The organism is Pseudomonas sp. B21-053 (genome assembly GCF_026016365.1).
Classification (GTDB): domain Bacteria; phylum Pseudomonadota; class Gammaproteobacteria; order Pseudomonadales; family Pseudomonadaceae; genus Aquipseudomonas; species Aquipseudomonas nunensis.
In genome coordinates this window covers 6,760,108-6,986,110 of record NZ_CP087205.1, presented here as the reverse complement: position 1 = coordinate 6,986,110, position 226,003 = coordinate 6,760,108, and the positions used below count along the sequence as shown (strand labels likewise).

The window sequence follows — 226,003 nt, the reverse complement described above, 5'->3', positions numbered from 1 at the left end:
CCAGCACCTGACCATGGAACAAGTCGACGCGATCTTCTCCTCGACTCGTCTGTGCGGCGCTAAAACCGACGTTAAAACCTGGGGCGACCTGGGTGTGACCGGCGACCTGGCCAACAAGCCGGTTCAACTGTTCGGTCGTAACTCGGTATCCGGCACTTATGGCTACTTCAAAGAAGAAGCCCTGTGCAAAGGCGACTACAAGCCAAACGTCAACGAACAACCAGGCTCGGCTTCGGTCGTGCAGTCGATCAGCTCCTCGCTGAACGGCATCGGTTACTCGGGCATCGGCTACAAGACTGCTAGCGTGAAAACCGTAGCCCTGTCGAAGAAAGGCAGCACCGAGTTCATCGAAGACAGCGAAGAAAACGCACTGAACGGCAAATACCCGCTGTCGCGTTTCCTCTACGTGTACGTCAACAAAGCCCCGAACAAGCCTCTGGCACCGCTGGAAGCCGAGTTCGTGAAACTGGTTCTGTCCAAACAGGGCCAGGAAGTTGTAGTGAAAGACGGCTACATCCCACTGCCGGCCAAGGTTGCTGCAAAAGCACTGGCTGACCTGGGTCTGCAAGAAGGCGGCGCTGAAGTCGCAAAGAAGTAACACCCTAGGTCCGGGGCTCGCCCCGGACCTGTGTAGGAGCTGACGAGTGAAACGAGGCTGCGATCTTTTGATCTTGCAGTTAAAAGCCAGATCAAAAGATCGCAACCTCGGTGCCCTCGACAGCTCCCACATACCCCAAAATTTTCGGTCCTCTGCCAGTACCCTCTGGCGGCGGATTTGTTGCGTCACTGCATTGTCATCTTTCTGTCATACAGGATCGCTAGGGTGTGCGCATGAATGATCTGGCCAATTCCACCATGACTACCAATCCCCCCAAGCGAATTGACTTCAATACGCCTGAGTTGCAACGCAAGCGCCGAATTCGTGCGCTCAAAGATCGCCTGACCCGCTGGTACGTCCTCGTCGGCGGCCTCGCCGTCCTCGGCGCGATCACGCTGATCTTTTTCTTCCTTGCCTACGTGGTTGCGCCGCTGTTCCAGGGTGCCAGCCTGACCGCCAAGGACGCCATCACGCCGGCCTGGATTCAAGACGCCGGCAAACCGCTGATGATCTCTCTGGAAGAACAGAACCAGGTCGCCATGCGGGTTTCCGACAAGGGCCAGGCGCTGTTCTTCGACATCGACAGTGGTGCCGAACTCAAGCGTGTCGATCTGCCGATTCCGGCCGGCACCACCGTGACGTCCATCGGCGAAGACCAGCCAGGTCATCCGCTGGTCGCGGTCGGTCTGTCCAACGGTCAGGCGCTGGTGTTCCGTCACACGTATAAAGTCAGCTACCCGGACAACAAGAAAACCATCTCGCCGGCCATCGATTTCCCGTACGGCGATACCCCGATTGCGCTGAACGAGGCGGGCGGGGCGCTGGAGCACGTCAGCCTCAACGCCACCGACACCACGCTGATGCTGGTCGGCTCCACCGGTTCGCAACTCAATGTGCTCTCGCTGACCAGCGAAGAAAACATGATGACCGGCGAAGTCACCAACGAGCAGAAGCGCATCGACCTGCCGCAAATGACCGAGCCGGTGAAGAACATCTTCGTCGACCCGCGCCAGCAATGGTTGTACGTGATCAACGGGCGTGCCCAGGCCGACGTGTTCAGCCTGCGCGACAAGAGCCTTAACGGTCGCTACAAACTGCTGGAAAACGGCGATGCCGAGATTACCGCCAGCACCCAATTGGTGGGCGGTATCTCGCTGATCATGGGTGACTCCAAGGGTGGTCTGGCCCAGTGGTTCATGGCCCGCGACCCGGATGGCGAACTGCGCCTGAAGCAGATCCGCAACTTCCAGATGGGCACTACGCCAATCGTTGAAATCACCGCTGAAGAGCGTCGCAAAGGCTTCATCGCCCTCGATGCGTCCGGCAAGCTCGGCGTGTTCCACAGTACCGCGCACCGCACCTTGCTGGTTGATCAAGTGGTTGAGGGGCAGGGGATTTTCGGTCTGTCGCCACGGGCCAACCGCGTGATCGTGGAAGCCGGCGGCAAGATTCAACCGCTGCTGCTCGACAACCCGCACCCGGAAGTATCGTGGAGCGCGTTGTGGAGCAAGGTCTGGTACGAGAACTACGACGAGCCTAAATACGTCTGGCAATCGACCGCAGCCAACACCGACTTCGAACCCAAGCTGAGCTTGTCTCCGCTGACCTTCGGTACCTTGAAAGCCGCGTTCTACGCCATGCTACTGGCCGCGCCACTGGCCGTCGCTGCGGCGATCTACACCGCGTACTTCATGGCCCCGGGCATGCGTCGCAAGGTCAAACCGGTGATCGAGCTGATGGAAGCGATGCCGACGGTGATCCTCGGTTTCTTCGCCGGCCTGTTCCTCGCACCGTATGTAGAAGGGCATTTGCCGGGCATCTTCAGCTTGCTGATGCTGCTGCCGATTGGTGTGCTGGTGGCCGGTTTCATCTTCAGCCGTCTGCCTGAGTCCATCCGCCTGAAAGTGCCGGACGGCTGGGAAGCCGCGATTCTGATCCCGGTGATCCTGTTTGTGGGCTGGCTCTCGCTGTACATGAGCCCGTACATGGAAACCTGGTTCTTCGGCGGCGACATGCGCATGTGGATTTCCCACGACCTGGGCATCACCTACGACCAGCGCAACGCCTTGGTAGTCGGTCTGGCCATGGGTTTCGCGGTGATCCCGAACATCTACTCCATCGCCGAAGACGCCGTGTTCAGCGTGCCTCGCGGCCTGACCCTCGGTTCCCTGGCCCTCGGTGCCACGCCGTGGCAGACCATGACCCGCGTGGTGATTCTGACCGCGAGCCCGGGCATCTTCTCGGCGCTGATGATCGGTATGGGCCGCGCGGTCGGTGAAACGATGATCGTGCTAATGGCCACCGGTAACACTCCGGTCATGGAAATGAACCTGTTCGAAGGCCTGCGCACCCTGGCCGCCAACGTCGCGGTGGAAATGCCGGAGTCGGAAGTCGGCGGCAGCCACTACCGCGTGCTGTTCCTCTCGGCGCTGGTGCTGCTGTTGTTCACCTTCGTCATGAACACCCTCGCGGAGCTGATTCGTCAGCGTCTGCGCAAGAAATACTCGTCGCTTTAAGAAAGGTAGAAGTCTGTGAAACAGAACTCCCTGAAAGGATGGTTCAAGAGCGGCGCCCCCGGCGTCTGGATCAGCGGTGGCGCGGTGTCCATCGCGGTCATCATGACCATTGGCTTGCTGGCAGTAATTGCCGTGCGCGGTCTGGGCCACTTCTGGCCGGCAGACCTGGTGCACGCCAGTTATGACGTGCCGGGCCAGGCCAATCATTTGGTCATCGGCGAAGTGGTGCAGAAAGAAGAAGTGCCCCGCGAGCGTCTGAAAAGCGCGGGCCTGCCGGTGCCTGATGTCGGCCCGGAGTTCATGACCCGCGAGCTGATCAAGGTCGGCAACCGTGACTTGAACGGCAACGACTTCACCTGGATCGTTGGCGAGTGGCTGACGAACCAGAAGACGCCGCCAGAACTGATGACCATCGAGCGTCGCGAGTGGGGCAACTTCTACGGTTACCTGGTCAACGTCAAAGAAGACGGCAAGGTGATCGCCGAAGGTGAGGCGGCGTGGCCGGAGTTGCAGGCTCGTGTCGATCGCGTCAACAAGCTCGCGGCACAGCTCAAGACCCTGGAGAAATCCGACATCGGCGCGGTCAACGCCGGTCTGGAACGCATCCGTCTGCACGGTCGCAAACTGGAACTGGCCGGCAAGCTCGATGCCACCGCGCAAGCCGACATGGACGCAGAAAAGGCTGAACTGAACGCCCGTTATCAGGACATCGAAGCGCGCCTCGGCGACCTGCACGCCCAGTTCAACCGCGACAGCCTCACCGCTCGCGATGCCAACGGCAAAGAGCTCGAAATCGGCATCGGCAAGGTGGTGCATGCCTACCAGCCGAACGCCATGGGCACCTTTACCAAGATCGGCTTCTACTTTGGCAAGGTCTGGGAATTCCTGTCCGACGACCCGCGTGAAGCGAACACTGAAGGCGGGATTTTCCCGGCGATTTTCGGCACCGTGATGATGACCCTGATCATGGCGATGATCGTGACCCCGTTCGGCGTGCTGGCAGCGGTTTACTTGCGTGAATACGCCAAGCAAAACGCCCTGACCCGGATCATCCGCATCGCCGTGAACAACCTGGCGGGCGTTCCGGCGATCGTTTACGGGGTGTTCGGCCTGGGCTTCTTCGTCTACGTACTCGGCGGCTCGCTGGACCGGATCTTCTTCCCCGAAGCCTTGCCGGCGCCGACCTTCGGTACGCCGGGCCTGCTCTGGGCCTCGCTGACGCTGGCACTGCTGGCGGTGCCGGTGGTGATCGTGGCCACTGAAGAAGGCCTGGCGCGGATTCCTCGCACCGTGCGTGAGGGCTCGTTGGCCCTCGGCGCGACCAAGGCTGAAACCTTGTGGAAGATCGTGCTGCCGATGGCCAGCCCGGCGATGATGACCGGCATGATCCTCGCCGTGGCCCGTGCCGCCGGTGAAGTGGCGCCGCTGATGCTGGTAGGTGTGGTGAAACTGGCGCCGTCGCTGCCGGTGGACGGCAACTACCCGTACTTGCACCTTGACCAGAAGATCATGCACTTGGGCTTCCATATTTATGACGTGGGCTTCCAGAGCCCGAACGTCGAAGCGGCCAGACCGCTGGTGTACGCCACCGCGCTGTTGCTGGTGCTGGTAATCGCCACGTTGAACCTGTCGGCCGTGTACATACGCAACCACCTGCGCGAGAAGTACAAAGCGCTGGATAGCTGATCACGCCGCACTGATTTTTATGTGGGAGCGAGCTTGCTCGCGATGCAGGCGACGCGGTTTAAGTTGAAACCGCAGTGATGCCATCGCGAGCAAGCTCGCTCCCACAAAAACCGAACCGAATTTGTTAGCACAGGGAGCCTCCCATGCAGCACGAAGCACATACCCACGGCATCAACATGTCTGCCCTGGGCCGCGACAAACAGAGCCTGAGTCTCGAGCAGGAAACCGTGGCCATTGAAGTACCTGGCCTGAGCCTGTTCTACGGCGAGAAACAAGCGCTGTACGACGTCAGCATGAACATTCCGAAACAGCGCGTGACGGCCTTCATCGGCCCGTCCGGCTGCGGCAAGTCCACGCTGCTGCGCACCTTCAACCGCATGAACGACCTGGTGGACGGTTGCCGCGTCGAAGGCGCGATCAACCTCTACGGCAACAACATCTACCGCAAGGGCGAAGACGTGGCCGAGCTGCGTCGCCGGGTGGGCATGGTGTTCCAGAAGCCGAACCCGTTCCCGAAAACCATCTATGAAAACGTGGTCTACGGTCTGCGCATCCAGGGCATCAACAAGAAGCGCATCCTCGACGAAGCCGTCGAGTGGGCACTGAAAGGCGCGGCGTTGTGGGACGAAGTCAAAGACCGTCTGCATGAATCGGCACTCGGCCTGTCCGGTGGTCAGCAGCAACGTCTGGTGATCGCCCGCACCATCGCCGTGGAGCCGGAAGTGCTGCTGCTCGACGAACCGTGCTCGGCACTCGACCCGATCTCCACGCTGAAAGTCGAAGAGTTGATCTACGAACTGAAATCCAAGTTCACCATCGTGATCGTGACCCACAACATGCAACAGGCCGCGCGGGTTTCCGACTACACGGCGTTCATGTACATGGGCAAACTGGTGGAATTCGGCGACACCGACACCTTGTTCACCAATCCGGCGAAGAAGCAGACCGAAGACTACATCACCGGTCGTTACGGCTAGGAAGCTGTTGTTGCTCACTGAACTGACGCTGCGGTCCACCGCACCTTACCGGACGCTCCAAGGACGCCAACATGATTAGCAAAGAAGGCCTTACCCATCACATCTCCGCGCAGTTCAACGCCGAGCTCGAGGAAGTGCGCAGCCACCTCCTGGCCATGGGCGGGCTGGTGGAAAAGCAGGTCAACGACGCGGTGACCGCGCTGATCGAGGCCGACTCCGGCCTGGCCCAGCAGGTGCGCGAGATCGACGACCAGATCAACCAGATGGAACGCAACATCGACGAAGAATGCCTGCGCATCCTGGCCCGTCGGCAGCCGGCGGCGTCCGACTTGCGTCTGATCATCAGCATCTCCAAATCGGTGATCGACCTGGAGCGCATCGGCGACGAAGCGACCAAGATCGCCCGCCGCGCCATCCAGTTGTGCGAAGAAGGCGAAGCGCCGCGCGGTTATGTCGAGGTGCGCCACATCGGCGACCAGGTGCGCAACATGGTGCGCGACGCGCTGGATGCGTTTGCCCGTTTTGACGCTGACCTGGCATTGTCGGTCGCGCAGTACGACAAGATCATCGACCGCGAATACAAGACCGCCCTGCGTGAGCTGGCGACCTACATGATGGAAGACCCACGCTCTATCTCACGGGTCTTGAGCATCATTTGGGTGCTGCGTTCCCTGGAGCGCATCGGCGACCACGCGCGCAACATCTCCGAGTTGGTGATTTACCTGGTGCGCGGCACCGATGTGCGACACCTTGGCCTCAAGCGCATGAAAGAAGAAGTTGAAGGCACAAGTGGCGAAACCGCTAATGTTCCGGGCAAAGCTGACGATAAGTAAGATTGCCTGAGAAAAGCGCCCGGCCCTTTGGCTGGGCGTTTTTGTTTGCGGCGAATGAATTCGAAAGCAGCACCCGCGAACGAAAAGTCCCGGCGTGACTGAAGGTTTTTGGCAATGTGCCATCAGCAAAGCGGTATGCTTGCCGGGATTTTTTAAAGGGGTTGTGGATGAGTAAGGTCAGTGTGTTGGTCGTGGACGATGCGTCGTTCATTCGTGACCTGGTGAAGAAGTGCCTGCGCAACTACTTCCCGGGCATCCGGATAGAAGATGCGGTCAACGGCAAGAAGGCTCAGGCGATTCTGGCGCGTGAAGCGTTCGACCTGGTGCTGTGTGACTGGGAGATGCCGGAAATGTCCGGGCTGGAACTGCTGACCTGGTGCCGCGAGCAGGACAACCTCAAGACCATGCCGTTTGTGATGGTGACCAGCCGTGGCGACAAAGAGAACGTGGTCCAGGCAATTCAGGCCGGCGTTTCCGGTTATGTCAGCAAGCCGTTCACCAACGAGCAACTGCTGACCAAGGTCAAGCAGGCGCTGAACAAGGTCGGCAAGCTCGACACCTTGATGAACAGCGCGCCGACCAAGATGAACTCGGCGTTCGGCAATGATTCCCTGAGCGCCCTGACCGGTGGCAAGGCTGAGGTGGTCGGTGCTGCCCCCGTCAACCCGTTCGCCAAACCTGTCGCCGCTGCGCCAGCCCCGGCGGCCGCGCCGTCCCGTGGCCTGCTCAACAGCCCGCCGGTCAAGGCACCGGCTGCATCGGCCGCACCTGCCGGCGGTCGTGGCCAGGGCCAATTGCGTCTTTCGAGCGGCACTCAAGCCTGCGTGATCAAGGCCTTGAGCCTCAAGGAAGCGCTGCTGGTGGTCAAACGCACCGACATCCTGCCGCAAGTGCTAGAAAGCGCAGTGCTCGACCTGGAACAAGGCGACAACGCCGAAACCGCACGCCTGAACGGCTACCTGCACGCCATCGTCGCCCACGAACCCAAGCCCGACAGCGACTGGCTGCAACTGACCTTCCGCTTTGTCGATCAGGATGCACAGAAGCTCGACTACATCTCCCGCCTGATTGCCCGTGGTACTGCGCAGAAGCATTTCATTCCCGGCGCGTAATCTTCGTCGCCTGTCAGTAAGCCTTCGCGGGCAAGCCTCGCTCCTATATTGGAATGCATTCCAAGTGTGGGAGCGGGCTTGCTCGCGAAGGCGCCATCAAATTCACCGCACATCTCCCGAACATCCCATTTTGAAACATCTGCCGACTACTCAGGTCCATTGCACCTGCTAGGCTCCTTTCCAGGCCTTATTCGACAGACTCTTGCCCATGCTCGCGCGCCTGCTGTTTTTCTGTGGTCTTTTCGTGGCCTCCACCTCGGCTGTGGCCATGACCATTTACAAATCCACCGATGCCAATGGCGTGGTCTCCTACAGCGACCGCCCCACGAAAGGCTCCCAGGTGTTTGTCTTTCGGGACCGGATGGTCGAGCACCTGGAGCGCCAGGTGTACCTCGACATCAAGAAGCAGAAGGGCGTCGACGTGGTGTTTGTGCGCAACGATCTGTATGCGCCGGTGGAGGTCGAGCTGAGTTTTGCCGGGTTGAGCAACGTCAAAGGTGCGCCGAGCCAGCCGATTCGCCGGGTCTTGCCGGCGCGCAGCAACTCGCGCCTGGCGCTGCTCAAGGCGATAACCAGTGGCAAGCCGCTGGTGTATACCCCGAGCTTCCAATATTCCATGGGCGACCCTTCAGGCGCCGCTCAGAGCTATCGTTATCCCTTCCCCTGGCGTGGCGGTCCGTTTCGCTTGAGTCAGGGCGCCAATGGCCAATACAGCCACTTCGGGGCCAAGAACCGCTACGCGATGGACATCGCCATGCCCGAAGGCACGCCGATCATCGCAGCGCGGGCCGGGATGGTGGTGAAAACCGAGAATGACCAGAGTGGCCGTGGCAATGATCCGTCCGGCAATTTCGTGCGGGTGTTGCACGACGACGGGACCATGGGCGTGTACCTGCACCTCAAGCAAGGTTCGGTGAGCGTACGAGAAGGTCAGCGGGTGGCGGTGGGCAGCGCGTTGGCGTTATCGGGCAACACCGGCAACAGCAGTGGGCCGCACCTGCATTTCGTGGTGCAGCGCAATACCGGGTTGGGGTTGGTGTCGATTCCGTACCAGTTCAATCAACCGGTGGGGGCGTTGCCCAACTTTGCGTTGGGCAAGCAGTGACAGGGGAAGATCAAAAGATCGCAGCCTTCGGCAGCTCCTACATTTGGAATGCATTTCCCTGTCGGAGCTGCCGAAGGCTGCGATCTTTTGAGATCAATGCGGTTTCCCGCATTGTTCTTAATCCAGCATCAACACCTTGGCCAAAATAATCTTCGGCCCTTTCATCTTCTTGATGATGATGCGCAGACCTTCGACTTCCAGCACTTCTTCCTCTTCCGGCACCCGTTTCAGGGTTTCGTAGACCAGACCGGCGAGGGTTTCGGCTTCGATGTGGTCCAGGTCGATGCCCAGCAGGCGTTCAACCTTGAACAGCGGCGTATCGCCCCGCACCAGCAGCTTGCCCGGCTGATACGCGAGGATCCCGCGTTCGGCCTTGCGGTGTTCGTCCTGAATGTCGCCCACCAGCACTTCCAGCACGTCTTCCATGGTCAGGTAGCCGATGATGTTGCCGTCGGCTTCCTCGACCACGGCGAAGTGCGAACCGCCCTTGCGGAACTGTTCCAACAGTTGCGACAGCGGCATATGGCGCGAGATGCGTTCCAGCGGACGGGTCAGCTCGGCCAGGTTGAACGACTCGGGAATGTGGTCCAGGGCCGCCAGTTCCAGCAGCAGATCCTTGATGTGCAGCAGGCCGACGAACTCTTGGCGTTCGCTGTCGTACACCGGATAACGGCTGAACTTGTGACGACGGAACAGCGCGAGGATTTCCTTGAGCGGCGCGTTGAACTCCAGCGTCACCAGGTCTTCCCTGGAGTTGGCCCAGTCCACTACTTCCAGCTCACCCATTTCCACCGCCGAAGCCAACACACGCATGCCTTGGTCGCTCGGGTCCTGGCCACGGCTGGAGTGCAGGATCAGTTTCAGTTCTTCGCGGCTGTAATGGTGCTCGTGATGCGGGCCGGGTTCACCCTGGCCAGCAATGCGCAGGATCGTGTTGGCGCTGGCGTTGAGCAGGTAGATCGCCGGGTACATCGCCCAATAGAACAGGTACAGCGGCACGGCGGTCCAGAGCGACAGCAGCTCCGGTTTACGGATCGCCCACGACTTGGGCGCCAGTTCACCGACCACGATGTGCAGGTACGAAATAACGAAGAACGCAGCGAAGAACGACACGCCTTTGATCACTTCGGCCGACTGCACGCCGACGGCTTCAAGGATCGGTTCGAGGATGTGCGCAAACGCAGGCTCACCGACCCAGCCAAGGCCCAGCGAGGCGAGGGTGATACCCAACTGGCACGCCGAGAGGTACGCATCGAGCTGACTGTGTACGGTGCGCAGGATGTGTCCGCGCCAGCCGTTTTTTTCAGCGATGGCCTCGACCCGGGTCGAGCGCAGTTTGACCATGGCAAATTCCGCCGCAACGAAAAATCCGTTGAGCAAAACCAGGATCAGAGCAAAAAGAATCATGCCGAAGTCGGCGAAGAGTGTCGCGAGGGTCAAGCCAGGGGATGGGTCCATGATGGAGTTTTGCGGATTCCGTGTATTCAAAAAAAGGGGAAATGCAGTGCCTGAAGGGCAGGCACAAGTCAGCCAATGTAGCGGCTGACTCAGTGATTGCCTAGTGGCGAGTGCTGGCCGGTATCAATCGGCCGCGTTGATCAGTTGGGATTTGGTCACCTGGGCCGGCGCGAAATGGCAGGTGAATGTGCTGCCATGCCCCGGCACGCTGCTGATTTCCATGCGCGCGCGGTGACGCAGCAGCACGTGTTTGACGATCGCCAGCCCCAGCCCGGTGCCGCCAGTGTTGGAGTTGCGGCTGGAGTCGACGCGGTAGAAGCGTTCGGTCAGGCGCGGCAGGTGTTTGCTGTCGATGCCGATTCCGGAATCCTGCACGCTCAAGTGCGCGCCTTGATCATCGCCCCACCAGCGAATGCGGATATTGCCTTCGGCCGGGGTGTATTTCACCGCGTTGAATACCAGATTGGAAAACGCGCTGCGCAATTCGGCTTCGCTGCCCTTGAGCAGAATCGTCGCATCGGCTTCGAGGGTGATGCGCTGGTTCTTCTGGGCGGACAACTGCTGGGCATCGCTCTTGATCGATTTCAGCAAGCTATCGATGACCACCGGCTGGTTGTCCGACGGGTAATCCGTGGCCTCAAGCTTGGCCAGCAGCAGCAAGTCATTGAGCAATGTCTGCATGCGCCCGCCCTGTTGCTGCATCTGCTGCAAGGCACGGGTCCAGCGCGGGTTCACTTCCTCGACGTTGTCGAGCAGGGTTTCCAGGTAGCCGCAGATCACGGTCAGCGGCGTGCGCAGTTCGTGGGAGACGTTGGCGATGAAGTCTTTGCGCATCTGTTCCAGTTGATGAATGCGCGTCACGTCGCGCACCAGCATCAGGTGTTCGTTGTTGCCGTAACGGGTGATGTACAGCTGAATGCGCAGGCGATCATTGGTCGGTGAAGGGATTTCCAGCGGCTCGGCGTAGCTGTCCTGTTCGAAGTACTCCTTGAAGCGCGGATGCCGCACCAGGTTGGTCACCGGTTGGCCGCTGTCTTGCGGAGTCTTGAGACCGAGCAGGGTTTCGGCGGCGCGGTTCCACCATTCCAGGTTGCCGTCGCTGTCGAGCATGATCACCGCGTCTTTGAGCGCGGCGGTGGATTCCTGGACCCGGTCGATCACCGCTTGCAGGCGCCCGCGCACCCGTTGGTCGCGGCGTTGCAGGTGGTAGATGCTGTCGAACACTTCGCCCCACAGGCCATAGCCATCGGGCGGTGCTTCATCGGGTTTGTGCAGGCGCAGCCATTCGTGCAGGCGCAGCAGTTGCTTGAGGGTCCAGGCCAGGTAGAGACCCAGGCCAGCCGCGAGGCTCCAGCCGTAATAGCCGGAAATCAAGCCGATCACCAGGCAGGCGGTGACCAGCAACAGCATGTGGCGAATCAGGGTGCCATGCCAGTTTTGGTTCACGGAAACTTGCGTCCTTGTCAGCGAGCCGGGCAGTCAGCTCAGGCCTTGGTGGAAAACCGGTAGCCGGTGCCGCGCACGGTTTGTACCAGATTTTCATAGGCATCGCCGAGGGCTTTGCGCAGGCGTCGGATGTGCACGTCGACCGTGCGTTCTTCCACATAAACATTGCCGCCCCAGACCTGATCCAGCAACTGGCCACGGGTGTAGGCGCGTTCCTGGTGGGTCATGAAGAATTGCAGCAGGCGGTATTCGGTCGGGCCCATCTCGGCGGGTTTGCCGTCGATGGTCACGCGGTGGCTGATCGGGTCCAGCAACAGGCCGCCGACTTCGATCGGGGTTTCACCGTCGGTCGGGCCGGCGCGGCGCAGCACCGCTTTGAGGCGCGCGACCAGCTCACGAGGGGAAAACGGTTTGGTGATGTAATCGTCAGCGCCGACTTCCAGGCCCTGGATCTTGTTGTCCTCTTCGCCCTTGGCGGTGAGCATGATGATCGGGATGTCCCCGGTCAGCTCATCGCGTTTGAGGCGTCGGGCCAGCTCGATGCCGGAGGTGCCGGGCAGCATCCAGTCCAGCAGGATCAGGTCCGGCTTGCGGTCGACGATGATGGCATGCGCCTGCTGGGAGTTCTCCGCCTCCAGGCAGTCATAGCCGGCCATTTCCAACGCAACGGCGATCATTTCGCGAATGGGCGCTTCGTCGTCGACGATCAGAATGCTCCTGCCAACCATGCCTTAATCCTCTTGTCATTTAACTGTCTTGCGCCGCATTAGATAACGGAATTATTGCAGTCGTGTGACAGTATTTTAGTCGCACGGCGATTGTCATGATCCTGAACTAAGCTCTAAGTCCGAATCCTGACAACCACAAAAGGAAGGTTTCCATGAAGCAATACTCGCAATCCTTCAAAGCCCTGATGCTGACTGCGGTCCTGGCTTTGCCGACAATGGCCTTCGCTGCCGAGCCCGTCATGATGAAAGACGGTGTGATGGCCGACCATAAAGGCATGACCCTGTACACGTTCGACAAGGACACCGGCGGCACGTCGGTGTGCACCGGACAATGCGCGGAAAACTGGCCGCCATTCAAGGCGGAAGCGGGCGCCAAGGCTGAAGGTAAATGGTCGATCGTCAAACGTGACGACGGCACGATGCAGTGGGCCTACGACGGCAAACCGCTTTACTACTTCATGAAAGACAAAAAACCGGGCGACAAGGAAGGCGACAAAATGAAGGACGTCTGGCACGTCATCACCAATTCCGGTCCAAAAATGTAATCTGTAGCAGCTGGCGAAGCCTGCGTCCGGCTGCGCAGCAGTCGTAAATCCTGCATACGCGGTTCATCTGATACTCCGCATGAGCAGACTTTACGACTGCTTCGCAGCCGGACGCAGCCTGCGGCAGCTGCTACCTGAAAGCTCATCAGCGCAACGCGTAGTCCAACACAATCCCCACAAAAATCGCCAATCCCGCCCAGTGGTTGTGCAAAAACGCCTTGAAGCAACGCATCCGGTCCTTGCCGCGGGTGTACCAGAACTCCCAGGCAAAACAGCCCGCCGCCGCCAGCAAACCCAGGTGGAACCAGCCGCCGAGCTGGAATTTCGACCCGGCCAGCAGCAAGCAGCCCAGCGCCAATCCCTGCAACGTCAGAATGATCACCCGGTCCGCATCGCCAAACAGAATCGCGGTGGATTTCACGCCGATCTTCAAATCGTCGTCACGGTCAGTCATGGCGTAATAGGTGTCGTAGCCGACGGTCCACAGCAGATTGGCAATCCACAGCAACCACGCGGCAGCCGGCAGCTCACCAGTCTCGGCGGTGAACGCCATCGGCATACCCCAGGAGAACGCCGCGCCCAACACCACTTGCGGGTAATAGGTGTAGCGCTTCATGAACGGGTAACTGAACGCGAGCGCCAGGCCACCCAGCGACAGCCAGACAGTCGGCGCATTGGTGCACAGCACCAGCAGAAAACTCACGCCCATCAGCAGCGCAAAAAACACCAACGCTTCTTTTGAGCTGATCTTGCCGCTCACCAGTGGCCGCTGTTCGGTGCGCTTCACATGGCCGTCGACCTTGCGGTCCGCCCAGTCATTGATCACGCAACCGCCAGCGCGGGTCAGCACCACACCAAGGACGAAAATCACGATGTTGGCCAATGACGGCGAGCCCTTGCCGGCAATCCACAGCGCCCAAAGGGTCGGCCACAGCAGCAGGTAAATACCGATCGGCTTGTCCATGCGGGTCAGCTGAATGAAATCCCAGGCCCGGGGATTCAAGCGGTTCAGGGACTTGAGCAGGCTGGTGTACATCAGCAGTTCTCCGGATGGGCGCGGGTGGCGAGCCACAAGGTCGGCAGGAAAATCTCGGCCACCAGCACGCTCAAGGCGCCGCGATCAAAACGCGAGCGACGGCCCCATAGTTCCGGTGCGCGTGACTCCAGCGGCAGCCATTCCTGAGGATAGTGGCAAACCTCGATGGCCTGGCGCTGGAACGCCTGATCGCAGAACAGCAGTTCACCCAGCGAGCGGCTGCCCAGTTCGTCCATGTGCAGGCCATCACCTTGCAAGGCACTGCGCGCCGCCACGCTGCGGGCGAACACCCAGGCCTGGCCAGCGCCGCGCAGATACACCTCGCGCACCCAACCTTCGCTGCCATCGGCCAGGTCCAGCGCGGCACATTCATCGGCGCGCAACGCTTGCCAGCCTTCGAACAACGGCGTGACGCTGAAGCGATCATTCGACAGACGGATCAAGCGTCGGGTCAGCGATCCTTCGTCGAACAGCCAGTCGAGGGTAGAGGCGTCGGGGAGGGGGGCGAGTCGGTTTTGGGTGAGCCAGAACGGGGCTTTTGAGTGCGGCACAGTGAGTCATTATTGGCAGCAAATGAGGCGGCGAGCTTACCATGTCAGCCGGCGATTTTGATTGAGCCTGCCTGTTGCTGCGTCGAACAGGCTTGCATCTGCCGGGTTCGATCAGTACAAAACGCCCTGAGCCGGACGGCAACGCTTTACCCATCGACCGTTCGCGCCGGCAAAAGCCTGAATCCTGAGGAAGTAACCGAATGAAAAAGTGGCAATGTGTGGTCTGCGGCCTGATCTATAACGAAGCCGACGGCTGGCCGGATGACGGCATTGCACCCGGCACGCTGTGGCAGGACGTACCGGAAGACTGGCTGTGCCCGGACTGCGGCGTGGGCAAGATGGATTTCGAAATGATCGAAATCAACTAAGACAAAAAGAGGAGTAAGGCATGAACGCACCTGTCGTGATCGTCGGTACCGGCCTGGCTGGCTACAACCTGGCCCGGGAGTTTCGCAAACTCGATGGCGAAACCCCCTTGCTGCTGATCACCGCCGATGACGGGCGCTCTTACTCCAAGCCGATGCTCTCCACCGGTTTCGGCAAAAACAAGGATGCCGACGGCCTGAGCATGGCCGAGCCCGGCGCCATGGCCGAGCAGTTGAAAGCCGAAGTACGCACCCATACCCGCATCAGCGGCATCGACCCAGGCCACAAACGCCTGTGGATCGGCGAGGAATCGGTGATCTATCGCGACCTGATCCTGGCCTGGGGCGCGGAAACCGTGCGGGTGCCAATCGAAGGCGACGGCGCTGACGCGGTGTTCCCGATCAATGATCTGGAAGACTACGCACGCTTCCGTGCCGCTGCGGCGGGCAAGCGTCGGGTGTTACTGCTCGGCGCCGGCCTGATCGGCTGCGAATTCGCCAACGACCTGATCCTCGGTGGTTACGAAGTGCAACTGGTGGCGCCGTGCGAGCAAGTCATGCCGACCTTGCTGCACCCGGCGGCAGCCGCTGCGGTCCAGGCCGGCCTGGAAAGCCTCGGTGCGCGCTTCCACCTCGGGCCGGTACTCAATCGCCTGCAGCGTGTGGCGGACGGGCTGGAAGCGCACTTGTCCGATGGCCAGGTGATTGCGTGCGATGTAGTGGTCTCGGCCATCGGTTTGCGTCCGCGCATCGATCTGGCGGCCGCAGCGGGGGTTCAGGTCAATCGCGGCGTCGTGGTTGATCGTCACCTGAAGACTTCCCACGCCAATATCTACGCCCTGGGCGACTGCGCCGAGGTCGATGGGCTGAATCTGTTGTACGTGATGCCCCTCATGAGCTGTGCGAGAGCGCTGGCCCAAACCCTGGCGGGAAATCCTACAGCGGTGAACTACGGCCCGATGCCGATCACCGTGAAAACCCCGGTCTGCCCGCTGGTGGTTTCGCCGCCGCCACGGGGCACTGAAGGCATCTGGACGGTCGAAGGGCAGGGCGCCGACATCAAGGTGCTGTGCCGTGATGGCTCAGGCAAATTGCTCGGTTATGCCCTGACAGGCACGGCGGTGATGGAAAAACTCGCGTTGAACAAAGAGCTTCCGGCCCTGCTGGCGTAAATACTGGTCGTTCTGTCGGAATCACCCCGCTTTTGCCCCTACAAACGTCGCGCCGAGACTGGCGCGGCTCTTCCGTGCGTGCCATCCTCACTCCCGTCTGCCGCAGAGTAGAGCACCTGCGGCGCCTTGGGCGCTGTTCCAACGAGAACAGCACGGACATAACAACAAAAAACCGTCAAAGGGGCTTCACTAATGCGTAAACCAGAACTCGCCGCTGCAATCGCTGAAAAAGCAGATCTCACCAAAGAGCAGGCCAACCGCGTTCTCAACGCCGTTCTCGAAGAAATCACCGGCGCTCTGCACCGCAAAGACAGCGTCACGCTGGTGGGCTTCGGTACCTTCCTGCAACGCCACCGCGGTGCCCGCACCGGCAAAAACCCGCAAACCGGTGAGCCTGTGAAAATCAAGGCCAGCAACACCGTCGCCTTCAAACCAGGCAAATCGTTGAAAGACAGCGTTAATCCATAATTGCGGCGAACTCCCTGAATAAAGGGGAGAACCGTGTTGAAAAATGGGCATACCGATTGCGGTCGGATGCCCATTTTTTATGGCGGTCAGACAAGCGAATCTATGTCCAGATGAAATGGCGCACCGACGGCATGTCCACCGGTCATTGCTGCGATGGCTGCGTCGTGGTTTTCGGCGATCGGTGGAATCATCGCCAGCTGCTCCTGAACGGTGTTCTCCGGGTGCGTGTTCCAGCGCATAAGGTTCTCCTGCACCCACTCGGGTTGGTCGGCATAGCTGCCGTAGACGTCGGCCTCGGTGACTCGCTGGCCGCGCAAAGCGTCCAGGCGAGCCTGAGTCATGGTGATCTTGTCTATTTCATTGTTGAGAGCATCGGTTTTTTGGGTTCTTTCCTGATGCCGCACATAAGCGCTGGGGTGGTTTTGGATATTGCGTTCAATGGCACGCAGTTGGCTTTTGATGTTTTCCAATGCGGCGCTTACCCATTCGAACTCCCTGTGCGTCACCAAGGAGCGTTTGAGCTGCTGCGCCTCCTGCCAGCGGCGCAGGCTGGCCCAGCAGCCGGGAATGTAGCTGCCGACCATCGAGTGATCGCCAGCTGCAAACAGTTGAAATAGAAACGGATTGCGCTTTGGCAAGTCATTGATCTTTTGTAAGGCTTTGGCGCAGCCATGATCATTGATCGTGCTGCAACCCGGCTCCCAGAGAATGGAAGACTTATGCCCCTCGCCAAATTCCACCGGCATGAAGTGGCGTAATGCGCCGTGATGCCCATAGTCGTCGCCCGAGAAGTTGATCATTCCCCACACCAGGAAAGTAAACCCGGCGGCCGGGTTAAGGGTCAGTACTGCTGCGTTTGCAAGGTACATCGGCTTGGGTTTGGAAAACGTGTTCATCCAGGTGGCGGGTACGCTCGGAACCGGGTCGTTCTGATTGACGATGCGGTGATGGATCAGCGATTGGGCGCTGTCGATGAAGGTCGTGTCGCCAGCGCGGGGGGCACCGTAGGTGTAGAGCACGATACTTGGTGAATACTGTGGATCGCGTCGCAGCATCTCGGACAAAATCAGTGCTACCGCTCCGCCCAGGCTGTGTCCGGTAATCATCAGCTTTTGCCCGCTGTAGAATTTCTCCAGGTAGCCCACGACAAATGGGTAAACCGCCTGGGCACCGCCATAAAAGCCGCGGTGTACCTTGCCTTCTCCTTCCCCAAAAGGAACCTGATAGGCATCGCCATCACGCAAGCCATCGGCTAAAAGCTCGCTGGTGCCTCGCACGCTGATCAATATCAACTCGTCGTGATGGGTGATAAAAGCCTGGGTGTCCGAGTTTTTGATTTTTTTGCGGTCATCGAAAAAGTGCAATTTGGCCGGGTGCTCCTGCTCATCCTCCAGCTCTGGATTGTTGACCTCTGGGTAGAGCGACGGATCGAATGGCACTACTTCCAGCCGTTTCGAGTAAGGCACCTCTTCATACAGCGGGACGTATTTTTTTGTCTGCGAGGCATCGACTTTCCACAGTTCATCAAACTGCGGCAGAGCGTGGCCGAACCAGTTGCCGCTACTGGGTTGCACGGGGAAGCTCACACTATCTGTTCTGACGGGGTGTGTGTCCGGCTCCTGACCAAAGTCGGTGTAACTAAGGGTCGCCATCAGCGACAGTTGATAGAGGTTGAGCGCGCAGAATTCGTCGCCGGTCGACAACATCGGGCGCAGCGCCCTCATTGGCCGCACCTCCATCACATGGTGCTTGTTCGGCAACAGGGCAATGCCCTTGGGTGTGGGTGGCGGCGGGAAAAATCCCAGCTCCACTGTGGCCAGGTCTGCCTGGCTGAAAATCGCGTTTAGTCCTCCGTCCGGGACACTGTTATCAACTGACGCAAACGGTCTGGATGTGGGAGTGGGCCGCAGCAGTTTGTGCACCACCTTATTCGGTGGGTCGCTACGCAAGGCCAGGGGTGGCAAGTGCGCCACATGCTTGACCAGTTCGCTTACCTCAACTTGATAGTAGGCATCGGTTCCAGCGAGGTCTTTAACTGGATTGGCTTGCGTTCGTACACCTGACTTGTGGAAAAAACGGGTTTTTTCGGCGCGTACTTGGAGTTCGGTGATGGGGAGCGGGTAGTGCGGCCTCGTTCTTAAATCCTTATAGAGCGCTTCTTCACCTTTAAAGGGTTGGTTCAGTTTAAGCACCACCGGGCCGCAGTAATGGTTATCCACCTTTCCGGAGCCTGTAGCATCCAGTTTTCCTGTGTAGACCGTGTCTTCGTAGTCGATGACTTCATATGTCAGACCGGCATAGGGTTTGCCATCACCGAATTCGTCCACTAACTGAAAACTCGTTGAATGACCACGCAGAGGACACGCATGAATATTACCCGTCATAAAAGGGGCGTTACTTGCGGCTAAAGTTTGGAGGCTCATGGGTACTAGTCCTTGTTTTCCGTGCATCCCGGGTAAATAGTGCAAACTCTTTCGTCTACCATCCGGAAAGTACTGAAATCCTTGTAATTTCCATTGCAATACGCTCGCTGATCTTCAAAACCCTTGCCCATGCAGCGTTTCCAGCCACCCGGAACTTCAACCCAGGTGTCACCCCAGGCTGGTTTTTCTTCATCAGCCAGTTTGATCTTCAGCCTCACGGTTTTCCCCGGTAGCTGAGTCAGCGTGTACGCTGTAAAAGGTCGACTTCGGGCGACATTGCCCTCTGCGTCCATTTTTTTGCAGGTGAGCAGCTTTATCAGGTAGCGCTTTGGTCCCACCGTGCGAAAAGACCACAAGCATTCACCGAAAAACTCACCTGTGCCGTCATCGCTGAAAGTACCCATGTGTCGCTCCAGCAGCTCCGGGCGTACGGCAAATGAGGCGTAGTCGTAGCTGCTGTTACTTCGCCCCGGGCCAAATATCCCTGTGATCTTTATTTCCACACGGTTCAGCGCCAGCGGGCAGTCGCTCACGGTTCTGTAAAGCGGAATCTGGGAGGTCGCTTCGTAATCCATGTTGATTGCATTGAACCCAAGCTGAGTACCTTTTCCACCCGGCACCGAGCATGTCTGATCTTTGGCGGGCACGTAGGTGGCCGTCAGTTCATATTTGAAGTTAGGCGGAAAATCGGGGACAAAGGTAAAGCTCTCTGGCTTGCCAACAGCAGAGCAACCCACGGTCAGGGCCAGGCAGCCGCCGAGGGTAAAGTGTTGAATAACTTGTTTTATGCGCGGGACAGTTCCTCGCCAATACCGTGCGTTTTGAGGGGTCATGGGGTCTCGTCCTTGTTTTCAGTGCATCCTGGGTAAATGGTGCAGACCCGTTCATCCACCATCCTGAAAGTGCTGAAGTCTTTGTAATTTCCATTGCAATACGCTCGCTGATCTTCAAAACCCTTGCCCATGCAGCGTTTCCAGCCACCCGGAACTTCAACCCAGGTGTCACCCCAGGCTGGTTTTTCTTCATCAGCCAGTTTGATCTTCAGCCTCACGGTTTTCCCCGGTAGCTGAGTCAACGTGTACGCGGTGAAAGGTCGACTTCGGGCGACATTGCCCTGTGCGTCCATTTTTTTGCAGGTAAGCAGTTTGATCAGGTAGCGCTTTGGTCCCGTCGTGCGAAAAGACCACATGCATTCGCCGAAAAACTCACCTGTGCCTTCATCGCTGAAAGTGCCCATGTGGCGCTCCAACAATTCCGGGCGTACGGCAAATGAGGCGTAGTCATAGCTGCTATCACCTCGTTTCGGGCCAAAAATCCCTGTGATCTTTATCTCCACATGGTTCAGCGCCAGCGGGCAGTCGCTTACGGTTCTGTACAGCTCTATCTCGGAAGTGTCTTTATATGGCGTGTTGATTTTATTGAAGCCAACCTGCGTATTTCTCCCTCCCGGCACGGTGCACGTTTGTCCTTTGGCAGGCACGTAGGTGGCCGTTAGCTCGTATTTGAAGTTGGGCGGGATGTCAGGAACGAAGGTAAAGCTCTCTGGCTTGCCAACAGCAGAGCAACCCACGGTCAGAATAAGACAGCCGCCAAGCGTCAGGCATCGAAACACATCGTTCATAAGGGCGCGTCCCCTTGCCAATACAGCACCTGCTGATACACCCGCTCAAAATGCGTCGCCGGGTCTTCCTCAGGCTTGGGCAACCAGGATTTTGGCGGCAGATAGCCCGGTGTCTTCAAGCTCTGGGTTAGCAAAAAATGCACCTGCTCTGGTTGTTGCCAGCCCCACAGTCGCGTCAACTGAATATGCCCCCACAACCAGGCCTCCACATCGAGTTGCTCTGCGAGAGCTGCCATCGCTTCGGTGTGCTCGCCAATCAGGTAGCGGCGGGCGTTATCGAACAAAATGTTGGCGTAAACCTGTTCCGGTGTCGGAGTCTGCAACCACGGCGGGGCGGCCGGCAGCGGGTGTTCGCCGGGATCAGGATTGTCGGCGACGCGCCATTGCCCGGCGTCCCAGTAACAGACGCTGGCCATCGGCCCCAGAAAATCGGCGTACTGCTCAGGTTGCAGATGGGCCAGCGCGCGCCCGAGTATGCGATTGTCATGTGCGCGATACACCGCCAGGTTCGGGCGTTCACCGGTGATCACGCGCTCACGCCAATGTGCGGCTAACACATCAAGATCGACATGACTGGCGCTTGCCAACCAGCCCCAGTTCCGCTCGGGGGTGTCAAGCAGCGTCCGGATCACTGGATGGCCAACGGGATCAATCTGAAAAAGCAGCGGTCCTGACTGCGCCAGTGCGCTCGCCGGCGTCCCGACATACAGGTTGCGATGCCGGTCAACGCCCAGTTCGCTGATCAGCGCAGTGCGTTCATCCATTTGCCCGTCGCTATCGAGCATCAGATAGAGATCGCGCCCGGCGCGGGTCTGCTGGCGCAGCCATTGTTCGACCGGGTTCATGCGACTTCTCCAATGCTGCACTGGCCAGCCAGACAGGCCTCGCAAAGCGGGCAATAGGCCGCCGCCCGTTGCCGCGCATCGGTGAGGATGGACAGCGGTATGGCGATGACAGGGCTGGAGTGGCCGACCACTGCTTGCAGCGGCAGAAGCGGTGCGCCCCCCTCGACGATGGGCACGCTACTGAAAATCCCGCTGGCATCGATGACGATGTGGTGACCACCGGCCATCAGCGTCAGGCTCGTACCTGCATCGATCACCACGTTGCTGGCGGTCACCTGCGCCCGCTGGCCGGCCTGAATCACCAGTGAGCCAGCAGACGTAGTGCTGCTATTACCCTTGATAGTGACCAACTCATCTGCGCCAATCACTGTGTTACGCACGCCTTGGGTGTTATGCACCTCGTCGCCCTTGATCAGGCTGAGGCTGTTGCGGTCCACCTGTTCACGGCGGTCGTGTCCAATCCGGGTGTCGCTGTCATGGAGGATCAGTTGTTCAAGATCGCGTTCGGCGCGCAGGTAGATTTGCTCTTGTCCGGCGCGGTCTTCAATCGACAGTTCGTTGTACCCGCCGGTATGCGGAGAACTGTGGCTACGCAGGACAGTCTTTGTTTTGTTTTCAGGTAAGGAGTGCGGCACGGGCGTGACTTTGTTCGCGACGCATCCGGTGATCAAGGGTTGATCGGGATCGCCTTCAAGGTAGGTGACGACGACTTCCATGCCGATGCGCGGGATGGTCACCGCGCCGAAATCTTGCCCCGCCCAATTGGAGGAAACCCTGAGCCAGCAGCTGCTTAGTTCGTTGGTGAGTTCAGCGCGATCCCAGTGAAAGGCGACTTTGACGCGTCCAAACTCATCGCAATAGATCTCTTCGCCGGCCGGCCCGGTGACACGGGCCGTCTGGCTGACGAGCTGCATTTTTCGTGGTTGCGGCGGCGGTCGGTAAAACACATCCCATGGAATGGCGCTGAATTTGTTGCGATAGCCTTGGGTAAAGTCGTCGTCAGGTGTGACGTCGCTGCTGCCTGACTCTTCGAGCACCTGGGGTTGTCGGCCGGTGTGGGTCACGCTGAGCAACAGCCACGACTCATTGCAGGATTTGCGCGGGTGCTCGGTCAGGTCAAAAAAGTAACCGCTGCGCAGATAAGGCTGATTGCTCTGGCCCTCGGCCAACTGATAGTCAATGCGGTGCCGCTCCAGCGCTTGCCGAGCGAGTTGTTTGCCGCGTTTTTCATTCTCGATCCACAGCGGATAGCGATAGTCTTCCAACTCGGGGCTGAATTCGGCAGTGAAGCGGCTTTCCAGCAACAGGCTCGGGCGTTTCAGGTCGTAGCCTCGGCGTGCGACGGTACTGGTGCGGGTGCTGAAGCCCATCGAAAACCGGCTGACCACCGGTTGCTCTGCGACCATCGCCGTATCTTGCTGATAAGGGATGGCGCCCAGTTTGGGAAAGAAAGTCTGGTTATCGGTGAATACCAGCACATGGCCTTCAGGCGAATGCTGGTGATGCCAGGCAATACCATCCTCGGCGCACAGGCGTTGGAGTAGTTCGAAATCGGACTCCCCGTATTGGGTGCAGTACTCACGCGGCGGACTGGTGCTGACATGGAAGGTAAATGCATCACTCTGAATACCGTGACCTTTAAGCACCAGCGTGATGATCTGCGGCACCGTCAGCCGCTGGAAAATTCGTTGGTCGTGGCTGAACTGCAAATAGTGCAGTGCCGGCACCAGGGTTAGGTGATAACGGGTCAGGCGCTTGCCGGCTTCGCCGACCCAGACGTCTTCGATACGGCCATGGATGCCTTCGCCATTGAGACCGAATTGCAGATACGCGGATTGACTGAGGAGGCTCTCAAGATCAAATTCCGGGTACTCACTGACCAGCTCAATGTGGATACCGTACAGAGTGCTGATGGCTTCGTTGCCATCGAATGCCAGCACCTGGAAATCGTTGCGGACAGTAGGAATCTGTAGCGTGAAATGCGCCGTATTGGCGGGTCGAAACATACGCTTATCCTTAAGCAGAGCGGGAGTAACGCGCGATGTTCAAACCATCCTTGGTCTGTGTTCGCGAGAGTTTCAGACCACGCTAACAATCCGATAAACAAAAAAAAGTAGGAAGTGTCCGGGACTTCAGTCAGAGCGTTCCGGGTTTAGAAAGGAGGGGTTGGCTTGGGGCAGAGAGTCTGTAAGTTGTAAGTAATTGGACGGTCGTTCCACGCAATTGACTACCCATGGCGGCATTTGAAGGATTTATTAAATTATAGAAATGCCATCATTTTAATGGCACTTTCTTAATTCGCTGTTGTCATCCCGTCAAATCCAAGGCGGTCACAGTAACTTTTCAGAAGAGTCCTACATTTATCATTTTTAATTTTTGTCATGATTTGCGCTCGCCAAGCAGACTGAATCATCAATGGTTGCTGGGGATTTGAGGAACAGCTCTGGATCAATGGTTGCAGGGCGAGGGCCTGGCAGATGAAATATTAATCTGACATCAGGGGAGTCCCTGAGAGATATAGGGATATCTCCTACGTGAAACAGAGAACACTTCGTCTTGTTGTTTAATCGGATGCTTGCTAGTGGCCATCATAGTGATTACGATGCGCCCACTTGCAAGAGCACGAACTCAATTGGATGAGAATCATCGCAGCTCTTTGATACTGTCCACCGCCGTTGAAACTCCAATTGGCGTGTGACCGTAATCCTAATTAAAGGCCATGGATGTCCTACTCAAGCAAACTTTCCGCCCATTACCTTGATCTCGCAAAAGCCTCTGTTTCCAAAGAGAATTTCGCGGGCGAGGATGTTCGCTTTTCGAGCGAATACGAGGCCCTGGAAAGCGAGCTCGCCAAAGCCCAATCGATGCACGAAGCCGGTCAGATCGACTGGCTGAAAATCCGTGAAAACAGCGAAAACCTGCTGCGCACCCAATCCAAGGATTTGCGCGTCGGCGCCTGGCTGACCTGGGCTTTGTACCAGCGTGAATCCTTCCAGGGCCTGCTGGCGGGCCTCGGTTTGCTGCACCACTTGTCGGAAAATCACTGGACCGAAGTTCACCCGAACAAGGCGCGCACTCGCGCTGCGGCCATCAGTTGGTTGGTGCCGCGTCTCGAGCAGGTGCTGACTGAAAAAGTCGCGATCAAAGAGCAGTTGCCGATGTTCCGCCGGATGGTGGAACACCTCGAAGGCCTCGATGCCGCGTGCACTGAGCACCTGGGTGACGACGCGCCGTTGCTGCTGCCGATCTCCCGTCGCCTGAAAAACATGGTGCAGCGCGCCGCCGATAACCAGCCGGAACCCGGCGTGGTGGGGGCTGCGGTCGCTCAGGTCAAACAGGCCGCGACCCAGCTGTTCACCCCCGGCGCTCCGATCGACAACGAAAAAGAAGCCCACAAGGCCCTGCGCGCCCAGCAGGAAAACGCCCGTCCGCTGTGTGCCTGGTGGCTTAAGCAGAAAGCCACCGACCTGCGCGCCCTGCGCCTCAATCGTACGTTGCTGTGGTTGCCCATCGACGCGGTGCCCGAGCGCAACGCCGAGCAGATCACCATGTTGCGGGGTTTGCCGGCAGACAAGCTCAAGGCCTATCAGGATCGATTCGACCAGGCCAAATACGCAGACCTCCTGGTAGAACTGGAGGCGAGCCTGGCGAAGGCGCCATTCTGGTTCGATGGCCAGCGAATGGTCTGGGAATGCCTTCAAGGGCTGAACGCCGAGATGGCAATGCGCGAAGTGGAAATCCACTTCGCGCTTTTGGTTCAGCGCCTGCCCGGCATCATCGAATTGCGCTTCCATGACGGCGCGCCGTTTGCCGATCCGGCCACCCGCGCCTGGGTCAGCGCCCACGTCATGCCGCACCTGCAAACCGCCAGTGCGCCGCGCAAGGTTGAAGTCGCTGACAACCAGCCTGCCTGGGAAGTGGCCCTGGAAGAAGTCCTGCCGATTTTGCGCAAGGACGGCCTCAAGGCCGCCGTGCAAATCCTCAAGCAGGGCCTGCAAGGCGCCCAAGGCGGGCGGGCACGATTTTTCTGGCAGTTCGCCTTGGCTCGGCTGTGCTTCATGGCCAAAAAGTACGAACTGGCCAGGACCCAACTCGAAACCCTCGACCAAACATTACAGGACTCAGGCCTGAACGCCTGGGAGCCCGATCTTGCGCTGGAAGTGCTGCATTTACTGCATAGCTGCTGCGAGTTGTTGCCGCAGAACCATGCAGTGCGTGAACGCAAGGAAGAGATTTATCGCAGGCTGTGCCACCTCGATCTCGAAGTGGTACTCGAATAGGCCCCAGGGCCACAACCGCAAGGAGAAAAGCCATGGCCAAAGAAGGCTCGGTAGCCCCCAAGGAACGCATCAACGTCACCTTCAAACCCGCCACTGGCGGTGCTAATGAAGAGATCGAACTGCCGTTGAAACTACTGGCAATCGGTGACTACACCCACCGCAAGGACGAACGCAAAGTCGAAGATCGCAAGCCGATCAGCATCGACAAAATGACGTTCGACGAAGTGCTGGCCAAGCAAGAGCTGAGCCTGACGTTGAACGTGCCGAACCGTCTTCAGGAAGAAGGCAGCACTGAAGAGCTGGGCGTGCAACTGCGCGTCAACTCGATGAAGGACTTCAACCCGGCCAGCCTGGTCGATCAAGTGCCTGAGCTGAAAAAACTGATGGAACTGCGCGACGCGCTGGTGGCCCTCAAAGGCCCGCTGGGTAACGCGCCTGCGTTCCGCAAAGCCATCGAAGGCGTTCTCGCCGACGACGAATCCCGCGGTCGCGTACTGGGTGAGCTGGGCTTGAACGCCGCAGCCCAGGACGCCTGAGTCCCTATCAGCCAAGGAAGCCAACACCATGAGCACTAGCGCAGCACAGCAAAAGAGCAAAGAGAATGGCGAATACAGCATTCTCGACAGCATCATCGCCGAAACCCGCCTGACGCCGGACGACGAAGCCTACGACATCGCCAAGCGCGGCGTGTCGGCGTTCATCGAAGAGCTGCTCAAGCCGCAGAACAACGGTGAGCCGGTCAAGAAGGCCATGGTCGACCGCATGATCGCCGAGATCGATGCCAAGCTCAGCCGCCAGATGGACGAAATCCTGCACCACCCGGACTTCCAGTCCCTGGAATCCTCGTGGCGCGGCCTGCAGTTGCTGGTTGATCGCACCAACTTCCGCGAAAACATCAAGATCGAAATCCTCAACGTCTCGAAAGAAGACCTGCTGGACGATTTCGAAGATTCGCCGGAAGTGATGCAGTCGGGCCTGTACAAGCACATCTACACCGCTGAATACGGTCAGTTCGGTGGTCAGCCAGTCGGCGCGATCATCGCTAACTACTACATGTCCCCGAGCTCGCCGGACGTGAAACTGATGCAGTACGTGTCCAGCGTTGCCTGCATGTCCCACGCGCCGTTCATCGCGGCTGCCGGCCCGAAATTCTTCGGCCTGGAAAGCTTCACCGGCCTGCCGGACCTGAAGGATCTGAAAGATCACTTCGAAGGCCCGCAATTCGCCAAATGGCAGAGCTTCCGTGAGTCGGAAGACTCCCGTTATGTTGGCCTGACCGTGCCGCGTTTCTTGCTGCGTAACCCGTACGACCCGGAAGAAAACCCGGTCAAATCGTTCGTGTACAAAGAAACCGTCGCCAACAGCCACGAGCACTACCTGTGGGGCAACACCGCCTACGCGTTCGGCACCAAGCTGACCGACAGCTTCGCCAAATTCCGCTGGTGCCCGAACATCATCGGCCCGCAGAGCGGTGGCGCGGTTGAAGACCTGCCGTTGCACCATTTCGAAAGCATGGGCGAAATCGAAACCAAGATTCCTACGGAAGTCCTGGTCAGCGACCGTCGTGAATACGAACTGGCCGAGGAAGGCTTCATCTCCCTGACCATGCGCAAAGGCTCCGACAACGCGGCGTTCTTCTCCGCGAGCTCGGTGCAGAAGCCGAAGTTCTTCGGCATCAGCGCAGAAGGCAAGGCTGCAGAGCTGAACTACAAGCTCGGCACCCAACTGCCGTACATGATGATCGTCAACCGCCTGGCTCACTACTTGAAAGTGCTGCAGCGCGAGCAACTCGGTTCGTGGAAAGAACGTACCGACCTCGAGCTGGAACTCAACAAGTGGATCCGCCAGTACGTGGCCGACCAGGAAAACCCGAGCGCCGAAGTGCGTGGCCGTCGTCCGCTGCGTGCAGCCCAAATCATCGTCAGCGATGTTGAAGGCGAGCCTGGCTGGTACCGCGTCAGCCTGAACGTGCGTCCGCACTTCAAGTACATGGGTGCCGATTTCACCCTGTCGCTGGTTGGCAAGCTGGATAAAGAGTAAGCGGAGCTAACTCATGACTGGATACGGCAGCCTTTTCGAACGCCTGGGTGGCGACGCGGAAAAACGCGTCGGTTGGAGCCGCGAGGTCTCCGCCATGGCGTCCGTGGCTGCCCATCTGGCCAAGATGCTCAGCACCCGTGCGGGCAGCGTGCAAACGCTGTCCGATTACGGGCTACCCGATCTCAATGACATGCGTCTGAGCCTGCACGACTCCCTGAGTCAGGCCCGTCTGGCCATCGAAAATTTCATCGAAGCCTACGAGCCGCGCCTGAGCAATGTGCGTGTCATCTCCCTGCCGCGTGATCACGATCAGCTTCGTCTGTCCTTCAGCATCGAAGGCCTGCTGGAAGTTGATGGTTTCAAGCGTCAGGTCAGTTTCGCCGCGCGCCTGGATGGCAGCGGTCAAGTGAAGGTCAACTAAGGAGATCCGTATGCCTGGCAAACCCGCAGCACGTGTATCCGACCCGACCGCTTGCCCGCTCCCCGGCCACGGCACCAACCCGATCGCCGCCGGTTCCGGCGACGTGTTCTTCGACGGCCTCGCGGCCGCCCGCCAAGGTGATGCCTCGGCGTGTGGTGGTGCGATGGTCGGCGGGTTGGCGACGACGGTTTTGATTAACGGTAAACCGGCGGCCACGGTGGATTCCGTCGGGACCCATGGCAACAAGGTTACGGCGGGTTCCGGGACGGTGATTATCGGAAGTGAGCAAGCGCTAGCGTACATGTGCTGATGAAGGCCGGCAGGGATGAGCTCGATGTTCAGGTGGACAGTTTTTTTGGCGTGCGGCGTTTCATTCACGGCTTGCGCCGCACAACGGGTCTACCGAAACGATGTGTATTTCCTGAACACCTGCGGCATACCGCTGGAGCTGTCGCTGGTCCATGACTCCAACTACGACGACCAGCCGCGCCGCTTCACGTTGGGCCCGGGTGAGCGCCGCTCCATCGCCAACTACAGGTCGGCAGGGAAGGATGTTTCGGGGCAGATAAGCGCCCGGTACAGCCTGGTGATCAAAACCGCCAGCGCCGTCAAAACCATTGATGCGCAGACGTTGCGCACGGCGTTGGCGAGGGTGGAGAAGGTCGAAGACAACGCAGTACGTGCATGGACGATTGAAGACCGCTCGTTCTGTCCTGCCGAGGCATTGCAGTGATCTGACTAAAGCGCTTTCGATGGTGATGGGATTTCTGGCCTGCATCGCCAGTATTTTTGGTGGTTTCCCGGATGAATTTTTACAGGATGAAAGGGAAGAGGGATTTTGGGTGATTGATCGTGGCGAAGAATCGCGTGGCAGCGCTTGAATATGAATAGCCAACGAGTGATCGGGTTGGTCGTCCATGGGATGGCTTGCGTGCTCTATATCGTGATGAATGGCTTCGCCGTGCCGATCTATAAAAACCTGGTCGGCGGGCTGACCTCCCGTGGCGTCGCCATCGGCATGGGCATGTACCTGGTTTTTTACTTTTTCGTTTTCCTGAACCTCGTTTTGGTCTTCATCCCTCGCCTGGCCATCAAGTTTGGCGTGGCGATCTTCATGATGGTCTCGATCCTTGTTTATCTGCTGCCGCAATACCCTGTTCGCGCCATGGCGTATTGCGCGCTGGCGGGTGGTTTGACCGTTTCTGCAATTCTGGTGACACGTGCCCTCGATGTAGCGGTTACCCGTTGGCGTGCAACGCAGGGAGTGGCCAGGTTGTGAGGCGGCTATTCACATCGCTCGGCGCACTAGCCGTCGCAGCAGTGACGGTAATCCTGGCCTGGGCGACGCCAGTGTTTTCCAACGCCTTTATGTTGCTGATGGACCGGGTGAATTTCATTCCGCGTGAGTCATCGATCTGGACCTTCGAGCCCTACGAGATCAACCAGGGGTCGAGCAATTACTGGCTGTATGGCGAGGACGTGCACCGCTATTACTACTTCGCCTACACCCGCGAGGCGCCTTATCGGTCAATCGCCAAGCGCAATGATTGCGTGGGCTTTGACAAGCGCGATGTGCGCACCTGGTGTACGCCATGACGCGTTCGATGCAGGTGTGGAAATGGCTCAATCATGTGCTGAGCGCCATCGGTGTGCTGGCGATCATCGCGCTGGTGACGCTGTTCATCTCGCTCCGTCCCTCCAACCCTTCAACGCCAGTGCTGCCGGGTCACCCCGATGCGGTATGGCGCGGGGCGCAGGATGGCGGTTTTTTCATCGAGATCACCCAGTCCAATCCGCCGGATTATTTCGTGCAGGTGCGGTATGAGCATGGCGATATCTACAGCGAAGGTTGGGTCCGGTTTCAAACCCCGGACGGTAAGCCGTTGACGATGGCGCGGGTCAACAGCGCCGATGACGGATACGTCTATATCGATTCGTATCTGCCGATGACAGCGAACAAAGAAGGGGCTCGTCCATGAACCTTCTCCCCTTCGTGGCGTCTGTGTTGGCGGTGGGTTGCCTGTTGTTGGCCGGCTGCACGACTCAACTGACGTACATCTACGAAGTTGACCTATTGAATACCTGCGGCGTGCCGCTGCAGATCGAATCGCAGAACGCCAGCAACTGGTTGCCGCTGATGGAGCCGCGCGTCCTGGCACCGGGCAAGCAGTACGCCGTGGCCAGTTATTTGTCTTACGACGAAGAGGGCGACATACGGGTAGATGACAACTTCTCGCTGACCGTCAAAGGATCTGAACAAACGCGTCTCTTCAGTGCGCACGACATACGCAACGCCCTGCTTGGCATCAAGCATGAGCGCGATGGCGGTCGACGTATCTGGACACTCAAGGATGGAGTCTTTTGCCCATGATCAACGTATCGGACGAGATGCGTGGTTGCCCGAAGTACGTGGCCGACAGCAATCTGTTCGGCGGCATGAACACCCTTGGCCGAATGCTAATCAGCGTATTGATCCACGGCCTCGGCTGTGTGGCTTACGCGATCCTGAATGACGCGGTCGTGCATGCCTATAAAGCATTCAACGGTGGTTTCACCACCCGTGGCGTCGCAATCGGCGGGGCCAGCTACGCACTCTTTTATATCTTTGTGGCGGTCAATCTGATCGTCGCGTTGCTTCCGAACCTGTTGGCCAAGCTGCTGTTGCTGAGCGTGATGGTGGGTTTCATCCTGCTCTGGATGATGCCCGAGAATCCGCTGCGCGCGTTGTTCTACGGCGTGGCCCAGGGTTGCGTCACGTTCATGGCGATTCTGACGACGCAGGTCATCGAATTGCGTTGGGCCCAGAGAACCTGGAATCGCCGCATCGGCCAAAACCCGCCCGTAGGTGTCTGCCAGTGATAAGTCTGAGCCGTCGCCTATTTCTGGGCGCTGCCCTTTGGGTGCCGATTGTCGCGCTGGTGGCTCTGATGATCCTGGATTGGGACGCGGGCAACTCACTGACACCAGACTGGAAGCAGTTCGTGATGATTCACGTCCTCTCGTTCGGCGTCCCGGCCTATATCGCTTTTGCCGCTTGGCAAACGCGAGCGCTGAACAAAGTAGCCGAACAGCAGGTCCTGAAGAAAATCCTGTGCGCGCCGCTGACGTTCATTCCTTTTTACGCGGCGCCATGGGTGATCGGCGGGCTGGGGCTTTTGCTTTTTGGGCAACTTGCCGGGCTCGGATTGATGGTTATGTGGGTGGCGATGTTGCCTTACCTGCTGGTCGCCGGTTACGTCATTTCCGTGCTGACGGCCGCGCTCTACTGGACGTTTTATTCATGAGATTTCATACCAGGCAGGTAACCCGTGTCCTTTAACCACTACTACCAAAGCGAGCTCACCGCACTTCGCCAGTTGGGTCGTCGATTCGCCGAGCGTAGCCCGGCGTTGGCGCCTTTCCTGGGTCAGGCCGGGCGGGATCCGGACGTGGAGCGGTTGCTCGAGGGCTTCGCCTTCCTGACCGGGCGCCTGCGCCAGAAGCTCGATGACGAGTTGCCGGAACTCAGCCATTCGCTGATGCACCTGTTGTGGCCTAACTACATGCGGCCGCTGCCGGCGTTCAGCATTTTGCAGTTCGACCCGCTGAAGCGTTCGGGTCCTGCGTTGATGGTCGAGCGCGATACGCCGGTGGAAAGCGTGCCGATCGACGACGTGCGCTGCCGCTTCCGCACCTGCTACCCAACTGAAGTCTTGCCGCTGGATTTGGCCGCGTTGAATTACTCGGTGAAGGGCGACGGTTCGTTGTTGAGCCTGCGTCTGGAAATGAGCGCCGACGGTCACCTCGGCGAGTTGGAGCTGAGTCGCTTGCGCCTGCACTTTGCCGGCGAGCGCTACATCAGCCAAATGCTCTACCTGAGCCTGCTGCGCAACCTGGAAGGCATCGAGCTGATCCCGCTGGATGGCGCCGGCAAGCCAATCAAAGGCGTCAACGGCATGCCGATGGCGTTCAAGATGCCCGGCGACCGCGTGCAGCCGGTGGGTTTTGCCGAAGAAGAAGCGTTGATCCCGTATCCGCTGAACACCTTCCGTGGCTACCGCTACTTGCAGGAATATTTCGCCTTCCAGGACAAATTCCTGTTCGTCGATATCAACGGTCTGGACCTGCTCAAGGCCCTGCCGGAAGACACCCTCAAGCAAGTGCGCGGCCTCGAATTGCGCTTCGACATTCGCAAGAGCGGCATCCAGCGCCTGCGTCCGACCCTGGACAACGTGAAGCTCTACTGCACGCCCATCGTGAACCTGTTCAAGCACGATGCACTGCCGATCCGCCTCGACGGCAAACAGGATGAATACCTGCTGCTGCCGGCGGAATTCGATCTGGAAAACTGCGGCGTATTCTCCGTCGAAACGGTAACGGGCTGGAAGCCGGGCGGTCTCGGTTATCAGGAATACGTGCCGTTCGAATCCTTCGAGCACGACCCGAGTTTCGACGTGCCCAACAGCCGTCCGCACTACAGCATCCGCCAGCGTTCGTCTTCGTTGCACGACGGCCTCGACACCTACCTGAGCTTCGGCATCCGCCACACCGAAGCCCACGAAACCCTGTCGATCGAGCTGATGTGCACTAACCAGAACCTGCCGCGCAAGCTCAAGCTCGGCGACATCAGCCAGGCCTGCGAAGAGACGCCGGAGTTCCTGAGTTTCCGCAACATCACCCCGGCCACGCCGAGCTACGCGCCACCGCTGAACCGTGACTTCCTCTGGAAGCTGATCAGCAACATGTCGCTTAACTATTTATCCCTGGCCGACGTCAACGCGTTGAAGGTGATTCTCGAAACCTACGACTTGCCGCGCTACTACGACCAACACGCTGAAAAAGTCAGCAAACGCCTGCTGGGCGGGCTCAAGTCGATCAAGCACCAGCACGTCGACAGATTGCACCGAGGGTTGCCGGTACGCGGGTTGCGCACCGAGCTGACCATCGACCCGGAAGGGTATATCGGCGAGGGCGACCTGTTCGTTTTTGCTTCGGTTCTTAACGAGTTTTTCGCGCTTTACGCCAGTCTCAATTCGTACCACGAGTTGCGCGTAAAAAGCACACAGGGAGAGGTGTACCAATGGACACCACGTATGGGCCTTCAGCCGCTGCTTTAAGCGGACTGACCCGAGGAATACGCGAGTACTCGCTGTTTCAGGCCGTGCTGCTGGTGGTTGACCGGCTGCGCGAGGCCCACCCGCACCTGAGCCAGGACGATTTGTACGACCAGCTGGAATTCCAGGCCAACCCGAGTCTGGGTTTCCCTGGCAGTGACGTTGATCGCGTGGAGTTTTTCACCGAGCACGGGCACCTGCGCGCGCGTATGCGTTTCAACCTGATCGGCCTGGTCGGTTCCGGTTCGCCGCTGCCGGCGTTCTACGGCGAACAAGCCCTGGGCGACAGCGAAGACGGCAACCCGACGCGTCACTTCCTCGACCTGTTCCACCATCGCCTGCAACGGCTGATGCTGCCGATCTGGCGCAAGTACCGCTACCGCGCGAGCTTCGAGAGCGGCGCGCTTGATCCGTTCTCCGCGCAGTTGTTTGCGCTGATTGGCCTGGGCGGCGAAGAGATCCGCAAGGCCCAGGAACTGAACTGGAAACGCCTGCTGCCATACCTCGGCCTGCTCAGCTTGCGGGCGCACTCGGCGGCACTGATCGAAGCGGTGCTGCGTTACTACTTCAAGCACGCTGAACTGACCATCGAGCAGTGCATCGAGCGTCGTGTGGAAATCCTCGACGAGCAGCGCAATCGTTTGGGTCGCGCCAACAGCATGCTCGGTGAAGACCTGGTGCTCGGCGAACACGTCCGCGACCGCAGCGGCAAATTCCGGATTCACATCCGCGAACTCGACTGGCTGCGCTTTCACGAATTCCTGCCGATCGGTTTCGGCTACCAGCCGCTGTGCGCGCTGGTGCGGTTCACCCTGCGTGACCCGCTTGATTACGACATTCGCCTGGTGCTGCGCCAGGAAGAAATCCGCGAACTGCGAATCGGTGAGCAGAACGCCTGTCGCCTGGGATGGACCAGTTGGCTCGGCCGCGAAAAAGCGGACGGCGTGGTAACCCTGGGCAGCAAAATTCATTAAGGACAGATGACCAATGAGCAACGTAGACCTGCAACAACTGATTCAGGCGCTGGACGCCGAAACCCGTCGCGACCTGGAAAGCTCGGCCGAGCGCTGCGTCGCCCGTGGCGGCAGCAAAATTCTCGTCGAAGACCTGCTGCTGGGCTTGCTGGAGCGCCCGAATGGCCTGCTCGCACGCGCGCTGCAAGATGCCGAAGTGGACGCCGGCGAACTGAGCGCCGCGTTGCAATCGCGGGTCGAGCACAGCGCTTCGCGCAACCCGGTGTTTGCCCCGGAACTGGTGCAATGGCTGCAAGACGCCTTGCTGGTGGCCAACCTTGAACTGGGCCAGACCCAGGTCGAACAAGCGGCGCTGATCCTCGCCCTGTTGCGCAACCCGATGCGCTACGCCGGTAGCCGCTACCAGGCGTTGCTGGCCAAACTGAACATCGAGCGCCTGAAAGAATTTGCCCTGTCGCAGAAAGAGCAACCGGCCACTGGCAAATCCGCCGTGCAGGGTGAATCCCTGCTGGAGCGCTTCACTCACAACCTAACCCAACAGGCCCGCGACGGCAAACTCGACCCGGTGCTGTGCCGCGATGGCGCGATTCGCCAGATGGTCGACATCCTCGCCCGTCGTCGCAAAAACAACCCGATCGTGGTCGGTGAAGCCGGCGTCGGTAAAACTGCCATCGTCGAAGGCCTGGCCTCGCGCATCGCCGCCGGTGAAGTGCCGCAAGTCTTGAAAGGCGTTGAATTGCTGTCGCTGGACATGGGCCTGTTGCAGGCTGGCGCCAGCGTCAAAGGTGAATTCGAGCGTCGCCTCAAAGGCGTGATCGACGAGGTCAAAGCCTCGCCAAAACCGATCATCCTGTTCATCGACGAAGCCCACACCCTGATCGGCGCGGGCGGCAATGCCGGCGGTTCCGACGCGGCCAACCTGCTCAAGCCAGCCCTGGCGCGTGGCGAGTTGCGCACCATCGCCGCCACCACTTGGGCGGAGTACAAGAAATACTTCGAAAAAGACCCGGCCCTGGCCCGTCGTTTCCAACCGGTGCAACTGCACGAACCGACCGTCAGCGAAGCGGTGACCATCCTGCGTGGCCTGGCCCAGGTCTACGAGAAGAGCCACGGCATCTACCTGCGCGATGACGCGGTGGTCGCCGCTGCCGAATTGTCGGCGCGTTACCTCGCCGGTCGCCAACTGCCGGACAAAGCCGTCGACGTGCTCGACACCGCGTGCGCCCGCGTACGCATCAGCCTCGCCGCCGCCCCGGAAAGCCTGGAGCGCCTGCGTGGCGAACTGGCTGAAGGTGGCCGTCAGCGTACGGCCCTGCGTCGCGATGCCGAGGCTGGTTTGCTGATCGATCACGAAGCGCTGGATGCGTTGGAAGCGCGTCTGGAAGCAGCCGAAGACGAAAGCGTTGCCCTGGAAGCCCTCTGGACCGAACAGAAAGAACTCGCCGAGCGCCTGCTGGACCTGCGTCAGCAATTGGCCAAGGCCCGGGTCGCCGTAGCCGTCGAGCCAACCGTCACGGTTGAAGAAGACGCCGAAGGCACCGTGATCGAAACCCTCGAAGTGCCTGTCGACGAAACCCAAACTGTCGAAGCGCTGGAAGCCGCACTCAACGAAACCCACAAAACCCTGACGGCGCTGCAAGTCAAAGAACGTCTGGTGAGCTTCGAAGTCTGCCCGCGTCTGGTGGCTGAAGTGATCAGCGCCTGGACCGGCGTGCCACTCGCGCAATTGGCCCGTGAGCACAACGCCAAGGTTGCGAGCTTCGCCACCGACCTGCGCGTGCGCATCCGTGGTCAGGAACAAGCGGTTCACGCGCTGGATCGCTCGATGCGCGCCACGGCTGCCGGCCTGAACAAACCGGATGCGCCGGTCGGTGTGTTCCTGCTGGTTGGCCCGAGCGGCGTCGGCAAGACCGAAACCGCGTTGGCCCTCGCCGACTTGCTGTACGGCGGTGATCGTTTTATCACCACCATCAACATGTCCGAGTTCCAGGAGAAGCACACCGTCTCGCGCCTGATCGGTGCACCGCCGGGCTACGTTGGTTATGGCGAGGGCGGCATGCTCACCGAAGCCGTGCGCCAGAAGCCGTACTCCGTCGTGCTGCTCGATGAAGTCGAAAAAGCCGACCCGGACGTGCTCAACCTGTTCTACCAAATCTTCGACAAAGGCGTGGCCAACGACGGGGAAGGGCGCGAGATCGACTTCCGCAACACATTGATCCTGATGACCTCGAACCTGGGCAGCGACCTGATCGCCGAACTCTGCGAAAACGGCGAGCGGCCGAGCGCCGAAGTCCTCGAAGAAACCATCCGCCCGGTGCTGAGCAAGCACTTCAAACCGGCACTGTTGGCGCGGATGCGCGTGATTCCTTACTTCCCGGTCGGCGGCCCGGTGCTGCGCGAGCTGATCGAGATCAAACTCGGTCGTTTGGGCGAGCGCCTGAACCGTCGTCAACTGGAGTTCACCTGGTGCCAGAACCTCGTCGATCACCTGTCCGAGCGTTGCACCCAAAGCGACAGCGGCGCGCGCCTGATCGACCACTTGCTGGACCTGCACGTGCTGCCGCTGGTGGCCGACCGCTTGCTCGATGCGATGGCCACCGGTGAAAGCCTCAAGCGCGTTCACGCAACGCTCGATGGCAACGCCAGCGTGATCTGCGAGTTTGCCTGAGGTGGGTGTGATGTTCACTCAAGTGCCGCAACCACTGGTCTACGCCGAAGCCTTGCTGGCGCAATTCGCCAGCCTGTCGCGGGCGGCGGACGGTGCTGCGCTGCTGGGTGACTTCGTGCGTGGCCTGGCCGAACTCAGCGGTTGCGAGTTGACCCAGTTGTACCTGCTGGACGCGACTCATACGTGTCTGGGGATGAACGCCGAGTGCCTCAACGGCATTCTGCAACCCCGGGAAGCGGAGAGCCTGCCGGCGGATTTCAACGGCGAACAACTGCTGCAGTTTGCCCTGTGCCAGAACCGCGTGGTGTGCCTCGGTGAATTGAGCGGCAGCCTGCACGAAACCAGTTTCCTGCCGCCCCAGGTCAAGCCCTGGCAATCGCTGCTGTGCGTGCCACTGGTCAATCAGCAGAAAGCCGTCGAGGGCTTGTTGCTGTGCGCGAGCCACCGGCATATCGACCTGCAAGGTTTTGCTGATTCCCTCGGGCAACTGGGGTCGTTCGTGCTTGGCCAATTGCATCTGCTGCAACGGTTGCGCCGGCCGGTGGGCCAGTCATTGCCGACACCGGCCAGCGTTCCGAGCGTCAGTGGCTATGGGCTGATCGGCAAGAGTTCGGCCATGCGCCAGACGTATTCGCTGATCAGCAAAGTCCTGCACAGCCCGTACACCGTGCTGCTGCGCGGCGAAACCGGCACCGGCAAGGAAGTCGTGGCCCGGGCGATCCACGATTGCGGCCCGCGCCGCTCCCAGGCGTTCATCGTGCAGAACTGCGCGGCGTTCCCCGAGAACCTGCTGGAAAGCGAACTGTTCGGCTATCGCAAAGGCGCCTTCACTGGCGCGGATCGCGACCGCGCGGGGCTGTTCGACGCGGCCAATGGCGGCACGTTGTTGCTCGATGAAATCGGCGACATGCCGTTGTCCCTGCAAGCCAAGCTGTTGCGGGTATTGCAGGAAGGTGAGATCCGCCCGTTGGGCTCCAATGACACGCACAAGATCGACGTGCGCATCATCGCCGCGACGCACCGGGATTTGGCGGTGCTGGTCAGCGAAGGTAAATTCCGCGAGGACTTGTACTACCGCCTCGCGCAATTCCCGATCGAGTTGCCGGCCCTGCGTCAGCGCGAAGGCGACATTCTCGATCTGGCCCGGCACTTCGCGGAAAAGGCTTGCTCGTTCTTGCAACGGGACGCGGTGCGTTGGTCCGATGCGGCGCTGGATCACCTGGCCGGCTACAACTACCCCGGCAACGTACGGGAACTCAAAGGCTTGGTCGAACGCGCGGTGCTGTTGTGCGAGGGCGGTGAGTTACTGGCCGAGCATTTTTCCCTGCGCATGGAAGCCATGCCGGAAGACACCAGCGGCCTGAACCTGCGCGAACGCCTGGAGCAAGTCGAACGCAGCCTGCTGGTCGATTGCCTGCGCAAAAACGACGGCAACCAGACCCTCGCCGCCCGCGAACTCGGACTGCCACGCCGCACCCTGCTGTACCGCCTCGGGCGCCTGAATATCAATTTGGGTGATTTCGATGGGTAGGCAAACGACCTTCGATTTCACCTCATTCGCTTCTAACAGCGCCGCCCGAAAGGGTCGGCGCTTTGTGCTTTGTCTACCCATGGAGACCCTCTGATGTCTGTTCGTCACTGGCAAGCCGTCCTGCTGACCCTCGTCGTTCTATGCGGCCTCGGCGGCTGCAGCGGCAATTACAAATTCAACGACAACACCTATCGCCCATTGGGTGATCCGCAGGCGGTCAATCGCGGCAAGTGACCGCAAGGAGCATCATCATGGAACTGGTTTTCGAAATGCTGAACACCAAGCAGTTCGTGCCCACGGATTTGTGCCAGAAGACCTTCAAACAGGCTGGCGGCGTGATTGGCCGGGGTGAGGATTGCGACTGGATCATTCCGGACCGCAAGCGTCACCTGTCCAACCACCACGCGTTGATCAGCTACCGCGAAGGCACGTTTTACCTGACCGATACCAGCAGCAACGGTATCCAGGACAGCGAAAGCGGCGCACGCCTGCGCAAGGGCGAAGCCATGCGCATCGAACACGGCAGCGTGTACGTGCTGGGTGACTTCGAGATCCGTGCGCGACTGGTGCGCGACCCGGCGACCTTCGACGTTGAAGTCGGCCGTCCGCAGGCGGCGGGCAGCATCATTCCTGATGATGCTTTCCTCGACCTCGACCCGCTGAACGCCCTCGATCAGCAAGAGCGCGTTTACTCGGAAATCGACGAGTTGATCTCCCCGCGCGCGGCGCCTGAAGACACCCGTCAACGCGCCGACTACGCACGCATCGACATGGAAAGCCTGATGGTCCCGGAGCTGATCGAAGCCCCGGCCGAACCTGCGCCAGCCCCGCCGCCGAAAGCCGTCGAGCGCCAGAGCGAAGGTTTCTGGGAGCACTTCGGTGCCGCCCTCGGCGTGGACCTCAAGGGCCTTGATCACGACGCCCGCGAAGCCCTGGCACTGAACGCCGCGCGCCTGCTCAAGCAAAGCGTCGGCGGTTTGCAGCAGAGCCTGCGCACTCGCAGCGAGTTGAAAAACGAACTGCGACTGGCCCAAACGATCGTTCAGGGCACCAACAAAAACCCGCTGCGCTTTGCGGTGGATGCTGGTGAGGCGCTGGGCATTTTGCTGCAGCCGAACAAGCCGGGGCAGTTGCCGGCCGAGCAGGCAATCGCCCGTTCGTTCCGCGATTTGCAGGCGCACCAAGTGGCCTTGCTGACCGCCAGTCGCGCAGCGGTTCGCGGCACGCTGGAGCACTTCTCGCCCGAGCAGTTGACCTTGCGTTTCGAGCGCGACAACAAGCCGATCCTGGCCACTTCCGGCAGCCGCTGGAGAGCTTACGGTCGTTATCACCAGGCCCTGCGTCAGGACGATGACTGGAGCGAGCGCCTGCTGGCCCGCGACTTCGCCCAGGCCTACGAAGAACAGATCCGCCTGATTTCCTCCCTTCACAACGACCACCAAGGGTGATGCGCATGTCTCGCTGCTCGACCGCTTTTTTCAAGACGCTGACAGCGCTCACAGCCCTGGTGCTGCTGGCCGGCTGCTCGTCGCTGTCGCCGTACTCCCATGTGACAAAACTCAACCTCAAGCTGACCGCCAGCGATCAACTGAACCCGGACCTTAACGGTCGTCCGTCGCCAATCGTCGTGCGCCTGTTCGAACTCAAGCACCCGGTGGCCTTCGAGAACGCTGACTTCTTCAGCCTGTACGAGCGCGCCAAGGAATCCCTGGCCCCGGACATGGTGGCCACCGAAGAACTGGAGCTGCGTCCGGGCGAAACCGTCGAGCTCAAGCTCAGCGTGGAGGAGGGCAGCCGCTACGTTGGCGTCCTCGCCGCCTACCGCGACCTGCCGGAAACCAAGTGGCGCTACACGGTGCAAGTCACCCCGGTGGAAGTCACCGAGGCTGACCTGACACTCGACCAGTCCGGCATCCGCAACACCAATGAAACGCTCGCCAAGGCGGTTGACTGATCATGAACTCCCATAAAGTCATTTGGCAGGAAGGCATGCTGCTGCGTCCGCAGCACTTCCAGCACAACGATCGCTACTACGAACACCAGATGAAGACCCGCACCCAGTTGCTGGGCAGCTACACCTGGGGCTTCCTGAACCTGGACATCGACTTGCAGTTCCTCAACATGGGCAAACTGGTGATCAGCCAGGCCTCGGGGATTTTGCCGGACGGCAGCCTGTTCGAACTGGGCGGCAACACCGAGCCGTTGGCCCTGGACGTACCGCCGAACACGGGCAATACGCCAATCTACCTGGCGCTGCCGCTGGTCACCGGCAACCACATCGAAGCCCGTCGCCCGGAGCAATCCGACGTGCTGGCGCGCTACACCGCGTATGAATCGGAAGTCGCTGACTCCAACGCGGGCGATGATTCGTCCAGCCAGGTCAGCTGCGCACGCCCGGACTTCAAACTGTTGCTCGGCGAGCAGCAGAGCGACCAGGCCTACGTGAAACTGAAGGTCTGCGAAGTGCTCGACACCACGCCGGACGGCGTGATCAGCCTCGACCCGGACTTCGTGCCGACCTACATCCAGGCGCATTCCTCCAGCTACTTGCTGTCATGTCTCAAGGAAGTGATCAGCATGCTCGGCCACCGGGGCGACACCATCGCCGACCGGATCCGTTCCAACGGCAAGGTCGGTGGCGCTGAAGTCGGCGACTTCATGATGCTGCAACTGATCAACCGCACCGAACTGCTGCTGCGTCACTACCTCGGGCTGGAGCAGGTTCACCCGGAAGAGTTGTACCGCGCGTTGCTGACCATGCTTGGCGAACTGGCGACGTTCTCCAGCGACAGCAAACGCCCGCGCCTGGACAGCCGTTACCAGCACAGCGACCAGGGCGCGAGCTTCCGCAAACTGATGGAAGCGATTCGTCAGGTGCTGTCGATGGTGCTCGAACAGCACGCCATCGAACTGGTGCTGCAAGCGCGTCAGTACGGGATCATCGTGTCGCCGTTGCACGACCACAAACTGCTGGGCTCGGCGTCGTTCGTGCTCGCGGCCAGTGCCAACTGCGATTCCGAAGAACTGCGCCACCGCTTGCCGGCGCACCTCAAGGTCGGCCCGGTGGAGCGCATCCGCCAACTGGTCAACCTGCATCTGCCTGGCATCAAGGTCAAACCGTTGCCGGTGGCCCCGCGGCAGATCGCGTTCCACTCCAACAAAACCTATTTCATCCTCGAACTCAGTTCCGAAGACCTGGCACAACTCGAGCGCTCCGGCGGCTTCGCGTTCCACGTGTCCGGCGAATTTGCCGAGCTTGAACTGAAATTCTGGGCCATCAGGAACTGACCGACATGATCAAGGACACGGAATATAACCAGGACGACAAAACCGTCCTGCTCGACCGCCAGGGCCACGGCCCGGCGCAGAGTCCACTGACAGACTTCGCCGCACCGCCGCGTTTCGAACAGCTCGAAGAACGCATGATCTACGCCGCACGCTTGCGTCCGGCCGAAGCGTTCAACATCAGTCTCAATTCGCTGGTGGCCGCAGGCTCTGACCTGTTGTCGGAAGTGGTTCGCCTCAAGCACAGCGACACACGTGAAGACATGTACGCGCTCAACGAGCGACTGACCTCCGCGCTGAAGCTGTTTGAAGTGCGCGCGCTGCACAACGGCGCCGAAAGCAGCCAGGTGATGGCCGCCCGTTACGTGCTCTGCACCGTGGTCGACGAAGCCGTCGTGACCACGCCGTGGGGCAACGAAAGCGAGTGGTCGCAGATGAGCCTGCTCAGCAGCTTCCACAACGAAACCTTCGGCGGCGAGAAGTTTTTCCAGCTGTTGGATCGCCTGTCGAAAAACCCGGTCAAGCACCTGCCGATGCTGGAGCTGATGTACCTGTGCCTGTCCCTGGGCTTCGAAGGCAAATACCGGGTGCAAGCCCGCGGCATGCTCGAACTCGAAGGCATCCGCGACGCCTTGTATCGCCAGATTCGTCAACTGCGCGGCGACGTGCCTCGCGAACTGTCGCCGCATTGGGAAGGCTTGAACGATCAGCGCCGCAGCCTGGTGCGCATCGTGCCGGCGTGGATGGTGGTGCTGTTCACGTTGGTGTGCCTGGTGGTGATGTATTCGGGTTTCGCCTGGGTACTGGGCGAGCAACGCGAAACCGTTCTGCAACCTTATCAGCAGCTAGATCCGGCCGCGGTCCAGCCGCAGTCGCAGCCGTAAACAGGGACGTGTGATGAAAAAGTTTTTCAAGAAAGTCGGCGCATTCTTGCGCAAGACCTGGGTCTGGACCCTGCTGGTGGTGTTGTTCCTCGCGCTGCTGGTGTGGTTCGTCGGGCCGCTGCTGGCCGTTGATGACTACAAGTTCTGGGAAGGTTCGACCTCCCGCCTGCTGACCATCAGTGTGCTGTTCCTGATCTGGGGCCTGACCATGGTCTTCGTCAGCTGGCGCGCGGGTGTTCGCAAGAAAGCCATCGAAGACACCGAAGACGGCCAGGATCGTATCCGCCGTGAAGAGCTGATCGACGAAGAGCAGAAAGAACTGAAGGTGCGTTTCAAGGACGCGCTGAAAACCCTCAAGACTTCGAGCCTGTATCGCGGTCGCAGTGAGCGCTGGCGCAGTGATTTGCCCTGGTACTTGCTGATCGGTCCACAGGGCAGCGGCAAGACCAGTCTGCTGGACTTCTCGGGCCTTGAGTTTCCGATCAACAAGATCGACCGCAAACTCACTCGCGACACCCTCGGCACCCGTCATTGCGACTGGTACTTCGCCGACCACGGCGTACTGATCGACACCGCTGGCCGTTACCTGACCCAGCCGGATGCCGAAGTCGATGGCAGCGCCTGGAGCACCTTGCTCGACCTGCTGCGCAAACGTCGCCGCAACCGTCCGTTGAACGGCGTACTGGTGACCATTCCGGTGGAAACCCTGCTGGGCGGCAGCGAGCAAGACCTCGACACCCTGGCGCGCCAGGTCCGTGCGCGGTTGCAGGATGTGCATCAAAAGCTGCACGTCGATGTGCCGGTTTACCTGGTGTTGAGCAAGGCTGATCGCCTGCTCGGTTTCGACGAGTTCTTCGATCAACTGACCCGCGAAGAAAGCGATCAGGTGCTCGGCACCAGTTTCCGCAAAGAGCAAAGCGGCACCGACGTGGCGGTATTGCGCGCCGAGTTCGAAGAGCTGCTGCGTCGCCTGAACAGCCAAGTGATCATGCGCATGCACCAGGAGCGCGACACCCAGCGCCGTGGCCGCATCCTCGACTTCCCGCATCAACTGGGGCAGATCGGCGAGCGCCTGTGCCTGTTCGTCGACATGGCGTTCACCGGCAACCGCTATCAGCGTGTCAGCCAGTTGCGCGGTTTCTACCTGACCAGCGCACCGCACCTGACCCAAGAGATGGACCAGACCACCGCCGGCATCGGCGCCAATCTGGGCATCAACTCTGGCGTGCTGCCAACCCTGCGCAGCGGTCGTTCGCGCTTTATTCACCATTTGCTCAGCCGCGTGATTTTCCCGGAAGCCGATCTGGCCGGCCTGGACAAGCGCGAACGCAGCCGCATCCACTGGGGCCAGCGTGCCTTGTACGTGGGCGCATTGGCGGCGCTGGCGCTGTTCGGCATGCTCTGGGCTGGCGGTTTCTCCGCTAACTACGAGCGTCTGGAAAACCTGCGGACCCTGGCACAAAACTGGACGCAATCACGCTCGGCACTGACCCCGCGTGATGATTCCATGGCGGTACTGAAAACCCTCGACAGCAGCTACGCGGCGACTCAGGTGTTCCCGAAAAAGGGCGACGTGAGTTACCACGAACGTGGAGGTCTGTATCAGGGCGAAGAGTCTAACCCGGTGGTCAAGGCCGCCTACGAGCGTGAGCTTCAAGCGCAGCTGTTGCCACGGGTCGCGACCCTGCTTGAAGGGCAGATCCGCGCCAACATGCAGGACCGCGAGCGCTTGCTCAACAGCCTGCGTGCGTACCTGATGCTGAACATGAAGGATCGCCGCGACGCCGGTTGGCTCAAGGATTGGGTCGCCACCGAGTGGTCCCAGCGTTACACCGGCAACACCGCGGTGCAGAACGGCTTGAACACGCACTTCGAGCGTTTGCTGGAGCAGCCGTTTATCTACCCGCTGAACGATCAACTGGTGGCCCAGGCGCGTCAGGTCTTGCGTAGCGAGTCCTTGGCGAACGTGGTTTACCGGATGCTCCGCGAGCAGGCCCGCAACCTGCCGGAATACCGTTTGAGCCAACATATGGGGCCGCAGGCTTCGTTGTTTGTCGGTACTGACTATGTGATCCCGGGGTTCTACACCCAACAGGGTTATCAGCAGTACTTCTCGGTGCAGGGCGCTACGCTGGTCAGCGATATGCTGCGTGACAACTGGGTACTGGGCGAAGGCTCGGGCATCAGCGGCATGGACTTGCGTCGCCTGATGGTCGAACTGGAACAACTGTATTTCCGCGACTACGCCAACTTCTGGAGCGAAGCCGTGGGCCAAGTTGCCTTGCCGGCGATCAGCGACTTCAGCGAGGGCGCCGAGCAACTGGCGGGCCTGACCTCGGCCAACTCCCCAGTCCTGCAACTGCTGGTGGAAGTGCGCGAGAACACCCGGTTCCCGGCAGATGCCGAGCCGGTTGATCAAGCAGCCGATGCGGCTGGCGCGCTGGCCGATCAAAAAGGCAAGTTGGGCAAGGTTGGCAAACTGGCGTCCGCCGTAGCGGACAAGGCGTCCGACATGGCCGCCGCCAAGAACCTGCCGGACACCGCGAAGAAATCCCTGCAACGGCGCTTCGAACCACTGCACCGTCTGCTGGATGACAACAACGGCCCGGCCGCTGATCTGACCCCGGCCCTGACCGCGCTCAACGACCTGCAGCTGCAAGTCGCGAGCCTGGCCCGTGCCAGTTCGCCAGAGCAGGCTGCTTTTGAAATGGCCAAGACTCGCATGGGCGGCCAGCGCGATGCGCTGAGCAACCTGCGCAATGCGTCCAACCGTTTGCCACGTCCGGTCAGTGTCTGGTTCAACGTGTTGGCCGAAGACACCTGGCGTCTGGTGCTCAACGATTCCTACCAGTACCTGAACCAGCGCTACCAGAGCGAGCTGTACGGTTTCTATGGCAAGGCGATCAACAAGCGTTATCCGTTCAGCGCCCACAGCACCAGTGATGTCGCGATCAGCGACTTCCGCGAGTTCTTCAAGGCCCAGGGCATCGTCGATCGCTTCTTCGACACCTACATGCGTCCCTTCGTCAGCGGCGATCCGGGCAACTACCGCATGCGCAGCGTCGATGGTCACAGCCTGCCGATCTCCAAGGTCTACCTCGACCAGATGGCCGCGGCGCAAACCATTCGCCAGAGCTTCTTCGCCGAGAACCCGGCCGAGCCGCAAGTGCAATTCAAACTGGAGCCGTACACCCTCGACCCGGCCGTCAGCCGTTCAGAGTTCAAGTTTGGCGACAAGACCATGGAGTACCGTCACGGCCCGATCCTGCCGATGGCGTTCAAATGGCCGACCGATGCTGAAGACGGTCGCACCAGCCTGGTCCTCGACAAAATGGTCGGTCGCCCGATCGGCATTGAGAAGAACACCGGCCCATGGTCGCTGTTCCGTCTGTTCGACTTGATGCAGACCGAGTACCTGAACGGTCGCGACGTGCTGGTCTTGAAAGCGGACGTGGGTGGCCTGCGCGCCAACTACCTGCTGTCGAGCCAACGCACGCCGAACCCGTTCGACATGGGCGTGCTGCGTACCTTCCGTATGCCGGTGCAACTCTGATGCTGGTTGCCAGTCCCTGGCGCAGCGCTGCGCGTACCGATCCGGGCAAGGTTCGGGCGCGCAACGAAGATGCTTTCCTCGACGCTCCACAGCACGGGCTGTGGGTGGTCGCGGACGGCATGGGCGGTCATCAGGGTGGCGATATCGCCAGCCAGTTGATCGTCGCCAGCCTGGCGGAATTGCCGGTGCAGGAAGACTTCGACGAACGACTCAAAGGCATTCGCCAGTGCTTGCACTGGATCAACCGCCGCTTGGGCCAGGAGTTGACCGTCACCGCCGGGCGCCACGACAGCATCATGGGCAGCACCGTGGTGGCGCTGCTGGTGGAAGGCAGTCGCGCGGCCTGCATCTGGGCCGGCGACAGCCGTTGCTATATGTGGCGTGGCCAGCGCTTGTATCAGCTGTCCAAGGACCATTCGCTGCAACAGCAACTGATCGACGAGCAAAACATGAGTGTCGAAGACGCCCGCGCCCATCCATCGGCTCATGCCCTGACCCGTGCGGTCGGGGCGGCCGATGTGCTGACGCTGGACGTGCTCGAACTTGAGGTTTATCCCGGCGATACGTTCCTGTTGTGCAGCGACGGTTTGTACCAAGGGCTCAGCAGCGATGCCCTGGGCAACGCCCTGAGCCTGACCGCGCCGCACGTTGCGCTGGAGCGTCTGTTCGACGGCGCTTTGCGTGGCTCGGCTCGGGACAACCTGACTGCCGTGGTGATCCGCCAATGACTGAACTCATGCGACCGATCGACGACCTGCTGGTGAGCGAAGAGCAGGACAACAACCTGACCTACTTTGCGTTCGCCAAGCCCAATCCGGCTTCACCCGCGCTGGCGCCGACCCGGGCCAGCGTCGGCGAATTGCCCGACGTGCTGGCGGGCCGTTACCGCATCGAGCGCCTGCTCGGTGCCGGTGGCATGGGCGCGGTTTACCGCGCACGGGACTTGCTGAGCGAACAGTTCGGCGATCCCGACCCTTACATCGCGCTGAAAATCCTCAGCGAAGAATTTGCCGAATCGCCGGACGCCAGTGCCTTGCTCTACAGCGAGTTCGCCCTGACCCGACGCTTGCGCCACGACAACGTGCTGCGCTTTCACACCTTTGAAGTCGACACCGACTGCCAGCGTGCCTTCATCACCATGGAACTCATGCGTGGGCTGACCCTGGACAAATTACTCTGCGAGCGGCCCCTGGGCCTGCCGTGGAAAGAACTGCGTGACATCGCGCTGCCGCTGCTCGACGCGCTGGCCTACGCCCACGCTCGCGGCGTGCTGCACGGTGACATGAAACCGAGCAACGTGATGCTCAGCGAAGAAGGCGTGCGCCTGTTCGACTTCGGCCTCGGCCAGGCCGAAGAGGGCATCCTGCCCGGCCTGCCGCACCTGAGCCGCAGCCGCTTCAACGCCTGGACCCCCGGCTACGCCGCCCCGGAACTGCTCGAAGGCCAACCGCTGACCGCAAGCGCTGACGTTTACGGCGTGGCTTGCGTGCTCTACGAACTGGCCGGCGGCAAACACCCGTTCCGCCGCTTGCCTTCGACCCAGGCCCGCGACGAACGCCTGGAGCGCGAACTGCACGCCCCCCGCAATCTACCCAAACACTGCTGGCCAGCCTTGCGCAAAGCGCTGACCTTCAACGCGGCTGATCGAACCATCAGCGCCGCCCAATTACGTAGCGCCATGGGCGCCACTTCGTCTTTGCTGCAACGCATGCGACTGCGGGCGTAACGGATGACTACCGAACAGGGAGCAAACTATGTTCAACCCCGCTAACGAAACGCACTTCAGCCTCACCGTTGAAGACTACGTCGGCGACCTGCAAGTGTTGTCGTTCACTGGCACCGAAGGCATCAGCCAGCCGTATCGCTTCGACCTTGAGCTGGTCAGCGAAAACCCGGACCTGGACCTGGAAAAACTCCTGCACAAACAGGCCTTCCTCGCCCTCGATCCGCAAGGCTCCGGCATCCACGGCCAGATCTACCGCGTCGCCCAAGGCGATGCCGGCAAACGCCTGACCCGCTACAAAATCTCCCTGGTGCCGCAACTGCAATACCTGCACCACCGCACCAACCAGCGCATCTACCAGCAGATGTCGGCGCCGAAAATCATCGCGCTGATCCTCGACGAGCACGGCATCAAAGGCAACGCTTACAACTTCCAGTTGAGCGTCGTGTGCCCGGACCGCGATTACTGCGTGCAGTACGATGAAACCGACCTGCACTTTGTTCAGCGGTTGTGCGAGGAAGAAGGCATTCACTACCACTTCCAGCACAGCGAAAAAGCTCATTTGCTGGTATTCGGCGATGACCAGACCGTGTTCCCGAAACTCGGCCAGCCGACCGCGTATGTGCAGGGCAGTGGCATGGTTGCGGATGAGCCGGTGATCAAAGGCTTCAAGCTACGCCTGGAAACCCGCACCAGCCGCACGACCCGTCGCGATTACGACTTCGAAAAACCGCGCCTGCAACTGGAATCCGGCTACAAACCCGAAGGCGAAAGCACCGAACCGGACCTGGAAGACTACGACTACCCCGGCCGCTTCATCGACCGCGCGCGTGGCAAGTTCCTCAGCCAACGCGCCCTCGAACGCCATCGCGCCGACTACCAACAAGCCGAAGGATGGGGCGACCAGACACGTTTAATCAGCGGCCACTTCCTGGAAATGTCCGACCACCCGCGCACCGAGTGGAACGACCTCTGGCTACTCACCGAAATCTTCCACGAAGGCAAACAGCCGCAAGTCCTCGAAGAAGCGGTACCCAGCGACACCACCGACAACAAAGACGACTTCCACCAGGGCTACCGCAACCGCTTCCTCGCCACGCCGTGGGCCGTGTTCTACCGCCCAGCCCTGGAACACCCGAAACCCCGCGTCCTCGGCAGCCAAACGGCGATGGTCACCGGCCCCAAAGGTGAAGAAATCCACTGCGACCAATACGGCCGCATCAAAGTGCAATTCCACTGGGACCGCGAAGGCCAGGCCGACGACAAAACCAGCTGCTGGATGCGCGTCTCCTCAAGCTGGGCCGGCGACCGCTACGGCGCCATCGCCATCCCACGCATCGGCATGGAAGTCCTCGTCACCTTCCTCGAAGGCGACCCCGATCAACCGCTGGTGACCGGTTGCCTGTACCACAAGGAAAACCTCGTCCCCTACGAACTGCCGGCGAACAAAACCCGCACCGTGTTCAAAACCCTCAGCTCACCGGGGGGCGGTGGCTACAACGAACTGCGGATCGAAGACAAGAAAGGCGCGGAACAGATCTACCTGCATGCCCAGCGCGATTGGGATGAAAACATTGAGCACGATCAGAAGATTCGCGTGGGCAATGAACGTCACGACACGGTGGAGAAGAACACCTACACCGAGCTGAAGGCGGAAGAACATCGCACCACGATTTCGGATCGCAAGATTGAAACGCGGATGGATGACCACCTGACGATTGGGCAGAACCAGCATGTGAAGTTGGGGACTGCGCAGCTGACGAGTGTCGGGAAAGAGATACATCTGAAGGCTGGGGACAAGATTGTTATTGAGGCTGGGATGGAGCTCACGGTTAAGGCCGGGGGGAGTTTCATCAAGCTGGATGCTGGCGGGATTACGGTTGTTGGGCCCGTTATCAAAATCAACGCTGGTGGGTCGGCGGGAAGTGGGACCGGGATCGGGATTAAACCGCCGGTGCTGCCGGGGGCTGCGGATCAGGATAAGGCGGGGAGTTTGATGGATGAGGCGTTGATGAATGCGCCGCCGGAAAAACTGAAACCTACAGTCGATTACCCCTTCTCGCTATGAACGGAATAACAAGCGCCAACATGGACAAGGATTTTTCAAAATGATTATTAGCCCTCCCTTTATTCCCGCTCAAATTGCAGGAGAAACCGACGAGGCATTTCTGGCGCGCGCCATGGTTGGCGGCGTTCCTGGCGATGGTGGATATCCGCTGAGTTTTGACCTTAATTGGCATGGTGGCATGCACCTGACTGCTCCGAAGGATGGTCAGAATGCTTTGCCTGTACGCGCTATCTCTGATGGTACGTTGGCTTATTTTCGCAATCCGACGCCTGAGAGTACCGATCCGAATCACCCACTGCGTTACCGTGATAAATGGACTGATGACGGGTGTGTTGTTATTAAGCATGAGACGGAGATAGGCGAAGGTACGAAAGCTACAGTCGTTTTTTATTCCATTTACATGCATCTTTCGAAAATCAACGTGGCCAGTCCACAAAAAGGTAAGGTGATTTATCGTAAAGACTCTATTGGCGATGCAGGAAGTATTTATGGTGAAAAGGGAAGGATTCATTTTGAGGTAATCGCTGATCAAAGTCAGATCGCGAATTTTACTGGTCGAACCGCACGAGACTTAAATTATCAGACTGCGAGCGGAAGAACTGATAGTTGTTGGGGGGATATGTATTTTTTTATACCTCCTGAAGTTAGAGCTTATCAAAGCGCACCGACTAATCGTGTTAGCTCACAGAATAGCTCTCCTGTTGTTTATCAATGTCCTGCTATGTCCGCTGGTCCGCCTCCAATTCAAGAAGGTGGCTCGCCCTCATCTTCTACATCCTCAACCCCTTTAGTGGGTGGTTATGATTGGGCTATGGCTTTAGAGCTCCAAGATGGTTTTTTTGTCCGTATGAGTTATGCCAATGGACAGTGCCGCCTGACTTCTTTTACACGCTCTGGCATGGAGATAGGAGTGCAAGAGGAAGAGATTGATTACGAGTATAATCTTTATAATAAATCTAAAAAAATCTACCCTCAGTCGCCTAGTGCTGGGTATGAGCTTTTGCGGTTCGGAAGGGTTTTAGGCAATGATCAACTACAGCCTTCCGACGCGGCTCACTGGAGGGCAATAAAATTTCCTGGCAAGACAGGAGAGACAAGTAAAGTAGGCTGGGTGGATTTTAACCATATGTCAGTTACCAAGTTTAGTGATGCTGACTTTCCTCATTGGATGGGGTGGCGACTTATTGATGATGATACTGACGCCGACAGCCATTGCCAATCGCAGTTCATTCGAGGTTTATTGGATCTAGATGCAAACAAAGTAGTATCTGATAGAACCGATGCGATAAGTATTGCCTCATCTCCTGCCTATGCAGCACTATCTCCAGAGGATAAACTAAGCTTGTCGGAGAGATATGTTGCTGAGCGAAATTCAAATAAGGTCAAGTTGCAACATCCTGATGTTCAAAGAATGATAAATAATTTCATCTGCAAATTTCCAACTGAATGGAGTAAGAACGATTTCGATGCTCGCTACGGCTGGTTACTGAAAGTGTGTGATGGCGGTCCAATGGCACAGGACAAGTATCAAAAACTAAAAGCCCACCAGCAAGCGTTAGGTTTTTGGGAGGAAGCAGGTATACCGAGTATTGAAAACAAGCATTGGCATTTTCCTCCAAGATCTTTTGTTTCCTTATTTAGAAAATGCTCATGGCTCAGTTTAGATGAAATCGCATATACGGTCCCGAAGTATCATTTTTATGATCATACGGGGAGCACATGGGTTGTAAATACTTCAGGTGGAGACAACTATGAGATTTCACACGCTCGGGCTAAGACTAGCTTAAGTAAATACTATATAGAACTAAATAAAACGGCTTTGAGGTACGTCATTACAGGTGCTTTAAGACAATCTCACTTTCTTGCTCAGACTATGTTGGAAACAAACCGCTGGAGAGTAGTTCGCGAATACGGCACTGGGCATCCAAATCCTAACATTCCAAAGGCTCAGTATTACAGTGTCTTTTATGGTCGCGGTATCATGCAGTTGACATGGGCTGGGAACTACGAATCGTATGGGGAATACAGGACCGTACGATCTCTTCCCGAGCCAGTAAATAATCATTATGAAGATGATAGAATTACAGCGACCTCTACCCATTACTGGGGAGATCCTGTTAGTCCCCAAAATGGTCAAGTTACTGGCATTCCAAAACGCTGGTCGCCCCGTTACGATCCTCAGCTTATAGAAAGCCGGCCTTATAATGCGTGTGATAGCGGAGGGTTCTACTGGGTATCAAAAGTAGTTAAAATCGCTAGTGGCGCCATAAATATAAATCGTACTTGTGATAAAGGGATGACTCCTGAAATTGTCGGTGCGGTATCCGTTGCAGTCAACGGCGGTGGTAACGGTTATCACGAAAGGCAGGCTTATGCGAAATATATATACCGTTATTTGAGTGATTCGCTGGAAACTACTGTCGCTGAGACTTTTACGACCCCGCGTCAGACTGTAAAAATGAACTATTCAATGAGTAAGACTTCATGAAAAATTTTGTGATCTTTTTGCTGTTGAGCTTTGCAACCGGTTGTTGCGCTAATGCAAATGAAAACATTCTACTAGCGCCTGAACTTCCGAAAGTGATGTTGGGTGCTATATCAGAAAGAAATGCTACTTCCGTGGATAAGGTGAAAATTGAAAGTGGAGGTGCCTTGAAATGGGGGAGTGAATATTTAGTTTCTATCTCTATCAAGGGTGAGCAGAAGAGTTGCTCAGTTTATAAATATACCGGCAACATCTTATTTTCATTGTTTAATGGAGTTCCCTGTGAGTTCAAAGGTCCGGCAGACGTAAATGAATCAAGAAATACTTCCATGCCTGATATCTTGTATAAAATTAAATTGTACCTTCCTAATCGCGGTGCAATGACTGACGAAATGATCGCTTTATATTTTGACGAGCAAAAGGCTACATATTGCCTCAGCGGTTCTTTGTCTGATTGGTATCAGAATAGCGATAAGAAATACCCGCCGGATTTAAGTGATGGCCAATGTGGCTACGGGCCTGGAGAGTAATTACTATTTGGGGACGCACACGATGGACGTTTCTCTAGAGCATCAGAAACCTTAATAAGGAATATCATATGAAGAAGCTATTTTTGTCGTTGTCGTTGTGTCTTTTTCCTGTGACGGCATATTGCCAGGTAACCATTGAAAATTTTTGTTTTGAGCTATCTCAAGAAAGCCAGGTAAAGTTTAAACTTAGAATTTATTACGACGCACTTTCTAAGTGGTCCGGTGCTTCGGTGAAATACAAAACGCCCGATGCGATGCATCGGGCGTTGGGGTGAAACAGGTGTAAACCTATTTCAGGACTAGACAATAGGATTGGCCATTGTTTGATGATAAATATGTCCTTTTTTCAGCGCATTGACGGTCTTGGTTAAAAAAATTTGATAGTCATGAGCAAACGACAAGAATTTTTGAGTGATGCAAGGCTTTCAAATTTCTTTAAAGTCAAAGAATCTGACCTTGAGTTCGCCAATAAAAATATATTTGAAGCTGATTCACCAGAACAGGAGAAATCTCTTAGGGCTCGGTATTTTCAAGAGCTTACCCTGGATGAAATATTGATTCGTTACACGGCAGGGGACGCAATTGGCAGTCTGGCCCCTCTTCTGGAAAAGCTTGTCGAGCAATATCAGGAAGTCCAGAAAACCCTCGCAGCTTATGAGAATTCACCCAATATTCCCCCGCTTGATCTAGGGCTGCTTTACGAATATGAGGAATGTGTTCAGGTCATCAGCCTATGTATATTGCTTCATCGAATAGATTTAGCGGTTCCCTTCGTCGCTATGTTTGATAACGCGGGTTATGCCGGCGACGATACGCTTTTTGAGGATTTGCTGAGTAAGGTCGTTCCCAATCGTCACGACGTGGATGAATGGAACCACGAAACCTATACCCCGCTGGTTCACGCTATTTATGAGGAGGATGGAGGAGAGGCTTCGGCACTGCTTGAAGAGTATTGCCGGAACTGGTATTGCGCGTTTGAACAGGCACCGTGGCACGATACTCATTTGATGGGTGACAAGGGGAGCTATGTTGGTTATTGGGCACTTGAGGCCGCCGCCATAGCATATCTGTATGGTATTGATGACAGCACAATCGAGCACAGGGTCTACCCAAGGGATCTGGTTGAGTATGCTCGAAATTATACTGGATCGACAGACTTGCCAATGACTGTATCGACGCCTAAAAGGTAGCTTTAAATGTTTAATCAGGGGCACGCAACTACGTTGTTTATATTGCTATTCATCCAGCCTCGTATTGCCGTGGAAAAGGGGACAGATTTATTAATGCAGATCAGTTCGCCAAAAGCCAGAAAATACTTCGGAAAAGGTATTTTTATAGTTGCTTTGCTCAGTAGTTGCATTGGCCTTGCGAATGCTTCCGATTTTATGGTGCTTAACCGAGATGTGACGGGGGACGGAAGTATAGATCAGATAAAACTCATCGACAGTAACGCCGAATTTTACGAACTCACTGTTGAATCTTATGGTAAGGAGATTTTGAAAAATGAAAACCTCGTACCGAAAACTCTAAAAAATAGTGGCGGGCTGGAAATTTTTCAAGGTCTGTCTGTGGTGGATGGGAATATCTCTATCAGATATCTTTTCTGTAGTCCCTCTAACAGTGTTTGCTATCTTAGAAATATCATAAGTGATTTTAAAGGCGGGCAGTTTGTGTTCTCGCGAGAGGAGACGGTTTCAAGTGCGGATCAAATTGCGTTAGTAAGTACTTTTTTTCAGAAGCCAACCGTTCCTTTGAAGTCACTGAGTTACCAGTCGCTGCTAGAAAATAATGACAACGCCATGAAGTTGTTTGCCAACACCTATGGTAGCTGCGTGGTTGAAATGGATGGCGATTCGTTGGTGAAAATCTCTGATGAATTAGAGAAGGATTCGCCAAACGAGTGGGTTCTAGAAAAAGGATGTGTTACTCCTGCGTTGGTCGTTGCTTTGCAAGTAAAAAAATATTTATCTACCAAGGCTGCTTCCAAGTATTTTAGTTTGTCTGACGCAGCGTCAATGGATAAATAAATCTTTCCCCTTTTACTTATGTATTAACATTAAAGTTCGTGACTTTTACTCCTTGATGGATATACGACGGGAGCGCTGCGTTCGATGCGTGGCAAGCTAATATTTTTGTTGTGAGTATTTACAATAATTTGGGGCAATAGATGGTAAGTGCGAAGTCAATCGTGTTAGTGGTCTTTCTGGTTTTAACCGCTGGGCACGTATGGGCGGATGCTGGAAATCTTAATTGTGATCCAGACTCCAATGTTTGTACTGTTGTCACTATTGATAATTATTGTGATGTCGGTGAAGTGGCCAAAACCAAATGGGACATGCACTCTGATCAATATGTGCTCAGTTGCGAATGTGACTGTACGTCGCAGGAAAATACCTTTTGGCTTGTCAGCAAACCTGATGACTTTTCTGTTGCCCTGGTTGATGCAAGTAAAGTATTAAGTCCTACAGAGGTTGAAAAAAATAAGGCAGGAGTGTCAGATATTTTTGGCTTGGTGCCTTATTGTTCAATATCGTCGGAACCTCAGGAGGCGCTGGTGAGATTGCGCAAAATACCAAGTCCTGCTAATGCACCTCAACCTTATTGTTACCTGGTTGATGAATCAGTGCGGCCTGGTTCTTGTAACACCGCCGACTGTAAAACTAAGAAAGAACTCGTTCAACGACTTGATTTAAGTATCAAGACTGAAGCGTTAATCGAGTTTAAGAACGCCACGGCTCGGCTGTATCTTGATGAAAAGCGTTTTCGCAGCTTTCCCAAGCGCTCATTTGTTGAGCGTCATATAAAGCTCAATGGTTACTCTAAGGCGGATCAGCAGTTTTACAATGATATTGCTTATTACTGGCAACAAGCCGGGTTTAATGACGATGCTATCTGGTTGCTTGAAATATTGATCGCTAATAATCCTGAGCGTACCGTCGCTTATCTCAATCTGGCAGACGCCTATTGGGGCCGGAATGAAAAGCGTATTGCGTCGGGACACTACAAAAAATACTCGGAATTAATGGTGTTGTCGGGCAAGCAGCGAAAAATCCCGGAGCGCGTTAAAAAACGAAGCGAGGAGTTGGACGATGTGCCCGCTAATGCCGCGCCTTCCACTCTGCAAGTAGAGCCCAAATTGCCCCCAGCCATGATCGCCGCCATTGAAGAGGAAAATCATATGTCGGCGCAGGAGCTGCGCCTGATACCCAACGGTTCGGTGAGTTGGAAGGGGAGCGTTGTCGGGGCGGCGGCGTATGAGGATTCGATAGGCAATTGTTCGATTTATACCTATCAGGGTGGTGTTCTGGGCAACGTGTTTTCGAACGCACCCTGCAAGTTTACGGGCCCACCGAAGCTGAAATCCGACAGGAAAGCTGCGCTGCCGGATGTGGTGTACGAGTTGGAGGTTTACCTGCCCAACCGTGGCGCGATGGTGAACCACATCGTGGCGCTCTATTTCGATGCTGAGAAAAATGCTTTTTGCTCAAGCAGCTCGCTAGCTGATTGGTATCTGTCGAAGGGGAAAAACAGCACGCCTGATCTTCAGGATGGTACGTGTGAGGTTGGGGCTGGCTGATCGCTTTAAGCCGCCGCAAGAAGGGGACATTAAGTCCCCTTCATACTTTTATTACACCGCAGCCCGCTGACGGCTCCCCGGATCCGGCGAATCAATTTGATCCAGCGCTTGCTCCACCATCAGATGCACCCCATCTGCCAATCGACTCAGCCCCAGCGCTACCGAGCGGCGTGTGCCTTCCACGTCGTCCGCCAAATCTGCAGCGATGGCGCTGATGGACAGCAGGTCTTCGGATGCATTGGCCAATAGTGTTTCGGTTTGGTGGTCGGAGGAGGCGGTGAATAGGGCGCCCTTGCGGGGCTTGGGCTTGGTTTTCGTTTCGGGGTTTGGGCCGAGGTGATAGTCGAGGGCGCGTTCGGCGGCCTCGTGGAGTTTTCTGGAATCGAGGGATTCGTAGGGGGATGTGGATAAGTCGTCGGGTGGGTTTGGTGTTGGTTTGATCATTTAATGGCACCGATTTTTTGAGCTATCACCATTCGCTCGCACTTCGAATGGGGTGGCAGCTGTGTATAGGTGTGCAAGACCGGAATCGGTAAACCGGCAGACCCGAAGGTCTCCCACACACAGCCGCCATAACGATTCGCGAGCATAAGAAAACGCTCGATGAATAGCCATAACCGATGTGTACCAATTCCGGACTTGCACGTCTGGGTCACCGTTTTTTGCGATGACCAGAAGAGGTTATCGGTGAACGCAAACGACGCCTAGTTCACGAACACCCCCACGCATCGAAGGAAATATCCGATGGTTTTGCAGGCAATGTAAGCGGATGATCCGACACTTTTAAACGTAACCAGCGCACTGCTTAAACAAGGGCTTTCGAGTGATCGACATGGATTGTTTTGTGAAACAGCGCGGCTTCGGCGCAGCGCTGAAGGCTGCTTTTGTACTGAGCCTGTTCCTGGGTGGCGCGAATGCATTCGCTGAAGACCAACCTTGCCCGTTCGATGTCCCGCAAACAGACCTGAAAGTCGCAAGCTGCGTGCAGGAAGGGAACGTGAACATCCTGAAACTCGTGCCCCGCAACGAACCTGAGTCCACCAACGACTTCGACAACCTCCCCACCTTCATCGTCTCCGGGAAAAACCTGCAGGACATTTTGGCGGTTGTCGGAATCGACAGTGCACGGCGTTACAACAAGCTGATCGAAGTGCCTCATGCTGAGGGACTCAAGGAGTTTTCGGACGCTGCGCCCACCGCAAAAGCGTTAATGAAGCAGCAAGGCTGGACGCTGTTGGACATGAAAAACGTTATCTACCCTGGCCCGGATGATGTTGAGGGGTTTTCATTAACCTGCAACACACTTCAAGCAGAAACAGCCCAGGGTTTTGTCGTGGTTTCGCAGTGCAACACCTTTTATGAAGAAGGCGTTTCCGACTTGAAAAAACTCCTGGACCGAATCACCTGCGAACCCCCAAAAAGCGAAGCCTTCCCAGCGCTGAACACCGACTCAGGCACCATCGTTTTCAACTACACCAAACTGCCCGAAGAAGAATCCCAAGCTTCCGACGACGTAGCCATCGACGTCGATTTTGTGAATTGCGCCGACGGTACAAAGAAGAACATCGTCGGGCTGCCATTTTTAGCGGCCACGGGCGCGGTCAAAGCCGCTTTCTTCGCCACGACCAAACCCGGAGCAGAACCCGAGCTAATCATCATTCACGCCGTCGGAATCAGAGCCTATACCGGCGTTAATTACTTGGGCGATTACTACACCGTTCATGCCTACGCCAACACACCAGCGGGTTATGTGAGGGATGAGCGACTGTCGACCTACTTCGGCAATGGCGGCGATATTGCGCGCGATGCCGAGTCGGAGGAGTTGGTCTACACGTTCCCCTACAAAACCGCCGATGCCATCGTCGCCAAACTCAACTCCGCCGCCTACAAGCACTGGGCCGCGGGCGACGAGGTGAAGCTCACGATCAATAAAAAGACCTCGATTTACAGTTCGCCGGTTTTAGCCGAGGTGACAAAGATGTATCTGATCAAGGGCGATTCGGTCTTGCAGGAAGGGGCTGAGGCCGGGTTCCTGAAAATCATGTTCAAAACCCCCAAGGGGAAAGCTATTCGCGGCTGGGTTCTGTGCGGTGATGCCGACGGGTGTTAGTCGAGGCCCCGGTTCCACGGTCTGAGGCGAAACGGGCTCGGTGATTCATCACTAAGCCTTGCGTTTTCCTTTAGACTTGCGCCCCTCAAGGAAGACCTCAGGACACGGAATGCCAGTCCCTTCAAACACGCTTCGCAAAGCCCTGGTTGCCTGGCTGTCCGCCGCCGCCCTGGTGCATCTGTTCGTCAGCATCATCCTGACCTGGGTCGGCCCTTCGGGATGGCTCGACGTCTACCTGCAAAACGTCGACTACGCCTTCTGGACGGACCTGCCACCGCGCGCCGCTCGCGAGCAACAACTCTGGTGGCTCGCCGTGTTCGGCGCGACGCTGCAAAGCTATTCCCTCTACATGTTCGCCCTCGTGCGCATCGGCAATCGCCTGAAAACTCCGATGGCGTGGGGTTGGTTGATCGCCGGCATCGTGATCTGGGCGCCGCAAGACATGTGGTTTGCCCTGACGGCGCAGCTCTGGGTGAACTTGTGGATTGACGGTTTCGCACTGCTGACTTTATTGCCGCCGCTGTTCTGGCTCTATCGCCACGACCGCCGCAACGCCCCTTCAAACAACCCACCGAGTGACGCCGACCATGCCTGATTTTTCTCTTCTGGATTGGGCGGTTGCGCTGCTGATTGCCCAGGCGATTCTGGGTGCGCTGGACACTATTTATCACCACGAACTGACGGTCGCGCTGCCGTATCGGCACAGTGCGCGGCTGGAGTTGTCGATCCATGCGCTGCGGTCGTGTTTCTACGGGATTCTGTTCCTCGGCATGGCGCATCTGGCGTTTCAGGGCACGTGGGCGATTGTGATTGCGTTGCTGTTTGCCCTGGAGATTTGCCTGACGTTGTGGGATTTCGTGGTCGAGGATCGCAGCCGCAAACTGCCGGCCATCGAGCGGATCATGCACACCGTGTTGGCGGTGAATGGCGGCGCGTTTTTTGCGCTGTATGGCGTGCAACTGGCGCAGTGGGCGAGTCTGCCGACTGGGTTGAGCGCGATTGATCTAGGCTGGCGTGGCTGGTTGCTGACGTTGTTTGCGATTGGCGTGACGGCGTCGGGTATTCGCGACGGCTTGGCGGCGTTGCGCATGCAGCGCGAAGGTAAACCTTCTAACCCGTTCGCGGGCGGCGCTTACAAGCGCGTGCTGGTGACCGGCGGCACCGGGTTTATTGGCGAAGTGCTGGTCAATCAATTGCTCGACGCCGGCCACACGGTCAGCGTGTTGGCGCGTGATCCGTTGAAGGCCGCGTACCTGTTCGACGGGCGCGCCCGGTGCGTGCGATCACTGAGCAAACTTGGCTATGACGAAACCTTCGATGTGGTGATCAACCTCGCGGGCGCGCCGGTCGCCGGGCCGCGCTGGAGTGCCAAGCGTCAGGCGCAATTGATCGCCAGTCGGGTCAACACCACCGAAGCGCTGATGAGTTGGCTGAAGAACGCCAAACATAAACCGGCGCTGTGGGTGCAGGCCTCGGCCATCGGCTATTACGGCGTGCGCGATGCCAGCGAAAGCCTGGATGAAGGCGCGAGCAAGGGCGACGGTTTCATGGCCGAGTTGTGCGCCCGGTGGGAAGCCGCTGCGCAACCGGCGACCGAGTTCGGTGTACGTCAGGTCGTGCTGCGGCTGGGCGTGGTGTTCGGCCCGGGTGGCGCGTTGTTGCCGTTGCTGATTCCGTTTCGTCTGGGTTTCGGCGGACGCATGGGCGATGGTCAGCAGATCATGAGTTGGGTGCATCGCGATGATGTGATTCAGGTGATCGCCCGAACCTTCAACGACAACAGTTTGAGCGGCACGTACAACCTGGTGGCGCCGGATGCGATAAGCCAAGGCGTGTTCGCCGAGCGCGTCGGCAAAGCCCTGAAGCGTCCGGTGTGGTTCCACATTCCTGCTGCGCCCGTGCGAGCGCTGGCCGGTGAGATGGCGCAACTGTTTTTCGACGGTCAACGGGTGGTGCCGAGCCGATTGACCGAGGCGGGCTACACCTTCCGCTACCCGACGCTTGACGCTGCCCTGCGCGATCTGGCTTGAGGATGTGTTCATGAACAAGCCTGTGATGTACCTGCTGGCCGGCAACGGTGGCGCCGCCGATTGGTGGGATGACGCGCTGCCGCACTTTCAGCGTTATCAGGTGGTGCCGCTCGAATTGCCGGGCTTCGGCGACAATCCACAGGCGCCGTGCGAAGACCTCGCGGCGTACGCTCAGGCGTTGCTGGCAATGACGGTGCAGGGCAGCGCGATCATGGCGGTCGGGGTCAACGCGCTGCTGGTGCTGCATGCGCTGCAACGTCAGCCGGGACACTATTGCCGCAGCGTGTTGCTGGCGCCGGTCGGGGCGTTCTTGTGGCAACGACGGCTGCCGGCACTGATGTCGCCGCTGCCGATTCGCAAGACCATTCATTGGCTGCTGGCGAATAAACCTGCGCTGTTCAAACACAAATTCTCCAACCAGACCTGGACGCCCGCGCAGTACCAGCGCATGGGTGCCGGGTATGCGCGCTGTCGCGCGTTTGTGCCGCACTGGGACTTGGTGCGGGCCGACACGGCGTTGCCGCTGCTGGAGTGGATCACTGATCCGGTCGAGTTGGTGTGGGGCGATCAGGACAACGTGCTCGGCATCGCCCAGGCTGCGGCGTGGTCGGCGATTCTGGCGCGTGCTGATCTGACGGTCTGCCTGAAAACCGGTTGGGGTCATTACCCGTGGATCGACTCGCCCGCTGAGTTCGCCGCGTGGCTGGAGTCGGGCGAGCGCGGATTCGTCGCGCACACCAAGGGCGGTCGCTTGCGTCTGGCTGAGCTGGCCGGGCAAGCGGTGCCGCCGGCGCTGTCACTCAGCGATTGCCGCGATCCGCGCTTGCCGGCGTTTCTCGCCAGCCAGCCGGACGCCACGTGGGCAGTGCGCTCCTCCAGTTATGGCGAGGATCAGGCTGATGCGGCGAATGCCGGATTGAGCACCACGTTCCTGCGCGAACCGACCTCCAACGTGCCTGCGCGCATTACCGAGTTGAGCGCGGCGGGCGTGGAAGAAGTGGTGGTGCAACGCTTCATCACGCCCAAGGTGTCCGGGATCGGGTTTGTGCGGCATCTGTCGGTCGAACTGGAGTGGGTCGAAGGGCATCTCGAATCCTTGGCCGACGGTCAGGTGAGTCCCGAGCGCGCGATCATTTCGCGCCTCGGTGAATCGTGGAGCAGCGACACGTTCAAACCTTCCCATGGCCTGACGGCGGACTTGCTGTGGCGGTTTCTGCATGGTGTGTTGCGGGTCTTTCACTATGTGCCCGGCGACGTCGAGTGGGCCTGGGACGGTCAGCAACTCTGGCTGCTGCAATACCGGCCGATCAGCGATTACGGCTGGCGCCGGCACCTGACCGCCGCCAACATCGCCGAGATCCTGCCGCCACAACCAAGCGTGTTCGTGGAGTACGCCCAGCGACGTGCGGCGGCGAGTATTCCGGAGATCATGGCACGTTGGGATTCGCGGGTGCTGCAGGATAACGAGCCGTTCACTGCAGTGTTTGGCGGCGCTTCGTATATCAACAATGATCTGTTTCTGGCGCGGCTGGCGGACTGGGGAATTTCTGCCAGCAGCTATGCCGGTGAAGTCGGCGGCGCGACGCCGCATCTGCCTTGGCGACCATTGCGAATGCTGCGTTCGTTGCCCTTGTTTCTACGGATGCAACGCATCGCGCGCGGGCATTTGCTGACACTGGAAAGGGGTTTGCAGCGCTTCGATCAGGAGCTCTCCGAGCTGATCGCACAAGGCGCCGACGGCCAGCAACTCGCTGATTGGTTCACCCGGTTTTATGTGTTCGTGGTGCAGGGCAATTTGTGCATTGCTACGTCGTTGGCCAGTAGCGGCGGTGATCTGTTGGGCCGACCGCCAACCGCGTATGACGATCTTGAAAACAGCCCGCATCGATTGCCGTGGGAGACCGATCCAGGCACGCCACGCCCGGCGCCAACCGACCTGCCGTTGCAGGCCTTCCCGCAATGGTCGGGGCTTATCCGTATGGCCCATTCGACCGGCCTTCCGGGCCTGCGCGGTTATTACCTGCAAGTGCGCGAGTGGTATCGCGACAACCTGATGCGGATCTTCTTCCGCCTTCATCACGCCATGCCGATGGCCGACCGAGCGCACTGGTTCGCGCCGCATCCCGACATTCGCAGCCGTGACGGCAGCTTCTGGCAGGACGGCCGCGAAGGCACTGAACAAGCGACCGGATTCATGATTTATCCAGGGCAAGTGCAGGGCATTTTGGGCGATGACATTTTGCTCGAAGACACCCTGGACCCCGGTCGCCACGCGCACTATCAGGCCGCGCGGGCGGTGATTGCGCGCATGGGCGGGCGCTTGTCCCACGGCTCGACCTTGTTGCGTGAACTGCGCAAACCTTCGGCGGTGCTGCCTCAGGTCGATGTGGCGTGGCTGGGGTGTGAGGTGCTGTATCGCGATGGTGAACTGACGTTGGTGAAGTAGTTTTCGATGAAAAGGAATTCTCTTGTGGCGGGTGTGAAGCGTGGGTGCCTGGCGTGGTTGGCGCTGGTGATATCGTCGGCGGTGTTCGCGGCGGAGTCGGGCGCGGCGCAGTGCCCCAGCGCCAATTTTGCGGAGTTCGTCACCGCGTTTACGGCGAATGCTGACACTCAGCCAGCCTTTGTCGCTTCGCCGGTGATGGAGTTGTCAGTGGTTTCCACCGGGTCGAAACCCCGGGTGGTGCAACGCCAAGTGCCGATGCTGAGCCCGCGATCGTTGGTCGAACTGTCTGCGGATTACATCGCCAAATCCGGGCTGAGTTTGCAGGTTCAGTTGCCCAACTATGTGTTTGTCCGCGACCGCAAAGGCGAAGTGCTGAAGGTCCTCACGTTCAAGTTCGGTGACTGCTGGAAATTGGTGCGGGTCGAAGACTGGTCACTGGAAAAAGTGCTGTCCGCGCAACAAGGAGAGCTACGCGCTGCGCCGGGTGCCCGCGCCCTCAAGCGAGGCGCGCTGTATGACGCGCTGACGAACGAGTCGGGGTATCCGGCCGATGTGCAATTGTATGTTTCGTCCCTGGACAGTTACCTGGACGGTGCCGCCCAAGGTAACGACCAGGCCGCGTATGCCGCCGCGTCGGTCAGCCTTTCGGGGCAGGCGCCGCGTCTGGACAACAGCAAAATCCTCGAACTTTATATTCAAGGTTCCCGAACGCTCGCGCAGGCCAGCCATGCGCTGTCCGGGTTTTATTGTGACGAAGGCGAGTATGGCGACCCGCGCCCCTGCGCCGACCCGGCAAAGTCCCTGGCGGCGTTGAAAAGGTCCGCTGCGCAAGGTGCGCCCTATGCGCTCAACGACCTCGGCAGCGCCTTTCAACGCGGCACGCTGGGCATTCAGGATTCGCAACGGGCACTGGCCTGTTACCTGGCGGCGGCCAACAAGGGGCAGGAAGGTTCGCGCAGCAACGCAGAACAACTGATTGCTCAGGGCATAACGGTCAACGCGGCCAAGCCGTGCCTGGCGCAAGAACCTGCTGAGGAACCCCAGGCATTGGCCTGCCCTTCGAAGGATTTCGAGGCGTTTTTAGCCGACTTCATGGAAAGCCCGGCCATTCAAAAAGCCTTCACCCGCGTCCCGATGAAGAAGCAGATCACGGTGGACGCCGAGCCTGAGCCGAAACAGGTCAGTACGTTGCTGGATCGCAGCGAGCTGGTATTCCCGCTGATCCCTGAGGCGAAGGCGCGTGAGACGCAAGGGCTGACGCTGCAGGTCGTGGACAAGAGCGAGACGTCGGCGACGGTGAAACTGCAAAAACCGGATACGGGTTATCAGGTTATTTACCGGTTCAGTTTAGATGGGTGTTGGGGACTGGACGAAGTGCAGGATTTCTCGATTTGAATGCCGGGGTTATTTCAAAGGATTTGAAGTGAAGAGATTGTTGCTGTTGGTGATTGGCGTGCTGCCGTTGGCGGCTCACTGCGAGGTTGTGTCGGAGAATCTGTGTTTTGAAAGAGGTGAGGGGAGTTCGGTGAAATTCGAGCTTCGGACTTACTACGACGAAACGAACAAATGGCACGGTGGGTTTGTTAAGTACGCATCCTCCGGTGTGGCGATTCCTCTGGTGTTAACCGACCACCAGGCGGAAGAAGTGAGTCCCGGGAGGCCTTGGCTGGCCACCACCACGTGGACCGAGGTGTCTGACGGGAAGGTGTCCGGCGAGTACGAAATGGTGAGTCAGGGCGTGACAGTCCTTTCCATGACTTACACGAAGAAATCGAATGGCAAGCAGTACGACTTTTCTCACAACTGGAATATCGACTTTTCTCCGGAGAAGGGATGCCAATGGGAACAGTGAATTTATTCAGGAGTTACAGTATGAAAGGACTATCGATCTTATTGGGCTGCATCCTGGCGAGTGCCACCTCTTTGTCTTTCGCCGCCGATCCATCCTTCACGGACTTCAACGTCACCCAAGTGTTTGCCGGTCCAAACCACGCCCCGGCGCCGCAGGAAAACAGCAACCAATGGATGGATGAAGCGCGCGCACAAGCGCTTGCCGGCAAGGTCAATTTCGCCGGGCACTACGTTCTGCACAAGGTTGGCTGTGGCGGCAGCGCCATGTGTGTCGAGGTGCTGGACGCGCAGACGGGCGAGGTCGCTACAGGTTTGCCCAATGCCTACGACGGTAACTTGCTGACGCTGTCTTACCAGCCCGACAGCAACTTGATCATTGTCTCCGGCATCACTGTCGACACCGAGGAAGACCTGAAGGGTAAACCGCTGAAGAATCGTGACCGGACTCGCTATTACGAGTTTGTGAATAACGAATTCCGGCTGTTGAAAATCAAGGACGAATAAACGATTCGGCGAATGCCAGAACAGGGACTTTTTCATGATTCAGCGTTTTTGCGTGGGCAGCGTTTCGGCACTGTTCGCAATGTCAGTCTGCGCCGCCTCACCGGATGCCTACACGCAGCGCGACGTCATGCAATGCGGTGGCGTCGAAGTGGCATTGGTTTCGTCTTGCCGGTCGGTGACGGTGCAAGAGGGGCAGGACCAGATGATTCCGGTGTGCTCCGACCAGGCCATCAACATCAACGGCAAAGTGCTCAGACGCGACATCGGCAAGGTCTCCCAATTGACCACGGACGGCACCACTGTCTCGATGTTGGAAAATGTGGTGGTAGCGATGGATTGCATTAAAGGCGCCAAGGGCAGTCTGGTCGCGATTGGTGGTTACGGCGGTTGTGGTGCTTGCCCTGAATGGCATGGCTATTACTCAACGGCGGGCAAGTTGGAAATGTATTCCTACAGCAATATTTACCGCTCGTTTGGCTCCAAGGGCTCATCTGAAGCGTTGATCAAAGCCTACGGCGTGACCGCGAAAGACCTTCGCGGGGAAAGCCCGGAGATAAAAAGGATTACCTATGGGCAGCCTTGATCTGGCTGGACGCAAGGGTGTGGCACTGGTCAAAACAAGGGAGTTGTCTTTGAAAAAGTTATTGATGCTGATGTTGCTGGCCTTTCCCGCATTCGCTCACAGCGAAGTGGAAACGGAAATTGACTGTTTTCAATCCCTGGAAGGCAAAGACATAAAGCTGGAGTTCAGGATCTACCGTGATGAAGCCGCCAAGTGGAGTGGGGCGGGCGCCAGGTATGGGACGTCCAAAGAGTCGATCCCGCTGGTATTCAAAAGTACCGAGCAAGAAGAAATGGCTGAGGGCCGGCCTTTTCAATTCACCACCACGTGGGTGGAAGTCATTGGCGGCGTCGTCACGGGTGAATACGTCATGGTTCGCCAAGGTGCGCTGATTTACGGCATGTCGTACACGAACGCTAAAAGCAAAAAGCGGTATGCGTTTGATCATCACCCGTTGATTGAGTCTTCTGCTGAGAAGGGGTGTCAGTGGTGAAGCTGTTTACCTTGAAAATTCCAATGTTCCTGATGGCGCTATTGAGCTTTGGCGCGGGTGCCGCTGAGTTGGTTTTCCCCCACGCAACGATCTGTGAGTATTACGGCAAGGCCCCCGGCAGTTGTTCAGTTGCCTTGAATGCAGACGGCTATATTTTAGATGCCCGTTCAGGAAAGAAACTGTTCGACGGGCCCGAATATACAGGCGCCATGTTTACAAACGCGCTGTACCGATCCGGCAGCCGGTACATTCTGGAGAGTGAAAATTACTCTTCCGCCAAAACCCGTCGTTGGGTGGACTTCAGTTATGACGGTAAAGACATCGTCCTGAACCATATCTATATTTTTTCCTTGAACATCTCGATGCAAACAGGTCCTTACTGGCATGGCTATGACTGCCGGCCGGTCAACGCAAAGCTGAGTTTCCCGGCAGGGCAAGGGCTCCTGGACTCCTCATTCGATGCTGTTTGCAAGGACGTTGAATCCTACGCCCCATCAGTAGCGGATGGCGCCCCCGCGTCGTTGGCGGCCGGTACGTTGGCGGTCAGCGTTCCGGTGTACAACGACGGGCAACAAAATGGCTCTGCGACTTATCTGTTTGAGGGCACTGATCAACCTGAGTTGTTGAAGTTGGCGTGTTATTCCGGCTGCGAGTCAACTTCGAAAAAAATGGCATCACTGGATAAGGGGGAAGTCGCGCAACGAAGTCCCGCAGTCACCCAGCCAACAGTCATCAAAAAACTACCGGCCAGTTTATTAGGCGATGCATCCCGTCAAAACGTGTCTGTGCTGTCCGGCGGCGCCGGGGCAGACTTCCGCCGTCTGCAGATCACACCCGAACACGGCACCGGCAACGACATCCTGCTGGATACCTCCAAGGCTTTGCCGTTGATCAAGAGCCAATACTCGTCGGCCATGAGCGATGTCTTCGGTGTCAACATAATCAACAACCCGGCAGGGGTGCTTAAGATCATCGATATGCAAGGTGAATCCGTGTCGGTCAAACAGTCTTCTGCCGAAGCCGGGAGCGCCCTTGTACTGGTCAGCAGCGAAGAAGATAACGCCGTTTATAGCTTCAACCTGGTGTTTCGCTACAACAAAAGCTCCAGACAGTTTGAGCTGAAAAACGTGTTGCAGGTTACGAACAACGAGGCCTGTGATCACTCGATTGTCGGTGTTCGAGAAATGCCTCTGGGCATGATCGGCGAAAAGTCATTGGCGTCTTTCGATGGGCGCAAGGTGTTTGAGCAGCTGTCTGACTTGCACCCTAAGTCTGCCGACTACAAGAAATTGATGATGACTGACGTCGCGGAAAAGCTCGACCAAGCGTTGGCGCTGCATCGAAAAGGGCAGACCGAGGCGGTCCGGGAGTTGATGGGAAGTTTCCTGATGTACAACAACGCGGGCCAATGCGACCCAGAAGGCTACATCGCTTCAAAGTATGACTTTCCTCAGCTACCCGGCTGGTCTAACGACTTGGGGTTTCTATTGGGTGAAACCGGCTATTACCAAGAATCCATCGAATTGCTGAATGCCGTGATTGCCCGAAATCCCAGCCGAACCGTGGCGTATCTGAACCTCGCGGACAGTTACTGGGGACTGAAAGATAAAGTGCGGGCGGCACAGGCTTACAAGCAATACGCCGCGTTGATGACTGACGCGGGCAAGGCGTCGAAGATTCCTGCGCGAGTGACTGAGCGCAGTGATGGAGTAGTTGAGTGATTGGGAACTTGAAGATCAAAAGATCGCAGCCTTCGGCAGCTCCTAAATGGATATGTTTTGTCAGACGATTTGTGTGACTTGGCAGTCATTGACGCCAAAAAGCGCTACATCTTCTTCCAACGTAACCCGATAGTGTCGTTATCCCCCAAACTCGCTACACTCCGCCAGCCGTTCATTTTCCTTTTGAGGCTGCACGCATGAAATTTCGTTTTCTTCTGTGGATGCTGGGTTTGTTGATGGGTAAGGCCAGTCGGACTAATCCTGCATTTCAACAGCAGTTGGGTGACAAGGAATTGGTGTTTCAGCTACAGACCCTGGACGGGAAAGTGGCGCGGCATTTCTTTGTGAAGGATCAGCGTATTACCAGCAAATCCGGCGTGTATGCCGAGCCAGCGTTTGCGATTGCCTTTAAAGATGCGGCGTATGGCTTTGCCACAATGCAGGCGAAGAACAAGCAGTTGGCGTTTATGCAGGGGATTCAGGACAAGTCGATTCAGATCAAGGGCAACCCGGCGCTGGTGATCTGGTTCCAGGGGTTGACCAAGTATTTGAAGCCTAGAAAGGCTAAGCCGAAGGCTTGAGGTCTATCAGGTAGACCGAGGTGCATTCTTCGCGGGCGAGCCTCGCTCCTACAAGGATTAGGTAATCCCCTGTAGGAGCGAGCGGTGCGACGATTCGACTTGCCCGCGACGCTTTTAGGCTTGGGTAAATTGCGAGGCAAGCTCGCGCAGCAGCACTTCAGCCTCGAGCACTTTGCTGACCACATCATTGGCCTTGTCGCGGGTCAAACCAAGCCGCTCCAGCAACGCATCCGGAATATCCTCATCCGGCCCGGACCCAATCCCGCGGCTGCGCAACAAACGCACCGCCAGGCACACAAGGTTCGGGTATTCGGAATACGCGTCGTCGTAGCTCGGGTCGTGCTGGAAGCGCAGCGCGGTCGCCAGTTCGTCCGGCATGTCCCAGTAACGCATCAGCCACGAGCCGATCTGTTCGCGGCTGATACCCAGCAAGTGTTGCTCGACGTAGCTGTGGCACAGGTGCGGGTTGACCTCCAGGTGGCGGCAGATCAGCGAGAAGTGCGGCGGGAAGACGTGGGCCAGCAACAAGTAGCCGAAGTTGTGCAGCAGGCCGGCGAGGTAGGTCAGGCCGGCTTCCGGGCGCTGGGCGCGGGGCATGGCGCGGGTCAGGCCTTCGATGACGGCGGCGGTGTAGATCGATTGCTGCCAGTACGGCGTGGTGTGTTGCGGATGGTCTTTCGGCAGGCTTAGGGTCTTGCCGAGGGCCAGGCCCAGTGCCAGGTTGATCACCAAGTCGAAACCCAACACGCGGACGATTGCGTCTTCAACCGAACGAATCTTGCCCGGCGAGGCGTAGTACGGCGATGCCGCCCAGCTCACGACTTGCGCGGCCAGGGCCGGGTCGGTTTCGACGACGCCGGTGATGTCGTCGATGGTGGCGTTGGGGTCCACGCGCAGCTTGATGATCTTCTGCGCGGTTTCGGCCAGCGGTGGAATTTCGATGGTGGCTTCCAGGCGTTGCTGGATGCGCCGCGCAGTGAACGCTTGAACGGCCTGGGTGATTTCCTCGCGGTCATCGTCGGGTCGGTCGAGGTTTGGGCGGATGCTGGTCAGGGCTTCGCCGAAGTTGGCGGCGCTGGCCTTGGTCAGCATGCTTTTGAAATCGTCGCTGGAGATTTCCAGCAGCACGTTCGGCTCGCCGGAGTTGATCAGCAACTTCGGCTCGCGCAGCAGGCTTTCTTCGTACAGGCACGGCGAACTGGTGAGCGCCGGCAGGCCGGGCAGCAGGCTCAGGCTGTGTTTGCCGAGCATCTTCTCCAGACGCTCGGTCGACACGGCGGTCAGTCGACGGCCAGTCAGTTCGGCGAGGCGATTGAGGTCCAGCAACTGGCTCTGCGGGAACAACACCATGAGCGCGCCGACCGCATCGTCGAGCAAAACTGCCTGCACTTTACGCGCGGCGTTCAGGCCGTGATGGTCGAGGACTTCTTCGTAGGCGATGCCCAGTTTGCCGAGCAGCAGCCGAATAACAGACGGAGCGTGCGGGGTTTCAGGGACGAGGGCAGCTTCAGTCATGGTCTGTATCCGTTTGCAAACAATGGCAGGAGTATAACCACCTTGTTTAAAACCATGGTCCAGAAACTGCGACGGTGCTCACACTTGGCCGTATTGCTGCCCATGGCGCAGCCAACGGTCAAGTAATGGGCTGACATGATCCGGCCAGCGTTCCAACAAGGCTTGGGCTGCATCGCGCACGGCGGGCAGTAAATCCGCGTCGCGCATCAGGTCCGCGACCTTGAATTGAAGCAGACCGGTCTGACGCGTGCCGAGCATTTCGCCGGGGCCGCGCAGTTCGAGGTCTTTTTCGGCGATGACAAAACCGTCGTTGGTTTCGCGCATGATGCCCAGGCGCTGACGGCCGATCTGTGACAGCGGCGGATGGTAGAGCAGCACGCAATGGCTGGCGGCGCTGCCCCGACCGACGCGGCCGCGCAATTGGTGCAGTTGCGCGAGGCCGAGGCGTTCAGGGTTTTCGATGATCATCAGGCTGGCGTTGGGTACGTCGACGCCGACTTCGATCACCGTGGTGGCGACCAGCAGTTGCAGGTTGCCGGCCTTGAACTCGGCCATGACTGCGGCTTTCTCGACGGGCTTCATGCGCCCGTGGATCAACCCGACCTTCAACTCGCCGAGGGCGGCGGTGAGGTCTTCGTAAGTGGTTTCGGCGGCCTGACAGGTCAGTTCTTCGGATTCTTCAATCAGCGTGCAGACCCAATAAGCCTGTCGCCCTTCGGCACAGGCGCCGCGTACCCGTTCGATCACTTCGACGCGCCGGGTGTCGGTGACCAGCACGGTGTTCACCGGCGTTCGGCCGGGCGGCAGTTCGTCGAGGATCGAGGTGTCGAGGTCGGCGTAGGCGCTCATGGCCAGCGTCCGAGGAATCGGCGTGGCGGTCATGATCAACTGGTGCGGGCACATCCGCCCACCAACGCCTTTCTGCCGCAACGCCAGGCGCTGCTGCACGCCGAAACGGTGTTGTTCGTCGATGATCGCCAGCGCCAGGTTCTTGAACTGCACTTCTTCCTGGAACAAGGCGTGGGTGCCGACCACCATCGGCGCACCGTTGGCGATCTGCTCCAGGGCGGCGACGCGGTTCTTGCCCTTGAGCTTGCCGGCCAGCCACGCGACTTCGATGCCCAGCGGTTCGAGCCAGCGCTTGAAGGTGATGAAGTGCTGCTCGGCCAGAATCTCGGTCGGCGCCATCAAAGCGACCTGATAACCGGCCTCCAGCGCTTGCAGCGCGGCGAGGGCGGCGACCACGGTTTTACCCGCGCCGACGTCACCCTGGATCAGCCGCAGCATCGGTTCGTGCTGACTGAGGTCGTAGGCGATTTCGTTGCCGACCCGTTGCTGGGCACCGGTCGGCGTAAAGCCGAGGTTGGCCAGGTATTTGGCCGGCAACTTGGTGGCTTTCGGCATCGCCGGGGCGCGCAGGGAACGCATGCTCTCGCGCAGACGCTGCTGGGACAGTTGGTGGGTCAGCAGTTCTTCGAAAGCCAAGCGATGCTGGGCCCAGTGATGACCGAGGGCGAGTTCGTCGACATCGGCATCGGCGGGTGGGTGATGCAGGTAACGGATCGCATCGGCCAGCGGCGCCAGTTGATAGTCCCGGGCCAGTTCGGTCGGCAGCCAATCGGGCAGGCTGGTCGGGCCGAGCAGGGTCAGGGTTTGCATGCACAGTTGGCGCAGGCGTTGCTGGGTCAGGCCTTCGGTGAGCGGGTAGACCGGGGTCAGGGTTTCATCCACCGGCGGCGGCTCGTCGCCAGTAATGGCGCGGTATTCCGGGTGGTAGATCTCCAGGCCCGACGCACCGGGCCGCGCTTCGCCGTAGCAGCGAATCCGCGTGCCGCGTTTCAGGCCTTCTTTCTGGGCGTTGCTGAAATGGTAGAAGCGCAGGCTGAGCCCGCCAGTGCCGTCCTGTATCCGCACCACCAGGCTGCGGCGTCGGCCCATGACCACGTCGGCGCCGCTGACGGTGCCTTCGATCACCGCATCCTGGCCGGGTCGCAAGTGGCCGATCGGGACCACGCGAGTGCGATCCTGATAGCGCAACGGCAGGTGAAACAGGACGTCCTGAAGATTCTCCAGGCCGACCTTGGCCAATTTCTCGGCCATGGCTTCACCGACACCCTTGAGTGCCGTTACCGACACTTGCGACAACTCGGTCATGGCAGCGACTTAACCGGCCACCACCGGCGCTTGCGGCTTGGCCACCGAGCACAGGCGAATGGAGTCAGCGAGGATTTCAATCGCCTTCGGCCGCGGGAAGCTGGCGCGCCAGGCGATGGCCACCGTGCGGAACGGCACTGGCGGCGACAGCGGACGCACCGCAATCACGCCGGGCGCGTAGTGGTGGCTGTCCACTGCCGACAGCGGCAGGATCGAAATGCCGAGGCCGGAGGCGACCATGTGGCGGATGGTTTCCAGGGAGCTGGATTCCACCGTGGTGTGCTTGGCGCCGTCGTTGCCTTTGCCCAGGGTCGGGCAGGCTTCCAGCACTTGATCGCGGAAACAGTGGCCTTCGCCGAGCAGCAGCAGGCTCTTGTCGTTGAGCAGGCCGGCGTCGATGGTTTCTTTCTGGGTCCACGGGTGCTGGGCCGGCATCAAGACGTAGAACGGCTCGTCGTAGAGCGGCAGGGTCAGCACGTCGGCTTCGTTGAACGGCAGGGCGATGATGATCGCGTCGAGTTCGCCGTTGCGCAGTTTGTCGCGCAGCACGTGGGTGAAGTTTTCTTCGATGTACAACGGCATCTGCGGGGCGACCCGGTGCAGTTGTGGAATCAGGTGCGGAAACAGGTACGGGCCGACGGTGTAGATCGCGCCGACTTTCAGCGGGGCGGTCAGCTGGTTCTTGCCGGCCTGGGCCAGTTCGCGGATGCCTTGGGCCTGTTCCAGGACCTTTTGTGCCTGGGCCACGATGCCTTCGCCGACCGGGGTCAGGCGCACGGCGCTCTTGCTGCGCTCGAAAATCAGCACACCGAGTTCGTCTTCAAGCTTTTTCACGCCCACCGACAGGGTCGGCTGGCTGACGTGGCAACGCTCGGCCGCGTGGCCGAAGTGCTGCTCTTGGGCGAGGGTAACGATGTAGCGTAATTCTGTAAGAGTCATAGCAAGCGTCCATGAAGTTGCGGGCCAAGCATACCGGCTGCAATCGATAGACGCACGTTATCAGAGAGAGTGTGTTGAGTGACACAGGGCAATGCGCGTTTGCCGCTGGCGGATATGCAAAAGGCACCTTTCGGTGCCTTTTTCATTTGTTGCATCGCCCGTGTGGGAGCGAGCCTGCTCGCGAAGGCGGTGTGTCAGCCAGCATGGATGCTGGAGGTGACGGCCTCTTCGCGAGCAGGCTCGCTCCCACAATGGTTCGGCGGTGGTTTAGCGACGGCGTTCCAGCGAGTAAACGAACGGTGCGACGATTTCGATCGAGCCGTTGTTCAGCATGTCGGCCGGTGGCTTGGGCAGCGGCTGGGCGCGCTTGATCATTTCCAGGGTGGCCCGGTCCAGATCGGCGTTGCCGGAGCGGCCCACCAGTTCGAACGACAATACATTGCCTTCGCCATCGACCACGAAACGCAGGCGGTTCAAACCTTCCTTGCCCCGGGATTGCGCGCTGGCCGGGTACTTTTTGTACTTGGCCAAGTGAGCGAGCAGGGTGCCTTGCCAACTGGCCTTGGCGGCCTGCTGCGCGGGCGATGGACCTGGTGCTGGCTGTGCGGACTTCTCGGTCGGGGCCTGGGTCGGTTGCGCGTCGCTCGGTTTGGCCTCGGACGGTTTCTCCTTCGGCGGCTCCGGCTTTTTCTCCACAGGCTTGGGCGGTTGTGGCTTGGGTTTGGGTTTGACCGGTTTCGGCACGGCAATTTCTGCCTTCGGCACTTCAGCCAGTTTCGGGATCGGTAGCTCTTCCACCGGGGCCGGTGGTTGCGGCGGCGTAATCACCTTAGGCGGTGCCGGCGGTGGCGGGGCCGGAACCGGCGCCAGTTCCACCATCATCGCCTGCGGTGGCAGCTCGATGGGCGGGCGCGCCGTCCAGTTCACCGCCAGCGCGATGGCCAGCGCATGCACGCCCAGCACCACGGCCAGGCTCCCGCTGTAACGCGTCAGCTTATGGCGCGTCGTGATCATTTCTTGACTGCCGTCTCAAGCCCGACCAGACCGACTTTCAGGTAACCGGCGGAGCGCAGGTTGTCCATCACGCTCATCAGGTCGCCGTAGTCCACGCCTTTATCGGCCTGGAAGAAGATCGTCGTGTCTTTCTTGCCCTTGGTCCGGGCGTCGAGTGTGGCGCCGAGTGCTTCGGCCTTCACTTCGTCTTCGCCGAGGAACAGGCGTTGGTCAGCTTTTACGCTGAGGAACACCGGTTTCTCTGGCCGTGGCGCCGGTTTGGCGCTGGAGGCAGGCAGGTCGACCTTGATGTCCACGGTAGCCAACGGCGCGGCCACCATGAAGATGATCAACAGCACCAGCATCACGTCGATAAACGGCGTGACGTTGATTTCGTGATTCTCGGCCAGATCGTCGTCCGCGCCTTCTTTCAAATGCAAGCCCATGGCTGATTACCCTACTTTGACCACGTGGGGTTGCGTGGAGCGCTCAGCGGTCGGCAGGTGATCCAGATCACGGCTGACCAGCAACAGGACTTCAGCAGAGGCGTCCGACACCTGCGCCTTGTAACCGGCGATGGAGCGGGCGAAGACGTTGTAGATCACTACGGCAGGAATTGCGGCAACCAGACCCAGCGCGGTAGCCAGCAGGGCTTCGGCAATACCCGGGGCCACAACGGCGAGGTTGGTGGTCTGGGTTTTGGCGATGCCGATGAAGCTGTTCATGATGCCCCACACGGTGCCGAACAGACCTACGAACGGCGCGGTGGAGCCGATGGTGGCGAGCACGCCGGTGCCGCTGCTCATGTTGCGACCGCACGCTGCAACCAGGCGCTCAAGACGGAAAGCGACACGTTCCTTGATGCCTTCTTTCTCGCGGCTGTTGACCGACAAGCGCATCTCTTCCAGCGCATCGTGAACCAGCAAATTGGCGAGGGTGCCTTGCTTGGTCGCGGTGGCGCTGGCTTCTTTAAGGGTGGTGGCTTTCTTCAGGTGTACGATTTCGTTACGCAGACGACGCTTGGCGCCCATCAGCTCGAAGCCTTTGGCAATCCAGATGGTCCAGGTGATGATCGAGGCGATGGCCAGGCCGATCATCACGATTTTCACGATAATATCGGCGTTCTGGTACATGCCCCATGGCGACAGGTCATGGGCCATGCCCAGGGTGTTGTCGGGTTCGAGGATTTCAGGTGCGTCGTCTGCAGCAGTGGCATCGACAGCCTGGACCGGGTCGGTTGCGGCCGGTGCAGCGGCGTGATCAGCTGGGGCTGGAGCGGTCGCAGCGGCTGGGGTGGCGGGTGCTGTTGCATCAGCGAACGCGGCGGTTGGCGCCAGCATCAGGCTGAGCAGCAGGGCGGCCACAGCGCTCCAGGCGCGAGGTCGTTTGGTTGGCGAAGCGGGGAATTGATTGCGTGTCATGCTGGCCGGACCTGAGAGAAAAATAGGGTGAATGTTCTTCCAGGCCTCGTAAGGCCGAGAACAAAAGTGGTCGGCATTATTGCAAGTAATTCTTGTTAACAGAAGTAATAGAGTCTCTTTTTTTCTTCCATTGCTAGCCGCTCGTCCCATACGGGCGCTAGTCTGTACCTTTCCTGAGGGAGTTTTCTGATGTCCGCGCCATCTGTTTTGATCGCCGGCTGCGGTGATGTCGGCAGTCGTCTGGCCACGCAATTACTGGCTTCGGGTTGGGAAGTTCACGGCTTGCGGCGTGACGTCTCGCGCCTGCCCGAAGGGGTGATTGGCGTTGCCGGCGACTTGTTCAACAAGGACTGTCCGGAAACCTGGCCAATCGGAGCGGTGGATTACCTGGTGTATTGCGCAGCAGCCACCGATCACGATGAGGCGGGTTACCGCGCCGCTTATATTCAGGGTTTGCAGCACGTGCTGGAATGGCTGGGCGATTATGGCCAGGTGCCAAATCGGCTGCTGTTCGTGTCCAGCAGCAGCGTTTATGGCCAGCAGGAGGGCGAGTGGGTCGACGAGACTTCGCCAACCGTGGCAGCGGGCTATTCCGGGCAAGTGATGCTGGAAGCCGAGCAAATTGCCCTCAATAGCGGCATCCCTGCGAGCATCGTCCGTTTGACCGGGATCTACGGTCCGGGCCGAGAGTTTTTGCTGACTCAGGTTCGGCGCGGCTATCGCGTGGCAATTGATCCGCCGCTGTACGGCAACCGCATTCACGCCGACGATGCGGCTGGGTTGATGGCGTATCTGCTGGAGGCTGATCAGCGTGGCGTGACGCTGGAAGACGTCTATATAGGCGTCGACGATGCGCCTGCGCCACTGGCTGACGTGGTGGGCTGGTTGCGTGAGTATCTGGGCGTGACCGAGTGGGCCGAGAACGAGAGTGTGCGCAGGACTGGCAGCAAGCGTTGCAGCAATGCACGGGCGAAAGCGCTGGGCTGGGAGCCGAAGTACCCGAGTTATCGCGAAGGCTATGCCGCGATTCTTGAGGGCCGCTGCTAACTTCCAGACACCCAAAACAACTGTAGGAGCGAGGCTTGCCCGCGAAAGCGATGTAACAGCCGACATAGATGTTGGCTGTTATGACGCTTTCGCGGGCAAGCCTCGCTCCTACAGGTTGCTATTCGTTTACTGTTTTTCCAGCAACCACTTGCGATCGCCCGGCGTAAACGAAGGCATTTCATCCGCCTGCGCCGTGTTCACAGCCTGGAAGATTTCCAGCTCTTTACCCTTGCGCGCAAAGATCCAGGTGTTGCCCTGGCCGTTCTGTTGCAACCACATATTGTCGTTGCCGCCGCTCATCGACGCGCAATCGCCCGCGAGGCACAGCGCATAACGATCCGCACCCGGCAGGCCGGCTACTTGGCCATCCGCCTGGAATTGCACGGTTTCGCCTTCACCCTGGCCGTTGACGATTTTCCAGCTGCCGCCCATATAAGCCGTGTACAGCGCGCGCTCGAAGCTCGCACCCATCGGCGCGCCTTCCGGGACTGGAATCAACGCGCGGTCGAAGACTTGCGCGGGTTCGTTGTCGTTCGCGACCTGGCTGAGTTGCTTGCCGTCGCGTCGCAACTCGCTGGCGGAGCTGCCATAGAAGTCGACTTTCCAGGCGCCGGACTCATCGGCCAGCAGCTTGCCTTCGACGTTTTCAAAGCCGTTGGTGTAGCGGGCCTGGCCGGCCTTGGTGTTGACGTCCCATTCCAGGTTCGGACCGTAAGCCTGGAGCGCTTCGCGCAGGGGGCCGCCCTTGGCGGCAGCATCGATGGCCACCTGGTTGATCCAGGTGCCGCTGATGTCACGGTCGGCAGGATTGCTGGCGCAGCCGCCGAGGAAAACGGCGAGCAAGGAGAGGGCAAGCGCTTTGCGCATGGTGGAATCCTTTCAAAACGAAAACGGCGCAGCCTTTCGGGGCTGCGCCGGATGTATTACTCGATGACCAGAATGGCGTCCATTTCTACCTGCGAACCCTTTGGCAGGGCTGCTACGCCGATGGCGGCTCGGGCAGGGTAGGGCTGGTCAAAGTATTTGCCCATGATCTCGTTGACCTTGGCGAAGTGGCTCAGGTCGGTGAGGAAGATGTTCAGTTTGACGATGTCCTTGAACGAGCCGCCGGCAGCTTCGGCCACGGCTTTCAGGTTCTCGAACACCTGGACGGTCTGGGCTTCGAAGCCTTCGACCAGTTCCATGGTTTTTGGGTCCAGGGGAATCTGACCCGACATGTAAACGGTATTGCCAGCCTTGATCGCCTGGGAATAAGTACCGATGGCGGCCGGGGCCTTGTCGCTGGTGATAACTGTCTTGGTCATGAATGACTCCTTGTAATGGGTGGGCTACGCACGCATGCGGGTGATGCGAATCACCCCGGTCAAGGCGCGCAGTTTCTTGATCACGCGGGCCAGGTGCACACGGTCGTGCACGCTGACCACCAGTTGGACCACGCTGATGCGACCATCGCGTTCGTCCATGCTGATTTTTTCGATATTGCCGTCGGCCGCGTTGACGCTGCTGGCCAGCAGGGCGATCAGGCCGCGCTGATGTTCCAGTTCGACGCGCAGCTCGACGTTGAATTCGCCGGTGACATCCTTGGCCCACGAGAGCTGGATGCATTTTTCCGGGTTGTGGCGGATTTCGCTGATGTTGCGGCAGTTGTCCAGGTGCACGACCATGCCTTTGCCCGCGGACAGGTGACCGACAATCGGGTCGCCCGGGATTGGCGTGCAGCACTTGGCGTAGCTGAGCACCAGGCCTTCGGTGCCGCGAATCGCCAGCGGACCTTCGGCGCTCGGCAGTTGTTCGCCTTCGCCCAGCAGGCGGCGGGCGACCACATAGGCCATGCGATTGCCCAGGCCGATGTCTTCGAGCAGGTCTTCGATCAGTTCCAGGCGATATTCGGTGAGCATCGCCTTGACGCGCTCGGCCGGGATTTTGTCCAGGGTGCTGTCGAAACCGTTGAGGACCTTGTTCAGCAAGCGTTCGCCGAGGCTGATGGATTCGGAGCGGCGTTGCAGTTTCAGCGCGTGGCGGATGTGGGTCCGCGCCTTGCCGGTGACCACGAAGTTGAGCCACGCCGGGTTTGGCCGTGCGCCGGGGGCGCTGACGATCTCGACCGTGGAGCCGCTTTGCAGCGGTTCGGACAGCGGTGCGAGTCGACGATTGATCCGGCAGGCGATGCAGCTGTTGCCGACGTCGGTGTGCACCGCGTAAGCGAAGTCCACCGCCGTGGAGCCTTTGGGCAGCTCCATGATCCGGCCTTTTGGCGTGAATACGTAGACCTCGTCCGGGAACAGGTCGATCTTCACGCTTTCGATGAATTCCAGCGAGTTGCCGGCGCGTTGCTGCATTTCCAGCACGCCTTTGACCCACTGGCGGGCACGGGCGTGAGTGCCTTTCGGTTGCTCGTCGCCGCTGGATTTGTACAACCAATGGGCGGCGATGCCGTTGTTGGCCATCTCTTCCATTTCACGGGTGCGGATCTGGATCTCGATCGGTACACCGTGCATGCCGAACAACGTGGTGTGCAGCGACTGATAGCCGTTGGCCTTGGGGATCGCGATGTAATCCTTGAAGCGACCCGGTAACGGTTTGTACAAATTATGCACAGCACCCAGCACGCGGTAGCAGGTATCGACCTTGTCGACGATGATCCGGAACGCGTAGACGTCCATGATCTCGTTGAAGGCCCGACGCTTGCCGCGCATCTTTTTGTAGATGCCGTAGAGGTGTTTCTGGCGCCCGCTGACTTCGCCCTGGATTTCATCAATCGCCAGGCAATGGCTGAGGGACTCTTCGATCTTGTTGACGATTTCCTTGCGGTTGCCCCGGGCGCGTTTGACCGCCTGGTTGATCCGCGCGGAACGCATCGGGTGCATGGCCTTGAAGCCGAGGTCTTCGAATTCTATGCGGATGGCGTGCATGCCCAGCCGATTGGCGATGGGCGCATAGATTTCCAGGGTTTCCTTGGCGATGCGTCGGCGTTTTTCGCCGGACAGCACTTCCAGCGTGCGCATGTTGTGCAGGCGGTCGGCCAGCTTGACCAGGATCACGCGAATGTCGCGGGCCATGGCCATGGCCATTTTCTGGAAGTTTTCAGCCTGGGCTTCGGCCTTGGTCTCGAAGTTCATCTGGGTCAGTTTGCTGACCCCATCGACCAGTTCGGCCACGGTTTCACCGAACTGCGCTTGCAGCGCTTCTTTGGCAATCCCGGTGTCTTCGATCACGTCATGCAGCATGGCCGCCATCAAACTCTGATGGTCCATATGCATGTCGGCAAGAATATTCGCCACCGCAAGAGGATGCGTGACGTACGCCTCGCCACTGCGGCGGCGTTGGCCGTCGTGGGCTTGTTCGGCGTAGAAATACGCTCGGCGGACCAGGTTGACCTGATCCTTGCCGAGGTAGGCCGATAAGCGATCGGCGAGGGCGTCTATGCTCGGCATGATGACTCCTGCCGTTCGCTGTGACCCCGCGCCGTGCTACGTCGACCAGGCATAGGCTTAGACGGCCTCGTTGGACTCGTCCTCGAACGCTGCGAACAGCGGTTCGTCTTCGACGATTTCAGCATTGGCGATGAACTCATAGCTCATCAGGCCTTCAGCGATTTCACGCAGCGCTACAACGGTAGGCTTGTCGTTTTCCCACTGAACCAGTGGCTCTTTGCCGCCGGTGGCCAGTTGACGGGCACGTTTGGTGGACAGCATGACCAGCTCAAAACGGTTTTCCACGTGGTTCAGGCAGTCTTCAACGGTTACGCGGGCCATGGTATTCCTCGGAGCGAATGCAATATGCGCGCTGCCCGGTTGGGCGAGCGGACTCAACAGTTTAAAAAATCACCAGCGATTAGGGAAGCGCTGATTTTTTGACCAAGCCCTTCAACGCGCTGCAAGTGCCAATGTAAAGCCCTGGCAGCGGTTTTGGGAAGAGCTGTTTAGCCGAGCAATTCGGCCAAAAGTTTTCCATTGCGTTGCTGCTGGCGTTTCTGATGCAGCTGATTGGCGCGGAAAATCGCCTTCAGATCGTGCAGCGCATGGGCGAAATCGTCGTTGATGATCAGGTAGTCGTAGTCGACGTAATGGCTCATCTCGCTGACGGCTTCACGCATCCGGCCATCAATGATCTCGTCGCTGTCCTGGCCGCGATTGGTCAGGCGCTGGTGCAAGGCCTGCAACGACGGCGGCAGAATGAAGATCGAACGCGCCTGGGGCATCAACTTGCGCACCTGCTCGGCGCCCTGCCAGTCGATTTCCAGGATCAGGTCGTGGCCCGCGTCCAGGGTCTGCTGCAAGTGGCTTTGCGAGGTGCCGTAGAGATTGCCGAACACTTCGGCGCGCTCCAGGAAGTCACCGTGTTCGCCCATCTTCACAAACGCTTCGCGGGAGACGAAGTGATAGTTCACGCCATCCACTTCACCGGGGCGCATGGCGCGGGTGGTGTGGGAAACCGAGACGCGAATGTCCTGGTCGGAGTCGGTCAGGGCCTTGACCAGGCTGCTCTTGCCCGCGCCCGATGGGGCGGAAATGATGTACAGGGTGCCGGTGCTATGGGTCATGTCGGGTTTGCCTTACTCAATATTCTGCACTTGTTCGCGCATCTGCTCGATCAACACTTTGAGGTTGACCGCAGCCGTGGTGCTGCGCGGGTCGAAGGCTTTGGAGCCCAGTGTATTGGCTTCGCGGTTGAGCTCCTGCATCAGGAAGTCCAGGCGCCGACCGGCCGCACCGCCGGACTTGAGCACCCGGCGAACTTCAATGATGTGCGTGCTCAGGCGATCCAGTTCTTCGGCGACGTCGCTCTTTTGCGCGAGCATGACCATTTCCTGTTCCAGGCGCTGCGGGTCCATCTCGGCTTTCATGTCGGCAAAGCGGTCGAGGACTTTCTGGCGTTGGGTGGCAAGCATCTGCGGAACCAGTTCACGCAGGGTCACCACGTCTTCTTCAATAGACGTCAGGCGCTCATTGATCAGGCGTGCCAGCTCCGCGCCTTCGCGCTCGCGGCCGGCCTTCAGTTCTTTGAGGCCTTGAGTGAACAGCGCCAGCGCCTCGGCGTTCAGGGCTTGCGGGTCAGTGGCGTCGCCCACCAGCACGCCGGGCCAGGCCAGCACTTCCAGCGGGTTCAATGCCGCGGGGTTCTTGATCAGGCCGGCGATCGTTTCAGCGGCAGCCACCAGTTGCGCGGCGCGCTCGCGGTCCACTTGCAGCGGTTTGCCAGTGCTTTCTTCGGTGAAGCGCAGGGTGCATTCCAGTTTGCCCCGGGACAAACCCTGGCGCAGGGCTTCGCGGACCGCGCCTTCGAGGTCGCGAAACGATTCCGGCAGGCGCAGGTGCGGCTCCAGGTAGCGGCTGTTGACCGAGCGCAACTCCCAGCTCAGGGTACCTTGGGCGCCGGCTTTTTCGACGCGGGCGAAGGCGGTCATGCTGTGCACCATGGAGGTACCTCGCAATGCAGGCCGGCGCGAAACCCTTGGGCTTCGCGGACCCGATATCAATGAATGTAAGCCGACTGGCAGCAAAGGCGCAGGATTGTAGCGCAGTGGGGCGGATGCGCCCAAACACACGCTGTGACAAAGGGCTGCAGGCCGTCGGTTATGTGCTTTGCGCGCCTTCAGCCGTCGGCCGGATTTTTTAGAAGTGCCCAGTCGTGGCTGGCGGCTCTATAATGCTCCGCAGTTTTCCGTCCCCAGTACAGGTATTCCCTATGAAACGTCCAAGTGGTCGCGTTGCCGATCAGCTCCGCTCGATCCGCATTACCCGCAACTACACCAAACACGCCGAGGGATCTGTGCTGGTCGAGTTTGGTGATACCAAAGTCATCTGCACCGTCAGCGTCGAGAATGGCGTGCCACGTTTCCTCAAAGGTCAGGGCCAAGGCTGGTTGACCGCTGAGTACGGCATGCTGCCGCGCGCCACTGGCGAGCGTAACCAGCGTGAAGCGAGCCGCGGCAAGCAAGGCGGCCGCACCCTGGAAATCCAGCGCCTGATCGGTCGTTCCCTGCGCGCCTCGCTCGACATGTCGAAGCTGGGCGATGTGACCCTGTACGTCGATTGCGACGTGATCCAGGCTGACGGCGGCACTCGCACGGCCTCCATCACTGGCGCCATGGTTGCGTTGGTCGATGCCTTGAAAGTGATCAAGAAGCGCGGCGGCCTGAAAGGCGGCGACCCGCTCAAGCAAATGATCGCGGCCGTTTCGGTCGGCATGTACCAGGGCGAGCCTGTGCTGGACCTCGACTACCTGGAAGACTCGGCTGCCGAGACCGACTTGAACGTCGTGATGACCAGCACTGGTGGCTTCATCGAAGTCCAGGGCACTGCCGAAGGCGCGCCGTTCCAGCCTGAAGAGCTGAACGCCATGCTCGAACTGGCGAAGAAGGGCATGAACGAGATCTTCGAACTGCAAAAAGCTGCACTGGCTGACTGATCGTTTCTACCCGGCAAAGGAGAGCGCCATGAGTGATGAACAACAGCTGCTTCCCACCCCGAGCCCCGAGGTTCGTCAGTGGGCCATGTTTTGTCATCTCTCGGCGTTTCTCGGGGTCTGGTTGCCCTTCGGCCATTTGGTCGGGCCGCTGATCCTCTGGCAGTGGAAACGGGAAACCGATCCGTTCATCGATGCCCAGGGCAAGGAAGCGCTGAACTTCCAGATCACCGTGGCCCTGGTCTCGGGCATCTGTTATTTGCTGATGCTGGTGTTGATCGGTTTTGCGCTGCTGCCGCTGGTGCTGATCGTGGCGATGGTGCTGTCGATCATTGCCGGGCTCAAGGCTAATGATGGGGTGCCTTATCGTTATCCCTTCACTTGGCGGTTGGTGAAATAGTCGACGACACAAATTCACTGTGGGAGCGAGCCTGCTCGCGAAAGCGTTCTGTCAGTCGCATTGATTTTGAATGTGATGACCCCTTCGCGAGCAGGCTCGCTCCCACATTGGAAAGTGGTCACGCACAAAAAAGCCGACAGCGATGTCGGCTTTTTTGTATCTGCGAAACGACGCTTAGATGGTCAGCGTCCAGTCGTAGTCCACGATCAGCGGTGCGTGTTGCGAGAACCGTGGCTGACGTGGCAGGCGTGCGCTGCGTACAAAGCGGCGCAGGCCCGGGGTCAGCAACTGGTAGTCGAAACGCCAGCCCAGGTTGAGCATCTCAGCCTGTTCGTTGTCCGGCCACCAGCTGTACTGGTCGCCTTCACGGCTGACTTCGCGCAGGGCATCGACATAACCCATGTTGCCGACAATCTCGTCCATCCAGGCACGCTCAGGTGCCAGGAAGCCCGGGGATTGCTGGCTGTCGCGCCAGTTCTTGATATCCAGCTTCTGTTGCGCCACGTACAGCGAGCCACAATAAATGTACTCGCGACGTTTGCGTCGCTGTTTATCCAGATAACGGGCGAAGTCGTCCATTAGCTTGAACTTCTGGTTCAAGTCTTCATCGCCATTCTGCCCCGAAGGGAGCAGCAAGGTCGCGATGCTGACCTTATCGAAATCGGCTTGCAGGTAGCGCCCGTAGCGGTCGGCCGTCTCGAAACCGAGACCGCTGATGACTGCCTTCGGTTGCAGCCGCGAATACAAAGCCACACCACCTTGGGCGGGAACTTCGGCATCGCAGGCATAAAGGAAGTAGCCATCCAGTTGGAAGGCTGGATCGTCCAGTTCAAAGGCGGAGGCGCGGGTGTCCTGCAGGCAGATGACGTCGGCATTCTGTGCTTGCAGCCAACTGAGCAAACCTCGCTCGACTGCAGCCTGAATACCATTGACGTTCACACTGATGATCCGCATAAATGGCCCCAAAAATCGCGTGCGTGTATGATACACGGCGTCAACCTAATTAGCTAAATCCGTGGTATTTGGGGTTTTTTTCATGCAAGCGTATCAGCGCGATTTCATTCGTTTTGCCATCGATCGCGGCGTTTTGCGCTTCGGTGAGTTCACCCTGAAGTCCGGGCGCACCAGTCCTTACTTCTTCAATGCCGGCCTGTTCAACAGCGGTTCGGCCCTGGCGCAACTGGGTCGTTTCTACGCGGCAGCCATTGTCGAGAGCGGTATTGCGTTCGACGTTCTGTTTGGCCCTGCGTACAAAGGCATCCCATTGGCGGCGACTACCGCAGTGGCTTTGGCTGAGCATCATGAGCGTGACCTGCCATGGTGCTTCAACCGCAAGGAAGCCAAGGCTCACGGCGAAGGCGGCAGCCTGGTTGGCGCACCGCTGACCGGCGATGTGCTGATCATCGACGACGTGATCACCGCCGGCACCGCGATTCGCGAAGTGATGCAGATCATCGCTTCCCAGGACGGCGCCAAGGCCGCCGGCGTGCTGATCGCCTTGAATCGTCAGGAGCGTGGCAACGGCGAGTTGTCGGCGATCCAGGAAGTGGAACGCGACTTCGGGATCCCGGTGATCAGCATTGTTTCGCTGAACCAGGTGCTCGAGTTCCTGGCAGACGATCCGCAGCTCAAGCAGCATTTGCCAGCCGTAGAAGCCTACCGCGCCCAGTTCGGCGTCTGACACCCATCCCTGTCGGACGGGATTGTGTGGCGAGGGAGCTTGTTCCCTCGCCACGCATAAGTGTCTCCCGCCCAATTTGGTGTCTGGCGCCGCGGACCTGTAGGAGCGAGGCTTGCCCGCGAAGAGGCCATTACATTCAGCATCCTTGTTGACTGATACACCGCTTTCGCGGGCGAGCCTCGCTCCTACAGGGATTGCGTCGTTAGTGCAGTCTTTGCCATTTCCCTACCAGTTGTAGCGCCAACCTCAGGTTGAATAGCGCAAACACCATCAGTGCCACGACGACTAACACGTACAGCGTTCGGTCCACGTCGAAGTCCCACAGATCCAGTGTGCTGGTGCTCATGATCCTCACGGCGGCCGGTAGGTTGACGTAAAACAGCGCCATAAACGCCGCCGTCAGCGGAAGGGCGCAGCCGAACAAAACGTTCATCACCTTTGTCCTGCTGCGTTTCCTCGCCAGCGGCCCTGACTGTTTTTCATCCAGCTCCAACGCTTCATGCAGCCTGGGCCATGCCAGGTTGAACATGAAAGTGGTCAGGGTCAGCAGCAAGCCACTGACCGCCACAATGTCACTGAACGGCATTGATCCCCAGAGTCGCGCACAGCAAGTCGTGGGAATCCTCGCTGATCTCGAACTGCCCGGCGCTACCTTTGCGCTTGGTGATGGGTTTGAAGGTCGGCTCGTTTTGAGTAATCAGCATGTTCAGCTCATCACGGATGACATCGGAGCTGATCACCACCAGATACACCGTCTGCGCGTGCTCCGCAGACGCGATCACCGCTCGCATGCTGTGCTGCAATATCTCGTCCAGCTGATTGCGAAAGCGTGAAACCGTGTTTTTCAGCAGGGTTTTGCTTTGGCTCTGGGTCAGCTGGAAAATCGTCGATATCTGCGATTCGGTCGGCAAGGTCTGCCCGAAGTAGTTTTGAATCAGATACAGCAAGCGATCCTGTTTCGCTTCATCCGCCCGGCTGGGCATTCCACCTTCGACCAGCATTTTCAGGTATTCGGTCAGGCTTGCCTTGGCGATACGCTGTAGAGCATGGGCAATTTCACCGTCGGAAATCCTCAGGGTTTTCTTGACCGGCTCCTTTTGCTCCTGTTCGAAAGCCTGGGCGTCGATCGTGAACGAGATCTGCATGGCTCAGTCCTCCGCGATTACTTGCCGGACTTCTTCGGGTAGGGGTCTTCCTCCGCGTCGCCTTGGCCAGTCAGGATTTTCCAGCCGTTTTTCAAGTGCACGGAATCCAGGCGTTGCGGGCATGGAGGCAAGGATTTTTTCGATTGATTGGAATATTCGTAACCGCAATCGGCGCATTCGTACGTGCCTGCGGACACGTCGCTTCCATTGGGTGCGTAAACTTTTTGCATGGGGAAGATCTCCTGTGGGTACACGGAAGATCCTAGGCAGATTCCTTCTTTTGCGATGTCGGACGCTTCCCGCAGCGGCGTCAGGCATTTCCTATAAGCAAAAAAAGATCGCAGCCTCCGTCAGTTCCTACAAGGCGTTGAGTACACCTGTAGGAGCTGTCGAAGGCTGCGATCTTTTGTTTTTCTGGAATCAGGGGCGCTTGCGATTGCTGATCAAAGTACCCACACCGGTATCGGTGAAGATCTCCAGAAGAATCGCATTCGGCACCCGGCCATCAATGATCAGGGCACTTCCCACGCCGCCCTGAACCGCTTCCAGCGCGCAACGGATCTTCGGCAGCATGCCGCCGTAGATCGTGCCGTCGGCGATCAGGTCGTCGACTTGCTGGGTGGTCAGGCCGGTGAGGACCGTGCCTTGCTTGTCCATCAGGCCGGCGATGTTGGTCAGCAGCATCAGCTTTTCAGCTTTCAGCGCTTCAGCCACTTTACCGGCCACCAAGTCAGCGTTGATGTTGTACGACTCGCCGTTGGCGCCCACGCCGATCGGCGCGATCACCGGGATGAAATCGCCTTTTACCAGCAGGTTCAGCAGGTCGGTGTTGATGCCGACCACTTCGCCCACCTGGCCGATGTCGATGATTTCCGGTTGGGTCATCTCCGGTGTCTGGCGCGTTACGGTGAGCTTTTTCGCACGAATCAGCTCGGCGTCTTTACCGGTCAGGCCGATGGCGCTGCCGCCATGACGGTTGATCAGGTTGACGATGTCCTTATTGACCTGGCCGCCGAGGACCATTTCCACCACGTCCATGGTCTGCGCGTCAGTTACGCGCATGCCATCGATGAAGTGGCTCTCGATCGACAGGCGCTTGAGCAAGTCGCCGATCTGCGGGCCGCCACCGTGAACCACCACCGGGTTGATGCCCACGGCTTTCATCATCACGATGTCGCGGGCGAAGCCGGTTTTCAGCTCCTCGCTTTCCATCGCGTTGCCGCCGTATTTGATCACCAGCGTCTTGCCGACATAGCGGCGGATGTAAGGCAGCGCTTCGGACAGGACCTTGGCGGTGTTGGCGGCGGCTTCGCGTTCGAGGGTCATTCAGGGCTCCGGGTGGATCGTTCAATCAAAACGGTAGTTGGAGATCAGGTGCAACACGCTTCAACTGGACTTTGAAAACGTCCTTGATGCGCTGCAATTCAGCCTCGTCATCAGCCTCGAAACGCAGGACCAGCACCGGTGTGGTGTTGGACGCGCGCACCAGGCCCCAGCCTTTGGCGTAGTCGACTCGCACGCCGTCAATGGTGGTCAGGTCAGCGCCTTCGCCCCACTTCGCGTCGTGCAATGCATCAATGATGCTGAATTTGCTCTCTTCGGTCACATGGATATTGATTTCCGGCGTAGAAATATCGTTCGGGAAGGTCGCAAACAGCTCTTCCGCAGTGGATTTTTCCTTGCTGAGGATCTCCAGCAGCCGCGCGGCGCTGTAAATGCCGTCGTCGAAACCGAACCAGCGCTCCTTGAAGAAGATGTGCCCGCTCATTTCGCCGGCCAACAGGGCGCCGGTTTGTTTCATTTTCTTTTTGATCAACGAGTGACCGGTCTTCCACATTAGCGGACGACCGCCGTATTCCTTGATCAGCGGCGTGAGGCGGCGGGTGCATTTGACGTCGAAGATGATCTCGGCGTCCGGGTTGCGCTCCAGCACGTCGCGGGCGAACAGCATCAGCAGGCGGTCCGGGAAGACGATGCTGCCGGTGTTGGTCACCACGCCGACGCGGTCGCCATCGCCGTCGAAGGCGAGGCCCAGGTCAGCGTTGGTTTCCTTGACCTTGGCGATCAGGTCGACGAGGTTTTCAGGCTTGCCCGGGTCCGGGTGATGGTTCGGGAAGTTGCCGTCGACGTCGCAGAACAGCGGGATGACTTCGCAGTTCAGCGCTTCGATCAGCTGCGGGGCGATTACGCCGGCCGCGCCGTTACCGCAATCGACTACCACTTTCAGGCGGCGGGCGAGTTTGATGTCCTGGACGATTTCGGTGTTGTAGCGATCGAGGATCTCGACCTTGGTGATGCTGCCCTTACCGCTGCTCAGGTTGTTGGTCTTGAGGCGTTCGTGCAGGGCCTGGATCTGTTCGTTGGCCAGGGTATCGCCAGCGATGACGATCTTGAAACCGTTGTAGTTCGACGGGTTGTGGCTGCCGGTCAGCATCACACCAGACTTGCCGGCCAATACGTTGGCCGCGTAGTACAGCGCAGGCGTAGGCACCAGACCGACGTCGCTGACGTGGCAACCGCTGTCGGCCAGGCCCTGGATCAGGCGTTCGACCAGTTCCGGGCCAGACAGGCGACCGTCACGGCCAACGGAAACGTTCGGTTCATTCTGGGCCAGACTTTGGGCGCCGATGGCGCGGCCGAGCCAGTAAGCGGTTTCACCGTTCAAGAATTCCGGGACGGTGCCGCGAATATCGTAGGCGCGGAAGATGCTGTCGGGGAACTTGGGTGCGACTTGGGCTGGGCTGTTCATCTGTGGAAATGCTCCATTTCGAAAGTGACTGGACCTGTCCGGGAATAACTCGTTGGCAGGCACAAACTGAAGGGTATGACGGCGTTTTCCACAGAGAGTTCGTGGTGTGCAAAGGCCATGACCCCGGTTTCAGCGCGCACTTGACCGGCCAATCCCTTGATTTTCGAAGCTAAAACTATCGCTGATGTTGGCGCAATTTTGTGACAAGAGAGCTTCCCCTGTAGGAGCTGCCGGAGGCTGCGATCTTTTGATTTTCGATTTCAAGATCAAAGGATCGCAGCCTTCGGCAGCGCCTACAGAAGAGGGCATCTATCGGATCAATGGCTACCCGAATGACCGAAACCGCCGGCACCGCGCTCGGTTTCGACGAACTCTTCGACCATCTCGAAGTGCGCCTGAACCACGGGTACCAGAACCAGCTGAGCCAGACGCTCGCCCACTTCCAGGGTGAAATCCTTGTCGCTGCGGTTCCAGCACGAAACCATCAGCGGGCCTTGATAATCGGAGTCGATCAACCCGACCAGGTTACCCAGCACGATCCCGTGCTTATGGCCCAGGCCGGAGCGCGGCAGAATCAGCGCCGCCAGGCCCGGATCGCCGATGTAGACCGACAGGCCTGTGGGGATCAGCAAGGTTTCGCCCGGCTTGATCACGGTGTCTTTTTCCAGCATGGCGCGCAGGTCGAGGCCGGCGGAGCCTGGGGTTGCGTACTGCGGCAGCGGAAAGTCGGTACCGATGCGGGGGTCGAGGATCTTGGCTTGCAAAGCGTGCATGTAAATTAAACCTGGTTCAGACGGTCGGCGATAAAAGTGATCAGCTGGCGAGCAATCTTGCTCTTGCTGGTCTGGGCGAAGAGTGTGGCGTGTAGCTCACGGTCGATCACGCTGCAGGCGTTTTCTTCGCTGTTGAAGCCAATGCTCGGGTTGGCGACGTCGTTGGCGACGATCAAATCGAGGTTTTTGTCTTTCAACTTGCGCGCTGCGTAATCGAGCAGGTGTTCGGTTTCGGCGGCGAAACCGACACTGAACGGACGGTCGGGGCGAGTGGCGATGGTGGCCAGGATGTCTGGGTTACGCACCATTTGCAGGACAAAGCCGTCGCCGCTCGTAGGGTCTTTCTTCAATTTTTGCGGGGCGACGACTTCCGGACGGTAGTCCGCAACCGCTGCCGAGGAAATGAACACGTCGCACGGGATCGCGGCTTCACACGCGGCGAGCATGTCGCGGGCACTGACCACGTCGATGCGCGTGACGCGATCCGGGGTCGGCAAGTGCACCGGGCCGCTGATCAGGGTCACGCGGGCGCCGGCTTCCACTGCCGCTTCGGCCAGGGCAAAGCCCATTTTCCCGGAGCTGTGGTTGGTGATGTAGCGCACCGGGTCGATGTTTTCCTGGGTCGGGCCGGCGGTGATGACCACGTGCTTGCCGGTCAATGCCTGACGCTGGAAGCAGTCCGCCGCGCACTGGGCGAGGTCGGTGGCTTCGAGCATGCGGCCCATGCCGACGTCGCCGCAGGCCTGGCTGCCGGAGGCCGGGCCGAAGGACTTGATGCCGCGACTTTCGAGCAGTTGCAGGTTGGCCTGGGTGGCCGGGTCGCGCCACATGGCCTGATTCATTGCCGGTGCCACGGCGACTACGGCATCGGTGGCCAGCACCAGCGTGGTCAGCAGGTCATTGGCGATGCCTTGGGCCAGACGGGCGATCAGGTCTGCGGTGGCAGGGGCGACCAGCACCAGGTCGGCCCATTTGGCCAGCTCGATGTGGCCCATGGCAGCTTCGGCCGCCGGGTCCAGCAGGTCGAGGTGAACCGGGTGGCCGGACAAGGCCTGCATGGTCAGCGGGGTGATGAACTCGCTGCCGCCACGGGTCATGACCACGCGCACTTCGGCGCCCTGGTCGATCAGGCGGCGAACCAGGTCGGCGCTCTTGTAGGCAGCAATGCCACCGCCGACGCCCAGAACGATGCGTTTCCGATACAGCCGCTGCATAGGTCTGCCTTTCATTTCGTTGATGACTGCAAGGCGAACCCCCCTCCCCAGGAGTGAAATCGCCCGCAAAAAAGATGGGCTACGATATCACAGCGACCGCTACGGAACAGCGGCGCCCACAGACCAGGGAGGTGTTATGAGTATTCGTGATTGGCCGGTGGCGGAACGGCCGCGGGAGAGGTTACTGGAGTTGGGCTCGGCGAGTCTTTCGGACGCCGAGTTGCTGGCGATTTTTTTACGTACAGGCGTCTCCGGCAAAAGCGCGGTAGACCTGGCGCGACACTTGTTAAGTCAGTTTGGCAGCTTGCGTTCGCTGCTGGAGGCTGATCAAAAAACGTTCAGCAGCCAATTAGGGCTCGGGCCCGCAAAATTCGCTCAATTGCAGGCGGCCCAGGAAATGGGTCGACGGCATTTGGCGGAGCATTCGCGGCAGAAGTCGGCGCTGGAAAACCCGCAGGCTGTGCGTGATTACCTGAAGGCGATGCTCCGTCATGAACCCCACGAGGTGTTTGGTTGCCTGTTTCTGGATTCAAAGCATCGGGTGCTGACGTTTGAAGCGCTGTTTCGCGGTTCCATCGACAGCACCAGTGTTTACCCGCGACAGGTGGTCAAGCGCGCCCTGGCGCACAACGCCGCTGCGCTGATCCTGTGCCACAACCACCCCTCGGGTAACCCCGACCCCAGCCAGGCCGACCGAATGCTGACCAAGCGCCTGCAGGAAGCGTTGGAACTGGTGGATGTGCGGGTGCTTGATCACTTCATTGTTGGGGATGGCGAGCCGCTGTCGATGGCGGAGTATGGGTGGATGTAAGCCTTAGCAAGCCTTCTCCCCCGTAGGAGCTGTCGAGTGAAACGAGGCTGCGATCTTTTGACTTTGATTTTTTAAGATCAAAAGATCGCAGCCTCGTTTCACTCGACAGCTCCTACGGGAGGCGGGGCGGTTACTTCAGGCTGACTTTGGAGTAATCCTGCCGACCAAACGGGCTCACCGAATAACCCTCGACATCCTTGCGCGTCAACGCGAACGCCGTCGGATGCGCCAGCGGCAGCCACAATGCCTGCTGCTGAATCTGCGCCTGGGCCTGTTCATACAGCTTGGTGCGTACGCCTTGCTCGCTGGTGGTCTTGCCAGCGCTGATCAGCTTGTCCAGATCCTGGTTGCAGTAACGGGCGAAGTTGGTGCCGGACTTGACTGCGGCGCAGGAAAACTGCGGCGTGAGGAAGTTGTCCGGGTCGCCGTTGTCGCCGGCCCAGCCCATGAACAGCAAGTCATGCTCGCCGGCCTTGGCGCGGCGGATCAGCTCGCCCCATTCAATCACGCGGATTTCGGCCTGGATGCCGATTTCCGCCAGATCAGATTGCAGCAGTTGGGCGCCGAGGCTCGGGTTCGGGTTCAGCAAACTGCCGGAAGGGCGGGTCCAGATGGTGGTCTGGAAGCCATCCTTGAGCCCGGCCTTGGCCATCAATGCCTTGGCCTTCGCTACGTCGTGCGGGTAACCCGGCAAGCCTTTGTTGTAGCTCCAGGTGTTCGGCGGGTATGGGCCATTGGCCGCTTCGGCGGTGTCTTCGAATACAGCTTTGAGGTAGTTGGCCTTGTCGAAGGCGAGGTTGATCGCCTGACGCACTTCAGGCTTGTCCAGCGGCGGATGCTGACTGTTGATGCCGACGAAAGCGGTCATGAAGGCGTCAGTCTTTTCCACTTTCAGCGTCGATTCCTGCTTGGCGGCCACCACATCCAGCGGTTTTGGCGACAGAGCGATCTGGCACTCGTTGCGGCGCAACTTCTGCAAACGCACGTTGGCGTCCGGAGTGATGGCGAAGATCAGGGGATCTACCGACGGCTTGACACCGAAATAGTCCGGGTTGGCCTTGTAGCGAATCGACGCGTCTTTCTGGAACCGCGTGAAAACGAACGGGCCACTGCCGATCGGCTGGCTGTTGAGCTTCTCCGGGGTGCCGGCCTTCAACAGTTTGTCGGCGTATTCAGCCGAATAAATCGAGGCGAAGCCCATGCTCAGGGTGGCGAGGAAGGTCGAGTCCGGGTGATCGAGGGTGAAACGCACGGTCAGTGGATCGAGGGCGTCGATCTTCTTGATCAGCGCCGGCAGTTGCATCGACTGGGCGTGGGGGAAGCCGCTCTGGGCGACTTTGTGCCACGGGTGGGCCGGGTCGAGCATGCGGTCGAAGCTGAACTTCACGTCTTCAGCGCTCAAATCGCGGGTCGGGCTGAAGTAATCGGTCTTGTGGAATTTCACCTGCGGGTGAAGCTTGAAGACGTAAGTCAGGCCGTCGGGCGTGACCTCCCAGCTGTCCGCGAGGCTGGCGACCACTTTGCCGCTGGCGGTATCGAAGTCCACCAGGCGATTCATCAACACATCGGCCGAGGCGTTGGTGGTGGTCAGCGAGTTGTATTGCACCACGTCGAACCCTTCAGGGCTGGCCTCGGTGCAGACGGTCAGGGCGGCGGCATGGGCCAGAGGGCTCAGCAGCAGTGGGGCAAGCAGCAGCGGTAGGGCAGCGAGGCGCATGGTCGGATTCCTTTACAGATCGAAGGCCCATCTGCAAGTGCAGTCTGGAAAAGGCTTACCCTAGTGGGCTCTTTTGCAAATGACTATCCCCTTTTTCATTTTGGGGCGACTATAGGCGCCTTATTTGGCTGTGCGCGGTTTCACAACGCTCCGGATTGGCGTGTTGGCCGATGCTCTGCGACGAGCGGTCGCCATCGACGACAGCCTTTGTCCAAGGCGCTCGTAGCCCGAAAAATGGGCTTTTTGTGAATTCATCGCACACAGAATGTTGTTGCTCTGAGGTCTTTCTGGTATAAAGCAGCGCTCTTTTCTAGGGGCCCGGTTCCTTCACTGTAGGTGTAGCCGGTAAGACCTCTAAAGAAACGCGGCGCCTGGCGCCAAATGACTGAGAGATTAAGCGGCCAACCCATGCCGGGTTGGGCATGTGGTTTTAGAGGGCTGAGGCATGTCGAGAGTATGTCAAGTTACCGGTAAGGGTCCGGTGACTGGGAATAACATTTCCCACGCAAACAACAAAACCCGTCGTCGTTTCCTGCCGAACCTGCAGCATCACCGCTTCTGGGTTGAAGAAGAGAAACGTTTCGTGCGTCTGCGCGTATCTGCCAAAGGCATGCGTATCATCGACAAGCGTGGCATCACTGTCGTGCTGGCCGAAATCCGCAAAGCTGGCAAGATCTAAGGGAGCTAATCATGCGTGAATTGATTCGTTTGATTTCGAGCGCCGGTACTGGTCACTTCTACACTACCGACAAGAACAAGCGTACTACCCCGGACAAAATCGAGATCAAGAAATTTGATCCGGTTGTTCGCAAGCACGTGATCTACAAGGAAGGCAAAATCAAGTAATTGATTTTTCCGACTTATGAAAAAGGCCCGTATCGCGAGATACGGGCCTTTTTTATTGCCTGCGGGTTATGTGTTGCCTGTCAGGACGCCTTCGCGGGCAAGCCTCGCTCCTACAGTGATCGCATCCGTCCTGTAGGAGCGAGGCTTGCCCGCGAAGAGGCCCGCCCCGCTAACACAAGACCTCAAGCCTTCTGTTCAAACACCACATAAATCTTGCGGCACGCCTCCAGCACTTCCCAAGTCCCTCGGAAGCCCGCTGGAATGACAAAGCGATCACCCACCCGCAACGTCTTGCTGTTGCCATCGTTATCGCGCAGCACCGACACGCCCTGAACGATTTCGCAGTATTCATGCTCGGTGTAATTCACCAGCCACTGGCCGATTTCGCCTTCCCACACGCCGGCGCTCATCTGGCCGCACGGGCTGTTGTAGTGGTTGTACACCGCTTGCTCGGGGTCGCCCTTGAGGACTTTGGCCGAGTCTGGCCGATAGCGATCGGGCTGGGTGGCGGCCTGGCTGAAGTCGACGACGTCCTGGATGTTCATTTTGTTGTAATCCCCCGTGATTGCGGCGCGATGACTGGAAAGGCCAAAGTCTATGTTTATTAAAATGAACACCGCAAGGCCGTTTACCGACCTTGTGTCAAATATATTGAAACAACCCCGGCCACTGGTTTAGGGTGGCAGGTGCCTCGGGCCGATAGCAGGCTGGCCGGGCAGAATTCCTGACAGCACCCGCGAAAAACGCGGGGCACTCGTATTCAACAAGAGGAGGACACTCGTATGACCACCCTGACTCGTGCCGACTGGGAACAGCGGGCTCGCGACCTGAAGATCGAAGGCCGCGCCTACATCAATGGCGAATACACCGATGCCGTCTCCAGCGAGACCTTCGAGTGCATCAGCCCGGTCGATGGCCGTCTGCTGGGCAAGATTGCCAGCTGTGACGCCGCCGACGCCCAGCGCGCTGTGGAAAATGCGCGCGCCACCTTCAATTCCGGCGTGTGGTCGCGCCTGGCGCCGACCAAACGCAAAGCCACCATGATTCGTTTCGCCGGCCTGCTGAAACAGCACGCCGAAGAGCTGGCCCTGCTTGAAACCCTGGACATGGGCAAGCCGATCAGCGATTCCCTGTACATCGACGTTCCCGGCGCGGCGCAAGCCCTGAGCTGGAGCGGCGAGGCCATCGACAAGATCTACGACGAAGTTGCTGCCACTCCGCACGATCAGTTGGGTCTGGTGACCCGCGAGCCGGTTGGTGTGGTTGGCGCCATCGTGCCGTGGAACTTCCCGTTGATGATGGCGTGCTGGAAACTCGGCCCGGCGCTGTCCACCGGTAACTCGGTGATCCTTAAACCGTCGGAAAAATCGCCGCTGACTGCTATCCGCATCGCCGCGCTGGCCGTTGAAGCCGGGATCCCGAAAGGCGTGCTGAACGTGCTGCCGGGCTACGGCCACACCGTCGGCAAGGCCCTGGCTCTGCATAACGATGTGGACACTCTGGTGTTTACCGGTTCGACCAAGATTGCCAAGCAGCTGCTGATCTACTCCGGCGAATCGAACATGAAGCGCGTTTGGCTCGAAGCCGGCGGCAAGAGCCCGAACATCGTGTTCGCCGATGCCCCGGACCTGCAAGCTGCCGCCGAATCTGCCGCCAGCGCCATTGCCTTCAACCAGGGTGAAGTCTGCACCGCCGGTTCGCGTCTGCTGGTCGAGCGTTCGATCAAGGACACCTTCCTGCCGCTGGTGATCGAAGCGCTGAAAACCTGGAAACCGGGCAATCCGCTGGATCCGGCGACCAACGTCGGTGCGCTGGTGGATACCCAGCAGATGAATACCGTGCTGTCCTACATCGAATCCGGTCACACCGACGGCGCCAAACTGGTGGCCGGCGGCAAGCGCATTCTTCAGGAAACCGGTGGTACCTACGTTGAGCCGACGATTTTCGACGGCGTGAACAACGCGATGAAAATCGCCCAGGAAGAAATCTTTGGCCCGGTGTTGTCGGTCATCGCTTTCGACACCGCCGAAGAGGCCATCGCGATTGCCAACGACACGCCGTACGGCCTGGCAGCTGCGGTATGGACCAAGGACATCTCCAAGGCACACCTGACCGCCAAGGCACTGCGTGCCGGTAGCGTGTGGGTCAACCAGTACGACGGCGGCGACATGACCGCACCGTTTGGTGGTTTCAAACAGTCGGGTAATGGTCGCGACAAGTCGTTGCACGCGTTCGACAAGTACACCGAGCTGAAGGCGACCTGGATCAAGTTGTAAGTTGTTAACGGGGGGCCTGTTGTAAGGCAGGTCTCCCGAATGATGCAGATCCCCTGTGGGAGCGAGCCTGCTCGCGAAGACGGTGTCACAGTCAACATTGATGTTGAATGTACTGGCCTCTTCGCGAGCAAGCCCGCTCCCACATTTGTTTTGTGCCGTCTGAAAAATAATATCCACAGGAGCGTGGAACGTGCGTTGGGCGACTTATTTCGCCGTGTTGGCGTCTGTCTTGAGTGTCGGCCTGGCCCTGGGCGTCAGCATGCCGCTGGTGTCGTTTCGCCTGGAAAGCTGGGGTTACGGTTCGTTTGCGATTGGCGTGATGGCGGCGATGCCGGCCATTGGCGTGCTACTGGGGGCGAAGATTTCCAGCCACCTGGCGGCACGCTTCGGCACGGCCAACCTGATGCGGTTGTGCCTGTGGGGCGGGGCGGTATCCATTGGTTTGCTGGCGCTGTTGCCGAGCTATCCGATCTGGCTGGTGTTGCGGCTGATGATCGGGGTGATCCTGACCCTGGTGTTCATCCTCGGCGAAAGCTGGATCAATCAACTGGTGGTTGAGCAGTGGCGTGGGCGCTTGGTGGCGCTGTATGGCAGCAGCTATGCCTTGAGCCAACTCGGTGGGCCGTTGCTGCTGGGGGCGTTGGGCACCGAGCATGATTACGGCTTCTGGGTCGGCGTCGGCTTGCTGCTGACCGCACCGTTGCTGTTGCTCGGCCGTAGCGGCGCGCCGAGCAGTGAAGCCAGCAGCGTGACCTTCGGCGATTTATGGACCTTTTGCCGAGGCCTGCCGGCGATCGCTTGGGCGGTGTCGCTGTTCGCTGCGTTCGAAGCGATGATCCTGACCTTGTTGCCGGTGTATTGCCTGCGCCAAGGTTTCACCGCCGAGATTGCCTTGGCGATGGTGAGTACGGTGGTGGTCGGCGATGCGTTGCTACAGCTGCCCATCGGCGCTTTGGCGGATCGACTGTCACGGCGCAGTTTGTTTACCGGGTGTGCCGTGGTGCTGCTGGTTTCGAGTCTGGCGATTCCGCTGCTGATCGATACGTTGCTGATCTGGCCGCTGTGGGTGCTGTTCGGCGCGAGTGCCGGTGGCTTGTTCACCTTGTCGCTGATCCTGATCGGCGAGCGCTATCGTGACGATGCGCTGGTGCGGGCCAACGCGCATATCGCGCAGCTGTGGGGGATTGGTTGTCTGGTCGGGCCATTAGCGGCCGGGGCCGGCAGTCAGTGGATCAGCGGGCATGCATTGCCGTTGCTGATGGCAGCGGGGGCGTTGGGTTTGGTGATTCTGTTGATGCGCCAAGGAGCGTTTGGCGCAGTGGCCGAGCCGGCCTAAAACCTGTGGGAGCGGGCTTGCTCGCGAAAGCGGTGTGTCAGTCGACATCATTGTTAACTGAAAGGGCCTCTTCGCGAGCAAGCCCGCTCCCACAGGGTTACAACATCCGCTCCAATCCTACGGTGGTGCTCATCCACGCGTTAAACCGGCGCCACCAACTCCCCGGTTCCTTGGTCAATGTGTGCATCTGGCCGTTGTCCTCGGTCACCCAGACAATGTGCCCATTCTGCAGTTTCGCCTCATAACTCAGCGGTGGTGCCATGCCTTGCAAGGCCAGTTCGCGCACGTGCGCGGCCAGTTCCGGGCTGTCGACCAGGACGCCGACTTCGGTGTTCCACAGCACCGAACGCGGGTCGAAATTGAAGGAGCCGATAAAGGATTTCTGCTGATCGAAAATCATCGCCTTGCTGTGCAGGCTCGAATCCGAGCCCTGATAGGCCGAGCGCCGGAACAAGTGCGGGCCACTGCCGCTCCCCGCGCCGGGCTGACGCCGCAGTTCGAACAACTTCACGCCATGTTCCAGCAAGGCCTTGCGATACGGCGCATAACCGCCGTGCACCGCCGGCACGTCAGTGGCTTCCAGCGCGTTGGTCAGCAGACTCACCGAGACCCCGGCATCAGCACGTCCGGTGAGGTACACCAGCCCCGGTTGGCCGGGCACGAAGTAGGCGGAAATCATGATCAGTTCTTTGCTGACCCCGTTCAGTTCCGGCGCCAACTGCGTGGTCAGCAACAGTTGCGGGTCGGGTTCGCCCTTGGACAGCACCTTGCTCGGCGCGTCCCACAACGCCTGGTTCCAGGCCCAGATCAGCTCCCGGCGCCAGATGTCCAAGCGCGGGTGTTTGTCGTAAATCATCAGCTGTTGATACAGCGCGTGGTTCTGCTTGCGGGTTTCTTCCAGGGATTCTTCAAGGCGAGTGCGAGTGTTTTGCAGGTCCTTGGCAGTCGGTTTGCTGGAGAGGAATTCGTCGATCGGCTTGCTCAGGGCACTGTTCCAGTACTGGTCGAAGCTGTGCCCAAGCTGCTCGGCCACCGGTCCGACGCTGAGCATGTCGATGTCAGTGAAGTTCAGGTTGGGCTCGGCATCGAAATACTCATCGCCCAGGTTGCGTCCACCGACGATGGCCACGCTGTTGTCCGCCAGCCACAGCTTGTTGTGCATGCGCCGGTGTTGCAGCGACAGGTCGAACAAGCGGCCCATGGTCCGCGTCACGCCGGTGCTGCGGCCCAGGTGCAACGGGTTGAACAGACGAATCTGAATCTGCGGATGGGCCGCCAGGGTGGCGATAACCTGGTCGAGGCCGTCGCTGGTGGTGTCATCGAGCAGGATCCGCACCCGCACGCCGCGATCGGCAGCCTTGAGCAATTCCTCCACCAGCATTCGCGTGCTGATGCCGTCATGGACGATGTAGTACTGCAAGTCGAGGCTGGTTTGCGCGTTGCGGATCAGCTCGGCCCGGGCCATGAAGGCTTCGGTGCTGTTAGAGAGCAGGCGAAAGCCCGATTGCCCCTGATGGGGCGCGGCCTGTGCCTGGATCGAGCGGCCGAACGCCGAACTCGCCGCCGGCAATGCCTGGCTGGGCTCACGTGGGATGTCGAGGCTCGCACAGCCATTGAGCAGCAAGGCGAGCAACAGAGCGAAGGGCAGTGCCGGGCTGACTCTCAAATCGGATCGTCTCAGGTGGTTGCAAAGGCCGAAGTATGGCACGTCATGGGGATTCATCGCGTTTGCAGGATGTGACGCCTCTGGTTGTCGGACAGTTCTCCGTGAACCATCAGAAACTACCAAATCTGTAGATAAAGCCCCGTCGATTTGTCTTCTTTTCCTACATAAAAGTCCTACAAAACCCGGAATGATGGCGGGGCATTGGATGCGTTGGCAGGCTGCGGCTAATTCCTGGCGCAGCCTGGGCGTCCATGTTTCCAGCTATTTCACAGGTAAGTGATTATGAAGAAGTTGTATTGGGTAAGCGTTTTCGCTGCTGCACTGGCACCGACGGCGGTGCAGGCTGCGAGCGTCGATCTGACAGTCTCCGGCACGGTGATCCCGACCTCATGCATTCCGGCCTTTGCCGGCGGCAGCAATGTCGATCTGGGGCGAATCTTTTCCGCCACCTTGAACCCTGCCGCGCAAAACAACCTGCCGACACGGGATATCACCCTGAAGATCGCTTGCGATGCGCCGGCGGCGGTGGAAATCGCCGTCACTGACAATCGTGGCGCGACCAAGGTGCCCGGTCTCACGTTCAATGGCCGGACCAGCGATGCGCTTTACTACGGCTTGGGCAATACCCAGGGCGTCGGCATCGGTGGTTTCGGTCTGTTGACCGGTCAACCATTGACCGATGGCAATCCGCAAATGTTCCTGGTGCGCTCGCCGGACAATCCGGCATGGCGTGTTCCGGTAAGCGGATTGGTGTCCAATGCGCCGATCTCTTACTCATGGGGGCCAAACGCGTCAGCAGGCCCGGCCGCAGCACGTCTGCACACCTTCCCGATGAAAGTGGCAGCGGCCATTCGCGCCACCTCCGAGCTGCCACCGACCACCGACGAGTTCCTGCTCGATGGTTCGGTCACGTTTGACGTGTACTACCTCTGAGCCGGCGCAACCCCTGCGTCACCGTGCTCTGAACCTGCCTGATTGACGGGGTTTGCCTGGTGCGAATCTAGGGCGCGGCTTGCCTGAAAAACCGTTATCGACAGGCGTCATTGCATCACCGGGTATTGGCCGACGCTGACTTCAACAGCGTCGGTCTCTGCCTTCTGGAGCCTTTCATGTATCCCTTCAAATCTTTCAAGGCGCTTAGCGCTTTCGCTGCTGTGTGCCTGTCGTTCACGATTCCGAGTGCGCAGGCCGCTGGAATGATCCCCGAAACGCCCGTGGTGGTGGTTGACCAGGCGTTGGGCGAGGCGACCCTGAACGTCAGGAATTCCGACGACCAGCCCGCGCTACTGTACAGCTCCATCGAGCATATCGCCGAGGACGACGAGCCGTTGTTGTTGCTGAACCCGCCGGTGGCGCGGGTCGAAGCAGGCCAGAGCCAGCAAGTGCGATTCATCCTGCACAGCGCCAAACCCCTGAAAACCGAGCGGCTCAAGCGTGTGGTGCTGGAAGGCATCAAGCCCGTACACGATAGGAGTGGTGCACACGTCAGCCTGGGAATCCGGCAGAACATTCCGGTCATCCTGCGTCCGGCCAATCTTCCGGTAGATCGCATGCCCTGGAAGCGCCTGGTCTGGACGGGGGCCGGCAATCAGGTGCGGGTCAGTAATCCCAGTCCCTATGTGGTGCGGCTGGCCAGGTCGGTGAACCTGATTCCCGGAGGTGCGACGCTGGACCTGGGACGCACTTATATCCTGCCGGGGGAGGTGCTGAGCCTCCCTGCGCCGTCGATCCTGGCGACGCATGTGCGACTGTTTCCCGCGACAACCTACGGGTTTGCCGTCGGTAACTATGATGCGCCGCTGAGCTTGCAGTAGTGAGTCATGGCAGCGGTTGGAATCTGGTCGGCGGCTTTGCTCTGGTCATGTTGGCGACGGAAAATACTTGGGGCGAGGCGCTCACCGAGTTCGATCAGTCAGTGCTCAAGGCGCGTGGCATCGATCCGAAAGTTGCCGGGCATTTTGCTCGTGCGCCACGCTTTGCTGCGGGACGAAATCGCGTGGCGCTGCAGGTCAATGGCGCACCTTCGGGGCAGGTTATGGCGACATTCGATGAAGCGGGACAGTTGTGCTTCGATGCGAATCTGCTTGATCAGGCCGCGATTGCCGCGCCATCGGAGTTGCCCGCGATTGCTGACGCTGCGCAGTGCGTAAGGAGCATCGAAGGTCTGGAGGGTGCACAGGTGCAGCTCGACCCGGGCAAGCAACAAGTGAAATTGTTGGTGCCAACCGACCTGTTGCTGCCGTCAGTGCCACATCCGCGAACCTGGTCCACGGGCGGAATGGCCGGGTTGTTCAACTACGACGCGCTGCTGCTCACCAGTTCTGCTGCCGGACAATCCAGCCAGTTCCGCAGCCTCGGCACCGAACTGGGTTTCAACGCCGGCGACTGGGTGGTGCGCAGCCGACAAAACTACACCTCGTTTCAGGGCGTGGAGCGTTTCGAAACGCTGTACACCCAGGCCTCGCGTACCTGGGAGCGTTTTCAGGCCAACGTGCAACTGGGCCAACTCAACATGCATTCATCGCTGTTTGCCGGGGGAGCCTTCACCGGCTTGCAGATACTCCCGGAAATGGCCCTCGCATTGCGCAACGGCGAAGGCCTGGGCGCCGGGACGGCGGTGCAAGGGGTGGCTTATTCTCCGGCGCGGGTCGAGGTGCGCCAGAGTGGCGTGGTGATCTACACCACGCTCGTCCCCAGCGGGCCGTTTACCCTGCGCGACCTGCCGTTGCTCAGCAATCGACTGGATCTTGAAGTCAGCGTCTTCGAAGAGAACGGCGAGCAGCGTGATTTTCGCGTACCGGCGGCCAACGTACGTCCGATCAGCGTCGGCGCGTTGCCTGGCTTTGGGATTGCCGCAGGCAAGGTGCGGCGGTTTGACGGCGACGAGCGCGAGGCGCCGTCATTCTTTGCGGTGAGCAAGGACTGGCAGTGGGGAGCTGCGACTCAGTTGAGCAGCGGATTGATGGGGGCTGGTCAATACCAATCCTTGGGCTGGGGTGTGCAGCAAGCCTTGACGCGAAGTTCGGCGGTGAGTTTCCAGCAACTGAGTTCGCGTACGCCACGAAGTGGTCATGGCCGAGAGCTGCAAGCCACGCTCAGCTCGGCATTGGGCCCAGGATTGTCTGCCAGCCTGACGGCGAGTCAGCGCAGTCGAGGGTTTCGCCATTTGGCTGACACTGGATTGGAGGCGGTTGCCGATGAGTTCGGTAGTCGTTCTGAACGTCAGTGGGGCGCGTCGTTGAGCCATTCGGACCCGCGATGGGGAGCGTTTTCCGGCTCGTTGACACGCTATACCGTGGCAGGTGGGCAGGATCGTTCGCGCATCAGTACCTCGTGGTCACGGGCGTTCAGTGGGGCGAACCTGTCGTTGAGTGTGCAGCGCGACAGCGGTGATAACGCCCGTGGGACGGGTCTGTATGCCAACCTCAGCGTGCCACTTGGGCGTAACCGAAGCCTTAGTACTTACGCGCGCCACGATCAGCGAAGCGGGCTGCGTAGCGGCGCTCGCTACACCGAACAGCTCAGCGACACCTTGGGCTACAGCCTCGGCGCAGACCGTTCTGACAGTGGCCAGACCGATTTCAACGGGCGCCTCAATGCCTTGCCCCGTTACACCAGCGTTGATCTTGGTTATTCACGCAGCGGTGCCGGCGCCAGCAGTTACGACCTCACCCTGCGCGGCGGCGTGGCGATCCATGAAAAAGGGCTGACGGCATCGCCTTATCCGTTGCGTGATACTTTCGGCCTGCTCAAGGTGGGCGAGGCGGCCGGGGTCAAGGTCAGCACACCCCAAGGTCCGGTCTGGACCGATGGCGGTGGGCGAGCAGTGGCGGCGAGCCTGCCGGCCTACCAGACCAGCCGGATCGAAATCGACACCGTCAGCCTGCCGCGCCACCTCGACGTGCTCAATGGTTATCAGGAAGTCGAAGCCGGACGCGGCGCAGTGCTGCGACTCGATTTCAGCGTGGGCTCGGTGCGCCGCTTGATGCTGCATGTGCGCACGGCCGAGGGCGATTGGGTGCCCAAGGGCGCTTCGGTACATGACTCTCAGGGCGAGTACCTGACCAGCGTGGTAGACGCCGGCCTGGTGTACCTGGCCGATGCGCCTGACGACGTTCGACTGCAGGTGATGCTCCCGGAAAGCCGGCCTTGTCAGCTTGAACTCGACGCTACCCGGCTGCCTGAATCGTCCCTGCCTTACGCCACCGCCGAGGTGGTTTGTCGGGCGGGTTAGCGGTCGCTTTCCGTCTCTGCCAACAGTTTGATCGCCGCCGCGCCGACCTTGCGCACCGCCTCTTCAATTTGTGCCGTCGGCTTGGCGGAGTAATTCATCCGCAGGCAATTACGATACTTGCCCGAGGCCGAAAAAATGCTGCCGACGGCAATCTGTACGCCCTGGTCGTGCAGCGCACGATTCAGTTTCAAGGTATCGAAGCCTTCCGGTAGTTCGACCCACAGCATGAAACTGCCCTGAGGACGACTGGCGCGGGTGCCGGCCGGGAAGTAGCGCGTTACCCAATCAATCATCATGTCGCGATTGCGCTGGTATTGGCTGCGCATCCGCCGCAAATGCGGTTCGAAGTGGCCGCCCTTGAGGAAGTCGGCGATGGCGATCTGCGCTTGCGGTGCGGTGGAGCCGGTGCTGATGTATTTCATGTGCAGCACCCGTTCCAGGTAGCGGCCCGGCGCTACCCAACCAATACGCAATCCCGGCGCCAGGGTCTTGGAAAAGGAGCTGCAGAGCAGCACGCGGCCGTCTTCGTCGAAGGATTTGATCGTGCGCGGACGCGGGTAGGTGTAGGCCAGTTCACCATACACATCGTCCTCGATGATCGCCACGTCGAAGCGCTGTGCCAGGTTCAACAATGCGCGTTTGCGCGCCTCCGGCATGATGTAGCCCAGCGGGTTGTTGCAGTTGGGGGTCAACTGTATGGCCTTGATCGGCCATTGTTCCAAGGCCAGTTCCAGCGCATCGAGACTGATCCCGGTGAGCGGGTCGGTGGGGATTTCCAGGGCTTTCATGCCCAGGCCCTTGAGGGTCTGCATGGCGCCGTGAAAGCTCGGCGAATCCACGGCGACGATGTCACCGGGTGCGCAGATGGAGCGGATGCTGGTGGACAGCGCTTCGTGACAACCGGTGGTCACCACCAGCTCGGAGGCGCTCAACTGGCAGCCGGAATCGAGCATCAGCCGGGCGATCTGTTCGCGCAGTTCGAGGTTGCCGTGGATGTTGTCGTAATACAGGCCGGGCATGTCCTGGCGCCGACTGATCTGCGCCAGCCCGCGCAGCAGTGGTTTCATGGTCGGCGTGGTGATGTCCGGCATGCCGCGGCCCAGTTGCACCACGTCTTTGCGCGGCACGGCGCGAATCAACTCCAGCACCTGATCCCACTGGGAAATATCCACCGGGCGCTGCGCCGGACGGCCGACGGCGGGCAGTTCCGGCAACTCGCGGCTGACCGGCACGAAGTAGCCGGATTTCGGTTTCGGCGTGGCCAGACCGCTGTCTTCCAGCACGCGGTAAGCCTGCTGCACCGTGCTCAGGCTGACCCCGTGTTCAACGCTCAACGCCCGCACCGACGGCAGCCGGTCGCCTGGGCGATAGAAGCCCTGTTCGATACGCGTGCCGAGCAATTCAGCGAGATTGACGTAAAGGGTCATGACACTGCCTCGGTGCAGGTGATTCGGTTAACCGGTACAGATGGGGCAGAAATACAGGATTCAGAGCTTTTGGCGGCCAATCTGTATGGAAATAATACATTCTGTTTGGATCTGTAATGCTTTTCGGCGTCCGCGCATGATGAAACCTCTGGCTACCCAAGTAAACAGGAGCAATCAAAATGAACGGCTTGAGCGATGTGCGGCTGACGTTACACAGTCAGGAACTGGCAGCAGGGCAGAACCACGGCACCCGTGAGGCGCGCATGCGTAACGCGCCGTCCTGCCTGAATCGCTGGGATCTGTTCTGGCATCGTCTGCACACGCGCAAGGCGTTGCTGAACCTGACCCCGGAGCAGTTGCGGGATGTGGGGTTGAGTCGGGAGGAAGCGCTGGAGGAGGGGCTTAAGCCTTTCTGGCGGATCTGAAGTCTGTGGTGTTCTTTAGGTCCATTCGCGGGCAAGCCTCGCTCCTACAGGTTATGCGCTGGATACCTGTAGGAGCGAGGCTTGCCCGCGAAGGCGTCCCCACAGACGCCAAAAATCCTTCAAACCAACTCTTTAAGCCTATGCCACAACATCCCCAGCGCCAACAACGGCGAACGCAAATGCCGGCCACCGGGGAAGGTGATGTGTGGCACCTGCGCAAACAGATCGAACCCGCCACTGTGCTGCCCACTGATCGCCTCGGCCAACAACTTGCCAGCCAGGTGCGTGGCATTCACCCCGTGACCTGAATATGCCTGGGCGTAATACACATTCGGCTGGTCCTTGAGCCGACCAATCTGCGGCAAGCGGTTGGCGCCGATGCCGATCATGCCGCCCCATTGGTAGTCGATGTTCACCCCGGCCAGTTGCGGGAACACCTCCAGCATCTTCGGCCGCATATACGCGGCGATGTCTTTCGGGTCCCGGCCTGAATAGTGGCAGGCGCCCCCGAACAGCAAGCGCCGATCCGCCGAGAGTCGGTAGTAATCCAGGGCCACGCGCTGGTCGCAGACCGCCATGTTCTGCGGCAATAGGGCGTGGGCCTGTTCTTCGCTCAACGGCTCGGTAGCGACGATGTAACTGCCAGCGGGCAGCACTTTGCCGCTGAGTTCGGGGTTGAGGTTATTGAGATAGGCGTTGCAACCCAGCACCAGGGTCTTGGCGCGGACCATGCCCTGGGCGGTATGGACCTTAACTTCGGTGCCGTAATCGATGCGGGTGACCGCCGACTGTTCGAACAGCTTCACGCCCAATTGCTGCGCGGCGGCCGCTTCGCCGAGCGCCAGATTCAGCGGATGCAAATGCCCGGAACCCATGTCGATCAAGCCACCGACGTAACGATCGGAGCCGACCACCGAATGCATTTCGTTGGCTTGCAGCAGGCGGGTTTCGTAGCGATAACCGAGGCTGCGCAGTTCTTCGGCGTCTTCGGCAAAACCTTCGAGATCGCGAGGTTTGTTGGCGAGGTCGCAATAACCCCACGTCAGGTCGCAGGGGATCTGAAAACGCTCAACTCGCTGTCGGACGATTTCCACCGCTTCCAGGCCCATGAGTTTCATCTGACGCACGCCGTCGGCACCGATGACATTGGCGAACTGATCGAGGCCATGGCCAACGCCGCGAATCAATTGCCCGCCATTGCGCCCGCTGGCGCCCCAACCAATCTTGTGTGCTTCCAGCAGCACCACGCTGAGGCCGCGCTCCGCCAATTCAAGCGCCGTGTTCAACCCGGAAAACCCGCCGCCAACCACGCATACGTCCGCGATCAATTCGCCCTGGAGCACCGGGTGATCGGGCTGCGGCAGGCTGCTGGCGGCGTAGTAAGAGTCGGTGTGCCGGGCAGGGGCATTCATGCGTGAGTTCCTGATTCTGGTGTTTGAAAAAGTTGACGGAGCATAAGCCGGACGTTCCGGCGCGGGCAACATTGGTCGGGCGGCGCTGTCTGGATTGGGGCTTTTGCGTCAGAATCGCGCTCTATTCCGCTTTTGGTCACCGCTTCGATGAGCTGCAACAGTCAGAAAATTCGCACCCTGCGGCAGCAGATTCCCTCGTTCGAGTGCGTGCCCGGCTGCCATGACTGCTGCGGTCCGGTGACGACTTCACCGGAAGAAATGTCGCGCCTGCCGCGCAAGACCCGCGCCGAGCAGGATGCGGCGATGGACGAGCTCAATTGCGTACACCTGGGGCCCAACGGTTGCACTGTGTATGACGAGAGGCCGTTGATCTGCCGGTTGTTCGGCACCACCAAAACCTTGCCATGCCCCAATGGGCGCGGGCCGGTGGAGCTGATTCATCCGCGTGTGGAGAAGCAGATTCATGAGTACATGGCCTCGACGCGGCAGGTGTTGGTTTAAATCCGGTATTCATTCAGTTGGACCGAGTCGCCCCCTTCGCGAGCAAGCCCGCTCCCACAGGGGAACGCATTCCAATGTGGGAGCGGGCTTGCTCGCGAAGACGTCCGTCCAGGCACCGCTGAACTCAATCCGGAATCGGCAGACTCAAGCTCTCTTTCACTTCTTCCATCACGATATAGCTCTTGGATTCGCGCACATGCGGCAGTTTGAGCAGGATATCGCCGAGCAATTTGCGATACGAAGCCATCTCGGAAATCCTCGCCTTCACCAGATAATCGAAATCCCCTGACACCAGATGGCACTCCAGCACGTGGGGCAGTTTCAGCACCGCGCGTCGGAACTCTTCAAAAGTATCGCCGGATTTGTAGTCGAGACTGATCTCGACGAACACCAGCAGACTACCCTTGAGATGCTGCGGGTTGAGCCGGGCGTTGTAGCCCATGATGATCCCTTCGCGTTCCAGGCGCCGGACCCGCTCAGTGCAAGGCGTGGTCGACAGACCGACCTTTTCCCCCAGCTCGGTGAAGGAGATGCGCCCGTCCGCTTGCAGGATCCGCAGGATGTTGCGGTCGATCTTGTCCAGCTCACGTTTGGTCTGAGTGTTGGTACGCATAGGGGATGCGCCTCCGTGAAAAGGGTTTTTGCCGAGAATTGTCGCCAAATATAGGCACTTATATAGTGAAATGCACTGGCTAATCTTTTTTAAACTGCCCACATCTTCGGTCTGCACAACACACGTCAGCGGTAAGCCGCGATGAGGGATATGAAAATGCGCGTTATGGTCTTGGGTAGCGGCGTCATCGGTACCGCCAGTGCTTACTATCTGGCGCGTGCCGGGTTTGAAGTGGTGGTCGTGGACCGGCAGCCGGCTGCGGCCATGGAGACCAGTTTCGCCAACGCCGGGCAGGTATCGCCGGGCTATGCCTCACCGTGGGCCGCGCCGGGTGTGCCGCTCAAGGCCATCAAGTGGCTGCTGCAACGCCACGCGCCGTTGGCGATCAAGGCTACTGCCGACATCGACCAATACCTGTGGATGGCGCAGATGCTGCGCAACTGCACCGCCAACCGCTACGCCGTGAACAAAGAGCGCATGGTCCGTCTGTCCGAGTACAGCCGTGACTGCCTCGACGAATTGCGCGCCGAAACCGGGATTGCCTACGAAGGCCGCAGCCTCGGTACTACACAGCTGTTCCGCACCCAAGCCCAACTCGATGGCGCCGCGAAAGACATCGCTGTGCTGAAAGAGTCCGGTGTGCCGTTCGAACTGCTCGACCGCGCCGGCATTGCCCGGGTTGAACCGGCCTTGGCCGCTGTCACCGACATCCTCGCCGGTGCCCTGCGCCTGCCGAACGACCAGACCGGCGACTGCCAGATCTTCACCACTCGCCTGGCCGAAATGGCCGTGAAACTGGGTGTGGAATTCCGTTACGGCCAGGACATCCAGAAACTCGACTTCGCCGGTGATCGCATCAACGGCGTGTGGATCGACGGCAAACTGGAAACCGCTGACCGTTACGTCCTGGCACTCGGCAGCTACTCGCCGCAATTGCTCAAGCCGCTGGGCATCAAGGCCCCGGTGTATCCGCTCAAGGGTTACTCCCTGACCGTGCCGATCACCAACCCGGCGATGGCCCCGACCTCGACCATTCTCGACGAGACCTACAAGGTCGCGATCACCCGTTTCGACAACCGCATCCGCGTCGGCGGCATGGCTGAAATAGCCGGTTTTGACCTGTCGCTGAACCCGCGTCGACGCGAAACCCTGGAGATGATCGTCAACGACCTTTATCCTCAGGGCGGCGATCTGGCCCAGGCAAGTTTCTGGACCGGTCTGCGTCCGACCACTCCGGACGGCACGCCGATCGTTGGCGCAACCAAATTCAGCAACCTGTTCTTGAACACTGGCCACGGCACGCTCGGTTGGACCATGGCTTGTGGTTCCGGTCGCTTGCTGGCTGACCTGATGGCGAAGAAAACTCCGCAGATCAGCGCCGAAGGCCTCGATATTTCCCGTTATGGCCGCAAAATCCAGGAGTCCGCAAAACATGGCAATCCAGCGCCAGCTCACCAATGAGCGCATGAGTCAGATCGTCGCTCACAACGGAACGGTGTATCTGGCAGGGCAGGTCGGCGATGACATGAGCGCCGGGATTGAACAGCAGACCCGTGAAACCCTCGCCAACATCGAGCGTTTGCTCGATCTGGCCGGCACCGACAAGCACCACTTGCTGTCGGTGACGATTTACCTGAAAGACATCGACGCGCATTTCGAAGGCATGAATGCGGTCTGGGACAAGTGGCTGCCAAAAGGCGTCGCGCCAGCCCGTGCCACCGTCGAGTCGAAGTTGTGCGAACCGGAAATCCTGGTTGAGTTGTCGGTAGTTGCCGCGCTGCCGTAAAGCGCCGCAACGACCTGTTGGAAACGATCCCTCTCCCGGTGCTGCTGGCGGTTCACGCCGTCAGCCAGCGCCGGTTTTTTATTCCCATGACCGCCTAGAAGTCTGCCGCCATGCGTCCTGCCCGTGCCCTGATTGACCTTCAAGCCCTGCGTCACAACTACCAAGTCGCCCGTGAACTCACGGCGGGGGCCAAGGCCCTTGCGGTGATCAAGGCTGATGCCTATGGCCATGGCGCGGTGCGTTGCGCCCAGGCGCTGGAAGCCGAGGCGGACGGGTTTGCAGTGGCCTGCATCGAAGAGGCCTTGGAGCTGCGCGCCGCAGGCATTCGGGCGCCGGTGTTGTTGCTGGAAGGTTTTTTCGAAGCCGATGAGCTGTCGCTGATCGTCGAGCATGACTTCTGGTGCGTGGTGCATTCGTTGTGGCAACTCGAAGCGATCGAGAAGGCCACGCTGAGCAAACCGATCACGGTCTGGCTCAAGCTCGATTCCGGTATGCACCGGGTTGGCTTGCATCCGAAGGATTATCAGGCGGCCTATCAACGGCTGCTGGCCAGCGGCAAAGTGGCGAAAATTGTCTTGATGAGCCACTTCGCCCGGGCCGATGAGCTGCACGAGCAGGCCAGCGCCGAGCAGGTGGCGGTGTTCGAAGCGGCGCGCCAGGGCTTGGCCGCCGAGGTCAGCCTGCGCAACTCGCCAGCGGTGCTCGGTTGGCCGCAGATCCCGAGCGATTGGGTGCGCCCGGGCATCATGCTCTACGGCGCCACGCCTTTCGAAGAAGCCAACGCCGTGGCCTCGCGCCTGCAACCGGTGATGACCCTCGAATCGAAAGTGATTTGCGTGCGCGAACTGCCGGCCGGCGAACCCGTCGGCTATGGCGCGAAGTTCATCACCCAAAAGCCGATGCGCATTGGCGTGGTGGCGATGGGTTATGCCGATGGCTATCCGCGTCACGCGCCGACCGGTACGCCAGTGATGGTCGCCGGTCAGCGCAGCCAATTGCTCGGCCGGGTATCGATGGACATGCTCTGCATCGACCTGACCGATGTGCCGCAAGCCGGCCTCGGTTCGACCGTCGAGTTATGGGGCAAAAACGTGCTGGCCAGCGAAGTGGCCATGGCTGCGGACACGATTCCTTACCAGATCTTCTGCAACCTGCGCCGGGTGCCGCTGCTCTATTCCGGGGCTTGACCCGAAACACCGCGTGCCGGAAGTCGCCTCGCTGAACAGGATTCAGGCCAAAGTGTTGTAAATACTGAACGCTGTCGCCATGATAACGCTCAATATTCCTACAACCTGAATCCCTGGAGGCTCCAGCATTGGACGTCGGTGAACGACTGCAATCCATCCGTAAGCTCAAAGGTCTTTCGCAGCGTGAACTCGCCAAGCGCGCGGGCGTCACCAACAGCACCATTTCGATGATCGAGAAGAACAGCGTCAGCCCCTCGATCAGTTCGCTGCGCAAGGTTCTGGGCGGGATTCCCATGTCCATGGTCGAGTTCTTTTCCGAAGAGATCCTGCAGGAAAAACCGACTCAGATCGTCTACAAAGCCAACGAGCTCATCGATATTTCCGATGGTGCCGTGACCATGAAACTGGTCGGCCGGGCGCACCCGAGCCGGGCCATCGCATTCCTCAATGAAATCTACCCGCCAGGCGCCGATACCGGTGACGAGATGCTCACCCATGAGGGCGAGGAAACCGGGATTTTGGTCGAGGGGCGACTGGAGTTGGTGGTCGGCGCAGAAACTTTTGTGCTCGAAGCCGGCGACAGCTACTACTTTGAAAGTACCAAGCCGCACCGTTTCCGGAATCCGTTCGACGCACCGGCGCGACTAATCAGCGCAGCCACGCCGGCGAATTTCTAAGAAAAGAGGCGTCCTGCCAGTACCGCCGAGGCGCCCGAGCTGTTTTCCACCGCACAACAAGACCCCTTCGACTTTGGGGTTGTTTCAGTGTGGCGGGCTTGCCGTTATACTTGCGCCCGCCTGCGAACCGTGGCCGCGGGCGTGAATAGCCACCATTGAGGGTGAACGCGTGAACCTAATTATGAAAATGCTGGCTGCACCAGCAACTGTATTGGCCCTTTGGGCTGTGAGCGCACAAGCTGCGACGAACGACGACATTGCCAAACGCCTTGAGCCAGTCGGCCAGGTTTGTGTAACGGGTCAAGAATGCAAAGGGATGGAAGTCGCTGCCGCTACCGCCGGCGGTGGTGCCAAGGCGCCTAAAGATGTTATTGCAAAACATTGCAACGCTTGCCATGGCACCGGCCTGCTAGGCGCGCCAAAAATCGGCGACAAAGCCGCCTGGAAAGAGCGCGCCGATCATCAGGGCGGCCTCGACGGCATCCTGGCCAAAGCCATTACCGGTATCAATTCCATGCCGCCAAAAGGCACCTGTGCCGATTGCTCGGATGACGAGCTGAAGGGCGCCATCAAAGAGATGTCCGGCCTGTAACCTGCCTGCATCTATCGCGAAAAAGCCGCTTGCGAGCGGCTTTTTTGTGTCTGCTGTTCCCCGTAGGAGCTGCCGCAGGCTGCGATCTTTTGATCTTGTTTCAGCAATCAACATCAAAAGATCGCAGCCTGCGGCAGCTCCTACATTGGTTTTGGTGTTGGCCGATCAGCTTTTTTGTGGCCAATGCAGCAAAGACCCGGCAAGCTCGGTCCAACCCCAATTCACGGAACGTGCGGGAGGATCAGATGGTGCAGTTGTGTTCTATCGAACAAGCGGTCGATGACGTACTGGCGCGGTTGCCGGCGCATATTCACATGGGCCTGCCCCTGGGCCTGGGCAAACCCAACCACTTCGTCAACGCGCTGTTCCAGCGCATCGCGCAACTGCCCGAGCGGCGGCTGACGATCTACACCGCCCTGTGCCTCGGTCGTCCTTCCTTGGGCGACGGTTTGCAAAAGCGCTTCCTCGAACCCTTCATCGAACGCGTCTTCGGCGATTATCCGGAGCTGGATTTTCTCGCCGAGCTGCAAAAAGACAACCTGCCGCCGAACATTCAGATCCAGCAATTCTTCATGCAACCCGGCAGCCTTCTGCACAGCGCCCAGGCTCAGCAGGATTACGTCAGCAGCAACTACAGCCATGCCGCCCGGGACATCAACGCCGCCGGTTTGAATCTTGTTGCGCAACTGGTGGCCAGCCATGCCGATCACCCGGATCGCCTGAGCCTGAGTTGCAACCCGGACATCACCCTCGACCTGTTCCCGATGATCGCCAAGCGCCGGGAAGTAGGGGAGACCATTCTGGTCGTCGGTCAGGTGCACAACGATTTGCCCTACATGCCCGGCGACGCGGAAGTCGGCATGGACGCGTTCGACCTGCTGATCGACGCGAAGGACAGCACCACGCTGTTCTCCACGCCAAACATGCCGGTGGGGTTTCAGGACCATTTCATCGGCCTGCACGCCAGCACTTTGGTGCGCGATGGCGGCACGCTGCAGATCGGCATCGGCTCCATGGGCGATGCGTTGACTGCGGCATTGCTGGCGCGCCAGGCGGATAACGCCGGTTACAAAGCGTTGCTGGCGGACTTGAATCTGAGCCAGTGGGCGCAGTTGATCGAACGCGAAGGCGGCGTCGAACCGTTCGCCAAGGGTCTGTACGGTTGCAGCGAAATGTTCGTCAACGGTTTGCTGGTGCTGGCGGATGCCGGGATCGTGCGGCGCAAGGTCTACCCGGACGTGCCGACCCAGCAACAGGCCAACGACGGCACCCTCGACGAAGCGGCGCAAACCGATGGCATCTCGGTGCACGGCGGGTTTTTCCTCGGGCCGCGCAGTTTTTACGAGCGCCTGCGCGAGTTGCCGCAGAGCAAGCGGCTCGAATTCAACATGACCCGCATCAGCTACATCAACGAGCTCTACGGCCAGGAAGAACTCAAGCGTTTGCAGCGCCTCGATGCACGGTTTATCAATACCGTGTTCACCATGACCCTGATGGGCGCTGGCGTGGCGGATCAACTGGAAGACGGGCGTGTGCTCAGTGGCGTGGGCGGGCAATACAACTTCGTCGCCCAGGGCCATGCGCTGGAAGGCGCGCGCTCGGTGCTGATCCTGCGCAGCTGGCGCGAGGCGGGCGGTGAAGTCAGTTCGAACATTGTCTGGGAATATGGTCACTGCACGATTCCACGGCACCTTCGAGACATCGTGGTCACCGAGTACGGCATCGCCGACTTGCGAGGCAAGACCGATGCAGCGGTGATCGAAGCGCTGCTCAACATCAGCGATTCTCGCTTCCAGCCGGGGCTGATCGAACAGGCTCAAGCCGTCGGCAAGTTGCCGAAGAATTTCCGCATCGATCCTCGGTTCGCCGACAACAGCCCGCAGCGTTTGCAGGACATCAAGGCGCGGCACCCGAACCTGTTTCCGGAGTATCCGTTGGGTTGTGATTTCACCGAGGTGGAGCGGGACGTGTTGCGGGCGCTGAACTGGTTGAAGAGCAAGTTCAAGCTGAGCGAGATTCTTGAGCTGGGCAAGGCTGCGCTGGATGCACCGGAGGCTGCGCAATACCCGGAGCATCTGGAGCGGATGCAACTGACCAACCCGGAAGGGCTGAAGGAGGATTTGTTTCAGCGGTTGTTGCTCACGGGCCTGAAGGCCACCGGGCAATAACAGTCGATACAAAACAACTGTGGGAGCGAGCCTGCTCGCGAACGCGTCGGGTCAGTCAAAGATGATGTCGACTGACACTCCGCATTCGCGAGCAGGCTCGCTCCCACAGGGAGATTGTGGTGTGGCTTTATTCGATGAACGTTACAACGCCGCCGGCCAGCGACTGAACGCGAGCCAACGATTCAACCCGATAACCCTGCGCATCCAGTTCCGCACGCCCACCCTGGAACGACTTCTCGATCACAATCCCCAAGCCGGCCACGGTCGCGCCGGCCTGTTTGATGATCGAGATCAGCGCTTGCGACGCCTTACCGTTGGCCAAAAAGTCATCGATGATCAGCACGCGGTCGCTGCTGGTCAGGTGACGCGGGGAAATCGCCACGGTGCTTTCGGTCTGCTTGGTGAACGAGTAAACGGTCGCCGACAGCAGGTTTTCAGTCAGCGTCAGCGACTGATGCTTGCGGGCGAAGATCACCGGCACGCCGAGGTTCAGGCCGGTCATGATCGCCGGGGCGATGCCCGAGGCTTCGATGGTGACGATCTTGGTGATGCCCGAATCCTTGAACAGCGTGGCGAATTCGTCGCCGATCAGCTTCATCAGGGCCGGGTCGATCTGGTGGTTCAGAAAGGCGTCGACTTTCAGGACCTGATCGGAAAGCACGATGCCTTCTTCGCGAATTTTCTTGTGCAGTGCTTCCATGAAGCTTTCCTCTAAGGACGGCTGTGCGTCTAAGGCTGGTTAAAAAGTAGTCGATTCTAGCGCTTTAACATCGCGCGTATATCCGCCAATGCGGTATTGCCGCGAACGGCTTTGACTTCAACGGGTGTGTCGTCGTTGCCTTCCCACGCCAAGTCGTCCGGCGGCAGTTCATCGAGGAAGCGGCTGGGCGCGCAGTCGATGATCTCGCCGTATTGCTTGCGCTTGGCGGCGAAGGTGAACGCCAGGGTCTGGCGCGCGCGGGTAATCCCGACGTAGGCCAGGCGGCGCTCTTCTTCGATGGTGTCGGCTTCGATGCTGGAACGGTGCGGGAGGATTTCCTCTTCCATGCCCATAATGAACACGTAGGGGAATTCCAGGCCCTTGGAGGCGTGCAAGGTCATCATCTGCACACCTTCGGCGCCGTCTTCCTCTTCCTGCTGACGTTCCAGCATGTCGCGCAAGACGAGTTTGCCGATGGCGTCTTCGACGGTCATCTCGCCTTCTTCGTCTTTCTCCAGGGTGTTTTTCAACGCCTCGATCAGGAACCAGACGTTACCCATGCGGTAATCGGCGGCCTTGTCGCTGGAGCTGTTGGTGCGCAGCCAGTTCTCGTAATCGATGTCCATGACCATGCTGCGCAGGGCCGAGATCGGATCTTCGCCGGCGCACTGCTCGCGGACCTTGTCCATGAAGCGCTTGAAGCGCGACAGGCGATCAGTGAAACGTGTGTCCAGATGCTCGCCCAGGCCGATTTCGTCGGTGGCGGCGTACATCGAGATTTTGCGTTCGGTGGCGTAGTTGCCGAGCTTTTCCAGGGTCGTCGAACCGATTTCCCGGCGCGGCACGTTGATCACCCGCAGGAAGGCGTTGTCGTCATCCGGGTTCACGATCAAGCGGAAGTAAGCCATCAGGTCTTTCACTTCCTGACGTCCGAAAAAGCTGTTGCCGCCGGAAAGTCGGTAAGGAATCTGATGGTGCTGCAACTTCAGCTCGATCAGCTTGGCCTGGTAGTTACCGCGATACAGGATCGCAAAGTCGCTGTACGGCCGGTCGGTGCGCAAGTGCAGGGTCAGCAGTTCCACGGCCACGCGCTCGGCTTCGGCGTCTTCGTTGCGGCAGCGGATCACGCGGATTTCGTCGCCGTGACCCATCTCGCTCCACAGTTGTTTTTCAAACTCGTGGGGATTGTTCGAGATCAGCACGTTGGCGCAACGCAGGATGCGGCTGGTGGAGCGGTAGTTCTGTTCGAGCATGACGACTTTCAGGGACGGGTAATCGTCCTTGAGCAGCATCAGGTTTTCCGGACGCGCGCCACGCCAGGCGTAGATCGACTGGTCATCGTCGCCCACCACGGTGAACTGGTTACGCGTGCCGATCAGCAGCTTCACCAGCAAATACTGGCTGGCGTTGGTGTCCTGGTATTCGTCGACCAACAGGTAGCGGACCTTGTTCTGCCACTTTTCGAGGATGTCGGCGTGTTCCTGGAACAGCTTCACCGGCAACAGGATCAGGTCGTCGAAGTCCACCGCGTTGAACGCTTTAAGCGTGCGCTGATAGTGGGTGTAGACGATGGCTGCGGTCTGTTCCTTGGGATTGCGCGCGTTTTCCAGGGCTTCGGGCGGCAGGATCAGGTCGTTTTTCCAGGAGCCGATCATGTTCTTGATCTCGTCGACGCCGTCGTCGCCCGAGTATTCCTTCTGCATGATGTCGGTCATCAAGGCTTTGACGTCGGTCTCGTCGAAGATCGAGAAGCCCGGTTTGTAGCCCAGCCGCACGTGTTCCTTGCGGATGATGTTCAGGCCCAGGTTGTGGAAGGTGCACACCGTCAGGCCACGGCCTTCGCCGCCCTTGAGCAGGGTGCCGACCCGTTCCTTCATCTCGCGCGCGGCCTTGTTGGTAAAGGTCATGGCGACGATGTACTGGGCACGGATGCCGCAGTTCTGGATCAAGTGCGCGATCTTGCGTGTGATCACGCTGGTCTTGCCGGAGCCTGCACCGGCGAGCACCAATAGAGGGCCGCCGACGTAGTTCACGGCTTCTTGCTGCCGGGGATTGAGTCGGGACATACAGGATCAGGGAGTCATTTGCGAAATGGGCCGGCATTTTAACAGGCTCAGCGAATTGTGCTGCTCTCTCCGACTTGTGACGCAGCACGCGATCTCTAATTGCCGGTTTTGTTACTTTCACGCAGGATGCGCGGAGAATTTGCGGCTAATGTACGTAATTCCAGATACACAGCCGTGTTTGATAACCGATGTCATTTGGTCATTGGTTACCGGCGCGGCATAATGCCCGCCGCCTACATCATTGCAGAGTCTAGGGAGCTAGCTTGTCTACGCCTGTCGAACCCTTGCGTTTGCTGCTACTGGCCGAAGAGCCGGCGTGGGCAGCGTTGTTGCGCGAGTGTCTGGCTCCAATGGGGAGCTCGGCAGTGCTGATCAGCGCGCCGAGCTGGGAGTCGGTCAGCAGTCTTTTCGAAGACAACCGCAGCGCGGTGTTGTTGACGATCCCGGCCCTTCAGCCGGCGCCTGGCCGTTGCAGCCTGCCGACGGTGTTGCTGCTCGAACATGAGCCGCCGACCCCGCCCGACGGTGTGAGCGACTGGTTGGTGCGCGATGTGCTCGACCCCGGCATGCTGCGCCGCTGCCTGCGCCATGTGCGCGAACGCGGTGTGCTGGAAAACACCCTGCAACGCCTGGCCGAGCAAGACCCGCTGACCGGCATTGCCAACCGCCAGGGTTTCCAGACCCTGCTGGCGGCGCGCCTGGCGGAACACGACGGCCGTGGACTGGCCCTCGGTCACCTCGACCTCGACAACTTCCGGCACGCCAACGACGCCCTCGGCCATCAGGCCGGCGACCGCTTGATCCTGCAAGTGGTCGCGCGGCTGAAAAGCCAGCTCGAGGTCGGCGATCAACTGGCGCGCCTCGGCAGCGATGAATTTGCCCTGCTGATCGACACCCGCCGCGCGCCGCAACGCGCCGAATGGATGGCCGAACGCATTACCGAAGCGCTGTCCGAGCCTTACTGGGTCGACGGCGAAAGCCTGTTGATCGGCTCCAGCCTCGGGATTGCCCATGCGCGGGCCCAGGCCGGCGCCGACCCGTTGATGTGGCACGCGCACATCGCCATGCAGCAAGCCAAAAGCACCCAGGGCTGCACCTTTCACATCTTCAACGAGCGCATCAACCGCAATGCCCGCAGCGTCGCCGACCTGGAAAGCGAACTGCGCCGGGCCTTGCGCCGCGATGAGCTGGAACTGCATTACCAGCCGCGCCTGAACCTGGAAGACGGCAAGATCGTCGGCCTCGAAGCCTTGGTGCGCTGGCGTCACGCCGAACGCGGCTTGCTACCGCCAAGTGAATTCGTGCCGCTGGCCGAGCAAAGCGGCTTGATCGTGCCGTTGGGTTACTGGGTGATTTCCCGGGCCCTGCGCGACATGCAGGCATTGCGCGAACGGGGTTTGCCGGCGTTGCACATGGCGATCAACCTGTCGTTCCGCCAGTTTCAGGACAGCCAGTTGCTTTCGACGCTGAGTCGGTTGATTGCTGAACGCGGTGTCGAAGCGCAGTGGCTGGAATTCGAACTGACCGAAACCGCCGTGATGCGCCGCAGCGACCTGGTCAAACAAACCATGGACGCCCTCGGCCGCCTCGGGGTGCGCTTCTCTCTCGACGATTTCGGCACTGGATTTTCATCGTTCGTGCACCTCAACAGCCTGCCGATTACCTTGCTGAAGGTCGACAAGAGCTTCGTCGGCGGTATGGAAGAGCGCGAAGAGAACCGCAAACTGGTGCACGCCATGATCAACCTGGCGCACAACCTCAATCTGGAAGTGGTGGCCGAAGGTGTGGAAACCCCGGAGCAGCTGGATTTGTTGCGCGGGTTTGGGTGTGATCAGGTGCAGGGGTATTTGATCAGCAGGCCGTTGCCGTTGCCTGAGCTGGTTGAGTATTTGACGTTTGGTTCCAGCCAGCAGGCAGTTGTGGAGGCCATTTAAAGATCGCAGCCTTCGGCAGCTCCTACATGGGAATGCGTACACCCGTAGGAGCTGCCGAAGGCTGCGATCTTTTGATCTTAATCCGGCTGAATCGCCCTGAAACTGGCCTGTACCGAAGGCTCGCGCCGAATCATCCGCTTCATCTTCCACTCAAACGCCAGCGTCAGACTCACCGCCGCACACGCCAGCCCCAACGCCAATCCCCACCAGACACCCGTCGGCCCCCAATTCAAGTTGAAGGCCATCATCCACGCGGCCGGCGCGCCGATCAGCCAATAGCACCCGAGCCCGACCAGGAACGTGGTCTTGGCATCCTTGAGCCCGCGAATGCAGCCCATGGCGATGGTCTGCGTGCCGTCGAACAGCTCGAACCACGCGGCCACCGCCAACAGGCTTACAGCCAGGTCGATGACCGGGCGGAAGGCCGGGTCGTTATGGTCCAGGAACAAGCCGATCAACTGATTCGGCAGCAACCAGAAGACCATGGCGAAGGCGAGCATCGAAGCGCCGCCAAACGCAATCCCGACCCGACCGGACAGCCGCGCGTCGAGCAATTGCCCGGCACCGTAGTGCTTGCCGATGCGCATGGTGATCGCATACGAAAGCCCCGCCGGCACCATGAACGCCACCGAAACGATCTGCAGGGCAATCTGATGCGCCGCCAATTGCGTGCTGCCCATGGTGCCCATGCACAGCGCCGCGAACGCGAACAGCCCGACTTCCACCGCATAGGTGCCACCAATCGGCAGGCCCAGACGCCACAGTTCTTTCAGGTACTGCTGGTTCGGCCGCGACAGCCCTTGGCGCAACGGGTAAGCGTCATAAGCCGGGTGCCGCCGAATGTGCAGCGCCAGCGCCACGGCCATCAGGTTGGCGACAATCGCGGTCACGAGACCAATCCCCACCAGACCCATTTTCGGCAATCCGAACATCCCGGTGATGAACGCATAGTTGAGAACGAAGTTGGCCACGGTGCCGCCCAGGCTGATCACCATCACTGGCGTCGCCCGGCCGATGGCGCTGGTGAAACCGCGCAGGGCCATGAAACTCAGGTAGCCGGGCAGGGCGAACGGCAGGAACGTCAGGAACAGCCCGGCTGAGTGGACGTTGGTTTCGGTCTGGCCAAACATCAACAACACTGGTTTGAGGTTCCACAGCAGCAACCCCGCCACCAGCGCCATTAACCAGGCCAGCCACAATCCGGCCTGAGTCAGGCGCGCCGCGCCGACGATATCGCCCGCGCCCTGACGGATCGCCACCAGCGTCCCGACCGCCGCAATCACGCCGATGCAGAAAATCGACACGAACGAGTAAGTCGCCGCGCCCAGGCCACCGCCGGCCAGCGCCTCGGGACTCAGGCGCGCCATCATCAAGGTGTCGGTGAGGACCATCAACATGTGCGCCAACTGCGAGGCAATCAACGGCCCCGCCAGCCGCAGGATGGCCCAGAGTTCGGTACGTGCTGGATGCTGCATGGTCATCACGCTCCATGATCAGAGTGAACGGGAAAGGCTTGATTCTCGGCGCTTGGCGAGGTTTGCACAAAGGGATAAAAAGGATGGGTGGCATGATTAAAACTCATCCAGCGGACTTTCTGATAAGTTGGCCTCATCCCGCTATAGGAGCTTTGCGCATGTCTCGTCGGCTTCCTCCGTTGTATGCCCTGCGCGCATTTGAAGCGGCGGCGCGGCATAGCTCCTTTACCCGTGCTGCGGAAGAACTGTCGATTACCCAAAGTGCGGTCAGTCGGCATATTCGTACGCTCGAAGAGCATTTCGCCTGTCGGCTGTTTCACCGCAGCGGGCGCAACCTGCAACTGACCGATTCGGCGCGGCTGATACTGCCCGGTATTCGCGAGGGGTTCACGGCCCTGGAACGTGCCTGCAACACGCTGCGCGCTGAAGACGACATCCTGCGCATGAAAGCCCCGTCGACCCTGACCATGCGCTGGCTGTTGGCGCGGCTCAGTCGCTTTCGGCACTTGCAACCGGGCAACGAGGTGCAACTGACCAGTGCCTGGATGGACATCGACACCGTGGACTTCAACCACGAACCGTTTGATTGCGCGGTGATCCTCAGCAACGGAAATTTCCCACCGGACTGGGAGACGACCCTGCTGTTTCCGGAAGAATTAATTCCGGTGGGAGCCCCCAACCTGCTGGACGACCAGCCCTGGGATGTTGCGCGACTCGCCAGCACTGAGCTGCTGCACCCGGCACCGGATCGCCGCGACTGGCGCAGTTGGCTGGAACGCATGGGGTTGGCTGATCAGATATCGCTCAAGGGCGGGCAGGTGTTCGACACGCTGGAGCTGGGGATGATCGCGGCGGCCCGAGGTTACGGCGTGTCGATGGGGGATTTGCTGATGGTCGCGGAAGACGTGGCGCAGGGGCGTCTGAGTTTGCCGTGGCCGACCGCCGTCGCCAGCGGTGAGAAATATTACCTGGTCTGGCCGAAAACCCGCCCCGGCGGTGAGCGCATGCGCCGGCTCAGCGATTTCCTGCAAGGGGAAGTCCGGGCCATGGAACTGCCGGATGTTGAACGTCTGAGCTGAAACGATATAGTGGCCATGCGCTATAGCCGGGTTAAAAACTCAAGTATTCAGGTTTGCCGCCGAAAATCTGCAGGTGGAACCTTCGTGCAGGTTTCATGTGAGTCCCATTATTCGAAATTTTGCTGAGCGTCGAGCCGGATCAAGGAGGATCCGGTCGCTCGGCCAGGAGCTGTCATGTCTCAACCCCGTGCCCGGATTGCCTCACAGCTTGGTCTTGCGCTTGCCGTGATACTGGCGATTGTCATCAGCGGCAGCACCGTGTTCGCCCTGCGCTCGCTGGACACCGCCAACCTCGCCACCCGCGAAGAGCATCTGGCGAGTGAGGCCAGGTTGCTGGCGGATCAGCTCAGTACGTTCCACGGCACGCTGCGGGAAAGTACCCAGCGCCTCAGTGGTTTGTTCGAGAAGCGCTTCAGCGCCGGCATCAGCGTGCACCCGGACGAGCCGGTGACGGTGGCGGGCGTGCAGACCCCGGGCCTGCACCTGGGCAGCGAAGTGTTGAACAACAACTTCAAGGAAGTCGACGAGTTCAAGCAAATGACCGCCGGCGTGGCCACGTTGTTTGTGCGCAGCGGTGAAGACTTTGTGCGTGTCAGCACGTCCCTGAGTAAACAGGACGGCAGCCGCGCCATCGGCACCATGCTCGATCACGCCCACCCGGCCTATGCGCGCTTGATCGCGGGGCAGAGCTACGTTGGTCGAGCGTTGCTGTTCGAACGTTCCTACATGACCCAGTACACCCCCGTACGCGATAGCAGCGGTAAGGTGATTGCCGTGCTGTTCGTAGGATTCGATTACACCGACGCGCAGAACGCGCAGTTCGAGAACTTGAAACGCTTCCGCATCGGCAAGACCGGCTCTTTGGCGTTGCTGGATGAGCAAAGCAAATGGCTGGTGCCGATTGCTGGCGTGCAAGCGCTGGACAAGGCAGTCCCAACCATTGCGGCGTTGGCGCAGAAGCCGGGTAAAGGCGAGTTCTGGAGCGACACCTCGGAAGACTTCTACAGCCTGGCCGTGCCCTTCGAAGGCGGGCCATGGTCGGTGGTCGCGAGCATGCCGAAAGCGGAAATCAGCGCAGTGACCTGGAGCGTCGGCATTCAACTGGCCATCGGCAGTCTGCTGGCGATGTTGATCGCGGTGGGTTCGGCGGTCTGGTTGCTGCGTAGCAAACTGGCGCCGTTGGGCGACCTTGTGCGTCAGGCCGAAGCCTTGGGCGCCGGTGATTTGAGCGTGCGCCTGAACGTGTCGAGCAATGATGAAATCGGTCAGTTGGCCCGGGCTTTCAACCAGATGAGCCAGGCCCTGTCGACCATGGTCGAGCACATTCGCAAGGCCTCGGCAGAGGTCAACAGCCGTGCCCAGGCCTTGTCCGGTCTGTCCGGCGGTGCTTATGAAGGGATGGAGCAGCAGTCCGGCGAAATCACCAGCATGGCCGGTGCCGTGGAAGAATTCAGCGCCACCTCGCTGAACATCGCTGACAACATGAGCAATACCCAGCGCATGGCGCAGGAAAACGCACAGCAAACTCAGATCGGTCGTACATCGATGCAGGAAGCGTCCTCCTCGCTGGAGCAAATCGCCGGCGCGTTGAACAGCACCGCGACCGTGATCAACACCCTCGGCCAGCGCTCCCAGGAAATCGGCGGCATTGTCGGGGTGATTACCGCGATTGCCGATCAGACCAACTTGCTGGCGCTGAACGCCGCCATCGAAGCCGCCCGTGCCGGCGAGCAGGGCCGCGGTTTTGCGGTGGTGGCCGATGAAGTGCGCAACCTCGCTTCGCGTACCCGTGAAGCGACGGATGAAATCTCCGGGATGATCCAGAGCATCCAGCAGGAAACCGGCAACGCCATCAGCACCATGGAGCAGGGCAATGTGCTGATGCAGGAAGGCTTGTCGCGCAATGCCAACGTTGCTTCGGCATTGGCGCGGATCGATGAGCAGAGTCGTTCGGCGGGCCAGCAATTTGCGGCGATCACCACCGCGACTCAGGAGCAGAGCAGCACGGCGACGTTGCTCAGCAGCAACCTGCAAAGCATTGCGCTGGCCAACAGCGAACAGCGTGAGGTTGTTTCCAATCTGGCCATCACCGCCAAAGAGCTGGAATCGCTGGCGGCGGACCTGCGACATGAGGTTGACCGGTTTCGTTGAGGCGCCACTGAAATAGCTTTCGCGAGCAGGCTCGCTCCCACATTGGTCCGGCGGTGAACACAAATTTGTGAGCCCCCGAGATCCTTTGTGGGAGCGAGCCTGCTCGCGAAGGGATCACCCACATTTTCGTTTTAATCCCCTCCTTCGCATCAACCCCTTTTCCCAGCTCACAGCAGCAATTCTTGCGATATCTCCATTTTTAAGCTTGATGAATCGTTTCAGCAAGACTATAAAAATGGCACAACTCCAAGAAAGGCTTCAGCCATGACTCCGCTCAAACTTATCGTTGCCCTCAGCGCACTGTCCGCTGCCTCCCACGCCATGGCCTGGGATTACGTCCTGCTCGACACTGACAAAGCTGCGCAGAACTGGCAAATCACCAGCCAACAACTGGGCGTGAAGACCGACCAACCTTTCTCCGTGACCCTGCGCACCCTGCACGGCGGTCGGCAGGAGGGCGTCAGCATCGTCGACATCGATAACGGCAAAATGAAACTCTCGGTGGTGCCGACCCGTGGGATGAACGTCCTACAGGCCTCTGTAGGCAATGTGCGCATGGGTTGGGATTCGCCGGTCAAGGACGTGGTCAATCCGTCCTTCATCGAACTCAACGGTCGCGGTGGACTGGGCTGGCTCGAAGGCTTCAACGAACTGGTCGCCCGCTGCGGCTACGAATGGGTCGGCCATCCGGGCATGGACAACGGCGAGCTGCTGACCCTCCACGGCCGCGCCGCCAACATCCCGGCCAGCAAAGTCACCCTGCACATCGACGAAAAACCACCGTACGCCATCAGCCTGCGTGGCGAGCTGAAGGAACAGGCGTTCAAGAAAGTCGACTTCTCGGTGCAGACCGAACTGGTTACCGAACCCGGCAGCGTCGCGTTCGCCCTCAACGATACGCTGACCAACAACGGCGACTATCCGAAGGAATACCAGGCGCTGTACCACAGCAACTTCAGCACCCCGTTCCTGGAACAGGGCGCCCGTTTTGCTGCACCGGTGAAACAGGTTTCCCCGTTCAACGATAAAGCCAAGGGCGACTTGCCGGACTGGCAAACCTACCGCGCACCAACCAAGGATTACGACGAGACCGTTTACAACGTCGTGCCGTATGGCGATGCCAAGGGCGATACGCTGACCGTGCTGCACAACAAGGCGGGCAGCCTCGGGGTTTCGGTCGGTTTCAACACCCAGCAATTGCCGGTGTTCTCGTTGTGGAAAAACACCGATACCCAGGGGCAGGGTTATGTCACCGGACTGGAGCCGGGCACGAGTTTTTCCTACAACCGTCGTTATCAGCGGCCACTCGGTTTGGTGCCAACGATCGGGGTGAAAGAACAGAAGCAGTTCCAGATTCACTACAGCTTGCTGGCGGATAAAGGGGCTGTGGATAAGGCGTTGGCGCGGGTCAGTGAGATTCAGGGTGGGCGGGCGACTGAGGTCAGGCAGGCGCCGTTGGTGGATTTGACCAAAGAGTAAGCAGCCTTACGAAATGAGCAGTGGAAGTCTGTGTTCACTGCTCATCAGAAGGCTAAAAGGGAAGTCTCATTTCTGAGGCTTGAGCAGCATCAAATAAACGCCGGATGAAATCGAAGTCGTTCCAGGTTTGGTTGGTATAAAACCGGTGTTCCTTATTTCCGATCTCATCTATGTAATAGATGACGTACTCCGCATATTTCTCATCGGCGTTGAAGCTGTAACGCAATGAAAGAGAAAACTCCTTCTCCTTGAGTTTTACAAACGAGTTGTTGTCGTCGTAACTCCAGGAAAATTCACCCCGCTCGGTTCTCGCGGTGAGTGCTTTGATGAAATCGAAAAATCTAGGCGGTAGCATATTGGCGCCCTCTGGCTGGGTTAACCTTTTCTAGGTTTTCTTTGATGTTCACGCTGAGGCAGGGCGATATTGCAACGCCTCTGCCAGATGTTCGCGGGTGATTCCGTCGACCTGCTCGAGATCCGCCAAGGTACGAGCGACCTTGAGCAGTCGGTGAGCGGCTCGCAGCGATAACGTCAGTCGTTCGCAGGCGGATTCGAGCCAGCTTTCATCGGCTGTGGATAACGTGCAGTGTCGACGCAGTCCTGGCAGATCAAGGAAGGCGTTGGCGCAGCCTTGGCGTTTGTGTTGCCGCTCCCTTGCGTCGGCAACCAGTGCAGCTGCGGTGGTTGTGTCGTCGCCGGGTTTGGGCAAAGGATTCAACGCTGTGGCTTCCCGGGCGACGGTCAGGTGCAGGTCGATGCGATCCAGCAGCGGCCCGGAGAGTTTGTTGCGGTAGCGCTGGACCATGTCCGGTGTACAACTGCATTTGCCGCTGGGTTCGCCAAGATATCCACAGGGGCACGGGTTCATCGCGGCGACCAGTTGGAAGCGTGCCGGGAAACGCACGCGGTCCTTGGCGCGGGATATCACGATGTGGCCGGACTCCATCGGCTCTCGCAAAACTTCCAGGACCTTTCGATCAAACTCCGGTAGTTCATCAAGGAATAGCACGCCGTGGTGGGCGAGGGTGATTTCTCCAGGTTGCGGTTTTGACCCACCGCCCACCAATGCCGGACCGGATGCAGAGTGGTGGGGCTGGCGAAACGGTCGTTGTGGCCAATGGCTCAGCGGCACGCAACTGGAGACCGATTGAATCGCCGCTACTTCCAGCGCCTCATTCTCGGCCAGCGGTGGCAAGAGCCCGGGCAAGCGACTCGCCAGCAGGGTTTTCCCCGTCCCGGGCGGTCCGCTGAACAACAAGTTATGCGCGCCTGCCGCCGCAATCAGCAGCGCACGCTTGGCTGACATTTGGCCCTGTACCTCATTCAAATCGGGATAAGGCATGCTGGCGTACAGCAAACCATTGGATACGTAGGGCTCGATCGGAGTGTGTCCGTTGAAGTGCGCGACCGCCTGAAGCAAATGATCCACTGCAATCACCTTCAACCCTGACGCCAGGCACGCCTCCTCGGCATTCTCTCGCGGCACCACCAGTATCCGACCGGCCTTGCGTGCTGCCAGCGCTGCGGGGAGCACACCGCGGACGGCCCGAACCGCGCCGGATAACGCCAATTCACCAAGGCATTCCACGTCATCCAGGGTCAACGTCGGCACCTGCACGCTGGCGGACAATATCCCCAGGGCAATCGCCAGATCGAACCGCCCGCCGTCCTTCGGCAAATCCGCAGGCGCGAGATTCAACGTGATGCGCCGCGCCGGAAATTGCAGCCCCGAATTGATGATCGCGCTGCGTACCCGGTCCTTGCTTTCTTTCACCGCAGCCTCCGGCAAACCGACCATGGTCAGGGAGGGAAGACCGTTGGCCAGATGGACTTCTACGGTAACGGCGGGCGCATCTACACCAATCTGGGCGCGGCTATGGACGATGGAGAGGGACATGGTCGTTCCTTGAGCTTCACGGGAACCGCTTCCTGCGGTTAGTGAAGGGTAGCCGGGTCGTGCGGCGGCGCAGGTGCCAAACTTTCGCAGGATGTTGCGAGTGTCTTTCGAGTGGGAGAAAGCTTAAGGGAGTGGGGATTGCCGACGTAATCAGTCGCGGGATGAGGTTGTTGTAGGACGTTGCCTAGAGTGATGAAGGATGTCGGCGAAAGCTGAATCGGAGGCGAAAAAAAACCGCCTTGAGTAGACGGTTTTTTATTTGCAGGCTTCGGTGAGGCCGAGGCCTGCGTATCCTCAACAGATACACCCACGACGGGAAGCCTATTCAAATTTGATCGTCCAGGCAAGCGTGGACTCTGCCCGGCGCAGCGAGGCTCAGGCTCTCACACCGGCAAGCAGGCCCGGAGGCTCAAGTTCTTTGCCGCGAGCTGCGCCAACTTCAAGAAAGCGCCGTTGATTCGCAGACACGTTACCGGCTAAACGGCGCGCCTCAGCATGAAATCCAGCGATGAGTACCAGTTTGGCTTTTCGTTTGCCGGGTTTCATAGCGACCTCTTTTGGATCTGAAGATTGTTTTTCAGGTCGGTCAGCTTAAGAGGTGAGTGCGGTAGTGATGCAATGAGAAATGGTGCATCTTTTTGTAGGAAACGTCTGTTTTTTGAAGGTGTCTTGAAAGCCCTGGGTAGTCCTTTTCCTAAAATTTTGAAGGGATACCAAAGAGTCACCCTGGTGCATTTGCGCAAGTGAGTTCAGGCTATACACTCAAGCTTAATGCATAACGTTAAGCTTTAAATTATGATCGTTAGCTTTAAGTGTTCTGAGACCGAGTACCTGTTTCGCAACGGTAAGACCCGTATGTGGTCAGCCCTTCTGAATGTCGTGGAACGAAAGCTGACGATGCTTGATGCTGCTGCCGTTCTGATGGACCTTCGATCACCGCCGGGCAATCGCTTGGAGGCGTTGGAGGGGAGTCGAAAAGGTCAGTACAGCATCCGAATCAACGCTCAATGGCGAATTTGCTTTGTATGGGGTCCTAGCGGACCAGAGAATGTCGAAATCGTCGATTATCACTGAGGTGAGTAATGACTAAAAACGGTATGCGCCCGGTCCACCCCGGCGAGATCCTCAAAGAGGAATACCTTGAGCCACTGAGCCTTACAGCGGCGGCTTTGGCCAGAGCATTGAGCGTTTCGACACCGACGGTGAATGACATCGTGCTTCAGCGTCGAGGCGTCAGTGCTGATATGGCTCTCAGATTATCTATCTGCCTGGACACGACTCCCGAGTTTTGGCTGAACCTGCAATCGACTTACGATTTGCGTAAAGCCGAAATTGAACGAGGGGCTGCGATTCGGGATCAGGTTGAGCGTCTTGCGCACTGCGCCTGATTCTTTGCTCTAGAACGAACCCCACGCCGCAAGCGTGGGGTTTTTTGTGTCGTTCAGAATGCCTGGAGCATTCGGGAAGCGCGCTTCCACCACGGCGCATTCACCGCACGCCGTGGCTGCTCACCCTCCACCAGCATATGCGGCACATCCTGTAACCGAATCCACGGCTGGTTATTCCAGTGCAGCAAGCTCAACGACATCTCTGGCCAGTTCAGCAGGCTCAATATCGGGCGTTCGGTTGAGGTCGGTTGCAGGGCGTCTCTGAGGGCTGGCACCACGTCGTGGGTCAGCCATTCGCGCAGGCCTCGGTATTCGGGGCAGTAGTGGTAGACCAACAGGGCGTAGACGCCGGATTCGCTGATCAACAGGGTGTTTTCGACGCTGCCGTGGATGAGCATCTGCGCAGTTTGATGTTGGTCCGGGTCGAGTTTGCGGACGGCGCGTTCGTCGAGGAACAGGCGCAGGAGTCGGCCCAGGTCACGGGCGCTGAACCAGGGTTGGTTCTCGAGGAGGAGGGCGTGGAGGTAGAGTTTGTGGCGGGTGAAGATATGTGGAGTTAGATAGTTTTCGTCCATGGTGTTGTAGTACCCAAATTCGCTTGATAGATGGCTGCCACTTATCGTCGCCAAACAATAAGGGTGGCAGCTGCGTGCGGGTTGGCGAACCGGCCAAGCGAATACCGGCAGACCCGAAGGTCTCCCACACACAGCCGCCATATAACGAATCGAGGGACATACCCGATATCGAGAAAGGTAGCGTGCATAGCTTGGTTCCAGGTCGCCAAACCTAGTGCTGAACATTCAGCATCGGGTGAGCTTAGGAGCCGGGGCTTTGCAGCGCTATCGGACGGCGGTGGTGATCTTTGTAGGACGTTGCCGAGATGTTTGCAGGGCTGGGGATCAAAAGATCGCAGCCTTCGGCAGCTCCCACAGAGGGTGGTCTTTACAGTGTGGGAGGGCTGGTTGACCGAGGCGACTCATTCGCGGGCAAGCCTTGCTCCTACAGGGGAACGCATTGTCAGCGGCGTTACTCGGTCGGCGGATTGAGCTTTGCTTCCAGCTCCGCGACCTTCGCCTCAAGGCTTTCCAGCCGTGCCCGAGTGCGTGCGAGCACGACCATCTGGCTATCAAACTCTTCCCGGCTCACCAGATCCAGCTTGCTGAAGCCGCTTTGCAGCAACGCCTTGAACTGGCTTTCGATTTCGCTTTTCGGCAGCGGGGTTTCGCCGCTGAAGAGGCGGGAGGCGGTGCCGCTCAGGGCGTCGAGGAAGTCTTTGGGCGCGAGCATGGGAAAAGTCCTGGAAACAATGGCGGGCAGTGTATCACGCAGTGTCTATAGTCAAATCCGCAGGCACGGATGCACGCTTTTCGCGCAGGCGGACGGACGGCAGCGCACTGTTGTTGTGCGTAATGTCATCGGCAGATGTGGGAAGTGGCTTGCAGCAGCGGCCAAAGGATTGAATTCAGTGGATTTTGGCGAGATGGCAAGCTTTCTGCTTAGTCGCTAGTGACCCATGCACTGATGCAGTCGCTGTGACGAATGCAGTGCGCCACGCGGAACGGGGAAGTTTCGCACGGAGTGGTTAGCTGGCGTCGGACGGGCAGGTTAGGCCGACGATGCGTTACAAAGCCAGGCACTGCGCTTAGACTTGAGACGGGTTTGTTTTCCTGGGGCAAGTCCACCAATTCGGGAGAGAGTTTTCATGAAGCTAGTCACTGCCATCATCAAGCCGTTCAAACTGGACGATGTACGCGAGTCGTTGTCCGAGATCGGCGTGCAGGGCATTACCGTTACTGAGGTCAAAGGCTTCGGTCGGCAGAAGGGTCACACCGAGCTGTATCGCGGCGCGGAGTACGTGGTCGATTTTCTGCCCAAGGTGAAGATTGATGTCGCCATTGACGACAAGGATCTTGACCGGGTTATCGAGGCGATAACCAAGGCAGCCAACACCGGCAAGATCGGTGACGGCAAGATCTTCGTGGTCAATCTGGAACAGGCGATTCGCATCCGTACCGGCGAAACCGATACCGACGCAATCTAAGCCGCCACAAACCCAACGCCCCAGGAGAAAACAATATGACTCTGCGTAAATTCGCAGGGCTAGGAGCCCTGTTGTCCCTCGTAATGCCCAGCCTGGCTATGGCGGCAGACGAAGTGGCGGCCCCAGTCCTCAATTCCGGCGATACCGCCTGGATGCTGACCTCGACAGCCCTCGTGCTGTTCATGACCATTCCCGGCCTCGCGCTGTTCTACGGCGGCATGGTTCGCTCCAAAAACATTCTTTCCGTGATGATGCAGTGCTTCGCCATTACCGGTCTGATCAGCATCCTGTGGGTCATTTATGGCTACAGCATTGCGTTCGACACCACGGGCATGGAACAGGGCGTCATCAACTTCAACTCGTTCTTCGGCGGCATGGGCAAGGCGTTCCTCGCCGGCATCACGCCAGCCAGCCTGACCGGTCCGGCCGCGCTGTTTCCTGAAGCGGTGTTCGTGACCTTCCAGATGACCTTCGCCATCATCACCCCGGCGCTGATCGTCGGTGCCTTCGCCGAACGCATGAAGTTCTCCGCGATGCTGGTGTTCATGGGCATCTGGTTCACCCTGGTTTACGCACCGATTGCGCACATGGTCTGGTCCGGTAACGGCGGCCTGTTGTGGGACTGGGGCGTGCTGGACTTCGCGGGCGGCACCGTGGTGCACATCAACGCCGGTGTGGCCGGTCTGATCTGCTGCCTGGTACTGGGCAAGCGCAAAGGCTTCCCGACCACCCCGATGGCACCGCATAACCTCGGTTACACCCTGATGGGCGCGGCCATGCTGTGGGTCGGCTGGTTCGGCTTCAACGCCGGTTCCGCCGCTGCGGCCAACGGCACTGCCGGTATGGCGATGCTGGTCACCCAGATTGCAACCGCCGCCGCTGCACTGGGCTGGATGTTCGCCGAGTGGATCACTCACGGCAAACCAAGTGCACTGGGTATCGCGTCTGGTGTGGTCGCCGGTCTGGTGGCAATCACCCCGGCTGCTGGCACCGTGGGCCCGATGGGCGCGCTGGTCATCGGCCTGGCGGCTGGCGTGGTGTGCTTCTTCTGCGCCACCACCCTCAAACGCAAACTCGGCTATGACGATTCCCTGGATGCCTTCGGCGTGCACGGTATCGGCGGTATCCTCGGCGCGATCCTGACCGGTGTGTTCGCAGCACCGTCCCTGGGTGGCTTCGGCACCGTCACCGACATCGCCGCACAAGTCTGGATTCAAACCAAAGGCGTGGGCTTCACGGTGATCTACACCGCGATCGTCACCTTCATCATTCTCAAGGTCCTGGACGCCGTCATGGGTCTGCGTGTGACCGAGGAAGAAGAAGCGGTTGGCCTCGATCTGGCACAACACAACGAACGCGGCTACAACTTGTAAGACGCGCAGAAAAAAACTTGCCCGGCTCGCCGGGCATTTTTTTGTCCGTGTTTTGTCATTTAAGCGGTAGCTGAAAGGTTTTTTCCTACGGCTTATGTCGTGTTTACGGCGAGCGTTTTTCTGAGGCGAAAAACTTACAGCAATGCAGGAATATTAGGGCCTTTGTTTTTTCCCAGAGCGCGCTAGAATGCGCCCCGAACGTGCGGAGAACTGTATGTGGCAACAGACTCTGATTACCCTGCGGGCAAGGCCCCGGGGCTTTCATCTGGTAACGGACGAGTTACTCGCCGGTCTGCCTGAACTCAAGGCGTGCCGGGTCGGTCTGTTGCATTTGTGGCTGCAGCATACCTCGGCGTCGTTGACCATCAACGAGAACGCCGATCCGGCGGTACGTCGCGACTTCGAACGATTTTTCAATCGTCTGATCCCACAAGGAACAGATGACTATGAGCATAACGACGAAGGCCTGGACGACCTCCCGGCGCACTTCAAGGCCAGCGTGCTTGGCTGTCAGCTCAGTTTGCCGATTTCGGCAGGCCGACTGGCGTTGGGGACCTGGCAAGGCGTTTATCTGGGCGAGCACCGTGATTTTGGCGGTGCCCGTAAAGTCCTCGCCACCGTGCACGGTGAAGGGGCATAAGTCGCTGGTTGCCAGCGGCTGTTGATTTTTTTCCGGCGGCCTTCGACAGATGGCGAAGCTGGGCTATAACTAATCTGCTTTTCGCAAGTCATGAGGTAGAACATGAGCGACGATGATCTGGAAAACGACGACCTCGAAGTAGGCGACGAAGACGAGGCCGAAGAAGGCCTGGAAGCAGCAGCGGAAGACGTTGCTGACGACGACGGCGGTGAAACGCCGGTTCCGACCGCCAAAGGCAAGGCCAAGGCTGCTGTGTCAGTCGATGAGCTGCCAAGCGTCGAAGCCAAAAACAAGGAACGCGACGCCCTGGCCAAGGCCATGGAAGAGTTCCTGGCCAAAGGTGGCAAGGTGCAGGAAGTGGAGGCCAATGTGGTCGCCGATCCGCCCAAGAAGCCTGACAACAAGTACGGCAGCCGGCCTATCTAAGCGCCTGTTACTGGCTTGCTGAAAAAGCCCGCCGTCGCTGCGGGCTTTTTCATGGGCGTAATAAAAGTCGCCTGCACAACACAACCCCTGTGGGAGCGGGCTTGCTCGCGAATGCGGTGTGTCAGTCGACTTAAATGCTGACTGGCACGGCCTCTTCGCGAGCAAGCCCGCTCCCACAGGGTGTTACACACCCACAGGGTTTTGGGTCAGGCCGAGGCTGCGTTCCAACGGGCTAAAAGCGCCGGCAGATCGGTCAGGCTACGAATCTCCGCATCCGGCAAACGATCCGCTTCCCAGGCCTTGCCCGTCGGGTTGAACCAGATTGCGCGCAAGCCTGCCTGTTGGGCGCCAGCAATGTCATCGCCGGGATGATCGCCAATGTGCACCGCCGTCTCGGCCGTCGCACCGCCACGCTGCAAGGCCTCATGAAACAGCCGCGCATCGGGCTTGGCGATGCCGATGTCTTCGGCGCACAGCGCAAACTTGAAGTAATCCGCCAGGCCCAAACGCCGCACATCGGCGTTGCCATTGGTGACCACGCCGAGGGCGTAATGGTTGGCCAGGGTTTCCAGGGTCGGCTGCACTTCCGGGAAGATTTGCAATTGATGCCGGGCATGCAAAAACACTTCGAAGCTCTGATCCGCCAGGTCTGAAGCCTGGCCGTGGTCGTAACCCGCCTCTTCCAGCGCATGGAACAGCACCCGCCGGCGCAGGGCGCTGATGCGATGCTTGAGGCCCGGTTCGTTGTTCAGCACCCGCTCACGAATGGCCCACAAATGCTCCACCGGCACCGCGCCCAGGTTCGGTGCGTGCTCGGTCAGCCATTCACGCAAGGTCGCTTCGGCACTGACGATCACGGGGGCGGTGTCCCACAGGGTGTCGTCGAGGTCGAAGGTGATCAACTGGATTCTCATGACTCATCGCCTTTGATTCGTTTGGCCCGCGGATGGGCGCTGTCGTAGACCGTTGCCAGGTGCTGGAAGTCCAGGTGGGTGTAGATCTGGGTGGTCTTGATGTCCGAGTGGCCGAGCAGTTCCTGCACCGCGCGCAGGTCCTGGGAAGATTCGAGCAAGTGGCTGGCGAAGGAGTGCCGCAGCATGTGCGGGTGCAGGTTTTGCCCCAGCTCGCGTTCACCGGCGGCTTTGACCCGCACCTGAATCGCCCGTGGGCCAAGGCGCCGGCCTTGCTGACTGACAAATACCGCGTCGTCTGCCGGATTGGTCATGGCGCGCAACGGCAGCCACAGCTCCAGGGCTTCGCGGGCCTTTTTGCCGACCGGCAACAGACGGGTCTTGCTGCCCTTGCCGAGCACTTGGACCATGCCGTCAGCCAGGTCGAGTTGATCCATATTCAGCCCGGTCAGCTCTGAAAGCCGCAAGCCCGAGGAATAGAACAACTCCAGAATCGCCTGATCCCGACGCGCCAGAAAGTCATCCTCGACCGCGCCTTCCAGCAGTTGCAGGGCGCGGTCGGTGTCGAGGGTTTTCGGCAGGCGACGTTCACCCTTGGGCGGCGCGAGGCCGTTGGCCGGGTCGTGATCGCACAGGCCTTCGCGATTCAGGTAGTGATAGAGCCCGCGCACCGCCGACAGCAGACGCGCCAGACTGCGGGACGATTGACCTTGTGAATGCAGGCGCGCGATCAGGCTGCGCAGGCGCTGGATATCCAGCGCGGCCCAACTGCTGATGTTCTGTTTGACGCACCAGCCCAGCACTTTATCGAGGTCGCGGCGGTAGGCGTACAGCGTGTGCGGCGACACCTGCCGCTCACTGCGCAGGTGTTCGCAGTAAGCGTCCAGTTGCCGTTCCACGATCAGCGTACCGAGCGCAGGGAGTTATTGACCCGTGGCAGCACGCGGCCCATGACTTCGGCGATGTAGCTCAAGAACAGCGTACCCACCGAACTCTTGTAGTGCTGCGGGTCGCGACTGGCGATGGCCAAAACACCGTGGATGCCTTGATGACTGATGGCGACGACAGCCGTGGAGCCGATCTGCTTGCGTTGTTCTTCGCCGAACAGGAAGTCCAGTTCGTGCTCTCGCAGGCTGCCACTGACGCTTTTGTCTTCCGAAAGCAGGCCGCCGATCGCCGTTTGCGCTTCGGCGTGGGTAGCCCAGCGGCCCACCGGCATCGGGTTGTCGCCCAGCAGAATGAGGCTGACGAAAGGCACCTGGAAGTCCTGGCGCAAGCTGTCTTCGACGCTGATCACCACGTCTTCGAGGCTGGCGGCATCCATCAGCGCGAGAATCAGGCGACGGGTCTTGTCGAACAGGCGATCGTTATCGCGGGCGACGTCCATCAAGTGCGACAAGCGATGACGCAACTCGATGTTACGGTCGCGCAGGATGGTCATCTGGCGCTCCACCAGCGACACGGTATCGCCGCGCTGGTGGGGGATGCGCAAGGCCGGGAGCAGTTCTTCGTGCTCGACGAAGAAATCCGGATGAGCCTCCAGGTACGCGGCAATCGCCGCCGCCTCAAGGCTTTCGGAAGGGGATTCGTCGGGCTGTAGGGCGGGGACCTGGGGCTTATCTTTCATGGATTTGGCTCTCTCAAAGACGCACTTGTCCTTCATATACGCGCACTGCCGGGCCGGTCATCATGACCGGTTGGCCTGGGCCTGCCCATTCAATGGACAGGCGCCCGCCGGGCAGGTCGATCAATAGCGGCGAATCCATCCACCCCTGGCTGATCGCGGCCACTGCAGCAGCGCAGGCGCCGGTGCCGCAGGCCTGGGTTTCCCCGGCTCCACGTTCCCAGACGCGCAGCTGCGCACGGTTCCGGTCGATGACCTGGAGAAAACCGACATTGACCCGTGCCGGGAAGCGCGGGTGGTGTTCGATTTTCGGGCCCAGTTCATGCACCGGTGCGTTATTGATGTCGTTGACCCGCAGCACGGCATGGGGGTTGCCCATGGACACTGCCGCCAGTTCCACCGTGGTGCCGTCGACTTCGAGCTGATAGCTCAGGGCCTGGCCTTCGGCTTCGAACGGGATGTCGACCGGCACCAGGCGCGGCGCGCCCATGTCGACACTGATCTGGCCGTCGCTGCGGATATCCAGTTCGATGATGCCGCTTTTGGTCTCGACGCGAATCTGCCGCTTGGCGGTCAGGCGCTTGTCGAGCACGAAGCGGGCGAAGCAGCGCGCACCGTTGCCGCACTGCTCCACTTCGGAACCGTCGGAGTTGAAGATCCGGTAGCGGAAATCCACGTCCGGGTTGCTCGGCGCTTCGACGATCAGCAACTGGTCGAAACCGATGCCAGTGTGCCGATCGCCCCATTGCTTGGCGTGCTTGGGCAGGATGTGCGCGTGCTGGCTGACCAGGTCGAGGACCATGAAGTCATTGCCCAGGCCGTGCATCTTGGTAAAACGCAGCAGCATGGTTTTACTCCGGCAGCAGGCTTTCGCCAGCAAACAACTCGGCTACCGTCTCACGGCGACGCACTTCAAATGCCTGATCACCGTCCACCAACACTTCGGCGGTACGACCGCGGGTGTTGTAGTTGGAACTCATGACAAACCCATAGGCACCAGCCGAATGCACGGCCAGCAGGTCGCCTTCTTCCAGGGCCAGTTGACGCTCCTTGGCCAGGAAGTCACCGGTTTCGCAGATCGGCCCGACGATGTCGTAGGCGCGAGCTTCGGTATCACGCGGGCGCACGGCGGTGACGTCCATCCAGGCCTGGTACAGCGCCGGGCGGATCAGGTCGTTCATGGCCGCATCGACGATGGCGAAGTCTTTGTATTCGGTGTGCTTGAGGTACTCGACCTGGGTCAGCAGTACGCCGGCATTGGCAACGATGTAGCGGCCCGGCTCGAATACCAGCGTCAGGTCGCGACCGTCGCAGCGCTCGCGCACGGCTTTGATGTAGTCGGCCACCAGCGGCGGCTCTTCATCGCGATAACGTACGCCGACGCCGCCACCGAGGTCGATGTGACGCAGGTAAATGCCGCACTCGCCGAGACGATCGATCAAGCCCAGCAGGCGATCGAGCGCATCGAGGAACGGTGGCAGGCTGGTCAGTTGCGAACCGATGTGACAATCGACGCCCAATACTTCCAGGTTTGGCAGTTGCGCGGCGCGGATGTACACGTCTTCGGCGTCGGCGATGGCGATGCCGAACTTGTTCTCTTTAAGACCGGTGGAGATGTACGGGTGGGTGCCGGCATCGACGTCCGGGTTCACGCGCAACGAGATCGGGGCACGAACGCCCAGCTCGGCGGCGACCACTTGCAGGCGTTCCAGCTCATCGGTGGACTCGACGTTGAAGCAATGCACGCCGACTTCCAGGGCGCGACGCATGTCTTCACGGGTCTTGCCGACACCGGAGAACACGATCTTGTCGGCGCTGCCGCCAGCGGCCAGGACGCGTTCCAGTTCGCCACGGGAGACGATGTCGAAACCGGCGCCGAGACGGGCCAGGACATTCAGTACACCCAGGTTGGAGTTGGCCTTGACTGCAAAGCACACCAGGTGCGGCACGCCGGCCAGCGCATCGGCATACGCCAGGTACTGGGCTTCGATGTGGGCGCGGGAGTAGACGTAGGTCGGTGTACCAAAGCGTTCAGCGATGGCGGACAGGGCAACACCTTCCGCGAACAGCTCACCGTCACGGTAATTAAAAGCGTCCATGGCGTTCCCTTATTATTGGTAGACGTCGTGCTTGTGTGCTTTGGACGGCTGCTTTTGCGAGGACTGAGCCTGCTCGGCAGGATCCTGAGAGTCGTCAGGCAGATACAACGGGCCTTTTTGACCACAGGCCGACACAAGACAGGCAACCGCGACGAGCGCGGCAAGGGAAGAGATCAGGCGCTTCATGGCGAAATCCTTGAAAATGCGTTAATTGCGCCGGAGTATACCGGCCACCCGGCAGCTTGCCTATGTAACGCGGCACCCGTCCGGCGGGCCTTGTGACAATGCAGGTCAGCCAAGTGCAATCCCTGTGGGAGCGAGCTTGCTCGCGATGGCGTAGTGTCAGGCACCATTGATGTTGAATATGATGGCCTCTTCGCGAGCAAGCTCGCTCCCACAGTCGTTATCCTTTGCAATCACCGGGGCTCGCCCGTATCTTGCGGCGCTTGAGCGTGATCAGACACTTTTTGAGGTTCCTGCAATGAGTTTGACCGAAGCCCGTTTCCACGACCTGGTCGATGCCACCCAGCAATCGCTGGAAGATATTTTCGACGAGAGTGACCTGGATATCGATCTGGAGAGCTCGGCCGGTGTGCTCACCGTCAAGTTCGAAAATGGCAGCCAGTTGATCTTCAGCCGCCAGGAGCCGTTGCGTCAGCTGTGGCTGGCCGCTGTGTCCGGCGGGTTCCACTTCGACTATGACGAAGAGAGCGAGCGCTGGATGTGCGACAAGAGCGAAGAGCAGTTGGGTGAAATGCTTGAGCGCATCGTCAAGCAGCAAGCCGGCGCAGAATTCGATTTCGAAGGCCTGTGAGATCGTGACCGAGCCTGCACCTGTTCGTCCGCCCAAGCCGCTCTACAGCAACGTCAGCCCGGCGGTGCCTTCGCCGTGCAGCGGCGTGTGCCGGCTGGATGAGCAGAAGGTGTGCCTGGGCTGCTTTCGCCATGTCGAAGACATCCGCGAATGGCGCTCGGCGGACGATGAGCGGCGGCGAGTGATCTGCGTCCAGGCTGCCCAACGCAAAACGTCCGCCTGACCTGCCTCTTCCGACTGCACGCCATCCCCACTGTAGGAGCTGCCGAAGGCTGCGATCTTTTGATCTTCCTTCGGCGCAACACCCAAGATCAAAAGATCGCAGCCTTCGGCAGCTCCTACAAGGGCATGCGCAGATTGCGGATGGCGATTGAGCAGGCCGTCCGGTGCTGGCTTGTATATTTATTGAGCTGTGATAGTGTCCGGGAACGCCTCAACCCATCGAGGCTCGTGAAAACCCCGCCTTTTTCTGGCGGGGTTTTGCTTTTTTTGTGCAGAAGAAAGGAGTCTGCCCGGATCATGACCGTACCTTCCATCACCCTTACCCGTCTGGACGTACAACGTCTGGAGCGCCTGATCGACAGCCTGGATGACACGCTGCCGGGCGTTATCGCGCTGCAAACCGAACTGGATCGCGCCGATACACTGGTCGGTCACGATGAAGTGCCCGCCGATGTCGTGACCATGAATTCGCGCGTACATTGCCGCGAAGAAATCAGCGGCAAGGACTACCACCTGACGCTGGTTTATCCCAAGGATGCCAATGCCGACGAAGGCAAGATTTCTATTCTCGCGCCAGTGGGCAGTGCCTTGCTCGGCCTGAAAGTCGGTCAGCACATCGACTGGCCCGCGCCGGGTGGCAAGACCCTGAAACTGACCCTGCTGGAAGTTGAATCACAGCCGGCCCATGGCGGCGATTTCCCGGAATAACTCCCCTCAGACCTGCTCGAGTGCTTCGTTCAATGCGCGCTCCAGGTCAGCCTTGTAGCGCAAATACAGATTGCTTGAACTCTGCCCATCACCGAGCAGGCCCGAGAGGTCCAGGTCGGTGATGTAGCAGCGGTAGCGTTCCGTCTCGCGGCGCTGATCGATGATCTCCCGGGCGACCACGCTAAACAGCTGATCGCCAAACTCCAGCTCCGAAAACTCCCGCTGATTGCAATACAACGTGACCTGCACCTGGCCTGGTGCGGCTTTGCCGATGATCGCCTGAACGTCGTAGAACGGTTTGTTGACCGGCGTTTGCGGCGCTGGCCGCGCTTCGACCCGACGTGCGCGCCCGGGGCCGGACGGCAATAGTTGGTAATACAAAGTATCGAGGCTCAACGGCTGGGCAGCTTCCATCGGCAGCAAGGCGTCCCGGCGATACAGGATCGATTGCAGGAAACGTTGCAGCGGCACCAGCAGGCTTTGCTCGTCGTGATAGGGCAGGCGCTGCTGCCACAGTGCGTTGAATTCATCCAGCACATACACATCAGCCTGTTGCTCGGTGATCCGGTAGAACACCTGAATGCACTCGGGCTGGCCCATCGGCAACAGCAACGCGAGGTCCTGCTCTTCGAGGGCCATTGGGTCCAGGTGCAGCGGGCTGTAGCTGGCCTGCTCTTCGCCCAGGTAATCGAACAGTGCCGGCAGGGTAGCGAGGGCGATGTGGTTGACGTGACCGGGCACCAGTTCCAGCACGTGGTAATGCTGCTGCACCTGAATCAGATAGCGATGATTGAGCTTGCTCAACAGCAGGTTCTGCGCGGTATCGATGATTTCTTCGACCCGCCGGGCGATGAACTGCGCACGGTTGTGGCAGAAGCAGCGGACTCGCAAGCGCGGCTGATCCAAGCCCTTTGGCAGGTTGTTGAGGTAGTCGCGCAGGCAATCGAGCAGCGCATGCGGCCCGTCGTAACGGCTGACCAGCACTTCGTTCCAGCTGTTGAGCGTGACCTGATCCAGGGTCAGCACGAGGTTTTCCCGCACGCCGGCGTAACTCAGGGAATCGGTGCGCTCGGTGGTCATCAGAATGTTCAGGTCGCGATGATGCTTGAGCGGATCGACCCCGACGTTCACCAGGATCAGCACTTCGCTGGGCATGGCGGCGCGCAGTAATGGTTCCTCCGCAACGGTGGTCAGGGGCAGGGCGACGGTTTGTTGCAGGCTGCCGAGCAGATTGAACAGTTCGAACTCGCTCAAGTCGCTGCTGCCGGGGTGTAAGGCCAGTCGAGTGCTGCTGTCGATCACGCCGTTGCGGTGGCTCCAGGTCAGCAGTTCGAGCAGTTGGCGGCTGCGTTTGATCGGCGCGAAATGCTCCCACTCGTGGGCGTTCAGGCTGCCGTTGTACAAACCCCATTGGGTTTGCCCCGGTTCTTTCTTGTTTGGCGCCTGCACCAGGGTCAGCGTGTCTTCGGCCAGGTCCGGGGCGATACCGGGGTTGATGAATTCGACCTTGTCGGCCTTGCGCTCGAACGCCGCGTACAGCCGCCGGCCGAGCACGTTAAGGTCGCGCTTGTTGATCAGGCTGACGGTTTGCTCGGTGCGGGCGAACTGGGTCAGGAAGCGATAGCTGTAATTCAGTTCGTTGACCAAGGCCCGGCGTTCGGCGCTGACCTGGCGCACTTTCCACTGGCTGCGGCTGTCGAGCAGCGCCAGTTGCCGCTGATCCCAGTGCCATTCGCTGGCCAGGCGTTCCAGCAACGAACGCTGCCAGCTCACGGTGCGACTGTTGCTGCCGGTGAGCTTGCGATTGACCTTCAGGTACAGCGCGCGGCGTACCAGTTCCAGGCGTTCCGGTTCGCCACGGGCGGTCAGGTATTCCTCGATGCGCCGGTAGACCACGATGTACGGGTCCAGCTCATCGAGGTCCAGCTGATTGGCGAACACTGCCTGTTTGAAGCGCAGGCTCAGGCAATGGACCTTGGGGTGTTCGCTGGCGTAGACCTCGATCAGCAACAGCTTGAGCACCGACTTGTAGGGCGATTCGATGCCCTTGAACAGCTGCCAGAGCCCGGCACCGATAAACTCTCCCGGCGGAATGTGCGCCAGGTGCCCCAGGTCCAGGGTTTCGTCGGCACGGATGAAGCGCTTGGAAATCAGTGTGTGGGTGTACTGAAGGTAACCGGCTTCTTCGTAGGTCGGCACCAGCCACCAGATCGGTGTGCGCCCGGCCAGCCAGATCGCCGTGCGGTAGAACTCATCCAGCAACAAGTAATGCTGCGTGGTACCGCAGTCCTCCGAACTCAGTTGAGTATCGCGCTCGCCGTGCATGAAGCGGGTCGGATCGATCAGGAAGAAATGCGCCTCGGCGCCCTGGCTCGCGGCCCAGGTTTCGAGCAACTGGCATTTTTTGCGCAACTCGCTGAGTTCGCTTTCGCTCAAGTCCGGGCCGTGGCACACCCACACGTCCATATCGCTCTGGTCGGCCTGGGCCAGGGTGCCGAGGCTGCCCATCAGGAACAGGCCATGAATCGGTCGCGGCGGATTGCTGCCGTGGCGTGGCTTGTAGGAAAACGAACGGGTCAGGCGCTGGGCTTCAGCGAGGGTGTTGGTGTCGGGTTCGTAATTCGACAGCCCGGCCGGCGTGCTGCCGGAGACGTAACCCGGCAACAGCGGATGATTTACGTGGAAAAACAGCGGCAACAGGGTCAACACGCCTTGCTGGCGCGTCGACAACCCTTCCATGGCTCGGGCCATGCGGCCTTCGTTGAGTTTCAGAAAACGGGCGCGCAGCTGACTGAGAACCTTGCGGTCGATTCCCTCGTCCAGATCGGGGCGGATTTCATGGGTGCGGGTCATGTCAGCTCAAACCGGCTCGCGAAGCTCGGACGTGGGGTCTGCGGATGAGGGGCAGTTTAGCGCCTCGGCCCCGGGACTTTTAAGCTGTATTTGTATTTCTGGCGTCAGATTTCTATCACCAGGCGACGGCAGGCAGCCAAGTGTGCCCGCGGAAATCCCGTAACAGGGGTTTCCGTGGGCGATGCAGGGGGGATTCAGGCTGTTTCTTGTACGGTCAGAATGGTCAGCACGGTTTGCACATTTTGCGCGGCGTCACGGCCCAGGCTGGTCAGATAACCGCCATCGGGCTGGGTGATCAGTTCTTTGTCGAACAGGCGTTGGGCGGCGGCAATGGCCTTAGGGGCAGCGGTCTGATGAATTTTCAAACCTTCCTGGGAACTGTCCAGGTTGAAGAGGGCAAGGATTTCCAGTTCGGCAACCAACTCAGGGGTAAGCGACATAAGGACTCCAGACTTTCTAGGAATTAGACGACAGCGTCCCTAAGGTGAGCCCACTCGTGCGGCATGTCCAGTGCTGGCAGCAGGGTTTTTTCGCCTCGGGAAACATTCCCCCAGTAACGGGGTGCATCCCAGTGTAGCCGGGGTATGGAAGAACGATGCATTACCCGTAGGAGCGAGGCTTGCCCGCGAAGCTTTTGGCGTAATCGAGGACGCCTTCGCGGGCAAGCCTCGCTCCTACAGGGCAGGGCGGGCTTACTTCTTCTCTGGCGGCAACTCTGGCAATGCGCGCAGGGCGGTTTCGTACCATTCGGTATTGAACGCGCGGTCTTCTTCGAGGATCGCATCGATTTCCACTGCCAGCACGTGGGCCATCAGATTGAGGATTTCTTCACGCTCGTAACCCACCAGGGTCAGCTTGTTGAACGTCGCTTTGGCGGCCGGCGGGTTGTCGCTTTCGATCTGGTTTTCAATCGCTTCGATCAGGGTGTTCTCGGCGAATTCTTCTTCGTCGATCTCGATGTCTGTTGGCTCGCTCATGGCAGGCTCCTCAAGTTAAGGCGGCCAGTTTACCTGCATTCAGCGCTGTGATGCTGCTGGCACGAAACGCCCCGGCGATCTATAAACAGGCACTGCCCACCCCGCACGGCCTGGAGGCTTTGTGATGCTCAAGCTTTATGGATTTTCCGTCAGCAACTACTACAACATGGTGAAACTGGCGCTACTGGAGAAAGGACTGCCATTCGAAGAAGTGGTGTTTTACCCGGGGCCGAGTCCCGAAGCATTGGCCATCAGCCCGCGCGGCAAGGTGCCGGTGCTGGGCGTCGATCAAGGCTTTATCAACGAAACCAGCGTGATCCTCGAATACCTCGAACAAAGCCAGAAAGGCACGCCACTGTTGTCGAGCGAACCCTTTGAGCGAGCGCAGGCCCTGGCGCTGGCCAAGGAAATCGAGCTGTACATCGAATTGCCGGGCCGCGCCTGCTACGCCGAAGCCTTCTTCGGCATGACCTTGCCGGACGCGATCAAGGACAAGACCAAGGCCGAGTTGCTGCTGGGTTTTGCCTCGCTGGGCCGGCACGGCAAATTCGCCCCTTATGTCGCGGGTGACAGCCTGAGCATTGCGGATCTGTATTTCCTCTACAGCGTGCCACTGGCCTGTGCTGTCGGGCAGAAGCTGTTCGGAATCGACCTGTTGGCCGAGATGCCGGCGGCCAAGGCGTTGCTGGAACGTCTGGAGCAAAACCCGCATGTGCAGCGGATCGCGGCGGACAAGGAAGCGGCGATGCCGGCGTTTTTGGCGATGGTCGCGTCCAAGAAGTAGGTTTTTAGCGTCTTCGAGAATGCATTCGCGGGCAAGCCTCGCTCCTACAAGTTCACGCTGATTTCAAAATCAACGCAAAACCCGTAGGAGCGAGGCTTGCCCGCGAAGCTTTTGACGGTTTAGCGGCTAGCCAACAAAGCCTGACCGCGCGCCACTGCCTGCTTGACCTGTGCCGGCGCAGTCCCGCCGATATGGTCACGGGCATTCACCGAGCCTTCCAGGGTCAGCACGGCAAACACGTCCTGATCGATCTGATCGCTGAACTTGCGCAGTTCTTCCAGGCTCATTTCCGCCAGGTCCTTGCCGCTTTCCACGCCGTACTTCACCGCGTGGCCAACGATTTCGTGGCAATCACGGAACGGCAGGCCACGGCGCACCAGGTAGTCCGCCAGGTCGGTGGCGGTGGAGAAACCGCGCAGCGCCGCTTCGCGCATCATCGCGTGCTTGGGCTTGATCGCCGGGATCATGTCGGCAAAGGCCCGCAGCGAGTCGCGCAGAGTGTCGGCGGCGTCGAACAGCGGCTCTTTGTCTTCCTGGTTGTCCTTGTTGTAGGCCAGCGGTTGGCCCTTCATCAAGGTCAGCAGGCCCATCAGAGCGCCGAAGACACGACCGGTCTTGCCGCGAACCAGCTCCGGCACGTCCGGGTTTTTCTTTTGCGGCATGATCGAGCTGCCGGTGCAGAAGCGGTCCGGCAGATCGATGAACTGGAATTGCGCGCTGGTCCACAGCACCAGTTCTTCGGAGAAACGCGACAAGTGCATCATCGCGATGCTCGCGGCCGAGCAGAATTCGATAGCGAAGTCACGATCGGATACGTTGTCCAGGGAGTTGCCGCCGACGGCGTCGAAACCCAGCAACTGCGCGGTGAACTCACGGTCGATCGGGTAGGTGGTGCCCGCCAGCGCGGCGCTGCCCAGTGGCATGCGGTTGGTGCGCTTGCGGCAGTCCACCAGGCGCTCATAGTCGCGGCTGAGCATTTCGAACCAGGCCAGCATGTGGTGCCCGAAAGTTACTGGCTGCGCGGTTTGCAGGTGGGTGAAGCCCGGCATGATGCTGCCGGCTTCGCGCTCGGCCTGCTCCAGCAGACCTTGTTGCAGGCGGGTGATTTCCGCCAGGATCAGGTCGATCTCGTCCCGCAGCCACAGGCGGATATCGGTGGCCACCTGGTCGTTACGGCTGCGGCCGGTGTGCAGCTTTTTACCGGTCACGCCGATGCGGTCGGTCAGGCGCGCCTCGATGTTCATGTGCACGTCTTCGAGGTCGATGCGCCAGTCGAACTGGCCGGCCTCAATTTCACCCTGGATGGTCTTCAGGCCATCGGAGATGCTGTCGCGCTCGGCATCGGTCAGCACGCCGACCTTGGCCAGCATGGTGGCGTGGGCGATCGAGCCCATGATGTCGTGGCGATACAGGCGCTGGTCGAAAGTGACGGAGGCGGTGAAGCGGGCGACGAAGGCGTCGACGGGTTCACTGAAGCGGCCGCCCCAGGACTGATTGGTCTTGTCAGTGCTCATGAATTCGCTCGTATCGGCTTGAAGAAAGTTGGCGTTGAACGCTGTGGCGGATAATAACAGGGTTGCCAATCCTGTCGCTGACACTGGTCGATACGTTTTTTTCTCATGTGCCGGCCCATACTTGCGGCAATGTCAGAAGTGATTGCGCAACGATATTTTTCATTTGAGCAATATCGCGCCGCCAACCGTCTACAGTTGGACAGTAGGAACAACGCACTTCTGTGCGTTGCCGCTGCCTATAAAAAGAGGGGGTGTTCATATTGTGTATCAGCAAACCCTACGGCGACGCCTCGCCAACGCGGGCCTGGGCCGCCAATCGCCCCGCAGATGAAAATTTAGCCGCCGGTCTCGCGGCACTTTTTGGCCCTCGCGCCAGTCTTAGCGTGGATCGCGGTGACGGATGTCACTTCACCTGTCTACGCTATCCTTGTGCGAGACTCACGCAGGAATCCAGCGCAATATGAATGTCCTGATCGTTGATGACGAACCCCTAGCCCGCGAGCGCCTGAGCCGAATGGTCGGCGAACTCGAGGGATACAGTGTCATGGAGCCCGGCGCCACGAACGGCGAAGAGGCGTTGGCGCTGATCGACAGCCACAAGCCGGATATCGTGTTGCTCGATGTCCGCATGCCAGGCCTCGATGGCCTGCAAGTGGCTGCACGATTGTGCGAGCGCGAAACACCGCCCGCCGTGGTGTTTTGTACCGGCCCCGATGAATTCGCCGTGGAAGCCTTGCAGGCCAGCGGCGTGGGTTATCTGGTCAAGCCGGTGCGCACCGAGCTGTTGCTCGAAGCCTTGAAGAAGGCCGAGCGGCCCAATCGGGTCCAGCTCGCGGCCCTGACTCGCCCGGCTGCCGAAACCGGCAGCGGCCCCCGCAGCCACATCAGTGCCCGTACCCGTAAAGGCATTGAGCTGATCCCGTTGGGCCAGGTGGTCTACTTCATTGCCGACCACAAATACGTGACCTTGCGCCACGAAGGCGGCGAAGTGCTGCTGGACGAACCGCTCAAGGCCCTGGAAGACGAATTCGGCGACCGTTTCGTGCGGATCCACCGCAACGCCCTGGTCGCCCGCGAACGCATCGAACGCCTGCAACGCACGCCGCTGGGGCACTTCCAACTGTTCCTCAAAGGCCTGAATGGCGATGCGCTGATTGTCAGTCGCCGTCATGTGGCAGGCGTGCGCAAGATGATGCAACAGCTTTAATCCGCCGTTTACAGGCGGATCCCACACCCGATTGCCGGACGTTGAAGGCCAGGGAGGCCGAGCAGTTCCTGATACAAGTCAAAGTGGATTTGGCTGAGCTGTTATTATCCGCCGTATCTATTCAGTACGGATTGATCCATGTCCTCTCGCGAAATCCGCATCGCCACCCGTAAAAGTGCGTTGGCCCTCTGGCAGGCCGAATACGTCAAAGCTCGCCTGGAACAAGCCCATCCAGGCTTGCTGGTAACGCTGGTGCCCATGGTCAGTCGCGGCGACAAGCTGCTCGACTCGCCACTCTCGAAAATCGGCGGCAAGGGCCTGTTCGTCAAGGAACTGGAAACCGCGCTGCTGGAAAACGAAGCCGACATCGCCGTGCACTCGATGAAAGACGTGCCGATGGATTTCCCCGAAGGCCTCGGTCTGTTCTGCATCTGCGAGCGCGAAGACCCGCGCGATGCTTTCGTTTCCAACAACTACGCCAGCCTCGATGAGTTGCCCCAAGGCAGCATCGTCGGCACGTCGAGCCTGCGCCGTCAGGCCCAACTGCTGACCCGTCGCCCGGACCTGGAAATCCGTTTCCTGCGCGGCAACGTGAACACGCGCCTGGCCAAGCTCGACGCCGGCGAATACGACGCCATCATTCTCGCTGCGGCGGGTTTGATTCGCCTGGGTTTCGAAGACCGCATCACCTCTGCGATCAGCGTTGATGACAGCCTGCCGGCCGGTGGCCAGGGCGCGGTCGGGATCGAATGCCGCAGCGTCGACAACGAAATCCACGCTTTGCTGGCGCCGCTGCATCACCGGGACACCGCCACCCGTGTCACCGCCGAACGTGCCCTCAATAAACATCTGAATGGTGGCTGCCAGGTTCCGATCGCCTGCTACGCCGTGCTTGAAGGCGAGCAGATCTGGTTGCGTGGTCTGGTGGGCGATCCGAGCGGTGGCCTGCTGCTCAATGCCGAAGCCCGCGCGCCGCGCAGTGACGCCGAATCCCTGGGTGTGCAGGTCGCCGAAGACCTGTTGAACCAGGGCGCCGGTGACATTCTGAAAGCGGTCTACGGCGAGGCAGGTCACGAGTGACCGGTTGGCGACTGCTGCTGACGCGCCCCGCAGATGAGTCGGCGGCGCTGAGCAGTGTGTTGGCCGAGAGCGGGATTTTCAGCAGCTGCCTGCCGCTTTTGGAGATCGAGCCGATTGCCGCCTCTGACACAATGCGTGGAGTGATCCGGGAACTGGATCGCTATTGCGCGGTGATTGTGGTGAGCAAACCGGCTGCCCGGTTCGGCATCGATCTGCTCAGCCAGCAATGGCCGCAGCCACCGTCGTTGAAATGGTTCACTGTGGGCGCCGCGACCGCGCAAATCCTCGAGGGTTTCGGGCTCGATGTGAGCTTCCCGGTGGATGGCGATGACAGCGAAGCCTTGCTTGATCTTCCCGAGTTGCGCGAGGCTATCGCCCGGCCTGATCCGTGCGTATTGATCATGCGCGGGGAGGGTGGCCGCGAGTTGCTGGCTGAGCGTTTGCGTGAGCTTGGTGCTAGTGTCGAGTATCTGGAGTTATACCGTCGCGCACTGCCGCAGTACGCGACAACTGCACTGCCGGACCGGATTGAAGCGGAACGCTTGAACGGGCTGGTGGTCAGCAGTGGACAGGGTTTCGAGCACCTGCACCAGTTGGCCGGCGATGCCTGGCCGCGTTTGGCGCAGTTGCCGTTGTTTGTTCCAAGCCCAAGGGTCGCCGAGCTGGCACGTGCCGCCGGGGCTCAAACAGTTGTGGATTGTCGTGGCGCGAATGCCACGGCTTTGCTGACGGCGTTACGGGAGCAACCCGTACCCGTTCTCTAATGCAAAGGATGGATACGTGAGCGAAACAGTCTTGCCTAAAGATGACGTGCAACCGGTGCTCGATGCACCTGTTGAAACTCCACCACCTGCTGCTGTGCAGCGCAGAGGCAATGGACTCGCAATCGTCGCCCTGTTGCTGGGCGCTGCCGGCGTTGCCGTCGGCGGTTGGGGTGTCTGGCAGGTGCGTCACCTGCAGGCCAGTACCCAGCAGCAATTGAGCGAAGTCCAGGCGCTGAACGATCAGGCCCAGAGCCTCAAGCTCAATGATCAACGCCTGACCGCACGCCTCGAACAACTGCCGGCCGCCGATGAGCTGGAAGACCGTCGCCGTCTGGTGACGCAGTTGCAGGGCGATCAGCAACGCCTGAATCAGAAACTGGAAACCGTTCTCGGCGCCAGCCGCAAGGATTGGCGTCTGGCCGAGGCTGAACATTTGCTGCGTTTGGCCAGCCTGCGTCTGTCGGCGCTGCAAGACATCAGCAGCGCTCAAGCCCTGGTGCAGGGCGCCGACGAGATTCTGCGCGAACAGAACGACCCCGGCGCCTTTGCCGCTCGCGAGCAAGTGGCCAAGACCTTGGTGGCCTTGCGCAGCACTGCACAGCCGGACCGCACCGGGTTGTTCCTGAAACTGGGTGCCTTGCGCGATCAGGTGATCAACCTCACCGAGCTGGCGCCGGAGTACAAGGACCGCGGCGAATCCCTGCTGGGCCTGACCGCCGATGGCGACGGCGCCAGTCGCTGGGCGCAATGGTGGGACGAGGTCTCGCGCTACATCCGCATCGACTTCAATGCCGACAAGAATGTTCGCCCGTTGCTAGCCGGGCAGAGCCTGAGCCAGGTGCGCCTGGCCCTGAGCCTGGCGCTGGAACAGGCGCAGTGGGCCGCGCTGAATGGCCAGGCGTCGGTGTACACCCAGGCGCTGACCGAAGCGCGAGATGTGATCAAGGGCAATTTCAACCCGGACAACCCGCAGAGTAAAGTGATGCTTGAACAGGTTGCTGATCTGGGCACGCAACCGGTCACCGTCGTCACGCCGGACCTGACCGGCACGTTGAGCTCGGTCCAGGCGTATCTGGAGCGGCGTAATGTCAGCGCCGAGGATTCGATCAAACCGCTGGCCAAACCTGCCGCGAACACTGCGCAGGAGGCCACGCCATGAAACGCCTCTATGTGATCCTGTTCCTGGTCATCGCTGCCGCCGCAGTGCTGGGATTGGCGATTGCCGAGCATTCCGGCTACGTGCTGATCGCCTACAAAAGCTTCCGCTATGAGTCCAGCCTGTGGGCGACCTTGGCTTTGGTGGCGGTGCTTTGGTTGGTGTTCTGGGGCATCAAGGCGTTGATCGAGTTGGTCACGACGTCCGGCGGTGTGGTCAATCCGTGGTCTCGACGCAATCGCAGTCGCCGGGTGCAAGTGGCGATCGAGCATGGTCAGCTGGACTTGGCCGAGGGGCGTTGGGCCAGTGCCCAGCGTCATCTGCATCGGGCGGCTGAAGCTGAGCGCCAACCGCTGCTTTACTACCTCGGCGCAGCCCGCGCTGCCAACGAACAAGGTCACTACGAGGAGTGCGACAAGCTGCTGGAGCGTGCGCTTGATCGCCAGCCCCAGGCAGAGCTGGCGATTGCCTTGAGTCACGCGCAGTTGCAGACCGATCGCGGCGATACAGACGGCGCCCTGGCGACCCTGGAAGCCATGCACGAGCGTCATCCGCACAACGTGCAGACTCTGCGTCAATTGCAGCGCCTGCATCAGCAGCGGGGCGACTGGTCGGCAGTGATTCGCCTGCTCCCGGAGCTGCGCAAGGACAAGGTCCTGCCTGCTGCGGAACTGATTGAACTGGAGCGTCGCGCCTGGGGCGAAAACCTCAGCCTGGCGGCGCATCGCGAAGAAGACGGCACGGTCGGGTTGCAGTCACTCACCCGCGCCTGGCAGCAACTCAGCAATGCGCAGCGCCAGGAACCACAACTGGTGCTGGCCTATGCCGAGCAACTGCGGCAGTTGGGAGCGCAGGCCGAAGCCGAAGAAACTCTGCGTGCAGCGCTCAAGCGCAAGTACGACAGTCATCTTGCGCGCCTTTACGGTCTGGTGCGCGGCAGCGATCCGGCGCGGCAGCTGCAAACCGCCGAGGGCTGGCTCAAGGATCACCCGGCTGATCCGAGTCTGCTCCTGACTCTGGGTCGCCTGTGCCTACAAAGCAGCCTGTGGGGCAAGGCCCGGGATTATCTGGAAAGCAGCCTGCGCATGCAGCGCAACCCGGAAGCCTGTGCGGAACTGGCCAGGTTGCTGGCGCAACTGGGCGATACCGAGCGCAGCAACCAGTTGTTCCAGGAAGGCCTTGGCCTGCTGGACGAACGCCTGTTGGCGGCGCCGCTGCCCGTACCTGCCCGAGTCTGAGCCGACTGGTGAGGCCTGGGTTTGTAGCAGCTGCCGAGCCTGCGAGGCTGCGTTCGGCTGCGAAGCAGTCGTGAAATCAGCCGACGCGGTGTTTCAGGAAGACCGCGTGTTTAGGTTTGACGACTGCTGCGCAGCCGAACGCAGCCTCGCAGGCTCGGCAGCTGCTACAAGCCTGACGTGGGCTTCGGCAGCTGCTACAGGGTGTAGTTTGAGCGGTGAGCCGGTCGGCCAACGTGCTGAATGTTTAGCTTTGTAGTCCCTGATCGACATAGTCCTACAAGGGACTACATCGAATCCTCTCGCTTCTGTCGGGAATTCCCTACACTTCTGGTGAAGTGTCCGTGGTGGGCCGTCTTGAAAGGCTGGCGCGCTTTCCTCTACCGTAACCGCCTGTCTCTCCTGTTACGGATTAGCCATGTCTTTGGCCTGCTCACGCTCCTTGTTTTTCATGGCTTTCACCGCAGGTGCCCTGGCCTTGGGCGTTTCCTATTACCTGGAATATGCGGTCGGGCTCAAACCTTGCGTGTTGTGTTTATTGCAGCGGTTTTGCCTGGCGCTGCTGATGGTTGTCTGCCTGGCGGCTTCGATCCATGGCCCGCGCCGATTCGGTTCTTTTGTCTATTGGCTGTTGGGATTGTCCGCCAGCCTGGGCGGCACGGTCGCGGCGTGGCGACAGGTGTTGTTGCAGAGCGATCCGCGGCTACAACTCTCGGGTTGTTCGCCTGATCTGGATGGTTTGTTAGGGAGCATGCCCTGGGCGTGCGCCGTTCAACGGCTGTTCAAGGGCGCCGCCGACTGCGCCGAGATCTCCTGGACCCTGTTCGACCTGAGCATCCCTGAATGGAGCCTGCTGTTCTTCGTCGCGATGCTGATCCTGGGGATTTATCAGTTGCTGCGCCATGTCTGGATCGCTTGTCTGCGACCGCCCAGCGGCGAGTCGTCGCACCGGGCCATGGCCGGCGATTAAACACTTGTATGAACTTTATCTCCTGCGTACCTTGAAGCCATTGTCGTGCGGGCATAATCTGGCCCGCACGTGTCATTGGATTTATGTTGCTCGATGACGCTCTGCCTGGCCGATTCTTGATCTTCAAGGGTGCGACAGGTGTGGAGCAGCATGACCCACAAGGGAAGAGAGATCACCATGCTCGAAAGTTGTCAGAATGCTCAGGAACGCTGGGGTGGAGTGCATCTGCTGATCGACCGCTGGTTGCAGGAGCGTCACGAACTGGTTCGGGCCTATGATGCTCTCGGCGCCAAGCCTGAGGCTCTGGGCGAGAATCGCAAACCGTTGCAGGAGTTCTGCGGCGTGCTGGTCGATTACGTATCGGCGGGGCATTTCGAAATCTACGAACAGCTCACCGGTGAAGCCAAGGCCTTTGGCGACAAGCGTGGTCTTGAGCTGGCCGAGACGATCTACCCGCGCATCGACGTCATCACCGAGAAGCTGCTCGCGTTCAACGACCTGTGCGATGCCGGCAAGTGCGTTGCGGAAAAATTCAAGGAGCTGGGCGGCTTGTTGCATGAACGCTTCGAACTGGAAGATTGCCTGATCGAAGTGCTGCACACTGCTCACAAGGAAGAGGATTCGGTTCAGGCCTGAATCTCTCCTTCGCAAGACCCAAAAAACGGTGCGCTATGCGCGCCGTTTTTCGTTTCCGCGATTCAGCTTGTGGCACCGCGCAATTCGACTTCGAACACCAGCGGGGTGAACGGCGCGATCAGGTCGCCGGCGCCGTCGGCACCATAGGCCTGGGCCGATGGAATTACCAAACGCCACTTCGCACCCACCGGCATGTTTTGCAGCGCAATGCGCCAACCGGTGATCACGCTATCGAGACTGAACCATTGCGGCTGGCTGTTCTGATCGAACACCGTGCCGTCGGGCAGACGACCGATGTACAACACCTGGACCTTGCCATTCGGTCCGGCCTTGGCACCGTTGCCAGGGGTCAGCTCCGTCAGCAAAATTCCATCGTCCAATTCGCGAACCCCGGGCCGGGCTTTTTCCTGGGTAAGAAAACGCTGCTCTTTTTCCAGGGCTTCTTCGGTTTGCGGCGCTGGTGTTTGCAAGGCGACCTGGGCTTCATGGTCGGCAAGGATCTGCTCGATCTGTGCATCTTTCAGCGCGAGAGGTTTGCCTTGATAGGCTTGCTGCAAACCTTCGACCAGCGCCTGAAGTTGCAGGTCCGGAACCTCTTGGCGCAAGCGTTCGCCCAGGCTTGCCCCCAGGCTGTAAGCGAGATCGTGAGCGTCATTTCCAGCGGTTTTTTCCGCGGCTTGAGCAACGGAAAAACACACCAGCAAGGATAAAAAAAGGTAACGCGACATGGGCACTCTCCGACCTGAGATGCGGAGGATTATGCCAGTGAGAATGCGTTAAACGGTGAACTGCTTTTGCGTAGACGCAGAACATTTTCGATCCGTTGCAACGCAACGCTTTCGATACTGTCAACATGACCTAGCGGCGGTGTCAGCAGAGGTCTAGTATGAGCCGCATTCACGTCAGCCAGGAGGTAAACCATGTCGGCCACCAAGAAGCCTGTAAATACTCCGTTGCACTTACTCCAACAACTCTCGGGCAGCCTGCTTGAGCATTTGGAAACCGCTTGTTCCCAAGCCTTGGCTGATGCTGAAAAACTGCTCGCCAAACTGGAAAAACAACGCGGAAAAGCGCAAGAAAAACTGCATAAATCCCGTACCAAATTGCAGGACGCTGCGTCCGCCGGTAAGGCCAAGGCACAAGCCAAGGCGAAGGACGGCGTCAAGCAACTCGAAGACCTGCTCGATGCCTTGAAGGATCGTCAGTCCGAGACCCGTGCATACATTCTGCAACTCAAGCGTGACGCTCAAGAAAGCCTGAAACTGGCCCAGGGGGTTGGTCGCGTACAAGAGGCTGTCAGCAAGGCGTTGTCCCTGCGTTCGGCCAAGCCTGCTGCGGCACCTGCCAAGAAAGCCGCTGCCAAACCGGTTGCTGCAAAAGCAGCCGCCAAGCCTGCTGCCAAACCGGCTGCTAAAGCACCGGCCAAAGCCGCAGCAAAACCTGCAGCGAAAAAACCAGTCGCGGCCAGTGCTGCGAAACCAGCTGCTAAAGCGACTGCTGCCAAGCCAGCTGCCGCCAAACCAGCCGCTGCAAAAACCGCTGCTGCCAAGCCGGCTGTAGCAAAAACCGCAGCAGCAAAACCAGCGGCTAAACCTGCTGCAAAAGCGGCCGCTAAACCTGCTGCCAAAACCGCAGCAGCGAAACCGGCTGCCAAGCCAGTCGCTGCAAAACCAGCCGCCAAGCCGGCAGCAAAACCAGCTGCAAAACCAGCGGCTAAAACCGCAGCCGCCAAACCTGCTGCCAAGCCTGCCGCCGCTAAACCTGCTGCTGCAAAACCGGCCGCCAAACCTGCCGCTGCCAAACCAGCTGCCGCTAAACCGGGTACTGCGAGCGCTGCAAAACCTGCCGCAGCCAAACCCGCTGCCAAGCCGGCTGCTGCAAAACCAGCTGCCGCTAAACCAGCAGCAAAACCAGCGGTGAAAAAACCAGCCGCAGCAAAACCAGTCGCGGCTAAACCGGCAACCGCGCCAGTCGCCAAGCCTGCCACCCCGGCTCCGGCAGCATCGCCTGCTCCATCCGCTACCACCTCGACAGCGACCGCTGCGCCAACTCCGGCTGCCGTGTCGAGCACTGCCACCACCCCAACCAGCGCTTCCTAAGTGCCGGTTACCGCGACGCGCAACTGATGCAGCGCGTCGCGGTTCAGGTTGGCGGCGCCTGCCGCCACACCTTCCAGCCAGGCCGATCGTTCGGTCGTCTCGTCTTGCGGCCAACTTTGGGCCGTGCGCTCCAGTTGCAACAGCAGATGCCTTTCCGATTCCAGCTCCAGAGTTTTCACTTGCTCGCGTAATGCGTTGAGTCCGACGTCATCCGCAGCGGCGGCTTTCCATTGCTGACGCAATGTGCGCAACGGCCGTACGACGTTCACTTCCCACGGCACGGCCACCTGCAAAAGTTGCTGCAAGCGTTGCTCGTCGCAGCTCACCCCCCGTTGCTCCAGCCACAGTCCACACAGCAAAAGACAGACATTCGCCCCCGCCGACTGCAATTGCAGGCACAGATCTTCAACGCCAGGACGGGCGTAAGTGCCAAGGGAAAAGCTCCACAGGTCAGAGGACATAGTGCTACTCGCGCCAGTTGCGAGCGAAGCTGGTAGACTCCGCCGCCATTATGATTCGACTTCAGAACCTGACTTTACAGCGTGGCCCGCAACGTCTGCTAGAAGACGCCGAGCTGACCCTGCACGCCGGCCACAAAGCCGGCCTCATCGGTGCCAACGGCGCCGGCAAATCGAGCCTGTTCGCCTTGCTCCTGGGCGACCTGCACCCGGACTCGGGTGATTGCTTCTTGCCGGCGGACTGGCGCATCGCCCACATGCGCCAGGAGATCGACACCCTCGATCGCATCGCGGTCGACTACGTGCTCGATGGCGACCTGCGCCTGCGCGAGGTGCAACGTGACCTCGCCTCGGCCGAAGCGGCGCATGACGGTGCCGCTCAGGCCCGCCTGCACGCCGAACTCGACAGCGCCGACGGTTACACCGCCGATGCCCGGGCGCGCAAATTGCTCGCGGGCCTGGGGTTCACCAACGATCAGATGGATCGTCAGGTAGGAGATTTCTCCGGTGGCTGGAGGATGCGTCTGAATCTGGCGCAGGCATTGATGTGCCCTTCGGACCTGTTGCTGCTCGATGAACCGACCAACCACTTGGACCTCGACGCCATCATCTGGCTGGAAGAATGGCTCAAGAGCTATCCCGGCACCTTGATGCTGATTTCCCACGACCGGGACTTCCTCGATGCCGTGGTCGATCACGTGGCCCACGTCGATCAGCGCAAGATCACCCTGTATCGCGGCGGCTACAGCGCCTTCGAACGTGCGCGTGCCGAGCGTCTGGCCCAGCAACAGCAGGCCTACGAGAAGCAGCAGGCGCAACGTGCGCACATGGAAAGCTACATCGCTCGCTTCAAGGCCCAGGCCACCAAGGCCCGCCAGGCCCAGAGCCGGATCAAGGCGCTGGAGCGGATGGAAGAGCTGTCCGCCGCCCACGTCGATTCGCCGTTCGACTTCGTGTTCCGCGAATCGCACAAAATCTCCAGCCCGCTGATTGATATCTCCGACGCCCGATTGGGTTACGGCGAGCGCGCCGTGCTGGAGAAGGTCAAGCTGCAACTGACCCCCGGCGCCCGCATCGGTCTGCTCGGTCCCAACGGCGCGGGTAAATCGACCCTGATCAAAAACCTCGCCGGTGAACTCGCGCCGCTGTCCGGTCGCCTGACCCGTGGCGAGAACACCGTGGTCGGCTACTTTGCCCAGCATCAGCTGGACTCGCTGGACTCCAAGGCCAGCCCGTTGCTGCACATGCAGCGCCTGGCGCCGACCGAGCGCGAGCAAACGTTGCGCGACTTCCTCGGTGGTTTCGACTTCCGTGGTGCGCGCATCGATGAGCCGGTGCTGAATTTCTCCGGTGGTGAAAAGGCCCGACTGGCACTGGCGTTGATCGCCTGGGGCCGCCCGAACCTGTTGCTGCTCGACGAACCGACCAACCACCTGGACCTGGAAATGCGCCTGGCGCTGACCATGGCCTTGCAGGAGTTCAGCGGTGCGGTATTGGTGGTCTCCCACGATCGCCATTTACTTAAAAGCACCACCGACAATTTCTATCTGGTGGCGGACGGCAAGGTCGAAGAGTTCGACGGCGACCTGGAAGACTACACCCGCTGGCTGGTGGACTATCGCCAGCGCAACGCCCCGGTCAGCAACACCCCGGTGAACCCGGACAAGACCGACAAAAAGGCTCAGCGTCAGGCTGCTGCTGCGTTGCGTCAGCAACTGGCACCGCACAAGCGTGAAGCCGACAAGCTCGAAGCCGAGCTGGGCAAGCTGCACGAGAAACTGGCGAAGATCGACGCCAGCCTCGGCGACAGCGATATCTACGAACCAGCGCGCAAGAACGAACTGCGTGACCTGCTGGCCGAACAGGCCAAGCTCAAGGTCCGTGAAGCGGAGCTGGAAGAGTCCTGGATGGAAGCCCTGGAACTGCTGGAAAGCATGCAGGCGGAGCTGGAGGCGTTGTCCTGATGGAAGCCTTCAAACTGCCGCTGCCGCCGATGTGGGTCGAGCCGATCTGGCTCGGCGTGCAAATCCTGCTGATCCTGCTGGCCGGTTACCTCGCCCAGCGCTTCGTTGCCAAATGCCTGACCCGCCTGGGCGAGCGTTATCCGTTTCCACCGCAATTGTTGATGCCACTGCGCGGTGGCTTGCGCTGGCTGATCATGGGCAGCGCGTTGATCTTCGTGCTGGAACGCCTCGGCGTCTCGGCCACGGTGCTCTGGACCGCGTTGTCGGGGTTCGTGGCGGTGGCTGCGGTGGCGTTCTTCGCCATGTGGAGCGTGCTGTCGAACCTGCTGTGCGCGATCCTGATCTTCACCGTCGGCCCGTTCCGCATCGGTGATGTGGTCGAGTTGGTGGACACCCTCGACAAGCCTGGCGTCAAAGGCCGGGTGGTGGCGATCAATCTGCTGTTTACCACGCTGATCGAAGCCGAAGAGGCCGGGACTGGCAGTGCCATGGTGCAAGTGCCCAACAGCCTGTTCTTCCAGCGCTCGGTTCGGCGGTGGCGGGGGACTGATGTGTTTCCTTCCAGTGGGTTTGAAAAGTAAGTTTTCTGTTGCCTGACCTATCGCCTTCGCGAGCAAGCCCGCTCCCACAGTAGATCAATGTTGTTCACCTATTGAGTGTTCGCTGAAGATCCCCTGTGGGAGCGGGCTTGCTCGCGAAGAGGCCCTCACAGCCGCAAACGCTGGTCGCCTGTCCCCCCTGTCCTACAAAAAATCGGTAGTCATCCGCCCAAAGCCGCATTAGCTTAGACGTCTGTCACGAGTCTGAGTCGAGGTGTGCGATGGTGCTTCAAACATGGCTGGCGTTTTTTGCCGCCTGCTGGGTGATCAGTCTGTCTCCCGGTGCCGGCGCGATTGCGTCGATGTCCAGCGGCTTGCGATATGGTTTCTGGCGCGGTTACTGGAACGCCCTGGGCCTGCAACTGGGCCTGGCGGTGCAGATTGCGATTGTCGGCTTGGGTGTGGGGGCCATTCTCACGGCTTCGGCGACGGCGTTCTATGCGATCAAATGGTTCGGTGTGGCGTATCTGGTTTACCTGGCGGTCAAGCAATGGCGGGCACTGCCCAGCGACATGAGCGACGATGGGGCGGTGCGGCAGATTGGCAAGCCGTTGGCCCTGGTGTTCCGGGGTTTCCTGGTGAACATCAGCAACCCCAAGGCATTGGTGTTCATGCTGGCGGTGTTGCCGCAGTTCATTGATCCCCACGCGCCGCTGCTGGCTCAGTACCTGATCATTGGCGTCACCATGGTCTGTGTCGACCTGATCGTCATGGCCGGTTACACCGGGCTGGCGGCCAAAGTGCTGCGACTGTTGCGCACGCCCAAACAGCAGAAACGCATGAACCGCACGTTTGCCGGGTTGTTCATTGGCGCTGCGGCGTTCATGGCGACGCTGCGTAAAGCGGTGGTGTAAAACCGCCAGGCACAAAAAAGGCGACCTTTTCAGGTCGTCTTTTTCGTTTGCCTTGCACTCATTGTGGCGAGGGGCTTCTGTGGTGAGGGGGCTTGCCCCCGTTGGACTGCGTAGCGGTCCCATTTTGGAGGCGCTTCGCACCTCAACGGGGGCAAGCCCCCTCGCCACAGAAGCTCCCTCACCACATTGGTATCAGCGCAGGATTACCGGCGCCGTATCCCTTGGCAGGTTGTTGCGTTGCGGGGCTTGCCCCGGCTGTTCGTAGCTAGGGCCACCGAGCTGTTGGCTCAGTTGCCCGGCCACGTCTTCGCCCAACGCCTTGGACACATCACGCACCACCCGAGGGCGGTTCAGCGAGATCTTGATGTCCCGGCCATTCACCAGTTTGGTGTCCTGGCCTTCACCCATCGCCGTGAAGGCCGAGGTAATTTCGAAGGTCTTGGTGTTGATCAGGCTGAAATCCGCCACCAGGGTCAACGCCAGAACCGCCGAATAGCTGTCAGTGTTGGCCAGCTCATTCATGTCCTGGGTGAAGTCGATGTCCGACACTGTGCCAAACAGCACATAGTCCGCGCCCTTGAAGTTGCCAGCCTTGATCCGCTTGATCACATCGTAGATGTCACCCTTGGACGAGGCGGTATAAGGCGTGCCCTGAATCAGCTGGAACATGCCGGTGCGCAGGATTTCACCCTTGATATCGCCGGTGAATTTACGCAGTTCGGCCTGTTCGATGTAGCTGGTGGTGGCTTCGATCTCGTTGTAGTTCGACGAACCGCTGGAGCTGTAATAGCCCTCACGGTAATTGTTCTGCGCCGAGACGATGTGGATGTACTGCTCCACCCGCTCCTGGTACGCCAGATCCGTGACCGCAACTTTCGGGGCCGCTTGCACGCTGAACGCGCAAGCCAGGGCCATCATGCCAATCCATGTGCGCATCGATTAACGCTCCGTGGTTTTGCGGATCTCTTTTTCGTCCATCCACTCGGCCAGACCGCTTTCAACGTCGATCAATTGCAGGCTGAATTTGTAGAAGACGTCCTTGTAGTCGGCGCTGCGCTTGACGATCGAGCTGATCGAGCCTTCGATGCGGTACTTGGCAGCAATCATGTTGCCGGTCTTGGCGACAGTGCTTTTCTTGTACAGGCCGCTCTGGTTTTGCAGCTTGAGCTGGTCAACCTGGCTCTGCATCGCGTTGTTGTCGCTGGCGAAGCGCGCAACACCGGTTTTCATCAGCTGGGTCTTGATGCTGGTGGTGATTTCGCGGGTATCAATGTACTCGCTGGTCTTGTTCTTCACGTCGTAGACCTGAACCACCGGGCGGCCCTGCATGATGCCGGACTGGGCCAGGGAGCGAGTCATCGACTCTGCGATCATCTGCAGGTCGGTGGAACCGAACTCGTTGGTCACGGTTTCTACAGCCTTGGTGTCACCGTAGCTGATGTTCTTGCTGCCCAGGGTCGGCGAAGTGTTGGCGCAGCCGCTGGCCAGGAGGGCGAGAACGGCGATGAACGAAAAGCGTGCAAACATGGGAATGCTCTCTAGAACTGAACGAATAGGGTCGGGTTAAGGCGTCTTGATTTCGAGACGGAAATCCACGGCTTTGGCGGTCGGTGCGATGGCCTGGATGAAACTGGTCTGCTCGCCGTACATCATCTGGCTTTTCCAGGTTTCTTCTTCCGCGATCGGGAAGCCTTCAGGACCGAGCCAGGCAAAACGGTAGTAGAAGGTCTTGTTGTTGAAGCTGGTGTTGCTCAGCTGCACATTGACCGTCTGGAAGCCGTTTTCCCGGGCGACGCGCATGGCGCCGACCACGATGTTCTTGAGCTTGCCCATGGCCACGACTTTGCTGGCGGCGCTGCCCGGCTCTGGTGGTGGCGGGGTGGCGCACCCGGCCAACAAGGCCAGGGCGACAACGGCGATGAGTTTGAAGCGCATGCAAAGACTCCGTTCTTAAGGTTGTTTGAAGCTGGCCACGGCGGTCGGGTTGGCACTCGTGATCACGTGTGCAGCCAGGCCGCTGGCGAATACCTGATTACCCACGGCGCGCAGGCTGATGACCTGATAACGCTGATCCACGGTGATCTTGACCACCGAGCCGCCGACGGCGCTCGGCAGGGTGACTTGGTGTTCACCTTTCTTCAAGCGCAGACGCACCACTTGGGTGTTGTCCGGCAGGGTGCGCCACGTACGGGTATCGGCACCTTCCAGCACAGCTGAAGAAATACCCACCGCCAGGCCGGCCAGCGGGTTGGTTTCGTTGATCTTCTTCTGGGCCACGCCTTTGGTCACGGCGCGCACGGTGGTGCGCAGAATGATGCCCGGCATGTCGTCACGTAATGCGCGGCGCGACATGGCGGTGGTGCTGTTGAGCTGGGTCAGGTTCAACTGCTGACCGTCTACGCCGATCTGGGCGAATGCCGGGGTCGAGGTGTCCGGCTTGATGATCGGGAACGACAGCGGGGTGATCACGAGCTGGTTGCTGATTGGCAATGGCAGCGGAATGCGGATCGAGTCACGGGACGGCGCCAGGCCGCTCTGCACCACGATCAGGATGTCGCTGTCGTCAGTCTTGGCCGGCTTGTCGAGGTTGACCAGTGCCTGCTCCAGCAGCGGGGTGTTCGGGCGCAGTTCGGCGGCTTTGCGGTAACCCGGCGCGGCGAGGTCTTTTTCACCCAGGGCTTCGTAGACGTAACCGGCCAGGTAATGGCTGAACGCACTCTGGTAGCTGTTTTTCAGGCTGACCACGTCCGGCGCGTCGAGGCTGGCGACCGGGTAACCCTGCAGGTCTTTGTACTGGGTCTTGATGCCTTCTTTCTCGGCCTCGTTTTCGCTCTTGAGGTATTCCTTGTCGCGCAAATCGGCGATCACGGCTTCGCGTTCGTGGGTCTTCTTGATCGACATGCGCGCGCCGTCGAAGTCATTCACCGCCAGCAGGTTCAGGGCCATCTGGGTGGTAAGCATGACTTTTTCGTAGTCGTAGCCTTCGTAGCGACGGACCTTGTCGTTGACCAGGAAGCTGCCGAACTGCGCCAGGTACTTGTCGGTATCAAGCTTGACCGAGTCTTCCCACTTGCCCACCACCTGATCGGCGCTGGTCCAGGCATTCTGGCTGCCGGACAGGTCGCCCTTGGCGCGCAGCAGTTCACCCTTCTCGAAGTAATAGAGCAGGTCTTTGTCCGGGCCGGAGTTGTTCTTTTCCAGCATTGTCAGCGCCGCATCGACATTGCCGGCGGCCAGTTGCTGGTTGGTTTGCGCGAGTTCGGAGTCGTAGTTGCGAAAGGCGGAACAGCCGGAGAGCAAGGTGACCGCGCTGAGTGCGATCGAGGTAAGGGCGCGAGAGGCCATAGGGGTACTTCTTCCCTGAATAGAAGCAGCCGCGCGTGCTGGTCGGGCTGTAGGGACCTATCGGCAGGGAGACTGGCGTCCTGCCAATTCCTCAAAAAGAGGAGCTTAAATGCCGCGGCGCAATCGCGAGGCGGCGGCATTATAAGCTCGGATGCTGGCTATGTAATGGCTTTTTAATTACATTTTTTCACAACGTGCCACTACTTATTTCAGACCTGATACCACGGTGCTGTCTGGCGCAGAGGAAGGTTCGAAAGCCACGCCGTTGCTGAAGATCCGCCCACCCAGTGCTCGCAGGCCGATGACTTGATGGTTCTGATCGATGCGGATTTTCAGCGGCGCGGCGCCCGGAGTGTTGGGCAAGCTGATCAGGTGCTCGCCTTTTTTCAGGTGCAGACGCACCACTTGGGTGATGTTGGGCAAGGTGCGCCAAGTGCGAGTGTCCGCGTGCTCAAAGCCATCATGCTGCGTCACGTAGGAGGCTTTGCTTGGGTCGCGCCGGTTATCGGTACCCTGAACGTCAGCCGCCAGGAAGGCGCGATAGGCGGTGCGCTGAATAATGCCGGGCATGTCGTCGCGCAATGTCCGCAGCGACATGTCGGTGATGCTGTTGACGAGGATCAGTGGCTGTTTGCGCCCATCGACGGTCATCTGTGTGAATGCCGGGGTCGAGGTGTCGGGCACCATCACCGGAAACGAAACGTTGGCGACGATGACCTGGCCGTCTTGCAGGCGAACCGGATAGGGCACCCGAACCGAACTGCGCGCCGGCGCCAGGCCGCTTTGAACAATGATCAACACATCACTTTCATTGGCTTTGATGGCGGGTTTGTCGAGTTCGCGCAAGGCCTGTTGAAAGAAGGGCAGGTCGGGTCGCAACTCGATGGCCTGGCGATAACCGGGTGCCGCGAGGTCACGCTCGCCCAGCGCTTCATAGGTAAACCCGGCCAGGTAGTGGCTGAACGCGCTCTGATAGCCGTTCTTCAGTGCGATGACGGAGGGCGCATCGAGGGTGGCCACGGGGTAGCCCTGAAGATCCTTGTAGTGCACGCGAACGCCCTGGGCCTTGGCTTGTTCCTCGACTTGCTCGTATTGTTTTTCCCACTGGCGTGCGATCAGTGCTTCGCGCTCGTGGGTTTTCTTGATATCGGCGCGGGCACCATCGAAGTCATTCACGGCCAACTGGTTCAGGGCCATTTGCGTGGTCAGCATGACCTTTTCATAGTCGTAGCCATCGTAGCGACGCAGTTTGTCATTGATGATGCTGCCCCAATGATCGCCCATCGCGGAAAGAAGTTGAGTGCCGGTGGATTCAACGGTGTCCTGGCGCTGAATCACCATTTGCTCCGCGCTGCGCCAGGCCACCTGACTTTGCGCAATCTCGTCGGCGGCACTCAGGACGGCTCCTTTTTCGAAGTAATAGAGCAGATCCCGATTTTCTTGCGGGTTGTGCAGTTCCAGCAATTGGAGAGCGCCCTGCGGATTTCCTGCTTTCAACTGGTCAGTCGTTTGCGCCAGTTCCAGGTCGTAGTTGCGATAGGCGGCGCAACCGGTCAGTTGCAGGACGAGGCTTAGCAACAGCGAGAAATAGAGGTGTGAGCGCATGGACGATCATTCTTCCCTGAACGGATATCGCGAGGAGATGGCAATTCGCCGCTGAATTTATACGCAGCCGTGCAGGAAACGCCAACAAAGCTTGAGTGAAAGCCATTGGAAGTTAACAATGTGTTACTTCGTATTTCCCCTTGAGATTCATTCATGACTGCCTCCTCCCGTTTTCTGGCGTGGCTAGTGCTGCCGGTTATTGCGTTCTGCAGCCTCAATGCGCTGGCCGACACCGCCGAAGGCGCGCCCAAAGCGCTGCATTTGCTCGACTACATTGGCGCCGACTATCCGGCAACGGTCGAGGCTGGCAAGGTCATCGATGAGTCTGAATACCGCGAACAGCTGGAATTCCTCGGCGTCCTCAAAGGGTTGATCGCCGAATTGCCGGCCAAGCCTGAGCAGGCTGAGCTGGAGCAGGGTGTCAGCAGCCTGAGCGCTGCTATTGCAGCTCGCAAGGACAGCGCCGACGTCGTGCGCCAGGCCCGGCAGCTCGGTGCGAAGCTGGCGGTAGCCTATGAAGTCAGCCAGGCGCCGGTGATTACCCCGGACCCGACTCGCGGTGCGCCGCTGTACGCCCAGCAATGCTCGGTGTGCCACGGCGACGCGGGCGCTGGCGATGGCCCGGCAGGCGTGGGCATGACGCCGCCGCCGGCCAATCTGCGCGATGCGACGCGCCTCGATCGCCTGAGCCTCTACGGGATCTACAACACCTTGGGCCAAGGCGTCGAAGGCACCGACATGCCGTCCTTCGCCGATCAGCTGGATGATCGTCAGCGTTGGGACCTGGCGACCTATATCGCCGGCTTCAGCGCCGATCCGGCGGCAGCGAAATCCGAAAAAACCTACAACATCGCCGACCTGGCCCGTCAGACGCCGGCCGAAGTGTTGGCTGCTGAAGGCCCGCAAGCCGTGGCAACCTTCCGCGCACAACGGGCGCAGCCGCCGCAGGTCAAGCGTGGCCCGGCGCAGTTGCTCGATTACACCGCTGCGACCCTGGACAAGAGCATCGCCGCTTACCGTGCTGGCGAGCACGATCAGGCTTACGACCTGTCGGTGGCAGCGTATCTGGAAGGCTTCGAGTTGGTCGAAAGCTCTCTGGATAACGTCGACGCCAACGTGCGCAAAGACACTGAAAAATCCCTGATGGCGTACCGTCAGTCGTTGCAGGACGGTTTGCCGGTAGCTCAGGTTGAACAGCGCCTGGACGCGGCCAAGTCCAAGTTGAAGGAATCTGCCGGTCTGCTGGGCAGCGATGGCTTGAGCTGGTCCTTGAGCTACATCTCCGGGCTGTTGATTCTGCTGCGCGAAGGCCTGGAAGCGATTCTGGTACTGGCGGCGATCCTCGCGTTCTTGCGCAATACCGGCCAGCAATCGGCGGTGCGCAGCGTCAACGTCGGTTGGGGTTTGGCGCTGGTGGCCGGTTTGGCGACGTGGGCGTTGGCCGCTTACGTGATCGATGTCAGCGGCGCCCAGCGTGAACTGCTGGAAGGCTGCACCGCGCTGTTCGCCAGTGTCATGGTCCTGTGGCTTGGCGTGTGGATGCACGACCGTCGCCACGCCGCAGCCTGGCAGGATTACATCAAGAGCAGTCTGGTGGGCGGCGGTGGGCGTTTCGGCTTTGCGATCCTCGCGTTTTTCTCGGTGTACCGCGAACTGTTCGAAGTGATTCTGTTCTACGAAACCCTGTGGTTGCAGGCCGGTCCTGCCGGGCATAACGCGGTATTGGCGGGCGGCGCCACGGCGCTGGTGCTGTTGATCGGTCTGGCCTGGGTGATCCTGCGCGGTTCGGCCAAGCTGCCGCTGGCGCTGTTCTTCGGCATCAATGCCGGGTTGCTGTGCGCGTTGTCGGTGGTGTTTGCCGGGCATGGCGTGAAGGCGTTGCAGGAAGCCGGGATCTTCGGCACCCGGCCGGTGCCGTTCTTTGACTTTGACTGGCTGGGGATTCATGCGGATGCGTATTCGTTGAGTGCGCAGGCGGTGGCGATTATTGCGATTGTTGTGCTTTATAGCCGCAGTCGGATGGCGGAGAAGCAGCGGGTGCGGGTTTCTTAAAAAGCATTCGCTTCGCTCATATTCGCGGGCAAGCCTCGCTCCTACAGGATTCATGCGCCGGTCGCGTATAACCTGTGTAGGAGCGAGGCTTGCCCGCGAAGCTTTTTAAAAAGAGGTAAACACAATGCGTGTCTGGATCGATGCCGATGCCTGCCCACGGGCGGCCAAGGATCTGGTGGTGAAGTTCGCCCTCAAGCGCCAGTTCGAAGTGGTGCTGGTGGCCGGTCAGCCGCAGATCAAGCCAGGCCTGGCCTTGGTGAAGCTGATCGTGGTGCCCAGCGGCCCGGACGCGGCCGACGATTACCTGGTGGAACACGCGGTGCCTGGTGAACTGGTGATTTGCAGCGATGTGCCGCTGGCGGATCGTTTGGTGAAGAAGGGCGTTTCGGCCCTCGACCCGCGCGGCAAAGAGTTCGATGCGCAGAACATGGGCGATCGGCTGGCGGTACGGAATCTGTTCACCGACCTGCGTGAGCAAGGCCAGATGAGCGGCGGGCCCGCGCCGTTTGGCGAGCGGGAGAAGCAGGCGTTTGCGAATGCACTGGACCGGATACTCACCCGGCTAACCCGTAAACCCTGAGCCACACCCAAAACCCCTGTGGGAGCGGGCTTGCTCGCGAAAGCGGACTGACATTCAACATTAATGTTGGCTGACACACCGCTTTCGCGAGCAAGCCCGCTCCCACATTTTAGTCCGTGTTAAGCGTCGTTTTCGTGGGTCAGTTCGAGGACGCGGTCCACCAGTTTGTTGATCCCGGAAGCCGCTTCGCTAATCGTCTGCGCCAACATATACGCCGGTGTGCTCACCAATTTGCGCGCCTTGTCCTCGACAATGTCGCCCACGGCGCATTCAGTGTGGGTGGCGCCCATTTTGTTCATGGCCGCCGCGGTGTCGGCGTCGTTGCCGATGGTGCAGGTCACGCCCGGGCCGTAAATCTTCGCCGCCAGCGCTGGCGAGATGCAGATCAAGCCCACTGGTTTACCCGCTTCGGCAAACGCCTCGGCCAACGCCAGGACTTCCGGTTGCACCGTGCAGCCGGCGCCTTCGACCGCGAAGTTAGACAGATTCTTGGCCGCGCCAAAACCGCCGGGCACGATCAACGCATCGAAGTCTTCGACGCTGGCCTCGCGCAAATCCTTGATATTGCCCCGGGCGATGCGTGCAGATTCCACCAGGACATTGCGCGACTCGGGCATTTCTTCGCCGGTCAGGTGATTGATCACATGCAACTGCGCGATGTTCGGTGCAAAGCACTGCACCTGGGCGCCGCGCTGGTCCAGGCGCAGCAAGGTGATCACGCTTTCGTGGATCTCGGCGCCGTCGTACACACCACAGCCGGAAAGGATCACTGCAATTTTTTTGCTCATGGGCTTTTCTCCAGATTCATGGCGTTAAATGTCCACTAATTTGTCACTCGTTGCCATAGGGTTAATTCGCGGCTACACCTAGGATCTGTCATCACGATTCCGATCAGGGCGCGTCATGGACTTCATTCTGTATGCGGTGCCGTTTTTCTTTGTGCTGATTGCCGTCGAACTGCTGGCCGACCGTTGGCGCGGGGTCAGCAATTATCGTCTGGCCGACGCGATCAACAGCATCAGCACCGGCGTGCTGTCCACCACCACCGGCCTGTTGACCAAGGGCGTGGGGCTGCTGACGTATGCGTTTGCCCTCGACCATCTGGCGTTGTTCAAACTCTCGGGCGACAGCGTCTGGGTATTCGCCTTTGTCCTCTACGACTTTTGCTATTACTGGCTGCACCGCATGGGCCATGAACGCAACATCCTCTGGGCCGCGCATTCGGTGCATCACCAGAGCGAGGACTACAACCTGTCCACGGCCCTGCGCCAGACCAGCACCGGGTTTCTGTTGAGCTGGATTTTCTACCTGCCCATGGCCGTGCTCGGCGTGCCGTTGCTGGTGTTCATCAGCGTTGCGGCGCTGAACTTGCTGTATCAATTCTGGGTGCACACCAAACACATTCCCAAGCTCGGCTGGTTCGAGTGGTTTTTCGTCACGCCGTCCAATCATCGGGCCCACCATGCACAGAACGCTCTCTACATGGATCGCAACTACGGCGGGGTGTTCATTATTTGGGACCGTCTATTTGGCTCGTTCCAGGAAGAGGACGACAACGAACCGGTGATTTTCGGCGTGACCACGCCACTGGCGAGCTGGAATCCGTTGTGGGCCAACGTGCAGTTCTATGCGCAATTGTGGGATGACGCGAAGCGGGCGCAGAGCAAGTGGGACAAGCTGCGGATCTGGTTCATGCGCACCGGCTGGCGGCCGGCGGACGTGGCGGCGAAGTACCCGATGAACAAGCCCGACCTGAGCCAGTTCCGCAAATTCGAAGTACCGCTGGATGGGCGCCAGCAGATTTACGTGGCGCTGCAGTTCTGCGTCTACATCGCCTTGGGCAGCTACTTGATGAACCTCGAACGCAGTCTGCCGACCGGCGCGCTGGTGCTCGGCTGGGGTGCGGTGGCGTTGGGGTTGTTTACGTTGGGCGTGGCCCTGGAGAATCGTCCGTGGACGTTGAAGCTGGAGCTTGTGCGGCTGGCGTCGAACCTGCCGCTGATGTGGCTGGCGCCGCTGATCGGGCTGTGGCCGGCCAGCGCGGTGGGCTGGGTCGGGCTGCTCAGCTACAGCCTGCTCAGCGGGATCGGTCTCTACTGCTGCAGAAACCGATTCACTCGACTGGCGTCTTAGTCTCGCTGATTCGCGCTTGTTCGGCTTTCAAGGCTTGCTCGTCGGCGTAGATCTTCTTCGCCAGGCGAGCATTCTTGAAGCGCCGGCGCAGCCACAGGCCCAGGCCCAGCAACAACAGCGCGCCGAGCACCCATAGCTCATACTTCTTGACGCTGCCCAGCATGCCTTCGAGCACCGCACCGAAGTGATAGGCCGCCGCCGCCAGGGCGCTGGCCCAGATCGCGGCACCAATCCCGTTCAGCAGCAGGTAGCGTCCCGGCGGATAACCCGACAGGCCGATCGCCACCGGCATCACCGTGCGCAAACCATAGACAAAGCGGAAGCTCAGGACCCAGATGTCCGGGTGCTTGCGGATATGCTCCAGCGCCCGGTCGCCCATCAACTGCCAGCGCGGTTTGCGCGCGAGTAATTTGCGGCCGTGCTTGCGCCCCAGGAAGTACCACAGCTGATCACCGGCATAACTGCCGAAGAACGCCACGACGACGACCAGGTTGATGTCCATGTATCCGCGAAACGCGAGGAAGCCCGCGAGCACCAGGATGGTTTCGCCTTCGAAGAACGTGCCGAGAAAAAGGGCAAAGTAGCCGAAGTCATGCAGAAATTGTTGGAGCATTGTCTGGGTGCTGGCGAAATGAACGCGCAGCCTAACCCTTCGTGCACATTCATGAAAGTGTCCAAATGTGTCTCGACGTGAACAATTCCTACACGGACAATGGAATGCGGCTACGTGTCACGGGGGTAAGCACAACTGTCATCTGTTCGTCATAATGGCCGCTTATAACTGTCACGCTCGCCTGCCAGCGCGGGCTCAGGAGTCTGCCGTGAGCTTTACCCCCGCCAACCGTTTGTTCCCTGCAACCCGCCTGCGTCGCAACCGCCGTGATGATTTTTCGCGTCGACTGGTCCGTGAAAACGTTTTGACCGTCGATGACCTGATCCTGCCGGTGTTTGTGCTGGACGGTGAAAACCGTCGCGAAGCGGTGGCATCTATGCCGGGCGTCGAACGCCTGACCATCGATCTGTTGCTCGAAGAAGCGGCCAAGTGGGTCGAGCTGGGGATTCCGGCTGTGGCGCTGTTCCCGGTGACGCCGCCGGAACTCAAATCGCTGGACGCCGCCGAAGCCTGGAATCCAGAGGGTATTGCCCAGCGCGCCACTCGTGCGCTGCGTGATCGCTTCCCGGAACTCGGCGTGATCACTGACGTGGCCCTGGACCCGTTCACTACCCACGGCCAGGACGGTATCCTCGACGAAGAAGGCTACGTGCAGAACGACATTACCGTCGACGCACTGGTCAAGCAGGCCCTGTCCCACGCCGCAGCCGGCGCTCAGGTAGTGGCGCCGTCGGACATGATGGACGGTCGCATCCAGGCGATCCGCGAAGCCCTTGAACTGGCCGATCACGTGAATGTGCGGATCATGGCTTACTCGGCCAAGTACGCCAGCGCCTATTACGGCCCGTTCCGCGATGCGGTGGGTTCGGCGCTGAACCTGGGCAAGGCCAACAAGGCCTCCTATCAGATGGACCCGGCCAACAGCAACGAAGCCCTGCACGAAGTGGCGGCGGACTTGTCAGAAGGCGCGGACATGGTCATGGTCAAGCCAGGCATGCCGTATCTGGACATCCTTTACCGGGTCAAAGAAGAATTCAAAGTGCCGACGTTTGTTTACCAAGTCAGCGGCGAATACGCCATGCACATGGCGGCGATCCAGAATGGCTGGTTGAGCGAAGGGGTTATCCTCGAATCCCTGACCGCTTTTAAACGTGCAGGCGCAGATGGCATCCTGACTTATTTTGCCGTGCGCGCTGCCCAATTGTTACGAGAGCAAAAATAGCCCTCCCAGGAACATTCGATGAATACCGAAGGACTCTCTGAAGTTGCAGTAAAGGAAGCTCAAGCCGTGGTCGAGCAAATCGCCGAAACACCGCCGGAGCTGGAGCCTACTCCACCCGCGGTGGTCATCGAGGCTGCGCCCGCAGTCCCGGCGATTGCCATTCCCGGCCTGGATGACAGCAGCCTGTACATCCATCGCGAGCTCTCGCAACTGCAGTTCAACATCCGCGTGCTGGAGCAGGCGCTGGATGAGTCCTACCCGTTGCTGGAACGGCTGAAATTCCTGCTGATCTTCTCCAGCAACCTGGACGAGTTCTTCGAGATTCGCGTGGCCGGCCTGAAGAAACAGATCACCTTCGCCCGTGAACAGGCTGGCGCTGATGGCCTGCAACCGCACCAGGCCCTGGCCCGCATCAGCGAGCTGGTGCACGGTTATGTGGACCGCCAGTACGCGATCCTCAACGACATCCTGTTGCCGGAGCTGGAGAAACATCAGGTCCGCTTCATCCGTCGCCGTCACTGGACGACCAAGATCAAAACCTGGGTGCGCCGCTATTTCCGCGACGAGATCGCGCCGATCATCACCCCGATCGGCCTCGACCCGACGCACCCGTTCCCGTTGCTGGTGAACAAGAGCCTGAACTTCATCGTCGAGCTCGAAGGCATCGACGCCTTCGGTCGCGACTCTGGCCTGGCCATCATCCCGGCGCCGCGTTTGCTGCCCCGTGTGATCAAGGTTCCGGAAGAAGTCGGTGGCCCTGGCGACAACTACGTGTTCCTGTCGTCGATGATCCACGCCCACGCCGACGACCTGTTCCAGGGCATGAAGGTGAAAGGCTGCTATCAGTTCCGCCTGACCCGAAACGCCGACCTGGCGGTCGATACCGAAGACGTGGAAGACCTGGCCCGCGCCCTGCGCGGCGAGTTGTTCTCCCGTCGCTACGGTGATGCGGTGCGCCTGGAAGTCGCCGACACTTGCCCGAAACACCTGTCCGACTACTTGCTCAAGCAGTTCAACCTGCACGAGACCGAGCTGTATCAGGTCAACGGCCCGGTCAACCTGACCCGTCTGTTCAGCATCACCGGCCTGGACAGTCAGCGTGCGTTGCAATACCTGCCGTTCACGCCGCAGATCCCGAAACTGCTGCAGAACAGCGAGAACATTTTCAGCGTGATCAGCAAGCAGGACATCCTGCTGTTGCACCCGTTCGAGTCGTTCACCCCGGTAGTCGATTTGCTGCGTCAGGCTGCCAAGGACCCGCATGTATTGGCGGTGCGCCAGACGTTGTACCGCTCCGGCGCCAACTCGGAAATCGTCGATGCGCTGGTGGATGCCGCGCGTAACGGCAAGGAAGTCACGGCGGTGATCGAGTTGCGGGCGCGGTTCGACGAAGAGTCCAACCTGCAACTGGCCAGCCGCCTGCAAGCGGCCGGCGCGGTGGTGATCTACGGCGTGGTCGGCTTCAAGACCCACGCCAAGATGATGCTGATCCTGCGTCGCGAAGCCGGTGAGATCGTCCGCTACGCGCACTTGGGCACTGGCAACTACCACGCGGCCAACGCCCGTCTGTACACCGACTACAGCTTGCTGACCTCGGATGACGCGTTGTGCGAAGACGTCGGCAAATTGTTCAGCCAGTTGATCGGCATGGGCAAGACCCTGCGGATGAAGAAGCTGCTGCACGCGCCGTTCACACTGAAGAAGGGCATGCTCGACATGATTGCCCGGGAGACGCAGTTCGCCCTCGAGAGCAAACCGGCGCACATCATCGCCAAGTTCAACTCGCTGACCGATCCGAAGATCATCCGCGCGCTGTACAAGGCCAGTCAGTCCGGGGTGCGCATCGATCTGGTAGTGCGCGGCATGTGCTGCCTGCGTCCGGGCATTCCGGGGGTGTCCCACAACATCCACGTGCGCTCGATCATCGGCCGCTTCCTGGAACACACCCGGGTCTTCTACTTCCTCAATGGCGGCGAAGAGCAGATGTTCCTTTCCAGTGCGGACTGGATGGAGCGCAACCTCGACAAGCGCGTCGAGACTTGCTTCCCGGTCGAAGGCAAGAAGCTGATCATGCGGGTCAAGAAAGAGCTGGAGCTTTATCTCACCGATAACACCCACAGCTGGAGCCTGCAGTCGGACGGTCGCTACATCCGCAACACCCCGACCGGCAACCAGAACCCGCGCAGCGCCCAGGCTACTTTGCTGGAGCGGTTGGGTAGCCCGATCCTGGCCGTGCGTTAACACCGCAATACCTGTGGGAGCGGGCTTGCTCGCGAAAGCGGAGTGTCAGTCAATAGAGATGTCGACTGACACGCTGCATTCGCGAGCAAGCCCGCTCCCACAAGGGGAATTGCATTGACCGCTGAATCGCGGACATAAAAAAGGCCTTCCGAAGAAGGCCTTTTTTCGTTTTCAGCGGACGTTAAGCGTGAACCCAACCCGCGTCAGCCATTCCGCTTCCAGCGCGAAGTCGGCCTGGGTCAGTTGGTTCTCGTCCAGCCAGTTGGCCGGGAACAGCACGTCCAGGCTGTCGCCGTTGGCACGCAAGGTGACCTGAGGCATTTCCTGGGTGCCGCGGATGTGGTGGAACAGGATCGCAAAGCGCAGCAGCACGCACAGGCGAATCAGCTTGCTGCCATCACTGCCGAAATCCGCAAACTTGTCCCGGGGAATATTGCGGCGGTGACCACGCACCAGCAGCGCGAGCATTTGCTGGTCTTCGCGGGAGAAACCGGCCAGGTCCGAGTGCTCGATCAGGTAGGCGCCGTGCTTGTGGTAGTGATAGTGGGCGATGTCCAGGCCCACTTCATGGACCTTCGCGGCCCAGCCCAGCAACTCGCGCCAGACGCCGTCGTCGAGGTCCCAGTCCTCGGCCACTTGATCGAAGGCATGCAGCGCTTTGCGTTCAACCCGCGCCGCTTGCTCCAGATCAACGTGGTAACGCTCCATCAGCGAGCTGAGGGTGCGCTCACGCACGTCTTCGTGATGATGACGGCCCAGCAGGTCGTAGAGCACGCCTTCGCGCAGAGCGCCTTCACAGTGATCCATACGTTGCAGTTCGAGGGCGTCGAAGATCGCTTCGAGAATCGCCAGGCCCGCCGGAAAGATTGCGCGACGGTCAGGCTTGATGCCTTCGAAGTCGATTTTCTCGACATCACCGAGCTTGATCAGCTTGCGCTTGAGCCAGGCCAGGCCAGTCGCGTTCACTTCGCCGGTGCCGTGTCCGCCGGCCTTCAGCGCCAGGCCAATGGCGCGGATGGTGCCGGAGGAGCCGATGGCTTCATCCCACGTCAGGCGGTGCAGGGCGTGCTCGATGCTCATGATCTCCAGCCGCGCTGCCGTGTACGCCTGGGCGTAACGGGCCGGGGTGACCTTGCCGTCCTTGAAATAGCGCTGGGTGTAGCTGACGCAGCCCATTTGCAGGCTTTCGCGCAGCAGCGGCTCGAAGCGCTGGCCGATGATGAATTCGGTACTGCCGCCGCCGATGTCGGCCACCAGGCGCTTGCCCGGGGTGTCGGCGAGGGTGTGGGAGACGCCGAGGTAGATCAGGCGCGCTTCTTCACGGCCGGAGATGACTTCCACGGGATGGCCGAGGATTTCTTCGGCGCGGCGGATGAATTCGGCGCGGTTACGCGCTTCACGCAAGGCGTTGGTGCCGACGATCCGCACGGCGCCGGGCGGCATACCGTTGATCAGTTGGGCAAAGCGCTTCAGGCAATCAAGCCCGCGTTGCATGGATTCTTCGTTCAGCTGGCGCTCATCGTCGATGCCGGCGGCCAGTTGGACCTTTTCGCCGAGGCGCTCAAGAATACGGATTTCGCCGTTCTGGGCCTTGGCCACGACCATGTGAAAGCTGTTGGAGCCCAGGTCGATTGCGGCGATCAGGGACAGATTCTTGGCTTGGGATTGCGGCATGGTCAGGGGGTCTCGGTCGATAACCCGGACATCGTGCCACGATCAAAGGCTGGCGCCAACGCGTAGCGTTCAAAGCCTTGATCCAACACAGGAAAGTCAGTGACCGCTGCGCGGTCATTCGCGAGCAGGCTCGCTCCCACAGGGATTGCATGAGCACCAAAATCTACTGTGGGAGCGAGCCTGCTCGCGAAGGCGGCTTCGAGAGCGCTGAAAATCCTTCAGCCCGCCGCTTCAACCGTCCCGATAAAATTCGCCAGTTCCGGCGTCTGCGGATTCGCGAACAGAATTTTCGGATCCCCGACCTCATGCACCTTGCCCTGATGCATGAACACCAGCTTATCCCCAACCTCTCGGGCAAACCTCATCTCATGGGTCACCATGATCAGCGTCATCCCTTCCTTGGCCAGTTGCCGAACCACGCTCAGCACTTCGTTGACCAGTTCCGGGTCCAGCGCCGAGGTGATCTCGTCGCACAGCAACACCTTCGGCGACATCGCCAAGGCACGGGCAATCGCCACGCGTTGCTGTTGGCCGCCGGACAAGCGATCGGGGAACGCATCAAACTTCTCCCCCAGTCCGACTCGCTCCAGCATCTGCCGCGCCAGCTCCGCCGCTTTCGCCTTGGGCACTTTCTGCACCACTTGCGGCGCCAGCATCACGTTCTCGCCCACGGTCAGGTGCGGGAACAGGTTGAACTGCTGGAACACCATTCCGACTTTCTGCCGCAAGCTGCGCAGGTCGGCGCGGGCGGCGTCGAGGTATTCGCCGTCGACTTCGATCACGCCATCGTTGATCGACTCCAAACCGTTGAGGGTGCGCAGCAAGGTGGATTTGCCCGAGCCGCTGCGGCCGATGATCGCCACGACTTGGCCTTCCTCGACACTCAGGTCGATGCCTTTGAGCACGTGGTGGTCGCCGTAATATTTATGCAGGGCCGAAATTCTAAGCAGAGGCATGCAGTCTCCTTTCCAGGTAGCGCGCACTGAGGGACAAGGGGTAGCAGAGCAGGAAGTAACCGAGGGCGACGAGGCCGTAGACCATGAACGGTTCGAAGGTCGCGTTGGCGAGCATCCCGCCGGTCTTGGTCAGTTCGGTGAAGCCGATGATCGAGGTGACGGCGGTGCCTTTGACCACCTGCACCGAGAAGCCCACGGTCGGCGCCACGGCGATGCGCAGGGCTTGCGGCAGGATCACGTAGCGCAATTGCTCCAGCGGGTTGAGCGCCAGGCTCGACGAAGCTTCCCACTGGCCGTTGGGAATCGAATCGACGCAGCCGCGCCAGATCTCCGCCAGGTAAGCGCTGGTAAACAGCGTCAACGCCACCGCCGCCGCCATCCACGGTGAAATCTCCACGCCGGCCAACGCCACGCCGAAAAACACCAGGAACAACTGCATCAGCAGCGGCGTGCCCTGGAACAGTTCGATGTAAGTGCGGGCGAAGCTGCGGGGGAAAGTCTTTTTCGAAATGCGCATGACCATGATCAACAAACCGATCACGCCACCGCCGATAAACGCCACCAGCGACAGTGCCAGGGTCCATTGCAGGCCTGTGAGCAGGTTGCGCAGGATGTCCCAAAAAGTGAAATCGCTCATTGGCTGCTCCGCGAAATATAGCGTCGGCCGATCCAGTTCAGCAGTTGGCGGATCATCAGCGCCATGCACAGGTAGATCAGCGTGGTCAGCGCGTAGGTTTCAAAGGCGCGGAAGTTGCGCGACTGGATGAAGTTGGCGGCGAAGCTCAATTCTTCGGTGGCGATCTGCGAACACACCGCCGAACCGAGCATGACGATGATGATCTGGCTGCTCAGCGCCGGCCAGACTTTGCCCAGCGCTGGCAGCAAGACCACGTGGCGGAAGGCTTCGAAACGACTCATCGCCAGCGCGGCGGCGGCTTCCAGCTGACCCCGGGGGATCGCCTGGATGCCGGCGCGGATGATCTCGGTCGAATAAGCCCCGAGGTTGATCACCATCGCCAGCACCGCTGCCTGCCATTCGGAAATCTGCACGCCCAGGGACGGCAGACCGAAGAAGATGAAGAACAACTGCACCAGGAACGGCGTGTTGCGGATCAGCTCGACGTACACGCCGAAGATCGCCGAGAACGGGCGGATGTTCCACGCCCGCACCAGCGCCCCGACGATGCCCAGGCCCACCCCGAACACCGCGCCGATGGCCGTCAGTTCAAGGGTGAACAGCGCACCGCGCAACAGCAGGTCGGTGTTTTGCACCACCGGAAGAAAATCGAACTGGTAAGCCATAAATAGTCTCCTGCGCGACGATCAGAGATCGGCCGGCAGCGGCTCTTTCAGCCAGGTCAGGGCGTTTTTCTCCAGCGAACCGTCGGTCTTGGCGGTGGCGAGGATCTGGTTGACCTTGTCCAGCAGCGCCGGCTCGTTCTTGTTCACGCCGACGTAGACCGGCGAGTCCTTGAGCTTCACTTTCAGTGCCGGCACGCGTTTCGGGTTTTTCTCGCTGATGGCGACCATCACCACGTTGCCGCTGGCGATCAGGTCAACCTGGCCGGCGAGGTAGGCGGCGATGGTCGAGTTGTTGTCTTCGAAGCGCTTGATGGTCGCGCCTTCCGGAGCGACTTTGGTCAGCTCGATGTCTTCGATGGCGCCACGGGTGACGCTGATGGTTTTGCCCTTGAGGTCGTCCAGGCCCTTGATCGCGGCGTCTGGCGGACCGAACACGGCGAGGTAGAACGGTGCGTAGGCGCGGGAGAAGTCGATGACTTTTTCGCGCTCCGGGTTTTTACCGAGGCTGGAAATCACCAGGTCGACCTTGCCGGTGGTCAGGAACGGAATGCGATTGGTGCTGTTGACCGGGGTCAGTTCGAGTTTGACCTTGAGCTGGTCGGCCAGCAGCTTGGCGGTGTCGATGTCCAGGCCGCGAGGTTTCATGTCCGGGCCGACCGAGCCGAACGGCGGGAAGTCCTGGGGCACGGCGACCTTGAGGGTGCCGCGCTTGACCACATCCTCCAGACCGTCGGCGTGGGCGGGTGCCTGGCTCAGCATCAGGCTGGCAAACAGGGCAGCGAGGAGGGCGCTGTAACGCTGGGTCATGGCAAATCTCCGAATCGGCGAGAAGTGATTTCTGCGGTTCGACAGAGCACGGGCCATGCCAACATCAGGATTAGGCGGCGGCAGGCCACGGTTTTGCTGGTTTTGATCGGTCTTACTGGTCTGAACAGTCAGGTCGCATTTCGCACCTCGATAGCGCATCGCGTTGACGCACCGAACCCCCGTGGGGCACGACTTGCCGGACGCGGCGAATAGCTTTACAACTAGCCGTTCATTGGCCTGGTTCGTCTGAAAAACCATGAATTCGATCTCTCGCGCCGTACCTGAAGTGGCGCTGCAAGCTATCCGCAAACTGATTACCGAGCAGGGCTTCGGGCCGGGGGATGCCTTGCCTTCGCAACGGGATCTGGCGGTGCAATTGGGGGTCAGCCGGGCGTCATTGCGCGAGGCGTTGTCGTCCCTGAGTGCATTGGGGGTGATCAGCATCCAGCCGGGCAAGGGTGTTTTCGTGCAGTCGCCGGTGGATTTGCCCCGGGGCGACGCAGCGGCGAGCTGGCCTTTCGCGGCCCAGGCTTCGCCGCTGGATATCTTTCAATTGCGCTATGCCCTGGAAGGTTTCGCGGCGGGCCTGGCGGCCGTGACTCTGACTACTGATGAGCTTGATGCGCTGGAAGACAACGTAGCTGCCATGCGCAACGAACTGAAGACCGGCGACTTTGATGCGGCGGCGCGGCTGGACTTCGAATTTCACCGGCGCATCCTGCTGGCCAGCGGTAATCAGGCGATGTTGAGCATCCTGACGGCGCGCTCCGACATCTTTCTGGAAAGTCAGAAGCTACCGTTCATCCGGGCCGAGCGGGCCATGGAAACCTGGCAGGAACACCGCAAAATCCTCCGCGCACTGGCGCGACGCTCGTCCGCCGCCGCGCAGAAGGCGATGCAGGAACATGTGCGCAATGCTGCGCTGCGCACCGGAATTGCCTTCGTCGCTCCCGCCACGTCTTGACTTGAGCTATACCCAAACTCATGGACCACCATAGCGAGACTCAATCATCTGCACCTTCCTGAACGAGGGAAGGGCGGCTATGATGGGCCACGTTTTTTTGCTTACAACCTGGAGACTTCCATGAGCAGCGATCTTATCAAACACGTTAGCGACGCTAGCTTCGAGGCCGACGTACTCAAGGCCGAAGGCGCTGTACTGGTCGACTACTGGGCTGAATGGTGCGGCCCTTGCAAAATGATCGCTCCTGTTCTGGACGAAATTGCAGAGACTTACAAAGGCAAGCTGACCATTGCCAAACTGAACATCGACGAAAACCAGGAAACCCCGGCCAAGCACGGCGTGCGTGGTATCCCTACCCTGATGCTGTTCAAGAACGGCAACGTGGAAGCGACCAAGGTTGGCGCGCTGTCCAAGTCGCAACTGGCTGCATTCCTCGACGCCAACATCTAAGTCGGCGACGTTGTAAAAAAAGCCCCGCATATTGCGGGGCTTTTTGCATATTCAGGGCTAGACGCTCCGAAACTCAGGTGGTACATTCGGCCCCGCACTGGTTTCTCCACTGCCCCCTGCTAGCCGTCGCCGACGCACTCCTTTTCGAATAAGTACGCGATCCTGTCGCCTTCTCTGCGGCGCGGCCTCATTAAGCCAAAAGCTTAATTTCCCCCCCTCCATAAATGATTACGTCATTCCTATATGAATCTGACTGAACTCAAGCAAAAGCCGATTACCGAACTGCTCGAATTGGCCGAACAGATGGGCATAGAAAATATGGCCCGTTCGCGCAAGCAGGACGTGATTTTCTCCCTGCTCAAAAAGCACGCGAAAAGCGGCGAGGAAATCTCCGGTGATGGCGTGCTGGAGATTCTCCAGGACGGCTTCGGCTTCCTGCGCTCCGCTGACGCTTCCTATCTCGCCGGCCCGGACGATATCTACGTCTCGCCGAGCCAGATCCGCCGCTTCAACTTGCGTACCGGTGACACCATCGTTGGCAAGATCCGCCCTCCAAAGGAAGGCGAGCGTTATTTCGCGCTGCTCAAGGTCGACACGATCAACTACGATCGTCCCGAGAATGCGAAAAACAAGATTCTCTTCGAGAACCTGACCCCGCTGTTCCCGACCGTGCGCATGAAGATGGAAGCCGGCAACGGTTCCACCGAAGACTTGACCGGTCGTGTCATCGACCTGTGCGCCCCGATCGGCAAAGGCCAGCGCGGTCTGATCGTTGCACCGCCGAAAGCCGGTAAAACGATCATGCTGCAAAACATCGCAGCGAACATCGCACGTAACAATCCTGAAGTTCACCTGATCGTATTGCTGATCGATGAACGTCCGGAAGAAGTAACCGAAATGCAGCGCACCGTGCGCGGCGAAGTGGTTGCCTCGACGTTCGATGAGCCGCCAACCCGCCACGTGCAGGTTGCCGAAATGGTGATCGAGAAGGCCAAGCGCCTGGTCGAACACAAGAAAGACGTGGTGATCCTGCTTGACTCCATCACCCGTCTGGCTCGCGCCTACAACACCGTGATCCCGAGCTCCGGCAAGGTACTGACCGGTGGTGTCGATGCCCACGCCCTGGAGAAACCGAAACGTTTCTTCGGCGCTGCACGGAACATCGAAGAAGGCGGCTCGCTGACCATCATCGCCACCGCGCTGGTTGAAACCGGCTCGAAGATGGACGAAGTGATCTACGAGGAATTCAAAGGCACGGGCAACATGGAACTGCCTCTGGATCGCCGCATCGCTGAAAAACGCGTTTTCCCGGCCATCAACATCAACCGTTCCGGCACCCGCCGCGAAGAGTTGCTGACCGCCGACGACGAGTTGCAGCGCATGTGGATCCTGCGCAAGCTGCTGCACCCGATGGACGAAATCGCTGCCATCGAGTTCCTGGTCGATAAGCTGAAAACGACCAAGACCAACGACGAGTTCTTCTTGTCGATGAAGCGCAAGTAAGACGGTTTTCCAACCGCTAAAAATGGCGTCCTTCGGGGCGCCATTTTTTTTTGCAAAAAAAAAGGGGAGGTTTACGACTAGGGTTGGTCTGTAAACAAACGAAATGGGCCGACGAGCCCAGAACTTTAATCTGACTGGCATTTTCTGTTTATGAGCACACTTGCTTATCGAAGGGATATCGACGGCTTGCGGGCAATCGCCGTGATCGCGGTAGTGTTGTTCCATTTTGGCGTTCCTGGTTTTACCGGCGGCTTTGTCGGTGTCGATGTTTTCTTCGTGATTTCCGGTTACCTGATCACTTCGATCATCTGGAACCAGCGTCAGGCCGGGCGTTTCAGCTTTGTCGATTTCTGGGCGCGGCGTGCCCGGCGGATCCTGCCAGCGCTGTTTGTGATGATTCTCGCGGTGCTGGCGGTGGGTTGGTTCCTGCTGGCGCCCAAGGACTATGAGGAACTGGGGCGCTCGGTGCGCTACCAGGTGATGTTCGTCTCCAACATCCTGTTCATGCGCCAGGATGGTTATTTCGATGTGGCTTCCGACCTCAAACCGTTGCTGCACACCTGGTCGCTGGCGGTTGAAGAGCAGTTCTACATTGTCTTCCCGCTGCTGCTGACGGTGCTGTCGAGCCGCCTCAAACACTGGCGGCTGGCATTGTTCGGTGTGCTGCTGGTGTCGTTCGGGCTTAGCGTCTGGGCCGTGGCGCACCACCCGGAAAAAGCCTTTTTCCTGTTACCGATGCGCGCCTGGGAGCTGTTGGCCGGCGCCATGTTGGCGGTTGCGCCCAGAAGCCAGTGGCGCCTCACGGCGGCCGGAGCCCAGGCTGTCAGCCTGTTCGGCTTCGGGCTGATTCTGCTGGCGGTGTTCGCCTACGACAACAGCACGCCATTCCCCGGTGCTGCGGCGCTGCTGCCGACTCTTGGCGTGGTCGCGCTGATCTGGGCCAACGGTCATCGGCAGACGCTGGTCGGTGGGTTGCTGGCCAGTCGTGTGCTGGTGGGCCTGGGGTTGATTTCCTATTCCTGGTACCTGTGGCATTGGCCGGTGTTTGTGTTCGCCAGTTACGCCAGCGTTGATGAGTCGGGGCCGGTGGAGATCGCAGGGCTGATTCTGCTCACGCTGGTGCTCGGTTATCTGTCGTGGCGATTCGTCGAGACGCCGTTCCGCGAGCGACGCCTATTGGCGGGACGTCGGCAGATCCTGATCGCGGCCGGTTGCGGCGTGCTGGTGCTCGGCCTGGCCGGTCAGGCATTGCGCTGGACCGATGGCTTGCCTTCGCGCTTGTCGGATGAGGCGTTGCAATACGCCAAGGGCAAGGAGTGGCGGCCGGAACTGATGCGTTGTCTGGCCGACGACAAAACCCCTGACGACAAGCTGTTTTGTCACTACGGAACGTCAGCGCCGACGGCTCCAAAAGCCCTGGTCTGGGGCGACAGCCATGCCACGGCGCTGATCCCGGTCTTTGACGATGGCGCGCAACAGCATGGTGTCAGTGTGATCCTTGCCAGTTCCCCGGGCTGCATTCCGGTCGAAGGGCTTGAACACGATCAGCAATGTGCCCGGTTCAATCACCGGGTCGAGAAGGCGTTGAAACCGCAATCGGTAGCCGATGTGGTGCTGGTCGCGCGTTGGAGCCTGTATCTCTATGGCGATGTGAAAGGCGATCTGGGCCATGCGCTGCGTGATTCCCATGGCCAATATGAGCGTCCCGCCGCCGAGCAGCGTCTGGCTGACGGCTTGCAGGCCACGATTCGGCAACTGCGCAATGACGGGCATCGCGTCTGGCTGGTCAAGGAAGCACCGCTGCAACAATTCAGCCCGCCCTATCGCCTGACGCGCCTGGCCATGTTGCATCGCCCGACCGATGACGTTGGTTTGGCAGTGACCGAGCACTTCAAGCGCCAGGCCTTTATCAGCCAACTGTTCGCGCAACTGGCCGCTGCCAATCCGGGGGTGACCGTGGTGGATCCGGCGCCGCTGCTGTGTGATGACGCGGGACTGTGCCGGGTCGAGCTCGACGGGCATTCGCTGTATACCGACGACAATCACCTGTCGGAGATTGGCGCACGGCTCGTGGCGCCGGTGCTTGAGCCACTGTTCAAGCGCTTGCAGGCCCAAGCGAGAGTCGGCAATGGCAACGTGAATGCGGCGAAGTAAGCAGCGATAAGCTGCCAGCGGCCGGCAGAGCAGGTAGGATGTACGCCTATTTTACGGGTGCCATCATCAATGAAATTCAAGGATCTTCGGGATTTCGTGCAGCAGCTTGAGCAGCGCGGAGAGTTGAAACGCATCCATGTCCCTGTCTCTCCAGTGCTGGAGATGACCGAGGTGTGTGATCGCACGCTGCGGGCCAAAGGCCCGGCGTTGCTGTTCGAGAACCCGACCGGCTACGACATCCCGGTCCTCGGCAACCTGTTCGGCACTCCCGAGCGGGTGGCTATGGGCATGGGCGCCGAAGCAGTCAGCGAGCTGCGTGAAATCGGCAAGTTACTGGCGTTCCTCAAGGAACCCGAGCCGCCGAAGGGCTTGAAGGATGCCTGGTCCAAGCTGCCGATCTTCCGCAAGATCATTGCCATGGCGCCGAAAGTCGTCAAAGACGCGGTGTGCCAGGAAGTGGTCATTGAAGGTGACGACGTCGATCTGGCGATGCTGCCCGTGCAGACTTGCTGGCCTGGCGACGTCGGCCCGCTGATCACCTGGGGCCTGACCGTCACCAAAGGCCCGAACAAGGATCGCCAGAACCTCGGTATCTACCGTCAGCAAGTGATCGGCCGCAACAAGGTCATCATGCGCTGGCTGAGCCACCGTGGCGGCGCGCTGGATTACCGCGAGTGGTGCGAGAAACATCCCGGCCAGCCGTTTCCGGTTTCCGTGGCGTTGGGCGCTGACCCGGCGACCATTCTCGGCGCTGTGACGCCGGTGCCGGACAGCCTGTCCGAATACGCTTTCGCCGGTCTGCTGCGCGGTAACCGCACCGAACTGGTGAAGTGCCGTGGCAATGATCTGCAAGTGCCGGCCACTGCCGAAATCATCCTCGAAGGCGTGATCCATCCCGGCGAAATGGCCGACGAAGGTCCGTACGGCGATCACACCGGGTATTACAACGAAGTCGACAGCTTCCCGGTGTTCACCGTCGAGCGCATTACCCACCGGATCAAACCGATCTACCACAGCACCTACACCGGCCGTCCACCGGATGAGCCGGCGATCCTCGGTGTGGCGCTGAACGAAGTGTTCGTGCCGATCCTGCAGAAGCAGTTCCCGGAGATCACTGACTTCTACCTGCCGCCCGAAGGCTGCTCGTACCGCATGGCCATCGTGACCATGAAGAAGTCGTATCCGGGGCATGCCAAGCGGGTAATGCTTGGTGTCTGGTCGTTTTTGCGACAGTTCATGTACACCAAGTTCGTTATCGTCACTGACGACGATATCAACGCGCGAGACTGGAACGACGTGGTCTGGGCCATCACCACGCGCATGGACCCCAAGCGCGACACGGTGATGATCGACAACACGCCGATCGATTACCTCGACTTCGCCTCGCCGGTGTCCGGCCTGGGGTCGAAGATGGGACTCGATGCCACGCATAAATGGCCCGGCGAAACCACTCGCGAGTGGGGCCGGGTGATCGTCAAGGATGAAGCCGTGACCAAACGGATCGATGCCATCTGGAATCAGTTAGGAATAGATTGATGCGTGTAACCTTGCAGCCCTCCGGAGCAGTGCTTGAGATATTGCCCGGCGAGCGGATTCTCGATGGCGCGCGGCGGCTGGGCTATGAATGCCCGCAAAGCTGCCGCAACGGCAATTGCCATGTCTGCGCGGCGTTGCTGGTGGAAGGCCGGGTCGAACAGGCCGGCAATGTGCGTGACCACGGCGAGTTCTACACTTGCATAGCAGAGCCGCTGGAAGACTGCATCGTGCTGTGGGATGGCGTGCTCGCGCTGGGAGAACTGCCGGTGCGCAGCTTGTCGTGTCAGGTCATTGAATGCAGGGACGTTGGCGGGGATACCTTTCGGGTGCACCTGCGGGCACCCGCCGGCAAACCGCCGCGCTATCACGCCGGTCAGTACTTGATGATCGAGCGCGAGAACGGTGAAAAATCCGCGTTCTCCCTGGCTTCGGCACCGCATGCCGGGCGCGATCTGGAAATCCATGTGCTGGCGCGCGAAAGCAGTGCGCTGAGCCTGATCGACCAGTTGCAACGCAACGCCATGGTGCGCATCGAAATGCCCTTCGGCGATACCCATCTGGCGGAATTGCCGGACGGTCCGCTGGTGTTGATCGCAGCTGGCACTGGCATGGGCCAGATCCACAGCCTGATCGAACATTGCCGCGCCACCGGTTTCAAGCATCCGGTACATCTGTATTGGGGCGTGCGCCGTCCCGAAGACTTTTATGAAATCGAACATTGGGACGAATGGCTGAAACTGCCCAATCTGTTCCTGCATAAAGTCGTCAGCGATCAATGCGGTTGGGAAGGGCGCTGCGGCATGCTGCATGAGGCGGTGTGCGAGGACTTTGCTGATCTGAAGTTGCTGCATGTCTACGCCAGCGGCTCACCGGCCATGGTCTACGGCACGCTGGATGCGTTGGTCGAGGCGGGTATGGATGCTCATCAAATGCGCGCGGACGTGTTCGCCTACGCGCCGCGATCTTGATCCGCGGTCTGATCGTTATAACTCCCTATATAGCCGATCGGTATTTATAGATTTATATAAATACCGGTAGGTTATATGTCATATAGGCAATTATTTAAGAACTGTGCCATGGCACTTAAATTGCCTTAAAACATATGTGCCTTATTGTTACAGCGGTGCGTTCTATTAAGTAATTCTTTATCCGCGGGGAGCTGAACGCTATTCGCCATGAGCGCCATTGAATCTGCTTTTCTGAACCTGGCTTACCCGCCGCGGCTCGATCTTGGGCCGCAGCTTACGCACGAACAATTGCTCAGCTCGATGCAATCGACCATGGCGCGCCACAAGGGTGGGCCGGTCTGGCTGTTCGCCTACGGGTCGCTGATCTGGCGTCCTGAATGCCCGGCGGTTGAACGTGTTCGCGGTCGAGTGCACGGCTATCATCGCGGTTTGTACCTGTGGTCCCACGAACATCGCGGCACGCCTGAAGTGCCGGGCTTGGTATTCGGTCTGGATCGCGGCGGCTCTTGCAGCGGTTTCGCTTATCGCTTGCCTGAAGAACAACTCGAAGCGTCGCTTTATGCGCTGTGGCAGCGCGAAATGCCATTTCCGTCCTATCGCCCGCACTGGCTCAACTGCCGTCTTGAAGATGGAAGTCAGGTTCAGGCATTGGGATTTGTGTTGGAACGGCACCTGCCCAGCTATGCCGGCAACTTGCCGGATCATGTGCTGAGCCAGGTATTCGAAAGCGCTTGCGGGCGTTACGGCACCACTCGCGATTATGTCGAGCAGACCGCCAACGCCCTGCGTAGCCACGCCATGCCAGACAAGAATCTGGAGGCGCGGCTCAAGCGTTGCAAATTAAAAGACGATCAGGCGATCGCATCGCGGCTTTGACTGGCGACGTTCTTGTGACCCAGCGTGGGTGCCAGGAACGCCATCGCCAGCAGGCAGGCAACGACCAGCAGAATGAAACCGCCATCCCAGCCGAAGTAGTCCACGGTGTAGCCCATCAGGGCGCTGGCCGCGACTGAACCACCCAGGTAACCGAACAGACCGGTAAAGCCTGCGGCGGTACCGGCGGCTTTCTTCGGCACCAATTCCAGTGCTTGCAAACCCACCAGCATTACCGGGCCGTAGATCAGGAAGCCGATCGCGAACAGCGAGATCATGTCGATCATCGGGTTGCCCGGCGGATTCAGCCAATACACGATCGTCGCAACGGTCACCAGCGCCATGAACACCATGCCTGTCAGGCCGCGGTTGCCACGGAAGATCTTGTCCGACATCCAGCCGCACAACAACGTGCCGGGAATGCCTGCCCACTCGTACAGGAAGTAAGCCCACGAGGTCTTGTCAAAGTCGAAGTGCTTGACCTCCTTGAGGTAGGTCGGTGCCCAGTCCAGGATGCCGTAGCGCAACAGGTAGACGAAGACGTTGGCCAAGGCGATGAACCAGAGCATTTTGTTGCGCAGCACGTATTTGACGAAGATGTCCTTGGCGCTGAATTCTTCTTCGTGGCTGGCGTCGTAGCCTTCCGGGTAATCGTTCTTGTACTTCTCGATCGGCGGCAGGCCGGTCGATTGCGGGGTGTCACGCATCACAATGAAGGCAAACACGGCGACCAGCAGCGCCACGGCGGCCGGCACATAGAACTTGCTGTGCCAGTCGTTGAACCAACCCATGCCGAGAATCGCCAACGGGCCGATCAAACCGCCGCCAACGTTATGCGCAGTGTTCCAGACCGACACCACGCCACCGCGTTCTTTCTGCGACCACCAGTGCACCATGGTCCGCCCGCTCGGTGGCCAGCCCATGCCTTGCGCCCAGCCGTTGATGAACAACAGGATGAACATCATGGTCACGCTGGACGTCGCCCACGGTGCGAAACCGAAAACGAACATCACCCCGGCAGACACCACCAGTCCAAAGGGCAGGAAGTAACGCGGGTTGGAACGGTCGGACACGATGCCCATCAGGAACTTGGACAGACCGTAGGCAATCGCAATCGCCGACATCGCCACACCCAGTTGACCCTTTGTATAGCCTTGGGCAATCAGGTCCGGGAACGCCAGGGTGAAGTTCTTGCGCAGCAGGTAGTAACCCGCGTAGCCAATGAAAATCCCGGCGAAGATCTGCCAGCGAAGGCGTCGGTAGGTGCTGTCTATTTTTTCTTCAGGCAATGGAGCCTGATGTGCGGCAGGACGAAAGAAAGCAAACATTCAAGAGCTCCAGATTTCTTGTTTTGACTGCGGATGCGAATGTTACAGTTTCGTTACCGAAAATAGCACCGGTTCGCATTGGCAAAACAGCGGAAATGTTGGAGATCGCGTGTTCCTTTATGAACATGTCGCTCAGATATAAGTGAAGGACGGTGTGGGAAAGGTTACCGATAGGGCTTCGTGCGGCTAGCGGCTCGAAATAGCACGGCTTTTGCGGAAACGTCCTTCATATAAAGAAGAAGCGATCCAGCCAGTAGCGTCTACTGGCCAGATCGCTGCATCAGGCTTAGCGAACCTGCACCACCACTTTCCCGACCGCTTTGCGCTGGCCAAGATCATTAATCGCCTGCGCCGCATTGCTCAGCGGATACACCTGCGACACCAGCGGCTTCAACTTGCCTTCGGCAAACCAGCCAAACAATTGCTGGAAGTTCGCCGCGTTGTCCTGGGGCTGGCGTTGGGCAAACGAGCCCCAGAACACGCCGACCACCGCTGCGCCTTTGAGCAGGGCGAGGTTGACCGGGAATTCGGGGATGCGTCCGCTGGCGAAACCCACCACCAGCAGGCGGCCGTTCCAGGCGATGGCGCGCACGGCTTGGTCGAACAGGTCGCCGCCGACCGGGTCGTAGATCACGTCGGCACCCTGGCCGTCGGTCAGGCGTTTGATTTCGTCCTTGAGGCTGGTTTCGCTGTAGTTGATCAGTTCATCGGCGCCGGCGGCTTTGGCCACGGCGAGTTTTTCCGCGCTGCTGGCGGCGGCGATCACCCGGGCGCCCATGGCTTTGCCGATTTCCACGGCGGCCAGGCCGACACCGCCGGATGCGCCGAGCACCAGCAGGGTTTCGCCCGGTTGCAGGTTGGCGCGTTGCTTGAGGGCGTGCATCGAGGTGCCGTAGGTCATGCTGAAGGCGGCGGCGGTGTTGAAGTCCATCGACGGCGGGATCGGCAGCACGTTGTAGCCTGGCACGGCGACCTGTTCGGCGAAGCTGCCCCAACCGGTCAGGGCCATGACCCGGTCGCCAACCTTGAGGTGGCTGACCTTTTCGCCCACGGCACTGACCACACCCGCCGCTTCACCGCCCGGGGAAAACGGGAAGGGCGGCTTGAACTGGTATTTGCCCTCGATGATCAGCGTGTCCGGGAAGTTGACCCCGGCGGCGTGCACGTCCAGCAGGACTTCGTTCTTCTTCGCGACAGGACTGGCGACGTCTTCCAGCACCAGCGATTCGGCGGGGCCGAAGGCTTTGCATAGCACGGCTTTCATCAGGGCTATTCCTTTGGGAGTGATGGCCGATAAGTGTAGGTGTGTGAATCGTTGGGTCAACGAGCATGCCCGACCCTGATAACCAGCCATAAGCTTGTGCTTGCGCGGCGGGTCGATATGCTAGGCCGCAAACCGGATAAGGAGCGAATTGTGAAAGCGTGGATCATGTTGATGCTGGCCCTGTCTCTGCCCATGGCAGCGATGGCCGAAGAAGCCGCCAAAGAAGGCGAAGCCCCGAAAGTCAGCTACCTGACCCTGAGCCCGCCATTCGTGGGTAACTATGGGTTGGACGGCACGCCGAAGCTGAAGGTGTTCAAGGCCGATGTGGCATTGCGCGTGACCGGTGAAGAAGCGACCAAACTGGTGAAGGCCAATGAGCCGTTGATTCGCAATCAACTGGTGGCGTTGTTCACCCAGCAAACCACCGAGGCGATGAACACCGTCGAGGGCAAGGAAAAGCTGCGTCAGGAAGCGTTGAAGCAAACCCAGCAAGTGATGAATGACGAAACGGGTAAGCCGGTGGTTGAGGATCTGTTGTTTAACAACTTGATCATTCAGTAAGACTCTCGCTGTCCGGGCGGGCCTCTTCGCGAGCAAGCCCGCTCCCACAGGTGATCTACGCAATCCCTTGTGGGAGCGGGCTTGCTCGCGAAGGCATTTACCCTGTCGCTGCAAGGCTCAAGCTCTTAACGCAATCACCGCCGCCCACTGCTCGGCGGTCACCGGCATCACCGACAACCGCGACCCTTTCTGCACCAGTGGCATCTCGGCCAGCGCCGTCTGCTGCTTCAGATAATCCAGCTTCAACACCCTGGAAAACGTCTCGACATGCGCGACATCAATCGCGCTCCAGGCGTTTTTCTCGGCTGTAGCCTTCGGATCGTAGTAATGACTCTCAGGCTCCAGCGCCGTCGGGTCTGGATAGGCCGCTTCAACAATTTTGCCGATCCCGGCAATCCCGGGCTCCGGGCAGCTGGAGTGATAGAAGAAGAACTCGTCACCCACCGCCATCGCCCGCAGGAAATTACGTGCCTGATAGTTTCGAACCCCGTCCCAGCGCGCTTTGCCTAGCTTCGCAAGGTCGTTGATCGAGAGCTCGTCGGGCTCGGATTTCATCAGCCAATAAGCCATGGTTTTTGCTCCTTGCGAGGTGAGTGGGCAAGTTGTCGGGCAATTTTATGACAAACCGACAGTCGGTTGACGCCAGTGTTTGCGTGTCGGTTCACGTTGTCGCAAAATGCCGGCCTTCTAAGCTTGACGCTGCTGCACGGCCTACAACGGAAACCGCTGCTGTCATCGTGTTGATGTGCCTTTGGGGGGCAATCGATGAAACGCAAACCGGATTTACTATGGATTTTGGTTATTTTGTTCGGCCTCGGCGTCGTGACCACTGGCTATGCCCAAAGCTTGTGGAGCAACAAGACGGATGCGCCGATCGAGATCGCGCAGCAACAACAGCCGTCTGCCTTCAAGCGCTGAACCTGTCTTCCAGACGCCGCTGATTACAGTGGCGTCAGCCTGCGAAATACCACGCCTTGTCGGTCACCGTTCCTTGCAACGGCACATCCCAGCTCGCTTGAGCCAATCGTTCGACCTTCTGACATTCATGGGCCAGTCCCAATAGCGTCGGCTTGCGCCAGTTTTTGCGCCGCGCCAGATACGCCAGGCTTCGATCATAGAAACCGCCGCCCATGCCCAGGCGTCCACCGACATCGTCAAAACCCACCAATGGCAACAGCACCAGATCGAGCGCCCAGACTTTGCGTTGCCGGGCGACGTTGTGCCGGGGTTCGAGAATGCGGAAGCGGTTAGGTTTGAGTTTTTCGCCGGGACGAATTCGCTGGAACACCATTTTGGTTCGCGGCCAGGCGCTGAGCACCGGCAGATAAGTCGCCTTGCCCCGGCGTTGCGCGGCACGCAGCAACACGCGCGGATCGATTTCACCGTCAGTGGGCAGATACAGAGAGATATGTTTTGCGCGGCGAAACTGTGGGTGCTGGGCCAATTGCTTATATAACCCGCGAGCGGCCTGGCGCTGCTGACTGGGTGTCAGTGCGCGGCGGGCCTTGCGCAGCATGCGTCGAAGTTGCGGGCGGGGAAGCAGCGCAGGTTCGGTCATGAATTCAGCTTCGGCAGGACGAATACGTAAAGCGTACCCGTAAAAAAGCCGATGCCGGTATTTAAACCGGCATCGGACTGGAATCAGGCTCCCCGGATGAACCGCTGCTGACTTAGCCCTTGAACCCGAAAGTTCAAGGTGGAAGATGCAGTAGGCTTTAAGGCTTTCCGTCTAGCGGACATGCACACCAGCCCAACGTGCAGCCTCCAGGGTAGTGCGAATCGGCTCAGGGACGTGGTCAACTGGCAAGCACCCCAGGGAGTGACGCGAGTATACCCCAAGCGGTTTCGCGTTTCAGCCCTTGGTGACGTCCGGATCGGTTGCGAGCACCAGATCGACGCGATCAAGCAGGTCGCGAACCTGCTCACGGGTCGAACCGCTGGCCTGTACGTCCGGGCGTTCTTCCTTGTGCAGCAGGTCGTGGGTGATGTTCAGCGCGGCCATCACGGCGATACGGTCGGCGCCAATGACTTTGCCGCTGCTGCGGATTTCGCGCATCTTGCCGTCCAGGTAACGGGCGGCACTCACCAGGTTGCTGCGCTCTTCCTGGGGGCAGATGATCGAATATTCTTTGTCGAGGATCTGCACGGTAACGCTATTGCTTGAACTCATGAGTCTTGCTCCAGGGCTTTGAGGCGCGAAATCATCGATTCGACCTTACGCCGGGCGATTTCGTTTTTTTCAATGAGGTGCGCGCGTTCCTCGCGCCAGGTTTTTTCCTGCGCTAATAGGAGTCCGTTTTGGCTCTTTAGTTGCTCGACTCGGCTAATTAGCAGCTCAAGTCTTGCCATCAGCGCTTGCAGATCGGTGTCTTCCATTGTGTCCACTGAATTTGTGTCTGATGGGGGAAAGCTGCGGGACAGCCTTTAATAGTCTTGGCGAGTCTGTCGATGTAGGATACAAGGCCTTCATTCTAGACATAGCGCCGTCTGGCGCCTAGCTGCCCATGCCCATTCAGAATTCCCCGTACCAAGCCTTCGCCACCCTGCTGACTTCCAGCGGTCATAACGTCTCGCCTGCCGAACTGCATGGCCTGTTGCTCGGCCGCAGTTGCGCCGGTGCCGGCTTTGAAGCCGACAGCTGGCTGTCCGACGCTGGCGAACTGCTCGAAGGCGAGCCGCAAGATAACGTTCGCAACGCCTTGATCGGCCTGCAAGAGATGGTCAAGGGCGAGCTGACCGGCGACGACATGACCGTCGTCCTGCTGCTGCCAACCGACGATGCGCCGCTGGCAGACCGCGCTGCTGCACTGGGCCAATGGTGCCAGGGCTTCCTCGCCGGTTTCGGCCTGACCTACCGCGACAACGCGCTGAGCACTGAAGCGACCGAGGTCCTGCAAGACCTGGCCGCCATCGCCCAGGTGCAAGACGCCCTGGAAGAGTCCGACGACGGCGAAAGCGACTACATGGAAGTCATGGAGTACCTGCGCGTCGCGCCGCTGCTGCTGTTCACCGAAACCAAGAAACCTGCCGAGCCGGCCGCTGCCAAACCGTCGTTGCATTAATCGCCTGCCAGGGAAAGCCATCTGCCCATGATTCATATCCCGAAATCGGAATACAGTCGTCGCCGCAAGGCCTTGATGGCGCAGATGGAACCCAACAGCATCGCGATCCTGCCCGCCGCCGCGGTGGCGATCCGCAACCGCGACGTCGAGCACGTTTACCGTCAGGACAGCGACTTCCAGTACCTCAGCGGTTTCCCCGAGCCTCAAGCCGTCATCGTTTTGATGCCCGGCCGTGAGCACGGCGAATACCTGCTGTTTTGCCGCGAGCGCAACGCCGAGCGCGAACTGTGGGACGGGCTGCGCGCTGGTCAGGAAGGCGCGATCCGCGACTTTGGCGCCGACGACGCGTTCCCCATTACCGACATCGACGACATCCTGCCGGGCCTGATCGAAGGGCGCGACCGGGTGTATTCAGCCATGGGCAGTAACCCTGAATTCGACCGGCACCTGATGGACTGGATCAACGTGATCCGCTCTAAAGCGCACCTCGGCGCCCAGCCGCCGAACGAATTCGTTGCCCTGGATCATCTGCTGCACGACATGCGCCTGTATAAATCGGCGGCAGAAGTGAAGGTGATGCGCGAAGCCGCACGGATTTCCGCCCAGGCGCATATCCGCGCGATGCAGGCCAGCCGCGCCGGTTTGCATGAGTTCAGCCTGGAAGCCGAGCTTGATTACGAGTTCCGCAAGGGCGGGGCGAAGATGCCGGCGTATGGCTCGATCGTCGCCTCGGGGCGCAACAGCTGCATCCTGCATTACCAGCAGAATGATGCGGTGCTCAAGGACGGCGACCTGGTGCTGATCGATGCCGGTTGCGAGATCGATTGCTACGCCAGCGACATTACCCGCACCTGGCCGGTCAACGGCAAGTATTCGGCCGAGCAGAAGGCGATCTACGAGTTGGTGCTGGCCTCGCAGGAAGCGGCGTTTGCCGAGATCGCGCCGAACAAACACTGGAATCAGGCACACGAAGCCACGGTCCGGGTGATTACTACCGGGTTGGTGAAACTGGGCCTGTTGCAGGGCGATGTCGACGAGTTGATCGCCAGCGAAGCTTATAAAGCGTTTTACATGCACCGCGCCGGCCACTGGCTGGGCATGGATGTGCATGACGTCGGCGAGTACAAGGTCGGCGGCGAATGGCGCGTGCTGGAAGTCGGCATGGCGCTGACGGTTGAGCCGGGGATCTACATCTCCCCCGATAACCAAAACGTGGCGAAGAAATGGCGCGGCATTGGCGTGCGTATCGAGGACGACGTGGTAGTGACCAAGACCGGTTGTGAAATCCTGACGAAAGGCGTGCCGAAAACGGTCGCCGAGATCGAGGCCTTGATGGCGCAAGCACGGACACAAGCGGCATGAGTCGAGTCAATCTGGCAATCATCGGTGGCGGCCTGGTCGGCGCCAGTCTGGCGTTGGCCTTGCAAGCCGGGGCCAAGGCGCGCGGCTGGAAGATCGTGTTGATCGAACCGTTCGCCCCCGGTGACAGTTATCAGCCGAGCTACGACGCGCGTTCTTCGGCGCTGTCCTATGGCGCCAAGCAGATTTATCAACGGTTGGGCGTGTGGCAGGAAATCTCTCGCCGCGCCGAGCCGATCAAGCAGATTCATGTCTCCGACCGTGGGCGTTTTTCCACGGCGCGACTGTCGGCGATGGAAGAGGGCGTTCCGGCTCTCGGTTATGTGGTGGAAAACGCCTGGCTTGGTCAATGCCTCTGGCAAGGCCTGGACAAGGACGTGGTCAGCTGGCGTTGTCCGGCTGAAGTCATCCGCATGGAACCGCTGACCGATGGCTATCGCCTGACCCTCAATGACGAAACCACCCTGGAATGCGACCTCGCGGTGCTCGCCGATGGCGGGCGTTCCGGTCTGCGCGAACAACTGGGGATCGGCATCAAGACGCGCCCGTACAACCAGAGCGCACTGATCGCCAACATCACACCGAGCGAAGCCCATAACGGCATGGCTTTCGAGCGCTTCACCGATGACGGCCCGATGGCGTTGTTGCCGCTGCCGGACAATCGCTGCGCCCTGGTCTGGACCCGTCTGGGCATGGACGCGCAACGGCTGGCGGCCCTCGATGAAAAGAGCTTCCTCAGCGAGTTGCAGGGCGTGTTCGGTTATCGCCTCGGCACGTTGAAACAGGTCGGCGCGCGGCATTTGTACCCGCTGACCTTGATCGAGGCCGAAGAGCAGGTGCGTCCGCATCTGGCGATTCTCGGCAACGCCGCTCACAGCTTGCATCCGATTGCGGGGCAGGGGTTCAACCTGTCCTTGCGCGATGCCCAGGCCTTGGCCGATGCGTTGCTGGCCAGCGAAACCTCGCCCGGCGACTTTGCGACGTTGCAGGCTTATCGCGAGCGCCAGCGCATGGATCAGAACCTGACCGTGGGCTTCTCCGATCAGGTCACGCGCCTGTTCGGCAGCACCCAGCCGCTGGTGTCCCTAGGCCGTAATATCGGCCTGCTCGGCCTCGATCTGTTGCCGCCGGCCAAGCGCTGGTTCGCCCGGCAGGCCATGGGTTTGGGTACTCGCCCGGATGCTTAAGTGGCTGACTGCAAAATTCGGCAAGGCGCGGTTGATGCGCTGGGTCATGACGTTCTACCCGCCGTACCTCGGCGCCGGTGTCCGAGTGCAGCACATCAGCGATGACTTCCGGGACATCAAAGTGTCCATGGGTTTGGGCTGGTACAACCGCAATTACGTGGGCACCCAGTTCGGTGGCAGTCTGTATTCGATGGTCGATCCGTTCTACATGCTGATGCTGATGGAAAACCTCGGGCACCGGTACATCGTCTGGGACAAGGCCGCCGACATCGATTTCATTGCGCCGGGCAAAGGCCCGGTGTTCGCCCGCTTCAACATCGACGAGACCTTGCTCGACGAGATCCGCCGGCAGACGGCGAGTGGCGAAAAATACCTGCCGCAGTTGCAGGTCGATATTCACGACGGCGCCGGCACCTTGGTGGCGCGGGTCGAAAAAACCCTTTACGTGCGGCTCAAGCCGCAAGCGAGACAGGCTTAAAGCATGGAAATGCGCGCAGATCTGCTGATTGTCGGGGCCGGAATGGTCGGCAGCGCCCTGGCGCTGGCGTTACAGGACAGCGGGCTGGAAGTCCTGCTGCTGGACGGCAGCCCCATGAGCGTCAAACCCTTCGATGCCCAAGCGACATTCGAGCCGCGAGTCAGCGCCTTGTCGGCCGCCAGCCAGCGCATTCTTGAGCGCCTCGGCGTGTGGGACGGCATCGCCAGCCGGCGCAGCAGCCCCTACACCGATATGCACGTTTGGGACGGCAGCGGCACCGGGCAAATCCATTTTTCGGCGGCCAGTGTGCACGCCGACGTATTGGGCCATATCGTCGAGAACCGCGTGGTCCAGGATGCCTTGCTCGACCGCTTGCACGACTGTGATCTCGGGATGCTGGCCAATGCGCGCCTGGAGCAGATGCGCCGCTCCGGCGATGACTGGCTGCTGACCCTGGCCGATGGCCGCACCTTGCGCGCGCCGTTGGTGATCGCGGCCGACGGCGCCAACTCGGCGGTGCGACGCCTGACCGGTGTCGCGACCCGCGAATGGGACTACATGCATCACGCGATCGTGACCAGCGTGCGCAGCTCCAAACCGCATCAGATGACCGCTTGGCAGCGGTTTACCGATAACGGGCCACTGGCGTTTTTGCCGCTGGAGCGGGACGGGCAGCAGGATTGGTGTTCGATCGTCTGGTCGACCACGCCGAGCGAAGCCGAACGCCTGATGGCACTGGATGACCAAGGTTTCTGCCGCGAACTGGAGCGGGCCTTCGAGGGCCGTTTGGGTACAGTGCTCAGTGCTGATCCGCGTGTGTGCGTGCCGTTGCGTCAACGGCATGCCAAGCGCTATGTGGCGGAAGGCCTGGCGCTGATCGGCGATGCGGCGCACACCATTCACCCGCTGGCCGGGCAGGGCGTGAACCTCGGTTTCCTGGATGCGGCGGTGCTGGCTGAAGTGTTGCTGCAAGCGGCGGAACGCGGTGAGCGCCTGGCGGATGTGAAAGTCCTCAGCCGTTACGAGCGTCGGCGCATGCCGCACAACCTGGCGCTGATGGCGGCGATGGAAGGTTTCGAGCGCCTGTTCCAGGCCGATCCGCTGCCGGTGCGCTGGTTGCGTAATGCCGGGCTGAAGATCGTCGAGCAATTGCCGGAGGCCAAGGCGTTGTTTGTGCGCGAGGCGCTGGGGTTGACCGGGGATTTGCCGGCGCTGGCCAAGGCTTGAGATTTTCGCTGGGGCTGATGGCCTCTTCGCGGGCAAGCCTCGCTCCTACAGGGTTGAGGTGATCCGTAGGAGCGAGGCTTGCCCGCGAAGGCGTCAGAACATCCAACGCACATCTCAACCTGTGCAACATCTGGTAACTCACCCGCAAACTGTTCGATTGAGCTGACAAATGTGAGTCCTTATCATTTGGCCTCATTTATCAATCGAGACCGCTCCCATGTTGGCACCGAAGCGTCTATTGACCGCGCTGGCCCTGACCCTGATCGGCAGCACCGCCGCCCAGGCCGCCGACGAGGTGGTGGTTTACTCCTCACGCATCGACGAGCTGATCAAGCCAGTCTTCGATGCCTACACCGCGAAAACCGGTGTTCAGGTGAAGTTCATCACCGACAAGGAAGCACCGCTGATGCAGCGCATCAAGGCCGAGGGCGAAAACGCCACCGCCGACCTGCTGCTCACCGTCGATGCCGGCAACCTCTGGCAGGCCGAGCAGATGGGCATTCTCCAGCCGTTCACTTCCAAGACCATCGACGCCAACATTCCTTTGCAATATCGCGCCGCGTCCCATGCCTGGACCGGCCTGAGCCTGCGGGCGCGGACCATCGCCTATTCCACTGACCGCGTGAAACCCGGTGAACTGACGACTTATGAAGGGCTGGCCGACAAGCAATGGGAAGGTCGTCTGTGCCTGCGCACGGCGAAGAAGGTCTACAACCAGTCGCTGACCGCCACCATGATCGAAGTCCACGGCGCCGATAAAACCGAGAAGATCCTCAAGGGTTGGGTGAGCAACCTGTCCACCGACGTGTTCTCCGATGACATCGCGGTGCTGGAAGCGATCAACGCTGGCCAGTGCGACGTCGGCATCGTCAACACCTACTACTACGGCCGCCTGCACAAGCAGAAACCGGACCTGGCGGTGAAACTGTTCTGGCCGAACCAGGGCGACCGTGGCGTGCACGTCAATCTGTCGGGCATCGGCCTGACCAAACATGCGCCGCACCCGGAAGCGGCCAAGGCCTTGGTTGAATGGATGACAACGCCGGAAGCACAGAAGATCTTCGCCGATGTGAACCAGGAATTCCCGGCCAACCCGGCGGTACAGCCATCGGCTGAAGTGGCGAGCTGGGGCAAGTTTGTCGCCGATACCTTGCCGGTGGAAATTGCCGGCAAGCGTCAGGCTGAAGCGATTCGCATGATGGATCGCGCTGGCTGGAACTGAAGATCAAAAGATCGCAGCCTCGTTTCACTCGACAGCTCCTACATTGGGATCGCGTAACCCTGTAGGAGCTGTCGAGTGAAACGAGGCTGCGATCTTTTTGCAATGTACATACACTTCTGCTGATTCACCCCTGAGAGCTTTCCTTGGCCCACCCCGCCCAACGCCGCTGGTACCCCCTGGTCTTCGCCATCGCCGCGCTGGTCCTGCTGCCGCTGAGCGTGCTGTTTTTCTCTTGGCAAACCATCGATCAACAAATCTGGTCCCACCTCTGGGACACGCAGATGCCACGGCTGTTGGGCAACACCCTGACCCTGGTACTCGGCGTCGGTGTCGGTGTGACGCTGTTGGGCGTGAGCCTGGCCTGGCTTACCAGCCTCTGTGAATTCCCCGGTCGGCGCTGGCTGGATTGGGCGTTGATGCTGCCGTTCGCGATTCCCGCCTACGTGCTGGCGTTTGTCTTCGTCGGCCTGCTGGATTTCGCCGGTCCCGTGCAAACCCTGATGCGCGAATGGTTCGGCAGCGGGCTGCGCTTGCCGCGCGTGCGTTCCACCGGTGGCGTGATCCTCGTGCTGGTGCTGGTGTTCTACCCCTACGTTTACCTGTTGGCGCGCACCGCGTTCCTCGCTCAGGGCAAAGGCCTGATGGAAGCCGCCCGAGTCCTCGGGCAATCGCCATGGCAAGCGTTCTGGCGCGTGGCATTGCCCATGGCGCGTCCGGCCATCGGTGCCGGTGTGGCGCTCGCGCTGATGGAAACCCTGGCGGATTTCGGCGCGGTGTCGGTGTTCAACTTCGACACCTTCACCACTGCGATCTACAAAACCTGGTACGGCTTCTTCAGCCTCTCGACCGCCGCGCAACTGGCCAGCCTGTTGCTGCTGGTGGTGATGGTGGTGCTCTACGGCGAGCGCCGCGCCCGGGGCGCCAATCGAGCGAGCAACGAGCGGCCGCGGGTCAAGGCGCTGTATCACCTGCGCGGCATCAAGGCATTGGCGGCGATGAGTTGGTGCGGACTGGTGTTCGCCTGCGCCTTCGTGATTCCGATGCTGCAACTGGTGGTGTGGTTCTGGCAGCGCGGGCGCTTCGATCTGGATGAGCGTTACGCCGGACTGATCGTCCACACCCTGTACCTTGGCGGTATGGCCGCGCTGATTACCGTCAGCGTCGCCTTGCTGCTGGCGTTTGCCCGACGCCTGGCGCCGACCCGGGCGATCCGTTCCGGCGTAAGCCTGGCCAACCTCGGCTACGCCTTGCCCGGCTCGGTGTTGGCGGTGTCGATCATGCTGGCGTTCAGTTATCTGGATCGCGAATTGGTGATCCCGCTGTCGGGCTGGCTCGGCGGTGCGGGCAAGCCGTTGTTGCTGGGTAGCCTGTCGGCGCTGATATTGGCGTATCTGGTGCGTTTCATCGCGGTGGCTTACGGGCCGCTGGAAAGCAGTCTGGCGCGAATACGGCCTTCTTTGCCCGAAGCGGCACGTAGCCTTGGGGTCAGTGGGCCACGACTGTTTTTCAAAGTGTATCTGCCGCTTTTGCTGCCCGGCACTTTGAGCGCGGCGTTGCTGGTGTTCGTCGATGTGCTCAAGGAAATGCCCGCGACCCTGCTGATGCGCCCGTTTGGCTGGGACACGCTGGCAGTTCGCATCTTTGAAATGACCAGCGAAGGAGAGTGGGCGAGGGCGTCGTTGCCGGCATTGACCCTGGTTTTGGTCGGACTGTTACCGGTCATCGGATTGATTCGACGTTCGGCGCATCGAAACGCCTAGGTGCCAGTCCTACACCTTGCGGCTACAATGCGCGGCATTCGGTGCGGTCCGTCTGACAGATCAGGTAGCTGAAATCGGCTGTAGGCCCTCTATTTCAAGGCTTTCAACCCATGCAGTGCTTGTCCGCACCTTCGCCACGCCCGGAAGGAGAAACCCATGGGACAGCGTACGCCTCTGTATGACCTTCATCTCGCCCTCGGCGCGAAGATGGTCGATTTTGGCGGTTGGGATATGCCACTGCATTACGGCTCGCAGGTCGAGGAACACCATCAGGTGCGCCGCGATTGCGGGGTTTTCGATGTATCCCACATGACCGTGATCGATGTCGACGGCCCCCAGGCCAAGGCCTGGCTCCAGCACTTGCTGGCCAATGATGTCGAACGCCTGCACAGCCCCGGCCGTGCCTTGTACAGCACCATGCTCAACGAGCGCGGCGGTATCGTCGACGACATGCTCGTCTACCGTCTCGAAGACGGCTATCGGCTGGTGGTCAACGCCTCCACCCGGGATCAGGATCTGGCCTGGATGCAGGCGCATATCGACGGCTTCGATGTGCGCCTGCTTGAGCGCTCCGAGTTGGCGATGCTGGCCATTCAAGGTCCCCACGCGCGGCACAAGATCGCCGAGCTGGTCACGCAGTCCCGTGGCAATCTCATCCAGATACTCAAACCTTTCGAAGGTCAGTTCGACGGTGACTGGTTTATCGCGCGCACCGGTTACACCGGCGAAGATGGCCTGGAAATCGTGTTGCCGGCCAATCAGGCGCCGGGTTTCTTCAACGACCTGGTGGGCGCGGGCATCTCGCCCATTGGTCTTGGCGCCCGGGATACCTTGCGCGTCGAAGCCGGGATGAACCTCTACGGCCAGGACATTCATCAAGATGTCTCACCGTTGGCCTCCAATATGGCCTGGAGCATTGCCTGGGAACCGGCCTCGCGCCAGTTCATCGGGCGTGCGGCCCTCGAAGCCGAGAAGGCCAACGGCGTGCAGCACAAACTGGTCGGTCTGGTGCTTGAGGAACGTGGGGTTTTGCGCGCTCATCAAGTCGTCCGTATCGCCAATGTTGGCGAAGGGGAGATCACCAGTGGTAGTTTCTCTCCTACGCTTAGCAAGTCGATTGCACTGGCGCGCGTGCCGATGGCGACCGCCGACCGCGCAGAAGTGGAAATCCGTGGCAAGTGGTACCCGGTCCGAGTGGTCAAACCGACCTTCGTACGCCATGGCAAAACCTTGATCTAAACCTTTTCTGGCGGGCAACGACCGCTGACATTTTTCTTGAGGACACAGAACATGAGCGATATCCCTGCCGACCTGCGTTTTGCCGAAAGTCACGAATGGGCGCGTCTGGAAGCCGATGGAACCGTCACCGTGGGCATCAGCGATCACGCTCAGGAAGCCTTGGGCGACGTGGTGTTCGTTGAACTGACTGAAGTCGGCAAAGTGTTTGCTGCCGGCGATCAATCCGGTGTGGTTGAGTCGGTTAAAGCCGCCTCCGATATCTACTCGCCGATTGGCGGTGAAGTGATCGCGATCAATGAAGACCTGAGCGGTTCGCCTGAAGCGCTGAACACCGATCCGTACGGTGCGTGGATCTTCAAACTCAAGCCAAGCAACCCGGCTGAGCTGGACAAACTGCTGGATGCAGCAGGCTACAAAGCTGCTATCGGCGAATAACCCTCGCCCAGTGTAGGAGCTGCCGAAGGCTGCGATCTTTTGATCTTCGCTGTTTAAAGATCAAAAGATCGCAGCCTTCGGCAGCTCCTACACAGGTTGGCTTATGGCTTCAGAACTGCTTTGACCGCTGCCACCGACCGCTCGACATCCGCCTTGGTCATGCTCGTAAACATCGGCAACGAAACAATCAGGCGCCCGACTCGTTCGGCCACCGCAAACATGCCTTCCTTGAAACCGCGCTCGCGGTAAAGACTCAGCAGGTGGATCGGCGGGTAGTGATAGCCGATGCCGACGCCCAGTGCCTGCATCTGCTCCATGAACGTAGCCCGTGCCGGTTGGCCGTCCTTACGCTCGGGCAGCACCAGTTGGAACAAGTGCCAGTTGCTGTTCTCGAAATCCGCTGGCGGCAATTGCGCGCCGTACTGCGCTTCGAAATCTGCACCGAAACACGCGAAATAGTGCCGCGCCAGCTCACGCCGATGAGCCGTGATCGCCTTGATATGCGCAAACTGCCCCAAGCCAATCGCCGCCGCGACATCGGTCATGTTGAACTTGCCGCCCAGCACATCCACGTCCAGACCATCGAAGCCGTTGCGGGTGACACCCTGCAGACGATACTTCTCCGCCAGCCGCGCTTCTTCAGGCGTGTTCAACACCAGGCAACCGCCCTCCGAAGAGGTGACGTTCTTGTTCGCCTGGAAACTGAACGACACGAAGTCGCCGGTGGCACCGATACGTTGGCCATTCCAGCTCGAACCCAAGGCTTGGGCGGCATCTTCGACAATCCGCAAACCGTGCTTTTTGGCGATCGCATACAGCCGGTTCATATCCACCGGCAACCCGGCGAGGTACACCGGAATGATCGCCTTGGTGCGCGGCGTGATCGCGGCTTCCAACTGATCGAGGTCGATATTGCGAGTGACCGGGTCGATATCGGCAAACACTGGCGTGGCGCCGACTTCCAGAATCACGTTGGTGGTGGCGACCCAGGAAATCGGCGTGGTGATCACCTCATCGCCCGGTCCGATTCCGGCGATGCGCAGGGCGATTTCCATGGTGCAGGTGCCGGAGTTGAAGGTGCGCACCGGGCGCCCGCCGAAGAACACCGAGAGTTGCGCTTCAAACGCCTGGACCTTGGGACCGCTGGTGATCCAGCCCGAACGCAGCACGTCGCCGACCGCGGCAATCGTGGCTTCATCGATGACGGGTTTGGAAAAGGGCAGAAATGGCAGTTGGCTCATAAACGATAGACACCCGATAGCGGACGTTAAATAGGCGCCGAACATGATGCTCGGGATTGAGCGAAGCCGCCACGCCATCCGCTCGGGTATCGGCTGCTATGCTGGTTTGACCGTGTTGCATCGACGTTGAGCGCCAGTCAAGAGAGAGCCCGTCATGTCCCAGTTGCCGTCCTTGAGCCAGTTACGCGATCCGAATGCCTTCCTGCGCCGCCACTTGGGCCCCGATGCCGCCGAGCAGCAGGCAATGCTCGACAGCCTTGGCCTTGGCAGCCGGGTCGAGCTGATCGAACAGACCGTGCCGCCGGGCATTCGCCTTAACCGCGAACTGGATTTGCCGCCCGCCCTTGATGAAGAAGCTGCACTGGCCAAGCTGCGCGGCTATGCCGAGCAGAACCAGGTCTGGACCAGCCTGATCGGCATGGGTTATCACGGCACCCTGACGCCAACCGTCATCCTGCGCAACGTGCTGGAAAATCCCGGTTGGTACACCGCGTACACGCCTTATCAACCAGAGATTGCTCAGGGCCGGCTCGAAGCGCTGCTCAACTTCCAGCAACTGACCATCGACCTCACGGGCCTTGAACTGGCCAATGCCTCGCTATTGGATGAAGCCACGGCCGCAGCGGAAGCCATGGCCCTGGCCAAGCGAGTCGCCAAGTCCAAGAGCAATCTGTTTTTCGTCGATGAGAACTGCCATCCGCAGACCATTTCTGTGGTCCAGACCCGGGCCGACGGCTTCGGTTTTGAGCTGATCATCGACACTGTGGATAACTTGAAACAGCACCAGGTGTTCGGCGCATTGCTGCAGTACCCCGACACCCACGGCGAGATTCGCGATCTGCGGCCATTGATCGATCACCTGCATTCGCAGCAAGCGCTGGCCTGCGTTGCGACCGATCTGCTGAGCCTGTTGTTGCTGACGCCACCGGGGGAATCGGGTGCTGACGTGGTGTTCGGTTCATCCCAACGTTTCGGCGTGCCTATGGGTTACGGCGGACCTCACGCGGCGTTTTTTGCCAGTCGCGATGAGTACAAACGGGCGATTCCGGGGCGGATCATCGGCGTGTCGAAAGATGCGCGCGGCAACGTCGCCCTGCGCATGGCCCTGCAAACCCGCGAGCAACATATCCGCCGGGAGAAGGCCAACTCGAACATCTGCACCGCCCAAGTGTTGCTGGCCAATATCGCCAGTTTCTACGCGGTCTACCACGGCCCGGAAGGGCTGAAACGGATTGCCCAGCGCGTGCATCGGCTGACCTGCATCCTCGCCGCCGGCCTCGAACGCCACGGCATTACGCGTCTCAACAAGCAGTTCTTCGACACCCTGACCCTTGAAGTCGGCGGCGCGCAAACCGCGATTATCGAAAGCGCCCAGGCAGCGCAGATCAATTTACGCATTCTCGGACGCGGGCAATTGGGCTTGAGCCTGGATGAAACCTGCGACGAAACCACCGTGGCGAAATTGTTCGATGTGTTCCTCGGTGCCGATCATGGGATGAACGTCGACGAACTCGACGCCGAAACCCTGGTTTCCGGCATACCAGACGGCTTGCTGCGCACCACGCCGTACCTGCGTCACCCGGTATTCAGCGCCCATCACAGCGAAACCGAGATGCTGCGCTACCTCAAACAACTGGAGAACAAGGACCTGGCGCTGAACCAGTCGATGATCCCGCTGGGCTCCTGCACCATGAAACTCAACGCCACCAGCGAGATGATCCCGATCACCTGGCCGCAATTCGCCAACCTGCACCCGTTCGTGCCGAAAGAGCAGGCCGTGGGGTATGCGTTGATGATCGAGGAACTGGAGCGTTGGCTCTGCGCGATTACCGGTTTCGATGCGATCTGCATGCAGCCCAACTCCGGCGCCCAAGGTGAGTACGCCGGGCTGCTGGCGATCCGCAAATATCACGAAAGCCGCCACGAAGGTGCGCGGGATATATGTCTGATTCCTTCCTCGGCCCACGGCACCAACCCGGCGTCGGCGCAAATGGCCGGGATGCGCGTGGTCATCGTCGAATGCGATGAGGCAGGTAACGTCGATCTGGATGATCTGAAGGACAAAGCCGCAGCGGCGGGGGACAAACTCGCCTGCCTGATGGCGACTTATCCTTCGACCCACGGTGTGTACGAGGAAGGTATCAGCGAAATCTGTGAAGTTATCCACAGCCACGGCGGCCAGGTGTACATGGATGGCGCCAACCTGAATGCTCAGGTGGGTTTGGCGCGGCCGGCGGACATCGGCGCTGATGTGTCGCACATGAACCTGCACAAAACCTTCTGCATCCCCCACGGCGGTGGCGGGCCGGGCATGGGGCCGATTGGCGTGCGCGCGCATCTGGCGCCATTCGTGGCCAATCATCCCGTGGTGCCGATCGACGGCCCGCAACCGCAGAACGGCGCTGTCAGTGCCGCGCCTTGGGGCAGTGCGAGCATTTTGCCGATCAGTTGGATGTACATCGCCATGATGGGGCCGCAACTGGCAGATGCCAGCGAGGTGGCGATTCTGGCGGCGAATTACCTGGCGCAGCATTTGTCCGGCGCCTTCCCGGTGCTCTATACCGGGCGCAACGAGCGGGTGGCCCATGAATGCATCCTGGATTTGCGGCCGCTCAAAGTCCTGACTGGCATCAGCGAAGAGGATGTGGCCAAGCGCTTGATGGATTACGGTTTCCATGCACCGACGATGTCGTTCCCGGTGCCGGGGACGTTGATGGTCGAACCGACCGAAAGCGAATCCAAGGCTGAGCTGGACCGTTTTATCGGGGCGATGCTGAGTATTCGTGCGGAAATCACCGAAGTGCAAAACGGTAACTGGGACCCTGAAGACAACCCGCTGAAACGCGCGCCGCACACCCTGGCCGACATCACCGGGGTATGGGAGCGGCCGTACAGCATCGAGCAAGCGGTGACGCCGGACGCCCACACCAAGGCGCATAAATATTGGCCGGCGGTGAACCGCGTGGATAACGTCTACGGCGACCGCAACCTGTTCTGCGCGTGTGTGCCGGTGGATGATTACCGCTGATCTACCGGGCAACACTCGCTCCCACAGTAGATTTAATGCAGGTTCAAAAGATCAGAACGCCATCCTCGCCTCGACGTACAGATTCTGCTCCCGCAATTTGCCCTTGAGCTGTTCGTCCCGGGCATTAATGCGGTTGGCGAAGGTGTTGTAGCCGGTTTCAATGTCGCCCATATCGACATAGCGATAACCGGTGCCCAGGGTGATTTGTTGATTGAGCTTGAGGTCTGCCCCAACGCCCAGGGCATAGGCGAAGTTGTTCTGACTGTTGTTGGCAAACCGTCGCGAAGGGTTGGATTGATACCCTTCGGAATTGATGTTCGCCACGCCTGCACCCGCCATTGCGTACAGCGACAGGTAGGCGTTCAGCGGGAAGTCCTTGTAGGCGTTGAACATCAGGCGCTTGGACGAGACTTGCATGTTGTTGACGTTGGCATTGAACGGCGCCCAATGGCTCTTGAACTCCGAATCCTGCTTGATGCTGTATTCAGCTTCCAGTCGCCAATTGCCCTTGAACCCGTAGCCCAGCGCCACGGAACCGCCTACGTCCTTGTTGCTGTCCGGGCGGACGACCCGATGGCTGACCCTGGGGCTGGTCAGCAGGGAGTTTCCAAGGTCTTGCTGGACACTCTGGATCTTTACCGAGCCATACAGGCCTTCGGCATGGGACAAATGGCTGAACGCGGTGGCGAGCAGCAGTAAAGACAGGGTTGGTTTGATCATGGATGGCGATTCGCTTGTGTGGAAATTCGAATCGACAAAGTTTGGATTCACACGTCGGGCGCTAATATCAGAGTCTTCCTCAGTGCGCCGAGGAATACTCATCAGGACGCCAGGGTTTTGGCACTCTTTGCCGTAGGAAAGTGTGGTGCAGTTTTTCTGGCCCATAAAAAATGCCGCTCATATGAGCGGCATTTTTGTTCAGCGAAAAGCTTATTCCGAAGCGACGGCGTTCTTCGCCAGGATCGCATTCGCCAGTTCCATGTCCGTGGCTTGCAGGCCCGGGTTGTCGGCGCGGACTTTCTGCATCGCGGCTTCCAGGTAAGGACCGCGGATGCCGCCGTCACTGGCGACGAAGCTGCCGGCATCGTCCTGCGCCGCGACGATCAGTTTGTGATCCTTGAACGTCAGGTAGGTCGAACCGGTGGTTGCACCGGAGGAAATGACGTTACGCCAAAAGCTGTCGGCCATCGCTGAACCAACGGGCAGGGACAGCAAGGCAAGGGTAGCGACAGCAAGTTTGAGACGCATGATGGAGACTCCACTGGGGGTTAACTACGGGGTTGGATCGTCATTTACCCAATCGAGTTCCGTGACCGCTCAGTCAGCCGGTTCCACCAGCAGAATCGCCCCTTGCTGACTGACCACACGAACGCGGCTACCCAACGCGGCGTCTGGCCCGCGCGCCATCCACACACCATCGGCGACTTTGATCTTGCCGCGACCGTCGACAATCGCCTCATGTACCACAAAGGTTTTGCCGATCAATTCCTGACCGCGCAGATTCAGGTTTGGCTGATCGCTTTCTCGTACGGCACTGCGCTGGCGTCGCCACCAGTACAGCGCGGTGGCGATCGAGAGCAGGCCGAACAGCAGGAACTGCAGCTCCCATGACAGGCCGGGCAGCACAAAAGTCAGCACGCCAACCGCTGCCGCGGCCATGCCGATCCACAGCAGATAGCCGCCAGCGCCGAATACTTCAAGAATCAGCAGCACCGTGCCGAAGGCCAGCCAGTCCCAGAACGATAAATGTTGCAGAAATGCCCACATGGCGCGCCTCAGGCTTTCTTGTTGTCGAACGTGGCCTTGACGATTTCGCCGATGCCGCCGACAGCACCGATCATCGAGCTGGCCTCAAGCGGCATCAGGATTACTTTGCTGTTGTTGGCCGAGGCCAGTTTGCCCAGGGCATCGATGTATTTCTGCGCGACGAAGTAGTTCACCGCCTGCACGTTGCCGCTTGCGATGGCTTCAGACACCACTTTGGTGGCCTGGGCTTCGGCTTCAGCCTGACGTTCCCGGGCTTCGGATTCCAGGAACGCGGCCTGACGACTACCTTCGGCTTCCAGGATCTGCGCCTGTTTCTTGCCTTCGGCGGTCAGGATCGCGGCAGCCCGCAGGCCTTCTGCTTCGAGGATTTGCGCACGCTTGATCCGCTCGGCTTTCATCTGGCCAGACATGGCGGCCATCAGGTCTGCTGGCGGGCTGATGTCCTTGATCTCGATCCGGGTGATTTTGATGCCCCACGGCGCCGTGGCTTCATCCACCGTACGCAGCAGTTTTTCGTTGATGTTGTCGCGCTGGCTGAGCATCGCGTCCAGCTCCATGGAGCCGAGCACGGTACGAATATTGGTTTGCAGCAAGTTGCGCACCGCGTGTTCGAGGTTGTTCACCTCGTAGGCCGCCTGGGCAGTGTTGACCACCTGGAAGAAGCACACAGCATCGATCTGCACGGTGGCGTTATCAGCGGTGATGACTTCCTGCGGCGGAATATCCAGCACGCTTTCCATCACGTTGATCTTGCGACCGATGCGGTCCATCACTGGAATGATGATGTTCAGGCCAGGCTTGAGAGTGTTGGTGTAACGACCAAAACGCTCGACCGTCCATTGGTAGCCTTGGGGCACAACCTTGAAACCCATGAACAGAATGGCCACGACCAGCCCGACGAAGAGTAAAAGCACACTACCGATCTGCATAACGATTCCCTGTTTATGTATTGGCGATGGCAGGAGTGTAGCGGCGCGGGTCGGCGAGCAGAACTGCTTAGTCAATCCTTGCATCATCAGGAGACATAAAAGGTTTCATTTCTGCTCGCTCTGCGGCGTCACCCGCAACACCTCCTCAATCGTCGTCAGCCCCGCCGCTACTTTCTGCGCGCCGGACAGTCGCAAGCTGCGCATGCCTTCCTTGAACGCCTGGCGCCGAATCGCCAGTAGGTCCGTATCCGGGGTGATCAGCGCCTTGACGCTGTCAGTCAGTTGCATGATTTCGTAGACCCCGGCGCGGCCGCGGTAGCCGGTGTCGCGGCATTCCAGGCAGCCGATGGCGCGGTGGGCATTGTTGGGGAGCGGTGCCTGCCAGGGGCGGGTCAGGGTTTGCCAGTCTTCTTCGCCGAGGGTCAGCGGCGCTTTGCAGTGCGGGCAAAGGGTGCGGACCAGACGCTGGGCCATGACCCCGAGCACCGTGGCTTTGATCAGGTAATGCGGCACGCCGAGTTCCAGCAAACGGCTGATGGCGCTCGGCGCGTCGTTGGTGTGCAGGGTCGAAAGCACCAAGTGACCGGTGAGCGCGGCCTGGATCGCCATTTCGGCGGTTTCGAGGTCGCGGATCTCGCCGATCATGATGATGTCCGGGTCTTGCCGCATCAGCGCGCGCACTCCGGCGGCGAAGGTCAGGTCGATGTTGTGCTGGACCTGCATCTGGTTGAAGGCCGGCTCGACCATTTCGATCGGGTCCTCGATGGTGCAGAGGTTGACCTCCGGCGTCGCCAGTTTTTTCAGGGTGGTATAGAGCGTGGTGGTCTTGCCCGAACCGGTCGGCCCGGTTACCAGGATGATGCCGTTAGGCTGGCGGGTCATGTCTTGCCAGCGGCGCAGGTCGTCGGCGGAGAAACCCAACTGATCGAAATCCTTGAGCAGCACTTCCGGGTCGAAAATCCGCATGACCATTTTTTCGCCAAACGCGGTAGGCAAGGTCGACAGCCGCAGTTCGACTTCGCCGCCATCCGGGGTCTTGGTCTTGACCCGGCCATCCTGGGGTTTGCGTTTTTCCGCGACGTTCATCCGGCCCAGGCTTTTCAGGCGACTGACGATGGCCATGGTCACCTGGGGCGGGAATTGATAGACGTTGTGCAACACGCCGTCGATGCGAAACCGCACGGTGCCTTGCTCGCGGCGCGGTTCGATGTGGATATCACTGGCCCGCTGCTGGAACGCGTACTGGAACAACCAGTCGACGATGTTGACGATGTGCGCGTCGTTGGCGTCCGGCTCCTGGTCGCTGGCGCCGAGGTTGAGCAGTTGTTCGAAGTTGCCCAGGGTGCTGGTCTGTTGATCGGCATTGGTCGCGCCGGTGACCGATTTGGCCAGGCGAAAAAACTCCACGCTGAAGCGCTGGATGTCCGCCGGGTTGGCCACAACGCGCTTGATCGGCAGCTTCAACACGTGGGTCAGATCGGCTTCCCAGCCTGTGACATAGGGCTGGGCGCTGGCCACGGTCACGGCGTCGCGGTCGATGGAGACGGCGAGGATCTTGTGACGCTGGGCGAAAGCGTAGGACATCAACGGCGTGATGGCCGCGACGTTGATCTTCAGCGGATCGATGCGCAAATAAGGCTGGCCGGCCTGCTGCGACAGCCACAGGGTCAGGCTTTCCAGATCCAGGTGTTTGCCGGGACGGCTGAGGTCGTCGAGGTGTTGGCTGGCAATAAACTCCAATGGGTGCAACTGGCCATTGGCGGCGTGCCGGCGTCGGGCGTTGAGCGCGAGTTCGGCGGAATCCTGATTGATAAAGCCTTGGGCGACCAGCTCTCTCAGCAAATCATTGAGATCCAGCCAGCGGTCCTGTGTGGCAAGTTGAACGGACATGCGGGTTCCTTTTGAACAATCCTGCAAACAGCGATCTAGACCGCAGTGTGCAAAGGATAGTCGCGGAGCCGCTGACCGTTGGGCCACTACCCGACGAAGCCGTTTCCAGTTCCTTCAGCCGGCCGCTTGAGCCTGCCCGTCCCATGCCGCATCGGCACTTTGCAGGTTCACCGAGCAGACGCTGATCAGGTTACGAAGTTTTTCCGCGATCACTTCGGCGCGGTGCCAGCTCAGGCCGTCGATCACGATGTCGATCGACAGCAGATCGTCCATGCGTTGCACGTTGACCTGCTCCGGGGTCAGGAACTGCAAGGCGAACAGGTTGAGTGCTCGGCACAGCAAATCCGGTTCGGCCTCGGCCAGCAGTTGGTATTGCACGCGGCAATGGGCGTTGCTGACGTTCCACACATCGGCGCGGGGTGCTGGGGTATTCACGGCTTCTAAATGCGGCATGCTCGGTCTCCAAAATCACTGGAGGAATTTTTACATTCGGTGCCGGGCATTTCTTGGCTATGATCGGGCGTATTAGCGATTTATCGAATCGTTTGATTCAACAAGTGATCATTCAAGGGTTTTTCTATGCACGCCGAGCTGGATGGCTACGACCGCAAGATTCTCGCGTTGCTGCAAGAGGACGCTTCGCTTTCCAGTGCGCAGATCGCCGAACAGGTCGGGCTGTCGCAGTCGCCGTGCTGGCGGCGGATTCAGCGGATGAAGGAGGAGGGGATCATTCGCGGGCAGGTGACGTTGCTGGATCGCAAGAAAATCGGCCTCAACACGCAGATTTTTGCCGAGATCAAACTCAACGCCCACGGGCGTTCGAACTTCACCGAGTTCACCGAGGCGATTCGCGGTTTTCCCGAAGTGCTGGAGTGTTATGTGCTGATGGGGTCGGTGGATTTTTTGCTGCGGATTGTCACGGCGGACATCGAGGCGTATGAGCGGTTCTTCTTCGAGAAGCTGTCGATGGTGCCGGGGATTCAGGAGGTGAATTCGATTGTGGCGTTGTCGGAAATCAAGTCCACGACGAGTTTGCCGGTGATGCGGTAAAGCAAAAGATCGCAGCCTGCGGCAGCTCCTACAGGGGAATGCATACACCTGTAGGAGCTGCCGAAGGCTGCGATCTTTTAACGGTGTTACATGCGCAGCAACATCTTCCAGGCACGATTCTGATACACGGCGATCGCCTGCTGCTTACGCGCATCCAGGGCTTCGTCGGTGATCGGCTCGTTGGCCAGTTGCGCCAGTTTGTTCAGTTCACCGTACAGGCGATCCATTTCCGGGATGTCCAGCACGCCACGGGCGTGGTGCATCCAGGCCTGGATGCGTTCGATGCGCGGCAGTTGCTCGGCCAGGTCTTCCGGCTGTTGCTGGTAGCGTTGCAATTGCAGGGATGTGGCTTCTTCGCCCAGCAGGCGCGGCAACCAGTTGGCCAATTGTGCAGCGCCCTGGCGATTGCCACGCACGTTGCGATCGGCAGCCCAGGTGCGCGCCAGCAACCAGCGCGACGTGTTCAACGAGAACAAGCCCCAACGCGGGTCTTCCAGTTCTTCGAGGAACTGCTCCGGCGCGGCTTTGCGCACGTCTTCATCGTCCAGACCGGCTTGAACCAGCGGACGCCAGTCTTCCAGCAAAGCATCCAGCGCAATGCGCAGGTCGTGAGTCGACTGACGCGGTGCGGCTTGGCCGAGGCTGCTCAGCAGCGCGCGCAGTTCACCGAGGTTTTCGACCCAGTCCTGCAGCAAACGCCAGTGACCATTGAAGCGATACTGTTCAGCCAGACGCTGGCTGCTGCCCAGCAAGTGCCAGCTCAGCGCAGCGAAAGCGTCGTCGAGCGGCATTTCGGCGGTGATCTGCGGCGCCGGCAGGCTCAGCGAGTAGCTGTTGGCGTCGTACAAACGATACCCGCGCTCGGCCTTGCTGATGTCACATGGCATCAGGGGCAGGGTCGCGGCCAATTCGGCAGCCAGTTCCAGCAGCGCGGCGGGTTCGCCTTCGCGCAGTTCCAGTTCCAGCTCGCAGATTTCTTCTTTCTGCTTGCCGACCACCACGTGGCCGAAGTCCAGCGCGGCTTCGATAACCACTTTGGTCTTGCCACGGCCCCAGGCGATCTCCGCGCGTTCGCGCACGAAATCGGTGGTGAAGATGGCTTTCAGGGTTTTCTTGTCCAGCTCGGCCAGCTCTTCAGGCCAGCATTCGCCGTCGAGTTTCTTCACGTCGAGCTTGGCTTTGGGCAGGTTCCAGTCGTATTCGTTACGCTCGGACAGACCGGCAACGCTCTGGCCACGGGTCTTGAGGGTCTGGATCACTTCTTCGCCATCGCGGCGCAGGCGCAGGGCAACCTTGGCGCGGGCCAGGTCGCGCTCAGGCGTGTCGAAGTATTGGTTCATCAACTCACGGCGTTCCCAGCCACTTTTGTTGCGTTTTTTCAGGAGCGGGTGCTCGCGCAGGGCGGCGAGGGTTTCGCGGCTGACGCGGAGTTTGATTTCGGTTTCTTTCTGCATGGCCGGAAAATCCAGGATCGGGAGCGCAGCCGGGGGAATGTGTGGCTGCCAAGGTCGTGCAGTGTACAGGAGTGAACGTTCCTACGTGCCGCGGCGGTTTATTCCTGTCGCCGGATGGTTCTATGATGGACCTCAATTCGGGAGTTGGAGTCAGCGATGCCTTTGCCGTCCATGAAAGATCAGTTCGCTGCGCTGATCGCTGCGCCGTCCGTCAGCTGTACGCAGGCTAGCCTGGATCAGACCAACCGGCCGGTGATCGATTTGCTGGCGACCTGGCTCGGTGATCTGGGTTTTGCCTGCGATATCCAGCAGGTCAGCCCCGGCAAATTCAACCTGCTCGCCAGTTTCGGTTCCGGCCCTGGCGGCCTGGTACTGGCCGGGCACAGCGACACCGTGCCGTTCGATGGTGCGTTGTGGCAGACCGATCCCTTGAAGCTGACCGAAGTTGACGGCCGCTGGGTTGGCCTCGGCAGTTGTGACATGAAGGGCTTTTTCGCCCTGGCCATCGAAGCGGTCATCCCGTTGCTAGACAAACCGTTCAAGCAACCGTTGCTGATCCTCGCCACTTGCGACGAAGAAAGCTCGATGTCCGGGGCTCGCGCCTTGGCCGAAGCCGGACGTCCGCTGGGCCGGGCGGCGGTGATCGGCGAGCCGACCGGGCTCAAGCCGATCCGCATGCACAAAGGCATCATGATGGAGCGCATCGACATCCTTGGGCAAAGCGGCCATTCCTCGGACCCGCGCCTGGGCCACAGCGCCCTCGAAGCGATGCACGATGCCATCGGCGAACTGCGCGGCTTGCGTCTGTTGTGGCAGCGCGAATTCCGTAATCCGCAGTTTGGCGTGCCGACCCCGACGATGAATTTTGGCTGCATTCATGGCGGCGATAATCCCAATCGCATCTGCGGCCAGTGTTCGCTGGAATTCGACCTGCGACCGCTGCCGGGCATGGACCCCAAGATCCTGCGTGCGGAAATTCTGGCGAGGCTCAAACCGGTTGCCGAACGGCATCAGGTGAAGATCGATTACGCGCCGCTGTTCCCCGAAGTGCCGCCGTTCGAGCAGGCCGAAGACGCCGAATTGGTCCGGGTTGCGGAAAAGCTCACCGGTCATCGCGCCGAAGCAGTGGCGTTCGGCACGGAAGCGCCTTATCTTCAGCGCCTTGGCTGCGAAACACTGGTGCTCGGCCCGGGCGATATCGCCTGCGCTCATCAACCGGGGGAATACCTCGAAATGTCACGTTTGCAGCCTACCGTGCATCTATTACGTCAATTGATTGAACATTACTGCCTGACACCGGCCCAAACGACGGTGCCTGTGGCTTGAAATGCGAACCCATGTAGGAGCTGCCGAAGGCTGCGATCTTTTGATCTTGCTTCGAAAAACAGGATCAAAAGATCGCAGCCTTCGGCAGCTCCTACAGGTTTCGCGTATAAATTGCCGGTATCCCAACCCGTATTCATGAGGAGAGCTCGCGTGTCGCCAAGCCTGTTCCGACGATAACCACCAGCCCGTTGTGCGTTTTATGGTTCACCCATTTTTTGGCTGCTATTTATTACAGGCCCAGGTTCATGCCCGAATACGTTAATTGGCTTCGTCACGCTTCTCCTTATATCAATGCCCACCGCGACTGCACGTTCGTCGTCATGCTGCCCGGCGACGGTGTGGAGCATCCGAACTTCGGCAATATCGTCCACGACCTGGTGCTGTTGCACAGCCTCGGTGTGCGATTGGTGCTGGTTCACGGTTCTCGTCCGCAAATTGAAACCCGCCTCGCTGCGCGCGGCCTGATCCCGCATTACCACCACGGCATGCGCATCACCGATGCCGCGACCCTGGAGTGTGTGATCGACGCGGTCGGCCATCTGCGCATCGCCATCGAAGCGCGGTTGTCCATGGACATGGCCTCGTCGCCGATGCAGGGCTCGCGCCTGCGGGTGGCCAGCGGCAATCTGGTAACGGCGCGGCCGATCGGCGTGCTTGAAGGCGTCGACTATCACCACACCGGCGAAGTGCGCCGGGTTGATCGCAAGGGCATCAATCGCCTGCTGGACGAGCGCTCCATTGTGCTGCTGTCGCCGCTGGGCTACTCGCCGACCGGTGAGATTTTCAACCTCGCTTGCGAAGACGTCGCCACCCGCGCGGCCATCGACTTGGGCGCGGACAAATTGCTGCTGTTCGGCGCCGACCTGGGCTTGATCGATGAAAACGGTCGTCTGGTCCGTGAGTTGCGTCCGCAACAAGTGCCGGCGCATCTGCAACGCTTGGGCAGCAACTATCAGGGCGAACTGCTGGATGCGGCGGCTGAAGCCTGTCGTGGCGGCGTGGCGCGTAGCCACATCGTTAGCTACGCCGAAGACGGCGCGCTGCTGACCGAGCTGTTCACACGCGATGGTGGCGGTACGCTGGTGGCCCAGGAACAATTCGAACTGGTGCGTGAAGCAGCGATTGAAGACGTCGGCGGTCTGCTGGATTTGATCAGCCCGCTGGAAGAGCAGGGGATTCTGGTGCGTCGCTCGCGGGAAGTGCTGGAGCGCGAGATCGAGCAGTTCAGCGTGGTCGAACGTGAAGGCATGATCATCGCCTGCGCGGCGCTGTATCAGATTGCCGATTCGGATGCAGGGGAGTTGGCCTGTCTGGCGGTTAACCCGGAATATCGCCATGGCGGTCGCGGCGATGAGTTGCTCGAGCGCATCGAAACCCGTGCCCGTGCCCAGGGGCTGAAGACCTTGTTCGTGCTGACGACCCGGACGGCGCACTGGTTCCGCGAGCGTGGTTTCGAGCCAAGCAGCGTCGAGCGCCTGCCGTCGGCGCGGGCGTCGCTGTACAACTATCAGCGCAATTCGAAGATCTTCGAAAAAACCCTCTGATAACCCCGCCCCCCTGTAGGAGCGAGGCTTGCCCGCGAAAGCGTCGTCATGGTCAACATTCATGTCAGCCATGACGGCCCCTTCGCGGGCAAGCCTCGCTCCTACAGGAGGGTGGTGTTGATCGTTCCCACGCAGTGGGAGCGATCATTACAAGAGGGTGGTGTTACTCGGTGACGAACTTCGCGCTCACATACGGCGAGTAATCCGGCAGCACCGTTTCAACCTTGCCTTGCTCCTTCAAGAACTTCGCCGTCTCGCCGATGGCTTTGGCCGTGCCGCCGTCGAGCAGTGCGGTGGTCTGTTGGGCCTTGGCGTCCGGGAAGGTCGAGCCGGCCAGTAACTCCGGCACATCGACGGCGTTGGCACCGGTCAGTTTGGCGATTTTCTGTACAGGCACCGAGTCGGCGGTCCAGCTGTCTTTATGGGCGGCGTAGTCGGCGAACGAATCCAGAGTGACCTTGGCGAATTTGGCCACCACCTCTGGATGCTTCTCGGCGTAATCCTTGCGGGCTACCCAGACTTCAAAGGTCGGCGCGCCCCATTGGCCAACCTGTGCGGCATCGGTCAAGGTCTTGCCAGTCTTGCGAATTTCACCCAGGGCCGGCGACCAGACAAACGCTCCGTCGATGTCGCCGCGCTTCCAGGCGGCAGCGATTTCGGCTGGTTGCAGGTTCACCACTTTGACTTTCGAGGCATCCAGGCCCCAGTGCTTCAGCGCGCCAAGCAGGCTGTAATGGGAGGTCGAAACGAAGGGCGTGGCGATGGTCTTGCCGATCAGATCTTCCGGTTTATCGATGCCGCTGCCATTGCGCACGACCAAGGCTTCGGCGGCGTTGATCTGGGCCGACACGATGAACGCCACGATCGGCAGGTTGCGTGACGCGGCGGCGGCAAGAGGGCTGGAGCCGAGGTTGCCGATCTGCACGTCGCCGGAGGCAATGGCAGTAACGACTTCCGGGCCACTGTTGAAGCGGCGCCAGTCGATTTTCTGGCCAATGGTTTTCTCGTAGACGCCATCGGCCTGGGGCACTTTGCTGGGGTCAATACCGGTCTGATAGCCCACCGTGAGGTTGGCTGCCTGAGCACCAAAAGAAAATAAAACCGATACACAAACTGTAACAATTTGACTGGATAGTGCGCGTTTGGCCATGATGGCGTCGCCTTTTCGATAGGGATTGACGTATGTAAGATGCGTCAAAGCTAATCGATCTAAAAAAAGGCCAACAAATACCATTTAGTAATTAGCTTATGAGCCGATACCGGATGTCTCGGTACGGTTTTGCGGTGCTGGGCTATATTCCATTGCGGTATGAAAAAGAATGAAATAATTCTTTTTGGGTTTATGAGGAATTCATTACCCTGCAGGGACCAAATCACGGTGATTAGACCTTGGTCGTAGACACACAAGGTTACGATTGACTTGTCAGTCACGGTCTGGCGCTAATCGCGCATCTTAGGATCCAGGGCATTCGACCCGGGACCAGGAACACAAGAATTAGAAAAGAGAGGAGCGAAACATGAATAAGTCCACCTTGGCCCTGGCTGTGGCTGTAGGGGTTTTGGCGCAGCAGGCAGGCGCCGCGGGGTTCATCGAAGACAGCAAGGCTACCTTGGGTCTGCGTAACTACTACATCAACACTGATAACCGTGACGGCACCGGTCCGAACAAAAACGAAGAATGGGGCCAAGGCTTCGATCTGCGTTTCATCTCCGGTTACACCCAAGGCACCGTCGGTTTCGGTATCGATGCGATCGGCCTTCTGGGTGTGAAACTGGATTCGGGCGGCGGCACCAACGGCGCCACTGCTACCTCCTACGGCGGCACTGTATTCCCGAGCAAGTCCAACGGCGAAGCGGTTGATGACTTCTCCAGCCTGGGCCTGACGGCTAAAGCCAAGATCTCCCAGACCGAGCTGAAGCTGGGTACCTTGCAGCCTAAGAACCCGGTTATCGTGACCAACGATGGTCGTCTGCTGCCACAAACCTGGCAGGGTGGCCAGATCACTTCCGGCGACATCAAGGACCTGACTCTGGTCGGTGGCCAGATTGAAGCCGTGAAAGGTCGTAACTCCAGCAACAATGAACAGCTGAGCATCGGCGGCGCCAACACTCGTGGCACCGCCTTCCGTGACAGCAACAAGTTCATCTACGCCGGTGGTGACTACAAAATCACCAAAGACCTGACTGCCCAGTACTACTACGGCAACCTGGAAGACTTCTACAAGCAACACTTCCTGGGTCTGGTTCACAACTGGGCAATCGGCCCGGGTGTATTGAAGTCCGACCTGCGCTACTTCAACAGCTCTGATGACGGTAAAAACGGCACTGATTCGGCCTATTACAGTTCCGGTAACTACACCGGTTTCCGTAACGGCCGTGGTGAAGTCTCCAACAACCTGTACAGCGGCCTGTTCCTGTACTCCGTTGCGGGTCACACCTTCGGTGGCGGTTATCAGGTCAGCAACGGTAGCAGCGACTTCCCTTGGCTGAACCAGGGTGACGGTTCGTCCAACTACACCATCACCGACATGCAGATCCAGAAGTTCGGTCGTGCCGGCGAGAAAACCTGGCAAGCACGCTACTCGTATGACTTCGCCAAAGTCGGTGTACCAGGCCTGACCGCCGGTGCCGTGTACCTCAAAGGTGACAGCATCGACACCGTGGGCACCAATGGTCGCGAGAGCGCTTCGAATCGTTCCGAGTGGGAGCGTGACTTCACCCTGGCTTACGTCGTACCAGAAGGTCCGCTGAAAAACGTTGGCTTCATGTGGAAAAACGCTACATGGCGCACCGACCTGCCGAACACACGTTCGCAGGACGAAAACCGTCTGATCGTCAGCTACTCGATCCCGCTGTTGTAATAGCGTGCTCCAGTAAGCCTGCGTAAATAAAGCCCCGCCCGGCACCTCGCCGGGCGGGGCTTTTGCGTTTTCAAGGCGGAGTCACCCCCGTAATCCCGCCCTGAAATTGCCCCTCTTTTGCAGCTACTCAAGGCCTTCTCGAACCTTGTGGGCGATGTTCGTCGCGATGGCCGGGAAGGTCCAGTGAACAGATCTTTAATATTCATTTATGATCTAAATAAATCGATATTTATTCTTTTTAATTCAATCGGAATGCAGGCACAGTTGAGCTCAACAAGCACTCACCAGGAGCAGCACCATGAGCCTCAGACTTGGCGATATCGCCCCCGATTTCGAACAGGATTCCAGCGCCGGCACCATCCGTTTCCACGAATGGCTCGGCGATAGCTGGGGCGTGCTGTTTTCCCACCCGGCGGACTTCACCCCGGTGTGCACCACCGAACTGGGCTTCACCGCCAAGCTCAAGGATGAATTTTCCAACCGTGGCGTCAAAGCCATCGCCCTTTCGGTTGATCCGGTGGACTCGCACCACAAGTGGATCGAGGACATCAACGAAACCCAGAACACGCTCGTCAACTTCCCGATCCTGGCCGACGCCGATCGCAAGGTCTCGGACCTCTACGACCTGATTCACCCGAACGCCAATGACACCCTGACCGTGCGCTCGCTGTTCGTGATCGACCCGAACAAGAAGGTTCGGCTGACCATCACCTACCCGGCCAGCACCGGTCGCAACTTCCATGAAATCCTGCGGGTGATCGACTCGCTGCAGCTCACCGACAACTACAAAGTGGCCACCCCGGCCAACTGGCAGGACGGTGACGAAGTGGTGATCGTGCCGTCGCTCAAGGACGAAGATGAAATCAAGAAACGCTTTCCGAAGGGCTATCGCGCGGTGAAGCCTTACCTGCGCCTGACGCCACAGCCGAACCGCTAAGCCATCCAATGCGGCGTGGCTGATGCCGCCTTCGCGAGCAAGCCCGCTCCCACAGTAGACCGCGTACCAATGTGGGAGCGGGCTTGCTCGCGAAGGGCCCCTGGCAAACACCGCAGAACCCGGATTTGAAACGCATCCACAAAGCAGGGGATTTTCAGGCCGTTACGACGGCCTATTTTTTTGCCTGGAATAAGCTATTCCGCATAGATCTACAAAGAATAACCAAATGAATAAATATGATTTATGGATATATAAATCACCTGTTAAGGTCACTCCATCGAAGCGAGATCGCGCACTGCGAATCGCCCATAACGCTCAAGGAATCACCTGAATGCTGGTCGTCTCACTCGGTGGCAGCCCCAGCCAACGCTCTCGTTCCGGGGTGCTGCTGGAGCGTTCTCAACGCTGGTTGCAAGAGCAAGGAGTGGAAGTGGTGAGTTACCAGGTACGGGACTTCCCGGCCGAAGACTTGCTGCACGCACGTTTTGACAGCCCGAAGGTGATCGACCTGTTGCAACAGATTGAAAATGCCGATGGCCTGCTGATTGCCACGCCGGTCTACAAGGCATCGTTTTCCGGTGCATTGAAAACCGTACTGGACTTGCTGCCCGAGCGCGCCTTGGCCCACAAGGTGGTGTTGCCCATGGCCACCGGCGGCAGCATCGCCCACATGCTGGCGGTGGATTACGCACTCAAACCGGTGCTGTCGGCACTCAAGGCCCAGGAAATGCTCCACGGGATCTTCGCCGTGGACAGCCAGATCGCTTACGGCGAAGGCAGTGCCCAGGCGCAATTGGCGCCGGAGCTGGAACAACGACTGAATGAATCGCTGGAACTGTTTTTCAGCGCCATGGCGCGACGGCCCAAGCCGATCGACCCGCACCTGTTGAATGAACGTTTGTTGAGTGCGCGCTGGAGCATTTAAGCCCGCACTCAAACCACATCTGAATTTGAAGTACTCACCTTACTCAGCCGCCAACGGCCAAGCAGGTGCAGCCAAAACCCAACAGCAAATAGGAGAGCGCTATGCGCACTGTCATTTTGCGTCGTGGTCTGGTCGCTCTGTTTGTGGCGGCTGTGTCCTTCGGCGTTATTTCCCAAGCACAAGCCGAGACCCTGCGAATCGGCTATCAAAAGTACGGCACCCTGGTGCTGCTCAAAGCCAAAGGCACTTTGGAAAAACGCCTCGCCGCCCAAGGCGTGGACGTGCAATGGACTGAATTCCCCGGCGGCCCACAGCTGCTCGAAGGCCTGAACGTCGGCTCGATCGACTTCGGCGTCACCGGCGAGACTCCACCGGTCTTCGCTCAGGCCGCCGGCGCCGATCTGCTTTACGTCGCCTACGAACCGCCAGCGCCGCACAGCGAAGCGATCCTGGTGCCGAAGGATTCGACGATCAAATCCGTCGCGGACCTCAAGGGCAAGAAAGTCGTCCTCAACAAAGGCTCCAACGTGCACTACCTGTTGGTGCGTGCGCTGGAAGATGCTGGCCTCAAATACACCGACATCCAGACCGTATTCCTGCCGCCCGCCGATGCCCGCGCCGCGTTCGAGCGAGGCAGCGTGGATGCCTGGGTGATCTGGGACCCGTACCAGGCTGCCGCCGAACAGCAACTGCAAGCACGCACCCTGCGTGATGGCCAAGGCATCGTCGACAACCATCAGTTCTACCTGGCGACCAAGCCTTACGCGCAGAAAAATCCCGAGGTGATCAAGACCCTCGTCGAAGAAGTGCGCGCAGTCGGCGAATGGTCCAAGGCCAACCCTGAAGACGTGACCAAGCAGGTTTCGCCACTGCTCGGCCTGCCAGCGGACATCACCCTGACCTCGGTAAAACGCCAGGGTTACGGCGCGCTGTTCCTCACGCCTGAAGTGGTCGCCGCGCAACAGAAAATCGCCGACAGCTTCTACCAGCTCAAGCTGATTCCGAAGCCGCTCAGCATCAAAGACGTGATCTGGACGCCACCGGCGGCCGTTGCCAAAGCGCAGTAATTCGAATCCCCAAGGAGACCACTCCATGAGCCTCAATATTTTCTGGTTCCTGCCTACCCACGGCGACGGCCATTACCTTGGCACCGCCGAAGGCGCTCGCGCCGTTGACCACGGTTACCTGCAACAGATTGCCCAGGCAGCGGATCGCCTGGGTTTCGGCGGGGTGTTGATCCCCACCGGCCGCTCCTGCGAAGACTCGTGGCTGGTGGCCGCGTCGCTGATCCCGGTGACCCAGCGTTTGAAGTTCCTCGTTGCCCTGCGCCCCGGGATCATTTCCCCGACGGTCGCGGCGCGGCAGGCGGCGACCTTGGATCGTTTGTCCGGTGGTCGTGCGCTGTTCAACCTGGTAACCGGCGGTGATCCGGATGAATTGGCCGGCGACGGTTTGTTCCTCAGCCACGAAGAGCGTTATCAAGCCTCGGTGGAATTCACCCGCATCTGGCGTCGCGTGCTCGAAGGCGAAACCGTCGATTACGACGGCCAGCACATCAGCGTCAAAGGCGCGAAGTTGCTCTATCCGCCGATCCAGCAACCGCGTCCGCCGTTGTACTTCGGTGGCTCGTCGGAGGCCGCTCAAGACTTGGCCGCCGAACAGGTGGAAATGGTCCTGACCTGGGGCGAACCACCAGCCGCCGTCGCCGAGAAAATTGCACAAGTACGCGCCAAAGCCGCGAAGCTCGGTCGCACCGTGCGCTTCGGCATTCGCTTGCATGTGATCGTTCGCGAAACCAACGAAGAAGCATGGGCAGCGGCGGATCGACTGATCTCCCACGTGGATGATGAAACCATCGCCCGGGCCCAGGCTTCGCTGTCGCGTTTCGATTCGGTCGGCCAGCAACGCATGGCCGCGCTGCACGGCGGCAGTCGCGACAATCTGGAAGTCAGCCCTAACCTGTGGGCCGGTGTCGGCCTGGTGCGTGGCGGTGCCGGTACGGCGCTGGTAGGCGACGGCCCGACCGTGGCTGCGCGCATGAAGGAATACGCGGACCTGGGCATCGACACATTCATCTTCTCCGGTTATCCACACCTGGAGGAGGCGTATCGCGTCGCCGAACTGCTGTTCCCGCACATTGACGTGCAGCGTCCGGAACAGCCTCAAGGCGCGAACTTCGTCAGCCCGTTCGGCGAGATGGTGGCCAACGACATCCTTCCCAAAGCCGCGTCCCAGAGCTGAGGCGCCGCCATGAAAAGAATTATCCACAACCTCGCGCCTTGGGCGTTGCCGGTGTTGTTGCTGGCGGTGTGGCAGTTGTCGGTGTCGGCGGGCTGGTTGTCGACACGGATTCTGCCGGCACCGATTGCGGTGATCGAGGCCGGGGTGAGCCTGGTACGCAGCGGCGAAATCTGGACTCACCTGGCCATCAGCGGCTGGCGTGCGGCGCTGGGTTTCTCCATCGGCGGCGGTATCGGTCTGGTACTGGGTTTCATCACCGGCCTGTCGAAATGGGGCGAACGCCTGCTCGACAGCTCGGTGCAGATGATCCGTAACGTGCCGCACCTGGCGCTGATTCCACTGGTGATCCTGTGGTTCGGCATCGATGAGTCGGCGAAGATTTTCCTGGTGGCGCTCGGGACATTGTTCCCGATCTACCTGAACACCTATCACGGCATCCGCAACGTCGATCCGGCACTGGTGGAGATGGCGCGCAGTTATGGCTTGTCCGGTTTCAGCCTGTTTCGCCAGGTGATCCTGCCGGGTGCGCTGCCTTCGATTCTGGTCGGTGTGCGTTTCGCCCTGGGCTTTATGTGGCTGACGTTGATCGTGGCCGAAACTATTTCCGCCAGCTCCGGCATCGGCTACCTGGCGATGAATGCCCGGGAGTTCTTGCAGACTGACGTGGTGGTGCTGGCGATTCTGCTGTACGCGGTGCTCGGCAAACTGGCCGACCTCGCGGCCCGTGGACTTGAACGGGTATGGCTGCGCTGGCATCCGGCTTATCAAGTTGCCAAGGGAGGTGCCGCATGACCGCTCAACCTCCACGCCTGCTGCGCGGAATTCCGCTGGCGGTGCGCAAGCTGCAAAAGACCTTCGGTGCGCGGCAAGTGCTGCGCGAGATCGACCTGCACATTCCGGCCGGTCAATTCGTGGCCGTGGTCGGTCGCAGCGGCTGCGGCAAAAGTACCTTGCTGCGCTTGCTTGCCGGTCTCGACAAACCCACGGGTGGCGAATTGCTCGCCGGTTCCGCACCGCTGAGCGACGCTCGGGAAGACACGCGATTGATGTTCCAGGAAGCGCGTCTGCTGCCGTGGAAAAAGGTCATCGACAACGTCGGCCTCGGGCTCAAGGGTAACTGGCGGCCACAAGCCCTGGAAGCGCTGGAGTCGGTGGGCCTGGCAGATCGCGCCAATGAGTGGCCAGCCGCGCTGTCCGGTGGGCAGAAGCAACGTGTGGCCCTGGCCCGCGCGCTGATCCACCAACCGCGCTTGCTGCTACTGGACGAACCCCTGGGCGCCCTGGATGCCCTGACCCGAATTGAAATGCAGCAACTGATCGAACGGCTCTGGCAAAAACACGGCTTCACCGTGTTGCTGGTGACCCACGACGTCAGTGAAGCGGTGGCGATTGCCGATCGGGTGATCCTGATCGAAGACGGCGAAGTCGGCCTCGACCTGCAAGTGGAACTGCCGCGCCCTCGGGTTCGTGGCTCCCACCGGCTGGCGGCGCTGGAAACCGAGGTCCTCAACCGCGTGCTGTCACTGCCCGGCCAACCGCCGGAACCGGAACCCGTTTCACCATTGCCTACGCAACTGCGTTGGGCTCAATAACTCACGCCTCACCTCAACTGACAGGAATCAAATCATGACTATCAAAGCCATCAACGTTCGTAACCAGTTCAAAGGCTCGATCAAGGAAATCGTGCTGGGTGACGTGCTGTCGGAAATCGACGTTCAGACCGCGTCCGGCATCGTGACTTCAGTGATCACCACCCGTTCAGTGAAAGAGCTGGAACTGGTGGTCGGCAGCGAAGTGATCGCTTTCGTGAAATCCACCGAGGTGTCGATCGCCAAGTTGTAAGCGTGCGCGCAAACAACAACCCCGAAGGGTTTAAGCCCTTCGGGGTTTTTTTATGCGTGTGATTCAGTGAGTTCGGCGGTGCGGCCTTCGCGAGCAAGCCCGCTCCCACAGGGAGTTTGTGCTGAACACAAATCCCATGCTCACCGAAGATCCACTGTGGGAGTGGGCTTGCTCGCGAAGAGGCCAGTGAGGTCAGCACAGATCTCAGGCTGAAAGGGCGCGCTTTGGCAGGTAGGGCGGCAGATAAAGTCCCAGATACGCATCAAATACCCGCATCCCTTCTTCAGCCATGCGCGGCGTGATCTGCCCGTGTTGCTGCACCGAGCGCGCATAGACGCGGTCGCCCAATTCCATGGCCAGTGCAAACACATCGACGTCCATCGGCAGCCTTGGCAGTTCGAAGTGATGGTCGAACAACGTGTGCATCAGATCGCCCAGTTCGAGGTCGTGTTGACGGTCGGCCTGGGTCACTTCGGTCAGCCCGTGTTGCGCGAGGATCAACTGGCGGGCGGCGGCGTCTTCGTCATAGATATCGAGCATGCGTTGCTCGACCAGCCGCGACAGGTCGCGCCAGTCGCGGAGCGCGTCGTGATCGATGGGTTCTTGCAGGCAGGCGCGGAACGCGGCGTGGACGTCCGCCGTCAGCCCTTCGAGCAGCGCCGGGACGCTGGCGAAGAAGTGGTAGACCGAGGACGGCGGGATTTCCGCGCGCTCGGCGACGCTGTAGATCGACAGGCTGGCCACGCCCTCGGCGGCCAGCAGCGTGCGGGCGGCATCAAGGATCGAATCGATCCGCGCCTGACTGCGTGCGCGGGGTTTGCGGATAGGGGCGGGGCGCGTCATTTGAGTCTCCTGCGGGGCAGGGGGCATTGTACGAGCAGGCATTCGTGTTGTCTGCCAGGAAGCCTTCGCGGGCAAGCCTCGCTCCTACGGGGCATGCGCCAATTTGAAAATCGCGCACAACCTGTAGGAGCGAGGCTTGCCCGCGAACCGCCGAAGGCGGCCATAAAAAAACGCCGCAAGCTGTGAGGCCTGCGGCGTTCTTTTTACTGCAACCATTTAAACGGTATGCAGATACCAGTTGTATTCAAGGTCGGAGATGGAGTGTTCGAACTCTTCCAGCTCACTTTCCTTGCAGGCCACGAAGATATCGATGTATTTCGGATCGATGTACTTGGCCATGACTTCGCTGTCGTCCAGCTCACGCAATGCATCGCGCAGGTTGTTCGGCAGGCTTTGCTCGTTCTGCTCGTAGGAGTTGCCTTCCACGGGCGCGCCCGGCTCGATCTTGTTGGTCAGGCCGTGATGCACGCCTGCCAGGACCGAAGCCATCAGCAGGTACGGGTTGGCGTCGGCACCGGCTACACGATGCTCGATACGCACGGCATCGGAAGAACCGGTCGGGACGCGAATCGCCACGGTACGGTTGTCCAGGCCCCAGCACGGCGAGTTCGGCACGTAGAACTGTGCGCCGAAACGACGGTACGAGTTGACGTTCGGGCAGAGGAAAGCCATCTGCGCCGGTAGGGTCTCGAGCACACCGCCGATCGCGTGACGCAGTGCGGCGTTCTGCTCGGGATCCTCGCTGGCAAAAATATTCTTGCCGTCGCGGTCGAGAATCGAAATGTGGACATGTAGCCCGTTACCTGCCTGGCCTGGGTAAGGCTTGGCCATGAAGGTGGT

At 59.6% G+C, this 226,003-nt stretch carries 218 protein-coding genes, 1 other RNA gene and 2 pseudogenes (2 of these 221 running past the window's edge); 134 read left to right on the top strand and 87 right to left on the bottom strand.

Annotation, left to right across the window (positions count from 1 at the left end; all coding sequences use genetic code 11):
- The 7 genes from LOY68_RS31495 to LOY68_RS31465 form a co-directional block, all read left to right on the top strand.
- A protein-coding gene (locus LOY68_RS31495) for a phosphate ABC transporter substrate-binding protein PstS (protein WP_054048327.1) crosses the window boundary here: on the top strand, positions 1-598 show its 3' portion. The gene continues 404 nt to the left of window position 1, outside the view; 598 of the gene's 1,002 nt are visible here — the last part of the coding sequence; its start codon lies beyond the left edge, outside the window; the stop codon is at positions 596-598.
- A gap of 482 nt (positions 599-1,080) precedes the next feature.
- On the top strand, positions 1,081-3,114 hold the full coding sequence (locus LOY68_RS31490; RefSeq protein WP_177331488.1) for an ABC transporter permease subunit: 2,034 nt from the start codon (positions 1,081-1,083) through the stop codon (positions 3,112-3,114).
- Positions 3,115-3,129: 15 nt separating this feature from the next.
- On the top strand, positions 3,130-4,800 hold the full coding sequence (pstA, locus tag LOY68_RS31485) for a phosphate ABC transporter permease PstA (RefSeq protein WP_265041909.1): 1,671 nt from the start codon (positions 3,130-3,132) through the stop codon (positions 4,798-4,800).
- A 143-nt stretch (positions 4,801-4,943) separates the two neighbouring features.
- A complete protein-coding gene (gene pstB / locus LOY68_RS31480) occupies positions 4,944-5,777 on the top strand; it encodes a phosphate ABC transporter ATP-binding protein PstB (protein ID WP_007934504.1) in 834 nt (277 codons plus the stop codon).
- A 71-nt stretch (positions 5,778-5,848) separates the two neighbouring features.
- Positions 5,849-6,610 (top strand): phosphate signaling complex protein PhoU, encoded by a 762-nt coding sequence (gene phoU, locus LOY68_RS31475; RefSeq protein ID WP_008150055.1) that lies wholly within the window; start codon positions 5,849-5,851, stop codon positions 6,608-6,610.
- Positions 6,611-6,777: 167 nt separating this feature from the next.
- On the top strand, positions 6,778-7,722 hold the full coding sequence (locus tag LOY68_RS31470; protein WP_054617068.1) for a response regulator: 945 nt from the start codon (positions 6,778-6,780) through the stop codon (positions 7,720-7,722).
- Between the two features lie 208 nt (positions 7,723-7,930).
- Entirely contained in the window at positions 7,931-8,827 is an 897-nt protein-coding gene (locus tag LOY68_RS31465) for a peptidoglycan DD-metalloendopeptidase family protein (protein WP_163910610.1), read from the top strand.
- 117 nt (positions 8,828-8,944) lie between these two features.
- Here LOY68_RS31465 and LOY68_RS31460 read toward each other — a convergent pair whose 3' ends face one another.
- The 3 genes from LOY68_RS31460 to phoB all read right to left on the bottom strand — a co-directional run bounded on the left by LOY68_RS31460 (position 8,945) and on the right by phoB (position 12,459).
- Positions 8,945-10,285, bottom strand: coding sequence for a hemolysin family protein (locus LOY68_RS31460; RefSeq protein ID WP_054048336.1), 1,341 nt, complete (start codon positions 10,283-10,285; stop codon positions 8,945-8,947).
- Between the two features lie 123 nt (positions 10,286-10,408).
- A complete protein-coding gene (gene phoR, locus LOY68_RS31455; RefSeq protein ID WP_236708664.1) occupies positions 10,409-11,695 on the bottom strand; it encodes a phosphate regulon sensor histidine kinase PhoR in 1,287 nt (428 codons plus the stop codon).
- A 74-nt stretch (positions 11,696-11,769) separates the two neighbouring features.
- The gene (gene phoB, locus LOY68_RS31450) at positions 11,770-12,459 is read right to left on the bottom strand and encodes a phosphate regulon transcriptional regulator PhoB (protein ID WP_008150066.1); all 690 of its coding nucleotides are present in this window, start codon (positions 12,457-12,459) and stop codon (positions 11,770-11,772) included.
- Positions 12,460-12,611: 152 nt separating this feature from the next.
- Between phoB and LOY68_RS31445 the strand changes: the two genes are divergently transcribed.
- Entirely contained in the window at positions 12,612-13,004 is a 393-nt protein-coding gene (locus tag LOY68_RS31445) for a hypothetical protein (RefSeq protein WP_265041903.1), read from the top strand.
- Between the two features lie 145 nt (positions 13,005-13,149).
- Here the strand turns inward: LOY68_RS31445 and ubiA are convergent, their stop codons facing one another.
- Positions 13,150-14,040, bottom strand: coding sequence for a 4-hydroxybenzoate octaprenyltransferase (ubiA, locus tag LOY68_RS31440; protein WP_265041901.1), 891 nt, complete (start codon positions 14,038-14,040; stop codon positions 13,150-13,152).
- A complete protein-coding gene (locus tag LOY68_RS31435; RefSeq protein WP_265041899.1) occupies positions 14,040-14,591 on the bottom strand; it encodes a chorismate--pyruvate lyase family protein in 552 nt (183 codons plus the stop codon). The genes ubiA and LOY68_RS31435 overlap by 1 nt, the downstream gene beginning before the upstream one ends.
- Before the next feature lie 200 nt (positions 14,592-14,791).
- Here LOY68_RS31435 and LOY68_RS31430 point away from each other — a divergent pair, with 200 nt between their 5' ends.
- The 3 genes from LOY68_RS31430 to LOY68_RS31420 all read left to right on the top strand — a co-directional run bounded on the left by LOY68_RS31430 (position 14,792) and on the right by LOY68_RS31420 (position 16,596).
- On the top strand, positions 14,792-14,959 hold the full coding sequence (locus LOY68_RS31430; protein ID WP_007954349.1) for a rubredoxin: 168 nt from the start codon (positions 14,792-14,794) through the stop codon (positions 14,957-14,959).
- A 20-nt stretch (positions 14,960-14,979) separates the two neighbouring features.
- Positions 14,980-16,128, top strand: coding sequence for an NAD(P)/FAD-dependent oxidoreductase (locus tag LOY68_RS31425; RefSeq protein ID WP_265041894.1), 1,149 nt, complete (start codon positions 14,980-14,982; stop codon positions 16,126-16,128).
- 192 nt (positions 16,129-16,320) lie between these two features.
- A complete protein-coding gene (locus LOY68_RS31420; RefSeq protein ID WP_003213368.1) occupies positions 16,321-16,596 on the top strand; it encodes an HU family DNA-binding protein in 276 nt (91 codons plus the stop codon).
- Between the two features lie 86 nt (positions 16,597-16,682).
- Here the strand turns inward: LOY68_RS31420 and LOY68_RS31415 are convergent, their stop codons facing one another.
- Genes LOY68_RS31415 through LOY68_RS31395 form a run of 5 tightly spaced genes read right to left on the bottom strand, consistent with a single transcriptional unit; the run spans position 16,683 to position 23,491 of the window.
- Positions 16,683-19,019 carry a lipase family protein gene (locus tag LOY68_RS31415; RefSeq protein WP_265041845.1) on the bottom strand — a complete coding sequence of 779 codons (2,337 nt, stop codon included), beginning with the start codon at positions 19,017-19,019 and terminating at the stop codon, positions 16,683-16,685.
- A 5-nt stretch (positions 19,020-19,024) separates the two neighbouring features.
- Entirely contained in the window at positions 19,025-19,807 is a 783-nt protein-coding gene (locus tag LOY68_RS31410; protein WP_265045848.1) for a hypothetical protein, read from the bottom strand.
- Between the two features lie 41 nt (positions 19,808-19,848).
- Positions 19,849-20,640, bottom strand: coding sequence for a hypothetical protein (locus LOY68_RS31405; RefSeq protein ID WP_265041843.1), 792 nt, complete (start codon positions 20,638-20,640; stop codon positions 19,849-19,851).
- Positions 20,637-21,485 (bottom strand): DUF4123 domain-containing protein, encoded by an 849-nt coding sequence (locus LOY68_RS31400; protein ID WP_163910617.1) that lies wholly within the window; start codon positions 21,483-21,485, stop codon positions 20,637-20,639. The genes LOY68_RS31405 and LOY68_RS31400 overlap by 4 nt, the downstream gene beginning before the upstream one ends.
- Complete coding sequence (locus tag LOY68_RS31395; protein ID WP_265041840.1) at positions 21,482-23,491, bottom strand: type VI secretion system tip protein VgrG; 2,010 nt, start codon at positions 23,489-23,491, stop codon at positions 21,482-21,484. Before LOY68_RS31395 ends, LOY68_RS31400 begins: the two co-directional genes overlap by 4 nt.
- Before the next feature lie 717 nt (positions 23,492-24,208).
- Here LOY68_RS31395 and tssA point away from each other — a divergent pair.
- The 32 genes and pseudogenes from tssA to LOY68_RS31235 all read left to right on the top strand — a co-directional run bounded on the left by tssA (position 24,209) and on the right by LOY68_RS31235 (position 56,597).
- Positions 24,209-25,765: a type VI secretion system protein TssA gene (gene tssA / locus LOY68_RS31390; RefSeq protein WP_265041838.1), complete on the top strand. Its 1,557-nt coding sequence runs from the start codon at positions 24,209-24,211 to the stop codon at positions 25,763-25,765.
- A 32-nt stretch (positions 25,766-25,797) separates the two neighbouring features.
- Entirely contained in the window at positions 25,798-26,301 is a 504-nt protein-coding gene (gene tssB, locus LOY68_RS31385) for a type VI secretion system contractile sheath small subunit (RefSeq protein WP_054048357.1), read from the top strand.
- A 28-nt stretch (positions 26,302-26,329) separates the two neighbouring features.
- Positions 26,330-27,805 carry a type VI secretion system contractile sheath large subunit gene (gene tssC / locus LOY68_RS31380; protein WP_054048359.1) on the top strand — a complete coding sequence of 492 codons (1,476 nt, stop codon included), beginning with the start codon at positions 26,330-26,332 and terminating at the stop codon, positions 27,803-27,805.
- A gap of 13 nt (positions 27,806-27,818) precedes the next feature.
- Entirely contained in the window at positions 27,819-28,226 is a 408-nt protein-coding gene (gene tssE, locus LOY68_RS31375) for a type VI secretion system baseplate subunit TssE (protein WP_054048360.1), read from the top strand.
- A 10-nt stretch (positions 28,227-28,236) separates the two neighbouring features.
- Positions 28,237-28,518 (top strand): annotated as a pseudogene (locus LOY68_RS31370) (PAAR domain-containing protein); the annotation flags it as partial.
- A gap of 42 nt (positions 28,519-28,560) precedes the next feature.
- Complete coding sequence (locus LOY68_RS31365; RefSeq protein ID WP_265041834.1) at positions 28,561-28,959, top strand: hypothetical protein; 399 nt, start codon at positions 28,561-28,563, stop codon at positions 28,957-28,959.
- A 19-nt stretch (positions 28,960-28,978) separates the two neighbouring features.
- Complete coding sequence (locus LOY68_RS31360) at positions 28,979-29,107, top strand: hypothetical protein (protein WP_265041833.1); 129 nt, start codon at positions 28,979-28,981, stop codon at positions 29,105-29,107.
- 2 nt (positions 29,108-29,109) lie between these two features.
- Positions 29,110-29,505 carry a hypothetical protein gene (locus LOY68_RS31355; protein ID WP_265041831.1) on the top strand — a complete coding sequence of 132 codons (396 nt, stop codon included), beginning with the start codon at positions 29,110-29,112 and terminating at the stop codon, positions 29,503-29,505.
- Positions 29,506-29,546: 41 nt separating this feature from the next.
- The gene (locus LOY68_RS31350; RefSeq protein WP_265041829.1) at positions 29,547-29,822 is read left to right on the top strand and encodes a hypothetical protein; all 276 of its coding nucleotides are present in this window, start codon (positions 29,547-29,549) and stop codon (positions 29,820-29,822) included.
- Complete coding sequence (locus tag LOY68_RS31345) at positions 29,819-30,205, top strand: hypothetical protein (RefSeq protein ID WP_265041827.1); 387 nt, start codon at positions 29,819-29,821, stop codon at positions 30,203-30,205. Before LOY68_RS31350 ends, LOY68_RS31345 begins: the two co-directional genes overlap by 4 nt.
- Positions 30,202-30,597, top strand: coding sequence for a hypothetical protein (locus LOY68_RS31340; protein WP_265041826.1), 396 nt, complete (start codon positions 30,202-30,204; stop codon positions 30,595-30,597). The genes LOY68_RS31345 and LOY68_RS31340 overlap by 4 nt, the downstream gene beginning before the upstream one ends.
- Positions 30,594-31,085 (top strand): hypothetical protein, encoded by a 492-nt coding sequence (locus LOY68_RS31335; RefSeq protein ID WP_265041824.1) that lies wholly within the window; start codon positions 30,594-30,596, stop codon positions 31,083-31,085. Before LOY68_RS31340 ends, LOY68_RS31335 begins: the two co-directional genes overlap by 4 nt.
- 68 nt (positions 31,086-31,153) lie before the next feature.
- On the top strand, positions 31,154-31,510 hold the full coding sequence (locus LOY68_RS31330) for a hypothetical protein (protein WP_265041822.1): 357 nt from the start codon (positions 31,154-31,156) through the stop codon (positions 31,508-31,510).
- Between the two features lie 24 nt (positions 31,511-31,534).
- Positions 31,535-33,322, top strand: coding sequence for a type VI secretion system baseplate subunit TssF (gene tssF, locus LOY68_RS31325; protein WP_163910625.1), 1,788 nt, complete (start codon positions 31,535-31,537; stop codon positions 33,320-33,322).
- A complete protein-coding gene (tssG, locus tag LOY68_RS31320; protein ID WP_054048373.1) occupies positions 33,286-34,293 on the top strand; it encodes a type VI secretion system baseplate subunit TssG in 1,008 nt (335 codons plus the stop codon). Before tssF ends, tssG begins: the two co-directional genes overlap by 37 nt.
- A gap of 13 nt (positions 34,294-34,306) precedes the next feature.
- Positions 34,307-36,961 (top strand): type VI secretion system ATPase TssH, encoded by a 2,655-nt coding sequence (gene tssH, locus LOY68_RS31315; RefSeq protein ID WP_265041819.1) that lies wholly within the window; start codon positions 34,307-34,309, stop codon positions 36,959-36,961.
- Between the two features lie 10 nt (positions 36,962-36,971).
- Positions 36,972-38,492 carry a sigma-54 interaction domain-containing protein gene (locus LOY68_RS31310; RefSeq protein ID WP_054048376.1) on the top strand — a complete coding sequence of 507 codons (1,521 nt, stop codon included), beginning with the start codon at positions 36,972-36,974 and terminating at the stop codon, positions 38,490-38,492.
- Positions 38,493-38,585: 93 nt separating this feature from the next.
- The gene (locus LOY68_RS31305) at positions 38,586-38,726 is read left to right on the top strand and encodes a hypothetical protein (RefSeq protein WP_008030659.1); all 141 of its coding nucleotides are present in this window, start codon (positions 38,586-38,588) and stop codon (positions 38,724-38,726) included.
- A 17-nt stretch (positions 38,727-38,743) separates the two neighbouring features.
- Positions 38,744-39,940: a type VI secretion system-associated FHA domain protein TagH gene (gene tagH, locus LOY68_RS31300; protein ID WP_054048378.1), complete on the top strand. Its 1,197-nt coding sequence runs from the start codon at positions 38,744-38,746 to the stop codon at positions 39,938-39,940.
- A 5-nt stretch (positions 39,941-39,945) separates the two neighbouring features.
- Positions 39,946-40,446: a type VI secretion system lipoprotein TssJ gene (tssJ, locus tag LOY68_RS31295; RefSeq protein WP_054048380.1), complete on the top strand. Its 501-nt coding sequence runs from the start codon at positions 39,946-39,948 to the stop codon at positions 40,444-40,446.
- 2 nt (positions 40,447-40,448) lie between these two features.
- The gene (tssK, locus tag LOY68_RS31290) at positions 40,449-41,780 is read left to right on the top strand and encodes a type VI secretion system baseplate subunit TssK (RefSeq protein WP_265041810.1); all 1,332 of its coding nucleotides are present in this window, start codon (positions 40,449-40,451) and stop codon (positions 41,778-41,780) included.
- A 5-nt stretch (positions 41,781-41,785) separates the two neighbouring features.
- Entirely contained in the window at positions 41,786-42,661 is an 876-nt protein-coding gene (gene icmH, locus LOY68_RS31285; protein WP_054048383.1) for a type IVB secretion system protein IcmH/DotU, read from the top strand.
- Between the two features lie 13 nt (positions 42,662-42,674).
- A complete protein-coding gene (gene tssM / locus LOY68_RS31280) occupies positions 42,675-46,214 on the top strand; it encodes a type VI secretion system membrane subunit TssM (RefSeq protein WP_054048385.1) in 3,540 nt (1,179 codons plus the stop codon).
- Positions 46,214-46,942 (top strand): PP2C family protein-serine/threonine phosphatase, encoded by a 729-nt coding sequence (locus tag LOY68_RS31275; protein WP_054048387.1) that lies wholly within the window; start codon positions 46,214-46,216, stop codon positions 46,940-46,942. Before tssM ends, LOY68_RS31275 begins: the two co-directional genes overlap by 1 nt.
- The gene (locus LOY68_RS31270) at positions 46,939-47,940 is read left to right on the top strand and encodes a serine/threonine-protein kinase (RefSeq protein ID WP_265041806.1); all 1,002 of its coding nucleotides are present in this window, start codon (positions 46,939-46,941) and stop codon (positions 47,938-47,940) included. The genes LOY68_RS31275 and LOY68_RS31270 overlap by 4 nt, the downstream gene beginning before the upstream one ends.
- Before the next feature lie 28 nt (positions 47,941-47,968).
- Positions 47,969-50,005 (top strand): type VI secretion system tip protein TssI/VgrG, encoded by a 2,037-nt coding sequence (gene tssI / locus LOY68_RS31265; RefSeq protein ID WP_265041804.1) that lies wholly within the window; start codon positions 47,969-47,971, stop codon positions 50,003-50,005.
- Positions 50,006-50,045: 40 nt separating this feature from the next.
- Positions 50,046-52,493 (top strand): M23 family metallopeptidase, encoded by a 2,448-nt coding sequence (locus tag LOY68_RS31260; RefSeq protein ID WP_265041802.1) that lies wholly within the window; start codon positions 50,046-50,048, stop codon positions 52,491-52,493.
- Positions 52,490-53,020, top strand: coding sequence for a hypothetical protein (locus tag LOY68_RS31255; protein ID WP_265041800.1), 531 nt, complete (start codon positions 52,490-52,492; stop codon positions 53,018-53,020). The genes LOY68_RS31260 and LOY68_RS31255 overlap by 4 nt, the downstream gene beginning before the upstream one ends.
- 68 nt (positions 53,021-53,088) lie before the next feature.
- A complete protein-coding gene (locus LOY68_RS31250) occupies positions 53,089-53,295 on the top strand; it encodes a hypothetical protein (protein ID WP_265041799.1) in 207 nt (68 codons plus the stop codon).
- Positions 53,296-53,406: 111 nt separating this feature from the next.
- Positions 53,407-54,210 (top strand): PoNi-like cognate immunity protein, encoded by an 804-nt coding sequence (locus LOY68_RS31245; protein WP_265041797.1) that lies wholly within the window; start codon positions 53,407-53,409, stop codon positions 54,208-54,210.
- Between the two features lie 6 nt (positions 54,211-54,216).
- The gene (locus LOY68_RS31240) at positions 54,217-55,047 is read left to right on the top strand and encodes a hypothetical protein (protein WP_265041796.1); all 831 of its coding nucleotides are present in this window, start codon (positions 54,217-54,219) and stop codon (positions 55,045-55,047) included.
- Between the two features lie 161 nt (positions 55,048-55,208).
- Entirely contained in the window at positions 55,209-56,597 is a 1,389-nt protein-coding gene (locus LOY68_RS31235) for a tetratricopeptide repeat protein (RefSeq protein WP_265041794.1), read from the top strand.
- Between the two features lie 51 nt (positions 56,598-56,648).
- On the opposite strand, the gene LOY68_RS31230 is transcribed toward LOY68_RS31235, so the two are convergent.
- Positions 56,649-57,041 (bottom strand): DUF6124 family protein, encoded by a 393-nt coding sequence (locus LOY68_RS31230; protein ID WP_265041792.1) that lies wholly within the window; start codon positions 57,039-57,041, stop codon positions 56,649-56,651.
- 388 nt (positions 57,042-57,429) lie between these two features.
- Between LOY68_RS31230 and LOY68_RS31225 the strand changes: the two genes are divergently transcribed.
- The 11 genes from LOY68_RS31225 (at position 57,430) to LOY68_RS31175 (ending at position 68,895) form a co-directional block, all read left to right on the top strand.
- On the top strand, positions 57,430-58,707 hold the full coding sequence (locus tag LOY68_RS31225) for a hypothetical protein (protein ID WP_265045847.1): 1,278 nt from the start codon (positions 57,430-57,432) through the stop codon (positions 58,705-58,707).
- A gap of 109 nt (positions 58,708-58,816) precedes the next feature.
- Positions 58,817-59,302: a cell division protein gene (locus LOY68_RS31220; protein ID WP_265041791.1), complete on the top strand. Its 486-nt coding sequence runs from the start codon at positions 58,817-58,819 to the stop codon at positions 59,300-59,302.
- On the top strand, positions 59,295-60,737 hold the full coding sequence (locus LOY68_RS31215) for a TIGR01777 family oxidoreductase (protein WP_265041789.1): 1,443 nt from the start codon (positions 59,295-59,297) through the stop codon (positions 60,735-60,737). Before LOY68_RS31220 ends, LOY68_RS31215 begins: the two co-directional genes overlap by 8 nt.
- A 10-nt stretch (positions 60,738-60,747) precedes the next feature.
- Positions 60,748-63,183: an alpha/beta fold hydrolase gene (locus LOY68_RS31210; protein ID WP_265041787.1), complete on the top strand. Its 2,436-nt coding sequence runs from the start codon at positions 60,748-60,750 to the stop codon at positions 63,181-63,183.
- 24 nt (positions 63,184-63,207) lie between these two features.
- Entirely contained in the window at positions 63,208-64,578 is a 1,371-nt protein-coding gene (locus LOY68_RS31205; RefSeq protein ID WP_265041786.1) for a sel1 repeat family protein, read from the top strand.
- Positions 64,579-64,606: 28 nt separating this feature from the next.
- Positions 64,607-65,035, top strand: coding sequence for a hypothetical protein (locus LOY68_RS31200; RefSeq protein WP_265041785.1), 429 nt, complete (start codon positions 64,607-64,609; stop codon positions 65,033-65,035).
- 20 nt (positions 65,036-65,055) lie between these two features.
- The gene (locus LOY68_RS31195; protein ID WP_265041784.1) at positions 65,056-65,538 is read left to right on the top strand and encodes a hypothetical protein; all 483 of its coding nucleotides are present in this window, start codon (positions 65,056-65,058) and stop codon (positions 65,536-65,538) included.
- A gap of 34 nt (positions 65,539-65,572) precedes the next feature.
- Positions 65,573-66,121, top strand: coding sequence for a hypothetical protein (locus tag LOY68_RS31190; RefSeq protein ID WP_265041783.1), 549 nt, complete (start codon positions 65,573-65,575; stop codon positions 66,119-66,121).
- Positions 66,108-66,593 (top strand): hypothetical protein, encoded by a 486-nt coding sequence (locus LOY68_RS31185; protein ID WP_320110086.1) that lies wholly within the window; start codon positions 66,108-66,110, stop codon positions 66,591-66,593. The genes LOY68_RS31190 and LOY68_RS31185 overlap by 14 nt, the downstream gene beginning before the upstream one ends.
- The gene (locus LOY68_RS31180) at positions 66,590-68,314 is read left to right on the top strand and encodes a tetratricopeptide repeat protein (RefSeq protein ID WP_265041782.1); all 1,725 of its coding nucleotides are present in this window, start codon (positions 66,590-66,592) and stop codon (positions 68,312-68,314) included. Before LOY68_RS31185 ends, LOY68_RS31180 begins: the two co-directional genes overlap by 4 nt.
- Positions 68,315-68,511: 197 nt before the next feature.
- Positions 68,512-68,895: a helicase gene (locus tag LOY68_RS31175; RefSeq protein ID WP_163910639.1), complete on the top strand. Its 384-nt coding sequence runs from the start codon at positions 68,512-68,514 to the stop codon at positions 68,893-68,895.
- 114 nt (positions 68,896-69,009) lie between these two features.
- Here the strand turns inward: LOY68_RS31175 and LOY68_RS31170 are convergent, their stop codons facing one another.
- The 6 genes from LOY68_RS31170 to exbB form a co-directional block, all read right to left on the bottom strand.
- Positions 69,010-70,410, bottom strand: coding sequence for an aminoacyl-tRNA deacylase and HDOD domain-containing protein (locus LOY68_RS31170; protein WP_265041781.1), 1,401 nt, complete (start codon positions 70,408-70,410; stop codon positions 69,010-69,012).
- A gap of 78 nt (positions 70,411-70,488) precedes the next feature.
- On the bottom strand, positions 70,489-72,564 hold the full coding sequence (recG, locus tag LOY68_RS31165) for an ATP-dependent DNA helicase RecG (RefSeq protein WP_054048424.1): 2,076 nt from the start codon (positions 72,562-72,564) through the stop codon (positions 70,489-70,491).
- Positions 72,565-72,573: 9 nt separating this feature from the next.
- Positions 72,574-73,503 (bottom strand): hydrogen peroxide-inducible genes activator, encoded by a 930-nt coding sequence (locus tag LOY68_RS31160; RefSeq protein ID WP_054048426.1) that lies wholly within the window; start codon positions 73,501-73,503, stop codon positions 72,574-72,576.
- A gap of 267 nt (positions 73,504-73,770) precedes the next feature.
- Positions 73,771-74,517 (bottom strand): TonB family protein, encoded by a 747-nt coding sequence (locus LOY68_RS31155; protein WP_054048428.1) that lies wholly within the window; start codon positions 74,515-74,517, stop codon positions 73,771-73,773.
- A complete protein-coding gene (exbD, locus tag LOY68_RS31150; protein ID WP_008150131.1) occupies positions 74,514-74,942 on the bottom strand; it encodes a TonB system transport protein ExbD in 429 nt (142 codons plus the stop codon). Before exbD ends, LOY68_RS31155 begins: the two co-directional genes overlap by 4 nt.
- Positions 74,943-74,948: 6 nt before the next feature.
- Positions 74,949-75,917: a tonB-system energizer ExbB gene (gene exbB, locus LOY68_RS31145; protein WP_265041779.1), complete on the bottom strand. Its 969-nt coding sequence runs from the start codon at positions 75,915-75,917 to the stop codon at positions 74,949-74,951.
- A 189-nt stretch (positions 75,918-76,106) separates the two neighbouring features.
- On the opposite strand from exbB, the gene LOY68_RS31140 reads away from it, so the two are divergent.
- Positions 76,107-76,964: an SDR family oxidoreductase gene (locus tag LOY68_RS31140; RefSeq protein WP_265041777.1), complete on the top strand. Its 858-nt coding sequence runs from the start codon at positions 76,107-76,109 to the stop codon at positions 76,962-76,964.
- Positions 76,965-77,090: 126 nt separating this feature from the next.
- On the opposite strand, the gene LOY68_RS31135 is transcribed toward LOY68_RS31140, so the two are convergent.
- The 6 genes from LOY68_RS31135 to LOY68_RS31110 form a co-directional block, all read right to left on the bottom strand.
- On the bottom strand, positions 77,091-77,831 hold the full coding sequence (locus LOY68_RS31135; protein ID WP_163910643.1) for a hypothetical protein: 741 nt from the start codon (positions 77,829-77,831) through the stop codon (positions 77,091-77,093).
- A 56-nt stretch (positions 77,832-77,887) separates the two neighbouring features.
- Positions 77,888-78,268, bottom strand: a complete 381-nt coding sequence (locus LOY68_RS31130) for a RidA family protein (RefSeq protein ID WP_003229509.1) — start codon at positions 78,266-78,268, stop codon at positions 77,888-77,890.
- Positions 78,269-78,292: 24 nt separating this feature from the next.
- Positions 78,293-80,398: a bifunctional GTP diphosphokinase/guanosine-3',5'-bis pyrophosphate 3'-pyrophosphohydrolase gene (gene spoT, locus LOY68_RS31125; protein WP_265041767.1), complete on the bottom strand. Its 2,106-nt coding sequence runs from the start codon at positions 80,396-80,398 to the stop codon at positions 78,293-78,295.
- Positions 80,399-80,455: 57 nt separating this feature from the next.
- Positions 80,456-80,719, bottom strand: coding sequence for a DNA-directed RNA polymerase subunit omega (gene rpoZ, locus LOY68_RS31120; protein WP_007894670.1), 264 nt, complete (start codon positions 80,717-80,719; stop codon positions 80,456-80,458).
- Positions 80,720-80,886: 167 nt separating this feature from the next.
- Positions 80,887-81,507 carry a guanylate kinase gene (gmk, locus tag LOY68_RS31115; protein WP_054048438.1) on the bottom strand — a complete coding sequence of 207 codons (621 nt, stop codon included), beginning with the start codon at positions 81,505-81,507 and terminating at the stop codon, positions 80,887-80,889.
- Between the two features lie 12 nt (positions 81,508-81,519).
- Positions 81,520-82,383, bottom strand: coding sequence for a YicC/YloC family endoribonuclease (locus LOY68_RS31110; protein WP_054048440.1), 864 nt, complete (start codon positions 82,381-82,383; stop codon positions 81,520-81,522).
- A gap of 269 nt (positions 82,384-82,652) precedes the next feature.
- Between LOY68_RS31110 and rph the strand changes: the two genes are divergently transcribed.
- Positions 82,653-83,375 carry a ribonuclease PH gene (gene rph / locus LOY68_RS31105; RefSeq protein ID WP_163910644.1) on the top strand — a complete coding sequence of 241 codons (723 nt, stop codon included), beginning with the start codon at positions 82,653-82,655 and terminating at the stop codon, positions 83,373-83,375.
- A 28-nt stretch (positions 83,376-83,403) separates the two neighbouring features.
- Entirely contained in the window at positions 83,404-83,772 is a 369-nt protein-coding gene (locus tag LOY68_RS31100) for a DUF4870 domain-containing protein (RefSeq protein WP_265041761.1), read from the top strand.
- Between the two features lie 174 nt (positions 83,773-83,946).
- Here the strand turns inward: LOY68_RS31100 and LOY68_RS31095 are convergent, their stop codons facing one another.
- Positions 83,947-84,726: an exodeoxyribonuclease III gene (locus tag LOY68_RS31095; protein WP_003176915.1), complete on the bottom strand. Its 780-nt coding sequence runs from the start codon at positions 84,724-84,726 to the stop codon at positions 83,947-83,949.
- 82 nt (positions 84,727-84,808) lie between these two features.
- Here LOY68_RS31095 and pyrE point away from each other — a divergent pair, with 82 nt between their 5' ends.
- Positions 84,809-85,453, top strand: a complete 645-nt coding sequence (gene pyrE, locus LOY68_RS31090; protein WP_265041728.1) for an orotate phosphoribosyltransferase — start codon at positions 84,809-84,811, stop codon at positions 85,451-85,453.
- Between the two features lie 202 nt (positions 85,454-85,655).
- Here pyrE and LOY68_RS31085 read toward each other — a convergent pair whose 3' ends face one another.
- The 7 genes and pseudogenes from LOY68_RS31085 to coaBC form a co-directional block, all read right to left on the bottom strand.
- Complete coding sequence (locus LOY68_RS31085) at positions 85,656-86,039, bottom strand: hypothetical protein (RefSeq protein WP_163910646.1); 384 nt, start codon at positions 86,037-86,039, stop codon at positions 85,656-85,658.
- On the bottom strand, positions 86,026-86,598 hold the full coding sequence (locus tag LOY68_RS31080; RefSeq protein ID WP_054048450.1) for a hypothetical protein: 573 nt from the start codon (positions 86,596-86,598) through the stop codon (positions 86,026-86,028). Before LOY68_RS31080 ends, LOY68_RS31085 begins: the two co-directional genes overlap by 14 nt.
- 17 nt (positions 86,599-86,615) lie before the next feature.
- The gene (locus LOY68_RS31075; protein ID WP_054048452.1) at positions 86,616-86,828 is read right to left on the bottom strand and encodes a hypothetical protein; all 213 of its coding nucleotides are present in this window, start codon (positions 86,826-86,828) and stop codon (positions 86,616-86,618) included.
- Between the two features lie 190 nt (positions 86,829-87,018).
- Positions 87,019-87,924: an acetylglutamate kinase gene (gene argB, locus LOY68_RS31070; RefSeq protein ID WP_054048454.1), complete on the bottom strand. Its 906-nt coding sequence runs from the start codon at positions 87,922-87,924 to the stop codon at positions 87,019-87,021.
- Between the two features lie 25 nt (positions 87,925-87,949).
- Positions 87,950-89,326 (bottom strand): annotated as a pseudogene (locus LOY68_RS31065) (phosphomannomutase/phosphoglucomutase); the annotation flags it as partial.
- A gap of 338 nt (positions 89,327-89,664) precedes the next feature.
- Positions 89,665-90,120 (bottom strand): dUTP diphosphatase, encoded by a 456-nt coding sequence (gene dut / locus LOY68_RS31060; protein ID WP_054048458.1) that lies wholly within the window; start codon positions 90,118-90,120, stop codon positions 89,665-89,667.
- A gap of 5 nt (positions 90,121-90,125) precedes the next feature.
- Positions 90,126-91,334, bottom strand: a complete 1,209-nt coding sequence (coaBC, locus tag LOY68_RS31055) for a bifunctional phosphopantothenoylcysteine decarboxylase/phosphopantothenate--cysteine ligase CoaBC (RefSeq protein ID WP_265041724.1) — start codon at positions 91,332-91,334, stop codon at positions 90,126-90,128.
- A gap of 136 nt (positions 91,335-91,470) precedes the next feature.
- Here coaBC and radC point away from each other — a divergent pair, with 136 nt between their 5' ends.
- A complete protein-coding gene (radC, locus tag LOY68_RS31050; protein WP_163910648.1) occupies positions 91,471-92,145 on the top strand; it encodes a RadC family protein in 675 nt (224 codons plus the stop codon).
- Positions 92,146-92,275: 130 nt separating this feature from the next.
- Here the strand turns inward: radC and LOY68_RS31045 are convergent, their stop codons facing one another.
- On the bottom strand, positions 92,276-93,862 hold the full coding sequence (locus LOY68_RS31045) for an ABC transporter substrate-binding protein (RefSeq protein WP_265041721.1): 1,587 nt from the start codon (positions 93,860-93,862) through the stop codon (positions 92,276-92,278).
- Positions 93,863-94,307: 445 nt separating this feature from the next.
- On the opposite strand from LOY68_RS31045, the gene rpmB reads away from it, so the two are divergent.
- Both rpmB and rpmG read left to right on the top strand, forming a co-directional pair.
- On the top strand, positions 94,308-94,541 hold the full coding sequence (gene rpmB, locus LOY68_RS31040) for a 50S ribosomal protein L28 (RefSeq protein WP_007894701.1): 234 nt from the start codon (positions 94,308-94,310) through the stop codon (positions 94,539-94,541).
- Positions 94,542-94,552: 11 nt separating this feature from the next.
- The gene (gene rpmG, locus LOY68_RS31035; RefSeq protein WP_007894709.1) at positions 94,553-94,708 is read left to right on the top strand and encodes a 50S ribosomal protein L33; all 156 of its coding nucleotides are present in this window, start codon (positions 94,553-94,555) and stop codon (positions 94,706-94,708) included.
- 182 nt (positions 94,709-94,890) lie between these two features.
- On the opposite strand, the gene LOY68_RS31030 is transcribed toward rpmG, so the two are convergent.
- Complete coding sequence (locus LOY68_RS31030; RefSeq protein ID WP_054048465.1) at positions 94,891-95,253, bottom strand: cupin domain-containing protein; 363 nt, start codon at positions 95,251-95,253, stop codon at positions 94,891-94,893.
- 237 nt (positions 95,254-95,490) lie between these two features.
- On the opposite strand from LOY68_RS31030, the gene LOY68_RS31025 reads away from it, so the two are divergent.
- On the top strand, positions 95,491-96,984 hold the full coding sequence (locus LOY68_RS31025; RefSeq protein WP_054048467.1) for an aldehyde dehydrogenase: 1,494 nt from the start codon (positions 95,491-95,493) through the stop codon (positions 96,982-96,984).
- Positions 96,985-97,174: 190 nt separating this feature from the next.
- Complete coding sequence (locus tag LOY68_RS31020) at positions 97,175-98,320, top strand: MFS transporter (protein WP_163910650.1); 1,146 nt, start codon at positions 97,175-97,177, stop codon at positions 98,318-98,320.
- A gap of 97 nt (positions 98,321-98,417) precedes the next feature.
- Here the strand turns inward: LOY68_RS31020 and LOY68_RS31015 are convergent, their stop codons facing one another.
- Positions 98,418-99,986 (bottom strand): phospholipase D family protein, encoded by a 1,569-nt coding sequence (locus LOY68_RS31015; RefSeq protein WP_265041703.1) that lies wholly within the window; start codon positions 99,984-99,986, stop codon positions 98,418-98,420.
- A 282-nt stretch (positions 99,987-100,268) separates the two neighbouring features.
- Here LOY68_RS31015 and LOY68_RS31010 point away from each other — a divergent pair, with 282 nt between their 5' ends.
- From LOY68_RS31010 to LOY68_RS31000, 3 genes are all read left to right on the top strand, one after another.
- Positions 100,269-100,919 (top strand): DUF1120 domain-containing protein, encoded by a 651-nt coding sequence (locus LOY68_RS31010; RefSeq protein WP_133835401.1) that lies wholly within the window; start codon positions 100,269-100,271, stop codon positions 100,917-100,919.
- A gap of 176 nt (positions 100,920-101,095) precedes the next feature.
- Positions 101,096-101,800, top strand: coding sequence for a fimbria/pilus chaperone family protein (locus tag LOY68_RS31005; protein WP_265041700.1), 705 nt, complete (start codon positions 101,096-101,098; stop codon positions 101,798-101,800).
- A complete protein-coding gene (locus LOY68_RS31000; RefSeq protein WP_265041699.1) occupies positions 101,800-104,220 on the top strand; it encodes a fimbria/pilus outer membrane usher protein in 2,421 nt (806 codons plus the stop codon). Before LOY68_RS31005 ends, LOY68_RS31000 begins: the two co-directional genes overlap by 1 nt.
- On the opposite strand, the gene LOY68_RS30995 is transcribed toward LOY68_RS31000, so the two are convergent.
- Positions 104,217-105,647, bottom strand: coding sequence for a PLP-dependent aminotransferase family protein (locus LOY68_RS30995; RefSeq protein WP_265041698.1), 1,431 nt, complete (start codon positions 105,645-105,647; stop codon positions 104,217-104,219). The two genes, LOY68_RS31000 and LOY68_RS30995, sit on opposite strands and share 4 nt — an antisense overlap.
- A 179-nt stretch (positions 105,648-105,826) precedes the next feature.
- On the opposite strand from LOY68_RS30995, the gene LOY68_RS30990 reads away from it, so the two are divergent.
- A complete protein-coding gene (locus tag LOY68_RS30990; protein ID WP_265041696.1) occupies positions 105,827-106,072 on the top strand; it encodes a DUF1127 domain-containing protein in 246 nt (81 codons plus the stop codon).
- Positions 106,073-106,191: 119 nt separating this feature from the next.
- Here the strand turns inward: LOY68_RS30990 and LOY68_RS30985 are convergent, their stop codons facing one another.
- Positions 106,192-107,484 carry an NAD(P)/FAD-dependent oxidoreductase gene (locus LOY68_RS30985; protein WP_265041694.1) on the bottom strand — a complete coding sequence of 431 codons (1,293 nt, stop codon included), beginning with the start codon at positions 107,482-107,484 and terminating at the stop codon, positions 106,192-106,194.
- A 147-nt stretch (positions 107,485-107,631) separates the two neighbouring features.
- Between LOY68_RS30985 and LOY68_RS30980 the strand changes: the two genes are divergently transcribed.
- Positions 107,632-107,985, top strand: coding sequence for a YkgJ family cysteine cluster protein (locus LOY68_RS30980; protein ID WP_007947437.1), 354 nt, complete (start codon positions 107,632-107,634; stop codon positions 107,983-107,985).
- 124 nt (positions 107,986-108,109) lie between these two features.
- Here the strand turns inward: LOY68_RS30980 and LOY68_RS30975 are convergent, their stop codons facing one another.
- Entirely contained in the window at positions 108,110-108,598 is a 489-nt protein-coding gene (locus tag LOY68_RS30975; protein WP_003177284.1) for an Lrp/AsnC ligand binding domain-containing protein, read from the bottom strand.
- A 156-nt stretch (positions 108,599-108,754) separates the two neighbouring features.
- On the opposite strand from LOY68_RS30975, the gene dadA reads away from it, so the two are divergent.
- The 6 genes from dadA to LOY68_RS30945 all read left to right on the top strand — a co-directional run bounded on the left by dadA (position 108,755) and on the right by LOY68_RS30945 (position 115,008).
- Positions 108,755-110,059, top strand: a complete 1,305-nt coding sequence (dadA, locus tag LOY68_RS30970; protein WP_054048753.1) for a D-amino acid dehydrogenase — start codon at positions 108,755-108,757, stop codon at positions 110,057-110,059.
- Complete coding sequence (locus LOY68_RS30965; RefSeq protein ID WP_054048481.1) at positions 110,031-110,384, top strand: RidA family protein; 354 nt, start codon at positions 110,031-110,033, stop codon at positions 110,382-110,384. The genes dadA and LOY68_RS30965 overlap by 29 nt, the downstream gene beginning before the upstream one ends.
- A gap of 110 nt (positions 110,385-110,494) precedes the next feature.
- Positions 110,495-111,571: an alanine racemase gene (gene alr / locus LOY68_RS30960; protein WP_265041677.1), complete on the top strand. Its 1,077-nt coding sequence runs from the start codon at positions 110,495-110,497 to the stop codon at positions 111,569-111,571.
- A 128-nt stretch (positions 111,572-111,699) separates the two neighbouring features.
- Positions 111,700-112,248 carry a cupin domain-containing protein gene (locus tag LOY68_RS30955; protein WP_047226150.1) on the top strand — a complete coding sequence of 183 codons (549 nt, stop codon included), beginning with the start codon at positions 111,700-111,702 and terminating at the stop codon, positions 112,246-112,248.
- A 181-nt stretch (positions 112,249-112,429) separates the two neighbouring features.
- Positions 112,430-112,840 (top strand): c-type cytochrome, encoded by a 411-nt coding sequence (locus tag LOY68_RS30950; protein ID WP_306660420.1) that lies wholly within the window; start codon positions 112,430-112,432, stop codon positions 112,838-112,840.
- A 245-nt stretch (positions 112,841-113,085) separates the two neighbouring features.
- Complete coding sequence (locus LOY68_RS30945) at positions 113,086-115,008, top strand: acetyl-CoA hydrolase/transferase C-terminal domain-containing protein (RefSeq protein WP_265041674.1); 1,923 nt, start codon at positions 113,086-113,088, stop codon at positions 115,006-115,008.
- Between the two features lie 127 nt (positions 115,009-115,135).
- On the opposite strand, the gene LOY68_RS30940 is transcribed toward LOY68_RS30945, so the two are convergent.
- Entirely contained in the window at positions 115,136-115,708 is a 573-nt protein-coding gene (locus LOY68_RS30940) for a xanthine phosphoribosyltransferase (protein WP_020799401.1), read from the bottom strand.
- Between the two features lie 56 nt (positions 115,709-115,764).
- Complete coding sequence (rep, locus tag LOY68_RS30935; protein WP_054048492.1) at positions 115,765-117,774, bottom strand: DNA helicase Rep; 2,010 nt, start codon at positions 117,772-117,774, stop codon at positions 115,765-115,767.
- Between the two features lie 263 nt (positions 117,775-118,037).
- Between rep and LOY68_RS30930 the strand changes: the two genes are divergently transcribed.
- On the top strand, positions 118,038-119,708 hold the full coding sequence (locus LOY68_RS30930) for a putative bifunctional diguanylate cyclase/phosphodiesterase (protein WP_163910667.1): 1,671 nt from the start codon (positions 118,038-118,040) through the stop codon (positions 119,706-119,708).
- A 77-nt stretch (positions 119,709-119,785) separates the two neighbouring features.
- Here the strand turns inward: LOY68_RS30930 and LOY68_RS30925 are convergent, their stop codons facing one another.
- Positions 119,786-121,183, bottom strand: a complete 1,398-nt coding sequence (locus LOY68_RS30925) for a NorM family multidrug efflux MATE transporter (protein ID WP_265041670.1) — start codon at positions 121,181-121,183, stop codon at positions 119,786-119,788.
- Positions 121,184-121,341: 158 nt separating this feature from the next.
- On the opposite strand from LOY68_RS30925, the gene LOY68_RS30920 reads away from it, so the two are divergent.
- The 3 genes from LOY68_RS30920 to LOY68_RS30910 all read left to right on the top strand — a co-directional run bounded on the left by LOY68_RS30920 (position 121,342) and on the right by LOY68_RS30910 (position 125,892).
- Positions 121,342-122,262: a LysR substrate-binding domain-containing protein gene (locus tag LOY68_RS30920; protein WP_054617030.1), complete on the top strand. Its 921-nt coding sequence runs from the start codon at positions 121,342-121,344 to the stop codon at positions 122,260-122,262.
- Positions 122,263-122,436: 174 nt separating this feature from the next.
- A complete protein-coding gene (locus tag LOY68_RS30915; protein WP_265041667.1) occupies positions 122,437-124,413 on the top strand; it encodes a methyl-accepting chemotaxis protein in 1,977 nt (658 codons plus the stop codon).
- 264 nt (positions 124,414-124,677) lie between these two features.
- Positions 124,678-125,892: an aldose 1-epimerase family protein gene (locus LOY68_RS30910; protein ID WP_265041666.1), complete on the top strand. Its 1,215-nt coding sequence runs from the start codon at positions 124,678-124,680 to the stop codon at positions 125,890-125,892.
- Positions 125,893-125,944: 52 nt separating this feature from the next.
- On the opposite strand, the gene LOY68_RS30905 is transcribed toward LOY68_RS30910, so the two are convergent.
- The 3 genes from LOY68_RS30905 to LOY68_RS30895 all read right to left on the bottom strand — a co-directional run bounded on the left by LOY68_RS30905 (position 125,945) and on the right by LOY68_RS30895 (position 128,335).
- Complete coding sequence (locus LOY68_RS30905) at positions 125,945-126,247, bottom strand: hypothetical protein (RefSeq protein WP_054048502.1); 303 nt, start codon at positions 126,245-126,247, stop codon at positions 125,945-125,947.
- 48 nt (positions 126,248-126,295) lie between these two features.
- Positions 126,296-127,789: a YifB family Mg chelatase-like AAA ATPase gene (locus LOY68_RS30900; protein ID WP_265041664.1), complete on the bottom strand. Its 1,494-nt coding sequence runs from the start codon at positions 127,787-127,789 to the stop codon at positions 126,296-126,298.
- Positions 127,790-128,164: 375 nt separating this feature from the next.
- Entirely contained in the window at positions 128,165-128,335 is a 171-nt protein-coding gene (locus LOY68_RS30895) for a hypothetical protein (RefSeq protein ID WP_265041662.1), read from the bottom strand.
- Positions 128,336-128,584: 249 nt separating this feature from the next.
- Between LOY68_RS30895 and LOY68_RS30890 the strand changes: the two genes are divergently transcribed.
- Entirely contained in the window at positions 128,585-128,863 is a 279-nt protein-coding gene (locus LOY68_RS30890; protein WP_163910680.1) for a type II toxin-antitoxin system RelE/ParE family toxin, read from the top strand.
- 8 nt (positions 128,864-128,871) lie between these two features.
- Entirely contained in the window at positions 128,872-129,177 is a 306-nt protein-coding gene (locus LOY68_RS30885) for a HigA family addiction module antitoxin (protein WP_054617025.1), read from the top strand.
- A 53-nt stretch (positions 129,178-129,230) separates the two neighbouring features.
- Here LOY68_RS30885 and LOY68_RS30880 read toward each other — a convergent pair whose 3' ends face one another.
- Together LOY68_RS30880 and LOY68_RS30875 are read right to left on the bottom strand one after the other, a co-directional pair.
- A complete protein-coding gene (locus tag LOY68_RS30880) occupies positions 129,231-129,752 on the bottom strand; it encodes a Bro-N domain-containing protein (RefSeq protein WP_265041657.1) in 522 nt (173 codons plus the stop codon).
- Between the two features lie 451 nt (positions 129,753-130,203).
- The gene (locus LOY68_RS30875) at positions 130,204-130,464 is read right to left on the bottom strand and encodes an accessory factor UbiK family protein (protein WP_054048512.1); all 261 of its coding nucleotides are present in this window, start codon (positions 130,462-130,464) and stop codon (positions 130,204-130,206) included.
- A gap of 415 nt (positions 130,465-130,879) precedes the next feature.
- Between LOY68_RS30875 and glnK the strand changes: the two genes are divergently transcribed.
- The 4 genes from glnK to sutA all read left to right on the top strand — a co-directional run bounded on the left by glnK (position 130,880) and on the right by sutA (position 133,657).
- Positions 130,880-131,218, top strand: coding sequence for a P-II family nitrogen regulator (glnK, locus tag LOY68_RS30870; protein ID WP_002555808.1), 339 nt, complete (start codon positions 130,880-130,882; stop codon positions 131,216-131,218).
- Between the two features lie 35 nt (positions 131,219-131,253).
- The gene (locus tag LOY68_RS30865) at positions 131,254-132,591 is read left to right on the top strand and encodes an ammonium transporter (RefSeq protein ID WP_054048514.1); all 1,338 of its coding nucleotides are present in this window, start codon (positions 131,254-131,256) and stop codon (positions 132,589-132,591) included.
- A gap of 214 nt (positions 132,592-132,805) precedes the next feature.
- Positions 132,806-133,231, top strand: a complete 426-nt coding sequence (locus LOY68_RS30860) for a secondary thiamine-phosphate synthase enzyme YjbQ (RefSeq protein WP_054048516.1) — start codon at positions 132,806-132,808, stop codon at positions 133,229-133,231.
- Between the two features lie 102 nt (positions 133,232-133,333).
- Positions 133,334-133,657 carry a transcriptional regulator SutA gene (gene sutA, locus LOY68_RS30855; RefSeq protein ID WP_054617023.1) on the top strand — a complete coding sequence of 108 codons (324 nt, stop codon included), beginning with the start codon at positions 133,334-133,336 and terminating at the stop codon, positions 133,655-133,657.
- Between the two features lie 206 nt (positions 133,658-133,863).
- Here sutA and LOY68_RS30850 read toward each other — a convergent pair whose 3' ends face one another.
- From LOY68_RS30850 to lptM, 6 genes are read right to left on the bottom strand one after another with little or no spacing between them, the layout of a single operon-like run.
- Positions 133,864-134,571: an HAD family hydrolase gene (locus LOY68_RS30850; protein WP_054617022.1), complete on the bottom strand. Its 708-nt coding sequence runs from the start codon at positions 134,569-134,571 to the stop codon at positions 133,864-133,866.
- Entirely contained in the window at positions 134,568-135,467 is a 900-nt protein-coding gene (gene xerC / locus LOY68_RS30845; RefSeq protein ID WP_265041653.1) for a tyrosine recombinase XerC, read from the bottom strand. Before xerC ends, LOY68_RS30850 begins: the two co-directional genes overlap by 4 nt.
- Positions 135,468-135,469: 2 nt before the next feature.
- Positions 135,470-136,195 carry a DUF484 family protein gene (locus LOY68_RS30840; protein WP_054048523.1) on the bottom strand — a complete coding sequence of 242 codons (726 nt, stop codon included), beginning with the start codon at positions 136,193-136,195 and terminating at the stop codon, positions 135,470-135,472.
- A gap of 13 nt (positions 136,196-136,208) precedes the next feature.
- Positions 136,209-137,039 (bottom strand): diaminopimelate epimerase, encoded by an 831-nt coding sequence (dapF, locus tag LOY68_RS30835; protein ID WP_265041650.1) that lies wholly within the window; start codon positions 137,037-137,039, stop codon positions 136,209-136,211.
- Between the two features lie 4 nt (positions 137,040-137,043).
- Entirely contained in the window at positions 137,044-138,291 is a 1,248-nt protein-coding gene (lysA, locus tag LOY68_RS30830; protein WP_265041648.1) for a diaminopimelate decarboxylase, read from the bottom strand.
- A gap of 12 nt (positions 138,292-138,303) precedes the next feature.
- Positions 138,304-138,477, bottom strand: coding sequence for an LPS translocon maturation chaperone LptM (gene lptM, locus LOY68_RS30825; protein ID WP_010465096.1), 174 nt, complete (start codon positions 138,475-138,477; stop codon positions 138,304-138,306).
- A 295-nt stretch (positions 138,478-138,772) separates the two neighbouring features.
- On the opposite strand from lptM, the gene cyaY reads away from it, so the two are divergent.
- The 3 genes from cyaY (at position 138,773) to rnk (ending at position 140,035) form a co-directional block, all read left to right on the top strand.
- Positions 138,773-139,105 carry an iron donor protein CyaY gene (gene cyaY / locus LOY68_RS30820; protein ID WP_017341439.1) on the top strand — a complete coding sequence of 111 codons (333 nt, stop codon included), beginning with the start codon at positions 138,773-138,775 and terminating at the stop codon, positions 139,103-139,105.
- Positions 139,106-139,109: 4 nt separating this feature from the next.
- Positions 139,110-139,328, top strand: a complete 219-nt coding sequence (locus LOY68_RS30815) for a DUF1289 domain-containing protein (protein WP_163910690.1) — start codon at positions 139,110-139,112, stop codon at positions 139,326-139,328.
- A gap of 296 nt (positions 139,329-139,624) precedes the next feature.
- Positions 139,625-140,035, top strand: a complete 411-nt coding sequence (gene rnk / locus LOY68_RS30810) for a nucleoside diphosphate kinase regulator (protein WP_054048529.1) — start codon at positions 139,625-139,627, stop codon at positions 140,033-140,035.
- 6 nt (positions 140,036-140,041) lie between these two features.
- On the opposite strand, the gene LOY68_RS30805 is transcribed toward rnk, so the two are convergent.
- From LOY68_RS30805 to LOY68_RS30795, 3 genes are all read right to left on the bottom strand, one after another.
- The gene (locus LOY68_RS30805) at positions 140,042-142,888 is read right to left on the bottom strand and encodes a class I adenylate cyclase (RefSeq protein ID WP_265041641.1); all 2,847 of its coding nucleotides are present in this window, start codon (positions 142,886-142,888) and stop codon (positions 140,042-140,044) included.
- Between the two features lie 194 nt (positions 142,889-143,082).
- Entirely contained in the window at positions 143,083-143,328 is a 246-nt protein-coding gene (locus LOY68_RS30800) for a TIGR02647 family protein (protein ID WP_054048532.1), read from the bottom strand.
- A 252-nt stretch (positions 143,329-143,580) separates the two neighbouring features.
- A complete protein-coding gene (locus tag LOY68_RS30795; protein ID WP_007894899.1) occupies positions 143,581-143,865 on the bottom strand; it encodes a hypothetical protein in 285 nt (94 codons plus the stop codon).
- 124 nt (positions 143,866-143,989) lie between these two features.
- On the opposite strand from LOY68_RS30795, the gene LOY68_RS30790 reads away from it, so the two are divergent.
- Entirely contained in the window at positions 143,990-144,649 is a 660-nt protein-coding gene (locus tag LOY68_RS30790; RefSeq protein ID WP_054048534.1) for a glutathione S-transferase family protein, read from the top strand.
- A gap of 119 nt (positions 144,650-144,768) precedes the next feature.
- On the opposite strand, the gene argH is transcribed toward LOY68_RS30790, so the two are convergent.
- On the bottom strand, positions 144,769-146,163 hold the full coding sequence (gene argH / locus LOY68_RS30785; RefSeq protein ID WP_265041636.1) for an argininosuccinate lyase: 1,395 nt from the start codon (positions 146,161-146,163) through the stop codon (positions 144,769-144,771).
- Between the two features lie 460 nt (positions 146,164-146,623).
- Here argH and LOY68_RS30780 point away from each other — a divergent pair, with 460 nt between their 5' ends.
- The 7 genes from LOY68_RS30780 to rsd all read left to right on the top strand — a co-directional run bounded on the left by LOY68_RS30780 (position 146,624) and on the right by rsd (position 153,211).
- Positions 146,624-147,370: a LytR/AlgR family response regulator transcription factor gene (locus LOY68_RS30780; RefSeq protein ID WP_054048538.1), complete on the top strand. Its 747-nt coding sequence runs from the start codon at positions 146,624-146,626 to the stop codon at positions 147,368-147,370.
- 138 nt (positions 147,371-147,508) lie between these two features.
- The gene (gene hemC, locus LOY68_RS30775) at positions 147,509-148,450 is read left to right on the top strand and encodes a hydroxymethylbilane synthase (protein ID WP_163910693.1); all 942 of its coding nucleotides are present in this window, start codon (positions 147,509-147,511) and stop codon (positions 148,448-148,450) included.
- A complete protein-coding gene (locus LOY68_RS30770) occupies positions 148,447-149,214 on the top strand; it encodes a uroporphyrinogen-III synthase (RefSeq protein ID WP_265041631.1) in 768 nt (255 codons plus the stop codon). Before hemC ends, LOY68_RS30770 begins: the two co-directional genes overlap by 4 nt.
- 16 nt (positions 149,215-149,230) lie before the next feature.
- Entirely contained in the window at positions 149,231-150,373 is a 1,143-nt protein-coding gene (locus tag LOY68_RS30765; RefSeq protein WP_265041630.1) for a uroporphyrinogen-III C-methyltransferase, read from the top strand.
- Positions 150,370-151,608 carry a heme biosynthesis protein HemY gene (locus LOY68_RS30760; RefSeq protein ID WP_265041628.1) on the top strand — a complete coding sequence of 413 codons (1,239 nt, stop codon included), beginning with the start codon at positions 150,370-150,372 and terminating at the stop codon, positions 151,606-151,608. Before LOY68_RS30765 ends, LOY68_RS30760 begins: the two co-directional genes overlap by 4 nt.
- 415 nt (positions 151,609-152,023) lie before the next feature.
- Positions 152,024-152,575, top strand: coding sequence for a disulfide bond formation protein B (locus tag LOY68_RS30755; RefSeq protein ID WP_265041626.1), 552 nt, complete (start codon positions 152,024-152,026; stop codon positions 152,573-152,575).
- A 177-nt stretch (positions 152,576-152,752) separates the two neighbouring features.
- Complete coding sequence (gene rsd, locus LOY68_RS30750) at positions 152,753-153,211, top strand: sigma D regulator (RefSeq protein ID WP_163910697.1); 459 nt, start codon at positions 152,753-152,755, stop codon at positions 153,209-153,211.
- Between the two features lie 62 nt (positions 153,212-153,273).
- Here rsd and LOY68_RS30745 read toward each other — a convergent pair whose 3' ends face one another.
- The gene (locus tag LOY68_RS30745; protein ID WP_163910700.1) at positions 153,274-153,939 is read right to left on the bottom strand and encodes an FKBP-type peptidyl-prolyl cis-trans isomerase; all 666 of its coding nucleotides are present in this window, start codon (positions 153,937-153,939) and stop codon (positions 153,274-153,276) included.
- 192 nt (positions 153,940-154,131) lie between these two features.
- Here LOY68_RS30745 and LOY68_RS30740 point away from each other — a divergent pair, with 192 nt between their 5' ends.
- A complete protein-coding gene (locus LOY68_RS30740) occupies positions 154,132-155,310 on the top strand; it encodes an AlgP family protein (RefSeq protein ID WP_265041622.1) in 1,179 nt (392 codons plus the stop codon).
- Here the strand turns inward: LOY68_RS30740 and LOY68_RS30735 are convergent.
- The gene (locus LOY68_RS30735; protein WP_265041620.1) at positions 155,307-155,771 is read right to left on the bottom strand and encodes a TIGR02444 family protein; all 465 of its coding nucleotides are present in this window, start codon (positions 155,769-155,771) and stop codon (positions 155,307-155,309) included. The genes LOY68_RS30740 and LOY68_RS30735 overlap by 4 nt on opposite strands.
- Before the next feature lie 50 nt (positions 155,772-155,821).
- On the opposite strand from LOY68_RS30735, the gene LOY68_RS30730 reads away from it, so the two are divergent.
- The 3 genes from LOY68_RS30730 to LOY68_RS30720 all read left to right on the top strand — a co-directional run bounded on the left by LOY68_RS30730 (position 155,822) and on the right by LOY68_RS30720 (position 159,185).
- Complete coding sequence (locus LOY68_RS30730) at positions 155,822-157,732, top strand: ATP-binding cassette domain-containing protein (protein WP_265041618.1); 1,911 nt, start codon at positions 155,822-155,824, stop codon at positions 157,730-157,732.
- Positions 157,732-158,313 (top strand): mechanosensitive ion channel family protein, encoded by a 582-nt coding sequence (locus LOY68_RS30725; RefSeq protein WP_163910711.1) that lies wholly within the window; start codon positions 157,732-157,734, stop codon positions 158,311-158,313. The genes LOY68_RS30730 and LOY68_RS30725 overlap by 1 nt, the downstream gene beginning before the upstream one ends.
- Positions 158,314-158,552: 239 nt before the next feature.
- Positions 158,553-159,185, top strand: a complete 633-nt coding sequence (locus LOY68_RS30720; RefSeq protein ID WP_054044690.1) for a LysE family transporter — start codon at positions 158,553-158,555, stop codon at positions 159,183-159,185.
- 192 nt (positions 159,186-159,377) lie between these two features.
- Here LOY68_RS30720 and LOY68_RS30715 read toward each other — a convergent pair whose 3' ends face one another.
- The 5 genes from LOY68_RS30715 to LOY68_RS30695 all read right to left on the bottom strand — a co-directional run bounded on the left by LOY68_RS30715 (position 159,378) and on the right by LOY68_RS30695 (position 164,135).
- A complete protein-coding gene (locus LOY68_RS30715) occupies positions 159,378-160,121 on the bottom strand; it encodes a penicillin-binding protein activator LpoB (protein WP_054044689.1) in 744 nt (247 codons plus the stop codon).
- A gap of 3 nt (positions 160,122-160,124) precedes the next feature.
- The gene (gene lpoB / locus LOY68_RS30710; protein ID WP_054044687.1) at positions 160,125-160,712 is read right to left on the bottom strand and encodes a penicillin-binding protein activator LpoB; all 588 of its coding nucleotides are present in this window, start codon (positions 160,710-160,712) and stop codon (positions 160,125-160,127) included.
- A 36-nt stretch (positions 160,713-160,748) separates the two neighbouring features.
- The gene (locus tag LOY68_RS30705) at positions 160,749-161,120 is read right to left on the bottom strand and encodes a YcfL family protein (protein WP_054044685.1); all 372 of its coding nucleotides are present in this window, start codon (positions 161,118-161,120) and stop codon (positions 160,749-160,751) included.
- Positions 161,121-161,135: 15 nt separating this feature from the next.
- Positions 161,136-162,530, bottom strand: coding sequence for a COG3014 family protein (locus tag LOY68_RS30700; RefSeq protein ID WP_054617009.1), 1,395 nt, complete (start codon positions 162,528-162,530; stop codon positions 161,136-161,138).
- A 204-nt stretch (positions 162,531-162,734) separates the two neighbouring features.
- Positions 162,735-164,135 (bottom strand): COG3014 family protein, encoded by a 1,401-nt coding sequence (locus LOY68_RS30695; RefSeq protein WP_265041616.1) that lies wholly within the window; start codon positions 164,133-164,135, stop codon positions 162,735-162,737.
- Between the two features lie 153 nt (positions 164,136-164,288).
- Here LOY68_RS30695 and LOY68_RS30690 point away from each other — a divergent pair, with 153 nt between their 5' ends.
- Together LOY68_RS30690 and LOY68_RS30685 are read left to right on the top strand one after the other, a co-directional pair.
- Complete coding sequence (locus LOY68_RS30690) at positions 164,289-166,187, top strand: FTR1 family protein (protein WP_265041614.1); 1,899 nt, start codon at positions 164,289-164,291, stop codon at positions 166,185-166,187.
- Between the two features lie 124 nt (positions 166,188-166,311).
- Positions 166,312-166,767 carry a YaiI/YqxD family protein gene (locus tag LOY68_RS30685; RefSeq protein ID WP_163910725.1) on the top strand — a complete coding sequence of 152 codons (456 nt, stop codon included), beginning with the start codon at positions 166,312-166,314 and terminating at the stop codon, positions 166,765-166,767.
- Between the two features lie 119 nt (positions 166,768-166,886).
- On the opposite strand, the gene elbB is transcribed toward LOY68_RS30685, so the two are convergent.
- Complete coding sequence (elbB, locus tag LOY68_RS30680; RefSeq protein WP_054044676.1) at positions 166,887-167,555, bottom strand: isoprenoid biosynthesis glyoxalase ElbB; 669 nt, start codon at positions 167,553-167,555, stop codon at positions 166,887-166,889.
- A 115-nt stretch (positions 167,556-167,670) separates the two neighbouring features.
- Between elbB and LOY68_RS30675 the strand changes: the two genes are divergently transcribed.
- Positions 167,671-168,900: a sterol desaturase family protein gene (locus tag LOY68_RS30675; protein ID WP_265041611.1), complete on the top strand. Its 1,230-nt coding sequence runs from the start codon at positions 167,671-167,673 to the stop codon at positions 168,898-168,900.
- Here LOY68_RS30675 and LOY68_RS30670 read toward each other — a convergent pair.
- Positions 168,881-169,513: a DedA family protein gene (locus tag LOY68_RS30670; RefSeq protein WP_163910729.1), complete on the bottom strand. Its 633-nt coding sequence runs from the start codon at positions 169,511-169,513 to the stop codon at positions 168,881-168,883. The genes LOY68_RS30675 and LOY68_RS30670 overlap by 20 nt on opposite strands.
- Positions 169,514-169,721: 208 nt before the next feature.
- On the opposite strand from LOY68_RS30670, the gene hemB reads away from it, so the two are divergent.
- Both hemB and ppk1 read left to right on the top strand, forming a co-directional pair.
- Positions 169,722-170,735, top strand: coding sequence for a porphobilinogen synthase (hemB, locus tag LOY68_RS30665; RefSeq protein ID WP_265041608.1), 1,014 nt, complete (start codon positions 169,722-169,724; stop codon positions 170,733-170,735).
- A gap of 18 nt (positions 170,736-170,753) precedes the next feature.
- Positions 170,754-172,976: a polyphosphate kinase 1 gene (ppk1, locus tag LOY68_RS30660; RefSeq protein ID WP_265041606.1), complete on the top strand. Its 2,223-nt coding sequence runs from the start codon at positions 170,754-170,756 to the stop codon at positions 172,974-172,976.
- Between the two features lie 171 nt (positions 172,977-173,147).
- Here the strand turns inward: ppk1 and ppx are convergent, their stop codons facing one another.
- The 5 genes from ppx to LOY68_RS30635 form a co-directional block, all read right to left on the bottom strand.
- Entirely contained in the window at positions 173,148-174,650 is a 1,503-nt protein-coding gene (gene ppx, locus LOY68_RS30655; RefSeq protein WP_054044664.1) for an exopolyphosphatase, read from the bottom strand.
- Positions 174,651-174,868: 218 nt separating this feature from the next.
- Positions 174,869-175,606: an amino acid ABC transporter ATP-binding protein gene (locus LOY68_RS30650; RefSeq protein WP_054044662.1), complete on the bottom strand. Its 738-nt coding sequence runs from the start codon at positions 175,604-175,606 to the stop codon at positions 174,869-174,871.
- Positions 175,593-176,243, bottom strand: coding sequence for an amino acid ABC transporter permease (locus LOY68_RS30645; protein WP_054044660.1), 651 nt, complete (start codon positions 176,241-176,243; stop codon positions 175,593-175,595). The genes LOY68_RS30650 and LOY68_RS30645 overlap by 14 nt, the downstream gene beginning before the upstream one ends.
- The gene (locus LOY68_RS30640; RefSeq protein WP_054044658.1) at positions 176,240-176,908 is read right to left on the bottom strand and encodes an amino acid ABC transporter permease; all 669 of its coding nucleotides are present in this window, start codon (positions 176,906-176,908) and stop codon (positions 176,240-176,242) included. The genes LOY68_RS30645 and LOY68_RS30640 overlap by 4 nt, the downstream gene beginning before the upstream one ends.
- A gap of 21 nt (positions 176,909-176,929) precedes the next feature.
- Positions 176,930-177,715 (bottom strand): transporter substrate-binding domain-containing protein, encoded by a 786-nt coding sequence (locus LOY68_RS30635; RefSeq protein ID WP_054044657.1) that lies wholly within the window; start codon positions 177,713-177,715, stop codon positions 176,930-176,932.
- A gap of 256 nt (positions 177,716-177,971) precedes the next feature.
- Between LOY68_RS30635 and LOY68_RS30630 the strand changes: the two genes are divergently transcribed.
- The 7 genes from LOY68_RS30630 to LOY68_RS30600 all read left to right on the top strand — a co-directional run bounded on the left by LOY68_RS30630 (position 177,972) and on the right by LOY68_RS30600 (position 186,166).
- Positions 177,972-178,679, top strand: coding sequence for a FadR/GntR family transcriptional regulator (locus tag LOY68_RS30630; RefSeq protein ID WP_163910735.1), 708 nt, complete (start codon positions 177,972-177,974; stop codon positions 178,677-178,679).
- Between the two features lie 120 nt (positions 178,680-178,799).
- Positions 178,800-179,129: a thioredoxin TrxA gene (trxA, locus tag LOY68_RS30625; protein ID WP_003177349.1), complete on the top strand. Its 330-nt coding sequence runs from the start codon at positions 178,800-178,802 to the stop codon at positions 179,127-179,129.
- Positions 179,130-179,372: 243 nt separating this feature from the next.
- Positions 179,373-180,632: a transcription termination factor Rho gene (gene rho, locus LOY68_RS30620; protein ID WP_007942421.1), complete on the top strand. Its 1,260-nt coding sequence runs from the start codon at positions 179,373-179,375 to the stop codon at positions 180,630-180,632.
- Positions 180,633-180,782: 150 nt separating this feature from the next.
- The gene (locus tag LOY68_RS30615; protein ID WP_265041596.1) at positions 180,783-182,786 is read left to right on the top strand and encodes an acyltransferase family protein; all 2,004 of its coding nucleotides are present in this window, start codon (positions 180,783-180,785) and stop codon (positions 182,784-182,786) included.
- Positions 182,787-182,855: 69 nt separating this feature from the next.
- Positions 182,856-184,322, top strand: coding sequence for a 4-hydroxy-3-polyprenylbenzoate decarboxylase (gene ubiD, locus LOY68_RS30610; protein WP_054044650.1), 1,467 nt, complete (start codon positions 182,856-182,858; stop codon positions 184,320-184,322).
- A complete protein-coding gene (locus tag LOY68_RS30605) occupies positions 184,322-185,290 on the top strand; it encodes a CDP-6-deoxy-delta-3,4-glucoseen reductase (RefSeq protein ID WP_265041593.1) in 969 nt (322 codons plus the stop codon). The genes ubiD and LOY68_RS30605 overlap by 1 nt, the downstream gene beginning before the upstream one ends.
- Before the next feature lie 207 nt (positions 185,291-185,497).
- Positions 185,498-186,166 (top strand): gamma-glutamylcyclotransferase, encoded by a 669-nt coding sequence (locus LOY68_RS30600; protein ID WP_265041591.1) that lies wholly within the window; start codon positions 185,498-185,500, stop codon positions 186,164-186,166.
- Here the strand turns inward: LOY68_RS30600 and glpT are convergent.
- Positions 186,142-187,491, bottom strand: a complete 1,350-nt coding sequence (gene glpT, locus LOY68_RS30595; RefSeq protein ID WP_265041590.1) for a glycerol-3-phosphate transporter — start codon at positions 187,489-187,491, stop codon at positions 186,142-186,144. The two genes, LOY68_RS30600 and glpT, sit on opposite strands and share 25 nt — an antisense overlap.
- 286 nt (positions 187,492-187,777) lie before the next feature.
- Positions 187,778-188,755: an NADPH:quinone oxidoreductase family protein gene (locus LOY68_RS30590; protein ID WP_265041588.1), complete on the bottom strand. Its 978-nt coding sequence runs from the start codon at positions 188,753-188,755 to the stop codon at positions 187,778-187,780.
- Positions 188,756-188,905: 150 nt separating this feature from the next.
- On the opposite strand from LOY68_RS30590, the gene LOY68_RS30585 reads away from it, so the two are divergent.
- The gene (locus LOY68_RS30585; protein WP_054044634.1) at positions 188,906-189,316 is read left to right on the top strand and encodes a flagellar basal body-associated protein FliL; all 411 of its coding nucleotides are present in this window, start codon (positions 188,906-188,908) and stop codon (positions 189,314-189,316) included.
- 117 nt (positions 189,317-189,433) lie between these two features.
- Here LOY68_RS30585 and LOY68_RS30580 read toward each other — a convergent pair whose 3' ends face one another.
- On the bottom strand, positions 189,434-189,886 hold the full coding sequence (locus LOY68_RS30580) for an EVE domain-containing protein (RefSeq protein WP_054617001.1): 453 nt from the start codon (positions 189,884-189,886) through the stop codon (positions 189,434-189,436).
- 195 nt (positions 189,887-190,081) lie between these two features.
- Between LOY68_RS30580 and LOY68_RS30575 the strand changes: the two genes are divergently transcribed.
- Positions 190,082-190,234 (top strand): hypothetical protein, encoded by a 153-nt coding sequence (locus tag LOY68_RS30575; protein WP_008024268.1) that lies wholly within the window; start codon positions 190,082-190,084, stop codon positions 190,232-190,234.
- Between the two features lie 34 nt (positions 190,235-190,268).
- On the opposite strand, the gene LOY68_RS30570 is transcribed toward LOY68_RS30575, so the two are convergent.
- The 4 genes from LOY68_RS30570 to LOY68_RS30555 all read right to left on the bottom strand — a co-directional run bounded on the left by LOY68_RS30570 (position 190,269) and on the right by LOY68_RS30555 (position 191,692).
- Complete coding sequence (locus tag LOY68_RS30570; RefSeq protein WP_163910749.1) at positions 190,269-190,874, bottom strand: 5-formyltetrahydrofolate cyclo-ligase; 606 nt, start codon at positions 190,872-190,874, stop codon at positions 190,269-190,271.
- 85 nt (positions 190,875-190,959) lie between these two features.
- Positions 190,960-191,138, bottom strand: a non-coding RNA gene (gene ssrS / locus LOY68_RS30565) — 6S RNA.
- Positions 191,139-191,168: 30 nt separating this feature from the next.
- A complete protein-coding gene (locus LOY68_RS30560) occupies positions 191,169-191,486 on the bottom strand; it encodes a cell division protein ZapA (protein WP_007942435.1) in 318 nt (105 codons plus the stop codon).
- Positions 191,483-191,692, bottom strand: a complete 210-nt coding sequence (locus tag LOY68_RS30555) for a TIGR02449 family protein (RefSeq protein ID WP_007942437.1) — start codon at positions 191,690-191,692, stop codon at positions 191,483-191,485. The genes LOY68_RS30560 and LOY68_RS30555 overlap by 4 nt, the downstream gene beginning before the upstream one ends.
- A 128-nt stretch (positions 191,693-191,820) precedes the next feature.
- Here LOY68_RS30555 and LOY68_RS30550 point away from each other — a divergent pair, with 128 nt between their 5' ends.
- The 9 genes from LOY68_RS30550 to gcvH all read left to right on the top strand — a co-directional run bounded on the left by LOY68_RS30550 (position 191,821) and on the right by gcvH (position 201,285).
- The gene (locus tag LOY68_RS30550; protein WP_163910752.1) at positions 191,821-192,378 is read left to right on the top strand and encodes a YecA family protein; all 558 of its coding nucleotides are present in this window, start codon (positions 191,821-191,823) and stop codon (positions 192,376-192,378) included.
- A gap of 27 nt (positions 192,379-192,405) precedes the next feature.
- A complete protein-coding gene (pepP, locus tag LOY68_RS30545) occupies positions 192,406-193,740 on the top strand; it encodes a Xaa-Pro aminopeptidase (protein WP_265041572.1) in 1,335 nt (444 codons plus the stop codon).
- The gene (ubiH, locus tag LOY68_RS30540; RefSeq protein WP_265041570.1) at positions 193,737-194,924 is read left to right on the top strand and encodes a 2-octaprenyl-6-methoxyphenyl hydroxylase; all 1,188 of its coding nucleotides are present in this window, start codon (positions 193,737-193,739) and stop codon (positions 194,922-194,924) included. The genes pepP and ubiH overlap by 4 nt, the downstream gene beginning before the upstream one ends.
- The gene (locus LOY68_RS30535) at positions 194,917-195,402 is read left to right on the top strand and encodes a DUF4442 domain-containing protein (RefSeq protein WP_054044622.1); all 486 of its coding nucleotides are present in this window, start codon (positions 194,917-194,919) and stop codon (positions 195,400-195,402) included. The genes ubiH and LOY68_RS30535 overlap by 8 nt, the downstream gene beginning before the upstream one ends.
- A 9-nt stretch (positions 195,403-195,411) precedes the next feature.
- A complete protein-coding gene (locus tag LOY68_RS30530) occupies positions 195,412-196,629 on the top strand; it encodes a 2-octaprenyl-3-methyl-6-methoxy-1,4-benzoquinol hydroxylase (protein ID WP_177331486.1) in 1,218 nt (405 codons plus the stop codon).
- Positions 196,630-196,846: 217 nt separating this feature from the next.
- The gene (locus LOY68_RS30525) at positions 196,847-197,851 is read left to right on the top strand and encodes an extracellular solute-binding protein (protein WP_054044618.1); all 1,005 of its coding nucleotides are present in this window, start codon (positions 196,847-196,849) and stop codon (positions 197,849-197,851) included.
- 143 nt (positions 197,852-197,994) lie between these two features.
- Entirely contained in the window at positions 197,995-199,611 is a 1,617-nt protein-coding gene (locus LOY68_RS30520; RefSeq protein ID WP_265041568.1) for an ABC transporter permease, read from the top strand.
- A gap of 156 nt (positions 199,612-199,767) precedes the next feature.
- The gene (gene gcvT / locus LOY68_RS30515) at positions 199,768-200,850 is read left to right on the top strand and encodes a glycine cleavage system aminomethyltransferase GcvT (protein ID WP_265041566.1); all 1,083 of its coding nucleotides are present in this window, start codon (positions 199,768-199,770) and stop codon (positions 200,848-200,850) included.
- A gap of 51 nt (positions 200,851-200,901) precedes the next feature.
- Complete coding sequence (gene gcvH / locus LOY68_RS30510; RefSeq protein ID WP_054044613.1) at positions 200,902-201,285, top strand: glycine cleavage system protein GcvH; 384 nt, start codon at positions 200,902-200,904, stop codon at positions 201,283-201,285.
- A gap of 101 nt (positions 201,286-201,386) precedes the next feature.
- Here gcvH and LOY68_RS30505 read toward each other — a convergent pair whose 3' ends face one another.
- The gene (locus LOY68_RS30505) at positions 201,387-202,526 is read right to left on the bottom strand and encodes a DegT/DnrJ/EryC1/StrS family aminotransferase (protein ID WP_265041565.1); all 1,140 of its coding nucleotides are present in this window, start codon (positions 202,524-202,526) and stop codon (positions 201,387-201,389) included.
- A gap of 154 nt (positions 202,527-202,680) precedes the next feature.
- On the opposite strand from LOY68_RS30505, the gene gcvP reads away from it, so the two are divergent.
- On the top strand, positions 202,681-205,554 hold the full coding sequence (gcvP, locus tag LOY68_RS30500; RefSeq protein WP_265041563.1) for an aminomethyl-transferring glycine dehydrogenase: 2,874 nt from the start codon (positions 202,681-202,683) through the stop codon (positions 205,552-205,554).
- A 51-nt stretch (positions 205,555-205,605) separates the two neighbouring features.
- Here the strand turns inward: gcvP and LOY68_RS30495 are convergent, their stop codons facing one another.
- The 6 genes from LOY68_RS30495 to LOY68_RS30470 all read right to left on the bottom strand — a co-directional run bounded on the left by LOY68_RS30495 (position 205,606) and on the right by LOY68_RS30470 (position 210,593).
- Positions 205,606-206,274 (bottom strand): outer membrane protein, encoded by a 669-nt coding sequence (locus LOY68_RS30495; protein WP_163910777.1) that lies wholly within the window; start codon positions 206,272-206,274, stop codon positions 205,606-205,608.
- 210 nt (positions 206,275-206,484) lie between these two features.
- Positions 206,485-206,805: a DUF2388 domain-containing protein gene (locus tag LOY68_RS30490; protein ID WP_169843014.1), complete on the bottom strand. Its 321-nt coding sequence runs from the start codon at positions 206,803-206,805 to the stop codon at positions 206,485-206,487.
- 66 nt (positions 206,806-206,871) lie between these two features.
- Positions 206,872-207,321, bottom strand: coding sequence for an NfeD family protein (locus LOY68_RS30485; protein WP_054616991.1), 450 nt, complete (start codon positions 207,319-207,321; stop codon positions 206,872-206,874).
- 8 nt (positions 207,322-207,329) lie between these two features.
- Entirely contained in the window at positions 207,330-208,250 is a 921-nt protein-coding gene (locus LOY68_RS30480; RefSeq protein ID WP_163910779.1) for an SPFH domain-containing protein, read from the bottom strand.
- A gap of 105 nt (positions 208,251-208,355) precedes the next feature.
- Positions 208,356-210,140, bottom strand: a complete 1,785-nt coding sequence (locus tag LOY68_RS30475) for a GspE/PulE family protein (RefSeq protein ID WP_054044602.1) — start codon at positions 210,138-210,140, stop codon at positions 208,356-208,358.
- Positions 210,141-210,254: 114 nt separating this feature from the next.
- Positions 210,255-210,593, bottom strand: coding sequence for a hypothetical protein (locus LOY68_RS30470; protein WP_265041560.1), 339 nt, complete (start codon positions 210,591-210,593; stop codon positions 210,255-210,257).
- Positions 210,594-210,719: 126 nt separating this feature from the next.
- On the opposite strand from LOY68_RS30470, the gene LOY68_RS30465 reads away from it, so the two are divergent.
- Positions 210,720-211,190, top strand: a complete 471-nt coding sequence (locus LOY68_RS30465) for an Lrp/AsnC family transcriptional regulator (RefSeq protein ID WP_163910783.1) — start codon at positions 210,720-210,722, stop codon at positions 211,188-211,190.
- An 86-nt stretch (positions 211,191-211,276) separates the two neighbouring features.
- Here the strand turns inward: LOY68_RS30465 and LOY68_RS30460 are convergent, their stop codons facing one another.
- On the bottom strand, positions 211,277-212,644 hold the full coding sequence (locus LOY68_RS30460; RefSeq protein WP_163910785.1) for an inorganic triphosphatase: 1,368 nt from the start codon (positions 212,642-212,644) through the stop codon (positions 211,277-211,279).
- A 156-nt stretch (positions 212,645-212,800) separates the two neighbouring features.
- Between LOY68_RS30460 and argE the strand changes: the two genes are divergently transcribed.
- Positions 212,801-213,970 carry an acetylornithine deacetylase gene (argE, locus tag LOY68_RS30455; protein ID WP_265041558.1) on the top strand — a complete coding sequence of 390 codons (1,170 nt, stop codon included), beginning with the start codon at positions 212,801-212,803 and terminating at the stop codon, positions 213,968-213,970.
- Positions 213,971-214,215: 245 nt separating this feature from the next.
- Complete coding sequence (gene argA, locus LOY68_RS30450; protein ID WP_054044593.1) at positions 214,216-215,514, top strand: amino-acid N-acetyltransferase; 1,299 nt, start codon at positions 214,216-214,218, stop codon at positions 215,512-215,514.
- Between the two features lie 163 nt (positions 215,515-215,677).
- On the opposite strand, the gene tauA is transcribed toward argA, so the two are convergent.
- Positions 215,678-216,664 (bottom strand): taurine ABC transporter substrate-binding protein, encoded by a 987-nt coding sequence (gene tauA / locus LOY68_RS30445; RefSeq protein ID WP_054616987.1) that lies wholly within the window; start codon positions 216,662-216,664, stop codon positions 215,678-215,680.
- Between the two features lie 367 nt (positions 216,665-217,031).
- Between tauA and LOY68_RS30440 the strand changes: the two genes are divergently transcribed.
- The 8 genes from LOY68_RS30440 (at position 217,032) to LOY68_RS30405 (ending at position 224,320) form a co-directional block, all read left to right on the top strand.
- On the top strand, positions 217,032-218,375 hold the full coding sequence (locus LOY68_RS30440) for an OprD family porin (protein ID WP_163910790.1): 1,344 nt from the start codon (positions 217,032-217,034) through the stop codon (positions 218,373-218,375).
- A 298-nt stretch (positions 218,376-218,673) separates the two neighbouring features.
- A complete protein-coding gene (locus LOY68_RS30435) occupies positions 218,674-219,312 on the top strand; it encodes a peroxiredoxin (RefSeq protein ID WP_054044587.1) in 639 nt (212 codons plus the stop codon).
- 331 nt (positions 219,313-219,643) lie between these two features.
- Positions 219,644-220,237: an NADPH-dependent FMN reductase gene (gene ssuE, locus LOY68_RS30430; protein WP_054044585.1), complete on the top strand. Its 594-nt coding sequence runs from the start codon at positions 219,644-219,646 to the stop codon at positions 220,235-220,237.
- 101 nt (positions 220,238-220,338) lie between these two features.
- Positions 220,339-221,304, top strand: a complete 966-nt coding sequence (locus LOY68_RS30425) for a sulfonate ABC transporter substrate-binding protein (RefSeq protein ID WP_054044583.1) — start codon at positions 220,339-220,341, stop codon at positions 221,302-221,304.
- 25 nt (positions 221,305-221,329) lie between these two features.
- Complete coding sequence (ssuD, locus tag LOY68_RS30420) at positions 221,330-222,478, top strand: FMNH2-dependent alkanesulfonate monooxygenase (protein ID WP_054044581.1); 1,149 nt, start codon at positions 221,330-221,332, stop codon at positions 222,476-222,478.
- 9 nt (positions 222,479-222,487) lie between these two features.
- Entirely contained in the window at positions 222,488-223,270 is a 783-nt protein-coding gene (gene ssuC, locus LOY68_RS30415) for an aliphatic sulfonate ABC transporter permease SsuC (RefSeq protein WP_054044580.1), read from the top strand.
- Entirely contained in the window at positions 223,267-224,070 is an 804-nt protein-coding gene (ssuB, locus tag LOY68_RS30410; RefSeq protein ID WP_163910796.1) for an aliphatic sulfonates ABC transporter ATP-binding protein, read from the top strand. Before ssuC ends, ssuB begins: the two co-directional genes overlap by 4 nt.
- A 34-nt stretch (positions 224,071-224,104) precedes the next feature.
- Entirely contained in the window at positions 224,105-224,320 is a 216-nt protein-coding gene (locus tag LOY68_RS30405; RefSeq protein WP_003229256.1) for a TOBE domain-containing protein, read from the top strand.
- A 204-nt stretch (positions 224,321-224,524) separates the two neighbouring features.
- Here the strand turns inward: LOY68_RS30405 and LOY68_RS30400 are convergent, their stop codons facing one another.
- Both LOY68_RS30400 and LOY68_RS30395 read right to left on the bottom strand, forming a co-directional pair.
- Positions 224,525-225,163, bottom strand: coding sequence for a TetR/AcrR family transcriptional regulator (locus LOY68_RS30400; RefSeq protein WP_054616984.1), 639 nt, complete (start codon positions 225,161-225,163; stop codon positions 224,525-224,527).
- Between the two features lie 216 nt (positions 225,164-225,379).
- Positions 225,380-226,003, bottom strand: partial view of a glutamine synthetase family protein gene (locus LOY68_RS30395; protein WP_054616983.1) — the 3' portion only. It continues 753 nt past the right edge of the window; 624 of the gene's 1,377 nt are visible here — the last part of the coding sequence; its start codon lies beyond the right edge, outside the window; it ends in the stop codon at positions 225,380-225,382.

What these genes read in the sequence shown, in the direction of transcription:
- LOY68_RS31255 (WP_265041800.1), top strand. Translation starts at nt 52,490, where the DNA reads ATGAAAAATTTTGTGATCTTTTTGCTGTTGAGCTTTGCAACCGGTTGT.
- glnK (WP_002555808.1), top strand. Translation starts at nt 130,880, where the DNA reads ATGAAGCTAGTCACTGCCATCATCAAGCCGTTCAAACTGGACGATGTA.
- LOY68_RS30965 (WP_054048481.1), top strand. Translation starts at nt 110,031, where the DNA reads ATGGCAATCCAGCGCCAGCTCACCAATGAGCGCATGAGTCAGATCGTC.
- LOY68_RS30875 (WP_054048512.1), bottom strand. Translation starts at nt 130,464, where the DNA reads ATGCTCGCGCCCAAAGACTTCCTCGACGCCCTGAGCGGCACCGCCTCC.
- ubiH (WP_265041570.1), top strand. Translation starts at nt 193,737, where the DNA reads ATGAGTCGAGTCAATCTGGCAATCATCGGTGGCGGCCTGGTCGGCGCC.
- tssA (WP_265041838.1), top strand. Translation starts at nt 24,209, where the DNA reads ATGTCCTACTCAAGCAAACTTTCCGCCCATTACCTTGATCTCGCAAAA.
- LOY68_RS31135 (WP_163910643.1), bottom strand. Translation starts at nt 77,831, where the DNA reads ATGCGCAAAGCGCTTGCCCTCTCCTTGCTCGCCGTTTTCCTCGGCGGC.
- LOY68_RS31100 (WP_265041761.1), top strand. Translation starts at nt 83,404, where the DNA reads ATGAGTGATGAACAACAGCTGCTTCCCACCCCGAGCCCCGAGGTTCGT.
- phoR (WP_236708664.1), bottom strand. Translation starts at nt 11,695, where the DNA reads ATGCTGTTGCTGGTCACCGCCTGCCTGGTGATCGGCTTGATTTCCGGC.
- phoB (WP_008150066.1), bottom strand. Translation starts at nt 12,459, where the DNA reads ATGGTTGGCAGGAGCATTCTGATCGTCGACGACGAAGCGCCCATTCGC.
- sutA (WP_054617023.1), top strand. Translation starts at nt 133,334, where the DNA reads ATGAGCGACGATGATCTGGAAAACGACGACCTCGAAGTAGGCGACGAA.
- LOY68_RS31445 (WP_265041903.1), top strand. Translation starts at nt 12,612, where the DNA reads ATGAAGCAATACTCGCAATCCTTCAAAGCCCTGATGCTGACTGCGGTC.
- tssJ (WP_054048380.1), top strand. Translation starts at nt 39,946, where the DNA reads ATGTCTCGCTGCTCGACCGCTTTTTTCAAGACGCTGACAGCGCTCACA.
- LOY68_RS30910 (WP_265041666.1), top strand. Translation starts at nt 124,678, where the DNA reads ATGACTCCGCTCAAACTTATCGTTGCCCTCAGCGCACTGTCCGCTGCC.
- LOY68_RS30950 (WP_306660420.1), top strand. Translation starts at nt 112,430, where the DNA reads ATGAAAATGCTGGCTGCACCAGCAACTGTATTGGCCCTTTGGGCTGTG.
- LOY68_RS30975 (WP_003177284.1), bottom strand. Translation starts at nt 108,598, where the DNA reads ATGCGTACCAACACTCAGACCAAACGTGAGCTGGACAAGATCGACCGC.
- LOY68_RS30790 (WP_054048534.1), top strand. Translation starts at nt 143,990, where the DNA reads ATGCTCAAGCTTTATGGATTTTCCGTCAGCAACTACTACAACATGGTG.
- LOY68_RS30990 (WP_265041696.1), top strand. Translation starts at nt 105,827, where the DNA reads ATGAACGGCTTGAGCGATGTGCGGCTGACGTTACACAGTCAGGAACTG.
- LOY68_RS30725 (WP_163910711.1), top strand. Translation starts at nt 157,732, where the DNA reads ATGGAAGCCTTCAAACTGCCGCTGCCGCCGATGTGGGTCGAGCCGATC.
- LOY68_RS30720 (WP_054044690.1), top strand. Translation starts at nt 158,553, where the DNA reads ATGGTGCTTCAAACATGGCTGGCGTTTTTTGCCGCCTGCTGGGTGATC.
- LOY68_RS30880 (WP_265041657.1), bottom strand. Translation starts at nt 129,752, where the DNA reads ATGGACGAAAACTATCTAACTCCACATATCTTCACCCGCCACAAACTC.
- phoU (WP_008150055.1), top strand. Translation starts at nt 5,849, where the DNA reads ATGATTAGCAAAGAAGGCCTTACCCATCACATCTCCGCGCAGTTCAAC.
- argA (WP_054044593.1), top strand. Translation starts at nt 214,216, where the DNA reads ATGCCCGAATACGTTAATTGGCTTCGTCACGCTTCTCCTTATATCAAT.
- LOY68_RS31335 (WP_265041824.1), top strand. Translation starts at nt 30,594, where the DNA reads ATGATCAACGTATCGGACGAGATGCGTGGTTGCCCGAAGTACGTGGCC.
- LOY68_RS31170 (WP_265041781.1), bottom strand. Translation starts at nt 70,410, where the DNA reads ATGACTGAAGCTGCCCTCGTCCCTGAAACCCCGCACGCTCCGTCTGTT.
- LOY68_RS30780 (WP_054048538.1), top strand. Translation starts at nt 146,624, where the DNA reads ATGAATGTCCTGATCGTTGATGACGAACCCCTAGCCCGCGAGCGCCTG.
- LOY68_RS31250 (WP_265041799.1), top strand. Translation starts at nt 53,089, where the DNA reads ATGAAGAAGCTATTTTTGTCGTTGTCGTTGTGTCTTTTTCCTGTGACG.
- LOY68_RS30650 (WP_054044662.1), bottom strand. Translation starts at nt 175,606, where the DNA reads ATGCCTCTGCTTAGAATTTCGGCCCTGCATAAATATTACGGCGACCAC.
- pyrE (WP_265041728.1), top strand. Translation starts at nt 84,809, where the DNA reads ATGCAAGCGTATCAGCGCGATTTCATTCGTTTTGCCATCGATCGCGGC.
- LOY68_RS31340 (WP_265041826.1), top strand. Translation starts at nt 30,202, where the DNA reads ATGAACCTTCTCCCCTTCGTGGCGTCTGTGTTGGCGGTGGGTTGCCTG.
- rpoZ (WP_007894670.1), bottom strand. Translation starts at nt 80,719, where the DNA reads ATGGCCCGCGTAACCGTTGAAGACTGCCTGAACCACGTGGAAAACCGT.
- argE (WP_265041558.1), top strand. Translation starts at nt 212,801, where the DNA reads ATGCCTTTGCCGTCCATGAAAGATCAGTTCGCTGCGCTGATCGCTGCG.
- LOY68_RS31085 (WP_163910646.1), bottom strand. Translation starts at nt 86,039, where the DNA reads ATGCCGTTCAGTGACATTGTGGCGGTCAGTGGCTTGCTGCTGACCCTG.
- LOY68_RS30755 (WP_265041626.1), top strand. Translation starts at nt 152,024, where the DNA reads ATGTCTTTGGCCTGCTCACGCTCCTTGTTTTTCATGGCTTTCACCGCA.
- LOY68_RS30570 (WP_163910749.1), bottom strand. Translation starts at nt 190,874, where the DNA reads ATGACCGAACCTGCGCTGCTTCCCCGCCCGCAACTTCGACGCATGCTG.
- LOY68_RS31010 (WP_133835401.1), top strand. Translation starts at nt 100,269, where the DNA reads ATGAAGAAGTTGTATTGGGTAAGCGTTTTCGCTGCTGCACTGGCACCG.
- LOY68_RS30945 (WP_265041674.1), top strand. Translation starts at nt 113,086, where the DNA reads ATGGTGCAGTTGTGTTCTATCGAACAAGCGGTCGATGACGTACTGGCG.
- dut (WP_054048458.1), bottom strand. Translation starts at nt 90,120, where the DNA reads ATGCACGCTTTGCAAGCCAAGATCCTCGACCCCCGCATCGGTACCGAC.
- radC (WP_163910648.1), top strand. Translation starts at nt 91,471, where the DNA reads ATGAGTATTCGTGATTGGCCGGTGGCGGAACGGCCGCGGGAGAGGTTA.
- tssI (WP_265041804.1), top strand. Translation starts at nt 47,969, where the DNA reads ATGTTCAACCCCGCTAACGAAACGCACTTCAGCCTCACCGTTGAAGAC.
- LOY68_RS31210 (WP_265041787.1), top strand. Translation starts at nt 60,748, where the DNA reads ATGAACAAGCCTGTGATGTACCTGCTGGCCGGCAACGGTGGCGCCGCC.
- rep (WP_054048492.1), bottom strand. Translation starts at nt 117,774, where the DNA reads ATGTCCCGACTCAATCCCCGGCAGCAAGAAGCCGTGAACTACGTCGGC.
- LOY68_RS31430 (WP_007954349.1), top strand. Translation starts at nt 14,792, where the DNA reads ATGAAAAAGTGGCAATGTGTGGTCTGCGGCCTGATCTATAACGAAGCC.
- LOY68_RS30475 (WP_054044602.1), bottom strand. Translation starts at nt 210,140, where the DNA reads ATGTCCGTTCAACTTGCCACACAGGACCGCTGGCTGGATCTCAATGAT.
- ubiA (WP_265041901.1), bottom strand. Translation starts at nt 14,040, where the DNA reads ATGTACACCAGCCTGCTCAAGTCCCTGAACCGCTTGAATCCCCGGGCC.
- LOY68_RS30590 (WP_265041588.1), bottom strand. Translation starts at nt 188,755, where the DNA reads ATGAAAGCCGTGCTATGCAAAGCCTTCGGCCCCGCCGAATCGCTGGTG.
- LOY68_RS30705 (WP_054044685.1), bottom strand. Translation starts at nt 161,120, where the DNA reads ATGCGCTTCAAACTCATCGCCGTTGTCGCCCTGGCCTTGTTGGCCGGG.
- exbB (WP_265041779.1), bottom strand. Translation starts at nt 75,917, where the DNA reads ATGACACGCAATCAATTCCCCGCTTCGCCAACCAAACGACCTCGCGCC.
- rph (WP_163910644.1), top strand. Translation starts at nt 82,653, where the DNA reads ATGAAACGTCCAAGTGGTCGCGTTGCCGATCAGCTCCGCTCGATCCGC.
- LOY68_RS30905 (WP_054048502.1), bottom strand. Translation starts at nt 126,247, where the DNA reads ATGCTACCGCCTAGATTTTTCGATTTCATCAAAGCACTCACCGCGAGA.
- tssM (WP_054048385.1), top strand. Translation starts at nt 42,675, where the DNA reads ATGAAAAAGTTTTTCAAGAAAGTCGGCGCATTCTTGCGCAAGACCTGG.
- LOY68_RS30795 (WP_007894899.1), bottom strand. Translation starts at nt 143,865, where the DNA reads ATGAGCGAGCCAACAGACATCGAGATCGACGAAGAAGAATTCGCCGAG.
- LOY68_RS30745 (WP_163910700.1), bottom strand. Translation starts at nt 153,939, where the DNA reads ATGTCGCGTTACCTTTTTTTATCCTTGCTGGTGTGTTTTTCCGTTGCT.
- LOY68_RS31160 (WP_054048426.1), bottom strand. Translation starts at nt 73,503, where the DNA reads ATGACTCTTACAGAATTACGCTACATCGTTACCCTCGCCCAAGAGCAG.
- LOY68_RS31190 (WP_265041783.1), top strand. Translation starts at nt 65,573, where the DNA reads ATGATTCAGCGTTTTTGCGTGGGCAGCGTTTCGGCACTGTTCGCAATG.
- LOY68_RS31030 (WP_054048465.1), bottom strand. Translation starts at nt 95,253, where the DNA reads ATGAACATCCAGGACGTCGTCGACTTCAGCCAGGCCGCCACCCAGCCC.
- LOY68_RS31130 (WP_003229509.1), bottom strand. Translation starts at nt 78,268, where the DNA reads ATGACCAAGACAGTTATCACCAGCGACAAGGCCCCGGCCGCCATCGGT.
- alr (WP_265041677.1), top strand. Translation starts at nt 110,495, where the DNA reads ATGCGTCCTGCCCGTGCCCTGATTGACCTTCAAGCCCTGCGTCACAAC.
- rpmB (WP_007894701.1), top strand. Translation starts at nt 94,308, where the DNA reads ATGTCGAGAGTATGTCAAGTTACCGGTAAGGGTCCGGTGACTGGGAAT.
- LOY68_RS31345 (WP_265041827.1), top strand. Translation starts at nt 29,819, where the DNA reads ATGACGCGTTCGATGCAGGTGTGGAAATGGCTCAATCATGTGCTGAGC.
- LOY68_RS31425 (WP_265041894.1), top strand. Translation starts at nt 14,980, where the DNA reads ATGAACGCACCTGTCGTGATCGTCGGTACCGGCCTGGCTGGCTACAAC.
- dadA (WP_054048753.1), top strand. Translation starts at nt 108,755, where the DNA reads ATGCGCGTTATGGTCTTGGGTAGCGGCGTCATCGGTACCGCCAGTGCT.
- LOY68_RS30760 (WP_265041628.1), top strand. Translation starts at nt 150,370, where the DNA reads ATGAAACGCCTCTATGTGATCCTGTTCCTGGTCATCGCTGCCGCCGCA.
- LOY68_RS30605 (WP_265041593.1), top strand. Translation starts at nt 184,322, where the DNA reads ATGCGTGTAACCTTGCAGCCCTCCGGAGCAGTGCTTGAGATATTGCCC.
- LOY68_RS30435 (WP_054044587.1), top strand. Translation starts at nt 218,674, where the DNA reads ATGAGCCTCAGACTTGGCGATATCGCCCCCGATTTCGAACAGGATTCC.
- LOY68_RS30635 (WP_054044657.1), bottom strand. Translation starts at nt 177,715, where the DNA reads ATGACCCAGCGTTACAGCGCCCTCCTCGCTGCCCTGTTTGCCAGCCTG.
- lpoB (WP_054044687.1), bottom strand. Translation starts at nt 160,712, where the DNA reads ATGTTTGCACGCTTTTCGTTCATCGCCGTTCTCGCCCTCCTGGCCAGC.
- LOY68_RS30715 (WP_054044689.1), bottom strand. Translation starts at nt 160,121, where the DNA reads ATGCGCACATGGATTGGCATGATGGCCCTGGCTTGCGCGTTCAGCGTG.
- LOY68_RS30940 (WP_020799401.1), bottom strand. Translation starts at nt 115,708, where the DNA reads ATGGAAGCACTGCACAAGAAAATTCGCGAAGAAGGCATCGTGCTTTCC.
- ssuD (WP_054044581.1), top strand. Translation starts at nt 221,330, where the DNA reads ATGAGCCTCAATATTTTCTGGTTCCTGCCTACCCACGGCGACGGCCAT.
- LOY68_RS30695 (WP_265041616.1), bottom strand. Translation starts at nt 164,135, where the DNA reads ATGCGCTCACACCTCTATTTCTCGCTGTTGCTAAGCCTCGTCCTGCAA.
- LOY68_RS30645 (WP_054044660.1), bottom strand. Translation starts at nt 176,243, where the DNA reads ATGAGCGATTTCACTTTTTGGGACATCCTGCGCAACCTGCTCACAGGC.
- lptM (WP_010465096.1), bottom strand. Translation starts at nt 138,477, where the DNA reads ATGAAGCGCCTGATCTCTTCCCTTGCCGCGCTCGTCGCGGTTGCCTGT.
- LOY68_RS30485 (WP_054616991.1), bottom strand. Translation starts at nt 207,321, where the DNA reads ATGTGGGCATTTCTGCAACATTTATCGTTCTGGGACTGGCTGGCCTTC.
- LOY68_RS30460 (WP_163910785.1), bottom strand. Translation starts at nt 212,644, where the DNA reads ATGCAGAAAGAAACCGAAATCAAACTCCGCGTCAGCCGCGAAACCCTC.
- LOY68_RS30800 (WP_054048532.1), bottom strand. Translation starts at nt 143,328, where the DNA reads ATGTCGCTTACCCCTGAGTTGGTTGCCGAACTGGAAATCCTTGCCCTC.
- LOY68_RS31075 (WP_054048452.1), bottom strand. Translation starts at nt 86,828, where the DNA reads ATGCAAAAAGTTTACGCACCCAATGGAAGCGACGTGTCCGCAGGCACG.
- LOY68_RS30525 (WP_054044618.1), top strand. Translation starts at nt 196,847, where the DNA reads ATGTTGGCACCGAAGCGTCTATTGACCGCGCTGGCCCTGACCCTGATC.
- LOY68_RS31365 (WP_265041834.1), top strand. Translation starts at nt 28,561, where the DNA reads ATGTTCAGGTGGACAGTTTTTTTGGCGTGCGGCGTTTCATTCACGGCT.
- LOY68_RS30405 (WP_003229256.1), top strand. Translation starts at nt 224,105, where the DNA reads ATGACTATCAAAGCCATCAACGTTCGTAACCAGTTCAAAGGCTCGATC.
- trxA (WP_003177349.1), top strand. Translation starts at nt 178,800, where the DNA reads ATGAGCAGCGATCTTATCAAACACGTTAGCGACGCTAGCTTCGAGGCC.
- LOY68_RS31045 (WP_265041721.1), bottom strand. Translation starts at nt 93,862, where the DNA reads ATGCGCCTCGCTGCCCTACCGCTGCTGCTTGCCCCACTGCTGCTGAGC.
- LOY68_RS30865 (WP_054048514.1), top strand. Translation starts at nt 131,254, where the DNA reads ATGACTCTGCGTAAATTCGCAGGGCTAGGAGCCCTGTTGTCCCTCGTA.
- LOY68_RS30885 (WP_054617025.1), top strand. Translation starts at nt 128,872, where the DNA reads ATGACTAAAAACGGTATGCGCCCGGTCCACCCCGGCGAGATCCTCAAA.
- LOY68_RS30630 (WP_163910735.1), top strand. Translation starts at nt 177,972, where the DNA reads ATGAATTCGATCTCTCGCGCCGTACCTGAAGTGGCGCTGCAAGCTATC.
- LOY68_RS31245 (WP_265041797.1), top strand. Translation starts at nt 53,407, where the DNA reads ATGAGCAAACGACAAGAATTTTTGAGTGATGCAAGGCTTTCAAATTTC.
- LOY68_RS31220 (WP_265041791.1), top strand. Translation starts at nt 58,817, where the DNA reads ATGCCAGTCCCTTCAAACACGCTTCGCAAAGCCCTGGTTGCCTGGCTG.
- tssH (WP_265041819.1), top strand. Translation starts at nt 34,307, where the DNA reads ATGAGCAACGTAGACCTGCAACAACTGATTCAGGCGCTGGACGCCGAA.
- LOY68_RS30555 (WP_007942437.1), bottom strand. Translation starts at nt 191,692, where the DNA reads ATGGAAGACACCGATCTGCAAGCGCTGATGGCAAGACTTGAGCTGCTA.
- LOY68_RS30895 (WP_265041662.1), bottom strand. Translation starts at nt 128,335, where the DNA reads ATGAAACCCGGCAAACGAAAAGCCAAACTGGTACTCATCGCTGGATTT.
- LOY68_RS31005 (WP_265041700.1), top strand. Translation starts at nt 101,096, where the DNA reads ATGTATCCCTTCAAATCTTTCAAGGCGCTTAGCGCTTTCGCTGCTGTG.
- gcvH (WP_054044613.1), top strand. Translation starts at nt 200,902, where the DNA reads ATGAGCGATATCCCTGCCGACCTGCGTTTTGCCGAAAGTCACGAATGG.
- cyaY (WP_017341439.1), top strand. Translation starts at nt 138,773, where the DNA reads ATGAGTTTGACCGAAGCCCGTTTCCACGACCTGGTCGATGCCACCCAG.
- LOY68_RS31415 (WP_265041845.1), bottom strand. Translation starts at nt 19,019, where the DNA reads ATGAGCCTCCAAACTTTAGCCGCAAGTAACGCCCCTTTTATGACGGGT.
- LOY68_RS30920 (WP_054617030.1), top strand. Translation starts at nt 121,342, where the DNA reads ATGTCTCGTCGGCTTCCTCCGTTGTATGCCCTGCGCGCATTTGAAGCG.
- LOY68_RS30890 (WP_163910680.1), top strand. Translation starts at nt 128,585, where the DNA reads ATGATCGTTAGCTTTAAGTGTTCTGAGACCGAGTACCTGTTTCGCAAC.
- rnk (WP_054048529.1), top strand. Translation starts at nt 139,625, where the DNA reads ATGACCGTACCTTCCATCACCCTTACCCGTCTGGACGTACAACGTCTG.
- LOY68_RS31195 (WP_265041784.1), top strand. Translation starts at nt 65,056, where the DNA reads ATGAAAGGACTATCGATCTTATTGGGCTGCATCCTGGCGAGTGCCACC.
- LOY68_RS30670 (WP_163910729.1), bottom strand. Translation starts at nt 169,513, where the DNA reads ATGCTCCAACAATTTCTGCATGACTTCGGCTACTTTGCCCTTTTTCTC.
- LOY68_RS31080 (WP_054048450.1), bottom strand. Translation starts at nt 86,598, where the DNA reads ATGCAGATCTCGTTCACGATCGACGCCCAGGCTTTCGAACAGGAGCAA.
- tssC (WP_054048359.1), top strand. Translation starts at nt 26,330, where the DNA reads ATGAGCACTAGCGCAGCACAGCAAAAGAGCAAAGAGAATGGCGAATAC.
- argB (WP_054048454.1), bottom strand. Translation starts at nt 87,924, where the DNA reads ATGACCCTCGAACGCGAAGCCGCCGCCAACACCGCCAAGGTCCTGTCC.
- ssuB (WP_163910796.1), top strand. Translation starts at nt 223,267, where the DNA reads ATGACCGCTCAACCTCCACGCCTGCTGCGCGGAATTCCGCTGGCGGTG.
- LOY68_RS30675 (WP_265041611.1), top strand. Translation starts at nt 167,671, where the DNA reads ATGGACTTCATTCTGTATGCGGTGCCGTTTTTCTTTGTGCTGATTGCC.
- LOY68_RS31270 (WP_265041806.1), top strand. Translation starts at nt 46,939, where the DNA reads ATGACTGAACTCATGCGACCGATCGACGACCTGCTGGTGAGCGAAGAG.
- LOY68_RS30860 (WP_054048516.1), top strand. Translation starts at nt 132,806, where the DNA reads ATGTGGCAACAGACTCTGATTACCCTGCGGGCAAGGCCCCGGGGCTTT.
- LOY68_RS30530 (WP_177331486.1), top strand. Translation starts at nt 195,412, where the DNA reads ATGCGCGCAGATCTGCTGATTGTCGGGGCCGGAATGGTCGGCAGCGCC.
- rpmG (WP_007894709.1), top strand. Translation starts at nt 94,553, where the DNA reads ATGCGTGAATTGATTCGTTTGATTTCGAGCGCCGGTACTGGTCACTTC.
- LOY68_RS31155 (WP_054048428.1), bottom strand. Translation starts at nt 74,517, where the DNA reads ATGATCACGACGCGCCATAAGCTGACGCGTTACAGCGGGAGCCTGGCC.
- lysA (WP_265041648.1), bottom strand. Translation starts at nt 138,291, where the DNA reads ATGGACGCTTTTAATTACCGTGACGGTGAGCTGTTCGCGGAAGGTGTT.
- LOY68_RS30985 (WP_265041694.1), bottom strand. Translation starts at nt 107,484, where the DNA reads ATGAATGCCCCTGCCCGGCACACCGACTCTTACTACGCCGCCAGCAGC.
- hemC (WP_163910693.1), top strand. Translation starts at nt 147,509, where the DNA reads ATGTCCTCTCGCGAAATCCGCATCGCCACCCGTAAAAGTGCGTTGGCC.
- LOY68_RS31175 (WP_163910639.1), top strand. Translation starts at nt 68,512, where the DNA reads ATGAAATTTCGTTTTCTTCTGTGGATGCTGGGTTTGTTGATGGGTAAG.
- LOY68_RS30550 (WP_163910752.1), top strand. Translation starts at nt 191,821, where the DNA reads ATGCCCATTCAGAATTCCCCGTACCAAGCCTTCGCCACCCTGCTGACT.
- LOY68_RS30400 (WP_054616984.1), bottom strand. Translation starts at nt 225,163, where the DNA reads ATGACGCGCCCCGCCCCTATCCGCAAACCCCGCGCACGCAGTCAGGCG.
- elbB (WP_054044676.1), bottom strand. Translation starts at nt 167,555, where the DNA reads ATGAGCAAAAAAATTGCAGTGATCCTTTCCGGCTGTGGTGTGTACGAC.
- LOY68_RS30640 (WP_054044658.1), bottom strand. Translation starts at nt 176,908, where the DNA reads ATGGCTTACCAGTTCGATTTTCTTCCGGTGGTGCAAAACACCGACCTG.
- gmk (WP_054048438.1), bottom strand. Translation starts at nt 81,507, where the DNA reads ATGACCCATAGCACCGGCACCCTGTACATCATTTCCGCCCCATCGGGC.
- LOY68_RS30440 (WP_163910790.1), top strand. Translation starts at nt 217,032, where the DNA reads ATGAATAAGTCCACCTTGGCCCTGGCTGTGGCTGTAGGGGTTTTGGCG.
- LOY68_RS30480 (WP_163910779.1), bottom strand. Translation starts at nt 208,250, where the DNA reads ATGCAGATCGGTAGTGTGCTTTTACTCTTCGTCGGGCTGGTCGTGGCC.
- LOY68_RS31185 (WP_320110086.1), top strand. Translation starts at nt 66,108, where the DNA reads ATGGGCAGCCTTGATCTGGCTGGACGCAAGGGTGTGGCACTGGTCAAA.
- recG (WP_054048424.1), bottom strand. Translation starts at nt 72,564, where the DNA reads ATGACCGAGTTGTCGCAAGTGTCGGTAACGGCACTCAAGGGTGTCGGT.
- LOY68_RS30465 (WP_163910783.1), top strand. Translation starts at nt 210,720, where the DNA reads ATGCACGCCGAGCTGGATGGCTACGACCGCAAGATTCTCGCGTTGCTG.
- LOY68_RS30470 (WP_265041560.1), bottom strand. Translation starts at nt 210,593, where the DNA reads ATGCCGCATTTAGAAGCCGTGAATACCCCAGCACCCCGCGCCGATGTG.
- LOY68_RS31330 (WP_265041822.1), top strand. Translation starts at nt 31,154, where the DNA reads ATGATCCTGGATTGGGACGCGGGCAACTCACTGACACCAGACTGGAAG.
- LOY68_RS31305 (WP_008030659.1), top strand. Translation starts at nt 38,586, where the DNA reads ATGTCTGTTCGTCACTGGCAAGCCGTCCTGCTGACCCTCGTCGTTCTA.
- LOY68_RS30615 (WP_265041596.1), top strand. Translation starts at nt 180,783, where the DNA reads ATGAGCACACTTGCTTATCGAAGGGATATCGACGGCTTGCGGGCAATC.
- LOY68_RS30995 (WP_265041698.1), bottom strand. Translation starts at nt 105,647, where the DNA reads ATGACCCTTTACGTCAATCTCGCTGAATTGCTCGGCACGCGTATCGAA.
- ubiD (WP_054044650.1), top strand. Translation starts at nt 182,856, where the DNA reads ATGAAATTCAAGGATCTTCGGGATTTCGTGCAGCAGCTTGAGCAGCGC.
- exbD (WP_008150131.1), bottom strand. Translation starts at nt 74,942, where the DNA reads ATGGGCTTGCATTTGAAAGAAGGCGCGGACGACGATCTGGCCGAGAAT.
- LOY68_RS30730 (WP_265041618.1), top strand. Translation starts at nt 155,822, where the DNA reads ATGATTCGACTTCAGAACCTGACTTTACAGCGTGGCCCGCAACGTCTG.
- ssuE (WP_054044585.1), top strand. Translation starts at nt 219,644, where the DNA reads ATGCTGGTCGTCTCACTCGGTGGCAGCCCCAGCCAACGCTCTCGTTCC.
- LOY68_RS30690 (WP_265041614.1), top strand. Translation starts at nt 164,289, where the DNA reads ATGACTGCCTCCTCCCGTTTTCTGGCGTGGCTAGTGCTGCCGGTTATT.
- icmH (WP_054048383.1), top strand. Translation starts at nt 41,786, where the DNA reads ATGATCAAGGACACGGAATATAACCAGGACGACAAAACCGTCCTGCTC.
- LOY68_RS30425 (WP_054044583.1), top strand. Translation starts at nt 220,339, where the DNA reads ATGCGCACTGTCATTTTGCGTCGTGGTCTGGTCGCTCTGTTTGTGGCG.
- LOY68_RS30535 (WP_054044622.1), top strand. Translation starts at nt 194,917, where the DNA reads ATGCTTAAGTGGCTGACTGCAAAATTCGGCAAGGCGCGGTTGATGCGC.
- LOY68_RS31230 (WP_265041792.1), bottom strand. Translation starts at nt 57,041, where the DNA reads ATGATCAAACCAACACCAAACCCACCCGACGACTTATCCACATCCCCC.
- argH (WP_265041636.1), bottom strand. Translation starts at nt 146,163, where the DNA reads ATGAGCACTGACAAGACCAATCAGTCCTGGGGCGGCCGCTTCAGTGAA.
- ssuC (WP_054044580.1), top strand. Translation starts at nt 222,488, where the DNA reads ATGAAAAGAATTATCCACAACCTCGCGCCTTGGGCGTTGCCGGTGTTG.
- LOY68_RS30575 (WP_008024268.1), top strand. Translation starts at nt 190,082, where the DNA reads ATGAAACGCAAACCGGATTTACTATGGATTTTGGTTATTTTGTTCGGC.
- LOY68_RS30740 (WP_265041622.1), top strand. Translation starts at nt 154,132, where the DNA reads ATGTCGGCCACCAAGAAGCCTGTAAATACTCCGTTGCACTTACTCCAA.
- LOY68_RS31420 (WP_003213368.1), top strand. Translation starts at nt 16,321, where the DNA reads ATGCGTAAACCAGAACTCGCCGCTGCAATCGCTGAAAAAGCAGATCTC.
- tssB (WP_054048357.1), top strand. Translation starts at nt 25,798, where the DNA reads ATGGCCAAAGAAGGCTCGGTAGCCCCCAAGGAACGCATCAACGTCACC.
- pstB (WP_007934504.1), top strand. Translation starts at nt 4,944, where the DNA reads ATGCAGCACGAAGCACATACCCACGGCATCAACATGTCTGCCCTGGGC.
- LOY68_RS30925 (WP_265041670.1), bottom strand. Translation starts at nt 121,183, where the DNA reads ATGCAGCATCCAGCACGTACCGAACTCTGGGCCATCCTGCGGCTGGCG.
- LOY68_RS30600 (WP_265041591.1), top strand. Translation starts at nt 185,498, where the DNA reads ATGAGCGCCATTGAATCTGCTTTTCTGAACCTGGCTTACCCGCCGCGG.
- LOY68_RS31460 (WP_054048336.1), bottom strand. Translation starts at nt 10,285, where the DNA reads ATGGACCCATCCCCTGGCTTGACCCTCGCGACACTCTTCGCCGACTTC.
- LOY68_RS30840 (WP_054048523.1), bottom strand. Translation starts at nt 136,195, where the DNA reads ATGAAAGATAAGCCCCAGGTCCCCGCCCTACAGCCCGACGAATCCCCT.
- LOY68_RS31395 (WP_265041840.1), bottom strand. Translation starts at nt 23,491, where the DNA reads ATGTTTCGACCCGCCAATACGGCGCATTTCACGCTACAGATTCCTACT.
- rho (WP_007942421.1), top strand. Translation starts at nt 179,373, where the DNA reads ATGAATCTGACTGAACTCAAGCAAAAGCCGATTACCGAACTGCTCGAA.
- LOY68_RS31275 (WP_054048387.1), top strand. Translation starts at nt 46,214, where the DNA reads ATGCTGGTTGCCAGTCCCTGGCGCAGCGCTGCGCGTACCGATCCGGGC.
- LOY68_RS31470 (WP_054617068.1), top strand. Translation starts at nt 6,778, where the DNA reads ATGAGTAAGGTCAGTGTGTTGGTCGTGGACGATGCGTCGTTCATTCGT.
- LOY68_RS30560 (WP_007942435.1), bottom strand. Translation starts at nt 191,486, where the DNA reads ATGAGTTCAAGCAATAGCGTTACCGTGCAGATCCTCGACAAAGAATAT.
- rsd (WP_163910697.1), top strand. Translation starts at nt 152,753, where the DNA reads ATGCTCGAAAGTTGTCAGAATGCTCAGGAACGCTGGGGTGGAGTGCAT.
- LOY68_RS30685 (WP_163910725.1), top strand. Translation starts at nt 166,312, where the DNA reads ATGCGTGTCTGGATCGATGCCGATGCCTGCCCACGGGCGGCCAAGGAT.
- LOY68_RS30505 (WP_265041565.1), bottom strand. Translation starts at nt 202,526, where the DNA reads ATGAGCCAACTGCCATTTCTGCCCTTTTCCAAACCCGTCATCGATGAA.
- LOY68_RS31215 (WP_265041789.1), top strand. Translation starts at nt 59,295, where the DNA reads ATGCCTGATTTTTCTCTTCTGGATTGGGCGGTTGCGCTGCTGATTGCC.
- LOY68_RS31465 (WP_163910610.1), top strand. Translation starts at nt 7,931, where the DNA reads ATGCTCGCGCGCCTGCTGTTTTTCTGTGGTCTTTTCGTGGCCTCCACC.
- tssK (WP_265041810.1), top strand. Translation starts at nt 40,449, where the DNA reads ATGAACTCCCATAAAGTCATTTGGCAGGAAGGCATGCTGCTGCGTCCG.
- LOY68_RS31355 (WP_265041831.1), top strand. Translation starts at nt 29,110, where the DNA reads ATGAATAGCCAACGAGTGATCGGGTTGGTCGTCCATGGGATGGCTTGC.
- LOY68_RS31260 (WP_265041802.1), top strand. Translation starts at nt 50,046, where the DNA reads ATGATTATTAGCCCTCCCTTTATTCCCGCTCAAATTGCAGGAGAAACC.
- tagH (WP_054048378.1), top strand. Translation starts at nt 38,744, where the DNA reads ATGGAACTGGTTTTCGAAATGCTGAACACCAAGCAGTTCGTGCCCACG.
- LOY68_RS31360 (WP_265041833.1), top strand. Translation starts at nt 28,979, where the DNA reads ATGGTGATGGGATTTCTGGCCTGCATCGCCAGTATTTTTGGTGGTTTC.
- dapF (WP_265041650.1), bottom strand. Translation starts at nt 137,039, where the DNA reads ATGCTGCTGCGTTTTACCAAGATGCACGGCCTGGGCAATGACTTCATG.
- LOY68_RS30850 (WP_054617022.1), bottom strand. Translation starts at nt 134,571, where the DNA reads ATGAGAATCCAGTTGATCACCTTCGACCTCGACGACACCCTGTGGGAC.
- LOY68_RS31025 (WP_054048467.1), top strand. Translation starts at nt 95,491, where the DNA reads ATGACCACCCTGACTCGTGCCGACTGGGAACAGCGGGCTCGCGACCTG.
- LOY68_RS31110 (WP_054048440.1), bottom strand. Translation starts at nt 82,383, where the DNA reads ATGGTGCACAGCATGACCGCCTTCGCCCGCGTCGAAAAAGCCGGCGCC.
- LOY68_RS30735 (WP_265041620.1), bottom strand. Translation starts at nt 155,771, where the DNA reads ATGTCCTCTGACCTGTGGAGCTTTTCCCTTGGCACTTACGCCCGTCCT.
- LOY68_RS31225 (WP_265045847.1), top strand. Translation starts at nt 57,430, where the DNA reads ATGGATTGTTTTGTGAAACAGCGCGGCTTCGGCGCAGCGCTGAAGGCT.
- LOY68_RS30980 (WP_007947437.1), top strand. Translation starts at nt 107,632, where the DNA reads ATGAGCTGCAACAGTCAGAAAATTCGCACCCTGCGGCAGCAGATTCCC.
- glpT (WP_265041590.1), bottom strand. Translation starts at nt 187,491, where the DNA reads ATGTTTGCTTTCTTTCGTCCTGCCGCACATCAGGCTCCATTGCCTGAA.
- tauA (WP_054616987.1), bottom strand. Translation starts at nt 216,664, where the DNA reads ATGGCCAAACGCGCACTATCCAGTCAAATTGTTACAGTTTGTGTATCG.
- ppk1 (WP_265041606.1), top strand. Translation starts at nt 170,754, where the DNA reads ATGAATACCGAAGGACTCTCTGAAGTTGCAGTAAAGGAAGCTCAAGCC.
- pepP (WP_265041572.1), top strand. Translation starts at nt 192,406, where the DNA reads ATGATTCATATCCCGAAATCGGAATACAGTCGTCGCCGCAAGGCCTTG.
- LOY68_RS31140 (WP_265041777.1), top strand. Translation starts at nt 76,107, where the DNA reads ATGTCCGCGCCATCTGTTTTGATCGCCGGCTGCGGTGATGTCGGCAGT.
- LOY68_RS31310 (WP_054048376.1), top strand. Translation starts at nt 36,972, where the DNA reads ATGTTCACTCAAGTGCCGCAACCACTGGTCTACGCCGAAGCCTTGCTG.
- LOY68_RS30495 (WP_163910777.1), bottom strand. Translation starts at nt 206,274, where the DNA reads ATGATCAAACCAACCCTGTCTTTACTGCTGCTCGCCACCGCGTTCAGC.
- LOY68_RS30580 (WP_054617001.1), bottom strand. Translation starts at nt 189,886, where the DNA reads ATGGCTTATTGGCTGATGAAATCCGAGCCCGACGAGCTCTCGATCAAC.
- gcvT (WP_265041566.1), top strand. Translation starts at nt 199,768, where the DNA reads ATGGGACAGCGTACGCCTCTGTATGACCTTCATCTCGCCCTCGGCGCG.
- tssG (WP_054048373.1), top strand. Translation starts at nt 33,286, where the DNA reads ATGGACACCACGTATGGGCCTTCAGCCGCTGCTTTAAGCGGACTGACC.
- LOY68_RS30915 (WP_265041667.1), top strand. Translation starts at nt 122,437, where the DNA reads ATGTCTCAACCCCGTGCCCGGATTGCCTCACAGCTTGGTCTTGCGCTT.
- ppx (WP_054044664.1), bottom strand. Translation starts at nt 174,650, where the DNA reads ATGCCGCAATCCCAAGCCAAGAATCTGTCCCTGATCGCCGCAATCGAC.
- tssE (WP_054048360.1), top strand. Translation starts at nt 27,819, where the DNA reads ATGACTGGATACGGCAGCCTTTTCGAACGCCTGGGTGGCGACGCGGAA.
- LOY68_RS30805 (WP_265041641.1), bottom strand. Translation starts at nt 142,888, where the DNA reads ATGACCCGCACCCATGAAATCCGCCCCGATCTGGACGAGGGAATCGAC.
- LOY68_RS31095 (WP_003176915.1), bottom strand. Translation starts at nt 84,726, where the DNA reads ATGCGGATCATCAGTGTGAACGTCAATGGTATTCAGGCTGCAGTCGAG.
- LOY68_RS31405 (WP_265041843.1), bottom strand. Translation starts at nt 20,640, where the DNA reads ATGAACGATGTGTTTCGATGCCTGACGCTTGGCGGCTGTCTTATTCTG.
- gcvP (WP_265041563.1), top strand. Translation starts at nt 202,681, where the DNA reads ATGTCCCAGTTGCCGTCCTTGAGCCAGTTACGCGATCCGAATGCCTTC.
- LOY68_RS31240 (WP_265041796.1), top strand. Translation starts at nt 54,217, where the DNA reads ATGTTTAATCAGGGGCACGCAACTACGTTGTTTATATTGCTATTCATC.
- LOY68_RS31400 (WP_163910617.1), bottom strand. Translation starts at nt 21,485, where the DNA reads ATGAACCCGGTCGAACAATGGCTGCGCCAGCAGACCCGCGCCGGGCGC.
- coaBC (WP_265041724.1), bottom strand. Translation starts at nt 91,334, where the DNA reads ATGCAGCGGCTGTATCGGAAACGCATCGTTCTGGGCGTCGGCGGTGGC.
- LOY68_RS30900 (WP_265041664.1), bottom strand. Translation starts at nt 127,789, where the DNA reads ATGTCCCTCTCCATCGTCCATAGCCGCGCCCAGATTGGTGTAGATGCG.
- LOY68_RS30700 (WP_054617009.1), bottom strand. Translation starts at nt 162,530, where the DNA reads ATGGCCTCTCGCGCCCTTACCTCGATCGCACTCAGCGCGGTCACCTTG.
- spoT (WP_265041767.1), bottom strand. Translation starts at nt 80,398, where the DNA reads ATGCCGAGCATAGACGCCCTCGCCGATCGCTTATCGGCCTACCTCGGC.